General features: G+C 73.7%; 191 protein-coding genes, 1 tRNA gene and 8 pseudogenes (1 of these 200 only partly in view). 88 read left to right on the top strand and 112 right to left on the bottom strand.

The window, feature by feature from the left end:
• Positions 1–747: the 3' end of a glycoside hydrolase family 65 protein gene (locus ACZ7N4_RS07425; RefSeq protein WP_471354798.1), read on the top strand. It extends 1608 nt beyond the left edge of the window; only the last 747 of its 2355 coding nucleotides appear in the window; the start codon falls outside the window, past its left edge; it ends in the stop codon at positions 745–747.
• Between the two features lie 241 nt (positions 748–988).
• Here ACZ7N4_RS07425 and ACZ7N4_RS07420 read toward each other — a convergent pair.
• Positions 989–1360 (bottom strand): annotated as a pseudogene (locus ACZ7N4_RS07420) (BlaI/MecI/CopY family transcriptional regulator); the annotation flags it as partial.
• A 103-nt stretch (positions 1361–1463) separates the two neighbouring features.
• Between ACZ7N4_RS07420 and ACZ7N4_RS07415 the strand changes: the two are divergent.
• Together ACZ7N4_RS07415 and ACZ7N4_RS07410 are read left to right on the top strand one after the other, a co-directional pair.
• A complete protein-coding gene (locus ACZ7N4_RS07415) occupies positions 1464–3140 on the top strand; it encodes a hypothetical protein (RefSeq protein WP_471354796.1) in 1677 nt (558 codons plus the stop codon).
• A gap of 881 nt (positions 3141–4021) precedes the next feature.
• Positions 4022–4510: a DUF5709 domain-containing protein gene (locus tag ACZ7N4_RS07410; protein ID WP_471354794.1), complete on the top strand. Its 489-nt coding sequence runs from the start codon at positions 4022–4024 to the stop codon at positions 4508–4510.
• Positions 4511–4586: 76 nt separating this feature from the next.
• Here the strand turns inward: ACZ7N4_RS07410 and ACZ7N4_RS07405 are convergent, their stop codons facing one another.
• Positions 4587–4793 (bottom strand): hypothetical protein, encoded by a 207-nt coding sequence (locus ACZ7N4_RS07405; protein ID WP_471354792.1) that lies wholly within the window; start codon positions 4791–4793, stop codon positions 4587–4589.
• A gap of 285 nt (positions 4794–5078) precedes the next feature.
• Between ACZ7N4_RS07405 and ACZ7N4_RS07400 the strand changes: the two genes are divergently transcribed.
• From ACZ7N4_RS07400 to ACZ7N4_RS07390, 3 genes are all read left to right on the top strand, one after another.
• Positions 5079–6917, top strand: a complete 1839-nt coding sequence (locus ACZ7N4_RS07400) for a glycoside hydrolase family 15 protein (RefSeq protein ID WP_471354790.1) — start codon at positions 5079–5081, stop codon at positions 6915–6917.
• 163 nt (positions 6918–7080) lie between these two features.
• Complete coding sequence (locus tag ACZ7N4_RS07395) at positions 7081–8586, top strand: esterase (protein ID WP_471354788.1); 1506 nt, start codon at positions 7081–7083, stop codon at positions 8584–8586.
• 101 nt (positions 8587–8687) lie between these two features.
• A complete protein-coding gene (locus ACZ7N4_RS07390) occupies positions 8688–8924 on the top strand; it encodes a hypothetical protein (protein ID WP_471354786.1) in 237 nt (78 codons plus the stop codon).
• A 435-nt stretch (positions 8925–9359) separates the two neighbouring features.
• Here the strand turns inward: ACZ7N4_RS07390 and ACZ7N4_RS07385 are convergent, their stop codons facing one another.
• The 7 genes from ACZ7N4_RS07385 to ACZ7N4_RS07355 form a co-directional block, all read right to left on the bottom strand.
• Positions 9360–12098, bottom strand: a complete 2739-nt coding sequence (locus tag ACZ7N4_RS07385) for a SpoIIE family protein phosphatase (RefSeq protein ID WP_471354784.1) — start codon at positions 12096–12098, stop codon at positions 9360–9362.
• Between the two features lie 160 nt (positions 12099–12258).
• A complete protein-coding gene (locus ACZ7N4_RS07380) occupies positions 12259–14763 on the bottom strand; it encodes a SpoIIE family protein phosphatase (RefSeq protein WP_471354781.1) in 2505 nt (834 codons plus the stop codon).
• A gap of 306 nt (positions 14764–15069) precedes the next feature.
• Positions 15070–16515: an NAD(P)/FAD-dependent oxidoreductase gene (locus ACZ7N4_RS07375; protein ID WP_471354779.1), complete on the bottom strand. Its 1446-nt coding sequence runs from the start codon at positions 16513–16515 to the stop codon at positions 15070–15072.
• A 32-nt stretch (positions 16516–16547) separates the two neighbouring features.
• Positions 16548–17684, bottom strand: coding sequence for an MAB_1171c family putative transporter (locus tag ACZ7N4_RS07370; protein ID WP_471354777.1), 1137 nt, complete (start codon positions 17682–17684; stop codon positions 16548–16550).
• 79 nt (positions 17685–17763) lie between these two features.
• Entirely contained in the window at positions 17764–18927 is a 1164-nt protein-coding gene (locus tag ACZ7N4_RS07365) for an MAB_1171c family putative transporter (protein ID WP_471354774.1), read from the bottom strand.
• Positions 18924–19538, bottom strand: coding sequence for a toxin (locus ACZ7N4_RS07360; RefSeq protein WP_471354772.1), 615 nt, complete (start codon positions 19536–19538; stop codon positions 18924–18926). Before ACZ7N4_RS07360 ends, ACZ7N4_RS07365 begins: the two co-directional genes overlap by 4 nt.
• A gap of 322 nt (positions 19539–19860) precedes the next feature.
• Positions 19861–20478 (bottom strand): helix-turn-helix transcriptional regulator, encoded by a 618-nt coding sequence (locus ACZ7N4_RS07355; protein WP_471354770.1) that lies wholly within the window; start codon positions 20476–20478, stop codon positions 19861–19863.
• A gap of 251 nt (positions 20479–20729) precedes the next feature.
• Between ACZ7N4_RS07355 and ACZ7N4_RS07350 the strand changes: the two genes are divergently transcribed.
• The gene (locus ACZ7N4_RS07350; protein ID WP_471354768.1) at positions 20730–21797 is read left to right on the top strand and encodes a hypothetical protein; all 1068 of its coding nucleotides are present in this window, start codon (positions 20730–20732) and stop codon (positions 21795–21797) included.
• Here the strand turns inward: ACZ7N4_RS07350 and ACZ7N4_RS07345 are convergent.
• From ACZ7N4_RS07345 to ACZ7N4_RS07335, 3 genes are all read right to left on the bottom strand, one after another.
• A complete protein-coding gene (locus ACZ7N4_RS07345; protein WP_471354766.1) occupies positions 21778–22098 on the bottom strand; it encodes a DUF1232 domain-containing protein in 321 nt (106 codons plus the stop codon). The genes ACZ7N4_RS07350 and ACZ7N4_RS07345 overlap by 20 nt on opposite strands.
• A 39-nt stretch (positions 22099–22137) precedes the next feature.
• Positions 22138–23394 carry a hypothetical protein gene (locus tag ACZ7N4_RS07340; RefSeq protein ID WP_471354764.1) on the bottom strand — a complete coding sequence of 419 codons (1257 nt, stop codon included), beginning with the start codon at positions 23392–23394 and terminating at the stop codon, positions 22138–22140.
• 573 nt (positions 23395–23967) lie between these two features.
• Positions 23968–24933 (bottom strand): DUF1152 domain-containing protein, encoded by a 966-nt coding sequence (locus ACZ7N4_RS07335; protein ID WP_471354762.1) that lies wholly within the window; start codon positions 24931–24933, stop codon positions 23968–23970.
• Positions 24934–25089: 156 nt separating this feature from the next.
• Between ACZ7N4_RS07335 and ACZ7N4_RS07330 the strand changes: the two genes are divergently transcribed.
• Positions 25090–29688: a hypothetical protein gene (locus ACZ7N4_RS07330; RefSeq protein ID WP_471354760.1), complete on the top strand. Its 4599-nt coding sequence runs from the start codon at positions 25090–25092 to the stop codon at positions 29686–29688.
• Positions 29689–30057: 369 nt separating this feature from the next.
• On the opposite strand, the gene ACZ7N4_RS07325 is transcribed toward ACZ7N4_RS07330, so the two are convergent.
• Positions 30058–31422 carry an FAD-dependent oxidoreductase gene (locus tag ACZ7N4_RS07325; RefSeq protein WP_471354758.1) on the bottom strand — a complete coding sequence of 455 codons (1365 nt, stop codon included), beginning with the start codon at positions 31420–31422 and terminating at the stop codon, positions 30058–30060.
• A 176-nt stretch (positions 31423–31598) separates the two neighbouring features.
• On the opposite strand from ACZ7N4_RS07325, the gene ACZ7N4_RS07320 reads away from it, so the two are divergent.
• Positions 31599–31838 carry a hypothetical protein gene (locus tag ACZ7N4_RS07320; protein WP_471354755.1) on the top strand — a complete coding sequence of 80 codons (240 nt, stop codon included), beginning with the start codon at positions 31599–31601 and terminating at the stop codon, positions 31836–31838.
• Positions 31839–31844: 6 nt separating this feature from the next.
• On the opposite strand, the gene ACZ7N4_RS07315 is transcribed toward ACZ7N4_RS07320, so the two are convergent.
• Positions 31845–33575: an NlpC/P60 family protein gene (locus tag ACZ7N4_RS07315; protein WP_471354753.1), complete on the bottom strand. Its 1731-nt coding sequence runs from the start codon at positions 33573–33575 to the stop codon at positions 31845–31847.
• A 362-nt stretch (positions 33576–33937) separates the two neighbouring features.
• Between ACZ7N4_RS07315 and ACZ7N4_RS07310 the strand changes: the two genes are divergently transcribed.
• Complete coding sequence (locus tag ACZ7N4_RS07310; RefSeq protein WP_471354751.1) at positions 33938–35971, top strand: DUF1996 domain-containing protein; 2034 nt, start codon at positions 33938–33940, stop codon at positions 35969–35971.
• A gap of 49 nt (positions 35972–36020) precedes the next feature.
• A pseudogene (locus tag ACZ7N4_RS07305) lies at positions 36021–36173 on the top strand (GNAT family N-acetyltransferase); the annotation flags it as partial.
• Between the two features lie 26 nt (positions 36174–36199).
• Here ACZ7N4_RS07305 and ACZ7N4_RS07300 read toward each other — a convergent pair.
• Together ACZ7N4_RS07300 and ACZ7N4_RS07295 are read right to left on the bottom strand one after the other, a co-directional pair.
• The gene (locus ACZ7N4_RS07300) at positions 36200–36913 is read right to left on the bottom strand and encodes a lipoprotein (protein ID WP_471354749.1); all 714 of its coding nucleotides are present in this window, start codon (positions 36911–36913) and stop codon (positions 36200–36202) included.
• A 114-nt stretch (positions 36914–37027) separates the two neighbouring features.
• Positions 37028–37687 carry a class I SAM-dependent methyltransferase gene (locus ACZ7N4_RS07295; protein WP_471354746.1) on the bottom strand — a complete coding sequence of 220 codons (660 nt, stop codon included), beginning with the start codon at positions 37685–37687 and terminating at the stop codon, positions 37028–37030.
• A gap of 71 nt (positions 37688–37758) precedes the next feature.
• Between ACZ7N4_RS07295 and ACZ7N4_RS07290 the strand changes: the two genes are divergently transcribed.
• The 4 genes from ACZ7N4_RS07290 (at position 37759) to ACZ7N4_RS07275 (ending at position 41315) form a co-directional block, all read left to right on the top strand.
• Entirely contained in the window at positions 37759–38217 is a 459-nt protein-coding gene (locus tag ACZ7N4_RS07290) for a flavodoxin family protein (RefSeq protein ID WP_471354744.1), read from the top strand.
• A gap of 1274 nt (positions 38218–39491) precedes the next feature.
• Positions 39492–40073 carry a hypothetical protein gene (locus tag ACZ7N4_RS07285; RefSeq protein ID WP_471354741.1) on the top strand — a complete coding sequence of 194 codons (582 nt, stop codon included), beginning with the start codon at positions 39492–39494 and terminating at the stop codon, positions 40071–40073.
• 326 nt (positions 40074–40399) lie between these two features.
• Entirely contained in the window at positions 40400–40525 is a 126-nt protein-coding gene (locus ACZ7N4_RS07280) for a hypothetical protein (protein WP_471354739.1), read from the top strand.
• A 40-nt stretch (positions 40526–40565) separates the two neighbouring features.
• Positions 40566–41315, top strand: a complete 750-nt coding sequence (locus ACZ7N4_RS07275; protein ID WP_471354737.1) for a bestrophin-like domain — start codon at positions 40566–40568, stop codon at positions 41313–41315.
• On the opposite strand, the gene ACZ7N4_RS07270 is transcribed toward ACZ7N4_RS07275, so the two are convergent.
• Positions 41297–42289: an acyl-CoA desaturase gene (locus ACZ7N4_RS07270; RefSeq protein WP_471354734.1), complete on the bottom strand. Its 993-nt coding sequence runs from the start codon at positions 42287–42289 to the stop codon at positions 41297–41299. The genes ACZ7N4_RS07275 and ACZ7N4_RS07270 overlap by 19 nt on opposite strands.
• A 127-nt stretch (positions 42290–42416) precedes the next feature.
• Between ACZ7N4_RS07270 and ACZ7N4_RS07265 the strand changes: the two genes are divergently transcribed.
• A complete protein-coding gene (locus tag ACZ7N4_RS07265) occupies positions 42417–44687 on the top strand; it encodes an acetoacetate decarboxylase family protein (RefSeq protein WP_471354731.1) in 2271 nt (756 codons plus the stop codon).
• A gap of 29 nt (positions 44688–44716) precedes the next feature.
• Positions 44717–44980, top strand: a complete 264-nt coding sequence (locus ACZ7N4_RS07260; protein WP_471354729.1) for a hypothetical protein — start codon at positions 44717–44719, stop codon at positions 44978–44980.
• A gap of 12 nt (positions 44981–44992) precedes the next feature.
• On the opposite strand, the gene ACZ7N4_RS07255 is transcribed toward ACZ7N4_RS07260, so the two are convergent.
• Complete coding sequence (locus tag ACZ7N4_RS07255; protein ID WP_471354727.1) at positions 44993–46615, bottom strand: peroxidase family protein; 1623 nt, start codon at positions 46613–46615, stop codon at positions 44993–44995.
• A gap of 195 nt (positions 46616–46810) precedes the next feature.
• Entirely contained in the window at positions 46811–48100 is a 1290-nt protein-coding gene (locus ACZ7N4_RS07250) for a cytochrome P450 (RefSeq protein WP_471354725.1), read from the bottom strand.
• A gap of 89 nt (positions 48101–48189) precedes the next feature.
• Here ACZ7N4_RS07250 and ACZ7N4_RS07245 point away from each other — a divergent pair, with 89 nt between their 5' ends.
• The 3 genes from ACZ7N4_RS07245 (at position 48190) to ACZ7N4_RS07235 (ending at position 51797) form a co-directional block, all read left to right on the top strand.
• On the top strand, positions 48190–48876 hold the full coding sequence (locus ACZ7N4_RS07245; RefSeq protein ID WP_471354723.1) for a lysophospholipid acyltransferase family protein: 687 nt from the start codon (positions 48190–48192) through the stop codon (positions 48874–48876).
• Positions 48877–49310: 434 nt separating this feature from the next.
• Complete coding sequence (locus ACZ7N4_RS07240) at positions 49311–50558, top strand: beta-ketoacyl-[acyl-carrier-protein] synthase family protein (protein ID WP_471354721.1); 1248 nt, start codon at positions 49311–49313, stop codon at positions 50556–50558.
• Between the two features lie 303 nt (positions 50559–50861).
• Entirely contained in the window at positions 50862–51797 is a 936-nt protein-coding gene (locus ACZ7N4_RS07235) for an acyl-CoA desaturase (protein WP_471354719.1), read from the top strand.
• Between the two features lie 24 nt (positions 51798–51821).
• Here the strand turns inward: ACZ7N4_RS07235 and ACZ7N4_RS07230 are convergent, their stop codons facing one another.
• Positions 51822–52478: a GNAT family N-acetyltransferase gene (locus tag ACZ7N4_RS07230; RefSeq protein ID WP_471354717.1), complete on the bottom strand. Its 657-nt coding sequence runs from the start codon at positions 52476–52478 to the stop codon at positions 51822–51824.
• A gap of 965 nt (positions 52479–53443) precedes the next feature.
• Here ACZ7N4_RS07230 and ACZ7N4_RS07225 point away from each other — a divergent pair.
• The 3 genes from ACZ7N4_RS07225 to ACZ7N4_RS07215 all read left to right on the top strand — a co-directional run bounded on the left by ACZ7N4_RS07225 (position 53444) and on the right by ACZ7N4_RS07215 (position 55951).
• A complete protein-coding gene (locus ACZ7N4_RS07225) occupies positions 53444–54319 on the top strand; it encodes a helix-turn-helix domain-containing protein (protein ID WP_471354715.1) in 876 nt (291 codons plus the stop codon).
• Between the two features lie 114 nt (positions 54320–54433).
• Positions 54434–55249 carry an SAM-dependent methyltransferase gene (locus ACZ7N4_RS07220; RefSeq protein ID WP_471354712.1) on the top strand — a complete coding sequence of 272 codons (816 nt, stop codon included), beginning with the start codon at positions 54434–54436 and terminating at the stop codon, positions 55247–55249.
• A gap of 201 nt (positions 55250–55450) precedes the next feature.
• Positions 55451–55951 (top strand): hypothetical protein, encoded by a 501-nt coding sequence (locus tag ACZ7N4_RS07215; protein ID WP_471354710.1) that lies wholly within the window; start codon positions 55451–55453, stop codon positions 55949–55951.
• Between the two features lie 63 nt (positions 55952–56014).
• Here ACZ7N4_RS07215 and ACZ7N4_RS07210 read toward each other — a convergent pair whose 3' ends face one another.
• Both ACZ7N4_RS07210 and ACZ7N4_RS07205 read right to left on the bottom strand, forming a co-directional pair.
• Positions 56015–57091, bottom strand: coding sequence for a glycerophosphodiester phosphodiesterase family protein (locus ACZ7N4_RS07210; protein WP_471355129.1), 1077 nt, complete (start codon positions 57089–57091; stop codon positions 56015–56017).
• Between the two features lie 340 nt (positions 57092–57431).
• Positions 57432–58577 carry a PP2C family protein-serine/threonine phosphatase gene (locus ACZ7N4_RS07205; RefSeq protein ID WP_471354707.1) on the bottom strand — a complete coding sequence of 382 codons (1146 nt, stop codon included), beginning with the start codon at positions 58575–58577 and terminating at the stop codon, positions 57432–57434.
• Between the two features lie 157 nt (positions 58578–58734).
• Here ACZ7N4_RS07205 and ACZ7N4_RS07200 point away from each other — a divergent pair, with 157 nt between their 5' ends.
• The 3 genes from ACZ7N4_RS07200 to ACZ7N4_RS07190 are packed head-to-tail and all read left to right on the top strand — an operon-like array spanning position 58735 to position 60421.
• On the top strand, positions 58735–59421 hold the full coding sequence (locus ACZ7N4_RS07200) for a nucleotidyltransferase family protein (RefSeq protein ID WP_471354705.1): 687 nt from the start codon (positions 58735–58737) through the stop codon (positions 59419–59421).
• Complete coding sequence (locus ACZ7N4_RS07195; protein WP_471354703.1) at positions 59418–59693, top strand: BON domain-containing protein; 276 nt, start codon at positions 59418–59420, stop codon at positions 59691–59693. The genes ACZ7N4_RS07200 and ACZ7N4_RS07195 overlap by 4 nt, the downstream gene beginning before the upstream one ends.
• Positions 59690–60421 (top strand): metallophosphoesterase family protein, encoded by a 732-nt coding sequence (locus tag ACZ7N4_RS07190; protein WP_471354701.1) that lies wholly within the window; start codon positions 59690–59692, stop codon positions 60419–60421. Before ACZ7N4_RS07195 ends, ACZ7N4_RS07190 begins: the two co-directional genes overlap by 4 nt.
• Positions 60422–60901: 480 nt before the next feature.
• On the opposite strand, the gene ACZ7N4_RS07185 is transcribed toward ACZ7N4_RS07190, so the two are convergent.
• From ACZ7N4_RS07185 to ACZ7N4_RS07150, 8 genes are all read right to left on the bottom strand, one after another.
• Positions 60902–62146, bottom strand: coding sequence for an MFS transporter (locus tag ACZ7N4_RS07185; protein ID WP_471355127.1), 1245 nt, complete (start codon positions 62144–62146; stop codon positions 60902–60904).
• 325 nt (positions 62147–62471) lie between these two features.
• The gene (locus ACZ7N4_RS07180) at positions 62472–63461 is read right to left on the bottom strand and encodes an aldo/keto reductase (RefSeq protein WP_471354699.1); all 990 of its coding nucleotides are present in this window, start codon (positions 63459–63461) and stop codon (positions 62472–62474) included.
• A gap of 219 nt (positions 63462–63680) precedes the next feature.
• Entirely contained in the window at positions 63681–64907 is a 1227-nt protein-coding gene (locus ACZ7N4_RS07175; protein ID WP_471354697.1) for a cytochrome P450 family protein, read from the bottom strand.
• A gap of 94 nt (positions 64908–65001) precedes the next feature.
• Positions 65002–66213 (bottom strand): cytochrome P450, encoded by a 1212-nt coding sequence (locus ACZ7N4_RS07170; RefSeq protein WP_471354695.1) that lies wholly within the window; start codon positions 66211–66213, stop codon positions 65002–65004.
• Positions 66210–66836 carry a GTP-binding protein gene (locus ACZ7N4_RS07165; protein WP_471354692.1) on the bottom strand — a complete coding sequence of 209 codons (627 nt, stop codon included), beginning with the start codon at positions 66834–66836 and terminating at the stop codon, positions 66210–66212. The genes ACZ7N4_RS07170 and ACZ7N4_RS07165 overlap by 4 nt, the downstream gene beginning before the upstream one ends.
• Complete coding sequence (locus tag ACZ7N4_RS07160) at positions 66817–67164, bottom strand: DUF742 domain-containing protein (RefSeq protein WP_471354691.1); 348 nt, start codon at positions 67162–67164, stop codon at positions 66817–66819. The genes ACZ7N4_RS07165 and ACZ7N4_RS07160 overlap by 20 nt, the downstream gene beginning before the upstream one ends.
• A gap of 11 nt (positions 67165–67175) precedes the next feature.
• On the bottom strand, positions 67176–67583 hold the full coding sequence (locus tag ACZ7N4_RS07155) for a roadblock/LC7 domain-containing protein (RefSeq protein WP_471354689.1): 408 nt from the start codon (positions 67581–67583) through the stop codon (positions 67176–67178).
• Positions 67580–69454 (bottom strand): sensor histidine kinase, encoded by a 1875-nt coding sequence (locus ACZ7N4_RS07150; protein ID WP_471354687.1) that lies wholly within the window; start codon positions 69452–69454, stop codon positions 67580–67582. Before ACZ7N4_RS07150 ends, ACZ7N4_RS07155 begins: the two co-directional genes overlap by 4 nt.
• Before the next feature lie 415 nt (positions 69455–69869).
• Here ACZ7N4_RS07150 and ACZ7N4_RS07145 point away from each other — a divergent pair, with 415 nt between their 5' ends.
• The 7 genes from ACZ7N4_RS07145 to ACZ7N4_RS07115 all read left to right on the top strand — a co-directional run bounded on the left by ACZ7N4_RS07145 (position 69870) and on the right by ACZ7N4_RS07115 (position 78050).
• On the top strand, positions 69870–70790 hold the full coding sequence (locus ACZ7N4_RS07145) for an LLM class flavin-dependent oxidoreductase (RefSeq protein WP_471354685.1): 921 nt from the start codon (positions 69870–69872) through the stop codon (positions 70788–70790).
• Complete coding sequence (locus tag ACZ7N4_RS07140) at positions 70787–71290, top strand: hypothetical protein (protein ID WP_471354683.1); 504 nt, start codon at positions 70787–70789, stop codon at positions 71288–71290. The genes ACZ7N4_RS07145 and ACZ7N4_RS07140 overlap by 4 nt, the downstream gene beginning before the upstream one ends.
• A complete protein-coding gene (locus tag ACZ7N4_RS07135; RefSeq protein ID WP_471354681.1) occupies positions 71280–72104 on the top strand; it encodes a hypothetical protein in 825 nt (274 codons plus the stop codon). The genes ACZ7N4_RS07140 and ACZ7N4_RS07135 overlap by 11 nt, the downstream gene beginning before the upstream one ends.
• Positions 72101–72988, top strand: coding sequence for an ATP-grasp domain-containing protein (locus ACZ7N4_RS07130; RefSeq protein ID WP_471354678.1), 888 nt, complete (start codon positions 72101–72103; stop codon positions 72986–72988). The genes ACZ7N4_RS07135 and ACZ7N4_RS07130 overlap by 4 nt, the downstream gene beginning before the upstream one ends.
• Positions 72985–73695: a hypothetical protein gene (locus ACZ7N4_RS07125; RefSeq protein ID WP_471354676.1), complete on the top strand. Its 711-nt coding sequence runs from the start codon at positions 72985–72987 to the stop codon at positions 73693–73695. Before ACZ7N4_RS07130 ends, ACZ7N4_RS07125 begins: the two co-directional genes overlap by 4 nt.
• Positions 73696–73699: 4 nt before the next feature.
• Positions 73700–74104 (top strand): hypothetical protein, encoded by a 405-nt coding sequence (locus ACZ7N4_RS07120; RefSeq protein ID WP_471354674.1) that lies wholly within the window; start codon positions 73700–73702, stop codon positions 74102–74104.
• A gap of 571 nt (positions 74105–74675) precedes the next feature.
• The gene (locus tag ACZ7N4_RS07115) at positions 74676–78050 is read left to right on the top strand and encodes a pyruvate carboxylase (RefSeq protein ID WP_471354672.1); all 3375 of its coding nucleotides are present in this window, start codon (positions 74676–74678) and stop codon (positions 78048–78050) included.
• Here ACZ7N4_RS07115 and ACZ7N4_RS07110 read toward each other — a convergent pair.
• The 7 genes and pseudogenes from ACZ7N4_RS07110 to ACZ7N4_RS07080 all read right to left on the bottom strand — a co-directional run bounded on the left by ACZ7N4_RS07110 (position 78030) and on the right by ACZ7N4_RS07080 (position 88979).
• Positions 78030–81224 (bottom strand): caspase, EACC1-associated type, encoded by a 3195-nt coding sequence (locus ACZ7N4_RS07110; protein WP_471354670.1) that lies wholly within the window; start codon positions 81222–81224, stop codon positions 78030–78032. The two genes, ACZ7N4_RS07115 and ACZ7N4_RS07110, sit on opposite strands and share 21 nt — an antisense overlap.
• Positions 81225–81346: 122 nt before the next feature.
• Positions 81347–82336: an SMP-30/gluconolactonase/LRE family protein gene (locus tag ACZ7N4_RS07105; protein WP_471354668.1), complete on the bottom strand. Its 990-nt coding sequence runs from the start codon at positions 82334–82336 to the stop codon at positions 81347–81349.
• Between the two features lie 175 nt (positions 82337–82511).
• Entirely contained in the window at positions 82512–82973 is a 462-nt protein-coding gene (locus ACZ7N4_RS07100) for a hypothetical protein (protein WP_471354666.1), read from the bottom strand.
• 163 nt (positions 82974–83136) lie between these two features.
• Positions 83137–84357, bottom strand: coding sequence for a chitinase (locus ACZ7N4_RS07095; protein ID WP_471354665.1), 1221 nt, complete (start codon positions 84355–84357; stop codon positions 83137–83139).
• A gap of 121 nt (positions 84358–84478) precedes the next feature.
• Positions 84479–86659, bottom strand: coding sequence for a glycoside hydrolase family 31 protein (locus tag ACZ7N4_RS07090; RefSeq protein WP_471355125.1), 2181 nt, complete (start codon positions 86657–86659; stop codon positions 84479–84481).
• Positions 86660–87258: 599 nt separating this feature from the next.
• Positions 87259–87586, bottom strand: a pseudogene (locus ACZ7N4_RS07085) (SDR family oxidoreductase); the annotation flags it as partial.
• Positions 87587–87971: 385 nt separating this feature from the next.
• Positions 87972–88979 carry a Ppx/GppA family phosphatase gene (locus tag ACZ7N4_RS07080; protein ID WP_471354663.1) on the bottom strand — a complete coding sequence of 336 codons (1008 nt, stop codon included), beginning with the start codon at positions 88977–88979 and terminating at the stop codon, positions 87972–87974.
• 582 nt (positions 88980–89561) lie between these two features.
• Here ACZ7N4_RS07080 and ACZ7N4_RS07075 point away from each other — a divergent pair.
• From ACZ7N4_RS07075 to ACZ7N4_RS07065, 3 genes are all read left to right on the top strand, one after another.
• The gene (locus tag ACZ7N4_RS07075; protein WP_471354662.1) at positions 89562–90719 is read left to right on the top strand and encodes an FAD-dependent oxidoreductase; all 1158 of its coding nucleotides are present in this window, start codon (positions 89562–89564) and stop codon (positions 90717–90719) included.
• Between the two features lie 153 nt (positions 90720–90872).
• The gene (locus ACZ7N4_RS07070; RefSeq protein ID WP_471354661.1) at positions 90873–91808 is read left to right on the top strand and encodes an RICIN domain-containing protein; all 936 of its coding nucleotides are present in this window, start codon (positions 90873–90875) and stop codon (positions 91806–91808) included.
• A gap of 47 nt (positions 91809–91855) precedes the next feature.
• The gene (locus tag ACZ7N4_RS07065; protein WP_471354659.1) at positions 91856–94396 is read left to right on the top strand and encodes a discoidin domain-containing protein; all 2541 of its coding nucleotides are present in this window, start codon (positions 91856–91858) and stop codon (positions 94394–94396) included.
• 8 nt (positions 94397–94404) lie between these two features.
• On the opposite strand, the gene ACZ7N4_RS07060 is transcribed toward ACZ7N4_RS07065, so the two are convergent.
• Positions 94405–95355 (bottom strand): helix-turn-helix transcriptional regulator, encoded by a 951-nt coding sequence (locus tag ACZ7N4_RS07060; protein ID WP_471354656.1) that lies wholly within the window; start codon positions 95353–95355, stop codon positions 94405–94407.
• A gap of 132 nt (positions 95356–95487) precedes the next feature.
• On the opposite strand from ACZ7N4_RS07060, the gene ACZ7N4_RS07055 reads away from it, so the two are divergent.
• Complete coding sequence (locus ACZ7N4_RS07055) at positions 95488–95835, top strand: ANTAR domain-containing protein (protein WP_471354654.1); 348 nt, start codon at positions 95488–95490, stop codon at positions 95833–95835.
• 22 nt (positions 95836–95857) lie between these two features.
• Here ACZ7N4_RS07055 and ACZ7N4_RS07050 read toward each other — a convergent pair whose 3' ends face one another.
• A complete protein-coding gene (locus ACZ7N4_RS07050; RefSeq protein WP_471354652.1) occupies positions 95858–97024 on the bottom strand; it encodes an amidohydrolase in 1167 nt (388 codons plus the stop codon).
• A 139-nt stretch (positions 97025–97163) separates the two neighbouring features.
• Here ACZ7N4_RS07050 and ACZ7N4_RS07045 point away from each other — a divergent pair, with 139 nt between their 5' ends.
• Both ACZ7N4_RS07045 and ACZ7N4_RS07040 read left to right on the top strand, forming a co-directional pair.
• Positions 97164–98627: an aminotransferase class I/II-fold pyridoxal phosphate-dependent enzyme gene (locus tag ACZ7N4_RS07045; protein WP_471354651.1), complete on the top strand. Its 1464-nt coding sequence runs from the start codon at positions 97164–97166 to the stop codon at positions 98625–98627.
• A 413-nt stretch (positions 98628–99040) separates the two neighbouring features.
• A complete protein-coding gene (locus ACZ7N4_RS07040) occupies positions 99041–101323 on the top strand; it encodes a catalase (RefSeq protein WP_471354649.1) in 2283 nt (760 codons plus the stop codon).
• 72 nt (positions 101324–101395) lie between these two features.
• On the opposite strand, the gene ACZ7N4_RS07035 is transcribed toward ACZ7N4_RS07040, so the two are convergent.
• From ACZ7N4_RS07035 to ku, 7 genes are all read right to left on the bottom strand, one after another.
• The gene (locus tag ACZ7N4_RS07035) at positions 101396–103063 is read right to left on the bottom strand and encodes a PP2C family protein-serine/threonine phosphatase (protein WP_471354647.1); all 1668 of its coding nucleotides are present in this window, start codon (positions 103061–103063) and stop codon (positions 101396–101398) included.
• A complete protein-coding gene (locus ACZ7N4_RS07030; protein WP_471355123.1) occupies positions 103047–104099 on the bottom strand; it encodes a SpoIIE family protein phosphatase in 1053 nt (350 codons plus the stop codon). Before ACZ7N4_RS07030 ends, ACZ7N4_RS07035 begins: the two co-directional genes overlap by 17 nt.
• A gap of 5 nt (positions 104100–104104) precedes the next feature.
• Positions 104105–104551 (bottom strand): anti-sigma regulatory factor, encoded by a 447-nt coding sequence (locus ACZ7N4_RS07025; protein ID WP_471354645.1) that lies wholly within the window; start codon positions 104549–104551, stop codon positions 104105–104107.
• Positions 104551–104928, bottom strand: coding sequence for an STAS domain-containing protein (locus ACZ7N4_RS07020; RefSeq protein ID WP_471354642.1), 378 nt, complete (start codon positions 104926–104928; stop codon positions 104551–104553). Before ACZ7N4_RS07020 ends, ACZ7N4_RS07025 begins: the two co-directional genes overlap by 1 nt.
• Entirely contained in the window at positions 104925–105818 is an 894-nt protein-coding gene (locus ACZ7N4_RS07015) for an STAS domain-containing protein (RefSeq protein ID WP_471354640.1), read from the bottom strand. The genes ACZ7N4_RS07020 and ACZ7N4_RS07015 overlap by 4 nt, the downstream gene beginning before the upstream one ends.
• 338 nt (positions 105819–106156) lie before the next feature.
• Positions 106157–107329, bottom strand: coding sequence for an acyltransferase family protein (locus ACZ7N4_RS07010; protein WP_471354638.1), 1173 nt, complete (start codon positions 107327–107329; stop codon positions 106157–106159).
• A 350-nt stretch (positions 107330–107679) separates the two neighbouring features.
• Positions 107680–108798, bottom strand: a complete 1119-nt coding sequence (ku, locus tag ACZ7N4_RS07005) for a non-homologous end joining protein Ku (protein ID WP_471354635.1) — start codon at positions 108796–108798, stop codon at positions 107680–107682.
• 218 nt (positions 108799–109016) lie between these two features.
• Here ku and ACZ7N4_RS07000 point away from each other — a divergent pair, with 218 nt between their 5' ends.
• The gene (locus ACZ7N4_RS07000; RefSeq protein ID WP_471354634.1) at positions 109017–109841 is read left to right on the top strand and encodes a MerR family transcriptional regulator; all 825 of its coding nucleotides are present in this window, start codon (positions 109017–109019) and stop codon (positions 109839–109841) included.
• 98 nt (positions 109842–109939) lie between these two features.
• Here ACZ7N4_RS07000 and ACZ7N4_RS06995 read toward each other — a convergent pair whose 3' ends face one another.
• A complete protein-coding gene (locus tag ACZ7N4_RS06995) occupies positions 109940–110959 on the bottom strand; it encodes a hypothetical protein (RefSeq protein WP_471354632.1) in 1020 nt (339 codons plus the stop codon).
• A 210-nt stretch (positions 110960–111169) separates the two neighbouring features.
• On the opposite strand from ACZ7N4_RS06995, the gene ACZ7N4_RS06990 reads away from it, so the two are divergent.
• From ACZ7N4_RS06990 to katG, 3 genes are all read left to right on the top strand, one after another.
• On the top strand, positions 111170–112315 hold the full coding sequence (locus ACZ7N4_RS06990; RefSeq protein WP_471354630.1) for an abortive phage infection protein: 1146 nt from the start codon (positions 111170–111172) through the stop codon (positions 112313–112315).
• A gap of 343 nt (positions 112316–112658) precedes the next feature.
• The gene (locus tag ACZ7N4_RS06985) at positions 112659–113096 is read left to right on the top strand and encodes a Fur family transcriptional regulator (protein ID WP_471354628.1); all 438 of its coding nucleotides are present in this window, start codon (positions 112659–112661) and stop codon (positions 113094–113096) included.
• 33 nt (positions 113097–113129) lie between these two features.
• Entirely contained in the window at positions 113130–115355 is a 2226-nt protein-coding gene (gene katG, locus ACZ7N4_RS06980) for a catalase/peroxidase HPI (RefSeq protein WP_471354626.1), read from the top strand.
• Positions 115356–115471: 116 nt separating this feature from the next.
• Here katG and ACZ7N4_RS06975 read toward each other — a convergent pair.
• Positions 115472–115958 (bottom strand): annotated as a pseudogene (locus tag ACZ7N4_RS06975) (heme-binding protein); the annotation flags it as partial.
• Here ACZ7N4_RS06975 and ACZ7N4_RS06970 point away from each other — a divergent pair.
• Positions 115937–116197, top strand: a pseudogene (locus ACZ7N4_RS06970) (helix-turn-helix domain-containing protein); the annotation flags it as partial. The pseudogenes ACZ7N4_RS06975 and ACZ7N4_RS06970 overlap by 22 nt on opposite strands.
• Positions 116198–116473: 276 nt before the next feature.
• Here ACZ7N4_RS06970 and ACZ7N4_RS06965 read toward each other — a convergent pair.
• Both ACZ7N4_RS06965 and ACZ7N4_RS06960 read right to left on the bottom strand, forming a co-directional pair.
• Complete coding sequence (locus ACZ7N4_RS06965) at positions 116474–117412, bottom strand: serine hydrolase (protein ID WP_471354624.1); 939 nt, start codon at positions 117410–117412, stop codon at positions 116474–116476.
• Complete coding sequence (locus tag ACZ7N4_RS06960) at positions 117409–118470, bottom strand: LysR family transcriptional regulator (protein WP_471354622.1); 1062 nt, start codon at positions 118468–118470, stop codon at positions 117409–117411. The genes ACZ7N4_RS06965 and ACZ7N4_RS06960 overlap by 4 nt, the downstream gene beginning before the upstream one ends.
• A gap of 171 nt (positions 118471–118641) precedes the next feature.
• Between ACZ7N4_RS06960 and bla the strand changes: the two genes are divergently transcribed.
• Together bla and ACZ7N4_RS06950 are read left to right on the top strand one after the other, a co-directional pair.
• On the top strand, positions 118642–119556 hold the full coding sequence (gene bla / locus ACZ7N4_RS06955) for a class A beta-lactamase (RefSeq protein WP_471355121.1): 915 nt from the start codon (positions 118642–118644) through the stop codon (positions 119554–119556).
• A 279-nt stretch (positions 119557–119835) separates the two neighbouring features.
• Positions 119836–121404, top strand: a complete 1569-nt coding sequence (locus ACZ7N4_RS06950) for a carbohydrate-binding protein (protein WP_471354620.1) — start codon at positions 119836–119838, stop codon at positions 121402–121404.
• 121 nt (positions 121405–121525) lie between these two features.
• Here the strand turns inward: ACZ7N4_RS06950 and ACZ7N4_RS06945 are convergent, their stop codons facing one another.
• From ACZ7N4_RS06945 to ACZ7N4_RS06935, 3 genes are all read right to left on the bottom strand, one after another.
• Positions 121526–122254, bottom strand: coding sequence for a hypothetical protein (locus ACZ7N4_RS06945; RefSeq protein WP_471354618.1), 729 nt, complete (start codon positions 122252–122254; stop codon positions 121526–121528).
• Positions 122255–122332: 78 nt separating this feature from the next.
• Entirely contained in the window at positions 122333–122734 is a 402-nt protein-coding gene (locus ACZ7N4_RS06940) for a VOC family protein (RefSeq protein WP_471354616.1), read from the bottom strand.
• Positions 122735–123243: 509 nt separating this feature from the next.
• Complete coding sequence (locus ACZ7N4_RS06935; RefSeq protein WP_471354614.1) at positions 123244–124440, bottom strand: ABC transporter substrate-binding protein; 1197 nt, start codon at positions 124438–124440, stop codon at positions 123244–123246.
• A 244-nt stretch (positions 124441–124684) separates the two neighbouring features.
• On the opposite strand from ACZ7N4_RS06935, the gene ACZ7N4_RS06930 reads away from it, so the two are divergent.
• Positions 124685–124870, top strand: a complete 186-nt coding sequence (locus tag ACZ7N4_RS06930) for a hypothetical protein (RefSeq protein ID WP_471354612.1) — start codon at positions 124685–124687, stop codon at positions 124868–124870.
• Positions 124871–124951: 81 nt separating this feature from the next.
• Positions 124952–125842 (top strand): SDR family oxidoreductase, encoded by an 891-nt coding sequence (locus ACZ7N4_RS06925; RefSeq protein WP_471354610.1) that lies wholly within the window; start codon positions 124952–124954, stop codon positions 125840–125842.
• A gap of 23 nt (positions 125843–125865) precedes the next feature.
• On the opposite strand, the gene ACZ7N4_RS06920 is transcribed toward ACZ7N4_RS06925, so the two are convergent.
• The 7 genes from ACZ7N4_RS06920 to ACZ7N4_RS06890 form a co-directional block, all read right to left on the bottom strand.
• The gene (locus ACZ7N4_RS06920) at positions 125866–126972 is read right to left on the bottom strand and encodes a phosphotransferase (protein WP_471354608.1); all 1107 of its coding nucleotides are present in this window, start codon (positions 126970–126972) and stop codon (positions 125866–125868) included.
• Between the two features lie 141 nt (positions 126973–127113).
• Positions 127114–127713 carry a 2'-5' RNA ligase family protein gene (locus ACZ7N4_RS06915; RefSeq protein ID WP_471354606.1) on the bottom strand — a complete coding sequence of 200 codons (600 nt, stop codon included), beginning with the start codon at positions 127711–127713 and terminating at the stop codon, positions 127114–127116.
• 66 nt (positions 127714–127779) lie between these two features.
• Entirely contained in the window at positions 127780–128517 is a 738-nt protein-coding gene (locus ACZ7N4_RS06910) for an SDR family oxidoreductase (RefSeq protein WP_471354604.1), read from the bottom strand.
• 115 nt (positions 128518–128632) lie between these two features.
• Complete coding sequence (locus ACZ7N4_RS06905) at positions 128633–129493, bottom strand: carbohydrate ABC transporter permease (protein ID WP_471354603.1); 861 nt, start codon at positions 129491–129493, stop codon at positions 128633–128635.
• Positions 129490–130410, bottom strand: a complete 921-nt coding sequence (locus tag ACZ7N4_RS06900; protein ID WP_471354600.1) for a carbohydrate ABC transporter permease — start codon at positions 130408–130410, stop codon at positions 129490–129492. Before ACZ7N4_RS06900 ends, ACZ7N4_RS06905 begins: the two co-directional genes overlap by 4 nt.
• A complete protein-coding gene (locus ACZ7N4_RS06895; RefSeq protein ID WP_471354598.1) occupies positions 130407–131705 on the bottom strand; it encodes an extracellular solute-binding protein in 1299 nt (432 codons plus the stop codon). The genes ACZ7N4_RS06900 and ACZ7N4_RS06895 overlap by 4 nt, the downstream gene beginning before the upstream one ends.
• Positions 131706–131830: 125 nt before the next feature.
• Positions 131831–132592 carry a polysaccharide deacetylase family protein gene (locus tag ACZ7N4_RS06890; protein WP_471354597.1) on the bottom strand — a complete coding sequence of 254 codons (762 nt, stop codon included), beginning with the start codon at positions 132590–132592 and terminating at the stop codon, positions 131831–131833.
• A gap of 216 nt (positions 132593–132808) precedes the next feature.
• Between ACZ7N4_RS06890 and pip the strand changes: the two genes are divergently transcribed.
• Both pip and ACZ7N4_RS06880 read left to right on the top strand, forming a co-directional pair.
• Positions 132809–133804 (top strand): prolyl aminopeptidase, encoded by a 996-nt coding sequence (gene pip / locus ACZ7N4_RS06885; RefSeq protein WP_471354594.1) that lies wholly within the window; start codon positions 132809–132811, stop codon positions 133802–133804.
• Entirely contained in the window at positions 133801–133959 is a 159-nt protein-coding gene (locus tag ACZ7N4_RS06880; protein ID WP_471354592.1) for a hypothetical protein, read from the top strand. The genes pip and ACZ7N4_RS06880 overlap by 4 nt, the downstream gene beginning before the upstream one ends.
• A gap of 315 nt (positions 133960–134274) precedes the next feature.
• On the opposite strand, the gene ACZ7N4_RS06875 is transcribed toward ACZ7N4_RS06880, so the two are convergent.
• Positions 134275–134430: a DUF6131 family protein gene (locus ACZ7N4_RS06875; RefSeq protein ID WP_467922187.1), complete on the bottom strand. Its 156-nt coding sequence runs from the start codon at positions 134428–134430 to the stop codon at positions 134275–134277.
• 367 nt (positions 134431–134797) lie between these two features.
• Here ACZ7N4_RS06875 and ACZ7N4_RS06870 point away from each other — a divergent pair, with 367 nt between their 5' ends.
• Positions 134798–135670 carry an SGNH/GDSL hydrolase family protein gene (locus ACZ7N4_RS06870; RefSeq protein WP_471355118.1) on the top strand — a complete coding sequence of 291 codons (873 nt, stop codon included), beginning with the start codon at positions 134798–134800 and terminating at the stop codon, positions 135668–135670.
• 24 nt (positions 135671–135694) lie between these two features.
• Here ACZ7N4_RS06870 and ACZ7N4_RS06865 read toward each other — a convergent pair whose 3' ends face one another.
• Both ACZ7N4_RS06865 and uppS read right to left on the bottom strand, forming a co-directional pair.
• On the bottom strand, positions 135695–137188 hold the full coding sequence (locus ACZ7N4_RS06865) for an oxygenase MpaB family protein (RefSeq protein ID WP_471354589.1): 1494 nt from the start codon (positions 137186–137188) through the stop codon (positions 135695–135697).
• Positions 137185–137937, bottom strand: a complete 753-nt coding sequence (gene uppS, locus ACZ7N4_RS06860) for a polyprenyl diphosphate synthase (RefSeq protein ID WP_471354587.1) — start codon at positions 137935–137937, stop codon at positions 137185–137187. The genes ACZ7N4_RS06865 and uppS overlap by 4 nt, the downstream gene beginning before the upstream one ends.
• A gap of 237 nt (positions 137938–138174) precedes the next feature.
• Here uppS and ACZ7N4_RS06855 point away from each other — a divergent pair, with 237 nt between their 5' ends.
• Together ACZ7N4_RS06855 and ACZ7N4_RS06850 are read left to right on the top strand one after the other, a co-directional pair.
• Complete coding sequence (locus tag ACZ7N4_RS06855) at positions 138175–139392, top strand: serine hydrolase domain-containing protein (RefSeq protein WP_471354585.1); 1218 nt, start codon at positions 138175–138177, stop codon at positions 139390–139392.
• Positions 139389–141005 carry an alpha/beta hydrolase gene (locus tag ACZ7N4_RS06850; RefSeq protein ID WP_471354583.1) on the top strand — a complete coding sequence of 539 codons (1617 nt, stop codon included), beginning with the start codon at positions 139389–139391 and terminating at the stop codon, positions 141003–141005. The genes ACZ7N4_RS06855 and ACZ7N4_RS06850 overlap by 4 nt, the downstream gene beginning before the upstream one ends.
• Here the strand turns inward: ACZ7N4_RS06850 and ACZ7N4_RS06845 are convergent.
• Entirely contained in the window at positions 140998–142995 is a 1998-nt protein-coding gene (locus tag ACZ7N4_RS06845; protein WP_471354581.1) for a glycosyltransferase, read from the bottom strand. The genes ACZ7N4_RS06850 and ACZ7N4_RS06845 overlap by 8 nt on opposite strands.
• 157 nt (positions 142996–143152) lie before the next feature.
• Between ACZ7N4_RS06845 and ACZ7N4_RS06840 the strand changes: the two genes are divergently transcribed.
• On the top strand, positions 143153–143398 hold the full coding sequence (locus ACZ7N4_RS06840; RefSeq protein WP_471354579.1) for a hypothetical protein: 246 nt from the start codon (positions 143153–143155) through the stop codon (positions 143396–143398).
• A 297-nt stretch (positions 143399–143695) separates the two neighbouring features.
• Here ACZ7N4_RS06840 and ACZ7N4_RS06835 read toward each other — a convergent pair whose 3' ends face one another.
• Positions 143696–144406 carry a class I SAM-dependent methyltransferase gene (locus ACZ7N4_RS06835; protein WP_471354577.1) on the bottom strand — a complete coding sequence of 237 codons (711 nt, stop codon included), beginning with the start codon at positions 144404–144406 and terminating at the stop codon, positions 143696–143698.
• A 282-nt stretch (positions 144407–144688) separates the two neighbouring features.
• Here ACZ7N4_RS06835 and ACZ7N4_RS06830 point away from each other — a divergent pair, with 282 nt between their 5' ends.
• Together ACZ7N4_RS06830 and ACZ7N4_RS06825 are read left to right on the top strand one after the other, a co-directional pair.
• Entirely contained in the window at positions 144689–145246 is a 558-nt protein-coding gene (locus ACZ7N4_RS06830; RefSeq protein WP_471354575.1) for a DoxX family protein, read from the top strand.
• Between the two features lie 253 nt (positions 145247–145499).
• A complete protein-coding gene (locus tag ACZ7N4_RS06825; protein WP_471354573.1) occupies positions 145500–147215 on the top strand; it encodes a phosphodiester glycosidase family protein in 1716 nt (571 codons plus the stop codon).
• 180 nt (positions 147216–147395) lie between these two features.
• Here the strand turns inward: ACZ7N4_RS06825 and ACZ7N4_RS06820 are convergent, their stop codons facing one another.
• Positions 147396–147800: a hypothetical protein gene (locus ACZ7N4_RS06820; protein ID WP_471354571.1), complete on the bottom strand. Its 405-nt coding sequence runs from the start codon at positions 147798–147800 to the stop codon at positions 147396–147398.
• Between the two features lie 104 nt (positions 147801–147904).
• Entirely contained in the window at positions 147905–148252 is a 348-nt protein-coding gene (locus ACZ7N4_RS06815; RefSeq protein WP_471354569.1) for an ArsR/SmtB family transcription factor, read from the bottom strand.
• A gap of 717 nt (positions 148253–148969) precedes the next feature.
• Here ACZ7N4_RS06815 and ACZ7N4_RS06810 point away from each other — a divergent pair.
• Together ACZ7N4_RS06810 and ACZ7N4_RS06805 are read left to right on the top strand one after the other, a co-directional pair.
• On the top strand, positions 148970–149956 hold the full coding sequence (locus ACZ7N4_RS06810) for an aldo/keto reductase (RefSeq protein WP_471354567.1): 987 nt from the start codon (positions 148970–148972) through the stop codon (positions 149954–149956).
• A 277-nt stretch (positions 149957–150233) separates the two neighbouring features.
• The gene (locus ACZ7N4_RS06805) at positions 150234–150566 is read left to right on the top strand and encodes a hypothetical protein (protein WP_471354565.1); all 333 of its coding nucleotides are present in this window, start codon (positions 150234–150236) and stop codon (positions 150564–150566) included.
• Between the two features lie 39 nt (positions 150567–150605).
• On the opposite strand, the gene ACZ7N4_RS06800 is transcribed toward ACZ7N4_RS06805, so the two are convergent.
• Together ACZ7N4_RS06800 and ACZ7N4_RS06795 are read right to left on the bottom strand one after the other, a co-directional pair.
• Positions 150606–151616 carry a nitrilase-related carbon-nitrogen hydrolase gene (locus tag ACZ7N4_RS06800; RefSeq protein ID WP_471354563.1) on the bottom strand — a complete coding sequence of 337 codons (1011 nt, stop codon included), beginning with the start codon at positions 151614–151616 and terminating at the stop codon, positions 150606–150608.
• A gap of 216 nt (positions 151617–151832) precedes the next feature.
• Positions 151833–152072 (bottom strand): hypothetical protein, encoded by a 240-nt coding sequence (locus tag ACZ7N4_RS06795; protein ID WP_471354561.1) that lies wholly within the window; start codon positions 152070–152072, stop codon positions 151833–151835.
• Positions 152073–152553: 481 nt separating this feature from the next.
• Here ACZ7N4_RS06795 and ACZ7N4_RS06790 point away from each other — a divergent pair, with 481 nt between their 5' ends.
• The 5 genes and pseudogenes from ACZ7N4_RS06790 to ACZ7N4_RS06770 all read left to right on the top strand — a co-directional run bounded on the left by ACZ7N4_RS06790 (position 152554) and on the right by ACZ7N4_RS06770 (position 155853).
• The gene (locus ACZ7N4_RS06790) at positions 152554–152946 is read left to right on the top strand and encodes a RidA family protein (RefSeq protein WP_467922164.1); all 393 of its coding nucleotides are present in this window, start codon (positions 152554–152556) and stop codon (positions 152944–152946) included.
• 290 nt (positions 152947–153236) lie between these two features.
• A pseudogene (locus ACZ7N4_RS06785) lies at positions 153237–153556 on the top strand (cytochrome P450); the annotation flags it as partial.
• Positions 153557–153679: 123 nt separating this feature from the next.
• Entirely contained in the window at positions 153680–154240 is a 561-nt protein-coding gene (locus ACZ7N4_RS06780) for a quercetin 2,3-dioxygenase (RefSeq protein ID WP_471354559.1), read from the top strand.
• Between the two features lie 357 nt (positions 154241–154597).
• Positions 154598–155380 (top strand): prolyl oligopeptidase family serine peptidase, encoded by a 783-nt coding sequence (locus ACZ7N4_RS06775; RefSeq protein ID WP_471354556.1) that lies wholly within the window; start codon positions 154598–154600, stop codon positions 155378–155380.
• Positions 155381–155409: 29 nt separating this feature from the next.
• On the top strand, positions 155410–155853 hold the full coding sequence (locus tag ACZ7N4_RS06770) for a MarR family winged helix-turn-helix transcriptional regulator (protein WP_471354554.1): 444 nt from the start codon (positions 155410–155412) through the stop codon (positions 155851–155853).
• Positions 155854–155859: 6 nt separating this feature from the next.
• Here the strand turns inward: ACZ7N4_RS06770 and ACZ7N4_RS06765 are convergent, their stop codons facing one another.
• The 10 genes and pseudogenes from ACZ7N4_RS06765 to ACZ7N4_RS06720 form a co-directional block, all read right to left on the bottom strand.
• Positions 155860–156741: a DMT family transporter gene (locus ACZ7N4_RS06765; protein WP_471354553.1), complete on the bottom strand. Its 882-nt coding sequence runs from the start codon at positions 156739–156741 to the stop codon at positions 155860–155862.
• 78 nt (positions 156742–156819) lie between these two features.
• Entirely contained in the window at positions 156820–157365 is a 546-nt protein-coding gene (locus tag ACZ7N4_RS06760; RefSeq protein WP_471355116.1) for a hypothetical protein, read from the bottom strand.
• Between the two features lie 66 nt (positions 157366–157431).
• Positions 157432–158061, bottom strand: a pseudogene (locus tag ACZ7N4_RS06755) (hypothetical protein); the annotation flags it as partial.
• Positions 158058–158792: a DUF2071 domain-containing protein gene (locus tag ACZ7N4_RS06750; protein WP_471354550.1), complete on the bottom strand. Its 735-nt coding sequence runs from the start codon at positions 158790–158792 to the stop codon at positions 158058–158060. The gene ACZ7N4_RS06750 and the pseudogene ACZ7N4_RS06755, both read right to left, overlap by 4 nt.
• A 78-nt stretch (positions 158793–158870) precedes the next feature.
• Positions 158871–159152 carry a hypothetical protein gene (locus ACZ7N4_RS06745; RefSeq protein ID WP_471354548.1) on the bottom strand — a complete coding sequence of 94 codons (282 nt, stop codon included), beginning with the start codon at positions 159150–159152 and terminating at the stop codon, positions 158871–158873.
• A gap of 103 nt (positions 159153–159255) precedes the next feature.
• Positions 159256–159936, bottom strand: a complete 681-nt coding sequence (locus tag ACZ7N4_RS06740; RefSeq protein ID WP_471354546.1) for a maleylpyruvate isomerase N-terminal domain-containing protein — start codon at positions 159934–159936, stop codon at positions 159256–159258.
• Positions 159937–160353: 417 nt separating this feature from the next.
• A complete protein-coding gene (locus ACZ7N4_RS06735; RefSeq protein ID WP_471354544.1) occupies positions 160354–161169 on the bottom strand; it encodes an ABC transporter permease in 816 nt (271 codons plus the stop codon).
• Between the two features lie 46 nt (positions 161170–161215).
• The gene (locus tag ACZ7N4_RS06730) at positions 161216–162109 is read right to left on the bottom strand and encodes an ABC transporter permease (RefSeq protein WP_471354542.1); all 894 of its coding nucleotides are present in this window, start codon (positions 162107–162109) and stop codon (positions 161216–161218) included.
• 3 nt (positions 162110–162112) lie between these two features.
• The gene (locus ACZ7N4_RS06725) at positions 162113–163312 is read right to left on the bottom strand and encodes an ABC transporter substrate-binding protein (RefSeq protein WP_471354540.1); all 1200 of its coding nucleotides are present in this window, start codon (positions 163310–163312) and stop codon (positions 162113–162115) included.
• A 28-nt stretch (positions 163313–163340) separates the two neighbouring features.
• Positions 163341–164372, bottom strand: coding sequence for an ABC transporter ATP-binding protein (locus tag ACZ7N4_RS06720; RefSeq protein WP_471354538.1), 1032 nt, complete (start codon positions 164370–164372; stop codon positions 163341–163343).
• A 110-nt stretch (positions 164373–164482) separates the two neighbouring features.
• On the opposite strand from ACZ7N4_RS06720, the gene ACZ7N4_RS06715 reads away from it, so the two are divergent.
• Entirely contained in the window at positions 164483–165223 is a 741-nt protein-coding gene (locus ACZ7N4_RS06715; protein WP_471354537.1) for a FadR/GntR family transcriptional regulator, read from the top strand.
• 37 nt (positions 165224–165260) lie between these two features.
• Positions 165261–166031: a cache domain-containing protein gene (locus ACZ7N4_RS06710; protein ID WP_471354534.1), complete on the top strand. Its 771-nt coding sequence runs from the start codon at positions 165261–165263 to the stop codon at positions 166029–166031.
• Positions 166032–166116: 85 nt separating this feature from the next.
• Here ACZ7N4_RS06710 and ACZ7N4_RS06705 read toward each other — a convergent pair whose 3' ends face one another.
• Positions 166117–166767 carry an FMN-dependent NADH-azoreductase gene (locus ACZ7N4_RS06705; protein ID WP_471354532.1) on the bottom strand — a complete coding sequence of 217 codons (651 nt, stop codon included), beginning with the start codon at positions 166765–166767 and terminating at the stop codon, positions 166117–166119.
• Positions 166768–166903: 136 nt separating this feature from the next.
• Between ACZ7N4_RS06705 and ACZ7N4_RS06700 the strand changes: the two genes are divergently transcribed.
• On the top strand, positions 166904–167296 hold the full coding sequence (locus ACZ7N4_RS06700; protein WP_467922131.1) for a winged helix-turn-helix transcriptional regulator: 393 nt from the start codon (positions 166904–166906) through the stop codon (positions 167294–167296).
• 161 nt (positions 167297–167457) lie between these two features.
• On the opposite strand, the gene ACZ7N4_RS06695 is transcribed toward ACZ7N4_RS06700, so the two are convergent.
• Positions 167458–168165 (bottom strand): hypothetical protein, encoded by a 708-nt coding sequence (locus ACZ7N4_RS06695; RefSeq protein ID WP_471354529.1) that lies wholly within the window; start codon positions 168163–168165, stop codon positions 167458–167460.
• 421 nt (positions 168166–168586) lie between these two features.
• Here ACZ7N4_RS06695 and ACZ7N4_RS06690 point away from each other — a divergent pair, with 421 nt between their 5' ends.
• Together ACZ7N4_RS06690 and ACZ7N4_RS06685 are read left to right on the top strand one after the other, a co-directional pair.
• Positions 168587–168973 (top strand): CU044_2847 family protein, encoded by a 387-nt coding sequence (locus tag ACZ7N4_RS06690; RefSeq protein ID WP_471354526.1) that lies wholly within the window; start codon positions 168587–168589, stop codon positions 168971–168973.
• An 8-nt stretch (positions 168974–168981) separates the two neighbouring features.
• Positions 168982–173382: an nSTAND1 domain-containing NTPase gene (locus tag ACZ7N4_RS06685; protein WP_471354524.1), complete on the top strand. Its 4401-nt coding sequence runs from the start codon at positions 168982–168984 to the stop codon at positions 173380–173382.
• A gap of 55 nt (positions 173383–173437) precedes the next feature.
• Here the strand turns inward: ACZ7N4_RS06685 and ACZ7N4_RS06680 are convergent, their stop codons facing one another.
• From ACZ7N4_RS06680 to ACZ7N4_RS06640, 9 genes are all read right to left on the bottom strand, one after another.
• Positions 173438–174916, bottom strand: a complete 1479-nt coding sequence (locus ACZ7N4_RS06680; RefSeq protein WP_471354522.1) for a glutamate-cysteine ligase family protein — start codon at positions 174914–174916, stop codon at positions 173438–173440.
• A 575-nt stretch (positions 174917–175491) separates the two neighbouring features.
• Positions 175492–176724 (bottom strand): cytochrome P450 family protein, encoded by a 1233-nt coding sequence (locus ACZ7N4_RS06675; protein ID WP_471354520.1) that lies wholly within the window; start codon positions 176722–176724, stop codon positions 175492–175494.
• A 113-nt stretch (positions 176725–176837) separates the two neighbouring features.
• Entirely contained in the window at positions 176838–178079 is a 1242-nt protein-coding gene (locus ACZ7N4_RS06670) for a serine hydrolase domain-containing protein (RefSeq protein WP_471354518.1), read from the bottom strand.
• A gap of 298 nt (positions 178080–178377) precedes the next feature.
• Positions 178378–178809 carry a hypothetical protein gene (locus ACZ7N4_RS06665; RefSeq protein ID WP_471354516.1) on the bottom strand — a complete coding sequence of 144 codons (432 nt, stop codon included), beginning with the start codon at positions 178807–178809 and terminating at the stop codon, positions 178378–178380.
• A gap of 114 nt (positions 178810–178923) precedes the next feature.
• The gene (locus tag ACZ7N4_RS06660; RefSeq protein ID WP_471354514.1) at positions 178924–180087 is read right to left on the bottom strand and encodes a PP2C family protein-serine/threonine phosphatase; all 1164 of its coding nucleotides are present in this window, start codon (positions 180085–180087) and stop codon (positions 178924–178926) included.
• Positions 180088–180428: 341 nt separating this feature from the next.
• A complete protein-coding gene (locus ACZ7N4_RS06655) occupies positions 180429–181316 on the bottom strand; it encodes a Gfo/Idh/MocA family protein (protein ID WP_471354512.1) in 888 nt (295 codons plus the stop codon).
• 35 nt (positions 181317–181351) lie between these two features.
• Positions 181352–182335, bottom strand: a complete 984-nt coding sequence (gene tgmB, locus ACZ7N4_RS06650) for an ATP-grasp ribosomal peptide maturase (RefSeq protein WP_471354510.1) — start codon at positions 182333–182335, stop codon at positions 181352–181354.
• A 17-nt stretch (positions 182336–182352) separates the two neighbouring features.
• Positions 182353–182544 (bottom strand): putative ATP-grasp-modified RiPP, encoded by a 192-nt coding sequence (gene tgmA, locus ACZ7N4_RS06645; protein WP_189301365.1) that lies wholly within the window; start codon positions 182542–182544, stop codon positions 182353–182355.
• Between the two features lie 99 nt (positions 182545–182643).
• Positions 182644–183480: a fructosamine kinase family protein gene (locus tag ACZ7N4_RS06640; protein ID WP_471355114.1), complete on the bottom strand. Its 837-nt coding sequence runs from the start codon at positions 183478–183480 to the stop codon at positions 182644–182646.
• A 219-nt stretch (positions 183481–183699) separates the two neighbouring features.
• Between ACZ7N4_RS06640 and ACZ7N4_RS06635 the strand changes: the two genes are divergently transcribed.
• Together ACZ7N4_RS06635 and ACZ7N4_RS06630 are read left to right on the top strand one after the other, a co-directional pair.
• Positions 183700–184410, top strand: coding sequence for a cyclodityrosine synthase (locus tag ACZ7N4_RS06635; RefSeq protein WP_471354508.1), 711 nt, complete (start codon positions 183700–183702; stop codon positions 184408–184410).
• A complete protein-coding gene (locus ACZ7N4_RS06630) occupies positions 184407–185618 on the top strand; it encodes a cytochrome P450 (protein ID WP_471354505.1) in 1212 nt (403 codons plus the stop codon). Before ACZ7N4_RS06635 ends, ACZ7N4_RS06630 begins: the two co-directional genes overlap by 4 nt.
• Positions 185619–186547: 929 nt before the next feature.
• Here ACZ7N4_RS06630 and ACZ7N4_RS06625 read toward each other — a convergent pair.
• A complete protein-coding gene (locus ACZ7N4_RS06625) occupies positions 186548–187426 on the bottom strand; it encodes an SCO6745 family protein (protein WP_471354503.1) in 879 nt (292 codons plus the stop codon).
• A gap of 342 nt (positions 187427–187768) precedes the next feature.
• Between ACZ7N4_RS06625 and ACZ7N4_RS06620 the strand changes: the two genes are divergently transcribed.
• Both ACZ7N4_RS06620 and ACZ7N4_RS06615 read left to right on the top strand, forming a co-directional pair.
• A complete protein-coding gene (locus tag ACZ7N4_RS06620; protein WP_471354501.1) occupies positions 187769–188362 on the top strand; it encodes a hypothetical protein in 594 nt (197 codons plus the stop codon).
• A gap of 160 nt (positions 188363–188522) precedes the next feature.
• Positions 188523–189191 carry a class F sortase gene (locus ACZ7N4_RS06615; RefSeq protein ID WP_471354499.1) on the top strand — a complete coding sequence of 223 codons (669 nt, stop codon included), beginning with the start codon at positions 188523–188525 and terminating at the stop codon, positions 189189–189191.
• A 17-nt stretch (positions 189192–189208) separates the two neighbouring features.
• Here ACZ7N4_RS06615 and ACZ7N4_RS06610 read toward each other — a convergent pair whose 3' ends face one another.
• The 3 genes from ACZ7N4_RS06610 to ACZ7N4_RS06600 all read right to left on the bottom strand — a co-directional run bounded on the left by ACZ7N4_RS06610 (position 189209) and on the right by ACZ7N4_RS06600 (position 191575).
• Entirely contained in the window at positions 189209–190375 is a 1167-nt protein-coding gene (locus tag ACZ7N4_RS06610; protein ID WP_471354497.1) for a GDSL-type esterase/lipase family protein, read from the bottom strand.
• A gap of 17 nt (positions 190376–190392) precedes the next feature.
• A complete protein-coding gene (locus ACZ7N4_RS06605) occupies positions 190393–190974 on the bottom strand; it encodes a TetR/AcrR family transcriptional regulator (RefSeq protein ID WP_471354495.1) in 582 nt (193 codons plus the stop codon).
• A 250-nt stretch (positions 190975–191224) separates the two neighbouring features.
• Positions 191225–191575: a winged helix-turn-helix transcriptional regulator gene (locus ACZ7N4_RS06600; protein WP_471354493.1), complete on the bottom strand. Its 351-nt coding sequence runs from the start codon at positions 191573–191575 to the stop codon at positions 191225–191227.
• Between the two features lie 67 nt (positions 191576–191642).
• Here ACZ7N4_RS06600 and ACZ7N4_RS06595 point away from each other — a divergent pair, with 67 nt between their 5' ends.
• The 3 genes from ACZ7N4_RS06595 to ACZ7N4_RS06585 all read left to right on the top strand — a co-directional run bounded on the left by ACZ7N4_RS06595 (position 191643) and on the right by ACZ7N4_RS06585 (position 195805).
• Entirely contained in the window at positions 191643–192530 is an 888-nt protein-coding gene (locus tag ACZ7N4_RS06595; RefSeq protein ID WP_471354491.1) for an NAD(P)-dependent oxidoreductase, read from the top strand.
• Between the two features lie 226 nt (positions 192531–192756).
• On the top strand, positions 192757–193710 hold the full coding sequence (locus ACZ7N4_RS06590; RefSeq protein WP_471354489.1) for a LysR family transcriptional regulator: 954 nt from the start codon (positions 192757–192759) through the stop codon (positions 193708–193710).
• 145 nt (positions 193711–193855) lie between these two features.
• Complete coding sequence (locus ACZ7N4_RS06585) at positions 193856–195805, top strand: collagenase (RefSeq protein ID WP_471354487.1); 1950 nt, start codon at positions 193856–193858, stop codon at positions 195803–195805.
• 78 nt (positions 195806–195883) lie between these two features.
• Here ACZ7N4_RS06585 and ACZ7N4_RS06580 read toward each other — a convergent pair whose 3' ends face one another.
• The gene (locus ACZ7N4_RS06580; RefSeq protein ID WP_471354485.1) at positions 195884–197329 is read right to left on the bottom strand and encodes a glyceraldehyde-3-phosphate dehydrogenase; all 1446 of its coding nucleotides are present in this window, start codon (positions 197327–197329) and stop codon (positions 195884–195886) included.
• Between the two features lie 200 nt (positions 197330–197529).
• Here ACZ7N4_RS06580 and ACZ7N4_RS06575 point away from each other — a divergent pair, with 200 nt between their 5' ends.
• Positions 197530–198738 (top strand): hypothetical protein, encoded by a 1209-nt coding sequence (locus tag ACZ7N4_RS06575; protein ID WP_471354483.1) that lies wholly within the window; start codon positions 197530–197532, stop codon positions 198736–198738.
• 32 nt (positions 198739–198770) lie between these two features.
• On the opposite strand, the gene ACZ7N4_RS06570 is transcribed toward ACZ7N4_RS06575, so the two are convergent.
• A complete protein-coding gene (locus tag ACZ7N4_RS06570) occupies positions 198771–199928 on the bottom strand; it encodes a Cmx/CmrA family chloramphenicol efflux MFS transporter (RefSeq protein WP_471354481.1) in 1158 nt (385 codons plus the stop codon).
• A 292-nt stretch (positions 199929–200220) separates the two neighbouring features.
• On the opposite strand from ACZ7N4_RS06570, the gene ACZ7N4_RS06565 reads away from it, so the two are divergent.
• Positions 200221–200913, top strand: a complete 693-nt coding sequence (locus tag ACZ7N4_RS06565) for an alpha/beta fold hydrolase (protein ID WP_471354479.1) — start codon at positions 200221–200223, stop codon at positions 200911–200913.
• Positions 200914–200961: 48 nt separating this feature from the next.
• Here the strand turns inward: ACZ7N4_RS06565 and ACZ7N4_RS06560 are convergent, their stop codons facing one another.
• A complete protein-coding gene (locus tag ACZ7N4_RS06560; protein ID WP_471354477.1) occupies positions 200962–201276 on the bottom strand; it encodes a hypothetical protein in 315 nt (104 codons plus the stop codon).
• Positions 201277–201523: 247 nt separating this feature from the next.
• Here ACZ7N4_RS06560 and ACZ7N4_RS06555 point away from each other — a divergent pair, with 247 nt between their 5' ends.
• From ACZ7N4_RS06555 to ACZ7N4_RS06545, 3 genes are all read left to right on the top strand, one after another.
• On the top strand, positions 201524–201844 hold the full coding sequence (locus ACZ7N4_RS06555; RefSeq protein ID WP_467930314.1) for a hypothetical protein: 321 nt from the start codon (positions 201524–201526) through the stop codon (positions 201842–201844).
• Between the two features lie 80 nt (positions 201845–201924).
• Complete coding sequence (locus tag ACZ7N4_RS06550) at positions 201925–202755, top strand: PP2C family protein-serine/threonine phosphatase (protein ID WP_471354475.1); 831 nt, start codon at positions 201925–201927, stop codon at positions 202753–202755.
• A gap of 87 nt (positions 202756–202842) precedes the next feature.
• Positions 202843–203865 (top strand): MASE1 domain-containing protein, encoded by a 1023-nt coding sequence (locus tag ACZ7N4_RS06545; protein ID WP_471355112.1) that lies wholly within the window; start codon positions 202843–202845, stop codon positions 203863–203865.
• 18 nt (positions 203866–203883) lie between these two features.
• On the opposite strand, the gene ACZ7N4_RS06540 is transcribed toward ACZ7N4_RS06545, so the two are convergent.
• Positions 203884–204234, bottom strand: a complete 351-nt coding sequence (locus ACZ7N4_RS06540; protein WP_471354473.1) for a hypothetical protein — start codon at positions 204232–204234, stop codon at positions 203884–203886.
• Positions 204235–204576: 342 nt separating this feature from the next.
• Between ACZ7N4_RS06540 and selA the strand changes: the two genes are divergently transcribed.
• Entirely contained in the window at positions 204577–205974 is a 1398-nt protein-coding gene (selA, locus tag ACZ7N4_RS06535; RefSeq protein ID WP_471354471.1) for an L-seryl-tRNA(Sec) selenium transferase, read from the top strand.
• Positions 205974–207656, top strand: a pseudogene (locus ACZ7N4_RS06530) (GTP-binding protein); the annotation flags it as partial. The gene selA and the pseudogene ACZ7N4_RS06530, both read left to right, overlap by 1 nt.
• A gap of 85 nt (positions 207657–207741) precedes the next feature.
• On the opposite strand, the gene ACZ7N4_RS06525 reads toward ACZ7N4_RS06530, so the two are convergent.
• Positions 207742–207838, bottom strand: a tRNA-Sec gene (locus ACZ7N4_RS06525).
• Between the two features lie 37 nt (positions 207839–207875).
• On the opposite strand from ACZ7N4_RS06525, the gene selD reads away from it, so the two are divergent.
• Complete coding sequence (gene selD / locus ACZ7N4_RS06520) at positions 207876–208889, top strand: selenide, water dikinase SelD (protein ID WP_471354469.1); 1014 nt, start codon at positions 207876–207878, stop codon at positions 208887–208889.
• 6 nt (positions 208890–208895) lie between these two features.
• On the opposite strand, the gene fdh is transcribed toward selD, so the two are convergent.
• The 11 genes from fdh to mgrA form a co-directional block, all read right to left on the bottom strand.
• Positions 208896–212168 carry a formate dehydrogenase gene (fdh, locus tag ACZ7N4_RS06515; protein ID WP_471354467.1) on the bottom strand — a complete coding sequence of 1091 codons (3273 nt, stop codon included), beginning with the start codon at positions 212166–212168 and terminating at the stop codon, positions 208896–208898.
• Between the two features lie 688 nt (positions 212169–212856).
• Positions 212857–213894, bottom strand: a complete 1038-nt coding sequence (gene nrfD / locus ACZ7N4_RS06510) for an NrfD/PsrC family molybdoenzyme membrane anchor subunit (RefSeq protein WP_471354465.1) — start codon at positions 213892–213894, stop codon at positions 212857–212859.
• Positions 213891–214907 (bottom strand): 4Fe-4S dicluster domain-containing protein, encoded by a 1017-nt coding sequence (locus tag ACZ7N4_RS06505; protein WP_471354463.1) that lies wholly within the window; start codon positions 214905–214907, stop codon positions 213891–213893. Before ACZ7N4_RS06505 ends, nrfD begins: the two co-directional genes overlap by 4 nt.
• 1072 nt (positions 214908–215979) lie before the next feature.
• Entirely contained in the window at positions 215980–216429 is a 450-nt protein-coding gene (locus ACZ7N4_RS06500; RefSeq protein ID WP_471354461.1) for an ATP-binding protein, read from the bottom strand.
• Positions 216430–216683: 254 nt separating this feature from the next.
• The gene (locus tag ACZ7N4_RS06495) at positions 216684–216857 is read right to left on the bottom strand and encodes a CsbD family protein (RefSeq protein ID WP_471354459.1); all 174 of its coding nucleotides are present in this window, start codon (positions 216855–216857) and stop codon (positions 216684–216686) included.
• 87 nt (positions 216858–216944) lie between these two features.
• On the bottom strand, positions 216945–217970 hold the full coding sequence (gene sph / locus ACZ7N4_RS06490; protein WP_471354457.1) for a sphingomyelin phosphodiesterase: 1026 nt from the start codon (positions 217968–217970) through the stop codon (positions 216945–216947).
• Positions 217971–218027: 57 nt separating this feature from the next.
• Positions 218028–218648: a DedA family protein gene (locus ACZ7N4_RS06485; RefSeq protein ID WP_471354455.1), complete on the bottom strand. Its 621-nt coding sequence runs from the start codon at positions 218646–218648 to the stop codon at positions 218028–218030.
• Positions 218649–218682: 34 nt separating this feature from the next.
• Positions 218683–219906 (bottom strand): cation:proton antiporter, encoded by a 1224-nt coding sequence (locus ACZ7N4_RS06480; protein WP_471354453.1) that lies wholly within the window; start codon positions 219904–219906, stop codon positions 218683–218685.
• Between the two features lie 5 nt (positions 219907–219911).
• Positions 219912–220397: a cation:proton antiporter regulatory subunit gene (locus tag ACZ7N4_RS06475; RefSeq protein ID WP_471354451.1), complete on the bottom strand. Its 486-nt coding sequence runs from the start codon at positions 220395–220397 to the stop codon at positions 219912–219914.
• Between the two features lie 124 nt (positions 220398–220521).
• Positions 220522–220704 carry a hypothetical protein gene (locus tag ACZ7N4_RS06470; protein ID WP_471354449.1) on the bottom strand — a complete coding sequence of 61 codons (183 nt, stop codon included), beginning with the start codon at positions 220702–220704 and terminating at the stop codon, positions 220522–220524.
• Between the two features lie 118 nt (positions 220705–220822).
• Complete coding sequence (gene mgrA, locus ACZ7N4_RS06465; RefSeq protein WP_471354447.1) at positions 220823–221863, bottom strand: L-glyceraldehyde 3-phosphate reductase; 1041 nt, start codon at positions 221861–221863, stop codon at positions 220823–220825.
• Positions 221864–222041: 178 nt separating this feature from the next.
• Between mgrA and ACZ7N4_RS06460 the strand changes: the two genes are divergently transcribed.
• From ACZ7N4_RS06460 to pgm, 3 genes are all read left to right on the top strand, one after another.
• Positions 222042–223586 carry an MFS transporter gene (locus ACZ7N4_RS06460; protein ID WP_471354445.1) on the top strand — a complete coding sequence of 515 codons (1545 nt, stop codon included), beginning with the start codon at positions 222042–222044 and terminating at the stop codon, positions 223584–223586.
• A 186-nt stretch (positions 223587–223772) separates the two neighbouring features.
• Positions 223773–224591 (top strand): chitosanase, encoded by an 819-nt coding sequence (locus tag ACZ7N4_RS06455; protein ID WP_471354443.1) that lies wholly within the window; start codon positions 223773–223775, stop codon positions 224589–224591.
• A gap of 90 nt (positions 224592–224681) precedes the next feature.
• Positions 224682–226322 (top strand): phosphoglucomutase (alpha-D-glucose-1,6-bisphosphate-dependent), encoded by a 1641-nt coding sequence (gene pgm / locus ACZ7N4_RS06450; protein WP_471354441.1) that lies wholly within the window; start codon positions 224682–224684, stop codon positions 226320–226322.
• A 46-nt stretch (positions 226323–226368) separates the two neighbouring features.
• Here the strand turns inward: pgm and ACZ7N4_RS06445 are convergent, their stop codons facing one another.
• Both ACZ7N4_RS06445 and ACZ7N4_RS06440 read right to left on the bottom strand, forming a co-directional pair.
• On the bottom strand, positions 226369–227286 hold the full coding sequence (locus ACZ7N4_RS06445; RefSeq protein ID WP_471354439.1) for an SGNH/GDSL hydrolase family protein: 918 nt from the start codon (positions 227284–227286) through the stop codon (positions 226369–226371).
• A gap of 139 nt (positions 227287–227425) precedes the next feature.
• On the bottom strand, positions 227426–227662 hold the full coding sequence (locus tag ACZ7N4_RS06440) for a DUF5133 domain-containing protein (protein WP_356162066.1): 237 nt from the start codon (positions 227660–227662) through the stop codon (positions 227426–227428).
• 420 nt (positions 227663–228082) lie between these two features.
• On the opposite strand from ACZ7N4_RS06440, the gene ACZ7N4_RS06435 reads away from it, so the two are divergent.
• Together ACZ7N4_RS06435 and ACZ7N4_RS06430 are read left to right on the top strand one after the other, a co-directional pair.
• Complete coding sequence (locus ACZ7N4_RS06435; protein WP_471354436.1) at positions 228083–229699, top strand: adenosine deaminase family protein; 1617 nt, start codon at positions 228083–228085, stop codon at positions 229697–229699.
• A gap of 208 nt (positions 229700–229907) precedes the next feature.
• Positions 229908–230564, top strand: a complete 657-nt coding sequence (locus ACZ7N4_RS06430; protein WP_471354434.1) for a maltokinase N-terminal cap-like domain-containing protein — start codon at positions 229908–229910, stop codon at positions 230562–230564.
• The last annotated feature ends 122 nt before the right edge of the window (positions 230565–230686 follow it).

Raw genomic sequence — 230686 nt, 5'->3', positions numbered from 1 at the left:
GCCGCCGACGCCATGCACATCCCCTACAACGCCGAACTCGGCGTTCACGAACAGCACGCCGGGTTCACCCGCTACCAGCGCTGGGACTTCGAGGGCACCCGCCCCGACCAGTACCCGCTGCTGCTGCACTTCCCCTACTTCGACCTCTACCGCAAGCAGGTCGTCAAACAGGCCGACCTGGTGCTGGCCATGTACACGTGCGGCGACTGGTTCGAGGAGAAGTACGGCGAGGAGCAGATCGCCCGGAACTTCGCCTACTACGAGCCGCTGACCGTCCGCGACTCCTCCCTGTCCGCCTGCTGCCAGGCCGTCGTCGCCGCCCGGACCGGCCACCTGGACCTCGCCTACGCCTACACCACCGAGGCCGCGCTGATGGACCTCCATGACCTGGAGCACAACACCAGGGACGGGCTGCACATCGCCTCGCTCGCGGGCACCTGGATGGCACTGGTCGCGGGCTTCGGCGGGATGCGGCGCGTCGGCGAGCGGCTGCGGTTCGCGCCCCGGCTGCCCGAGCGGCTGCGCCGGCTCGCCTTCCACGTCCAGTTCCGCGGACGCCGGCTGCGCGTGGACATCGGCGCGGACAAGGTGACGTACGCGCTGCTGGACGGGCCGCCGCTGACGCTGGGCCACCACGGCGAGTCGCTGGAGGTCACCGTCGACGAACCGGCCGTCCGGGCCGTACCGCCGGTGATCCGCCGGCCCGCTCCCGAACAGCCGCCGCACCGGGCGCCGAACGGCGGCTGAACCCCGTCCTCCGCGTGGGTCCGGACCGGCCTCAGGCACCCCCTGCGGCCGTGTCCGGGCTCACCGCTCCGCCGGCGGGGCCGTCCCCGTCCGCGGTTCCGGTTCCGTCTCGACCCGCGATTCCGTTGCCGGTTCCGTCTCCGTCTGGGGCTCGCCGTGCGGTCTCCGGTTCGGTTCGGTCTTCGCTTCCGTGTCCGCTTCGGCCTGCGGTTCGCTCTCCGTTCCGGTCTTCGTTCCGGTCTCCGCGGAGCAGCTCGCGCAGGGCCCGCTCCTCCTCGGCGCTCAGGCCGGTCACGAAGTGCCGGAGCGCCGCGATCGGGTCCGGGCCACGGTCCAGGGCCTCGTGCATCGCCGCGGCGGTCGTCTCGGCCGCGTCCCTCGCCGCCCGGTACGCGCCGCGCCGCCCGTCGGCGCCCCGCCGGACCAGCCCCTTGTCGTACAGGCGGGTGAGGATGGTGTGGACCGTGTTGTACGCGAGTCCGCCGCCGATCTCCTGCTGGATCTCCGCGGGGGTCAGCGGTCGCTCGGTGGCCCAGAGGGCGGCCAGCACCTCACTCTCCAGCTCCCCGGCGCCGCGCCGCTCCGCCCTGCCGCGGGACCCTGTGCCAGCCATGCCCCAACCTTACAGCGCGTAGGGCCGTCGGCCGGATGGCCCTGTCCGCCGGGTCGCGCGGGGCGGGCGGCGTTAGGTTGGCCGTGATTCCCGGAGGGTGGTCATGGCCGGCAGTGCGCACGCGACACTGGACGCGGCGAGCCGTGAGGGCGCGCGCCGCTCGTCCGTTGGTTCCCTGCGCGCCGTCCGGCCGCCGGCGGCCGTCGCCGCGGTCTTCACCCTGGCCCAACTGGTCCTCGTGGGCCCGGGGCTGGGGCTCGGCTGGGACGAGACGGTGTACGTCAGCCAGGTCAGCGGACACGCGCCCGCCTCCTTCTTCAGCGCACCCCGAGCGCGGGGCGTCTCCCTGCTGGTCGCGCCGGTCGCGTCCTGGTCGTCGTCCACCGCCCTGCTGCGCGTCTACCTCGCCGTCCTCTCCGGCCTCGCCCTGTTCCTGGCGCTGCGGGCCTGGCGCGGGCTCCTCCCGGGCCGCGTACTCGCCCTCGCCGGCGCCCTGTTCGCCTCCCTGTGGGTGACCCTGTTCTACGGCCCGCAGGCCATGCCCAACTACTGGGTCGCCGTGGCCGCCCTGGCCGCCGTCGGCTGCTTCCTGCGCGCTCCCGCCGAGCGGGCCGCGCTGTGGGGTCTGGCGGGCAGCGCGGTGCTCATGGCGTGGATGCGGCCGGTGGACGCGGTGTGGGCGGCCCTGCCCCTGCTCGCCGCCGGCCTGTCCCGCCGCCACCGGCGGGCGCTGCTCGTCCTGATCACCGGGCTCGCGGCCGGCGCCGCGGAGTGGGTGATCGAGGCGTACACGAGCTACGGCGGTCTGGCGCGCCGGCTGTCCGACGGCTCGCGGATCCAGGGCGGCCTCGGCTGGCACCTCGCCGTCGTGGACCAGCTGCGCAGCCTGGGCGGGCGCACGCTGTGCCGGCCGTGCACCGGCGCCCTGCCGCACCCCCTGCTCACCTTCTGGTGGTTCGCGCTTCCCCTGCTCGCCGTGCTCGCCCTCGCGGTCACCGCACGGGCCCGGCGTACGCCGCCCACGGCCCTGCCGCTCGCCTGCGCGGCGACCGCCGCGTTCCCCTACCTGTTCCTGATCGGCTACGCGGCCCCCCGCTTCCTCCTCCCCGCCTACGCCCTCCTCGCGCTCCCCGCCGCCACCACCCTCACCCACCTGCTGGCACCTTCCTCCCTCCGGACCGAGGGCGAGGCGAGGCGCCCGGCCGGCGGCCGGACCCCGTCGTGGCCCGGCCGCCCGGCCCGGCACCCGGATGCGAGCGGGGCCCGCCGTCTCCCGGACGGTCCGGACCAGGGGTCCGACCGGCGCCCGGCCCAGCCCGCGGCCACGGCCCACCCCCCGGCCTCACCTCCGGCCGCCCGGCCCTCGCCCCGGCACCCGTCCCGGCACCCGCTCGTCACCGTGCTGGTCTGTGCCGCGCTCGTCGCTCACCTCGCGGTGCAGCTCGCCGTGCTGGTGCACACGGTCGGCAAGACCGCCGCGGCCCACCGTGCGTGGGCCCGTACCGCGGCCGAGCTGGGGCGGCGGGGGATCCGGCCGCCCTGTCTGGTGACCGGGCACGAGGCCATTCCGGTCGCCTTCGCCGCCGGGTGCTCCTCGGGCGCGACGGCCGGGCCCAACGCGAACACCACCGAGGACGGCATCGTCCGGACCACCCGGCGGATGCCGGTCGCCACGCTGGTGCCGGCCGGGTCCGCACCGCCCGGTTACGCCCACGACTGGCCGTCCGAAGCCGTCGGCGCGGTCCGGCTGTACTACGTCCTCCCGAGCGCCGGCCGATGACGGCCCCGGCCGGACGCACCGCTACCGCCGGCCGTCGGCGCGCCCACGTACAGGCCGGCGCCCGCATCGCCCTTCCGTCCGGCGCGCCGTACCCGGCCGGCGGCACTGGCCCGCCGTCGAGAGCGGGACGGGGCGGCCCACGGTCGCCGGCCAGGGGCCGGCCGCGGCCCGGCGCGTCCACGGCCCCGACCGCGACCGAGACCGCGCCCACGGCCCCGACCGCGACCCGGGGCGCCCCGCAGAAGCCGCGCCGTGGGACGGACCTGATCCGCTGGGAGGCGGCCCTCCTCAAGCTCCAGGCGCTGTACGACGCGGCGGACGACGACTCGGCCACCGGCCGGCCGGACCTCGCCCACCAGTCGGCCCGGCCCTCGGTCGCCGGGCCCTCCCCGTCGCCTCGGTCATCACCGAGGACGGCTCCGAGCGGTCGCCGGAGACGGTGGCCGGAAACGGGAGCCGGAGCAGCTCGGCCGGGACACCGTCCGGCAGCGCACCGGCTGCCCGGACGGCCCGCACGCCACCCTGTGACCGCCCGACGCCACTCTCTGACCGCCCCACGACCGCCTTTCCCTCCCCATGGGAAAGGCCTGCCGCGCCCTTTACTGCACATATGTTGCAGCTGCGGATGCATGGCACAAGGCTGTGGACGGCCGTCCCTGATCCCGCTCCGCACCTCCCCGCCCGGGCCGGCACCCTCACCGCCCGGCCCGGCACCGCGTCCGAGGCTCCCGACGCGGCAGGAGTGGATCAGGGTCGGCGGGACGGCCGTTCGGTGCTCGCGTCAGCGAGCGCCGGCCGGCCCGTCCCGGCGCCGAGGGGGTTAACGGCCCGGTCACGGGAAACGCGGACCAGGACCGTCCGCGAGCCCGAAGGAGGCGACCATGAGCGACCAGCAGTCCGAGCAGACCCCGATGGCCGACGACGCATACCAGCCCACCGGCACCAACGAGGAACAGGAGGACGCCGGTCCCCTCGACCTGCAGGACGCGGTCGGCGAACGCACCTACGACGACATCCTCGACGAGGGCTACTCCCCGCCCGAACGCCCCCTCGGCGTCACCCGGCACGGCACCACCGCCGCCGAGCAGCACGCGGGGGAGACCCTGGACCAACGGCTCGGCCAGGAGGTCCCCGACGTGACCCCGCCGGCCGGCGACGAGATCGGCGACCTGCCCGGCGGCGAGGGCGAGCCGGTCGACCCGGAGGCGGGCGAGCCCCGCGCCGGCCGCCTGGTGGCTCCCGACGAGGGCGCCCACACCGACACCACCAAGGAGGAGGTCGCCCGCGACGTCGGCATCGACGGCGGAGCAGCCGGCGCCGAGGAGGCCGCGATGCACGTGATCCCGGACGAGAGCGAACTGCCGGAGTGAGCGCACACGGCACCGGCCGGGCGTGCGCACGCCCGGCCGGTGCCCCCGTTGGTGTCCCTGAGTTCCCCGGACCGCCCTAGGGGAGCAGCCTCTCGATGGCCGCCGGGCCCTCCGACGCCAGCTTGCGACGCGCCCAGTCGAGGGTCTTCGGTGTGACGTCCCTGCCCGCCGCCATCACCAGGTCCTCAGGGGTGACGTCCCCGGGGGGCGCGGAGTGGAGCAGGGCGTCCGGGGTGCAGACGTCGTCCGACGAACGGGACTCTTCGGGTGTGGATGTCGACATGATGCCTCCTCCTCGGTCCGGATGACCGCATCCGTGCCGGTGCCTGTCGAAACGAGGCACACTCTCACCATTCCCCTCCACGGCGCAGCCTGCATCTCCAGGCGCGTCGGGAGCGGGTGCGGAGCGCGTTCCCACGCCACTCGGAACCACTCGCTCCTAAGCTGGAAACACCCGTACCCGTCGCACACCGCACCGCACCGCTCACCGGAGCGGACCGCACCGCACACCGCACCTCACCCTCACCGGACCGCACCGCACACCGCACCGCTCACCGGGAGGCCGTCGATGGCCGAGACCGTGTATCCCGAGCACGCCACCCGCACCCCCGGCTGCCTGCCCATCGCCGAGCACGGGCTCATCGGCGACCTGCGCACGGTGGCCCTGGTCGGCAGCAACGGCACGATCGACTGGTACTGCTGCCCCGCCTTCGACTCCCCGAGCGTCTTCGCGGCCGTCCTCGACGCCGAGCGCGGCGGCTGCTTCGAGCTGGCCGCCGCCGTACCGGCCCGGACCAAGCAGTTCTACTTCCCCGACACCAACGTGCTGATCACCCGGTTCTTCACCGAGGAGGGCGTCGGCGAGGTGCAGGACTTCATGCCGGTCGCCGACGACGCACGCGGCGAGGCGGGACGGCACCGGCTGATCCGGCGCGTGGTGTGCGTCCGCGGCACCGTCCCGTTCCGCGCCCTGGTGGCCCCCCGCTTCGACTACGGCGCCGCCCCGCACACCCTGACCGACCTTGACGGCATGGTCCTGTTCGAGTCCCCCGGCCAGTCGCTGGCGCTCACCTCCACCGTGGCCCTGGAGTGCGACGCGCGGGACGCCCGCGCCGACTTCAAACTCGCCGAGGGCGAGTCCGCGGTGTTCGCCCTCGACCAGGTCACCGGCCAGGTCACCCCGCGCGGCTGCGCCCACGCCGAGGCGGAGCACCAGTTCAACGCCACGGTCGCCTACTGGCGGCGCTGGCTGCACCAGTCCCGCTACCGGGGCCGCTGGCGCGAGATGGTGCACCGCTCCGCGCTCACCCTGAAACTCCTCACCTACGCCCCCACCGGCGCCATCGTCGCCGCCCCCACCACCAGCCTGCCCGAACAACTCGGCGGCGAGCGGAACTGGGACTACAGGTACGTGTGGGTGCGCGACGCCGCCTTCGCCGTGTACGCGCTGCTGCGGCTCGGCTTCACCGGGGAAGCCGAGGCGTTCATGGGGTTCGTCACCACCCACATCAGCCCCGGCTGCCGCGACGGCTCCGGCCCACTGCAGATCATGTACGGCATCGACGGCCGCACCGACCTGCCCGAACGCGAACTGCCGCACCTCACCGGCCACCAGGGTTCGGCCCCGGTCCGGGTCGGCAACGCCGCCGTCGGCCAGCTCCAGCTCGACATCTACGGCGCCCTGATCGACTCCATCTACCTCTACGACAAGTGGGCCCAGCCCATCTCCAGCGGCCAGTGGGACGACGTGTGCCACCTGGTCGACTGGGTGTGCGACCACTGGGACCAGCCCGACGAGGGCGTGTGGGAGACCCGCGGCGGACGCAAGGAGTTCCTGTACTCACGGCTGATGTGCTGGGTCGCGATCGAGCGGGCCATCCGCCTCGCCACCCACCGCGGGCTGCCCGCCGACCACCGGCGCTGGCGCCAGGCCCGCGACGCCATCTACCGGCGGATCATGGACCGCGGCTGGTCGGAGCGCCGGCGCGCCTTCGTGCAGTACGAGGGCGGGGACGTCCTGGACGCCTCCCTGCTGATGATGCCGCTCGCCAAGTTCATCGCCCCCACCGACCCCAAGTGGCTGTCCACCCTGGACGCCCTCACCGAGGACCTGGTCTCCGACTCGCTCGTCTACCGCTACGACCCCCAGGCCAGCCCCGACGGGCTCCGCGGCGACGAGGGCACGTTCTCCATCTGCTCGTTCTGGTACGTCGAGGCGCTCGTCCGGGCCGGCCGGCTCGACGAGGCCCGGCTGGCCTTCGAGAAGATGCTCACCTACGCCAACCACCTCGGCCTGTACGCCGAGGAGATCGGCCGCACCGGCGAGCAGCAGGGCAACTTCCCGCAGGCGTTCACCCATCTCTCCCTCATCAGCGCCGCCTTCAACCTGGACCGCGCCCTCGGCTGACGCCCGCCGTACCCCCGGCCCGGCGATGATCTGTCACCGCCCCGTCACAGACCGTCCGCGCCCCACAACCACCCCCGCCCCCGCCGGGTCGAACCATGCGCCGGTCCGACCGACCGGTCACCGTCCACCTGGCGACCCGTCCATCACTCCGGGGGCAACAGACATGACCGCAATCACCCGTCGCACCGCAGGCTCCGCTGCCGTCACGGCGGCCTCCTTCCTGCTGCTGGCCTCGGCGGGCATCCTCGCCGCCCCGGCCGCGTTCGCCGGCGCGCCCGGCGGCACCGCGGCCGCCGACCGCAACAGCGACTTCGACGGCGACGGCTACACGGACCTGCTCACCGGTGTTCCCGAGGGCACCGTCGACGGCAAGGAGGGCGCCGGCTACGTCACCGTCCAGTACGGCGCCCCGAACGGCATCGGCACCCGCGCCACCGTTCCCAGGGGGCGGGTCCAGGTGCTCAGCCAGTCCACCCGGGGCGTGCCCGGCACCTCCGAGGCCTGGGACGACTTCGGGCAGACCGTCGCCAGCGGCGACCTGGACGGCGACGGCTACGACGACGCCGTGATCGGCGCGCCCGGCGAGGACGAGGGACGCGTCGCCGACGCGGGCCGGGTGACCGTCCTGTACGGCTCGAAGAAGGGCCTCGGCGCCGAGCGGACCGCCTCGGTGACAGCCGCGAAACCCGCCGCCGGCGCCCGCTTCGGCCTCGCCGCGGCCGCCGCCCGGTTCACCGGGGACGTGGACTCCGACCAGCTCGTGGTGGTCGACCAGAAGGTGGGCCTCACCGCGTTCACCTGGCACGCGGGCGTCCTGCGCCGGGTCGGCGCCCCGCACTCCGCCGGCCACCGGCTCCAGCCCGGCTACGTCACCACCGGCGACTACGACCACAACGGCTTCGCCGACCTCGTCGTCTCCGGCTACAGCCCCGACGACGACTACACCAAGGGCTGGTCGGCCTACTACGCGGGCGGCCCGGAGGGTCTCGCCTACCGGCGCGACCTGCACGGCGGTCTCGGTTCGGCCTCCGGCGACATCGACCGCGACGGATACGACGACCTGGTGGTGGGCCGGCTCAGCGCCGCCGACGAGGCCGCCGGCGACGCGAACGCCCCCGGCGGCCTCGTCGCCGTCTACTACGGCGGCGCGCACGGCCCCGCCGGCACCCAGGGCCCCGGCACCGCCCCGCAGTGGTGGTCGCAGAACTCCCCGGGCGTCCCGGGCACCGCCGAGCGGGGCGACGCATGGGGCGCCGACCTGTCCGTGGCCGACGTGAACGGCGACGGCTACGCGGACCTGGCGGTCGGCGCGCCCGGCGAGGACGTCGGCGGCGTCGCCGACGCGGGCGCCGTGTGGCTGCTCCGCGGCACCCGCACCGGTCTCACCGGCACCCGCGCCCAGTCCTTCGACCAGAACACCCCGCACGTCCCCGGCACCGCCGAGACCGACGACGCCTGGGGTGCCCAGGTCCGCCTCGCCGACACCGACGGCGACGGCCGCGCCGAACTCCTCGCCGCGGCACCCGGCGAGAACGCGGGCGACGGCGCGCTGTGGCTGCTCCCCGCGAGCCGCGGCGGACTGCTCGCCGACGGCTCCTGGTCCTACGGCGCCGCCTCCCTCGGCGCACCCGCCCACGGAGCCCGCTTCGGCGCCGTGGTCGACGAGTAGGACCGGTCACCCGATCGGGCGGTGTGTCCGCAGGTCGCACGGGTACCCGGCGTGCCGACAAGCGGAACCGACACAGGGTCCACCGAAGGAGGACACCTCGGATGACCAGCAGCAGCGAGACCGGCGACGTCACCGGCACCCGTGACAAGGACTACAACCTCATCTGGTACGTCGAGGCGTGCCTGAGCAACGCCCTGCGCCTGGAGCAGTACATCCAGGACGCCGAGCGCGACAAGGACAACGAGGTCGTGGAGCTGTTCCGCAAGGCCCAGTCCGACAGCCGCAAGGGTGCCGAAATGGGCAAGCAGTTGCTGCGCTCCCGGCTCAGCGGCGGCTGACCGCCGCCCCGCTCAGGCGAACCGGCAACCGGGAACGGGCCCGGCGGACCGCACACGCGCCCGGTCACCGCGCAGCCACGTGCCGGCCACGGCCGAGGCGAACGCGGCGAACCCGGCGTCGTCGTCCGCCGGGCCGCCGGCGTCCCGACCCCCTCACCGTCATCGGCCGGGTCCGCGCCGGTGACCCCGGCGGCGGCCTCCGCCTCCGGACGGTCGTCCGCCGGCCCCCGTTCGCGAGCCGCCCACCGGCGCCCCGGCCGCAGTCGCTCGCCCCACGGTGGCCCCACCGAGTTCGGCGGCCTCCCGGCGGCCCGCACCTGCCGCAGGGCACATGCCCGGCGTCCAGGCTTTCCGGGCGGCGAGCAGGGCGGGGGAGGAGGGTCGGCGCGCCCGCCCAGGGCGCCCTCGACGGACATTCCCCGCCGCCGCGGACGCTCAGGACAGCGGCTGCTCCGCCCAGATCACCTTGCCGTGCGGGGTGTACCGGGTGCCCCAGCGGTCGGCGAGCTGGGCCACCAGGAACAGGCCCCGGCCGCCCTCGTCGGTGCTCGCCGCGTACCGCAGGTGCGGCGAGGTCGTGCTGCTGTCGGACACCTCGCAGATCAGCGTGCGGTCGCGCAGCAGCCGTACCTCGATCGGGCCGCGCCCGTAGCGGATGGCGTTGGTGACCAGCTCGCTCAGGACCAGTTCCGTCGTGAACGCCAGCTCCTCCAGACCCCAGTCGGCCAGCCGCCGGGTCACCGAGGCCCGCACCCGCGACACGGCCGCCGGGTCGGTGGGCACCTCCCACTGCGCGACCCGGTCGCCGCCCAGCACGCGGGTGCGGGCCACGATCAGCGCGACATCGTCGCTCGGCCGGGCCGGCAGCCGGTCCAGCACGGTACGGCAGGTGTCCTCCGGGGAGGCGCCCGGCGTCCGGCGCAGGGCGTCCCGCAGCAGGCCGAGCCCCTCGTCGATGTCCCGCTCCCGGTCCTCCACCAGCCCGTCGGTGTACAGCACCAGCCGGCTGCCCTGCGCCAGCTCCAGCTCCGCCGTCTCGAACGGCAGCCCGCCCAGGCCCAGCGGCGGCCCCGCGGGCAGGTCGGCGAACTCCACGGTGCCGTCCGGGTGCACCAGCGCGGGCGGCGGATGACCGGCCCGGGCCATGACGCAGCGTCGGGAGACCGGGTCGTAGATCGCGTACAGGCAGGTCGCGCCGGTCACCTCGGCCGCGCCCGACGCCGGGGTCTCGTCCTGGTCGATCCGGCCGACCAGTTCGTCCAGCAGGCCGAGGAGTTCGTCCGGGGGCAGATCGAGGGAGGAGAAGTTGTGCACGGCCGTACGCAGCCGGCCCATGGTCGCCGCCGCGTGCAGCCCGTGCCCCACCACGTCCCCGACGACCAGAGCCACCCGGGCTCCCGACAGCGGCAGCACGTCGAACCAGTCGCCGCCCACCCCCGCCTGCGCCGGCAGGTACCGGTAGGCGATCTCCAGGGCGCCCTGCTCGGGCAGCGACCGCGGCAGCAGGCTGCGCTGCAGGGTGACCGCCATGCTGTGCTCACGGGTGTACCGCCGGGCGTTGTCGATCGACACCGCCGCCCGCGCCACCAGCTCCTCCGCGAGGGCCAGTTCCTCGGCGTCGAACGGCTGCGGCTTCTGCGCCCGCCAGAAGTTCGCCAGACCCAGCACCAGACTGCCCGCCCGCAGCGGCACCGTGATCAGCGAGTGGATGCCGTACGCCAGCACCTGGTCGGTGCGCTCCAGGTCCTGCGCCCGCCAGCCCGGTTCCTGGCGCAGCCGCTCCACCACGACCGACTGCCCGGTGGTCAGGGCGCGGGCCTGCGGCGAGGTGGCCACGAACCGGATCCGCTCGCCGACCGGGTACAGCGGGGCCTCCTTGCGGACGCCCGCACAGGCCGCGCGGCGCAGCGCCGTTCCGGGCCGCGGCTCCTCCCCGCTCAGCACCGCGTCGAACAGGTCCACCGTCGCGAAGTCCGCGAACCGGGGCACCGCCAGGGCGGCCAGCTCCTCCGCCGTCCGCGTCACGTCCAGGCTGGTGCCGATGCCCACCCCGGCGTCGTACAGCATGTTCAGCCGCTCCCGTGCCACCTCCGCGCGACCCGACAGGGCCCGCAACTCGGTGGAGTCGCGCAGCGTGGTGACGCTGCCCGGCGGGCCGCCGCGCAGATCGGTGGGCCGCTGGTTGATCGCCAGCAGGCGGTCCTTGACCAGGTGCACCTCGTCCGTGGCGACCCGGCCCGAGGCCAGCAGCGCCGCCGTGTCGTCGTCCAGGCCCAGCTCCAGCACATGCCGCCGCTCGGCGTCCGAAGGCAGGTCCAGCAGCCGGTGCGCCTCGTCGTTGGCGAGCAGCAGCCGGCCGTCCCCGCCGACGATCAGCACACCCTCCCGGACCGCGTGCAGCACCGCGTCGTGGTGCTCGTACATCCGGGTCATCTCGTACGGCCCCAGGCCGCGTGTCTGGCGCAGCAGCCGTCTGCTGACCAGGGCCGTTCCGGCGGTGGCCAGCGCCAGCGCGGCGGCCGCCGCGGCCAGCAGCAGCGGCAGCTGCCGGTCGGCGGCCCCGCCCACGTGCGCGGTGGTGATGCCGGCCGACACCAGGCCCACCACGGTGCCGTGCGGGTCCTTCACCGGCACCACGACCTGCACCAGCGGCCCTATGGTGCCGGTGATGTGCTCGGTGACCGTGTCGCCGGCCACCGCCGGGGCGATCGTGCCGACGAACTTCTTGCCGATGCGGTCGGTGTCGGGGTGCGTGTAGCGGATGCCGTCGGTGTTCATCACGACGATGAAGTCCACGCCGGTCGCCCGGCGCGCCGCCTCCGCACGCGGCTGCAGTACGGCGGTGGGGTCGGGGGAGCGCAACGCGGCGGCCGTACCGGGCGCGTTGGCGAACGTCTCGGCCACGGCGAGGGAACGGTTCGTCGCCTCCACGTCGCTGTCGTGCCGCACCTGGAGCACCTGGGCCACCACCGCCGCGACGACCAGCAGCAGCACGATCACCACTTGCAGGAGGAACACCTGACCGGCCACGCTGCGCCCGGTCACCGCCGACCGCAGCACCCCCGGCCGGCTGCCGCCCGCGCCGCCTCCCGGCGGCGGTGGGCCGTGCGGTGCGCGCGGGTTCCCGAGAGAACGGGGCGGCCGGGTCGCGGGCCGGCCGGGCAGTCGCACCATGTGCCCATGTCTACACTGCCCGGCGCCGTGAGGCGAGACCGTCACCCGAGGCACCGACGCCCGACCGGAGGCAGGGCGGCAGCCGGGCGGTGCGCGGAGGAACGGCGCGGCGGTGCGCGGGGGAACGGCGCGGTCCCGTCCCGGCCGACGAGTCGCTCGGTCAGCCGCCGGGGGCGGCGGGGCGGCGGGCGGCGAGGAGGAGGGCCACGTCGTCGGGGCGGTCGGTGGCGTGCCGGGCGGTCGCGGTGAGCCGGTCGGCGACCCCGGCCAGGGAGCGCCCGCCGCCCCGGCCCGTCGCGGCACCGGCCTCGGCGAGCGCCAGCCGCAGCGCCGTGATGCCGTCGTCGATGTCGGCGCCGGGCCGCTCCACCAGACCGTCGGTGTACAGCGCGAGGATCGCGTCCGGTTCGAGCAGCAGCTCCGCCACCGGGTACCGGGCCTGCGGATCCACCCCCAGGACGACACCGCCCGGGACGTCCAGCAACCGGGTCCGGCCGTCGGGGCGGCGCAGCAGCGGCGGCGGGTGGCCCGCCCGGGCGATCCGGGCGCGGCCGGTCGCGGGGTCCAGGCGCAGGTAGCAGCAGCTGGCGAACTGGCCGGGGTCGAGGTCGATCAGCAGGTGGTTGGTGCCGCTCAGCACCTCGTCCGGCGGCCGGTCGCCCAGCGCGAACGCGCGGACCGCGCTGCGCAGCTGGCCCATGGTGGCCGCCGCCTGCACCCCGTGCCCCTGCACATCGCCGATGACCAGGGCGAGCCCGTCCCCGGCCTCCACCACGTCGTACCAGTCGCCGCCCACGTCCATGCCCTGGGTCCCCGGCAGATAGCGCCCCGCGGTCTCCAGCCGCGGGTGGGCCGACAGCCGGCGCGGCAGCAGCGCCTGCTGAAGACCGCGGGCGAGCGCCGCCTCGTCGTCGTAGCGGCGGGCCCGCTCCAAGGCGTGCGCGATCAGCCCGGCGAGCGCGGTGAGGACCGTACGCTCCTCCGTGCTGAAGCCGCGTGAGCAGTCGAAGCCGAGGATGCAGGAGCCGACCGGTCGGCCGGAGGCGATCAGCGGCAGGAAGGCACGCGCCCCCACGTCCGCGTCGAGTGGGATGCCCGGGTAGGCCGCCGCGATCTGCTCCATGGACTCGAAGAACAGCGGCCGGCCGGTGGTCAGCGTCTCCACCCCGGGCAGGTGGGCGTCGAGGCCGACGCCTTCGAACGGGGCGAGGAAGCCCTGCGGGAACCCGGTCTCCCAGGCCAGGTACAGATGGCGTTCCTGGAGCAGGTAGATGGCCAGCCGCCGGCCGCCGAACGCGGGCAGCAGCTCCTGCATCACCACCTCCGACACCTGCCGGGCGGTCACCGCGTCCGTCAGCGCGATGGCCAGCGCGATCGGCCGGTACAGCGGCGCCATCGCGTGACCGCGCGCCACCGAGTCCTCGGGGACGCGTGCGTCGGGGGCCGGCTCCCGGGTGGCGTCCATCCGGCTGGCCGGGACGAGCGTGCAGGTCAGCAGGTCGGTGCCGGGGTGCACCGAGACGGCCAGCCAGTCGCCCTCGCCGCTTCCGTCGCGCTCGTCGGGGGGCCGCAGCGCGTGGAAGTGCACCGGCTCCGGTGACAGCAGGGCACCGCGCAGATGGTCGTCGTACGGCGGCCCGGTCAGCCAGGGCAGCGCGTCCCACAGCGTCCGCCCCAGCAGCTCCCGGCCGGGCCGGCCCGCGAGCCGGGCCGCCGCCGGGTTGACGTACACGATCAACCCCAGCCGGTCCAGGCAGAACACACCCTGCGGCAGCGGGTCGGCCGCGCCGTCCGCGGCGGCGGACGCACCGGGGTCGAACACCACCCCGAGGACCGCCGGTCCGGCGCTGCCGGGCTCGGCCGGCCACAGGTCCAGCAGCCGCTGTGTGCCGTTCCGGGCCCGCAGGCTCAGCGGCGCGCCCGGCGGCTTCCCGGCGGCGGTGTCGCGCAGCGCGGCCAGGATCCGGTGGGCGTCGGCCGGGGCCACCGCGTCCGCGAGCGCCGCCGCCGTCCCCGTGAACTCGCCGTGCCGCAGTCCGAGGAGGGCGTGCAGCCGGTCGTCCGCGCGCACCACGGACGTCGCCGGGTCCCAGCCGAACCGTCCTACGGCGGCCCGCGCGGACCCGCTCACGGGCGGCCGCAGGCACAACGGCTCCCCGTCCCAGAACACCGCGCTCGTGTCCCCGCCGGCCAGCCCGAGCAACTCGGCGCCCAGGTCCTCGGCCAGCCGGGTGAGCACATCGCGGTCGAACAGCTCGTCCACGGTCTCCGACACCGCCGGGTGCAGCACGGTGAGCACCCCGAGCGGCTCATCCCCGCCCGGCACCGGCAGGTACACGGACCCGAACGGGAAGGGCAGACCGGCGGCGAACTGCGGATACCGGCGCATGGTCTCCACGGCGTTCGGGAGGACCACCGGGACACCGAGCCGGTAGGCGTCGGAGACCGGGAACGGCCGGTCGACGTGCAGCCGCCACCAGGGCCGGAACAGCGGTCCGGGCAGCCCCACCAGCACCGACAGCCTGAGCAGCCCCGGCACCCCGGACCGCAGGTACACCCCCGCCACACGCCCCCCGGCCGCGGTCAGCGCCCCGGTCGAGGCATCGGCCAGCAACGCGGTCAGCCGGGCCCGCCCCCGGACCTCCTCCTCGCCGCTCCCAGCCATCGGCCTTACCCCGTCCCGTGCGCCTCCGGGATGACACAGCAAGAATGCGCCACGAGACCCGCGGAACGCACCCGGGCGGCAGGAGACAGGGGGAGCGGAGGGAGAGCGTACTTCGCGGGCCGCCTACGGCAATGGGCCCAGGCCGGCGCTGTGGCGCGAGCGACGGGGGGCCGCGCCCGCTTCCCCGCGGACCCGCTCCGCTCCGGGCACCGTACCGGTCGGGACCGCGCAGCCGGGCCGGGCTCGCGCCGCCCGGCCGGGTCGCTGTCGGGAGGGGACCGGCGGAAGGTTCGCCGCGGACGCGGACTAACGGAGGGGGCCGGAGGCGGGCGACGGCTCCAGGCGCTTCTTGAGCCGGTCGAGGATCTCACGCTCCGCAGGCCGTAGCGGCGGCTCCGGGATGTGCGGGAGGGGCGGACCGGTCAGGGCGGCCAGCAGGGCCTTGGGGTGCAGTACGCGCGTCGGGGCAGCCCTGAGGCTGGTGACGTCCCACAGGGCCGCCGCCGCGTCGATGGAGCCCGTGGCGGCCCTGGTCAGCCGGCGTGCGTAGCGGGCGGTGACGCGGTCGGCGAGGCGGGGCTGTCCGCCGACCACGCCGGGATACAGGACGTCCATGCCGACGGCGGTGGCCCACGCGGTGTCCACGTGCCGGGCCGCGCCGTTCAGGACACGCCGGGACAGGCCGGGGGAGACGAGGCCGGTCCGCCGCAGCTCGCCGGCCAGGACCTGGGCGCCGAGCGCCGCCACCGACATGCCCTGGCCGTAGGCGGGGTTGAAGGTGGCCAGCGCGTCGCCGAGCACGACGAACCGCTCGGGCCACCGCACCGACCTCTCGAAGTACCGGCGGGCGTTGCTCGTGCTGCGGCCACGGCTGACCACCACGTCGGTCAGGGGCTCCGCGCCGGCGATGAGCTGACCGACGATCGGGTGGGGAAGGTCGAGCGTGTACCGGAGGAAACCCTCGGGGTCCTGGGGAGGTTCGCCCCCGCGCGTGCCTCCCGCGCTGACCATCCACCGGTTCCCCTCGATCGGGAGCACCATCGCGCTGCGGCCGGGCCGGCCGTCGTACGGGTTGGCCTGCACCACCGTCAGCGGGAACGATTCAGCACCCGCCGGTGTGCGGTAGATCCGGGTGGCGTTGGTGAGGCCCGAGTCGAGCTTGCGCTCCTCCACACCCGCGATGCCGATCCCGCCGAGCCACTTCAGGCTGCCCGAGCCGCGGCCGCTCGCGTCGACGACGAAGTCCGCCTCCACCGCCGGCCCGAGTCGCTCGTCCGCGCCGCTGACCCGGACCCCGTGGACCCGGTCGGCGTCGCCGAGGAGCCCCTCCACCGTGGCCCGGTGGACCGATACGTTCGGGCAGGAGTCGAGCAACGCCTGCCGCACGACCCAGTCCAGCAGGGCACGCGTGCAGGTGATCATGTGCGGGCCGCTCCTGCGCCACCTGCGCAGCCAGCCGCTGTCCGGAGTGCGGGCCAGCATGCCGTTGCCGAGGGCGATCTCGTGGGCCCCGGCGTCCAGGAGCCGGGCACGCACGCTCACCGGGAACAGGGACTCCAGGGCGGACAGCCCGCCGGCCATGAGCAGGTGGGCGTGCTGACCCTGGGGGACACCCCGCCGGTTCTCGGGTCCCTCCGGAAGCTCGTCCCTGTCGAGGACGACGATCCGCAGCGAGGGCTCGGCGAGGGACAGGGCCGCGGCGGCCACCAGCCCGGCGATGCCGGCTCCGACCACGACAGCTTTGTGTGACAACTGGTTCTCCTTGTAGTGCTGTTATGCCGACGTCACTGGGTTCTCACCTGATCCGGTGCCGCCTCACCGAGGCGGTGCACGGCGTTCGCCAGCTCGACCAGATCGATGGTGACGCGGAACTTCTCCGGTGGGTCGGCGGGTCCGTCGCCCCTGCCCGACGCCCGGCGTATCCCGTCGATGATCATCGCCTCCTCCGAGGCGATGCGCGCCCTCTCCCGCTGCTCGCCGCGCTCCACGGCGGCCGCGTACGTCGCCTGGCCGATCCGTTGGTCGAAGTACGCCGTCAACTGCAGGAGCGCGTCGCGGATGTTGGCCTCCAGCAGGTAGAGGCGGTTGCTGGGCAGCTGCCACCACAGCTGCCACCAGGTCGGTTCCGCGACCGGTGTCGCCGCCACGTCCTTTACCGCCGACCACAGGGGCCGCAGCGCCCGGTAGGTGGCCAGGCTCTGCCGCTCGGCGGCGGCCGCGGAGGCGAGTCGCGGCAGGACGAACCCGGCGGAGTAGATCAGGGCGCCGAGCGCGGCGGCCGGCGGTGCGACGGAGGTGGACAGGAAGTCCAGGTCGTACCCCAGCCAGCGGGCGACGACCGCGGTCACCTTGGCGAGGGTGAATCCGAGGGCGTCGAGCAGCAGCCCGGCCAGGATCAGCCGGAGGCCGAGGCGGAGCAGCCCGGTGACCTCGTCGCGGGCCCACTTCAGGCAGACGGCGCTCAGGACGATCGTGCTCGCCAGATGACCCAACAGGTAGAGGGCGATCATCTCCCGCATGTACGGGGTGTTCGCGTAGTACGTGTCCAGGTCGGTGAGGCGCTCCGTGTGCGCGTCCGCGAGGCCGAACAGCACGACGATGGCGACGATGAGCGTGCCGTAGACGGCCACCGCCACCCGGGTCATCCGGCGTATCTGCTCCTTCGGGCCGCCCTTCCAGTGGATCAGCAGGATGATCAGGGAGCAGCTCAGGGCGGAGATCGAGCCGTAAGTCAGCGGGGCGCCCACGTTGGGGATGCCGGTGGCGTGGTTGACGGCGGCGAGCGTCACCGGGGCGGACCAGAAGAAGCACACGGCGGCGATGAACGCGGTGGCCCGGGTGGCGATGGACAGCGGGGAGCGGGGAGTCCTGCGCGGCCGGCGAAGCATTATGGCGGCCAGAGCCAGAAGGAGAGACGCCATATACACGACAAGGCTCATCTTTCGGTGGCTCCGTTCAGGTCCTCTGGCTGTGGGGGCACTCGTGCGGTCGGTCCGCTGGTCATACCGACCGGGCCGCGGCGGGGTCCGGCTCGACGGCCCGCCCCTCACGTTCGCACCTCTTGACGGCGTCGGCGATGAGAACGAGGGACTCGGCGTCGCGCGGGTGGGAGAGCCGGGCCGGCTCGCCGGTGGGTTCCGGCGCCGGCTGGGTGCTGCGCCGCACGGCCGCGGCGATGGTGGCGGCCCACGCGGCGGAGGTGGCCCGGGACCAGTCGCCGGTCCTCTCGAACTCCGCGTCCAGGGTGTGGCCGTAGAGCCTGTCGTCGTAGAGCGTCTCGATGGCGAGGAGACCGTTGTGAATGGTGCTCCAGCGCCAGGTGCCCCACAGGAACGGCGAGCGCGGCCGCTCGACACGCAGGGCACGGTCCGTGAGCACCGGGTCCAGTACGGCGTCGAGAGGCGCCAGGCGGAAGAAGTCACGCCAGGCCGACAGCTGGTGACCGGTCATGGGCAGGAGGACCCCCACCACGGTGAGCACCGCCCCCAGACCGGCGCACAACGGCGGGACGGACGTACCGAGCACCGGCCAGTCCCGGCCGGTCCACCGGGCGACCACCGCGATCAGTTTGCAGACGCTGTACCCGGAGCTGATCACCGTGCCCGTGCCGATCGTCAGCAGACTGGCCCGCAGCCAGGGCCGCCTCCGCACCTCCGCCTCGCAACCCCAGCGCAGCGACCAGACCGCACTGACCACCGCGGCCGTCAGATGCGCGATCAGGTACAGGACGACCATCTCGGCGATCCAGGGGGTCGTCGCGTAGTACGTGTCGAAGTCGCTGCTGCGCTCCTCGGCGGCGTCCCCGAACACGAACAGGGCGCCGATGCCGGTGAGTACGGCCGTGTACCCGTAGATCCAGCTCAGCGTCCTCCGGCGCAGCGACGGGCCGCCCCGCCAGCAGGCGATCATGATCAGGAGCGCCGCGCTGTACGCCGTGATCGACGCGTAGGTCAGGGGAGCGGCCAGGTTGGGCACACCGCTGACCCGATTGATCACCTGCACCGAAGCGGGCGCTCCGAAGAGGAAGCAGAGCGACGCGAGCGCCAGCACCCCGTTGACCGCGCGAAGTGAGCGTTCGCCCCAGTGCCGGATCAGGCCGGGCAGCTTGACCAGCAGACCGACCCACAGCAGGCCGCAGCTGATGTAGTTGATCGCCCCGCTCATTTCCGGTTCCCCCGATAGTTGAGGGAGTCCGCGATGCGGCGGGCCGTCTCGCCGGTGATCACATCGCGCTCCATCAGTGCTCGCATCTCCTGCCCGACCCGGATCCCGAACAACTCGGCTTCTTTCTCGGGGTCCTCGTCGAAACGGGAACGCGCGGCGGCCGGCTGTGCGCCGTGCACATGCCCGGCCTCCAGCGCTTCCCAGGCACCGTCCGCCAGTTGCTCGGGGGTGAAACCGTCCTTCTGCCTCATGTGCCACAGCTCGTGGCCGAAGATCTGCGCCTGGTGCCAGATCTCCGCGTCCTGCTCGATGATGACGTCGTCCTGGTCCGTGCGCTCCAGCCACATCCCCGTGGCCTTGAACTCACGTGGGATGTGCACCCGGTGCACCACGAGCCTGCGCTCGCCACGCCATCGCCGGGCCGACTCGACCAGGGCCTCGAACAACGACTCGGGATCCTCCGGAGCCTCTACGGCGGACAGGTCCTCGTCCGCTCCGGTGCTGCTCAGCCTCGCGCGGACCGGAGAGATGAGCAGCTCGGCGAACTGCCGCATCTCCTTGTCGCGCTGCCGTAACCGCTGCCATTGACGCAGCCGGGTCATCGCGGTCACCGGCCCCCGTCCCGCCCGCTGGAAGACGCAGGGGCCGCCGGGGGTTGGGGTGAGCTGAGCACTGGTGCGGTCGATGGCGAGCCGGGCGTCCCGGTCGTCCGTGGGGAGTCGGTCGCTCCGGCAGCCCGTGGCCGGTCGCTCGCTCCGGCCGTGCGTGGCCAGGGGGGCGCTCCGGCCGTGCGTGGTGTGTCGGGTATTCCGGTGAGCTGCGGCGAGCGGGAGGCCTCGGTGACCTGAGGCGAGTGGGGCACGTCGGCGGTCCGCGGCGGGTGGGACCCGTCGACGGTCCGTGGCGAGCGGGGCTCCCCGCCGGACCCGCGGATCACCACGCGGGCCCCCTGCGTGCCGAACCGCCGCCGTCGACGCCGGATGCGGCGGGCCGTGTGATGCCCTCCGCCCACTGGGCCATCGCCCGCACCCCGCTCGGCGACAGCAGTCCCCGCGCGGCCAGCCGCAGGATCTCGGGCGTGCGGAGCTCGGCGAGGGGGTCCGACCGCGACTCGAGGCACTGCAGATGCCGTTGCAGCGCCTCGTTGAGCGCCTCGGGCTCGTCGGCGAAGAAGAAGCCGGGCGGCAGGGAGAAGAACCGTCGGAGCCGGTCGGCGGACTCCAGACTGGGCAGGCCCTTCCTGCGCCACTCGCTCATCGTCTGACGGGTCACGCCCGCCGCCGCGGCGATCTCTTCGAGGGTGTACTTCTTCCCGTCCTCGCGCCGGCGCGTCTCGCGGAGGAGGTCGAGCCGCTGCCGTACCCGCTCTGCCACCGAGACCTCCTCGGCCCGTCCGCCGGCGAGCAGGAGCTCGACCACGGCCTCGGGGACCCCCGTCTCGAAGGACAGGTCCCGCGTGTTCAGCACGTCCGTCAACTCGGCCCGGCCGACGGCATGGTGGAGGCGTTCCAGGGTTCCGGCCAGTCTTGCGTAGGCATCGTCTGCTGCCACCGAGCATTCTCCCGGGCACGTCGCTGATCAGGGGCGGGGACGTACGCGAGGGTATCCGGATCGCCTTACCTGGTCGACAGTGTCGAGAAAACCTGCATGAGCTCGCAGGTTGAGTTGACATGACATGGCGTCCGGTAGCAGGATCACCGCGCAGGGTGATCCAACAGACCAGCTGTGCGGTTTGGTTGTCGTAGCCGAGCCTCTCAGCGGAGTCCAGGCTGTCCGCCCCTACCCCGCCGAGAGGTGACGCGATGTCCGAGCCCTTGTTGCTGATCGGCGCCGGATCGGCAGCGGCCGGGGCGGAGTTCCATCTCGCGCGGATCGCCGCCGCGCACCCGGTCGTACTCGTCGACACCACCGCGCCGGCCTGGACCAGACCCTATGTGCTGGAGCACATCGCGGCCGACCTCGTCCACGGTCCTGCCATCGCGGACGCGGTCATGGACCACGCCTCCCGTCACGGCGTGTGCGGTGTGCTCAGCCATGTGCCGGACCACCTGGTCACGGCGTCGCGCCTCGCCGGCCGGCTGGGCCTCCCGGCGGCCTCGGCCGAAGCGTTGGCTGTGTTGAGCGATGCCACAGCGCTGCGCGGACTGCTGACACGGCACCACATATGTCAGTCCCACACGCCGGGAAACGGCGACGAGCATCCCGACGGGGCCGTCATCTCCGCCGAGACCGTCGTCCTGCCCGACGGCGACATCCGGATCGTCGCCGTCACACGGACGACTCTCGGCTCGACCGGCGGCCGCGAGGTGACGCGCCACTCCGTCTACGCGCACGACACCCTGCTGCACAACCCGTTGGTGCGCCAGACCGTACAGCGCGTGGTACGGGCCGTCGGCCTCACCTTCGGCGTCCTCCACATCGGCATGAGGCTGACCTCGCTCGGCCCGCGCGTCACCGACGTGCAAGCCCGCCTGGCGGACGATCTCGTCCCGTTGCTCGTCCAGCGGGCCACGGGAGTGGACCTCCCGCTCGTCTGCGCGGCCCTGGCCGCGGGCAGGACGCCCGATCTCACCCCGACCCGGCAGGGAGCGGCGGCCGTCGGTTTCGCCCACCCCTCCGTGAGCGGCCGGATCGAACACCTCGACGTCTCGCCCGAGGCCGCCCGCCATCCGCTGCTCGAGTCCATGGGCCTGCTCCAGCGGCCGGGGGCCCACGTCCTCGCGTCACCCGCGGCCGGGCCGGAGGACCGCCTGGCCTACTGGGTCGTGTCGGGCCCCGACAGGGAACACTGCGATGCGGCTCTCGACGCCGTGGCGCAACACCTGAGCGTCGGTGTCACCGCGGCTGCGGTCACCGGCCGGGCCGCGTGACGTCGGGACAGGATCCGGTTCCGCTCGTCCCCGGCGGCAGCGGCCGGGCGGCCCGCAGGCTGCGCAGGGCTAGAAGCAGGACACCGATGTCGTCCAGGTAGACCGGGTCGGGCAGCAGATCGGTCGGCAGCAGCAGATACGCGACCGCACCCCAGAACACCCAGCGCGGTCCCGTCGGCAGCCCGGCCCGCAGCAGCGTCCGCCGCGCACGCACGAGCCGGACCAGCAGACCGACCGCGACGGCGAGCAGTCCCGCGGCGACGACGGCGGCGATCGTCAGAAGGGTCGTGGTCGTGTCCATACGGAATCCTGGCCCCGGTTCCTCGTCCTGGTCCAGCCCCTACGACGACGACCGGTCATCGGTGTCCTCCTCGGAGCCCCCGCCCTGGCCGGCCTCCAACGCGGACCCGGCCGGGGTGCCGTTCGGTGCGCCGCTCGGGGAGGCGTCCGGTGCGCTGTTCGGGGAGACGCCCGCGGCGGGCTCCGGCTGCTGCCGGCCCTTGGCGGTCAGCTTCAGCCGTTCGAACGTGCGTGTCAGCTGCTGCAGAGGGGTCGGCGTCCGGGCGGCGGGACGCTGCTGGGGCACGGCGGGCACGGGAACGTCCCGGTAGGCGGCCAGGGCCTCCAGCGCCTGCTCGGCGGCCTGCTTGTAGAGGTCCCGGGACTTCGTCATCGCCTCCAGCGCCTCGGCGTACATGGCGACCAGCCGCCGCTCACGCTCCAGCTGCTCCTCAAGGGTCAGCAGCGTCCAGTTGTCGCGCAGGTCCGTCAACGCCTCCTCGGCGCCCTGCGGAAGCGGCCGGGGCAGGGCGACGAAGCGCCGCAGCGCCGCGATGAGTTCGGCCGGTTCCGAACCGTCCAGGAAGACGCTGCGCACGCTGTGCTCCCGGCCGTCGTAGCCGCCCTCCGGCGCCGGGTCCGGCGGCAGCAGCACCGCGCCGCCGCGCGGCACCTCGACACCGAGGTCCTTCAGCGCCCAGTTGACACCGCGCAGCTGCTGCGGGGCGGCCCGGTGCTCCACCACCCGGTGCCGCAGACCTGGCGGCAGCAGGCGCGCCAGCGGCAGCCGGCCCCGCTCGTCCGGCGTCATCGCCTCATGGACGACGACGTGGACGCACCACGCCTCGCGGGCCGCGTCCCGCAGCAGGCGCCGCATGTCCTTGTCGTCCTCGGGCAGCGCGTTGACCTGCCGGAAGCGCAGGCCGGTGAGCGTGGGGTGGTGGTCCCAGGAGCCGTCCTCGTCCGCGCCGGCCTCGGGCCAGAACAGGGTCGCGGGCGAGGGCCACGCGTCGTCCCACCGGTGCTCCGCCTCCGCGACCAGCCGCCACTCGTGGCCCTGCGGCCGGCCCTGACGCGGTACGAGGGTGAGCCGGGCCCGCACGGTCACCGTGCCGCCGGCCCGCCAGCGCGCCTCGAATACCCGCGACTCCGGATCCTCGGCCGAGGGCGGCTCGGCGAAGTCGTCGATGTCCCCGCTGTCCTTGTGCCGGCGCAGGGTGCGGCGGACGACGTCCTCGGGGGCGGGACCGGTGTGGCGGCCCCGGGCCGCCCAGAGGGTCTGCGGGATGGTGGCGCGGTCGCCGGCGGAGTTCGACATGAGCCAATCTGCTGATGGGAGCGGGTGAGCTTCCCAGTATCACTGCTCGGCGGGCGACACGGCGGCCGGGGGGTCCGGCCCGCGCGTCGCCCGGAGGTGCGACCGGCGCACGGGGTGTGCGCCACACGCCCGGGGCGCGTGCGGTACGCCGGGGATGCGCGCGGTGCGCGTCAGGCGACCGCCGCACACCCGTGCCCGGCCCACGCGCACGGAGCCCACAATGACCGGCGAACGGGGACCGCCCGTCCATCCGCTCAGGGGCGGCCCCCGTTCACCCTCCTCACCCAGCCGACCCGGTCCTTCACCCACGGTGCGAGCGGGCGGCAGGTGTTCCCCAGGCGCGTTCACCGGGCGCGGTACGACCGACGCGGTCGTCGCCGTGCCCAGCCGGACGCTCCCTCCGCTGTGGACGGTGCCCCCTCTCGCCCTGCCGCACGAGCGCCGTCGGCAGGCCCGGCCCTCGGCGTCGGCCCCGGCCGGACGGCGGTGCCCGTCCCGCCGACCGCGGCACTCGCGGTGGTCGGGGGCCGCGACCCCGTCCTGCGCCGGCCGGGCACCCGACGACGTGGGCTCTCAGTGCGGGAACGCCCGGGGCGGCCGCTGCCGGGGCACCTCGTCGCGGAACCCGGCGATGGCGGTGCTGATCTGCCGCATCAGCACGGTGCCCTCCAGCCGTTCCAGATAGAGGTTGGCGTGCGCCAGCGCGGGCAGGTCCACACAGAAGTACACGGCCATCAGCGGGTTGACGAACAACTCGCTGTCCCGGGTGCGTTCGGTGAACCGCACGTCGCCGAAGTCCCCGCGCAGCGCCGCCGAGACGGACCCCTGCACGATGCTCGGACGGCTCGCGTGGCAGTCCTGCGCATGGGCCACCGCGTCCAGGTAGGCGGCGCCCTCCGGGCTGTCGCGCGGGAGTGAGAACGCGCCCAGATAGCCGCCCGCGCGGTCCAGGGCGGCCAGGTTCTCCAGGACCAGCGCGTGGTTGACCCCGTGGTAGGCGTCCACACCGAAGCCCAGGCAGGCCACCAGCCGGTGCGGGACCTCCGTGAGCCCGGCGACGGCGCCCAGGCTCGCCATGTCCTCCTCCGGCGTGCCGAGCCCGTGCTCGTCCCCGCGCATCAGGATGTCCGTGCCGCCGTCCACCAGCACGATCGCGTCCACCCCGCCGAGATGCGCGAGGAGCGCCCGGTAGGCGGCGCGCAGCGGCTCGACACCCGTGAGCGGAAAGGCGTACACGGTGTCGGGCAGGCCCTGCGACCGCAGCCACCGGGCGAGCGCCCGCTCGGGGAAGTAGTCGCCGCGCAACGGGGTGTCCGGGCGGACGGCGGCGACGTCCGCCTCGACCCAGGTGTCCAGGTCCAGGCCGTACAGGTCGGCGAAGGACAGGTTGGCCAGGTGCACCTCCTTGCCAACCGCCCGCAGGGCGAGGGCGAGGGGCAGCCCGGCGTAGACGTCGAAGCCGCCGCCGGCACCGGCGACGAGGACGCGACGAGCCTCGCGCAGGCGGGCGAAGAACGGGGGTTCGGACAGCGAGAACACCGCAGGACCCTAACAGGGCGGTCCCCGGGGCCGGTTCGGGGTTTGCGCGGTACGGCCCCCGAGACGACCCCGGTCGTCCACAGGCCCGGGCCGGCCGTCCGCGAGGGTTGTCCACAGGCCCGGACGCGTGTCGGAGCCTCGTGCCAAGATCGCCGCATGCTCACTCACGACCTGCTGCCCGCGGAACCCCACCGGTCCAGGACCTACGCCCGCTGGGCGGCGTCCCGCGATCCGGGCGCCGAGAGCGCCGCCGTCGCCCTGCTCGACGAGGTGTCGGCGGCCGTGTCGTCCGCGTACCCCAAGATGGGGCGCTGCCTCGAGCGGCTGCGGCGGCCGGCGGGCGGGCTGCCTCCCGCGCATCTGCCCTGGTTCTGGGACACGGTGGCGCACCGCCTGCTGGGATACCCCGGCGGTGCCGCGGCCAAGGCCTATTCCCTGGCCCGCAAGGCGGAGCAGGAGCACGCGCTGCCCGTCGACCCGGTCTGGCGGCGGGCCAACGCGCTGCTCTTCGCGGCACGCGGAGCCCTGCCGGTGAAGGAGCTGAGCGAGCACCAGCGCTGGCTGGCCGGGCAGTTGACGCCCGCCGAGGCGCACGAGGAGTACGTGCGCGCGCTGACCGCCTGGGCGGCCTCGCCCGGGGACCTCCCCGCAGACCTCGCCCGCCGGATCGGGGCGTCCGCGCGAGCCGCCGGCCTGGGCACGGACGAGGACGCCCGGGTGCTCGGACAGGTCCTCGGCGCCGCCCGTGGAAAGGCGGTGCCGGACGCCCTGCTGGAGGCCGCCGCCGGACCGCTGGGCGACCATCCGCAAGGTCCCCGGGTGCAGGCCGCGCTGCTCGACCTGTTCCCGGACTCCCGCAAGGACGCGGCGGCCTGGCTGCGGCTGCTGCTGCGCGGCGGCATCGTGGACGCGGCGGCCGCCGGCCGGCTGGAACCGGAGGGCGGCCTGGCCGGCTGGCTCGGGAAGTACACGCGCACGTACCGGCACCAGAAGGTGGCCTACGGCGGCGTGGCGAGCCAGCCCATGCCCGCGGAACTCTTCGCCATCGTCTCCCGGTTCGCGCCACGGCTGCGCGCCGCGGGCACACCCGTGGTGATCCACGAGGACAAGTACCGCTGGCCGGCCCTCGACGCCGACCTCCTGGACGCCTGCCTCGCCGAGGGGATCGAGGTGGCGGACCCCGGCGACGCCGTACGGCTGACGTTCTGGGACGACCGGTCGCGCCGGGACCTGAAGGCCCTGGCCGCCCACCCGGTGTTCGGCCGCCGCCTCGAAGGCACGGTGCACGAAGGGCTGCGCGGCTCCGGCACCGCGATCACCCGGCTGCCGCGCAACGCCGGCATCACCGCCGAGGTGCACACCCGCATCGAGGGCCTGCTCGGCGAGCTGCGCGGCGGCGGGCTGGCCGCGGCCGACGAGGCGGTCACCGAGCTGTCCGGCCTGCTGGACCGGCCCACCGCCGTCGCCCTGGACGGCATCGAGGAGGCGCTGGCCGAGCTGGACCTCACCGGTCCGCTGGCCCGTGCCCTGCGCGCCGGGCTGCCCGAGGAGCTGGGCTGGCCCGCCCTGGACGCGGTCCTTGAGGAGCTCGGCCCGGCCGACACCCTCCGGGTCACCTGCACCTGGCCCGTCCTCACCGTCTTCGGCGCCGACCGCGCCGTGGCCGTAGACCCCTCGGGCACCCGCGCGAGCTGTTCCCTCCGGGTGCCGGGCGAGGCGACCTCGCACGCCGTCCACTACGTCGGCGGCCGGTTCCTCGTCAGCCGGCGCACCGGCGACCGCTACTCCTCCGCCGACCAGGCGTACTGGGCCGACCGTCCGGAGGAGGTGTTCACCCCGGAGGACCGCTTCGGTCTGCGGCCGTACGGCGGACTGATCCAGGGCGGCTTCGGGTACCAGTTCGAGACCCCGGACCGCGGCGGCCGGTTCGACGGGCAGCGGGTACTGCGGCCGGGCGGACGCGAGGGCATCGGAGGGCACGAATTCCAGCTGAGCGACGGACGGCGCCTCTTCGGCGCCGGGGTCTTCCACACCCGAGGCAACTGGACGCCGTACGACGCCGTGACCGGCGCCCCGGCGGCCGACCGCACCCTGCCGGACTTCCACCGCGACCGGGAGCTCCCGTCCGGCATGGAGGAGTTCGAAGGCGGCCAGTACCTCGCGGTGCTCCCCGAGGACGCCCCGCCCTCCCCGTTCGGCCAGGACGGACGGCTCGTCGGCTGCCGCGTCCTCAACCGCACGCCCCACCAGGGCCCCTCACCCACCGAGTTCCTGCTGGAGTCGGTCGACGGCCGCACCGCCCGCTACCGCAGCCGCCGCTTCGGCCGCCACCCCTGGGGCGTCATCGGCCTCCCCGCAGGCGGCGAGGACGCCGTCACCGTCGGCGAGGCGACCGTCCGCTGCCACGCCGCCGCGGACAACTCGCTGCTGTGGCAGGTCCACGGTTTCGTCCCGCCCTCCGGACGCGACCGCGACCACCCGCCCACCCTCGGCGAGGGAGCCGGCCCGGTGCCGCCGCCCGCGTTCTGGCACTTCCTCACCCCGCGCGACGAACGCTCCTCCAAGGCGCTGCGCACCGTCGGCGACGCGGCCGTGCGCGCCCTCCTGGACGCCGCTCACGACACCGGGGACACCGGGGACGACGCACTGCGCGCCCGGGTCACCCGGCTGCTGCCCGAAGCCGGTGACGCCCGCGTGCGCGAGGGAGTGGTGCGCGCGGCCCTGCTCGCGGCCGACGTGCTGCGGCGCCGGAAGGAGCTGTCCCGCCGCGTCGGCATCATGCGCTCCGGCCCGGTCGTGACCCTTCCCGCCGACATCCCCGACACCGCCCTCGTCCCCGCCCTCTCCGGTCTCCTGCCCGACCTGCGCCCCTACGAGGCCCACGTACCCGAGCGGCACCCCGGCACCCTCACCGCCGTCGCCGCCGACGGCCGCTTCCTGCGCGACGAGATCGACGACGAGACCCGCGGCCTCGCCCCGCCCGCACGCCCCGCGGAATGGCAGGTGCTGCTCGGCGCCATCGACGCCGTCGCCTGGCGGACCGCCGTCGAGACCACACCCGAGGCCGAGCGCACCGCGCTCAACGCACTCCTGCGGACCTGGAGCCGGCAGCCCTTCGCCGAACCCGGCGGCACCTGGCGCACCGGCCGGGCCCCGGAGGAGGAGCTGACCACCGGGACCCGCACCGCCGCGGGCCCCGCACGCGGCGGACTCCGCCGCTTCGTCCAGCCGGCCACGGCTCCCGCACCGGCCCGCACCGAGGAGGAGCGGACCGTCACGGTCACCCGGGACGACGGCGGGCGCCTCACCCGCCTCCTGGAGCTGGTCGAGGAGAACGGCCCGGTGCCGCTGACCCCGGAGGCCCTCGCCGTCTTCTCCTGGCGCACCGGAGTACGACGCCCCGTCGCCACCCTGGCGCTGGCCGGCCTCCCGCGCCGCGCCGGGCACGACGACCACGCCAGGATGCTGCGCTCCAGGCCCTACAAGGCGAACAGGACCACGGGCGCCGAGTACGACGGCTTCTGGCACCGCCTCGGCCCGCACGGCCGGCGCCGGCTGCTCGCCGCCGGCGTCCCGGAGGACCCGGCTGACCTGTGGACGGCGGACGGGCTCGTCCGGGCCGCGGAACGGATGGCCGCCGTCTGGGCCGAGCTGCTCGGCACCCGGCCCTACGTCGACGAGGAACTGGCGGGCGCCCTGGAAGGGGACCTGGGCCTGCCCGCCGACTGGGCCCGCGCCCTGCCCGCCGGCCGCCCGCCGGCCGAACCGGGCGGACACGTCCTGGTCGGCAGCCGCACCGGCCGGCTGCACCTGCACCAGGCGGGGCCTGACGGCACGGCGGGCGCGTGGATACGGAGGGACAGGGCGCCGCACGCCGAGACGCTGTCGGTGATCGCCTGGGCCCTCACCGAGCGTCCGGTCGGCGACCCCGCGGCCGACGGGGCGGTGAAGCTGTACGAGGGATTGCGGGCGTGGTTCGCCGCGCCGGACACACTGGTCGAGCTGGTGTCGTCCTCCGCCCTGGCCCGGGCCGCCGCCGGGGACCCGGCCTTCCGGCCCTTCGCGGGCACCGCACTCCCGTGCCCGGAGCCGCTCCCGGACACCGTCCCGGAAGCACCCACCGCACTGGAGGACGGGACGTTCGTCGTGGCGGTCCCCAGCGGGGACCTCTTCCTGCGGACGGCCGCCCTCACGGAACCGGAGCACATGGCTCGGGCACGGGAGCTATGCGACCGGCTGGGCCTGCCCCGGCTCCGCGAGGAGGTCACGCGGATACGGGCGCTGCTCGACGGACTGGGCCGGATGACTGCCCGCGCCGCCGGGACTCCGGTACCCCCGGGCGGTTACGAGGCCAATCCCGCGCTCAGCGCCCCCGCCCTGGTCGCCGAGGTCGCACAGCGGCTCGGTGTCGGTGCGGACGCCGCCGCGCTCCACCTCCAGCTGCGCGCCCTCGCCCGGCCCACGGACCGCAACGTCCGCCGCTGGAACGGCTGGACGGCCGCCCGGCACAAGGCGGCACAGGCGGAACTGGTGGCGGTCGGGGCGGTGGAGACCGGCCGGCGGGCCCGGGCCGGGCGCACGGCCTTCGCCCCCGGCGCCTGGGAGACCCTCGACGCCCCCCACCTGCCCGTGGAGACCGACAAGTTGGCCACACACGGCGCGGTCCGCGCGGGCAAGGGCGTGCACGGCCCCTTCACCCGGCTGCTCTCACCGGTGCCGCTGCACGAACTGTTCGCCCGGGCGGCGCAAGCCTGAAAGGAGGCGGGTCGAGCGCCCGAACGGACCCGGGCGGCCCCGAACGGGGTCGGGGTGGCCCTGAGCAAGACGCGGGGCCCCTGAACGGGCGTGGGGTGGCCCTGGCCGGCGGCGGGACGCGCCGGAAGGGTGGTGGCGCCGGTGAACGGCGGCCGGGCGCGTCGCACGGATGCGGGGCGGCCCTGACCGGCGGCGGGAAGGCTCCAAGGGAGAGCGAGGCGGCCTGAACGGCGACCGCGTGGGCCTGAACGGTGCGGGAGGGGGTCTGGACGGCGGTGGGGCATACCTGGACGCCGATGGGGCGTGCCCGGACGGTGGTGGGGCCGGCGCGCGGGCGCCGGCCCCTGGGGCGGAAGAGGAGCCGGGAGCTTACGCCCCGCTCTCCCGGAGCATGTCCTCACGCTCGACGATCTTCACGCGCTCGCGGCCCTGCGGCTCGCCCAGGGCACGCTCGGCGGCGTCCAGCTTGTACCAGCCCTCCCAGGTGGTGAAGCGGACGTTCCGCTCGGTGAGGAAGGCGTCGACGGCCTCCGGCTCGGGCGAGGCGGGGGTGTGCAGACGGCCGCTCGCGTAGTCGTCCAGCAGGTTGGCCACGGTCTCGTTGGCGTCGCCCTTGGTGTGCCCGATGAGGCCGACGGGGCCGCGCCGGATCCAGCCGGTGACGTACGTGGACTGCAGAGGGGTGCCGCCCTCCTCGATCACCCGGCCGCCCTCGTCCGGGACGGTGCCGGAGTCGATGTCCCAGGGCAGCTTGGGCAGCTTCTCGGAGAGGTAGCCGACCGCGCGGTAGACGGCCGTGACGTCCCAGTCCTTGAACTCGCCGGTGCCCTTCACGTTACCGGTGCCGTCCAGGGCGGTGCGCTCGGTGCGCAGGCCGACGACCTTGCCGTCCTCGCCGAGGATCTCGGCCGGCGACTCGAAGAAGTGCAGGAACAACTTGTGGGGGCGGTTGCCGACGTCCCGGATCGCCCAGTTCTCCAGCGTCTTGGCGACCATGTCGGCCTGCTTGTTGCCGCGCCGGGTCTCGATGGAGCCCTCGTCGTAGTCGATGTCCTCGGGGTCGACGATGACCTCGATGTTCGGGGAGTGGTCCAGCTCGCGCAGCTCCATCGGGCTGAACTTCGCCTGCGCCGGGCCACGGCGGCCGAAGACGTGGATCTCCACGGCCTTGTTGGCCTTCAGGCCGTCGTGGACGTTCGGCGGGATCTCGGTCGGCAGCAGCTCGTCGGCGGTCTTGGCGAGGATGCGGGCGACGTCCAGGGCGACGTTGCCGACGCCGAGCACGGCGACCTTCTCGGCCTCCAGCGGCCAGGTGCGGGGCACGTCCGGGTGGCCGTCGTACCAGGAGACGAAGTCGGCGGCGCCGTAGGAGCCGTCCAGCTCGATGCCCGGTATGGACAGTTCACGGTCGGCCATCGCGCCGGTGGAGAAGATCACCGCGTCGTAGAAGGCGCGCAGGTCGTCCAGGCTGACGTCGGTCGGGTAGTCGACGTTGCCGAACAGGCGGATCTGCGGCTTGTCCAGCACCTGGTGCAGGGCGGTGATGATGCCCTTGATGCGCGGGTGGTCCGGCGCGACGCCGTACCGGATCAGGCCGAACGGGGCGGGCATCCGCTCGAAGAGGTCGATGGACACACCGGGGTCGGCGGCCACCTCGGACTTGAGCAGGGCGTCGGCGGCGTAGATCCCGGCGGGGCCGGCTCCGACGATGGCTACCCGCAGGGGGCGCGGCATGATCAGGTTCCCTTCGAGCGTGAATGGGCGACTTGATCAGGAAGCCTAAACTAAGGCAGACCTAAGTTGGTACGGGGGTCTCGTCTATGACCTCATAAGCTGATCTTATGGCTTTCCCAGGAGTTGCTTATGTGGGCCTCGTGGGGGCGCGGCCCGGCGACGAGGGGTGAGCGAGCGTGGGCGCAGGCGCGGGTGCTGTCGTCCCGGGGGCGACCGTCGCGGTGACCGGCGGCGGCGGATTCGTCGGCAGCCACTTGGTGCGACGGCTGCTCGGGCTGCATCGGCAGGACCTCGGCATCCGCTTCCGCGTCGACAACAGCCGGGGCATCCGCGAACTCGGCCTCGTCCACCGCCGGCTGGAGGAAACCCTCCTCGACCACTACGAGAGCCGACACGGCCACCGGCGCAGGGGCTGACCCCGGTCAGGCCGGCCGCACGATCCGGTGGATCGCCGCCTCGCCGGCGCCGTACACCGACTCCTCACGGATGCTCGACCCCGGCCCCGGCGCATGCACCATCATGCCGTCGCCGACGTGCAGACCCACATGCCGGTCGTCGTCGAAGAAGAGGACGAGGTCACCGGGTTCCAGGCCGGCGAGCGACACCGGGGTACCGGCCAGCGCCTGCTCGTACGCCGCACGCGGCAACGTGACACCGGCCGCCCGCCACGCGGCCTGGGTGAGGCTGGAGCAGTCGTACGAGTCCGGCCCCGTCGCCCCCCAGACGCACGGCTTCCCGAGCTGCTCCCGGGCGAACGCGATGGCCTTGGCGGCACGAAGGGCGCCGGGCGACGCGGGGGTCGGAGCGGGGAGGGGGAGGGAGAGGGGCGGAGCGCTGGAGGTGGTGAGGGGGGCGGCGAAGGCCGTGGTGCCGGTGAGCGGGGGGAGCGGGCCGGTACCGGTGACCGGAGCGAAGGATGCCGTGTCGGTGGGTGGGGCGAGGGAACCGGTGTGGGTGAGTGCGGTGAAGGGTTCCGTGCCGGTGAGTGGAGTGACGGTCCCGGTGCCGGTGAACGAGTTGAGGCTTCCCGTGTCGGCGGGGGGTGTGAAGGATCCCGTGTCGGTGAACGGCGTGAAGGAACCCGTCTCGGTGAACGGCGTGAAGGAACCCGTCTCGGTGAGCGTGGTCAGGGAGCCGGTGTCCTGGAGGGGGGTGAGGGAGCCGGTGTCGCCGGCCGGTGTCGCCGTTGCCGGCCGGCCGGGTGTCGTCCACTGAGGCTGCTGCCACTGGTCTGCCGGCTCGGCCGGTGCGGGGTGTGGTACCTGCTGGGTTCCGGCGATCCAGGCGGGCTGAGCGGCGGTGCCGGGCAGGGCGAGCCCGTTGGTGTGCCGCGAGAGCAGGTCGCGCGCGGTGTCGAGCTTGCGCCGGTTGCCGGCCTTGGAGACGGCGAGGGAGGGGCGGCCGGGTGCGGCACCGCCGGGCAGCGTCCTGGGTGCCTGAACGGCGAGGCCCTGTGCGGCAGTCGGGCTCGCCGGTGCCGCCGCCGGTGCGGCCTGGCCGCCGCCCGGTTCGGTCGTCGTCCCGCCGGTCAACGCAAGCGCCTCGCGGGGGAGTTCGGAGCCCTGGATGCCCGGGAGCACCGTCTCCGGAAGCTGCGGCGGTCGGTTCGTGGGGACCGCCGGTGGACCGGCCGTCAGTTCGGCCACCGCGCGGACCGCACCCGGTTCGAGTGCGAGCGCCTGCCGGTCACCACCCGGCAGGGCGGAGGCGCCCCCGCCTCCCGGCAGGGCGAGGGCACCCCCGCCACCCGGCGGCAGAGCGAGGGCATCCCCGCCCCCCGGCAGGGCTGGGGCCTCTCCACCGCGCGGCAGGGCGCGCGGCTCCCGCTCGCCCCCGGGGAAGCCGCCCGTCCGCTCCCGCCCCGAACGCGCGGGCGGCGCCGCCGGTCCGTCGGTGAGCCGGTCGGCGGGGAGTACGGCGGGGACGGTCGGGCCCACTGTGGCGCGAGCCGCGTCGAACCACTGCCGGGCGATCTCGTCGAGACCCGGGTCCGGGCGCCGGCCGGCTCGCTTGGCCAGCGGCACGCCCCGGGACCGGCTGCCGCTCCGGCCGGCCATGGCCCGTGTCGCGTTGAAATTACCGGTGGCGTTCTCGGCCTGGTCATAGAGGGATGCGATCCGCTGCCGAACCTCGTCGCGGCTCTCCGGCGCCATGGAGGACGTGCTCCTTCCTTGCCCCACGGGGCAGTTCAGCGGCTCGCCGGGGCAGAGCCGGGCGGCGGCCTCGCGTCAACCTAGCCAACGTGTGTGCCTCGTGTGAAGGTTGAGGTGTGAAATGTCCGATACATATTCGTGATGTTCGCGATGGAGTTCGACGGGGAAAGGGCGGAGGCCATGGTTTCCTGTGAGATCCCGGTGAATTCGCGACCCTGTTGAACACAGTGGCTCCGCCCTCCGTATGAAGCCGGGGAACTCCATGCCCGACCGGCGAACTCACACAGGGGACGACCTTGGTACGCAACAGCCGCAGACGCCCGACGGGCGCACGACGCGCGACTCTCGCAGCGGTCGCCCTGATGCTGGGCGGGGGCGGGCTCGTCGCGGCGAACGTCTACGCCTCGGCGAGCGAGGGCTGGGGCGACGGCCCCGGCGCGGACACGACCGGACAGGTCCGGTCGGCAGGCATGGCCACCATCGACTGCCCCGACGTCGGCAGCCGGCTGACGGCCGTGCCGGACGCGGCCCGCGCGGACGTCGACCGTGAACTCGCCCGGCTGGACGAGCAGACGGCGGCGGCCTACCGGCAACTCCAGCAGACGGCGCAGGCCGCCGGCGCGGACGGGGACGCGTACTCCGTCCTGGTCGACGACACGATCATGAACCCGCTCAAGGAGAAGCGGTCGGCGTCCATCGGGCGGATCTCGGACGCAGTCCACCGGGCGGGCGAGCGCCCGCAGGGTCTGGACTCCCTGGCCGCCTGCACCCTCCGCCCCGCGGAGACCGGCCGGCCCACCGGCACACCGGGCGGCGACGGCGGACAGGACGGCACCGGTCAGGCGCGAAGCGGCCAAGGGCAGAGCGGGCAGGGGCAGAACGGCGCAGGACAGGGCGGTAACGGACCCGTCGTGTCCGACTACGCGGACATCACCGCCGTACCGCCGGACGCGCCGGCCCCGGCACCGCAGGACGGCGCCTCGCGCGGCTCCTTCACCTCCGACTGCGGGGTCAACGCGAACGGCCTGTTCAACTCCGACAACGTCATCGTCGCCCCCGGTGTCTCCAACGGCGCCCACCACTTCCACGACTACGTCGGCAACCAGGCCAACACCGCCTTCGCGAGCGACGAGGACCTCGCGCGGGGCGGCACCAGCTGTGCGGACCGGGGCGACAAGTCCTCGTACTACTGGCCGGTGCTGCGGCTGCAGGACGGTACTCGGGAGCGGGACGCCGGGGCCCCGGGCGGCGGTACGGAGGGAAACGCCGGCCGGATCGTGACACCCAAGCAGGTGACGCTGACCTTCGTCGGCAACCCGCGCGGCGAGGTCACCGCCATGCCCCGCCTGCTGCGCATCATCACCGGTGACGCCAAGGCCTTCGTCAACGGCCCCGGCAACGCCAACGCGTCCTGGAGCTGCACGGGTTACGAGGACCGGCAGCTGAAGGACAAGTACCCGCTGTGCCCGTCCGGCAGCGATGTCGTGCGCACCTTCCGGTTCCAGAGCTGCTGGGACGGCCGCAACATCGACAGTGCCAACCACCGCACCCATGTGGCCTTCACCACCGCCGACGGCTCCTGCCCGGCGGGCTTCCGGCCCATTCCGCAACTGGTCCAGCGCATCGTCTACGACGTCGACGCGCCGAGCCTGACGGACGGCGGCCGGACGGTCCCGCTGTTCGCGGTGGACTCCTTCCCGGAGCAGCTGCACAAGCCCGTCACCGACCACGGCGACTTCGTCAACGTCTTCGACGAGGACCTGATGCGTGAGATGGTCGACTGCATCAACTCCGGCCGCACCTGCGGAGCTTCAGGAGATTCAGGTGACGACTCCGGTCCGACGGTGACGCCCCCGCCCACGTCCGCCCCCACCTCCGCCCCCACGCCCGTGCCCGGTTCCGGCTCAGGTGTCACAGCCGCTCCCGGTGCGGGCGGCACCCCCAACGCCCCCGCCCAGGGAGGAACTTCCGCCCCCGCTCCCTCGGTCTCCCGGCCCGGCGACGCCCCGCGGGACGACGTGACGACCGCACCGGCCCGCACCACCAAGCGCGACACGGACCGTACGGCGCACGCCGATGACCGGGACAAGGGCGCGGGCGAGGCCGCACCGGCCGAGCCCGCCGCACCCCGCTCCACACCGGCGCGTTCCGCCTCGACCCGCCCGGCGGCGTCAGTCCCGTCCGCGCCCACCGCCGCCGCTTCGGGCACCACGGGTCAGGCCACCGCCACCGCAGACGCCCCGCCACCGGCCACCCAGCCCGCACCCCAGGCCGGCGAGGCGGCCCAGGGCGGCCTGGCGGATACGGGCGCGCACCTGTGGCCCGCGGCCCTCGGCACCCTGCTGGCCCTGTCGGGCCTGTTCATGTTCCTGCGGGCCAGGCGTCTGCGCTACTGACCGGTGTCCTGAGCGGTCGGGGACGCGCAGGGCGCCCGGACCCTTTGACGCACTGCACGGCAAGGGCGTCCGGGCGGTCCACGTCGGCCTGGTCACCGCCAACACCGCCGCACGCGCCTTCTACGACCGGGTCGGCTTCCACGAGATCCCGGTCGCGGACGCCGGACCGCTCACCTACCTGGGCAGGGTCACGGCCCCGTGAGCGAGCGGGACGCGGGCGAGCGGGCCTCAGGCGAGCTTCAGCGTCTGCTTGGCGAGGTCGTACGCCGGCCGCATCTGCTCGTGCTCCTCGGTGTCCATCCCGCCGAGGTGCAGGACGACGGGGCCGTCGGGCGTGCTGACCGCGAAGGCGCTCTCCTTCTTCGTCTCCTCCAGGAGCTTGCTCGTGTAGAGGTACTCCACCTCGACGGCGTCGAGGCCGCCGCCGGTCCTGAAGGAGTGGTACTTCTCCTTGCTGACGTTGTCCTCGGCGGCGACGAACGCGCGCAGCACACCGTCCGCGTCCGCGTCGCCGGGCTTGCCGGTCCACACGCGCAGGAAGCCGATGTTGCCGGCCGGCTTGGCGTCGATCTCGCAGGCCGCGGTGACCGGCCCCTGCCGGAGGAAGGCGTCGGCGAGCGCCCCGCTCAGGTCGCCGTCCTCGCCCTTCGACGTCTTGGCCAGCTCCTTCTCCGCGTCGATCGACTTGGGCTTCCAGTCCTTGGCGAGGGCGAAGCTGACGGGCAGTTCGCAGGCCGAACCGGCCGCGCCGATCCTCCCGCCGCCGGCCGCCGCCGTCCCCTTCGCCCCGGTGCCCCCGGCCGCCGTGCCCTTGGCGCGCGCCGACGGGCTCGCGGACTTCCCGCCGTCGTCGTCCGCCGATCCCGCGCAGCCGCCGAGCAGCGCAGCGAGCGCCGCCGCGGCGATCACCCGGCCCCGGACGGTCCCCACCCTGACCTGCACTGTTGTCTCCCCTTCGGTTAGGAGCGGCCACTGTAACCGAGGGCGCCGACAACGCCGAACGGGCACCGAGGGCATCGACAACGCCGAAGGGAAATGCGGCTCACCGACCGCCGGTCACTGCGCCCCGCGCCGGGCGAGCAGGAACAGGTGCGGTTCGGGTACGGCCTCGCGGTGGGCCGGGGTGTACACCTCGTGCTCCTCGGACAGCACCGTCAGGCCCGCCGCGGTCACCAGCGCGGTGAACGCCTCCGCGGCGAAGCTCGTCACCCGTACCGGCTGCCCCATGAAGACGGCCTCGACGTCCTCCACGTCCAACGGCACGGTGGCCAGCGCGACCAGACCGCCGGGCCGTACCGCGCGGGCCAGCCCGGCCACGACCGCGGCCTGCTCGGCGCGGGTCATCTGCAACAGCGAGAAGTAGGCGCACGCGGCGTCGAACGAGGCGTCCGGCAACGGTGTATCCCGGATGTCGGCGAGCCGGAACTCGGCCCCCGGCACCTGCCGGGCGGCCAGCTCGACCATGACCGGTGAGACGTCGAGGCCCAGCACCCGGTGACCGGCCTCGGCGAGGGTCCGCGCGGTCGGCCGTCCCGTTCCGCTGCCCACGTCCAGCACCCGACTGCCCGGCGCCAGCAACTCCAGCAGCCGCCCCAGTGACGCCCGGTGCGGTGCGGAACGTGCGAACGCCCGCTCGTACTCCAGCCCCAGCGCGTCGAACACCACGGCGGCCGGTGCCCGGCCCTCCTCCTCGGTCACGGCGACTCCTCCCGTCATCCCCGGTCTCGCCCGGCGCCCGCCGCGGCGATGTTTGCCACGGGCCGTGGACGCACGGCAGGGTGCCGCATGTGCCTACCCTGCTGATCGTCCATCACACCCCCTCGCCCCACTGCCAGGCGCTGTTCGAAGCGGCCGTGTCCGGCGCCACCACACCGGAGATCGAGGGCGTCCGCGTCGTACGCCGGGCGGCGCTGTCCGCCACCGCCTCCGACGTGCTCGAAGCCGACGGCTACCTGCTCGGTACCCCCGCCAACCTGGGCTACATGTCGGGCGCCCTCAAGCACTTCTTCGACCAGATCTACTACCCCTGCCTGGACGAGACCCGGGGGCGTCCGTTCGGCTTCTGGGTCCACGGCGGCAACGACGTCACCGGCGCCGTCCGCGCCGTCGAGACCGTCACCACCGGCCTCGGCTGGCGCCGGGCGGCCGAGCCCGTGACGGTCACCGGCGACCCCGGCAAGGCCGGCACCCAGGCCTGCTGGGAACTGGGGGCCACGGTCGCGGCGGGCCTGATGCCCGGCACCTGACCGGCCCGGGCGCCCGCGGCAGGACCCGAGGGGCGCCGGCGTACGTCGCGCGGCCACCGGAGTGATCTTCGTACGGTCACGCACCGTGACCGGCGTGGAGCGAAGCCCGCGCGCTGACCGTTCTGTTAGTACGTTTTACGTGTTAATAGGGCATTTAGGGAGGTGCCGCAGGGCCCTCGGGACGCGACTTCCCGTTGTGCTGCCGCTGCTCGTGGCCGCGTACGGCACTCCGGCGCAGCGTGCCGTCGCCGACGGCGCGGGGAGCCAGGGGCTCGCCCTCCAGGTCGCCGTCGACGACAGGCCGGGCACCGAGGCGACCCGCCCCGGCGTCCGCGTCGGCCGCCCGCTGGTGAAGACGTACCGGCTGATCAACCGCACCGGGGCCGACCTGTACGACGTGGAGGTGAGCGACCCGGGGCTCCCGGACGCCGACATCCGCTGCCCCGGCGGCGGCGATCACCTTCCGATGCTCCGCGGTCTCGACTCGGCGACCTGCACCGCCCGGGCCACCGCCCGTCCGGGCACCTGGATCGCCGACGTCACCGCAGTCGGCCGCGTACCGTCCCTCGGCGTGGAGTCCCGGGCGGCCGCCCGCTCCGGGTACGCCGGCGTCGGCGGCGAACTGGCCCTATCGGAGACGGTGACGACCAGCGCCGGGGCGCTGGGCCGGTTCCCGGCCCTCGGCCGCGCCACCGTCTTCTACGACGTGACCAACACCGGCAACCGCACGGTGTTCGACCTCCACCTCGCCGACCCGGTGCTCGAGCCGCCCCTCATCGTCTGCCCGGCGGGCGGTGACACCATCCCGAGCCTGGAACCGGGCGATACGGCGCGGTGCGTGGCGACCGTGGAGCGGCCCCCGGGCTGGTACCTCAGCGAGGGGCACGTCAGCGGAAGCGACCGGATCCACACCATCGGGCCCGACGGCTGCCTGGAACGACCGGCGTGGCTCAAGGCCAAGGCGACCGGCGAGTTCACGCTGCACGAGCCCCCACCGCCCCTGCCGCTGCCTCCCGTCCCACCCCCCGTCCCCGTACCACCGTCCCCCACTCCGGCCCCCCTCCCTCCTCCCGTGCCGCCGCCACCGCCACCGCCCCCACTCCCACCCCCACCTGTTCCCGCGCCGGTTCCCCCTCCGGTCCCCGCGCCTCCCCCCGCGCCCCCCGTCCTGCCGGTGCCGCCCGGAGCCGTGTTCCCCCCGCCCGCGCCGTTGCCTCCGGCGGGCACGGGAGCGCCTGTGCCCGGGCTGGCCGCTGCCGTGCCGGGGGCGGCCGGTGCGGGAGGAGGGGTGGCGGCAGGTCCGGGTGCCGGTGCGGGAGCAGGGGTGGCGGCGGGTGGGGGCGGCGGTGCGGGTGCTGGTGGTGCCGGCGCGGGTGCGGCTGCTGGTGCTGGTGCCGCGGGTACGGGTGCGGGTGCCGGGGCGGCAGCAGCTGCCGGCGCAGGCACTGCCGGTGCGGCGGGTGCGGCGGGTGCGGGAGGTGCCGCCGGTGCCGGTGCTGCTGCCGGAGCAGGTGCCGGGGTGGCAGCAGCCGCGGGCGCGGGTGCTGGTGCGGGCGCGGGCGCGGGTGGTGGTGCCGCGGCCGGGGGAGCGGCAGCGGGTGCCGGAGCGGCTGCGGGTGCCGGAGCGGCTGCGGGTGCCGGAGCGGCAGCCGGTGCTGGTGCGGGTGCCGGAGGCGCGGCAGCCGGGGGAGCAGCCGCAGTCGGAGCGGGAGGAGCCGCAGCCGCGGGAGGAGCAGCGGCCGCCGGAGGAGGAGCAGCGGCTGCGGCCGGCGGCGCCGCGGCCGCGGCGGGTGCTGCCGCCGGTGTGGTCGCAGGCGCCGCCGCCGGGCCCGGCGGGGCCACCGGGGGTGCGGTGACCGGCGGCGAAGCAACGGGCGCCCAGTCCACGGGCGGCCAGTCGACGGGCGGCCAGGCCAGGCAAGGCCAATCCGCCCAGGGCCAGACCACTGAGGGCCAGACGACGCAAGGCCGGACCACCGAGGGCCAGACCACCCAGGGACAAGCGACGCAAGGCCGGACCACCCAGGGCGGAGCGACCGGGGGCGGAGCCACTCAAGGGCAGTCCACCGGAGGCCGGTCCACAAGCCCGAGCGGCGGACCCACCCGCACACCTCCGACCACCGCACCCTCCGCCACCGCCTCCCCCCGCGCCCCCTCCCGACGCCCCCGCACCCCCTCCATCATGTCCCGCCTCATCCGCCCCGGCGGTGGTCCGACGGGGCTCGGGCTGCTCGTCGTGCTGTTCCTGCTGCTGATCCCGGCCGCCCTCGCCGCCGCCCTCCTCGGCTCGCGGCGGATCGGCAAGTAGGCGGCGGAACGAGACACCGAGACGACAGGAGACAGACCCGATGATCGAGACCTTCGCCGTGGTTCTGGGGATCGCCGTGGTCACCGCGGGCATCGTGGTGATCCGGCACCACTACTGGCCGCCCGCCCCGGACGAGGAACCCCGCGAGGACGTCGCCGAGTACATCTCGATGATGGTCGGCGTGCTCTACGCGCTCGTCCTCGGTCTGTCGATGGTGTCCGTGTGGGAGACCCGGTCCGGCGCGGTGGGCCATGTGCAGGCGGAGGCGAGCGCCGCGCACCAGATCCGGTTGCTGTCCGCGGGACTGCCGGCGCTGGAGGGGGAGCGGACCCGGGGCGCCGTCGACGCCTACGTGCACCACGTGGTGTCCGCGGAGTGGCCCGCGATGGCGGCGGGCGAGCCGCCGGACCGGCGCGGCTGGGAGCTGCTGAACGACCTCCGGGCGGCCGGGCAGGTCCCCGCCGACGCCACCCCGGCCCAGCAGGCCACGCTCCAGGAGACCCTGGCCCAGCTCAGCGTGCTGGACGACGCCCGGCGCGGCCGTGAGGGGGACGTGACCGACACCCTGTCACCCGTGCTGTGGTTCGGGCTCATCGTCGGCGGGGTGCTCTCAGTGGCGTTCATGTTCATGTTCGGGGTGCGGCGGAGCTTCACGCACATGGTGATGGTGATGGGCCTGAGCGCGCTCATCACCTTCACCGTGCTGCTGGTCTATCAGCTGAACCAGCCCTTCAACGGCATGTTCGCCGTCGACGCCTCCCCGTTCACCCGCTACTTCACGGGAAGTTGAGGGTGCGGCAGCCGCCGGCCGGCCGTCTCCGGACACAGCCGCGCGGTGATCCGCCGCTCGTCGGGCCACCGTACGTCGTAGGCCCAGCCCCATCGTTCGAACCGGGCGATCAGCCATGCCGTGAGGTCCGGCTGGCCGCGCAGTCCGCCGTGCCGGGCGCTGACGGGGTCGGCGTGGTGGAGGTTGTGCCAGCCCTCGCCGAAGGTCAGCACGGCCACCCAGGGGACGTCCCGGGACTGGTCGCGGGTGGCGTAGTGGCGTGGACCGAAGGCGTGGGCCACGGAGTTGACCGACCAGGTGACGTGGTGGACGACGGCGTACCGGACGAGGCCCGCCCAGAAGAAGGTGACCAGCGCGGACCGTGTGTCGTGGGTGACCGCGAGGACCAGGGCCGGCGGCAGGCCGAGGGAGACGGCGATGGTCAGCGGGTAGCAGCGGTCCAGGCGGCGTACGTCCGGGTCCGCCAGCAGATCGGGCGCGTAGCGCGGGTAGTGGGCCCGGACCGGTGAGGCGAACCAGCCGATCTGGGCGTGCCACAGCCCCTTGAGCAGCGCCCGCCGGGTGGTGCCGTACTTCCACGGCGAGTGCGGGTCGCCCTCGCGGTCCGCGTACTGGTGGTGGCGCCGGTGCTGCGCCACCCACAGGGTCACCGGGCCCTCCATGGCGAGACCGCCCGCGACACCGAGGGCGATCCGGAGCGGTCGTTTGGCCTTGAACGACAGATGGGTGAAGTGCCGGTGGTAGCCGGCGGTGATGCCCATGATGGACAGCGCGTACATCCCGGCGCCGAGGACCCCGTCGTACCAGCGCGGCCCCCAGCCGCCGGCCAGGGCGACGGGCAGGACCAGGGCCAGCGCGGCCAGCGGGCCCACCACGATGGTGAGCAGGGTGTTGATACGCAGCGGCGGGCCGACCGGGACGGTGTCGGGGAGCGGGGCGCGCGGGCCCTCCGGACGTTCGGGGGACAGGGTCACGGCGCGCCTCCCGCTGGGCGGGGCGGGGCAGTACAGGGGGTCATGTGCGGCGATTATGCGGCAGCCATATGCCTGCCCGGCCCAGGCTCGGCGGGCGGTACGGCACCCGGCGGCATGCTCTACCTGGATGGATGAAGGTGCGGGAGCGATCCGGCTGGCCGACCATGGGACCGAGGCCGCCGCCCCGGGCGCGGCCCCGCGTCATGTCGTCGAACCCAGGGAGCGTCGGATGCGAGCGGACGGCACCGCACCCGGACGGCCCGCGCCGGACGGCCAGGACGCCAGGGAACTGCTGCGCCGGTGCGCGCGGGACGTGGTCGACGTCGCCGAGGGCATCCGCGCGGTGTCCGGGCGCACCAGCACCGCGCTGTTCGCCCCGGCCCTCGCCGCGTCCACGCGCCGCCGCCCCCGTACCGGCCTCACCGTCCGGTGGGCGCTGCTGCGGGCCCTGACGAACAAGCAGGGCCTCGGCGGTTCGGCGATCACGGCACCGAAGGGGATGGCGCACGTCCTCGGCGCCGCCGGGGAGGTGCTGGGACGGGAGAGCCTGGCCGCGCTGGTGGCGGTCACCTCGCTGCGGCTGCGGATCGCGGCCGTGCTGGTCGACCACCCCGAGTTCGCGCGCGATCCCGGTATGCGCCGGCTGACCGAGGCCGTCACCACCGACCGGGACCTGGCGGCCGTACGCTCCCTGCGCGCCCTCTTCCGCGACCAGGGGGCCCAGCGTGCACTGTCCGGGCTGGCCCCGCTGATGGCCGAACTCCTCGCGATCCGCGCCCTGCTGGACGAGGACCCGAAGAACGACGAGACGGGCTGGGCGCTGGCCACCGGCCGGGAGCTGTCCGCCGACCCGCTGCACGGCATCAGCGCCGCCCGTCTCGCCGGCATGGACAAGGGGGAGGGCGCCGCCGAGGCCGTCGACCTGACCGACCAGGAGCGGCAGGTCATCGCCCCGGAAGGGTCCTTCCTCGGCTTCCTGCGGAACATCGAGATGCTCTCCACCGACGGGCGGATCCTGCTGCAGAACGTGCGCGGCCCGGACGGTGTCGTCCGCTACGTCCTCCAGGCGCCGGGCATGGCCCCCGGCCGGCCCCGCAACGACTCCCCGCAGGACTTCGTCGGCGCCTGGCGCAACCTGTTCATGCCCGACTCGCCGTACACCCGGTCGATCCTGCTCGCCCTGAAGGACTACGGCATCCCGCGCGGCGCCGACCTGGCCCTGATCGGGCACAGCGAGGGCGGTATCGCGGTGATGAACCTCGCCCAGGACGAGGAGTTCTGCCGCGCCTACCGGGTCACCCACGTCGTCGCCGTGGGCTCCCCGGTCGACAACAAGAAGCCCGCCGACCCGCGCACCTGGGTCGCCAGCATCACCAACCAGCACGACATCGTGCCCGTCCTCGACGGCCGCGGCGCGGGCTCCGCGTTCGACCCGCATCCGCACTGGTACGAGGTCGACTACACCGGCCCCACCCACGAGTTCCCGCTGTGCCACATGCTCCACGAGTACATCGAGCACCTCAGGACCGTGATCCCCGAGGCCCGCGAGCGCGTCGACGAGGCCCTCGCCCCCTACCGCGGCCCCGTCGTGCGCACCCAGGCCTACCAGCTCAAGGACCGCGCCAACCCACCCGAGGGCTACCCCTTCCTCACCCTCCCCACCACCTCGGTGCCCACCACGGCCGGACCCATCGACGTACCGGTGCGCTACTACGACTCCTCCGCCGCCCACCTGTGTTACCCCGTCGACGCGGACACCGCGCGCGGCCTGCTGCCCGACGTCACCTGGATGACACCGAGCCGGCTGGGCCGCCGTGCCATGGCGGTGCTGTCGCTGTACGAGCACCGCTGCACCACCATCGGCCCGTACACCGAGATCGCCCTGTCCGTGCTGGTGGACGACCTGTGGCGGCCCCGCCCCTACGACGCCGCCGTGGACCTGCTGCGCCGTGTCGACCTCCGGCGCACCGGCCGGCACGTGCTCTGCCTCGCCGTCACCAGCGAGGAGGCCCGGGTCGTCGCCCGGGAGATCTGGGGCCAGCCCGCACAGCGGGTGACCGCCGAGGCCGAGCTGACGGGCCGGGAGATCGGCGTCCGCTGCCCGGACCTCGGCCTCGCCGTCGAGGCCCGCCTCGGGCCCGGGGTGCGCTGTCCGGAGGCCGACTGGATCCATTACGGCCGCCGGGGCGAGAGCACGATCCGCACCCTCGTCCGGGCTCACGGCAGGCTGCGGCTGCACACCGGCGGCGGCGTCCGGCTGCGGCTGGACACCGCGGCGGCCGAACCCCTCGCCGGACAGCTGCGCCGGCTCGGCATCGACACGGCCCGGCCCCGGTTCGTCCTCACCTGCCCCCAGTTCATGCTCCACCGCAGCGCCGGCGCCGTCCTGCCGCGCTGACCCCCACCCCCCACCCGCGGGAGCACACCATGGTGACCGAGTCCCCCGACGTCACGACGTACGACACCGAACTCCTCGACCGTGCCGAGGCGTTGCGGTCGGACGCCGGTCTCATGGAGGAGTACGCCCGGCGGCTGCGCGCCACCGCTGCCACGCTGGGCGGCTGCCCCGCGGCACCCGAGTGGAGCGGCCCCACGCTGGAGCGGCAGGCCGAGGCCTGCGACACGGCGGCGGAGCAACTGCGCACCGCGGCGGAGGCGTTGTACGCCCACGCGCGAGCCGGGGACGACTGAGCCGAGCCCCGGTCAGCGGGCCGCGGCCCGGACGTCGGCCGCGCTCCGTCCGAGCGTCACGACGTAACGGCCCGTGTCCTCCGGCAGGTTGCGGTGCACCAGGTCGGAGAAGCTGCGTGTGCCGCGGACGATCTCCAGGCCCTCCGCGGAGAAGGTGGCGGGCCCGAACAGGCGGGGTGCGAGCAGCGGGTTGTTCAGTGCCTCGGAGAACGCGTCCACGGAGATGATGCGTTCCAGCAGCCGCCCGAAGATCGCACCGGGCTCCGGCTCCTCCGCGAACAGCCCCACGTACAGGTCGATCGCGTCGACGTCGCCGTACAGGTCCAGCAGCGCCTCCTGGACCCGCGGGTCGCCGGAGATCTGCCGCGCGTCGGTGACCCGGGGGAAGCCGTAGTGGGCGCGGTAGTCGTTGTACGAGGCCAGGCGCAGCTCACGGCCCACGGCGACGCTGCGCGTCTCGATCGGCAGCAGCAGTTCGTCGGTGTTGAACAGGCCGGACAGGCCCGCGGGCTGGCGGGACAGGTCCTCGAAGAGCGGGCCGAGCCCCCGTTCCACGACCAGCTGCCCGTTGGCGATCGTCCGCGCGAGCGGCACCGGGCGGCCGGCGACGGTGTACGTGGACGGGATCAGGCTGTGCCAGCGGTAGACGAGACTGAACTCGATCGTCGCCCGGTTCTCCCGGTGCCACACCCCGCGGTCGGTGCGGACCGGGTCGAGGACGAAGCCGAAGTGGTACGGCGTGATGTGGTTGATGTACTCCTCCAGCATCACCCGGATCATCGTCACGATCAGCGTGTTGCGGGTGGTCTGGAAGACGCGTTCGTCGTCCCAGTCCGGGTGGGCGGCGGCGAGGACGCCGGCGACCCGGTTGTGCTCGCGCAGGAACAGGACGGTCAGCGCCATCGGCCCGATGTGCGCGTGCGCGCGTTCCCCGCCGCACGCGAACAGCGTGTCCACGAACTCCGCGGGCACCTCGTCGAACCGGACCGGTCTGATCGCCCGGAACTCGTCCCTGATCCTGCCGCCCTCGCACAGGGCGGGCGGGAACTCGGCGCCGTCGACGACCCGGCTCTTCAGCCGGCCGCCCTCGAAGGTGCGCAGGCAGGCGGTGACCTCCTCGCGGTCGCCGTACAGCTGGCACATGTCCAGGGTGTGCGGGGAGTCGGTGCGGCGCGGGTCACCGGTGGCCGCGTGGCCGCGCAGGAAGCCGTCGGTGAACCACTGCGCGAACGCCGGCAGCAGCGCGCTGGACCGGGTGCAGGAGCGGCCCTCGCCCTCCCGGCGGAACAGTTCGGCGACCTTCTCCGGCGCGGGCAGGCCCCTCGGCGGCCCGGCCACCGGCGGCAGATGCCGGCCCACCCAGGAGCGGTCGGTCAGCGAGTCCCAGGAGGTGTAGGGAGTCTTGGTGCTCAGCGGGTTGGGACGCGGCGGGGCCTTCAGCACGGCCAGGTCTGTCAGCTTGGAGTTGAGCCTGCGGTGCAGCCACCGGTTGCGCTGGGCCGTCTGCCAGGCCGGGCCGTAGTGGGTCAGCAGATGCGTCTCGAAGCGGTTGCGCAAGCCGTCCCGGGACCGGTCCCTGGCCCCGGTCCACGGCACGGTCCGGTTCCGGGGCGGGCGAGAGGTGACGGTGGTCATGGGTCCTCCGGTCGGTTCGCGGGGCGGGCCGCGGTGCCGGGCCGCGACGGGGGCGGGTCCTGGTGCCGGGCAGCGGTCAGGTGCGGGTCAGGGCCGGGGCGTGGTCGGGTGCGGGTCGGAGCCGGCCGGTGTGGATCGGAGCCGGCCGGTGTGGATCGGAGTCGGCCGGCGTGGGCCGGAGCCGGCCGGTGTCGGTCAGGGGCGGCCCGTGGTGACGGTGGAACGGCCGGAGCGCACCGGGTAGTGCTGCGGGAACGGCGTGCCCGCGTAGTCCAGTGCGCGTTCGCCGCCGGGCAGCGGGCGTACGCCGGGGCGCATCAGCACACGCCGTACCAGCTCGGGCACGATCACCTGGGCCGCGTACCTGCCGACGCAGTCATGGGCGCCGTAGCCGAGGACGAGGTTGTGCGCGGGCGGGCGGCCGGGCCGGAACTCTTCCGGGGCGTCGAGCACCTCCTCGTCGAACATCGCCGACGCGAAGCAGGCCATGACCACGCTCTTGGCCGGGATCACCGTCTGCCGCGGGGTGCCCGCGGCCAGCACGTGGTCGCGCAGGCACAGCCGGGGCGTGACGGGCACGAACGGGTGGAAGCGCAGCGCCTCCCACACGAAGGAGTCGAAGCGGGCCGGGTCGCCCTCGCCCGCCGCGCGCACCGCCTCGGCCAGCGCCTCGGGCCGTACGGCGAGTTCCTTGAGCGCGGTCGCCGTGCACTGGGTGGCGTTCTGCTGGTAGCCCGTCAGATAGCCGACCAGGTTGGCGTTGATCCGGCCGTCGTCGAAGCCGTACTCGTCGGGCAGCCGGGTGCGCAGCATCCGGCCGAGGACGTCGTCGGGGCCGCCGTCGTGGACCGTGTCCCGACGGCGGTCGATCAACTCGGCCACCTGGTCGCGCAGTTCGCGGCCGGCGGCGACACCCGCGGCGTGGATCTCCGGGTCGCGGTCGGGGTTGATCGCGAACGCCCACTGCATCCGTCGGGTGCAGGAGTGCAGCGTCTCCTCGTCGATGCCGGTGAACCCCAGGTAGGCGATGGCCACGCGGGCGGCGGCCACCCGGGCGTAGTCCTGGACGAGGTCGAAGGTGTCCGCGCCCCGGCCGGTCACCTCGTCCAGCACCTCGTCGGCGATCCGCGCGGTCAGCTCCCGCACCCGGGGCGCGTCCTCGGCGGCGAGCATCACCTGCCCGTACCCGCGCTCCCGCCAGTGCACGTCGGCTCCGTCCCGGGCCAGGATGAACGGCGCCCCGAGCACGTCCTCCAGCGCCGGGCCGAACACCCCCACCGTGAACGTGCCGGGAGCCGACAGCACCTCCAGGACGTCGGGGTGCCGGGTGACGAACACACCGACGGGTGTACTGAACACCGGCCGGCGGGCGCGCAGCTCGGCGAAGAGGGCCGCCCTGCCGGTCGTCATGGCGGTGCGCAGCAGGGCCACCCGCTGCGGGACGTCGTCCTCCGGGATCGCGTCGTACGCGGCGAGAAAGTCCATGACGGCCATTCAGCCACCGGCCGGCGGGCGCCGCACGTCAAACAGGCATTCGGGGCAGTATGGGCGAAAGCGTCGGAGAGGAGTGCGTGATGCTGTCCGCATGGGCCGGGGCCCTCGTGCCCGTCCTCAGTGACACGAGCGTGAGCGGCACCGGACACCTGGCGCGGCCGCCCGGCAGCGGCTACGTCCTCGCCGCCAACCACACCTCGTTCTTCGACCCGGTGCTGCTCCTCGGCACCCTGCACCGGCTCGGCCTGCGCCCCGCCGTGCTCGCCACCGCCGGGCTGTGGCGGGTACCCCTGCTGGGCCGGGCCCTCACCCGGGAGGGTCACGTACCCGTCCACCGGGGCAGCCGTCGCGCCCCCGACGCGCTGCGGGCCGCCGCCGACGCCCTGGCCGCCGGGCGCGGCGTACTCGTCTACCCCGAGGGAGGCCTGCCCCGCTACCGCGCGTCCCACGACCGGCCGCCCGGACGCCTGAAGTCCGGAGTGGTCCGGCTCGCCCTGTCGACCGGCGCGCCGGTGATCCCCGTCGGGCACGCGGGCGCCCGCCGCGTCTCCTCCGGCAGCCGCGCCAAACAGCTCGCCGGCTGGGCCACCGCCCCCGTGCGCCGCCCCCGCGTCCACGTCCACGTCGGCCCCGCCCTCCGCCTGGACACCTCCGCCCACCCGCTGGACGACCTGGAGACCGCGCTGGCGGAGGCCTGGTCGAGCGCGGTCCACGCCCTGGACGACGACGCCGGCGGGAACGGCCGCCTGCCCACTGGAGGGTGCTGACTCCTCGCGGCCTGCCCGCCCACCGGATCCTTCCGCTTGCCGGAACCAGACCGCCCGTCAGGGCCTGTCCGTCCGCCGGGGCCTGCCCGCTCGTCGGGTGCACCTGCCCGTCGGGGCGCACCTGCCCGTCGGGGGCCGCGTGCCCGCCGGGGGCCGCGTGCCCGTTGTGATCGGTTGGCCTGCCGAGGTCTGCCCGGGGCGTTGTGATCGGTTTGCGGCCGGCGTCTGCGTCACCGTGACGATCCGCTGCCCGTCACGGTGCGCCCGTCCGTCAGGGTCCGCCCCCGTCGGGCCCTGGCTGCCCTGCCTGCCGCCGGGCGGCTCCGCGCCTCCCCGTCCCGATTCAGGCATCCGGGTGGAAGCGCCCTCCGGCCTGGGCCGAACGGGTTGTGGCGGGGCAAAAGCGCGTCGACCGGCCCGGATAATCACGGCCCATGCAACAGGTGAGAGCAGGCGTACGCCGCGCCCCGGTCGCCGTCACCGGACTCGGCCTGGTAACCCCCGCGGGCATCGGCCGGGACGCGGCCTGGGCGGGCCTGTGCGCCGGGCGGTCCACCGCCACCGCCGATCCCGCCCTGGCCGGGCTGCCCGTGGCCTTCTCGTGTCAGGTGCCCGCCCTGGACGCGGCCGGCCTGCTCGGGCACCGGCTGGCCCGCCGGCTCGACCGGTTCACGACCTTCGCGCTGCTCGCCGCCCGCGAGGCGGTTGCCGACGCGGGACTCGTCACCGACGGCTGGGACGGCGCCCGGGTCGGCGTGGTCATGGGCGTCGGCACCGGGTCCATGCAGGGCTGGCAGGCCGAGTTCGACCGGCTCGCCGACCACACCCCCGAACGCGTCTCCCCGCTCGCGCTGCCGCGCAGCGTCCCCAACATGGCAGCCGCCGAGATCGCCCTGGATCTCGGCGCGCTCGGCCCCAACATGGTGGTCAGCACCGCCTGCGCCTCCGGCACCAGCGCGCTCGGCCTGGCCCGCGACTGGCTGCTCGCCGGCCGCTGCGACCTGGTCCTGGCAGGCGGCAGCGAATCCGCCCGGCTGCGGATGACCGCCGCCTGCTTCGCCCAGATGCGCGCCCTGTCCCGCCGCGCCGACATCCCGGACGCGGCCTCCCGCCCCTTCGACCGGGACCGCGACGGCTTCGTGCTCGGCGAGGGCGCCGCCGTCCTCGTCCTGGAGCGCACCGAGGACGCCCGTGCCCGCGGCACCCGCCCCGAGGCCCTGCTCGCCGGGTTCGGCGCCTCCTGCGACGCCCACCACTTCACCGCCCCGCGTCCCGACGGCGACGGTGCCGCCCGCGCCCTGAGCGGCGCCCTCGCCGACGCGGGTCTCGCCCCCGAGGACGTCGACCACGTCAACGCGCACGGCACCGCCACCCCGCAGGGCGACGCCGCCGAGCACAACGCCCTGCGCCGGGTCTTCCACCGGCCGCCGCCCGTCACCGCGGTCAAGGGCACCATCGGGCACGCCATCGGCGGCGCCGGGGCCATCGAGGCGGCCTGCACCGTGCTCACCCTGCGCCACCAGCTGATCCCGCCCACCGCCAACCTGGACACCCTCGATCCGGCGATGGACCTGGACGTCGTCACCAAGGCGCCCCGAGCGCAGCGGATACGAGCCGCCGTCAGCAACTCCTTCGGCTTCGGCGGCCAGAACGCCGTACTCGCCTTCACCGCCGTCGAGTAGTCCGCCCCCGCAGTCGCCGAGGACGACACGCCGCTCGTCCGTCCGGGCAGCCTGCCCCCGGTGGTCGGGGCCCCGCAGCCCGCCCGAGCAGCCCGCCCCAGGCAATCCATCTGCAGCAGTCCGTCCCGGTGGCTCGCCCCGTTGGTCCGTCCCGGCGGTCGTGCGGGCAGCCCACTCCGGCAGCCCGATCCCGGTATTCCGCTGCCGGCAGCGCGTCCCCGGCAGCGCGTCCCCGGCAGCGCGTTCCCGGCAGTCCATCCGGTAGTCCGCCTGCGACAGTCCGTCCCGGCCGAAAGGGTCGCCATGTCCTCGGATTCGTCCGGATCCACCCCGCCGGCGGCCGGCACCCGGTCCTGTCCCTCCGGCGAGCAGCTGCTGATCGGCGTCTTCGTCGCCGTACCGTTCCTCGCCCTGCTCGCCGCCGTGCCGCTGGCCTGGCGGCACGGGCTCAGCCCCGTGGACCTCGCACTGGCCGTCGCCTTCTACCTGGTCAGCGGGCTCGGCATCACCGTCGGCTTCCACCGGCACTTCTCCCACGGGTCGTTCAAGGCCAGACGGCCGCTGCGGATCGCCCTCGCGCTGGCCGGCAGCCTGGCCGTGCAGGGTCCGCTCATCACCTGGGTGGCCGATCACCGCAAGCACCACAAGTACTCCGACCGGGACGGCGACCCGCACTCGCCCTGGCGGTACGGCCACTCACCCCGCGCCCTCGCCAAGGGCATGCTCCACGCCCACCTGGGCCGGCTGTTCGAGACCGAGCACGCCTCGGCCCTCCAGTACGCCCCCGACCTCGTCCGCGACCGCGCCCTGATGACGGTCTCACGGGGCTTCGGCGTCCTGGTCCTCGCCTCCGTCACCCTGCCCGCGCTGCTGGGCGGGGCGCTGACCCGGTCCTGGCAGGGCGCGCTCACCGGGTTCTTCTGGGCGGGGCTGGTCCGGATCTGCCTGGTCCACCACGCCACCTGGTCCATCAACTCCATCTGCCACGCGACCGGTTCCCGCCCCTTCCGCAGCCGGGACCGCTCGGGCAACGTGTGGTGGCTGGCCCCGCTCTCCTTCGGCGAGTCCTGGCACAACCTGCACCACGCCGACCCCACCAGCGCCCGGCACGGCGTGCTCACCGGCCAGCTCGACGCCGGCGCCCGGCTGATCCGCTGGTTCGAACGCCTCGGCTGGGCCTACGACGTGCGCTGGCCCGACCGGCGCCGGGTGACCGGACGCCGCCAGGACACGCCGTGACGCTCACGGTCCCCGTCCCTATGGTCAACGGCAGCGCGAGGGGGACCCGGTGTCGTGCCGGTGCCAGACGGCCTCGATCACGCGGCCGTCGGGCAGGGTGTGCCGGCGCGGGCCCTGGTCGCGCACCAGGCCCGCGTGGGTCAGTGCCCGCCGGCTCGCGGTGTTCCCCGGCTCGGCCCCGGCCCGCACCGTGGCCAGTCCCAGATGGGTGTGGGCCAGCTCCAGGCCCGCGCGGAACAGCTCCGTGCCCAGACCCTGGCCCCGGCGCCCCGGCGCCAGCCAGCCGCCCATCTCGCCTGTACGGGGCTGGAGTTCGAGACCGCCGGCGTAGCTGAGGTCCGACCTGCGCACACAGACCAGGAGGAGCGGACCGTCCGGGCCGGGTGTGTACGGCTCGGCCAGGAGGCGCGGCACACGGCGGCCGTCGTCGCCGGCGGGCCGCCAGGCCAGCAGGGCCCGGCGGGTGCCGGGATCGGGCAGCACCTCGTCCGCCTGGGTGCCGAGCCACCGCTGCGCCTCGGCGTCCGCGCTCGCGGCGAGCGCCGCCACCACGTCCAGCCGGGTGCGCGGGGTGAACAGCAGCAGCCGCTCGGTGGCCAGCACGTGCCGGCCGGGAGCACACCGCCCCGGCACGGGGGGCCCGGGCCGGGGCCGGATGCGGCGGAACAGCGACCAGACCATCGGACCCCCCGGCGCCACGGCACACACGGCGGGGCCGGGACCCGTACGGAATCCGGCCGCCCGCGGGTGCGGAGGCTCCGCACCGGCGGTGAATCTAGCGGGTCGCGGGGCGGATGCCGTAACGGTACGGCCTCAGCCGGCCTGTTCCTGGGAACCGGGCCTGGGGCGGGTGCGGGTCCAGGACGGGTCGGCGGCCGGTACGGGGGCGGGCGTGGCGGTGGGGGTGCCGGGGGCGGTGTGGTGCATGGCGATCCTTCGGACGAGTGGGGGGTGGTCCGGGTGGTGCGGCTGGTGCGTGTGGGGGTGGGCGGCGAGGAGGGTGAGGCCTCTTCCGCGTGATGCGGAAGAGGCCTCACCCATGCCGGTGTTCGTCAGCGGGTGCCCGGCGGAGCGCCGGTGCCGCGACGGGCGGCGGGGCGGGGGAGCGGACCCCGGCCCGCGCGCCGGGCGGCCCGGGAGACGAGCCACTCGGCCCCGGAGGCGAGCCGGTCGGAGCCGTGAGGCCCAGGGAGTCGACCGGGACGCTCGCCTCCGGGTGGTATGGGGACGCCGGCCGGGGCCGGCAGCGGGGACGACGCGCCCCGCGTGCGGCGGTGTTGGTCCGGTCTGTGGTCGTGGGTCGGTCGGAGGGGGAAGGGCGGGGTCATCGCCGTACGCCTTTCGTCCGGCCCCCGGGTGGGGTGTGCGGGCGTCGGGCCGGCCGCTCGGGCAGCGGACGTCACACCGCCTGACGGCAGGCCGTGCAGGCGGCCCGTCTTCCCCGAGCCGGCCGCGCCGTCCGCTCCGCGGGTCGGTCGGAGCGGTGGGTCCACTCTGGCACCTGCCAACCACGCTCCGCAACCGGCAAGTTGAAATTTGCAAATCTCCATGTGCATGCTGCATCCGGCAGACGTGATCGAATAGGGTGCGGGTCACCGATCGCGTGCGAGGGTGACCCTGGAACCGGACCGGAGGAGGGGGTGGGCGTGACCACGGACACCGACTGGGGCGGCGCTCCTTCCGTGCTGCGCATGATCCTCGGCAGACAGCTGGAGGAACTGCGCACCCGAGCCGGCCTCAGTTATGCCGAGGCGGGTACCGCCATCGGGGTCAGCCACTCCACGATCCGGCGCATGGAGGCCGCCAAGGTGGCCCGGCTGCGGCTCGCGGACGCCGAGAAACTCCTCCAGGTCTACGGTGTCACCGACCAGCAGGAGATCGACACCTTCCTGCAGTCCGTCCGCGAGGCCAACAAACGCGGCTGGTGGCACACGTACCGCGACGTCATGCCCGACTGGGTCGCCGCCTACCTCAGCCTGGAGCAGGCGGCCCTGCAGATCCGCGCCTACGAGAACCAGTTCGTGCACGGGCTGCTGCAGACCGAGGACTACGCCCGCGCCCTGCTCACCACGGCCGGCTCGCACGCCCCTGCCGAGGCCACCGAACGCCGCGTCGCCCTCTGTCTGCGCCGCCAGGAGCTGCTGGCGCGGCCGGCGCCGCCGCGGCTGTGGGTGGTGATGGACGAGACCGTGCTGCGCCGGCCGGTCGGCGGTCCCGGGGTGATGCGCGCGCAGATCGACCGCCTCATCGAGGTCAACCGGCTGCCCCATGTCACCGTGCAGCTGATGCCGTTCGCCAACGGGCCGCATCCCGCCCTGTGGGCCGGTGCCTTCCACCTCTTCCGGTTCCGGGCCCGCGAACTGCCCGACATCGCCTACCTGAGCGGCCTCGTCGGGGCCGTCTACCTCGACAAGACCGAGGACGTCGTCGTCTACCGGGAGGCGCTGGACCGGCTCAGCGCCCAGGCCGCGCCCGCCACGAGGACCGAGGCCCTGCTCGGCACACTGCGCAAGGAGTGGTGACCGGCACCCGTGACCGCCCCCGCATCCGCATACGTCCACTCGTCCGCATCCGCCCTCGCATCAGCCCGCCCGACGCGAGCCCCCCGACCCCTCGACCGAATGGGAGACACGGTGTTGCCCGACAACGGATGGCCGGCCGACCGCATCGACACCGAGAACGCCCACTCCGCCCGCATCTACGACTACATACTCGGCGGCAAGGACTACTACCCCGCCGACAAGGAGGCGGGCGACGCGATGTCCCGGGAGTGGCCCGCGCTCCCGGTCCACATGCGCGCCAACCGCGACTTCATGAACCGTGCCGTGCGCTGGCTCGCCGAGGAGGCGGGCATGCGCCAGTTCCTGGACATCGGCACCGGCGTCCCGACCTCGCCCAACCTGCACGAGATCGCCCAGGCCGTGGCCCCCGATTCCCGGGTCGTCTACGTCGACAACGACCCGATCGTGCTCACCCTGTCCCAGGGCCTGCTGGCCAGCGCCCCCGAGGGCCGGACCGCGTACATCGAGGCCGACTTCCGTGACCCGGCGGCCATCCTGGACGCGCCCGAACTGCGCGAGACCCTGGACCTGGACCAGCCGGTCGCGCTCACCGTCATCGCGATCGTCCACTTCATGCTGGACGCGGACGACGCGGTCGGTGTCGTACGCCGGCTGCTGGAACCGCTGCCCTCCGGCAGCCACCTGGCGATGTCCATCGGCACCGCCGACTTCGCGCCCGAGGAGGTGGGCCGGGTCGCACGCGAGTACGCGGCCCGCGACATGCCGATGCGGCTGCGCACCCTGGACGAGGCCCACGCCTTCTTCACGGGCCTGGACCTGGTCGAGCCCGGCATCGTGCAGGTGCACAAGTGGCGCCCCGACGGCAGCGGCGAGCAGGGCGTCCGCGACGAGGACATCGCCATGTACGGCGCGGTCGCCCGCAAGCCCTGACAGACCCGGGGCCGGGGTCCGACCCACCTCCCGGACCCCGGCCCCGCCCCGGCCGGACGAGGACAGCCACCCGAAGCGGAATGACCGGAACACGTCCGTCGCGAGCGGAACCGACCCCGGGGAAAAGGGGTCTTAGAGTCCGTGAACGGCCGGATCGGTCCGGTCGCGCAGATAACCGGGGGATTGACGCAGATGACGCACATGTCCGTTCGTGGCCGCAAGGCCCTCCTCACCGCCGCCGCCCTCACCGCGGGCCTCACCCTGGCCGCCGCCACGCCCGCCCTCGCGGGGGCCTCCGCGAGCCACACCACGCGCGCCGCGGCCGTGTCGTCCGCCCAGGGCGACCCGCGCAACGTCACCCAGCACGTGGCCGACTTCTACGGCGCCTACATCGACGCCGTCTGGGCCACCGACGACCCCGCCGCCGCGGCCGGTGCCAAGGCGCTGCGCGGCTTCTACCTCTCCGCCGCCGCGCAGAAGCAGGTCGCGTCCTACGAGAAGAAGGAGCACGCCGACGGCATCCTGTTCGCGCAGAACGTGCCGGTGAAGTGGAAGGTGACCTACACCGGTTCCGGGATGGGCCACGCCACCAGCCGGGTCACGCTCACCTGGAGCGACGGACCGCACGCGCAGGTCAGCCGGATCGACGTCCGGTCCGACCTGAAGACCCTGAAGATCACCGGCCTGAAGCCGGCCGGCTGACCCGGGGGCACGGACGTGGGCCCCGCCCCGCCCCATTCGGGGCGGGGCCCACGCCCGCACCGGTCAGCCGCGGCCGTGCGGGCGGTAGGACCGCGGCAGCGGCATCCCGCGACCGGCCATGATCCGCCGTACCCGGTCGGGATGGTCGGTGATGATCCCGTCGACTCCCAGGTCCATCAGCGCCTCGACGGTCGCCGGGTCGTCACAGGTCCACGGCACCACCTCGAGCCCGCGGGCGTGCGCCTCGGCGACCATCGCCGCGTCGGAGTAGAACCGGAACCCCGGGTCGCCGATCTTGCCGTTCTGCGGGAAGCCGTAGTTGGGGGAGAGGGTGGTGACCCCGGGCAGGGTCGCGGCCGCCCGGACGAAGTCCCCGCCGTAGTCGTCCGCGTCGATCCCGCCCAGCCACGGGGACGCGCCGGGCCTGCCGACCTGGAGGAAGTCGTAGTTGGTCAGCGCCACCAGCGGCCACCTCGGCGCCAGCCGGTGCATCACCCTGAGCGCGCCCCAGTCGAAGGACTGGATGGTGACCTGGCGCTCGACGCCCGAGCGGTGGATCTCCTCGTACACCCGGCGGACGAACACCTCGCGCGGCGCGGTCTGCTCGGGCGCGCCCGCCTCCACCTTGGTCTCGATGTTCAGCCTGACGTCTCGGGCGCGGTAGCTCCTGACCAGGTTCAGCACGTCCTTCAGCTCCACCATCCGGAAGCCCTTGACGACCTCCTGCTCGGGGAAGCCGGGCAACTGCTGGTAGCCGCAGTCCAGGGTCCTGATCCGGTCGAGGGTCAGGTCCTTGATGTACTTGCCGACGTACGGGTACACCGGGTCGCCGGGCGTGACCGGGCCCGTGTCCCTGCACTTGACGCCGCTGATCTGCCGGTCGTGGTTGACGACCACCTTGAGGTCCTTGGTGACCTGGGTGTCCAGCTCCAGCGTGGAGACCCCGAGCCGCATCGCCTTGCCGAAGCCCTCCAGGGACTCCTCGGTCGTCATACCGAGACCGCCGCGGTGCGCCTGGAGGTCGAAGCGGGCCTCAGGAGGGCCGGCGGGCGCCGCGTGCGCGGCCACCGGGGACAGCAGCGCCGGCAGCAGGGCCAGTCCGGCGAGCAGGTGCCGTGCGGTCGGGTGTCGTACGGGCAACGGGAACCTCCGGGGGAGAGGGCGGGCCGGGCCGGGCGGCGCCGTCAGGCGTCGGCGGCCGGGCCGGGCGAGAACGAGGACGAGCGCGCCGAGGCCGGTGGCGAGTACGGAGGTCAACCGGCCTGCAATGGCTTCCTGTTGTCGAGGCCCCGCACATTCTCGCAACGCCCCGCGGCTCCGGGCCACCTCCCGAACTGAACTCTGTCGCACGGCCGGTTGAACGCGGGCGCGGATCCGCCGTCCCGAGCGAACCGCCGCCGGGTGTCTCCCTCATGGGCCGTCCGGCCGTCCGGCCGTTCGCCGGTGGTCGGTTTCCCCTGGCGCCCCGCCGCGCCCGCCGTCACCCGTGCCGGGTCGCGTCCTCCCGGCCGTGGTGGCGGCGGCGTTCGGTGGTGGTGCGGTGGAGGGCGATGAGGGCGGCGTCGTCGCCGAGGCGGCCGCCGGCGTGGGCGAGGAGGTCGCGGCGCAGGTGGTGCATCAGGGCCTCGGGGCTGTCGTCGGTCCAGCGGGCGACCCGGTCGGCGAGCGGGTAGAAGCGGCCGCGTTCGTCGCGGGCCTCCACGACCCCGTCCGTGTAAAGCAGCAATGTGTCACCCGGCTCGAAGGAGAAGACGTCCAGCGTGTGCTCGGCCCCGCCGTGCACCCCGAGCGGTGGCGACGGGTGCAGGCTCGGGACCGTCACGGCGTGGCCGGGGCTCAGCAGCAGCGGCGGCGGATGGCCGCAGCTGGTCATCCGGGTGAGCGGATCCCGGTCGGGGATCTCCACGAGCAGCGCGGTGGCGAAGCGCTCCCCCTCCTCCTCCGGGGTCTCCAGGTCGGCCGCGTAACGGGTCACGCTCTGGTCCAGCCGGTTCGCCAGCTCGGTCAGCGGGATGTGCCGGTGGGCGCTCTCCCGGAACGAGCCGAGGAGCAGCGCCGCCTCGCCGATGGCGGGCAGCCCCTTGCCGCGCACGTCACCGATCATGAGGCGGACGGAGCCGTCGCTGACGGTCGCCGCGTACAGGTCGCCGCCGATCTGCGCCTCGTCCTCCGCGGCCAGGTACAGCGAGGCGATCCGCAGTGGGCCGATCTGTTCGGGCAGCGGCCACATCAGGACGTGCTGCGCGGCCTCGGCGACCGTGCGGACCTGGGCCAGCTGGGCCTGCCGGCGTTCGCGCAGGGCGCTGTAGAGGACGGTGAGCACCACGAGCACCGTGAGCGTGATGATCTGCACGATGTGGTTGCTCGTACCGATCCCGCCGTGGTGGATGCCGATGAAGACCTGGGCGGCCACCGCGAGGGCCCCGACACCGGCCGTGGTCCGGGGGCCGGCGAAGGAGGGGGTGAGGGCAGGGGCGATCACCATGGCCGGCCCGAGGTGGACGTCGGTGGGCGCCCGCAGGTCCGTCACCGTGATCGCCAGGATGAGCGCGACCGGGAGCACCAGCAGCGCGTGCACCGACTGCCACGGCTGCCGGGGGCCCGCCCGCCCGCTCCGGGGTGCCATGCCTACCAGCGTGCTCCCGGGCCGGTCGCCCGGCCAGTCGCCGCCAGGGGTGAACCTGTACCCCGACGCCGTGTCGCCGACGTCGCGGAGGGTACCCGTACGGCTCCCGGAGGCCGTCCCGGCCGACCGGTGTGCAGGGTGCCGAAATGGAGAGGTCATGACGCACAACGGGGAGGACACCGCGCCCCTGACGCGGCCGGAGGTCACCGAACTCCGGCTCGCCTCGGAGGGGCCGGACCCGCAGCCGACGCCCGCGCCGGAACCGTCGGAGCTGCCGCACGACCGCAGCCAGGCGATCCTGGAGGCCGCCAAACAGATCGGCGCGTTCCTCAAACGCGCGGGCCATCCCTTCGCCCTGGCCGGCAGTGTGGCCGTCTACGCCCACGGCGGCAGCCGCTACCTCCAGCACGACGCCGACTTCGCCATCCTTCCCGACGACGCGGAGGCGGTCGCCGCCACCCTGCGGGAGGCCGGCCTGGACGTGCGGATCCCACCGGAGGACTGGCTGCTGAAGACCACCTGCCACGGGCAGAACATCGACATCATCTTCTCGCTGGCGCACCAGCCCGTCACCCGGGAGATGCTCGACCGGGCGCACGTCCTGCCGGTCGACTCGGTGCTCATGCCCGTGCTCTGCCCGACCGACCTGATCCACAGTCTGATCAGTGCCTTCTCCGAGCACTACTGCGACTTCGGGTCCGTGCTCCCGGTGGCCCGGGCCGTGCGCGAGAAGGTCGACTGGGACGCGGTCCGCACGGCCTGCGGCGACCAGCCGATGCCCGCCGCCTTCCTCTTCCTCCTCGAACGGCTGAACGTGATCGACACCCAGGAGGGGCAGCCATGACCGACACGAGCCCGCCACCCCCGCCGACGGCGAACCTGGACTACCGCGTCGCCCACCTCGCCGAGCACCTGGCCGCCGGAGACCTGGCGGAGCTCGGCGTACGGCTCGAACTGCGCGGCGACGCCGTCCTGCTCACCGGCACCGTGCCGTCCACCCAGTGCCGGGACGACATCCTGCGCATGGCCCGCGAGGAACTGGCGGGGCACCCGGTCCACTGCGACCTGCTCATCGCCGGGACGTCCTCGCCCGACCACGGAGAGGACCTGTCATGATCCGCGTCGCGGCCGTGGGCGACATCCACATGGGCCCCGAGAGCCAGGGCACCCTGCGGCCCTCCTTCGAGACGCTGCCGGGGTGCGCCGACGTCCTGCTGCTCGCCGGCGACCTCACCCGGCACGGCACACCGGAGGAGGCCGCGATCGTCGCCCGGGAGATCAAGGATCTCGGGGTGCCCGTCGTCGCCGTACTCGGCAACCACGACCACCACGACGAGCGCCCCGAGGAGGTCACCGCCATCCTCCGGGACGCGGGCGCACACGTCCTCGAAGGCGAGGCGGTCGTCGTCGGCGCCGACGGCGCCCGGATCGGGGTCGCCGGGACCAAGGGCTTCGGCGGCGGCTTCGTCGGCCGCTGCGCCGGGGAGTTCGGCGAACCGCTGATGAAGGAGTTCGTCCGCTACACCCGCCGGTGCGCCGACGGGTTGCACAGCGCCCTGAAGCACCTGGACGAGCAGAACTGCGACGTACGCATCGCGCTGACCCACTTCTCGCCGGTGCCGGACACCCTGGCCGGGGAGCCGCTGGAGATCTATCCGTTCCTCGGCAGCTATCTGCTCGCGGAGGCCATCGACACCGGCGGCGCCGACCTGGCCGTGCACGGCCACGCCCACGCGGGCACCGAGCACGGCATGACCAGCGGGGGAGTCCGCGTGCGCAACGTCGCCCAGCCGGTGATCGGCCAGGCCTTCCACGTGTACCACCTGCCCGGCCGGCACGACTGACCCTGGCGGCGGCCGACTCCGGCCGGGACGGCTGACCCTGGCCGGGAGGGCTCATTCCAGTCGGGAGGGCTGAGCCCGGGTCGGGGCGGCGGAGCCTGGCCTGGATGGTTCACTCCGGTCGGGACGGCTGAGCCCGGTTGGGATGGCCAGCCCTGGCCGAGATGGCTGAGCCTGGGTCGGGACGGTTGAGCCTGGCTTGGATGGTTCACTCCGGCCGGGACGGCTGACCCCGGGCCGGGGGGTGCGCCGGGGTTGGGATGGCTGAGCCTGGCCTGGATGCTTCACTCCGGCCGGGACGGCTGAGCCCGGCCGGGATGGCTGACCCCGGGCCGGGACGGTTCGCTCCTGTCGGGACGGCTGCTCCCGGCCTGCATGCTTCACTCCGGTCGGGACCGCTGACTCCGGCCAGGACGGCTTCTCCTTGGCCGGGGCCGCTCACCCCGCCGGGACAGCCCGCCCCGCCGGGACGTCGTACGTTCCTCAGGCCGCCGTCTGCAGGGCCTCGCGGCCGGTGACGTCGCCGTCCTTCGTGCGCAGGGTCAGCGGTACCGGTTCGCCGCGGCGGCGCAGGAGCAGGCCCGCGCCGATCGCCCCGGCGATCAGCAGGCCGCCGGCCACCAGGGCGCCGCGCGCCCCGGCCCACTCCATCAGCAGGCCCAGCAACGGGGGCCCGCCGAGGCTCCACACCGTGCCGATGCTGCTCCACACCCCGAGCACCCGGCCCCGCAGGTGCGGCGGCGGGTCGGTCTGCAGCACGGCCGTACCGGCGGTGTCGGAGACGGACTCCACGACCGCCATCGGCAGGACCAGCACCAGCAGCACCGCCAGTGACGGCGACAGACCCGCCACCACCTGGAGCAGCGCGCCCGCCGCCGCGAGCAGACCCACGGTCCGCACGGACGGCCTGCGCAGCCGGGCGCCGAGGACCGCGCCGAGGATGCCGCCGACGGCGAGCACGGTGGAGACGGTGCCGAACGCCCCGGCGCCGCCGGCCAGCGGTCCGGTGACGAGGACGGCGAGTGTCAGGCCGTAGTTCCGGCCGAAGACCGAGCTGAGCCCGGTGATGCCCGCGAGCGCGACCAGGCGGGGCCGGCGCGCGAAGAAGGACAGCCCCTCCCGTACGGTCATCTGCCCGTGCGCCGGAACCGCCCGCGGACCCGGCTCCTGGGAGGCGGCCCCGGGCGCCGGCCGCAGGAACGGCACCACCGCGGCCACGAACAGGAACGACAGCCCGTTCGCCGCGTAAGCGGCGCCGGTGCCGAGGAAGCCGACGGCCACGCCGGCCAGGGCGGTACCGGCCAGCCGGCCGGAGCTGTGCACCAGCGCCCCCACGCCGATCGCGGACGGTACGTCGGCCACCGGTACGAGATCGTTGCCGAGCAGCGCGCAGGCCGGCCCGTCGACGGTGGCGATGACACCGGTCACGGCGGCCAGCACCAGCAGTGCCGTCATGTCGATCCGGTCCAGCGCCACCAGCAGCGCCGTCGTGAAGGCGACCGCGCCGAGCAGGGCCTGGCTCACGGCGACCGTCAGCTTCCGGGGCCAGCGGTCCACCGCCGCGCCGCCGAGGAGGCTCACGAACAGCGCGGGCGCCGCCTGGACGGACATGGACAGACCGGTGGCCGCGGCCGAGCCCGTGATGTGCAGCACGAGCAGGTTCTGCACCGTGAGCTGCATCCACGTACCGGCGTTGGAGACGAAGTTGGCGGCCGACCACCACCGCATGCTCCGGTACCGCAGGGAGCGCCACGGCGAACGTGAGGCCGGGGCGGTGGCGGGCGCGGACGGGGGCAGGGCGGAGGAGAGGGAAGAGGACACGGCGGGGTACACAACCAGGCGATCGGAGCGGACCGGCGGATCCCGTCGGTCCGGCGGCGTTGCACGGCCGGGCCGCCTGGTCAGGGCGCCGACCATGGTGGCAGACGGGACACCGCGGCCGACACCGGACGGCCCGCCGTCCCGGGCCGGTACTCCTCAAACGCCGGGGCCCTGCCACGAGTTGGCACCCGCGTGGGGTTCCTCACAGAGGGTGCGGAAGCGCGGCGCCCGGTCAGCGGTCGACCGTGCGCATCCCCGCCTCGTCGTACCGCTCACCCGCCGCCCGCGGCAGCTCGGCGTCGATGCGGGCCAGGTCCTGAGCGGTCAGCTCGATGCCGGTCGCGGCGGCGTTCTGCTCCAGGTAGGCGCGGCGCTTGGTGCCGGGGATCGGCACCAGGTCCTCGCCCCGCGCCAGCACCCAGGCGATGGCCAGCTGGGCCGGGGTCACCTCCTTCTCGGCGGCGATCTCCTTCACCTTCTCCGCCAGCGTGAGGTTGGCCTGCAGGTTGGCGTCCGTGAAGCGGGGGTTCTCGCGACGCCAGTCGTTCGCGTCCAGCTCGTCCGGGGAGCTGAAGCGGCCGGCCAGGAAGCCACGGCCGAGCGGCGAGTACGGCACGAAGCCGATGCCCAGCTCACGGCAGGCGGGCAGCACCTCGGCCTCCACGTCCCGTGACCACAGCGAGTACTCGCTCTGTACCGCCGTGACCGGGTGGACGGCGTGGGCGCGCCGGATGGTCTCCGCGCTCGCCTCGCTCAGCCCGATGTACCGCACCTTGCCCTCGGCGACCAGCTCGCCCAGCGCGCCGACCGTCTCCTCGACGGGGACGTTCGGGTCGACCCGGTGCTGGTAGTACAGGTCGATGTGGTCGGTGCCGAGCCGCTGGAGCGAGCCGTGCACCGAGGCCCGTACGTGCGCGGCCGAGCCGTCCTGCGGGCCGACCGTGCTCATGTCGCCGGGTACGGCGTCGTCCATCCGGTAGTTGAACTTCGTCGCGATCACGTACGCGTCGCGGTGCCCCCTGATCGCCTCGCCCACCAGTGACTCGTTGGTGAGCGGCCCGTAGACCTGCGCCGTGTCGAGGAAGTCGATGCCGAGGTCGAGGGCGCGCCGGATGGTCGCGATGCCCTCCTCCCGGTCGGCGGAGCCGTAGAACGCGGACATGCCCATGCATCCGAGCCCGATGGCCGATACCTGGAGGTCCCGCAGCCTGCGCTTCTGCATGAGGAATCCCTTTCTCGCACTTGACCGTCGTTCCGGCACGGCACACGGCCTGTCTCCATCTAGCGACGGATCCCGGCACCCGGCATCCCGTGGGGGAGGCCGGGCACGGGCCCTGCGCGCGCCGTCGGCGACGCCATGAGCTGGAGCGCTCTCGAAGTCAAGCCGTTCGAAGTCGGGCAGTGGGCTCTCGAAGCCGGGCAGCGGGCTCTCGCGTGGGGGCTACGGGTTCAGCCGCACCGGCAGCTCGAACAGGTCGTTCTGGGTGACCACCGGCTTGTGGCGGAGTTCGGCCGCGGGGACGGCCAGGTCCAGGCGGGGGAAGCGGGCGTACAGCGCCGGCAGGGCGATGCCCGCCTCCAGCCGGGAGAGCGCGGCGCCGGGGCAGACATGCGGGCCGTGGCCGAAGGAGATGTGCCGGTTCCTCGTCCCGCGGGTGATGTCGAACCGCCCGGCGGTCGGGCCGTGCGCGTTCTCGTCGCGGCCGATCGCGCCGTACGACACGATCAGCGCGTCCCCGGCCGGGATCACCGTGTCGCCGACCGGCACGTCCTCGGTCGCGAACCGGATCAGGACGTGCGAGGTGGGGGTGGAGAAGCGCAGGGTCTCCTCGATCACCGCCGGCCAGTCCGCCTGCCCGGACAGCACCAGGTCGCGCTGCTCGGGGTGGGCGGAGAGGTTGACGACGGCGTTGACGATCAGGGAGATCGTCGTCTCGTGACCCGCCGCCACCATCAGCTGGAGGGTGGAGACGATCTCCTCGTCGGTGAGCCGGTCGCCGTCCTCCGAGGCGAGGATCAGCGCGCTGGTCAGGTCGTCGCCGGGCTCGGCCCGCTTGGCCGCGACCGTCTCCCCCATGATCCGCGCCAGCTCGGTGAGGGTCGCGACGACCTCCTGCGGCGGCGTCTGCGTGGAGAAGAACTTCTCGAACAGCACCTTCAGCCGGGGCAGCCGCGCCTCCTCGATCCCCATGAGGTCGGCGATGACGTACATGGGCAGCGGGTAGGCGAAGGCCGCCTTCAGGTCGACGACGGAGCCGTCGGCGGGCAGCGCGTCCAGCAGGTCCTGGGTGAGCTTCTCGATCCGCTCCCGCATCCGCTCCACCCGGCGCGGGGTGAGCGCCTGCGCGACCAGGGTGCGCAGCCGCCGGTGGTCGGCGCCGTCCACCGTGAGCATGGAGCGGCCCGGGTTGGCCAGGCCGATCAGCGGCCAGTCCGCGGGTATCTCACCGCGCCGCCAGGCGCCCCACACGGTGATGTCCTTCACCAGCCGCGGGTCGGTGAGCAGCACCTTCGCCTCGGCGTGGTGGGTGACGGCCCACACCGGTACACCGCCGGGCAGTTCGACGGCGGCGAGCGGGCCGGCCGCGCGCAGCGCCGCGCTCTCGGCGTCCAGGTCGGTGACGAAGGGGTCCAGGGCGATGCGGGGTGCTTCGGTACCGGTCGTCATCGTGACGTGCCTCCCAGGGCAGGGGTCGGAAGTACGGCGAGCACGCCGCCGGTCCCGGGGGCGGGCCCCGGGCGCACGGCGGAACAGCGGGTCGTCACAGGGCGGGCACGGGGGTGAAGCGGACGGGCAGCCGGGTCAGTCCCCTCAGCCACGGCGAGGGGCGGCGGGCGAGGGCTTCCGCGGGCACCGCCAGGTCGATGTCCGGGAGCCGGTCGAGGACCACCTCGATGCCGGTCCGCGCGATCACCTCGGCGATCTCCTGCGCGGGGAACGGACAGCGGTGCTCGCCGTGCCCGAAGGAGAAGTGCGCGTTGTTGCCGCCGGTCAGGGCGGAGGCGTCGGTCCGCACCTGCGGATCGGAGTTGGCCCCCTGCAGTCCGAGCAGCAGCAGGTCGCCGGCCTTGACGGCCCGGCCGCCGAGACGGGTGTCGCGGGCGGCCCAGCGGCCGGCCACGTTCTGCGTCGGGGTGTCCTCCCACAGCACCTCGTTCATCGCCTCGGCGACGCTGTGGCGCCCGCCGAACAGGGAGGCGGCGAACCGGTCGTCGGTCAGCATCAGCCGCAGGGAGTTGCCGATCCAGTCGGCGGTCGGCTGGTGTCCGGCCGCCATCATCACCATCAGGTCCTGCGCGATCTCCTCGTCGGTGAACCCGCTCTCGTCGGCGAGCATCCGGGAGACCACGTCGTCGGCGGGCTCCTTCCTCCGGTCGGCCAGCAACTGCCCCATGGACGACGCCAGATGGGCCTGGCCCGCCAGTGCCCGCTCCCGCCCGTCGATCATGTCGTTGAGGGCGGTGACCAGCCCGGGGCCGTCCTCGTCCGGGAAGCCGTACAGCCGGGCCAGGACCCGCACCGGCAGCAGCATCGCGTACTGCGCGACCAGATCCGCCTCGCCCGCGGCGCACAGCGCGTCGATCAGCTCGTCGGCGAACCGCTCGGCGTGGCCGCGCAGTTCGAACGGGTCCACCTCCTCCAGCGCGTTGCTGATCATGGCGGCGCGCTGCCGGTGCCGTTCGCCGACCGTGTAGAGGATCGACGGCTGCCTGCGGCCGATCATCGGCAGCAGCGGCCAGTCGGCGGGGATGTTCTCCCACTGGTTCCACAGGTCCGAGTCCCGGCTGAACAGCACCGGGTCGCCGGTGACTTGATGCAGCTCGCGGTAGCCGAGCACCAGCCAGGCCGGGACGTCGCCGTCGAGCAGGACCGGGACGACGGCGCCGTGATCGCGCCGCATCTCCCGGTACAGCCGGGCGGGTTCGGTCTGGAACCGGGGTCCGCTGAGCGGGACGGCGTCGGGGGTGGTCACACGAACTCCTGTCGGGGCAGGCCCGCCCGCGCGGACGGGTCGGCGTACCGGTTCTTCACGTGCTGCACCAGTGTGATCAGCACCTGCTTGCCCGACTCCCGGGAGCGGGCGTCGCAGTCCACCAGCGGCACCCGCGGATCCAGGTCCAGGGCCTCGCGGACCTCGGCACCGGCGCGGACGGGGCCGCCGAAGTCGTTGCAGGCCACGACGAACGGCGTGCCGTGGTGCTCCAGCCGGTCGATGGCGTACCAGGAGTCGTCGATGCGCCGGGTGTCGACCAGCACGACCGCACCGAGCGTGCCGGTGAACAGCCGGTCCCACAGGAACCAGAACCGCTCCTGACCCGGCGCCCCGAACAGGTACAGCACGTTGCGGGCGTCCAGGGTGATCCGGCCGAAGTCGAAGGCGACCGTGGTGGCCGACTTGCCCCGCACCTGGCGGATGTCGTCCACCGTCGCGCCGGCCTGCGTCATCGTCTCCTCGGTGTTGAGGGGACGGATCTCGCTGACCGAGCGGACCAGCGTGGTCTTGCCGACGCCGAAGCCGCCCACGACCACGATCTTGAAACCTTGGTCGGCGGAGGCACCCAGGGGGGTGCGTGCCTCAGAGGTTGCGGAGTCCAACGAGCACCTGCTCCAGGATGTCGGGATCGGTAATGGCCGGCCGGTGCGGATGCCGGGCGCTCACCCGGCCCGCGGCCAGCAGGTCCGCCAGCAGCACCTTGGTGATGCCCACGGGCAGCCGCAGCTCGGCGGCGATCTCCACCACCGAGGTGGGGGATTGGGTCAGCTGGAGGATCGCCACGTGCTCCGACTGCATGCCGGTCACCGGCTCCGACTCGGCGACGACGAGGGTGACCAGGTCGAAGGGGTTGTCGGGGCCGGTCCGGGTGCGTCCCTGGGTGAGGGTGTACAGCCGGTGGGGGGCATCGTCCCGGCCCGGCCGGTTCATGCCCGGTCGGCTCATGAGCTGCGGGGCGGAGCGGTCAGGTACTCGCCGAGCTGCTCCACCAGTTCGCTCATGTTGTGGCCGACGACACCGGCGTCCGCCTCCTCCGTGGTGACCACGGCCAGATGGGCGCCGGCACCCGCCTCCACGATGAAGAGCACACCGCCGTAGAACTCCGCCATCGCCGAGCGCACCCCGCCGCTTCCGTCACCGAACTCCACGGACGCCCCGTGCGAGAGCGACTGGATGCCGGCGGCGATCGCGGCGAGCTGGTCGGCCTGGTCGACGGTCAGCTCCGGCGTACGGCACAGCTTCAGCCCGTCCCGGGACAGCACGAGCGCGTGCCGGGCACCCGGGGTCCTATCCAGCAGGCCCTCCAGGAGCCAGGTCAGCTTGTCGTCGGCGGTGGTCGGGCCGGTCATGAAGTGGTGTCGCCTTCCGGGTGCGCGTGCGGGTGGGAGGGGGCGTTGGAGCCGTGTCCGGCAGTGCCGTACGAGGCTTCGCCGCCCGTGCGGGAGGAGTCGCGCCCGTCCGGGGCCGGGCTCATGGGCGCGGGGCCGTCCGGGGCGGGGGTGTGCGGGGTGTCGGCCGTACGGCTGTCCCGTACGCCGTCCCGCACGGGTACGGCGTCCCGGTCGTCCGGCGCCGTGGCGTGCGCGGGGTCGGCCTGCGGGGCGGCGCCCGTGGCCTCGTCGGCCTCCGGGGGCGGGCCCGCTGTCCCGGCCCGGTCGTCCGCGCCGGGCGCGGGCGCCGCCGGTGCCGACGGGCGGACCGCCTGGCGGAAGCTGCTGAAGCGGGCCGCGCGGGCCTTGCCCTCGTCGGCGGCCGGCGCGGTGCGGGACGCGGCGGTGCCCGACGCGGAGCGGGCGCGTTCGGCCGCGGCGAGCGTACGGCCCCGGCGCCGCCTGGGCAGCCCGGCCGGCCCCGGCTCCGACGGCGCGGCGGACTCGTGGACGGCGGTGGCGTCCGCGGCGGCCGGTGCCGCAGCGGACGGGCCGTCCTCCGGACGGGACGGGTCGTTCCGAGGGCGCGGGACCGTGGTGGCTCGGTCGCTCGGCGGGTGCGGGTCCGCGGTGGCTGGGCCGTTGCCCGCGTGGGGCACCGAGGCGGCCGGGCCGGCCGCCGGGCGTGGGGTCGCGGTGGCGGGCACGGCCGGAGCGGGACTGGTCAGGAGGGACTGCGGGATGAGCATCAGCACGCCCGTGCCGCCGCGAGCCGACGGCCGGAACGACACCGTCAGCCCGTGCTTGCGGGCCAGCCGGCCGACCACCGCGAGGCCGAGCCGGGTACCGGTCAGGCCGCCCAGCCCGGTGATGTCACCGGAGACCGCGCGCTCGGCGCGGCGCAGCTGCACCTCGCCCATCACCAGCCCGCTGTCCTCCACGGACACGATGACCCCGGCCGGCACCTCCTCCACGTAGACGTGGACCTCGGCGGTCGGCGGCGAGAAGTTCGCGGCGTTGTCGAGGAGTTCCGCGAGCGCGTGCATCACGCCCTCGGCGGCGTGCCCGGCGACGGCGGCCTCGCTGACCGAGTGCAGCCGGACCCGCCGGTAGCCGGCGATCCGGCCCATCGCGCCGCGCAGGATCGACTCCATCCCGATCGGCCGCGCCCACCGGCGGCCCGAACGCGCCCCCGTCAGCACGGCGACGGAGTCCGCGAGCCGGCCGGCCTGGGCGGTGCGGTGGTCGAGGTGGAACAGGTCGGCCAGCACGTCCTCGTCGGTGTGCCGGTCCTCCATCGCCCGCAGGTCGGCGAGTGTGGCCGTGGCGAGGGCCTGCATCCGGGCGGCGGCGTTGGCGGTCGCGGACAGCGCGGTGGCCCGGTCCCGGCGGGCCCGCTCCAACTCGCCCGAGAGCCGGGCGTTCTCCTGCCGGAGCCGGTCCAGCTCCCGGGTGCCCCGCTCCTCCAGACGGGCGCGCTCGGCCGCGAACGACTCCGTGAACTCGGTGCGCTGCCGGGCGAGTTCGTCGATGAGCCGCTGCTGCTCCTGGCGCGCCTCCTCGGTCGTACGGGCCTGCTGCTGGAGCAGCCGCCCGATGTCCCGGGTGACGCCCTCCAGTCTGCGCCGGGCGGTGCGCTCGGCCCGCAGGGCGTGCGCGGCCGTGGCCACCGCGGCGCTGAGCAGGACGGCTGTGACGCCCGCGCCCCAGGCGAGCGGGGTGCGCACCGAGGCCGGCGCCACCGCCACGGCCGCGCAGACCGCGAGCGCCGACAGCACACCGGTCACGGCGAGGGCGGAGACGAACGTACGGAGGGAAGGTCGGTCGCCGGGATGCGTGGGCGCGGTCATCGGTCCGGTCTGGTCCTCGCGGCAGAGAGGGCTGGGTGGGGCGGGCAGGAAGGCTCGGGTGGTGCGTCGTGACACCGGAGGTGAACTGGCGGTCACTATACGAGAGTTCCTGATCAAAACAGAAAGGTTCCCTGTGCGTTCCGGTAACTGGACGCTCGCATCCGTGGGGCCGCACCGATGCGGCGCTCGGGTTCCGGGGTGCCGGACGGTCGCCGGCCGGGGACGCGGGACGGCTCCTCGCGCGGGGCGGCTCCGCTGCGCGAACGGCTTCGCGCACCGTCCGCGCGGCGCCCCCGAACGTCAGTCCGGCTCCCCGGAACCACCTTTCCCAAGAATGAACAGAAAATCCTTCACGGGAAATACCCCGGTCTTCGGGCATGGCGATCTCGCAACCCCCGCTGCTACGCTTCGCGCCGTGAAGGTCGGTATTACTCTGCCCCTGGCGGAATACCCCGGAAAACAGCCCTCGTACGACGAGATAAGAGCCCTCGCCCGACAGGCGGAAGCCGCCGGATTCGATTCCCTCTGGTGCTTCGACCACCTGCTTTTCCGTGCGGACGGCGAGCCTGCCGAAGGCATCTGGGAATGCTGGACCACCCTCAGCGCACTCGCCGAGGCCACCTCCCGTATCCAGCTCGGGACCTTCGTCCTGTGCACCGCTTTCCGGAACCCCGCGGTCCTCGCGAAAATGGCGGTCACGCTCGACTCGATCAGCAATGGACGGCTCATTCTCGGACTGGGGGCCGGCTGGCACCGGCCGGAATTCGAGGCGTTCGGCATCGAATTCGATCACCGGGTGGCCCGCTTCGAGGAAGCCGTGCACATCATCGCGTCACTGCTGCGCACCGGAAAGGCGGAATTCGACGGCCGCCACTCCTGGGTCCACGGTGGTGAACTCCGGCCGCGCGGAGTACGCCCGGCGGGCCCGCCCCTGCTGATCGGCGGCTCCGGCCCCCGCATGCTGCGGGCCACCGCCCGCCACGCCGACCTGTGGAACGGCTGCTGGTTCGGGGACCCGGCCGGCTTCGCCCCCGCGCTGCGGACCGTGCGCGAGGCCTGCGCCGCCGCCGGCCGCGCCCCGTCGACCCTGTGCGTCACCGCCGGCGTGAACGTCGTACCCGGCGTCCCCGTGGAACCGCCGGACCCGCGGCGGCCCGTCCTCAGCGGCACCCCCGCCGACCTGGCCGCCGGCTTCGCCGGCTACCGCGACCTCGGCACCGACCACCTCGTCTGCAACCTGAACCCCCATCACGCGGCGGCGCAGCGCGCCCTGGCCGAGGCCCTCCGGCGTCACCGGAGCGAGCCGGACCCGACCGAGGAGGGACCCGTCCGATGACCTGGACGATCGACGAGGCGAGGGTGATGCCCTTCCTCAGGGCGGCCCACCGCCGGGACCTCCTCGCCGCCCTGCGCCGGCCCGCGCCCGCGCCGGCCCCCGTCCCCGCGGCGGAGGAGGCCGCACCGGGAGCGCACGCCAAGAGCTTCAAGGACGGCAAGGAGTTCAAGGACTACAAGGACCGCAAGGACTTCAAGGACCACAAGGACCTGAAGGACCTGAAGGACCGCAAGGACGGCAAGGACCGCAAGGACACCAAGGACGGGAAGGACTTCAAGGACTCCAAGGACGTCACCGACGGCGCCTGGACGCCCACCGGCCCCGCAGCCCCGCCCGCCGCGCGCCCCGCGCACCGGCCCACCCCCACGGCGGCCGGCACCGACGCCCGTACCGACAACACCGGAGACGCCCGCACCGGCACCGGCTCCGACGACGTCCTCTCCGTCCTGCGTGCCTCCCGGGCGAGCCGGTTCCTCAGGGAGCGCGGCCTTGTCATCTGACACCGGAACACCACCTCCGTCCGAGGCCCCCGCCGACCTCGTCGTGGTCGCCGACCCCCGGGACCCCACCGCCCTGGAACTCGCCGCCTACGTCACCGAGCAGGGCCGCTCCGTCGCCGTCCTCGACGTCTTCGACGCGGCCCAGCTGTTCACCGTCACCGCGCGCGCCGGCACGGCGACCGTCGACCCGGTGGTCCCGCTGGTCCTCCTGCTGCCCGCACCGCCCGACCGCCGCACCGGCTGGGACGCCGAGTTCCACCTCGGCGAGTGCTTCGCCCAGCTGTGGGCGGTGGCCGCGCTCACCCCCGCCCCCGTCGTCAACCGCCCGGCCGGCACCCTCGTCGCCGGCCGCACCACCCGCTCCGCCGCGGTGACCGCCCGGCGCGCCGGCGAACCCGGCAACGGTGAACTGTTCTCCTGCGGCTACCCCCGACCCGGCAGCGCGGATGGCGAGGCCTTCTGGGTCGAGGACCTCGGCACCGCGCGCGCCCACCGCTGGCCCGAGCGGCCACCCGGGACCGGCCCCTACCGCGCCCGCTGGACGGACACCGACCCCGCGACGGAGACGGTCGTCGTCCTCGGCGACCGCGGCTGGCGCTGCACCACCGCCGACCTCGACCACCTGGGCCTGGAGTCCCGCAGCGTGGCCGCCGCCGACGCCCTCGCCCTGGACCTGGCCGCCCTGGTCTGGCGGGTCACCGACGGCACCGCCACCGCACGCCTGGTGCACGTCGAGCCGTTCCCCGCCCTGGAGCAACTGCGCATGGTCTGGCTCGGCCTCGGCCCCCGGCTGATGGAGGTGCTGTTCCCGTGATCTACGCCCTCGGCCTCGCCACGGACGGCACCCTCGCCCACTTCACCGCACGGGCCGCCGCGGACGTCACGCTCGTCGACCTCGCCGAGCTGGCCGCCGACGGCGCCTGGCGCCTCGCGCTGCCCGACGACGGCGACAGCTGGCTGCTCGCCCGCGACCAGCGCCACGACCTGCGCCCCGGCGACGCCTACTACTGCCGGCTCGCGGACCTGTCCGCCCTGGAGGACGACCCCGGGCTCCGCGCCCGGTGGCACGGCCTCCTGGCCGCGCTCACCGCCTGGCTCGACACCGTCCCGGGCCCCGTCGTCAACCGCCCCGGCACGGCCGGCGACAACGGCTCCAAGCCGCTGCACGAGGTCACCCTCGCCCGCTGCGGCCTCACCGTCCCCGAGAGCCTGACCAGCTCCGACGCCGGCCGGCTGCGTGCGTTCGCCGCCGCCGGACCCGCCATCGTCAAGGCGTTGTCCGGCGTGCGCGCCGACAGCAGACTGATCGGCCCGGAGGAGTTCGACTCGTTCACACCGCACCAGGGCCCCGTGCACCTCCAGCGGTACGTCGCCGGCAGCGACGTGCGCGTGCACGTCTGCGGTGACACCGTGCACACCGAGGAGGCCGTGTCCGGCGCGGCCGACTACCGCACGGCGCCCCCGGAGGACGTCGTCTTCCGGCCCCACGAGCTGCCCGCCGACCTCGCCGCGCGGCTCACGGCCCGCACCCGGGACCTGGGGCTCGCCTTCGCCGGCTGGGACCTCAAACGCGACGCGGACGGCACCTACTGGTGCCTGGAGGCCAACCCGATGCCCGGCTACGACTGGTACGACCGCCGGGCCGACGGCGCCATCACCGCCTCGCTGACGGACCTGCTGACGGGAGACCCGGCGTGATCACCGAGCTGCCGCTGCTCACCGCCGACGACACCGAGGACGTACGCGCGCGCGTGCACTCCCTGCGCGAGCACTGGATCGCCCGCGGCGGCGAACCACCCGCCTTCCTCACCCTCGGCACCCCCAGCTACCTGGACGTCGCCGAGCGGCCGGAGAGCGGCCACTACCAGCGCCACGGCGTCGCCGCCCGCCCCCTGCTGCTGGACCACTTCCAGGACCTGTACGACCTGATCGGCACGACCCTCACCGAGCACCTCGACGCGCCCGTCCGCTACCCGGACCACCTGGCGCTGCCCGGTTTCCACATCTGGCTGGAGGCCGCCGTCTTCACCCGCCCCCAGGCACCCGTCCACTTCGACCTCCAGTACCAGGCCTTCGACTGGCCGCCGGGCACCGACACCGACCGCCTGCTCTCCTTCACCCTGCCGCTCCGGGTGCCCGCGGCCGGCGGCGGACTGAACCTGTGGGAGACGACGTACGGGGACTTCCGCCGCTCGCTCGCCCGCGGCTGGGTGGAGAGCGCCGCCGACCTGCAACGCTTCCACCCCAAGCGGTACGTCCCCTACACACCGGGCCGGCTCTACGTCCACTCCGGGCACGTCCTGCACCAGGTCGCCCCCAGCAGCAGCGTGCGCGCCGGCGACGAACGCCTCACCCTCCAGGGCCACGGCGTCTGGTGCGCCGACCACTGGCAGCTCTACTGGTGACGCCATGACCGTGCTCACCGCCGCCGACCTGGACGACTTCACCGAGCGGGGCTACCGCGTGCTGCGCGGCGCGTTCGACGAGCGCCGCGCCGCCCCGGTCCGGGACGCGGTCTGGCGGCGCAGGCAGGAGAAGGCCGGCATCGACCGTGCCGACCCGCGAACCTGGCCCGCCGCCTACGACATCGAGGAGCGGCTCGACCTGCCCGAGGCTCGCGCCTGCTTCCCCGACGTGCCCACCCGGGCGATGGAGGAACTGCTCGGCCCGGGCCGCCGGCGCGGCGACCGGGCCTGGGGGTTCTGGCCGGTGAACTTCGCCCACGGCGCCGACCGGCCGGCCGGGGCCGTGCCCGTGGAGGGCCGGCACGTCGACGGCAACTGGTTCCGGCACACCCTCGACGCACCCCATTAGGGGCTGCTCCTGATCGGACCGTTCTCCGACGTCGCGCCCACCGGCGGGGGCACCCTGCTCGCCGCGGGCAGCCACCACCGCACCGCCCGCGTCCTCGCCCGGCATCCCGAAGGGCTCGGCCACCGCGAGCTGTTCGACCTCGTCCTGGCCGAACCCCTGGGGGACATCACGGAGATCACCGGCAACGCCGGGGACGTCGTCCTCGCCCACCCCTTCCTCTTCCACACCCGCGGCTTCAAACACACCGGACCGCCCCGCTCCCTCGGCGACACCGAGGCATATCTCACCGCACCCCTGCGCCTCGGCGGCGGCGACGCCCGGAACCGTTCCGTACGGGAGGAATCGATCCGCGCGGCCCTCGCCGCGCCCCCGCCGGCCTTCTCCGACGGGCTGCGCTGCCGCTTCCGACCGGCCCGGCCCGGCGCGCCCCTGTGGCGCCGCCCACCCCGTCGGTGTGATGGTTTTCGCACCTCGCCCCGTGCGGGCACCCCCTAAGGTGTCCGCGAGTACGGCAGGGCGTGGCTGGACACCAGGGTGTTCGTCGCCGGCAGGCAGCTGAAGGGAATCCAGAATGTTCCGCAAGGTGCTGGTCGCCAACCGTGGAGAGATCGCGATCCGCGCGTTCCGGGCGGGCTACGAACTCGGCGCGCGCACCGTCGCCGTGTTCCCGCACGAGGACCGCAACTCGCTGCACCGGCTGAAGGCCGACGAGGCGTACGAGATCGGGGAGCCGGGGCACCCGGTGCGTGCCTACCTCTCCGTCGAGGAGATCGTGGGCGCCGCCCGCCGGGCCGGCGCCGACGCCGTCTACCCGGGCTACGGCTTCCTGTCCGAGAACCCGGAACTGGCCCGTGCCTGCGAGGAGGCGGGCATCACCTTCGTCGGTCCCAGCGCCGCCACCCTGGAGCTGACCGGCAACAAGGCCCGTGCGGTCGCCGCCGCCCGCGCGGCCGGCGTACCCGTCCTGGGCTCCTCCCAGCCCTCCACCGACGTGGACGAACTGGTGCGCGCCGCCGAGGAGATCGGCTTCCCCGTCTTCGTCAAGGCGGTCGCGGGCGGCGGCGGGCGCGGCATGCGCCGGGTGGAGGACCCGGCCCAGCTGCGCGAGTCCATCGAGGCCGCCTCCCGCGAGGCCGCCTCCGCGTTCGGCGACCCCACCGTCTTCCTGGAGAAGGCCGTCGTGGAGCCCCGCCACATCGAGGTGCAGATCCTCGCCGACGGCGAGGGCAACGTCATCCACCTCTTCGAGCGGGACTGCTCGGTGCAGCGCCGCCACCAGAAGGTCATCGAGCTGGCCCCCGCGCCGAACCTGGACCCCGCGCTGCGCGACCGGATCTGCGCCGACGCCGTCCGCTTCGCCCGCGAGATCGGCTATCGCAACGCCGGCACCGTGGAGTTCCTGCTCGACCGCGACGGCAACCACGTGTTCATCGAGATGAACCCGCGCATCCAGGTCGAACACACCGTGACCGAGGAGGTCACCGACGTCGACCTGGTCCAGGCCCAGATGCGGATCGCCTCCGGCGAGACCCTCGCCGGCCTCGGACTCTCCCAGGACACGGTCACCCTGCGCGGCGCCGCCCTCCAGTGCCGGATCACCACCGAGGACCCCGCCAACGGCTTCCGCCCCGACACCGGCCGGATCAGCGCCTACCGCTCCCCGGGCGGCTCCGGCATCCGCCTCGACGGCGGCACCACCCACGCCGGTACGGAGATCAGCGCGCACTTCGACTCGATGCTGGTCAAGCTCACCTGCCGGGGCCGCGACTTCCAGGCCGCCATCGGCCGGGCCCGGCGCGCGGTCGCCGAGTTCCGCATCCGCGGCGTGGCCACCAACATCCCGTTCCTGCAGGCGGTCCTGGACGACCCGGACTTCCAGGCGGGCCGGGTCACCACCTCCTTCATCGAGCGGCGCCCGCACCTGCTCACCGCCCGCTCCTCCGCCGACCGCGGCACCAAGCTGCTCACCTACCTCGCCGACGTCACCGTCAACAAGCCGCACGGCAAGCGGCCCGAGCTGCTCGACCCGCTGACCAAGCTGCCGCCGCTGCCCGCCGGCGAGCCGCCCGCCGGATCCCGCCGGCTCCTCGTGGACCTCGGCCCCGAGGGCTTCGCCCGGCAGCTGCGCGAGTCGCCGACCGTCGGCGTCACCGACACCACCTTCCGAGACGCCCACCAGTCCCTGCTCGCCACCCGGGTCCGCACCAAGGACCTCCTCGCCGTCGCCCCCGTCGTCGCCCGCACCCTCCCGCAGCTGCTCTCCCTGGAGTGCTGGGGCGGCGCCACCTACGACGTCGCGCTGCGCTTCCTCGCCGAGGACCCCTGGGAGCGGCTGGCCGCCCTGCGCGAGGCCGTCCCCAACATCTGCCTCCAGATGCTGCTGCGCGGACGCAACACCGTCGGCTACACGCCGTACCCGACCGAGGTCACCGACGCCTTCGTGCAGGAGGCAGCCGCCACCGGCATCGACATCTTCCGCATCTTCGACGCCCTCAACGACGTCGGCCAGATGCGCCCCGCCATCGACGCCGTACGCGAGACCGGCACCGCGATCGCCGAGGTGGCCCTCTGCTACACCGCCGACCTCAACGATCCGTCGGAGCGCCTCTACACGCTCGACTACTACCTGCGCCTCGCCGAGCAGATCGTCGAGGCCGGCGCCCACGTCCTCGCCGTCAAGGACATGGCCGGCCTGCTGCGCGCCCCGGCCGCCGCCAAGCTGGTCTCCGCGCTGCGCCGGGAGTTCGACCTGCCCGTGCACCTGCACACGCACGACACCGCCGGCGGCCAGCTCGCCACCTACCTCGCCGCGATCCAGGCCGGCGTCGACGCCGTCGACGGCGCGGTGGCCTCCATGGCCGGTACGACCTCCCAGCCGTCGCTGTCCGCGCTCGTCGCCGCCACCGACCACTCCGACCGCCCCACCGGCCTGGACCTCCAGGCCGTCGGCGACCTGGAGCCGTACTGGGAGGGCGTCCGCAGGATCTACGCCCCGTTCGAGGCGGGCCTCGCCTCCCCGACCGGCCGCGTCTACCACCACGAGATCCCCGGCGGCCAGCTGTCCAACCTGCGCACCCAGGCCGTCGCCCTCGGCCTCGGCGACCGCTTCGAGGACATCGAGGCGATGTACGCCGCCGCCGACCGCATCCTCGGCCGCCTGGTCAAGGTCACCCCGTCCTCCAAGGTCGTCGGCGACCTGGCCCTGCACCTCGTGGGCGCCGGAGTCTCCCCGGACGCCTTCGAGGCGACCCCCGACAGGTTCGACATCCCGGACTCGGTGATCGGCTTCCTCCGCGGCGAGCTGGGCACCCCGCCCGGCGGCTGGCCGGAGCCGTTCCGCACCAAGGCGCTCCAGGGCCGCGCCGAGCCGAGGCCCGTGCCCGAGCTGTCCGCCGAGGACCGCGAGGGGCTGGCCAAGGACCGCAGGGCCACCCTGAACCGGCTGCTGTTCCCCGGTCCGACCCGCGAGTTCGAGACGCACCGCCAGTCCTTCGGCGACACGAGCGTGCTGGACAGCAAGGCCTTCTTCTACGGCCTGCGCCCGGGCAAGGAGTACGCCGTCGACCTGGAGCCCGGCGTCCGGCTGCTGATCGAGCTGCAGGCGATCGGCGAGGCCGACGAACGCGGCATGCGGACCGTGATGTCCACGCTCAACGGCCAGCTCCGCCCCATCCAGGTCCGTGACCGCGCGGCCGCCTCCGACATCCCGGTGACGGAGAAGGCCGACCGCTCCGACCCCGGCCATGTCGCGGCGCCCTTCGCCGGTGTGGTGACGCTGGCCGTCGCCGAGGGCGACGAGGTGGCGGCGGGTGCCACGATCGCCACGATCGAGGCGATGAAGATGGAGGCCACGATCACCGCCCCCAAGGCCGGCCGTGTCTCCCGGCTGGCCATCACCCGGATCCAGCAGGTGGAGGGCGGGGACCTACTGGCGGAACTCGCGTGAGCGGTCCCCCAGGCCTTCCTTGTAGATCGCCATGAGGCGCGGGCCCAGGTGCTTCACCGCCGTCGTGCGGAACTCCTCGTGCGCGAAGCGGAGCCGCGGCTCATCCGGGCCCCTGTCCTCCACCGTGAGGAGGCGGCCTATACCGCCCCTGAGCATCGTCTCCAGCCGGTAGGGGGCCTGGCCCGTCAGCCGGGCCAGGTCCGTCCTGGTGATCCCCGCCGGATGGGCCGCGAGCAGCCCGATGACGTCCTGGTTGTCCTGGTGCGCGGTCAGTACGGTGTACAGCTCGTTGAAGGCCTCCAGGGAGACGTTCCGGGCCACGGAGGCGGGCTTGAGCACGCGGACCCGGCAGCGACGCAGCGGGTGCCCGGCGGGGACGTCGTCGGGCAGCGGCGTGCGACGGCCGGCGACGAGCACGCGCAGGCCCTCTCCGGGCTGCCGGGGCAGCAGCGAGGCGATGCTGGGCAGGCCGGTCAGCGGGCTCCGGTCCTCGTCGAGACCGTCGACCAGGAGAAGCAGCCGCCGGCCCTCCGCGCGGGCCCGGGCCGCGGCGAGCCCCAGCAGGCGGCCGCGCAACCGGTCCCGGGCGCCGGCGAGCATCGTGGCCGTGAGCACGGGTTCGCCGAGCAGCCAGGCCAGTTGTTCGACGAGCGCGTCGGTGAAAGCCATGCTGTCGGCGTGCTCCGCGACGCGGTGGGAGGCGAAGAACGCCACGACGTCGACGTCCGAGGGGGCACGCAGCGCGAAGGTGGACAGCAGCGCCGTCTTGCCCGACCAGGGGGCACCCTGCCAGAGGGCGTACGGCTCGTCCCCGCGGCAGAAGGCCGCCAGCTCGGTCAGTTCCGGATCCCGGCCGCGCAGCACCGCCGGAGCCAGGGCGCGGACGTGGTCGGCGTAGGGGGCCACCCGTTCGGGCTCCGGAGCCGGGATCTCGGGCAGCTTGTCGAGCGGTCCGAGCCCCGCCAGCGCGGCCAGGAGATCCTGTCGCTCGGGCGGACCGGTCAGGAGGCGCTCGATCCGGACGGCTTCGAGGTGGCCGGGGCCCGCCGAGGGATCGACCGCGTTGATGACACCGACGATGCGCCCTTCGGCCCACACCGGTGCGCCCCCCATCCCCGCCCAGGGGGAGCGGCCCCTGCCGGTCGGATTGTTCGGAGCGCCGTTCACGGTGATCTCGAGCGTGCCGCTGCGCAGGTTGGAGAGTGTGGACGCGGTGCCGAACGCGTGGGCCAGGTCGAAGACGGCTTGCTCACTGTGCCACTTGTAGGTGGGGAAGCCCGCGGCTTCCACGGTGACCACCGCCGGCCGGCTCGTGACGCGGCCGTAGCGCACGGGAGGAACCACGGGGGCGTGGCCGGGCGGTTCGAACCGCAGGAGGGCGACGTCCGCGCCGTCGTCCGCCCAGGCGACGGTCGCCGGACCGGTCCACTCCTCGGGACCGAAGGTGAACCGTAGCTGGATCTCGGTCCTGTCCCGCACCACGTGGGCCGCGGTGAGCACGCAGTCGTTCGTCACCCGGTAGCCGGAGCCGCGGGAGCCCCGTGTCGCCACCTCGGCGATGCGCGCCGGGTCCAGGTGCCGTGAGGAGACGGCGTCGGTCACCGCCCGCGACGGCGGAGTCGTGTCCCGGACCTCCGCGGGCGCGGTCGGGAAGAGGGTGACCGTGATCATCCCGTGCCGGATCACCACCACCGGTTCCGGCGAGCCCACGGTCTGGCAGTCCGCGACCGACCGGGGCACTCCCAGACCGACGGACTCGACCAGCTTCACCCAGGTCAGCAGCCGGGCCAGACGGAAGTTGCGGGGCTGTGACTGGCCTTCCAGGGCGCTCAGCCGTACCTGCCCGTCGGGCCTCGGCGACGGGCCGCTCCAGGTGCCGGGACTGATCACCTCGATCCGGTCGTCGAAGACGTGCACCTGCACGCAGGCCGCGTGGTCGGTGTAGTCCCGGTGGACTACGGCGTTGGCGATGATCTCCCGTACCGCGATCATGGGATAGCGGTAGGCGGGCTCGCTGTACGCGCTCGTGGCGGTGGGCGACTCGCCGAGCGCGGCCGACTTCGCCACGAAGTCCCGCGCGCGAACGATGAGTTCGGGAACCGTGCCGTTCAGCTCCAGGCTCTCCACGGGATCCGTCTTGCGGGTTCCGCGGAACCGGACGCAGCGCACCATCGCCGAGGGCAGCAGTGCCGTCGGGTTCTGCCCGAACAACAGGACCCCGGCGAGGGTGGGGTCGCCGTTCTTCAGGAGCCCGGCCCGCTGGAGGAACTCGCCGGACGTCAGCTGCTCGGGCAGGGCCGCCGCCATGTCGTCCTTCAGGTCGCGCCGGAACGCCTCGATGCGCTTCTCGCTGAGCGTCTCGCCCGGAGCGGTGTCGTCCACGGACGCCGGGAGGGCCCTGCCGCGGGGGGTGTCGGCGGTGGGACCCGGCTCGGGAGGCGGCGGGGGGACGGCCTGCTGCCCGGCCGTCGGTGCCGGGCGGCGGGCGATGGGGACCGCCCCCGCCCCGTCGAAGGTGCGGTGCGGCGCGTGGCCGTCGAACCTGACCTGCGCGAGGTGGGTGAAGAGGTCGTCCAGGTCGACCACCTGATCGGCGTTCCGGTCGACGGCCTTGGTGAGCAGGCCGTCGACCAGCGCGCGGGTGAAGGGACTCGGTTCGCCGCGCGCCTCCGCGTCGGCCGCGCGGTCCGCCTCCGAGGTGGCGGCTATCAGATAGCGCCCCTCGCCGGACAGCGCGTCGAGCAGGCCGTCGTCGCCCTTGAAACCGCCGCTGTGGCAGCAGTCCAGGATGACGATCTTCACCTGGGCGAAGCTGTCGGTGATGGCGTCGGACAACGTCGCCGCCGGGAGGGCGGTCGAGCGCAGTCTGTCGGTCCGGGTGTCGCTCGCGCACAGGAAGAGCTTCCGGTTGCGGTTGCGGCCGTGCCCGCTGTAGTAGAAGAGCAGGGTGTCGTCGGACTCGGCGGTGCTGAAGAACTCGTCGACCGCGCGGGTGATCTCCCCGGCGTCGGCCTCGGTGACCAGCCGTACCTCGCTGCGCTGGAAGAGACCCGCCGTCGGATCGGTGAGCGCGTCGCGCAGCAGGAGCCCGTCGGCCTTCGGGCCCTGAAGTTCGTGCAGGGCGCCCGGGTCCCCCGGGTACCGTGAGTTGCACACGATCAAGGCCCGGTACATGCGATCCTTCGGCGGACGTGCGGAGTCGGCGGCGGGCGGCCAGCATATTCCCTGCCCGTCAGTGCCCACCAGACACGCGCTCGCCGCCGGCCGGACCGGCCGGCGGCGACCCGGTACGGCGTCTACCCCCGGCCGATGAGGTGGCGCAGGCGGGCGAGCAGGAGGTTGGGGTCCCGCCGGGTGGTGAAGGCGGCGCTCGGTACGTACACGGTCCGGCCGCGGACGGCCACGGAGGTCGGGTTGGACAGGCCGTCCTCGGCGGTGAGCACGGGGTGGACGGTGCCGTCCGGGTGGATCAGGACGACCTGGTTGCCGGAGTTGAGCGCGGCCAGCACGCTCCGGCCGTACCCGGGGAAGGCGAAGTCGTCGATGTCGGTGAGCGCGTCGGCGCGGGTCTCCACGGGGCCGGCGGTGCCGTCCGGGCCGACGGGGATGCGCAGCAGCGTGCCCCGGTCGCTGTTGGACACCCACACGGCGTCCCGGCGGACCTTGATGCCGTTGGCGCCGAAGCCGTGGGCGGGCGGCGCCGGGAGCGGAGCGAGCGCCGGACCCGCTGCCCACTTCGTGGCCGTGCCGCCCGCCTGCGGGACGCGCCAGACGGTGCCGCGCACCGAGTCGGCCGCGTAGAGGACACCCTGGCGCTCGTCGAGGGCCAGCCCGTTGGGCAGTCCGTCGGCCGGCAGCGCGGCGATCTTCTCCGGCGCGCCGCCGCCGGGGGAGAGGCGCCAGATGCCTGTCCTGCGGGTGCCGGTGGCGTAGTTGACGTACAGCGTGCCGTCGTGGGCGCGGGCGATGCCGGTGACGATCGCGCGGTGCACGAGCGGGGTCGCCGGGTGGGCCACGGCGGGCAGGGTCGCCCGGATCCGGGTCAGGCCCTCCGGAGTGACGTGGGCGACCTGCCGGGCGTGGGCGAAGGTCAGGTCGGCGGATCCGTCGGGGGCGAGCGCGATGTTCTCGGGCGTGCGTCCGGCGGTCAGGTCGAAGTGGGTGAGGACGCGCGCGTCCGTGACCAGCCGCTCACTGCCGGGTCCGGGCGGGGCGGGCGTGGCGGCGACGAGGCCGAGCGCGAGCACGGCCGTGGCGGCGCCCGTCAGGCGGGAGAGTCGGGGCATGTGACCTCTTTTCGGTCGGCGCGCGGGGCGCCGGCGTGCGGGTCACACCAACATGACGGGGGAGGGGCCGCCGGGGGCGGGAGCCGGGCCGGGGGATCGCCCGCGCGGACCACCGGCGCGCACCTCACGGAGCGCGCCCGGGTGACGCTCCGGCCCCCGGCGCGGGCCCCGGCCGTCAGTCCCAGAGCGGATACGTCATGACCTGCTTGAAGCCCTCCGGACGGCCCTGCTGGTAGGTGAGGCTCATCCGGTCGTAGCGCTGGGTCCCCGGGTGCTTCTTCCAGGGCTTGGCGTCGTCGAGCCGGACGGTCACCGGGTAGGAGCGGAAGGTGCCGGCCGCGCAGTACGGCTTGCAGTCGTTGACCATGTTCACGCCCTCGGCGGTCGCCCCGTCCGGACCCCACTGCGTCCAGTGGAGCCCGGTGAGCCGGCTGTTGCCGTCGCCGCAGGCCAGGATGAAGTCGCCGGGGCGGACGGTGCGGTGCCACAGGCAGTCCACCAGGACGGGCTGCGAGGCGTCCGCCCGGGGAGGCGGCGTGGCGGCGGCCGGCGGACTGGCCGTGGCCGTGGTCATGGCCGCTGTCAGCAGGGCTCCTGCCGCGAGGGTGACTGCCGTTCCCACCAGTGATCCGCGCATGGCCGCTCCCACCCGTCGTGCCGTGTTCGACCGCGTGCACCCGACGCTACGACCGTCCCGCCGTTCGCACCAGTCGCGCAGGTGGGAGCGTGTGTCCGCGGTGCGGGAGGGGATCCCCGCGAAAGGGAGGGGCCGAATCGGACACCTCGCAGGCAGCGCCGGTTCAGCAGGCGCCCTCGTCCTCCCAGGGGCCCCACTGAGAGGCTCCGGGCGCCTCGTTCTGGGTCCACCACTTGGCTTTCCAGTTGTGCTTGCCGTACGAGACCTCGTTGCCGGCCGTGTACACCGCCGTGGAGCTCCAGGCCGGCTTGCAGGAGGCGGGTGTCGGGGTCGGCGTGGGCGTGGGCGGGGTGGTCGGCGGGGTGGTCGGCGGAGTGACCCCGGCGAACTTCACGGAGTACTTGGCGAAGTCCCACGCGTTCTGGGCCACGCTGGAACAGGTGCCGGAGGTACGGCCGCCGTTGTCGGCCGGAGTGCACTGCCGGTCGCGGTTGAGCGACCAGAACGTGAACCGGTCCATGTGGTGGCTCGTGGCGTAGTCGAGCACGGTCTGGAAGTCGGCCTGGGTGAAGTACTCGCCGGTGTCGCTGCGGCCGTTCATGCCCGAGAAGCCCTCGTGGGCGTAGGCGGTCGCCTGGTCCCAGCCGAAGGTGGACTGCAGGATCGTGTTGAAGTTGGTGAGCGCGGCCGTCTGGCTCGCCGCGCCGTTGAAGCCGCCGTCGAAGGGCATGATGGAGAAGTTGTTCGGGGTGAAGCCCTGTGCCTTGGCTTCCAGCAGCAGCTGCTTGCCGAACCAGCCGGTGCCGTCCGCCGTGCCGGCCGTGGTCACGGACACGTACAGCCCCGGGTTGTTCCGCTGGAGGATCTTGGCGGCGCCGATCTCGTTCCTGATCGCCGCGCTGTTCTCGTACTCCGGCTCCTCCAGGTCGAAGTCGATGGCGTGCAGCCCGTACTTGGTGACGACCTGCTGGTAGGCCGCCGCCGTGGACGCCGGGTCCGCGCAGGCCTGGCCGAGCTTGGTGCCGCCGTAGCCGCCGATGGAGACGGAGACGTCACCGCCCTTGGCACGGATGGTGTTGATCACCGACTGGACGGCGGTGTCCGAGGCGACCGGTGCCGTGCCGCCCCAGGTCGGGGTGCAGCCGCCGCCGTCGGGGGCGAGGACGAACGCCAGCTGGAACGCCTTCAGCCCGGTGGCGTCCATGATGGCGGCCGGGTCCGGCGGCTCGTTGTCCAGTGGCATCAGATAAGGGGCGGCGGCGTACCAGCGGTTGTCCAGCGCGGTGGTCGCGCCCGAGGCGCTGCTCGCGACCAGTGCGGTGGTGCCGGCTGCGGCGAGGGTGACGGCCGCCGCCGCGCCCAGACATGCCCGAAGACGTCTCATGCGTGCCTCCAGAGGGTGGGGATCCCCAGAGCGGGGAGCCCCACCCTCCGGGAGCTGTTGCGGTCACGTCAACGCTTTGGACTAGACCAACGTCCGCTTTGGACTAGACCATACGATCTCTTTACCTGTGCTTACCCTGCTCGACCAGACGCAGTGTGAACCCGCGGTCGAGCGGCATCCTCGGGGTGCCGACGGTGGTGACCCGGGTGCCGGCGTCGTAGGACCAGGCGCCGGCCGGCAGCGGGTGCCCGTCGAGGAGGACCCGCGCGGGCGCCGTGCCGCCGTGCACGGTGAACCGGTACGCCCGGGCGTCCACCTTGCCCGCGTACTCGCCGCGGCTCGTGCCGACCGTCACCGTCGTCCCCGCGGCGCCGCCGCGCACCGACACCCGCTGGGTCGCCGCCGCGCCCTTGGCGAAGTCACGGGTCACACCGTCGTCCTCGTACAGCGTGTAGCGACTGGTGCCGTGCACCGCCGGGTACAGGTCCCAGTCCAGCTCGTGCCGGTCGCGGGTCTGCCAACTCGTCGTGCCCTTGGGCCACATGGGCACGACCGCGCCCTCGCGCACGAACAGCGGCAGGGTGTCCAGCGGGGCGTGGTAGCCGTTCAGTGTGGTCGGGCCCTCGTAGGTGCGCCCGGTCCAGTAGTCGGTCCAGGTGCCCTTCGGCAGATAGATGCCGTCGCGGGTGTCGGAGTCCTCGTACACCGGCGCGACCAGGAAGTCCGGGCCGGACAGGAACTCGTACTTCGCCTGCGAGCCCAGGGTCTCCGGGTCGTCCGGGTACTCCAGCCACAGCGGACGCACCGCACCCACGCCCGTCCTCGCCGCCTGCGCGGACAGGGTGTACATGTACGGCAGCAACCGTTCCTTCAGCTGCAGGTACTTGCGGTTGACGGACGTGTACGGCTCCCCGTCCCGCCACGGCTGCTGGTCGGCGGGCTTGCCGGTGGTGAGGTCGCTGGCCCAGCCGTCCATCGTCATGACGGCCGGCAGGAACGCCTTCCACTGAAGGTCGCGGGCGTACATCTCGGCGTCGTGGCGGTAGATGCTGCCCACGTCACCGGTGTTGTAGGCGATACCGGACATCGTCGCCCCGGCGTACGTCGGGATCTGCCAGCGGATGTAGTCCCAGGACAGCTTCTGGTCGCCGCTCCACAGCACCCCGCAGCGCTGGGCACCCGCCCAGGACACCGGCAGCCACACGAAGCCGCGCGCGTCGCTGTTGTCCTCGATCCCCTTCTTCGCCGCGTCGCACGCGTCCAGCGCGAACTTGTACCCGTTGCCGACCCAGGCCACGTCCAGCTTGGCCACCCGCTGGCCCGCCCTGACCTGGTCGGCGAGCTTGTCGATGCCGTCCTGGGTCCACAGGCCGAGCTGGGCGTGGTGGTCCTGGAGCCCCTTGGCGGTCTGCTCCAGGTTCTCGTACCCGCAGCCGTACCCGTCGTTGACCAGCATCCAGCCGAGCGGCATCCGGTGCTCGGTGTAGCCCTCGGCGATCTTCAGCGCGTCCAGGGTGTGCCGCTCGCCCCGGTTGGCGTTGTGCAGATAGCAGTCGGAGTCGCCCGGTTCGAGGCCGTACACCGGTGGCATGAAGGGCCTGCCCACCAACGCCGTGTATTGTCCGATCACTTGCTTGGCGTCACCGAGGAAGTAGTAGGCGTCCAGGCGCCGTTCCTGCTGCCCGGTCGTCACCGAGGAGCCGAAGGTGTACACGCCGGGCGCGAACGTGTTGCGAAAGGCGCCGTAGCCCGCGCTGGAGAGGTAGAACGGCTGCGAGTTGTTGTAGCCGCCCTCGTTCCAGTCGAAGCTGTTCGCGACGTACATCGTCCGGCCCCGGTGCGAGAAACCGCCGTTCTGCTCGCCGCCGCCGAAGAACTGCTCGTCCGCGCCCCGCGCGAGGCTCTGCCGCATCCCGCCGGTGGACCAGCGCAGCGGCTTGTCCTCCTGCCAGATCCGGGTGCGGTTGTCCGGCTTGTACAGCCCGAACCGCAGCGGCTTCTTGTAGACGCGCAGCACGGCCTGGGGGGACCGGATGCCGTAGTAGTCGCCCGCGTCGAACGACGAGGTGTGTCGCTGGAGCGCGGGCTGCCGGCGCACGATGGCCGAGCCGGCCGGGTCGCTCGGCGAGCCGGACGGGTCGGCCTGGAGCCGCAGTCGGCCCCCCTCCAGGAAGTCGGCGCGGGCGGTGAGCCGTCCGGCGCCGACGGTGTAGCTGCCGTCGCCGCCCGAGAAGGACGTGAGGTCCCCGGCGTCCGTGGTCGCGGGCAGGTAGGCGGTGCCCGTGAAGGAGTTGTCGTGCACGTCGTACGGCACCACGAGCACGTGGTAGGTGCCGGAAGCCCGCGGGATCACCGTGGCCTCGGGGTCGGCGGTGCCCGCGCTGGACGCCACCTGCCTGCCGTGGTCGTCGTAGACGTACAGGTCGAAATCGTCCGAGGGGCGCTCCCATCCGATCGACAGCGGGATGCCCCCCTCCGGGTTGTCGTCCCAGTAGCCGTCCGGCACCGAGACGGTCAGGTCGAAGCGGGCGCAGACCGTGCCGTCGGGGTCGGTGGCGGCGTCGGGGCACTTCTCGGGGCCGCCGCCGGTGCCCTTGGCGTAGACCGGGCTGTGCCAGCTGACGCTGCTGTGGGCCGGATCCAGGACGGCGCCGGCCGCCGGTGCGGCGGCCTGGGCCGGGACCGGGGCGGCGAGCGCGGTCCCGGCCAGGACGCTCGCCAGCGCCAGCGGTACCCAGGCCGGCCACGGCACACGGTGTCGGAGTCTTCGCACGGCGGAACAACTCCCCTCGCACCTTTGCGGACTGACTGTTCTTACGGCGATGTTGCTCGGAAGCGCTTGAAACGAGCGTCAATCGAGCAGCTTCACGCACGCAGCCTCAGGGCTGAAGCAGGTTCATGTCAATACCGCGGGCGGTCGGGCGGTGGGAGGAGTGGCGCTCGGAGGATGCCGCCGTCGGCGCGGACCACCCGGCCGTTGAGCCGGCCGGTGAGACAGCCGCCGGCCGGGGAGGCGAGGAAGCACACCGCCCCGGCGATGTCGGCGGGTATGCCGAGGCGCTCCGGCGGCGGCTGGGCGGCCGGACGGGCGACGGTCTCCTCCTCCTTGCCGTCCGGGAACATGCCGGCGGCCGAGGGCCCGGGCGCCACGGCGTTCACGCTGACGTCCCGGCCGCGCAGCTCACGGTGCCGGCACCAGCGTCAGCGCCGCCACCAGGCCCTTGTTCGCTCCCGGACGCGGTACGCGGCCGGCTCATGGCGTGCGCCGACCGTCACGCCGCGGCGGAGTACGAGGGGCCCGGACCACCGTGGCCTGGCCGTCGGCGCGGGGCGCACGCGGGAGGCGCTCGACGGGCTCCGCCGCGCCTCGCGGGCCGGTGATCCGTAAGCCCGGCTCAGGTACGCGGCCCCGCCGGAGCCGGCAGGCCGACCGGAGGAGGCGGAGCTGCTGCGACGGTACGGCCGGGAGCCCGACGGCACGATCCCGCCACCGTGGAGCACGGCCCCCGCCCCCGGAACGGCCGGCCGTACCGCCTTGAGCCGGCGGTTCCGACGCGGGGTCACCGGTGGCCGGCACTGCCGCTCGGGTTGGTCCGTCCGCGGGCGGGGCGCGGTCAGGCGGGCGGGCCGGCGAGGCGCAGGGCCGCCGCCGGCGCGGGCGCGGGGGCGGCGGTCTGACCGGTGGCGTCCGTCCACCAGTCGGAGCCGTCCTCGACGTAGCGCAGCAACACCCCCTCGCGGATCGCCCAGGGGCAGACGACGGCCCGGGGCAGGCCCATCAGCTTCAGCGCGGTGTGCCCGACCACCGCTCCGGCCAGGCTCTGGGCGGCGCGCGGGGCCGAGATGCCGGGCAGCAGGGCGCGTTCGGCGGCGGGCAGCGCGGCGAGGGAGCGCACCGCCTCGCGCAGGTCCCGGCAGACCAGCTCCCGCTCCACGAAGGGGCCGAACCGCCCCGGCGCGGCCCCGCACAGCCGGGCCAGCTGCTGGAACGTACGGGAGGTGACGGCGGCGGTGCGCGGACGCTCCCAGCGGATCCGGGCGGCCACGTCCCGCAGTTCGTGGCGGATACGGCGGCGCAGCACCTTCAGCTCGGCCGCCCCCGGCGGGTCCTGGACGCCCAGGCACTCCTGGGTCAGCCGGTTCGCTCCGAGCGGCAGGGACGCGGCGAAGTCGGGCAGCCGGCCCCGGCCGAAGGCCACCTCCAGCGAGCCGCCGCCGATGTCGAGCAGGGCGAGGGGGCCCGCCTTCCAGCCGAGCCAGCGGCGGGCCGCCAGGAAGGTCAGCTCCGCCTCGGTCTCCCCGGGCAGGGTGCACATGCGGATCCCGGTGCCCGACGCCACCCGCTGGAGCACCTCGTGACGGTTCGGGGCGTTGCGGACCACCGCGGTCGCGAAGGCCAGCGGACCCGCCGCGTGCCAGCGCCGGGCCGCGGCGCCCGCCGCGGCCACCGCCTTCACCAGCTCCTCCACCGCCCCGTCGGCGATCGTGCCGTCCGGACCGACCTGTTCGGACAGGCGCAGCTTCCACTTGACGGTGTGCACCGGCAGCGGAACACCGCCTTCCACATCGGCGATCACCAATCGGACCGTGTTCGACCCCGCATCCACCACGCTCACCCGCATGGTCGGGGAGTACCCACTTCCCCGGCGACGACCCGTGACACGGGGGGCGTGCCGATGCACACCGCTCCTGCCACGCGCCTCGGTTCGCGCTCGCGCGGCAGTCCGACGCGGACCAGCGGCGCGAGGCACACGGGCCGGGAGCCAGTGGGCGTCCGCCGGGCGGCAGTGTCCGTGCGCACCACCCGCACACCACGTCCGCCCCGGCTCCCGCCGCGCGCAGCCGCGTCGCGGCCCGGACGGCCGCCTCGAACCAGGTGCCCTCGACCACCGGTACCGGAACGGCGGCCATCAGCCGTGCGCTCCGCCAGGCGCTCAGGCCGGTGACGGCACGCAGGGTTTGCACGACGTCCCGCCGGCGATCTCCCGCACCGGTGAGCAGCACACTGAAAGCCGGCTCCTCCATCCGACGGCCCCTTCCTCTCGTCCGCGTCCTCGCCGGACGGCCGAACAGTCTCGACGGGCCGGCGCTGTGCCGGTCGTGTCCGAATCCCGCCCCCGCGAGCCCCCGGGGCGCGGACACTGCTCTTGGATGGCCACGACCACTGTCGGCGGGCGAAGCGGCGGGTGACCGGAGCGTATGCGATGAGGGTACTGGTGATCGGCGGTGGCATCGCGGGCACCGCGACCGCCCTGGGCCTGCACAAGGCCGGTGTCGACGTCACCGTGTTCGAGGAACACCCGGACACGGCCGAGGACATCGGTGCCTTCCTCACTCTGGCGAGCAACGGCATGCGCGCACTGGCCGAACTGGACGCCACGGCCGCCGTCACGGCCGTCGGTTTTCCGCTGACTTCCCTCCGCCTGCTCGACAGCGGGGGCGGCGAGGTCACGCACGTACCGCTCGGCGAGGCCGACGACCCCGCGCTGCGCTACCGCTGTCTGCGCCGCGGCGAGCTCAACGCGGCGCTCCAGGGCGAGGCGGTCCGGCGCGGCGTCCGGCTGCGCCACGGGGCCCGGCTGATCGCCGTGACCGAGGGACCGGACGGGGTCACCGCCCGCTTCGCCGACGGCACCACGGCCACCGGGGAACTGCTCGTGGGCGCCGACGGACTGAAGTCGGCCGTCCGCCGGCTGCTGCTGCCGGAGGCCCGGCCCGAGTACTCCGGCCAGCGGGTCTACTACGGCTACACCGGCACCGCGGACGGGTCCGCCCCACAGGGCGCCATCACCATGGTGCGGGGCAGCACGACCGCGTTCGGGTACGCGGTGTCCCCGGAGGGGCGGACGTACTGGTTCGCCCGCGCCGGCGGCGGTCCGCTGCCCGCCGCGGCGACCGCCGTGCCCCCCGCCGAACTGCGCGCCGAGCTGCTGCCGTTGCTGCGCGGGGACAAGACACCCGCCGCCGGCCTGGTCGCGTCCGCCGACGGGGAGATCATGGCCGTCAACGCGACGGAGATGCCGCTCGGCGCCCCGTGGCGCACCGCACGGGTCCTGCTCGTCGGCGACGCGGCCCACGCGGCCTCCCCGGCCACCGGCCAGGGTGCCTCCATGGCCCTGGAGGACGCCGTCGTCCTGGCCAAGGCGCTGCGCGACCTGCCGGATCCCGAGCGCGCGTTCACCGCGTACGAGCGCCACCGGCGGCCGCGGGCCGAGCACAACATCACCGTCAGCGGCGGCCTCTCCCGCGGCACCCGCGCCCCCTCCCGCCCGGCCCCCGGCGCGGCCCGTCCCGCCGGACCGGACGAGTCGCTGCTGCGTCAACTGGCCTGGGACGCCCCGCTGTCGCCCGAGCCGTACTGACCGCCGCCCCGTGCGCGAACGCGGTCGCACCGACCGTCCCGCGCGCACGAAAGTGCAAGAGGCGGGGCGCGGGAGTCCATGGCCGGGGCGAGGCCGGAGCCGGATCGTTCCGTGCAACCGGCCCCTCGGCAACAAGGAGCACCCGTGCGACCGTTGAGCAGAGCAGGCGGCACCATGCCCCCCACCTCGCCCCTGTTCGTCCTGAACATCGCCTACGACGCCCACCTGGGCCTGTACATCGGCACACCGCAGGCCGTCGACCAGAGCGGCCACGCACCGCAGTACCTGTACGCCACCGACGACCTGGCCACCCAGAAGTGGCGGCTCGTCGGCGACACCGGCGGCTACACCACCGCGTCCTGGTACCGCTGGTTCCTGGACCGCGCGAACCGCACCGGCTCCACCGTCGTCGGCAGGACCTTCCGCGCCTACTGCTCCTTCGGCTGCTCCCACGACACCTCCGGCGAGTACGTCGACCTCACCGTCGACTCCGCGGCGCCGGCCGCGCCGCCCGTGGAGACCGGCCGCAGGTACCGCATCACGGGCGGCACGGGCCGCGTCCTCGCCCAGGCGTCCGGCGGTTCCGCCGTCACCTCGGTGGCACGGCCCTCCGGCTCCGCCCGCGAGTCGTGGTCCTTCACCGCCACGGGCGACGGCGCCTTCACCGTCGCCAACTCCGCGACCGGCCGGCTGCTGGGCGTCGACTCGGGCAGGACGGCCGGCCGTGCCTGGGGCGCCCGGCCCACGGTCACCGCGGCCCGGGCCGGCGAAGCGGCCGTCGGACAGCAGTGGTTCGTGATCCCGGGCTCCGTCGCCGACGGCGGCTACCGTCTGGTCAACCGCTACAGCGGCCTCGTCCTCGCCCTCTCCCGGACCAGCGGCCGGCTCGCCGAGACCACCCCCTTGCGCACCTGGACCGACACCACCGGCGGCACCGTCGGCGACGGACGCACGGCCGCCGAACAGACCCTGTCGCTCAGCCCGCTGGGGGGGCTAGCCACCGGCGTGTCGGAGGCGGAAGTCGAAGGAACTGGTGTCCGAAGTCTTGTGGGCGAGTTGGTTCACCCCTTAAATCAAAACATGAACTAAGCCATGGGTGAGCCCCTGTTGTCTCCCCACACGTCTGGAGCCGCCGAATGAGACTGAGATCCCTGGGTGCAGCGCTGGCCGCCACGGCCGCGCTGCTCGCCCTGCCCACCACGCACCCCTCGGCCACCGCCGCCGAAACCCCCCTGTCCCAGGGGAAGTCCACCACCGCCTCGTCCGAGGAGAACAGCGGTACCGCGGCCGCCAAGGCCGTCGACGGCGACACCGGCACCCGCTGGTCCTCGGCCGCGAGCGACGACCAGTGGGTCCGGGTCGACCTCGGTACCACCGCCACCGTCACCCGGATCGTCCTGAACTGGGAGGCCGCCTACGGCAAGGACTACAAGGTCCAGATATCCGGTGACGGCAGCAGCTGGACCGACCTGAAGTCCGTCACCGGCTCCGACGGCGGCACCGACACGCTCGACGTGTCGGGCCGGGGCCGCTACGTCCGGATGCTCGGCGTGCACCGGGCCACCCAGTGGGGCTACTCGCTCTGGGAGTTCCAGGTGTTCGGCGGCACCGACGGCGGCCAGGCCGGCTGCGGCACCGCCAACGCCGCCCAGGGCAGGCCCGCCACGGCCTCCTCCACCGAGAACGCCGGCACACCCGCCTCCGCCGCCTTCGACGGCAGTACCGCGACCCGCTGGTCCAGCCAGGCCGCCGACCCCCAGTGGCTCCAGGTGGACCTCGGCTCCGTCCAGGACCTGTGCGAGGTCGACCTGAACTGGGAGGCCGCCTACGCCAAGGACTTCCAGATCCAGGCGTCCACCGACGGACAGACCTGGAACACCCTCAGGAGCGTCACCGGGGCGACCGGCGGCACGGCGTCCTACGACGTCAGCGGCTCCGGCCGGTACGTCCGCATCCACGGCACCGCCCGCGGCACCGGTTACGGCTACTCCCTGTGGGAGGTCGCCGTGCACACCGGCACCACCGGCGTCCCGCCCGTCCAGGGCGGCGGCGACCTCGGCCCGAACGTCATCGTCGTCGACCCCTCGACCCCGAACCTCCAGCAGAAGTTCGACGACGTCTTCGCCAAGCAGGAGTCGGCCCAGTTCGGCACCGGCCGCTACCAGTTCCTGCTCAAGCCCGGCACCTACAACAACATCAACGCCCAACTCGGCTTCTACACCTCGATCTCCGGCCTCGGCCTGAACCCCGACGACACCCGGATCAACGGGGACGTCACCGTCGACGCGGGCTGGTTCAACGGCAACGCCACCCAGAACTTCTGGCGTTCGGCGGAGAACCTCGCCCTCAAGCCGGTCAGCGGTACCGACCGCTGGGCCGTCGCCCAGGCCGCGCCCTTCCGCCGCATCCACGTCCAGGGCGGCCTCAACCTCGCCCCCAACGGCTACGGCTGGGCCTCCGGCGGCTACATCGCGGACTCCAAGATCGACGGCACGGTCGGCCCGTACTCCCAGCAGCAGTGGTACACCCGGGACAGCTCCGTCGGCGGCTGGACCAACGGCGTGTGGAACATGACCTTCTCCGGCGTCCAGGGCGCCCCCGCCACCAACTTCGACAGCGGCCCGTACACCACCCTGGACACCACCCCGGTCTCCCGTGAGAAGCCGTTCCTCTACCTGGACGGCTCCGCCTACAAGGTGTTCGTCCCTGCCAAGCGCACCAACGCCCGGGGCGTCTCCTGGCCCGCGAACGCCGGTACGTCCCTCCCGCTCGACCAGTTCTACGTCGTCAAGCCGGGCGCCACGGCCGCCACCATCAACCAGGCCCTGGCCCAGGGCCTCAACCTCCTGTTCACCCCCGGCGTCTACCACCTCGACCAGACCCTCGACGTCACGCGGCCGAACACCGTCGTCCTCGGTCTCGGCCTCGCCACCCTGGTCCCGGACAACGGCGTCGACGCGATGCACGTCGCCGACGTCGACGGCGTGCGGCTCGCCGGCTTCCTGATCGACGCGGGCCCGGTCAACTCCGCCGCCCTGCTCCGCATCGGCACCCCCGGTGCCACCGCCGACCACTCGGCCAACCCCACCACCATGCAGGACGTGTTCATCCGGATCGGCGGCGCCGGACCCGGACTCGCCACCGACTCCGTGGTGGTGAACAGCGACGACGTCATCATCGACCACACCTGGATCTGGCGCGCCGACCACGGCAGCGGAGTCGGCTGGGACACCAACCGCGCCGACTACGGCCTGCGCGTCAACGGCGACGACGTCCTCGCCACCGGCCTGTTCGTGGAGCACTTCAACAAGTACGACGTCTACTGGAGCGGAGAACGCGGCCGGACGATCTTCTACCAGAACGAGAAGGCGTACGACGCCCCGAACGCCGCCGCCGTCACCCACGACGGCATCACCGGCTACGCGGCCTACAAGGTCGCCGACACCGTCACCACCCACGAGGCGTGGGGCCTGGGCAGCTACTGCAACTACACCGCCGATCCGTCGATCGTCCAGGCGCACGGCTTCCAGGTGCCCGTCACTTCCGGGATCAAGATGCACGACCTGCTGGTGATCTCCCTGGGCGGCAAGGGCCAGTACGCACACGTCGTCAACAGCACCGGCGCACCCACCTCCGGCACCGACACGGTCCCGTCCAAGGTGACGTCCTTCCCCTAGAACACCGCTCAGCCGCCGGCCAGGGTCTCGTGCGGGGCCCGCCGGTAGGTGTCCCGGTACAGGGAGGCGAAGCGGCCCGGATGGTGGAAACCCCACCGGGCCGCGATCTCCGTGACCGTGACCCCGGTGCCCGGATCGGCCGCCACCAGGTCGTGGTGGGCGTGCGCGAGCCGCACCCGGCGCAACTGGGCGAGCGGCGTGGTGTCCAGATGGCGACGGAAGGCGTACTGGAGCGCGCGGACCGTCACATGGGCCGCGGCGGCGATGTCCGCGACCGTCACCGGCTGGTCCGCCTGGTCGTCGATGTAGGAGAGCGCGCGGCGCACCACCGCCGGGTGCGCGTCGGCGCCGTCGGCGGCGGGCCCGTCCAGCGCCGTGTTCGGGAACGCGGCCAGCACGCTCGCCGCCAGGTGCTGGGCCGCCGTGGCCGCGACCAGCGGCTGGTCCGCCATCTCCGGATCGGCGAGCACCGTGTCCCGCAGATGGGCGATCGTGCGGTACAGCTGCCGCGCCGACGCCGCCGAGCGCGGCCGGTGCCCGGTCAGCCGTACCGGCCCCGAGCCGTCCGCGTCCCCCGCCACCTGGGCGAGCAGCGCCGGCTCCAGCATCGTGATGTTGAACCGGGCGTTGCATATACGGCCCGCGTACGGCAGGTCCGGCGGTGCGAACAGCACCACGTCACCCGGGCCGAAGGAGTCCTCGACGCCCTGGAAGGCGTGGTCCCGCACGGTCCCCTCGTGCACGACGCACAGACAGATCCGGCCCAGCGGGGTCACCGAGTAGTCCATCTCGAAGTCCAGCGCGAGTTCGTCGACACTCACCGCGTCGATACCGGCCCGGCGGATCCGGGCGTGGTGGGAGCCGGGGCTGCCGCTGCCGATGCGCATCCGGGCGTAGGCACGGCTGAGGAAGTCCTCCGTCACACCGAGGTCGCGGCTGTCGAAGGTGAGCGTCTCCATGGCCCTCAGCTGCCCCCGAAAAACGCCCGTATGGGCTCCCGACCAGCCATTTTTCGTTTTCTGTACCGCAGCTCGCCCTGTCGTTCGCCTGGCGGCTGGCGGGGCGGGGCCGGGCCACTCAGGGTGAAGGACATGATCAGACCCGACGAGCAGACGGACCATGAACAGGTGAAGGCGCTCCAGGCCGAGGTGGAGCAGTTGCGCCAGGCGCTGGTGTCGCACGCCCTGGTCGACCAGGCGATCGGCGTGGTCATCACCGTGGGCGGTCTGCGGCGGGAGCAGGGCTGGGAGGCCCTGAAGCACGTGTCGCAGCACACCAACGTCAAACTGCGGGAGGTGGCGCGCTGCCTGGTCGAGTGGCCGGCCCGGCGCACCCTCCCGGAGGTGATCCGCCGGGCGTTGCCCGCCGCCGTGGAGCACGCGCGTGCCCGGACCGGCGCGGACGCCCGCGAGGCCGAGCCGTGCGGCCGGCCGGGGTGAGCCCGGGCGCGGGCGGGCGTGGTCAGGCCGGGGCGCGGCGCAGGTCCTCCCACGCACGGTCGCGGAGGCCCGGTTCCCGCAGGACGTCCACGGCCGTGCAGGCCAGCGCCTCCACCACCGCCAGGAGCACACCGCGGGCCCGCTCCGAGGCCGCGGCCTCGGCGAACTCCGGTGTGTGATCGGAGCCCTCGGCGCCCATGATCGCGACGAAGGGGTGGATGGCGGGCACCCGGCCGCTGACGTTGCCGATGTCGGAGGAGCCCAGGTAGACGCCCGGAACGGGCGGGGCGAGGGTGATGCCGGCGTGGTCCAGGTGCCCGGCGAACCGCTCCGACAGCACCGTGCTGTCCCGGAAGTGCTCGTACCGCACGCTCACCTGTTCCACCGTCACCCCCGCCCCGGTCGCCAGGGCGACACCCTCGGCGGCCGTGCGCAGCTGCAGCGCCAGCTCGTCCAGGGCGGCGGTGGTGAGCGCGCGCAGCCCGAAGCGGCCCTCGGCGTACTCCGGGACGATGTTCGTGGCCGTACCGCCCTGGGTGATGATCCCCTGCACATGGGACCCCTCCGGCAGCCGCCGGCCGAGCGCCGACACCACGTTGAACAGCTCGATCAGCGCCGCGAGCGCGTCGATGCCCTCCGTCGGGTTGCCCGTGGGGTGCGCGGCCCGCCCCCGGAAGGCCACCCGGTACTGCTCCTGCGCGGTCAGCGGCGCCCGCACCCAGTCGTACACCCCGGGGTGGAACATCAGGGCGGCGTCCACCCCGTCGAAGACCCCGGCCTCCACCTCCAGGGCCTTGCCGCCGCCGCCCTCCTCGGCCGGCGTGCCCACCGCCAGGACCGTGCCCGGGGCGCCGTCCCGTACGGCGTCCACGACCAGGGCCGCCCCGAGGCCGGCCGCCGCGATCAGGTTGTGCCCGCAGGCGTGTCCCAGCCCGGGCAGGGCGTCGTACTCCAGCGGGAACGCCACCACCGGCCGCCCCTCGCCGGAACGGGCCGTGAACGCGGTCGGCAGGCCCGCGACCTCGCGCCGCACCTCGAAGCCGGCGCCCTCCAACTCGCCGCTCAGCAGCGCCGCCGCCCGGTGTTCGGCGAACGCGGTCTCCGGCTCCGCGTGCAGGGCCGAGGCCACGGCCCACAGCGCGTCGGCGCGCCGTGCGACCTCCTCCCGGATCCGCTGGTACAGCGACACGAGACCTCCTCCGGTCCGGCGGGTGTGCGTGCCGGCCCGGGTTCCACCCGAACGGCGTCCTGACACCGGCCGGGGTGTTTGCGGCGCCCGGCCGGTGCAACACGAGGGATGCGGCACCGACCAGCTCAGGAGGAAAGCCATGGACCACTCGCGCGTACCCGTCCTGGAGGCACTGCAGGACTTCCGGCGCCGAGGAGACGTGGCATACGGACCGCCGGGACACAGGCAGGGCCGCGGGGCCGATCCACGCGTCGCCGAGATCGTCGGCATGGACGTCTTCCGGTCGGACGTGCTCTCCCTGAACGGCCTGGACGACCGCCGTCAGTCGCACGGAGTGCTGCGGCAGGCGGAGGAACTGATGGCCGACGCGGTCGGCGCGGAGCACGCCTTCTTCTCCACGTGCGGCAGTTCCCTGTCCGTGAAGACCGCGATGTGCTCGGTCGCCGGACCGGGGGAGAAGCTGCTGCTGTCCCGCAACGCGCACAAGTCGGTCATCTCGGCGGTCATCATCAACGGGGTGGAGCCGATCTGGGTCCACCCCGAGTTCGACACCGAACGGCACATCGCCCACCCGCCCGAGCCCGACGACGTCCGCGCCCGGCTGCGCGAGCACCCGGACGCCAAAGGCATGCTGCTGATCACCCCCACCGACTGGGGAACCTGCGCCGACATCCGGGGCGTGGCCGACGCCTGCCACGCCTCCGACGTGCCGCTCATCGTGGACGAGGCCTGGGGCGCCCACCTGCCCTTCCACCCCGGGCTGCCGACCTGGGGCATGGACGCGGACGCCGACCTCGTCGTCACCAGCGTCCACAAGATGGGCGGCGCGATCGAACAGAGCTCGGTGTTCCACCTCCAGCACGACCGGATCTCGCCCGACGTGCTGAAACAGCGCGAGGACCTGCTCGGCACCACCAGCGCCTCCTCCCTGGTCTACGCGACCCTCGACGGGTGGCGACGGCAGATGGTGGAGCACGGCCACGGGCTGCTGGACACGGCCCTGCACCGCGCCGAGCGCGTCCGCGCCCGGCTGCGGGAGCTGCCGGGGCTGCGGGTGATGGGCGGCGAGATCATCGAGGAGGGCCTGGCCGCCGAGTTCGACCCGCTGAAGATCGTCATCGACGTACGGGAACTCGGCATCAGCGGCATGCAGGCGGCCGAGTGGCTGCGTGCCAACTGCCACATCGACACGGGCGGCTCCGACACCTGCCGGATCAGCGCCTCCCTCACCCACGCCGACGACGAGGAGACCGAGAAACTGCTGCTGGAATCCGTGCGCACGCTGGTCGAGCGGGCGGACAGCATCGAGCGGCAGCCCGCCGTGCACCTGCCCGACCCCCACGTCCTCGAACTCGAACAGGCCGTCCTGCCCCGCGACGCCTTCTTCGGACCGGCCGAACAGGTGCCCGCCGAGCGGGCCGTGGGCCGTGTCGCCGCCGAGATGATCTGCCCCTACCCGCCGGGCGTTCCGGTCGTCGCACCCGGCGAGGTGATCACCGCGGAGGTCCTTGACTACCTGCGCAGCGGTGTCGCCCACGGCTTCCTCGTCTCGGGTGCGGCGGACCCGGCCCTGGAGACCGTACGGGTGTCGGCACGCCCCTGACCGGCCGCCCCGGTCCACGCGTCCGGCCGCCCCGGTCCACGCGTCCGGCGGCGCCCGGACTGCGCCGGCCGCCGCCGGCGCCTAGGGTGACGTGTGCGGGCGGCCGGTTGCCTGCCTGCCCGGGTCAAGAAGCCGGCCCTGCGGACGAACACGTCATCGGCAGGGGGCGCTTGGCCCTGCCGACGTTCCCGGGTCCGGACCAGCGCGTCCGGCGGGCCTGCCGCCCCGGCAACTCGACAGGAGACGGCCCGACTTCACCCCGACCGGAAATCACCTGTGATCCCCGGTTTCGGACGCCCCGGCCCGGGGACCTCGGTACGAGCACCGACGTCACCCACTTTCGTTCGAACTTCACCGGGTACATCCCGGTGTCGGCCGCATGCCCGGCGTGACCAGAGAAGGAACAGGTACTGATGAGCGAGACGAACCCCCTGAAGCGAGCGGCGGACAAGGTGGCGGACGCCCTCCAGGGCGGACCCACGGGCCCCGAGGACGGCATCCCCGGCAAGCCGGGAGCCGAGTCGCCGACGGTCGCCGAACCGACCCGGCCCCGCGAGCCGCTGCCCCCCAAGCCCGACCAGACCGGCCCGGACACCGTCTCGCCCACCGGGCAGCCGACCGGCGCCGACCAGGCCCGGATGGCGCAGAGCGGCGCCTATCTGACGGACGCCCAGGGCACCCGGCTGTACGACACCGACCACTCCCTCAAGGCGGGTCCCCGCGGACCGGTGCTCCTGCAGGACCACCACCTGCGGGAGAAGGTCATGCACTTCGACCACGAGCGCATCCCCGAGCGCGTGGTCCACGCCCGCGGCGCCGGCGCGCACGGTGTGTTCCGCAGCTACGGCACCGCCGCCAACGTGACCAAGGCGGCGTTCCTCGCCGAGGACGTCGAGACACCGGTGTTCGTCCGCTTCTCCACCGTGCTCGGCTCCCGGGGCTCCTCCGACACGGTCCGTGACACCCGGGGCTTCGCGACGAAGTTCTACACCAGCGAGGGCGTCTTCGACCTGGTCGGCAACAACATCCCGGTCTTCTTCATCCAGGACGCGATCAAGTTCCCGGACATCATCCACGCCGGCAAGCCGCACCCGGACCGGGAGATCCCCCAGGCCCAGAGCGCCCACGACACCTTCTGGGACTTCGTCACCCTGCACACCGAGGCCACCCACCACACCCTGTGGAACATGTCCGACCGGGGTATCCCGCGCTCGTACCGCACGATGGAGGGCTTCGGCGTCCACACCTTCCGGCTGGTCAACGCCGCCGGCGAGACGACCCTGGTGAAGTTCCACTGGAAGCCCAAGCTGGGCGTGCACTCGCTGGTGTGGGAGGAGGCGCAGATCATCAACGGCGTCGACCCGGACTTCCACCGCCGGGACCTCGCCGACGCCATCGAGGCGGGCGCCTACCCCCAGTGGGAGTTCGGCATCCAGACCTTCCCCGACACCCCCGACCAGACCTTCGAGGGGATCGACCTGCTGGACCCGACGAACATCGTCCCCGAGGAGCTGGCCCCCGTGCAGCCCATCGGGCTGCTCACCCTCGACCGCAACCCGTCGAACTTCTTCGCCGAGACCGAACAGGTCGCCTTCCACGTCGGCCACCTCGTCCCCGGCATCGACATCACCGACGACCCGCTGCTCGCCGGCCGGCTCTTCTCCTACCTGGACACCCAGATCACCCGGCTCGGCGGCCCCAACTTCCCGCAGCTGCCCATCAACCGGCCGCACACCCCCGTCAACGACATGCTGCGCGACGGCATGCACCAGACCGCCGTCCACCGGGGAACCGCCCCCTACCGCCCCAACTCCCTCGACGGCGGCTGCCCGTTCACCCCCGGTGCCCAGCTCGACGGCGCCTACGTCGAGACACCCGTACGGATCCCCGAGGCGACCAAGGTGCGCGAGGCACCCGAGTCCTTCGCCGACCACTTCAGCCAGCCGCGCCGGTTCTGGCTCAGCATGAGCGCGCCCGAACGCGAGCACATCATCGGCGCCTACACCTTCGAACTCGGCAAGTGCTACGAACAGGCCATCCGCGAGCGGGCGCTGCAGGTCCTGGCCAACATCGACCCGGAGCTGTGCCAGGGCGTCGCCGCCGGCCTCGGCCTGCCCGCCCCCGAACCCACGGTGCCGCTGGCCGACGTCGCGCCCAGCCCCGCCCTCTCCCAGGTCGGGCAGACCTGGCCCACCGACGGCCGGATCATCGGCATCGTCACCGGCCCCGACGGCGACCTCGACGGCGTACGGTCGGTACGCCAGGCCGTGCTGGACGGCGGCATGGTCCCGCTGATCGTCGCCCCGGCGGGCGGCACCCTCGGCGACGGCGCGGACGCCCTGACCGTCCAGCGGACCTACGCCACCGCACGCTCCGTGGAGTTCGACGCCCTCCTGGTGGCCGGCACCCCCGGCGTGGGAAGCGACGCCTACGGCGCCCGGGACGCCAAGGCAGGCCAGCCGAGCACCCACCAGGCCACCCCCGACCCGCGGGTCGGGCTGCTGCTGGCGGAGGCGTACCGGCACGGGAAGGCCATCGGCGCCGCCAAGGGCGGGGAGAGCGCGCTGGAGGCGGTCGGCATCCCGCTCGACGCCCCCGGCGTGATCGCCGAAGACTCCGCCACCGCCGTGCTGCAGCAGCTCACCCGGCTGCTCGGCGCCCACCGGGTCTGGGAACGCTTCCCGTCCGCCGCCTGACAACACCCGCGTCACACGGCGACGCCGGCCCCCGCCGCGGGGGCCGGCGCACGGCCGTTCAGTCCAGGCCGTTCAGTCCAGCGTGGTGCGGCACAGCAACAGGCAGATGTCGTCGTCGTGTTCGGAGTCGTGCAGCATCGGCTTGAGCAGCGCGTCGGCCGCCGCGTCCAGATCCACCAGATCCGCCGCACCGAGCGCCCCCATGGCCTGGGCCAGCCGGTCGATGCCCGCGTCGATGCCGGCGGACCGCCGCTCCACCAGGCCGTCCGTGTACAGCGCGAGCGTGGACCCCGCCGGCAGTTCCACGGTGTGCTCCTCGTAGGTGAACGGCACCGGAACGCCCAGCATGATCCCCGGCCGGGCCTCCAGCACCCGCACCTCGCCCCCGGGCGCGCGCGCGACGGCCGGCGGATGGCCGGCGGCGGCCCACACCACCTTCGGCTCGCCGGGCGTGAACCGGGCGATCGCACAGGTCGCGTACAGCTCCGGCTGCTGGTGGCGGAGCATCCGGTGCAGCAGGGTGAGGATCCGCGCCGGGCCGTTGCCCTCGACGGCGTAGGCGCGCAGCGCGGTGCGCAGCTGGCCCATGATGACGGCCGCGCGCAGCCCGTGCCCCGTGACGTCCCCTATCACCGCCAGGACACTGCCGTCCGGCTGCGGAAACGCGTCGTACCAGTCGCCGCCGATGTTCAGTCCGTGCGTCGCCGGCAGATAGCGGGCGGCCAGGTCCAGGCCCCGGGTGGCGGGCAGGTCGGTCAGCTGGGCGCGCTGCAGGGCCTCGGCGACGTCCCGGTGCTGCTCGTACCGGCGGGCGTTGTCCAGGGCGATGCCCGCCCGCCGGGCCAGCTCCAGCAGCATGACGGTGGTGTCCGGGTCGAAGCGGTCGCCGGGCGCCGCCAGGGTGAGCACGCCCTGCACGGTGCGCGCGCCGAGCGGCAGGCACAGCAGCGGCCGGTCCGGGGAGAGCGCGGAGGCCGGCAGGTCGTCCACGCCCGGCAGCTCACCGGGATGGGGTCCCGCGTGCTGGGGGCGGCCGGTGCGCGCCGCCGTCACCGTCGCCGCCGCCCGTTCGCCCGGCGGGGTCCGCTCGTCGTCCACGAGCCAGATGTCGACGTGCCGCGCGTACTCCGGGACCAGCAGCCCGGGCAGCCGACGCAGGATGTCCTCGTGCTCCAGGGAGGCGTTGAGCACCGCGCTCGCGTTGGCGAGGAAGGTCAGCAGACGGCGCGCGTTCTCCGCCTCCGCCCGGGCAGCCCGCTCGGCGTCGAGGAGTTCCCGCTGCGCCAGCGCGGCCGCCTCCAGCTCGGCGTGCAGCGCCAGCACGCCCTGGTTCGTCTGGTGCAGCTCCTCCCGGTGGAAACGGAGAAGTTCCTCCGTCTCCGTCAGACGCGCCAGCAGGGCGTCGGCGTCCGCGGCGGCGTCCAGCAGTCCCTCGGCGAGCGGGGCGTCGCCCGAGCCGGGCGGCGGCACGGTCACGGGCAGGGGGCAGACGAGCGTGCCCTCCCAGGGCGCCGGCCCGCCCAGGACGACCCGCAGCCGACCGCCCGGACCGGCGGTCACGGTCAGCTCCGACTCGCCCGCGCCGGGCTCATGCCGCAGCCGGGCACCGAGCCCGGCCAGGAAGCGGGCACGCTCGAAGGCGGACACCCCGGCGTCCGCGAGGAGCCGTGCCAGCAGGGCACGGGCACGGGCCGCCTCGGCGGTGGAGGCGATGGTCCATTTCTCAGAGGCGGCTGTCATGGGTGCTGGTCCGGCGGTCGGGGGCCAGTACGGCCACACTGGTGTCGTCGCGTGCGGGGCGGGCGGGGCTGCCGGCGTCGCGCAGGATCGCCGCGGCCACCACCGACGGGTCCTGGCCGAGCAGCCAGGGGTCCTCCGGCGGCCGCCAGCGGCTGGGCAGTCCGTCGCTGTGCATGATGAGCAGACTGTCCCCGTTCCACGGCACCCGCCGCACCGGCACGTGCGCCGGGAAGTACGCCCCGACGATCCCCGGGTGGGAGACCGGGGACGTCCAGGAGTCCCCCGTGCGTACCCGGGCGCCCACGTTGCCGACTCCGGCGAAGCAGAGTTCCGCCCGCTCGGTGTCCACCTGGGCCACCGCGACCGCCGCGCCCCGGGTCGGCCGCAGCACCGTGTGCAGCCGGCGCAGGATGTCGGGCGGCGGCAGATGCGCGCAGAGGTGCAGCTCGGCCACCGCGGCCGAGGAGGCGTGCGCGGCCTTCGGACCGTGCCCCAGGCCGTCCGCGAGCAGCAGCGTCAGCAGCGTTCCCGAGCGCGCCCAGCCCCACGCGTCACCACACTGCTCGGCCTGCCCGAGGGCGACGGTGATCCCGCCCGCGGGCACCGGTGCCGCGGCGGTGCCGGGCCTGCCGGGCACCGGGTCGATCCGGGCCGACGCCACCGTCCCGCGGCCCGGCAGGCTGTACAGGTGGAAGGCGTTGGTACTGCGCCGGCAGCTGCCCAGGCCCGCGCCGAGCGAGCCCTCGGCGGTGGACCAGCCGTCCCGCAGAGCGGCGTCGACGTCGGCGATGCCCGGCCCGTGGTCGAGCGAGAACAGCTGTATCGAGGAGCCCGCCCCGTCCACCGGCGGATCCACGAGGTTCACCACCATGTGGCCCCCGCCCGCGTGCCGGAGCAGGTTGGTGGCCAGCTCCGTGGCGACCAGCTCGGCGGCCGCCGTGCGCGCGGGGGCCAGCCCCGCCTCCGCGCACGCCTCGCGCGCCGCCATCCGGACGTCCCGGACCCGCGTGGAGTCGTGCACCGGAACCTCCCACACCCGGCTCATCCCACCCCCGGGCGCGAGGTGGGCACCTGGGCCACCCAGGCGACGGCCGTGACGGTCGTCCCCCGGCCGGGTTCGGTGTCGACGCTGAACTCGTGCACCAGCCGCTTCGCTCCGCTCAGCCCGAGTCCGAGGCCGCCGCCGCTGGTGTACCCGTCGGTCATGGCCAGTTCCAGGTCACGGATGCCCGGACCGCCGTCGATGAAGCGCATCCGCAGCCCCCGGCTACGTCCGTCGTCCAGCGGTGTGATCTCCGCCCGTCCGCCGCCGCCGTGCACCAGCGTGTTGCGGGCCAGCTCGCTCGCCGCCGTGACCAGTTTGGTCTGCTGCACCAGACCGAAACCGAGCTGCGCCGCGCACTGCCGCACCTCTTGCCGGACCCAGGCCAGATCCGCGTCCGAGCCGATGGGCAGGCTCGTCGCGGACGCTTGGCCGGACCGCTGCATCAGCTCCCTCCCCGGGAAAGCAGTTCCATGGCACGGTCCACGTCCAGGGTCGTGACCAGACCGGGCAGCGTGAGCCCCAGCTCGACCAGGGTGATCGCCACGGCCGGCCGCATCCCGGCCAGGACCGTGCGGGCCGCCAGCAGCCGGGCCGTGGAGGCGATCTCCGCGAGAACCCGGCCGAGGAACGAGTCGACGATCTCCACCCCGGAGATGTCGATCACCACACCGGTCACCCGGCTGGTGGCGACCCGGCTGGTGATGTCGTGCTGCAGCTGCTCGGCCATGCCGTCGTGCAACTCGCCCTGCAGGGACACCAGCAGGACGTCGCCGAGGGCGAGCACGGGGACCGGCGGCTGACCGGGAGTGGGCTGGTTCACAGGGCGCTCGCACCCGCGTCCGCCCGGGACACCTCGATGCCCTGTTTGCCCAGCGCGTACGCCAGCGCGTCGGACAGCGAGGCACGGGTGAGCACCGAGCCCAGGTCGATGCCGAGCTGCACGATGGTCTGCGCGATGGCCGGGCGGATCCCGGAGACGATGCACTCGGCACCCATGAGGCGCGCCGCGGCCACCGTCTTCATCAGGTGCTGGGCGACGAGCGAGTCCACCGTCGGCACCCCGGTGATGTCGAGGATCGCGTACCGGGCCCGCTGTTCGACGATGGCCTCCAGCAGCGACTCCATCACCACCTGGCTGCGCGCGCTGTCCAGGGTCCCGATCAGCGGGACGGCGACCGTGCCCTCCCACAACTTGATCACCGGGGTGGCCACTTCGAGGAGCTGCTGGCGCTGCCGCTCGATCAGCTCGGCGTTCGCGTCCAGCGCCGTCTCCATCACCACCAGGCGCAGCGTGCCCAGCAACAGGGTCAGCGCCAGCACGGACGCGTGGGCCTGCGGGGCGGCGGGATCGGCGAACTCCTCGCGCAGCAGCTCGACCGCGGGGGCACGCAGCCCGGCCACCTCCTGGGCGATCTGCGCGGGGGTGGATCCGGTACGGGCGCGGGTCGCGGACATCCGCCCCAGCTGCTCGCGCACGGTGCCGAAGCCGGGCGCCCGGACGTCCTCCAGCCGTCCGCTGACCGCCACCTCGGACAGCGCTTCGACCACCGCCTTGCACGCCTCGACCGCCTCGTCGCGGGAGACGGTGAAGACGGACCGGAACAAGGGGGCGTCGGCCCAGCGCTGGGCCACCTGCTCCTTGCGTTGCTCCAGGAAGGAACTGACGATCTGCGGTGCCGATCCGGCCGCGTCCTGTCCGGACACTCTCATCGTCTCCTCTCGCACAGCCGGGTCCGCCGGTCGGCCGGCCGCCCGTAGCCGATCATTGCCGACCGTCCACCGTAGCTGGCACGTCCCAGCCCTCCAAACGCCGCTCCCGGCACCGCTTTCACGCAAATCCCCCCAGGTCGGAGCAGTGTGCACCGACCGGCGGGCGAGGTGCGCCGCCGGGTCGGTGTCGGGGAGCCGCCTACCCCGAAAGCCGCGGGACTCTCCTCGCTGTTGCGGACGTCACCCGCGCGTGCGACCGACCGCGGCACGCCGGGTGTCGCGGCCCGCCCCCGGGCCGGAGCACCTCTTTGCGGCGTACGCCCGGCGCGGTCTCGGGATCAGTCGCGGACCGCGGCCGGGGCCTCCCGGCGGGCCGGCACCGGGTCCGGGTGCCGCGAGGGCCGGCGGCGGAGCAGCAGGCGCCGCGCCGGGCGCTCCACCCCTTCGTACAGCGCCCAGGACAGGCCGAGGGAGACGGCGAACGCGGCCGTGGTGACGGCCACCCCCGCCAGGGCGCCGAAGTGCGGTTTCCTGCCGATCAGCTCGGTCGAGGCGCGCAGCACCAGCAGGTGGATCATGTAGAAGGCGAACGACAGCTCCCCGAGCCGCACCATCCGCCGGCGCCGCCACAGGGAGGGCAGGCCGTGCAGGTCGGCGACCGCGGCGGCGGGAATGAGCAGGGCGAAACCGGCGAGGGTGCACACGGTCGCGGAGTAGCCGGGCGTGACCTGCGGGACCAGGAAGTAGCCGATGACGGCCAGGGCGAGCGAGGCCTCCAGACCGGGCCCGCGCCAGCGGCCGAGCAGCACCAGCCGCGCGGTGACCGCGCCGAGCACGAACTCGGGCAGCCGGGCGGCCGGGAACGAGTAGACGGAGTGGGTCCACCAGTGGTGGGCGTCCCCCCGGGCCAGCACCAGGACCGCGACCACCGAGAGCCCACCCAGCGCGGTCGAGCCGCGCACCCCGAGCCGGCGCAGCAGCAGGAAGAGCAGCGGGAAGGCGGCGTAGAAGAAGGCCTCGCAGGCCAGGGACCAGCTCACCGGGTTCAGCGTCTGCCACCACGGCTGCCACCAGGAGTGCAGCAGCAGCGCGTTCGCCAGCGCCTGCTTCACCGTCGGCCGTGGCTGGTGCGGCAGCGTGAAGGCCATCACGAGGGCGACGGCGAGGGTGACCAGGTGGACCGGGTAGATCCGGGCGACGCGCCGCCGCCAGAAGGCCGTCGCGCGGTCCCGGGGCCGCGCCGACCAGGTCAGGACGAATCCGGACAGGACGAAGAAGAACGACACTCCGGTGGCTCCGGCGCCGAAGGCCCAGGACACGAGGCGGCCACCCGTGCCGCCGAACCAGCCGAAGTTGTGCACGTGCAGTCCGAACACCAGCAGCGCCGCCATCCAGCGCAGCCCGGTGAGAGAGGGGAGGGAGGGCGGTGCGGCCGGTGCGGGGGACCCGGCGGTCGCCGCGCCGGTCCGCGCGGGCGGCATCCGGAGCGCCCGGGTCGTCGCCGTGGTCATCGCATCACCTGACGCAGGGGGTTCGCGTGGGGCATGAAGGGGAACGTTGCCCGTTCACCCCCCGTCCATCACGTCGCATGGCAAACATCACACTGCTGCCGAACGACGGACCGCCGTGGATGCCACGGACGGCGGGACGGGGTGCACCCGCACGAGTGAGCGAGCCGCACCGCGGTGACGGGCATGCGACGGGCATGCGACGGGGACGACTCCCCACGCCCCCGGGCGGGCCGGCCGGGGGGCTGCGCCAAGAGCATCCCCCGATAGGGATCCAGGAATCCAGGAAGCGGAGCGGGACCCCACGGTGGCGGACCGGGGGACCACGGGAGCGCCGCCGGCCCGGGCAGCCGTCAGGCCGCGGCGCCCTGCCGGCCCAGCGCCTCGGCCAACTGCTCCCGGGTCATCTTCGAGCGGCCCGGCACGCCGGCGGCGCTCGCGCGCTCGTACAGCTCCGCCTTCGACAGGGCGGCCAGGTCCTCGGCCCGCTGCCTGCGCCGGGGGCGGGCGGCGCGCTCGCGGCCGGGGGTCTGTTTCCGGCCGTCGGTCTGCTTCCGAGCGCCGGCCTGTTTCCGGCCGTCGGTCTGCTTCCCCGTGGTGGGCTGTTTCCGGGCGTCGGCCCGTGTCCGGTCGATGGCCTGGCCGCTCGCCTTCGAGGCTCGCTTCGTGCCGTCGCCCTCGCGGCTCCTGGAGCGGCTCTGCTCGATGCTGCGGCTGAGCGTCTCCATCAGGTCGACGACGTTGGTCGCCTCCGGCGGCTCCGGTTCGCCGACGACCTCCTCGCCCCCGGCCTTCGCCGCGACGAGTTCCTTGACGCGTTCCTCGTAGGTGTCGCGGTAGTCGCCGGGGTCCCAGTCGATGGTGAGGGCGTCGATCAGCTGCTCGGCCGTCCGCAGCTCCTTGCTGTCGCTCCTGGTGCGCCCCTCCGGCAGTCCGGGCACCACGTCGGCGGGATCGCGAACCTCGTCGGCCCAGTGCAGGGTGTGCAGCACCAGGACGCCCGGCTGGGCGCGCAGCGCGGTCAGGTACTCCTTGCCTCGCATGGTGAGCGTGCCGATGCCGGCCTTGTCCGAACGGTCCAGCGCCGCCCGCATCAGCTCGTAGACCTTCCCGTACTCCTTGCCGCGCGGGCCGACGTAGTACGTGCGGTCGAAGTAGACCGGCTCGACCTGGCGGAGGTCCACGAACCCGGCCAGGTCGATCACCTTCGACCGCCCCGGCGCGATCTCCTCCAGCTCCTCCGGCTCCACGACGACGTACTCGCCCTCGTCCACCTCGTAGCCCTTGACGATCCGGTCGGTGCCGACCTTCTTGCCGGTGCGCTCGTTGACCCGCTTGTTGCGGATCCGCTCGGAGGTGCCGCGCTGGAGCTGGTGGAAGTGCACGGTGTGGTCCTGGGTGGCGGTGTACAGCCCCACGGGCAGGGTGACCAGCCCGAAGGTCAGCACACCGGTCCAGATCGGTCTCGCCATGGCCGCCCTCCTGTCCGGGACTCTCGCCGACGGGGTCCGGGGGGTCCTCCCTCCCGTGTCCCCCTCCCACGGCCGATGTCCCACCCGGGTGGGACCCCGCTCGCGCAGGACGTCCCTCGCCGCGGCCGGCGGGGCCGGCAGGGGCCAGGGTCGTCCGCAGCTGCCGGCAGTGGTTTCTTGACCCTCACACCATGTCAGGCGTTCCACTCGGAGACATCATGTTCACCATCGGAGACTTCGCCCGGCACGGCCGCGTATCGGTCCGGATGCTGCGTCACTACGACGCCACCGGCCTGCTGCGCCCGGCCCACGTCGACCCCGTCAACGGCTACCGCCACTACACCGCCGCCCAGCTCGCGCGCCTCAACCGGATCATCGCGCTGAAGGACCTCGGGTTCACCCTCCAGCAGGTGGGAGACATCGTGGACGAGAAGGTCGGCGCCGAGGAACTGCGCGGCATGCTGCGGCTGCGGCGCGCCGAACTGGAGACGGCCGTGGCCGCCGCGGAAGCACGGCTGGTCCAGGTCGAGGCGAGGCTCCGAGCGATCGAGAGCGAGGGGCACATGCCCACGAACGACGTCGTCGTCAAGAGTGTCGGCACCCTCCGGGTGGCCGAACGGACCGCGACCGCCGCCGGTTTCGACCCCCAGGACATCGGCCCGGTCATCACGCCGCTCTACGACCGGCTCTTCCGCCACCTGGACGCGGCGGGCATCACGCCCACCGGTCCCGGCGTCGCCTATGACGAGGACGCCCCGGAGGGCGGCGGCAGGATCAGCGTCCACGCCGCCGTCCAGGTCTCCGCCCCGCTCCAGGACGACGGTGCCTTCCGCGTCCACGACCTGCCGGCCCTCGACCAGGCGGCGACCATCGTCCACCGCGGCTCGATGGACACCGTGGTGCCCACCGCCCAGGCCCTGGCCCACTGGATCGACGCCAACGGCTACCGGTCGACCGGCTACCCCCGCGAGATCAACCTGGAGTGCCCCGCGAACCGCGACGACTGGGTGACGGAACTCCAGGCACCGGTGACCCGGGCCTGACCGGACCGCGCGGGGCACGGCGGCAGTGCGCGCGTACGTCACCGGCTGGGTGTCCGCTGCGGGGATCGCCGACGTGCATGTCCGGGGACACGCGCACGTCACCGGGAGCGGGTCCCCGCGCGGGCGCCCAGGCGTTCCGCCTCGGCGGTGGCCGCTGCGGCGCGGCGGCGGGCCCCTCCGACGGCGCGGGCGGCCTCACGCGCCCGTTCCCGCGCATCCCGTTCCTCCTCGCGGGCCCGCCGCTGTTCCTCCTCGGCACCCCGCAGCCGGTCCCGCAGCTCCCGGATCCGCTGCTCCGCGCCGGCCACCCGGGCGCGGACCTCCTCCACCGCCCGCTCGGCGGCCTCCGCCTCCGACTCGCGGGCGTGAAGCTCCCGCTCGGCGTCGCGGGCGGCCGTGCGGGCCTCGTTGAGGCGGCGGCGCCGCGTGAGTTCGTCCTCGTCGCCCTGGCTGCCCCGGCCGTTCCGGCCGCCCCCGCCGTCCTCGGCCCTGCCCCGCGGTCGCTTCGCCTCTCGCGCACCGCTCTTCCCGTCACGCGTGCTGCTCTTCCCGTCACGCGCGCCGCTCTTCCCGCCCTCGCCACGCCGTGCGGTTCCGGCCAGCGCCGGGGGAGCGGGGCGACGCGCGAGAACGCTCTCGTCGGCCTGGGGGAACCCGGACGCGGCGCTGAGCGGCTTGACCAACCGCCCCTTCGCCCACGTACGGCCGGCCTCCGGGTCGGCGAGTACGGCGTGCAGCGTCTCCTCGACCTCCCGCTGGACCCCTTCGCCCACCGGACGCCCAGCCTCCGCGGCCAGCTGCCGTGCCTGCCGCCCGAGGCCGCCGATCACCTCGCTCTGCCGGCGGGCCAGCCTGCGCAGCTGGGCACCGTCCAGCTCGCGGTGCGCCCGGCGCAGCTCCTCGCCCAGGTCCAGGAGCGGCTCGACCTCCGCCCGCTGCCGGCGGACCAGCAGGTTGCTGACCCAGGCGGCCAGGCTCGGCCGCCGCAACGCGCCGATCTCCTTGGCGAGGGCCGCGTCACCGGCCTCGCGGGCGTCCAGGGCACGTCGGTCACGGGCGGCCACGAACTCCTCCGGCCGCAGTCCGTACAGCTCGTCGGCGACGCTGTCCAGATCCACCGGCGTCCCTCTCGACGGCCCCTTGACGACAGAGTCCGAGTTTCTCATCCCCGACCTGATCCAGCCGACTTTCTCCCTGTTCGCGCGGACCGCAGACTCCTCCCCCCGGCGTACGCCGCGACTTTCGGCACCGGATGACCGCCTTTCGGCCCCGCTCGCGAGACCGTCGGCGGACGGCGCCGGGGAGGCCGGGCCCGGCAGGGTGGCCGTATGCAGAAGACCAGGAGAGACAAGGGAATCAAGGGGATCGGGCGCGCCCGGTTCCTGGCCGGTGTGGCGTCCGCGGGGCTCGCCGGGGCCGTGCTGCCGTCGGGACCGGTCCGGGCCGCGCGGCGCGGACTGCGCCACCACGGGGTCGTGTACACCGTGGGTCAGGGGGAGACGCCGGGTACGGCCTTCAGCGCGGCCCGGATGCGGGAGGACATCCGGGCCGTCCGCGACGACCTGTGCGCCGACGCCGTCGACGTGACGGGAGACGGGGTGGAACGGCTCACGGCCACCGCCGCCGAGGCGGCCGAGCGGGGGCTGCGCGTCTGGCTCCAGCCGACCCTCGGGGACGTCCCGGAGCGGGACATCCTGGAACACCTCGCGGAGACCGGCCGTTTCGCGGAGCGCCTGCGTCGGCAGGGGGCGGCCGTGGACCTCGGCGTCGGATGTGAGTTCCGGCTGTTCGTGCCGGGCATCGTGCCCGGTGCCACCGCCCTCGAACGCATCCGCAACCTGCTCGACGGCCGGGTGGACCCCGTCGCGACGCAACGCCGGCTGGACCGCTTCACGGCGAAGGCCGCCGCGGTCGGCAGGTCCGTCTTCCACGGCCGGCTCAGTTACGCCGCCGCCCAGGACGACCAGGTCGACTGGCGGCTGTTCGACATCGTGGGCATCGACTACTACTCGTACTTCTCCCGCAAGGCCGACCATGTACGGGAGTTGAGCCGTTACCTGCGCTGGGGCAAACCGTTGGCCATCACCGAGTTCGGCACCTGCGCCAACGTCGGGGCACCCGAGGCCGGTGGCATGGGCTGGGACGTCGTGGACCACGGCAAGGACCCCGAGGAGATCAAGGGTGACCTGGTCCGCAGCGAGCGCACCCAGGCGGCGTACCTCACGGGCCTGCTCGACGTGTTCTCCTCGATGGACCTGTACGCGGCGATGGCCTTCGAGTTCGTGACCCCCGACGCCCCGCACCGCCCCGACGACCCCCGTCACGACCTGGACATGGCGAGTTACGCCATCACCAGGACCGTCAAGGACCGCCCGGACGACCCGGGTTCCGACTGGCACTGGGAACCGAAGCAGGCGTTCCACGCCCTGGCCCACCGGTACCGGGCCGCTCGCGGGGAGGGTGGGCGGTCGTAGCGGCGGAGGGGGCGAGTAGGGCGAGTACGGGTGGCCGCCGCGTACGCCGGCCGTCCGGTCGACCGACCGGCCGTGTGCCAGTGCACCGGATCGTCTGTTCGGAGGACCGTTCGGCTCGCCGCGCGCCGGGCGCCGGTCCCGGGCAACATGATGCGGCCATGGACAGGGCTCGCCCTCCGACGTGGTCGGAATCGCCGGAGATGTGCGAAAGCAAAGGAAATGACACATGCTCGGGCGGGTGCCGTGGCGGACCCGGAGGTGGACGCCGGGCGACGCGACGCGGCCAAAATTGCACCGTTCGTTTTCTTGAACCTCTCGTGTTTATGACGGTAGGTTCGGCCGCATGACCGCCTCTCCGACCCCGAACACCGCCGAGGAGCTGCGCGGTGCCGGCCTGCGTGTGACGGCCGCCCGCGTCGCGCTGCTGGAGACCGTCCGGGAAGGCGACCACCTCGGCGTCGAGGCGATCGCCTCCGGAGTCCGCGATCGCGTAGGCCACATCTCCTTGCAAGCCGTCTACGAGGCCCTGCACGCGCTGGCCGCGGCGGGTCTCGTACGCCGTATCGAGCCGGCCGGCCACCCGGCCCGCTACGAGGGGCGCGTGGGGGACAACCACCACCACATCGTGTGCCGGTCCTGCGGTGCCGTCGCCGACGTCGACTGTGCCGTCGGCGACGCGCCCTGCCTGACCGCCGCCGACGACCACGGCTTCGCCATCGACGAAGCCGAGGTCGTGTACTGGGGCCTGTGCCCCGACTGTTCCACCGGCCGCAGTTCCTGAGCACCGAGTTCCGCACAGTTCGGAAGGATTGCCATGACTGAGAACCACGACGCGATCGTCACAGACGCGAAGTCGGAGGAGGGGAGCGGCGGCTGCCCCGTCGCGCACGACCGGGCCCTGCACCCGACGCAGGGTGGCGGCAACCGCCAGTGGTGGCCGGAGCGGCTCAACCTGAAGATCCTCGCCAAGAACCCGGCGGTGGCCAACCCCCTCGACGAGGACTTCGACTACGCGGAGGCCTTCAAGGCCCTCGACCTCGCGGCCGTGAAGCGGGACATCGCCGAGGTGCTGACCACGTCGCAGGACTGGTGGCCCGCCGACTTCGGCAACTACGGCCCCCTGATGGTCCGTATGGCCTGGCACAGCGCGGGCACCTACCGCATCAGCGACGGCCGCGGCGGCGCCGGCGCCGGCCAGCAGCGCTTCGCCCCGCTCAACAGCTGGCCGGACAACGGCAACCTCGACAAGGCCCGCCGTCTGCTGTGGCCGGTCAAGAAGAAGTACGGCCAGAGCATCTCCTGGGCCGACCTGCTGGTCCTCACCGGCAACGTCGCCCTGGAGACGATGGGCTTCGAGACCTTCGGCTTCGGCGGCGGCCGCGCGGACGTCTGGGAGGCCGAGGAGGACGTCTACTGGGGTCCCGAGACCACCTGGCTGGACGACCGGCGCTACACCGGCGACCGCGAGCTGGAGAACCCGCTCGGCGCGGTCCAGATGGGTCTGATCTACGTCAACCCGGAGGGCCCCAACGGCAACCCGGACCCGATCGCCGCCGCCCGCGACATCCGCGAGACGTTCCGCCGCATGGCGATGAACGACGAGGAGACCGTCGCCCTGATCGCCGGCGGCCACACCTTCGGCAAGACCCACGGCGCGGGCCCGGCCGACCACGTCGGCGCCGACCCCGAGGCCGCCCCCCTGGAGGAGCAGGGCCTGGGCTGGCGGAGCACCTACGGCACCGGCAAGGGCGGGGACGCCATCACGTCCGGCCTGGAGGTCACCTGGACCGCCACGCCGACCCGGTGGAGCAACGGGTTCTTCAAGAACCTCTTCGAGTACGAGTACGAGCTGGAGCAGAGCCCGGCCGGCGCCCACCAGTGGGTCGCGAAGAACGCCCCAGAGATCATCCCGGACGCGCACGACCCGTCGAAGAAGCACCGCCCGCGCATGCTGACCACCGACCTGTCGCTGCGCTTCGACCCGATCTACGAGCCGATCTCCCGCCGGTTCTACGAGAACCCGGAGGAGTTCGCGGACGCCTTCGCCCGCGCCTGGTACAAGCTCACCCACCGTGACATGGGCCCGAAGTCGCTGTACCTCGGCCCGGAGGTGCCGGAGGAGACGCTGCTGTGGCAGGACCCGCTGCCGGAGCGCGAGGGCGAGCTGATCGACGACGCCGACATCGCCACCCTGAAGACCAAGCTGCTCGAATCGGGCCTGTCCGTCTCCCAGCTGGTCACCACCGCGTGGGCGTCCGCGTCCACGTTCCGCGCCAGCGACAAGCGCGGCGGTGCCAACGGCGCCCGCATCCGTCTCGCCCCGCAGCGCGGCTGGGAGGTCAACGACCCCGACCAGCTGGCCCAGGTGCTGCGCACCCTGGAGAACGTCCAGCAGGAGTTCAACGCCTCTTCCGGCGCGAAGAAGGTGTCCCTGGCCGACCTGATCGTCCTCGGCGGTGCCGCCGCCGTGGAGAAGGCCGCCAAGGAAGCCGGCTTCGAGATCCAGGTGCCCTTCACCCCGGGCCGCGTGGACGCCACCGAGGAGCACACCGACGCGGAGTCCTTCGAGGCGCTGGAGCCGACCGCGGACGGCTTCCGCAACTACCTCGGCAAGGGCAACCGCCTGCCGGCCGAGTTCCTGCTGCTCGACAAGGCGAACCTGCTGGACCTGAGCGCCCCGGAGATGACGGTGCTCGTCGGCGGTCTGCGCGTCCTCGGCGCCAACCACCAGCAGTCGCAGCTCGGCGTCCTCACCACGACGCCCGGCGTCCTCACCAACGACTACTTCGTCAACCTGCTCGACATGGGGACGACGTGGAAGGCGGTCTCCGAGGACCAGACCACGTTCGAGGGCCGCGACGCCGCGACCGGCGAGCTGAAGTGGGCCGGCAGCCGTGCCGACCTGGTCTTCGGCTCCAACTCCGAGCTGCGTGCGCTCGCCGAGGTCTACGCCTGCGACGACGCGAAGGAGAAGTTCGTCAAAAACTTCGTCGCCGCGTGGAACAAGGTCATGGACGCGGACCGCTTCGACCTTGCCTGACCGGCCGGTACGGCCTCGTCCGACTCGTAGAAGTCGAACAGGACGTCCGGGTACGCCCGGCCGGGCGTACCCGGACGTCCCGGCTGCTCCGGGTACCGGGTGCCGGTCCCTCGTCGGTGGGCCGGCACCGCCGCGCTCGCCTGCGCGTACCGCTCGTCCAGGTCGCCGGACGGCGCGCCGGCGACGCCGGTGCCCGCGACCGGGGCGCCCTTGGCGGTCACCGGTGTGGGTGTACCGCCCGTGAGGAACAGCGTGTGCAGGCGTGGCGCTCCGCGGGCGCGTACGACTGGAGGCCCGCGCCGTCGCCGCGCAGGGTGACCAAGGTGTTGCCGTTGCGGTCGAGGACGGCCACCGACACGTGCCGGCCGTCCTTCTCGCCCGCCTCCACCGCGGTGCGCGCGCCTTCGTGGCGGCGTCCAGGGTGGGCCGCGTGCTCCGGGTCGGCTCGCCGCCGCCGACCCCGGCGGGAGGAGCGGCGGCCGTGGCGCCCGTGGAGTCCGCGGCGTCGGCGGCGACCGTGCCGGCGACACCGGCACCGAGAACGGCCGGGGCGGCGCCGCCACGAAGGCGGCCAAGGAACAGCGGCTGCTGCCCCGAGGGCACGCCGGCCGCGCCGTTCTCCGACAGCCGACGCCATGTCCGACTTGGTCTTCTCCGACGTCCCCGGCCGTGTGGCGCGCGCCCTGCTGGACCTGTCCCGCCGTTTCGGCGTGCAGTCCGAGGAGGGCATCCACGTCGTCCACGACCTCACCCGGGAGGAGCTGGCCCAGCTGGTCGGCGCCTCCCACGGGACCGTGAACAAGGCTCCCGCCCCTCGGCTGAAGGACTCGTCCACCCGAGGGCGTGGAGCGAACGAAAGCCCCGGTCGTCGAGGATCAGGGCGCGGACGCCGGCGTAGGGGAGGACCCGTCGGAGGGCACGCCCGTCCGCGACGACGGACAGGCAGGCCGGCATCCGCGTGCGCGCGGCCTCCCGAGCCCAGAGCGCGAGCGACGCCTCGTCGCGGCAGAAGACAGTGACGACCCGGGCGGCGCGGGAGCAGCGCCCGGTGTGTCCCACCGGGCGCGGTGTCAACGCCGTGTGCAGCCCGCCCCTGAGGACCCCCACTCGGTGTGAGTTCAGCGGCAGCGCAGTGCCTCGAACGCCTCGCGTCCCGCCACCCCGATCGCCAGGTCGATGTCCGCGGCCACTCCCGCGATGCGGTCCGCTCGGGTCAGTGCCGCCATCGCCACCCGGTCTCCTGAGTCCGCCTCCAGCACCCCGATCTCGTGCCGGAGGTGCAGGAAGGTGCCCGTCTTGCCGGACCAGCGGAGCGTGTCCGCCCGCAGTTCGCCCGCCAGGCGCTGTGTGAAGACCTGGAGCCCCATCAGGCGCCGCAGCTCCGCCGTCGCCGGGGGACTGGCGATCTCGTCGCACCACACGCGGTGCAGCAGATCGACGAGCGCCGAGGCCGTGCCGGTGTTGGCCCGAGCGGGGTCGAGCGTCTCGATGGTGTGGCGCCCCGTCCGCTCGTCCCGGACGGCCAGCTCCAGGGCGAGGGAGAAGTCGTTGCCGGCGGCACCGGCGGCACACTCGTAGAGGTGGTTCATCCGGTGCCGCATCCGGATCCCGTCGCATCCCCACGCCCGCAGCCGTCCGTCGACGTCCGCCACCGGCACCAGGTCGAGCAGCGCGTCCGCGGCGGCGTTGTCGCTCACCGACAGCGTCAGTTGGAGCAGGTCGGCGACGGCCACGGTGGCCGGGTGACGGAAGGCGGCGAGCCCGGTGGGGCCGACGCTGCTCGTGGCCGGGTCCACCGTGACCGGGAGGGCCGGGTCGAGTTCCCCGGCCGCGATCCCCTCCAGGACGACCAGGGCGAGCGGGACCTTCACCACCGACGCCAGGGGAGTCGACTCCTCTGCCGCGAAGCCGAGTTGCTCGCCGGTGTCCAGGTTGCGGGCGAGGAAGGAACCGCGCATGCCGAGCGCCGCCCACTCCGAGGCGATGGTCTCGGCGACGTCCAGGAGGGCACCCTCGTCGCCGGTGTACACCGGGTGGTGCGCCGCCGCCGCGCTCATCCGCGTGCCGCCAGCCGCGCGTGGACGTCCTCGCCGCCGGTGCCGGCCCCCGGCCGGACCCGGTCGCCAGGCCGGTCCTGTCCGCCGTACGCGCCGTGCCGGTCCTGTCCGTCCTCTCCGGCGAGCCGGCCGTACCCGTCGTGCCCGTCGTGCCGCTCGGGTACGGCGCCCACGGCCGACGCGAGCAGCGTGGCCAGCCAGCCCGGTACCCCCTCCGCGCCGTTCCGGCCCGGGGCGGCGCTCACGTCGTACCCCCGGTGCAGCGCGCGGTCGGCGAGGGGGCGCCAGTGGGCGCCGTGCCGGCGGGCGAACGGTTCGGCGCACAGCAGCAGGGCGCTCCCCGCCAGTGTCTCGGCGAGCGCGGTGGCCGCCGGACCGGCCGGCCGTATCCGCCCCCCGGGCAGCCCGGCGCGAGCGGACGACCGTGCCAACCGGTCCTGGTAATACGGCAATTCGTCCTCCGTCAGGAGCAGCAGGGGTGGAGGGGCGGCGGGCCCGGTGCCGCGTCCGCGGCGCGGTCTCAGCTCTTCGAGATGGAGCGGACGCCCCACGGTTCCGGCGCCGTCCTGGCCCGTCGCCGACGCCAGTCCCAACGGGACCCGCAGCGCGGCCTGTTCCGGAGCGGCCCGCACCAGGGCGTACTGGAGCGAGCCGTCCGTCAGTCCGGACGCCCGTGCCGACGGTGGCAGTTCACGCATACCGAGGGTGACGCCGTGCTCGGTGCCGGCGCGGATGGCACGGGCCAGGGCGGCGGGGGCGCAGTCCGCCGGGACTCCGACGGCGCGCACCCGCGAGCGGCCGGCCGAGCGGGCGGCCTGCCGCAGCCGCTGGGTCCGCTCCAGCACGTCCCGGGCGTAGGGGAGGAGCAGCAGACCCAGCTCGGTGGTCGTGATCTGCCGCCGGGACCGGTCGAACAGCGACCCGCCGAAGTGCTCCTCCAGCGTCTTGATGCGGCGGCTGAGCAGCGGCTGGGCTATGCCGAGCCGGTCGGCCGCCCGGGAGAAGCTCGCCTCGTCGGCCGTCGCCACATAGGCCTCTAGATGCGCCAGGAGATCCACCCTGCACTCATATCAATAACGCATGGGAGCTTCAAAGTTTCCTCTTGGACATGGGTGGGTTCCTCCTGTTTCCCTGGCCGCGTCGAGCGATCGACGCCGACAACGGACGAACTGGGAGGACCACCCGTGACCAGCAGCAGTGCCGGTGCCCGTACCGACCGCCCCGACCCCCTGCCGCGTCGCCGCCTGCTCCAGGCCGGCCTCGCGGTCACCGGCGCCGCCGTGACCGCCACGGCGCTCTCCGCCTCCGCCTCCGCCTCGACCGCCTCCGCGGCCCAGGACGTCCGGTCCCGCGCCGCCCGGGCCGAGTTGGCCGAGCTGGAGCGGCGGTACCGTGCCCGGCTCGGTGTGTACGCGCGCAACGTGCGCACCGGGCGGGCCGTGGCCCACCGGGCGGGGGAGCGGTTCGCGATGTGCTCCACGTTCAAGGCGTTCGCCGCGGCGGCGGTCCTGCGCGACCGGGCCGGCTGTGCGCCGCTGGACCGGGTGGTGCACTATCCGCCGCACGACCTCCTCCCCAACTCGCCGCGGACGGAGGAGAACCTCGCGACCGGCATGACCGTGGCCGACCTGTGTGCGGCGGCGATCCAGTACAGCGACAACGCGGCCGGCAACCTGCTGCTCCGGGAACTCGGGGGTCCGGCGGGTCTGACCCGTTTCTACCGGTCGCTCGGTGACGAGGTGAGCCGGCTCGACCGGTGGGAGCCGGAGCTGAACGCCGCGATCCCGGGCGACGCGCGCGACACCACGACCCCGGAGGCGATCGCCGCGAGCCTGGAACGCCTCGCGCTGGGCCGGGCACTGGACCGCGCCGACCGCGAACGGTTCGTCACCTGGCTGAAGGGCAACCAGACCAGCGCGGAGCGGTTCCGCAAGGGACTGCCTCAGGACTGGGTCCTCGCGGACAAGACCGGCACCGGTGACTACGCCTCCGCCCATGACATCGGCGTGGCCTGGACGACCCGGGGGACTCCTGTCGTGCTGGCCGTCCTGTCGAGCAAGAGCACTCCGGACGCCCCGGTGGACCAGGCTCTGATCGCCGAGGCGGCGGCCGTCGTGGCCCGCACCCTCGCCCCCGGCGAGTAGCCCAGGGGCCCCGTCGGCACCCCGGGGAACCACCGATATCCCGCCGGGCATCCACCAGAGCACCGGAACCCACCGGTCAACTCCCTCTGATGGTTCACTCATATGAATATGAATCATGTACGCGATGGTTGACGCGTGCATGACGTCTCTCTACCGTCGGGAAGGTCCAGGGGAAAGCGCTTTCCGCGCACCCTTCACCATGCCATGACCGGCCGTCGGGTTCACCCCCTGGACCACTCGCATCCGCACAGCCGAGCCAACCCGCAGGGAGACAAGCCGATGCAACTGAGACCAGCCATCGCGTGCGCCGGTCTGCTCGCCGGCGCGCTCGTCGCGCTGTCCGGCACCACGGCCGGGGCCGCCACCTCACGCCACGAGGCCGAGAGTTCCTCCACCGTCTGCACCGGGACCGTCGACTCCGACTGGCCCGGCTACTCCGGCAGCGGCTTCTGCAACGGCACCAACTCAACGGGCGGATACGCCCAGTTCACCGTGAACGCCGCCGGCGCCGGCACCGCGACCCTGGGCATCCGCTTCGCCAACGGCACGACCACCGCCCGGCCCGCCACCCTCGCGGTCAACGGTACGACGGCCGCCACCGCCTCCTTCGAGGCGACCGGCGCCTGGAGCACCTGGGTGACCAAGACGCTGACCGTGCCGGTGAAGGCGGGCAGCAACACCGTCCGCCTCACCCCGACCTCCGCCCAGGGCCTGCCCAACCTCGACTACCTCGACGCGGACGTGGCCACGGCAACCACCGGTGCCGTGCTCTACGCGTCGCCGGCCGGCACCGACGGCGCGGCCGGCACCGAGTCGGCCCCGACGACGCTCACCTCGGCCATCAGCCGGATCACCCCGGGCGGCACCGTCTACCTGCGCGGCGGGACGTACGCCTACTCCTCCACGGTGACCATCCCGGCCGGCCGCGACGGTACCTCCGGCGCCCGTACCACCCTCTCCGCCTACCCGGGCGAGAAGCCGGTGCTCGACTTCTCCGGCCAGAGCGAGAGCCCCTCCAACCGGGGTATCCAGCTGTTCGCCGACTACTGGCGGCTGTACGGCCTCACGGTCGAGCACGCCGGGGACAACGGGATCTACGTCGGCGGCAGCAACAACGTCGTCGAGCGGGTGGTGACGGCCTACAACCGGGACACGGGCCTGCAACTGGGCCGGATCGCCTCCAGCACCCCCAGCTCCCAGTGGCCGTCGAACAACCTGATCGTCAGCTCCGAGTCGCACGACAACGCCGACTCCGACGGCGAGGACGCCGACGGCTTCGCCGCGAAACTCACCACCGGCACCGGGAACGTCTTCCGCTACGACGTCTCCCACCACAACATCGACGACGGCTGGGACCTGTACACCAAGACGGACACCGGCGCGATCGGCCCGGTGACCATCGAGTACTCCCTGTCCTACAACAACGGCACGCTGAGCGACGGCACCGTCAACTCCAACGGCGACCGCAACGGCTACAAGCTCGGCGGTGACGACATCGCGGTCGACCACGTGGTCCAGCACAGCATCGCCTACAGGAACGGCCACCACGGGTTCACCTACAACAGCAACCCCGGCACGATGACGATCTCCCACAACGTCGGCATCGACAACGCCCAGCGCAACTTCTCCTTCGACGCCGGCACCTCGGTGTTCCGCGACGACACCTCCTGCCGTTTCGCCGTCAGCGGCTCGAACGACAAGACCGTCGGGAACACCGACAGCTCCGACCAGTTCTGGACCGGCGCCAACGGCTCGCGCTGCTCCTCGTACGCGGGCGCCCTCGGCTGGTCCTTCGCCTCCGACGGCCGCCTCGCGGTGACCTTCGGCGGCACCGTCGTCAACCCCTAGGCGGGGAAGTCGAGGTGAGGCAACGCGGGACGCCGCCCGGGCGGCGCCCCGCTCCCGTCCCTTCTCGGCAGGCCGGTCGTACCCGGCGCGGACCATCCGGTGGAACGGTTCGGAGCCGGGCTCAGCCGACCAGGTCGTCCGGGTGGACGGGGTGGACCTCCAGGTCGGGTGTGGTCAACAGGTCGGAGATCAGGGCCGGGGAGCCGCCGACGTACGTGCTGACCAGATCCACGTCTCCGCCCAGACACCAGGCGCGGTCCTGCGGCCACCACAGGTCGGGAAGCTCCGCGAACTCGTCCAGGTCCGCCGGGGAGACGGCGTCGGCCAGTCGGCCTGCCAGCAGGACCTCGTCCCGGCCCGGGGTCTCGAAGGCCGGGAAGCGGTCCCAGTCCCAGCGGCCGTAGCCGGACCACAGGCCGAACCAGCACCGGTCCGCGGTCGCGGTGTGCCGGGCCAGGACGGGCAGCAGGGCCCGCGCGACGCCCGGCGGGGTCGGCCCCTCGTCGGGGTGTTCGTCCCACACTCCGGGCAGGCCGTGGTCGGAGCGGTCGACGTACGCCTGGTCCGCTCCGATGACCTCGTGCCAGCGGCTGACCGGTGTCAGCCGGGTGCCGTGGGCGGCGGCCACCCTGGACCAGCGCACCGGCCGCTCGTCGAGCCAGGCGGGGTGCAGGATCCGGGCGTACGCGGCGAAGCCCGGCGCGGCGATCGCCGCCACCGTGCCGAAGGCACCCTGCCCCGGGCCGTGTGCGGTGAGCCAGCCGGCGGGGGAGAGGTCGTCCGTCTGCGCCCGCAGGCGTCCGTACCAGTCGGGGGCGGGGTCTCGGTGGACCGGGCGGAAGTCGTGCACCCGCACAGTGTGCCGTGCGCCGGCGGGGGACGGCCGACCGGGCGGGCCGGGGTCCACGCCCCCGGCCCGCCCGGCACTTCAGGACTCCGCCGGCGGCTCGGTGCTGCCGTAGGGGCGGGTGATGATCTCCATCGCGTGTCCGGCCGGGTCCATGAAGTACAGGCCCCGGCCACCGAAGTAGCGGTTGATCTCGCCCGGCTGCTTCCGTTGCGGATCCGCGTAGTACTCGATCCCGGCCTCGCGTATGCGGGCGAAGGCCGCGTCGAACTCCTCCTCCGAGATGAGGAAGGCGTAGTGCTGCATGGCGATCGACTCCGCCGGGATCGTGGCGAAGTCCAGGGTCACCCCGTTGCTGGTGTCGACGGGGACGAACGGGCCCCACTCGGGCCCGACCTCCAGGCCCAGGATGTGGGCCAGGAACTCGGCGGACTCCCGCTTGTCCCGGGCGTGGACGATGGTGTGGTTCAACTCGACTGACATGAGTGGAATGCCTCCGAGGGCAAACTCACGGGCACCTCCATGCCTCACCCGGCCGGTGACCGACACGCGATGCCGTAGGACGATCTTACCAAACCGGACCCTGTCCCCGGTGGGCCATGTGTCCGCTCGTGACCGCCAACACCAGGGCGCAGGCGGCGAGTTCGCCGCCCGGCGCGTGGACGGGGGTGCACCGACAGCGCGGTGAGATCGGTACGGAGGCCGGGCGCGATCCGGCCCGCCGCGGCGGTCTCGCCGGCGGCGGCCGCCGCGTGGCCGGTGCGCTCTCCGGCGCCTGCAACGGTGTGAGTCCGTCCCGGTGCGCCGCGGCACCCTTGGGCCGGTGGGCCGGTGGGCCGGTGGGCCGGTGGGCCGGCGCCGGCGCGGCCCGCACGTCGCAGTGTGCGATGGGCCGGTCCGAGCCCAGTGCGCCCGGGGTACCGGCCTCCCGCGGAAGGGGACCGCCAGGCGGTGCGCCGCATGGCGTGCGGCCCGCGTTCCTTCGCCGGCGCTCAGCGGGCCGGGGTCAGGTCACCCGTCAGCGGTACCTCCGGGTGGCCCGCGTTGTGGACGACGGCCAGGCGCGGGCCGTCCGGTCCCGGCTGCCACTGGCCGCCGACCAGCGGCAGCAGGGCGATGTTCGGTGTCGGGCCGCCGGTCCAGTCGAGCGTGCCGGCGACGGTGTCCAGGCGGGTGCGGGCGACGGCGTCGGCGACCGAGGCGCGGTCGGCCGGGTCGGCAGCCGTGGCCAGGGCGTGGTGAGCGGTCTCCAGCAGGGCGTGCGCGAGTCCCAGCGGCTGCATCCAGGACGCGCCGGTGGCCTCCTGGTAGGCGCGGGCCAGCTCGGCGCACGTGGTGCCGTCCAGGCTGGAGCGGTACGGGTGACCGGGGCTCCAGTAGACGAGCGTGGCCACCCGCGCGTCACCGAGTTCCTCGTGCACGTCGGGGGCGGGGCTGCTGTGGGTGTGCGGGTAGGTCAGCCAGCGCGAGCAGGTGATCAGCCGGGGCCGCAGTCCCGCCTGCCGGGCCTGGCGGTGGAAGAGGGCCAGGTCGGTCGCGGTGGCCGCGCTGGTGACGATCCCGGCGCCGTGTTCCCGCAGCCGGCCGACCTGCTCGCCGAAGTCATCCGCCGGCTCCGGATAGGCACCGAGGTCGGCCAGCGTGTGGCCGCGCCCGTCGAGCGCCGGCGCGAACCCGTACCGCCCGTGCCGCAGCAGCCGGCCCTGCAGGTCGTCGTTCCACAGGCAGCCGACGGCGCCGACCGCGGAGACCCCCTCCCACAGCCCGGCGAAGACCCGCGCGATGTCGTCCAGACCCCAGGCGAAGTGGTACGTCCACCGGAAGCGGTGCTCCGGACCGGCACCCCGGGCGTGCACGTACGCCTGCCAGGGGAACGTCGTGGACACACAGGGCACCGCCGCGTCCTCGCAGGCCTCCGTGACGGCGGGCAGTACCCGGGTGCCGGCCATGGTCAGCACGATGCGGGCGCCGTCCTCGTCCGCCAGCTCGCGCACCGCCCGCCGGGCGGACCCGGGTTCGGAGCGGCTGTCCCGTACGGCGACGGTCACCTCGTACCGCCTGCCGCCGTTGCGGACGTGCGTGAGGTGCGGCGCCAGCACGCGCAGTACGTGGTCGAGCGGTGCCCCGAGCGGGGCCAGCCGGCCGGTCAGGGGCGCGACAACGCCGATGCACAAGGGGGTCGAGGTCATGCTGCTCGTCCTTCGCCTGGTCGCCGGCCCTGAGGTGCCGGATCACCCGGGACAACGAGGAACGGGAAGTCCAGGCTTCGCCCCTCGGGGGTGAAAGGGCACGGGCGGGACCGCTCCGGGCGCTCGGTGAGGGCGCCGACCGTACGAGTTTCCCAGTACCGGCAGTAACATGATCACCTAGTTCCGGGTGTACCAGTCAGTCAACTCGGCGCCGTCCACGGACGCGCTCTGCCCGGAGAAATCCATGTCTTCTGTCAACGACGCGTTGGAAAACGCGCGCTTCACCTACGAGCAGCACATGCGGACCTGCCGCCAGTGCCATGCCGACGCCGCCCCCTGCGCCGTGGCGAAGCACCTCCTGCGGATCTACAACCTCGCCCGCAGGGACCGGCTGCGCGCCACCGGCGGCCACGACACGCCCACCGCCTGACCTGCGCGGGGCGCTTTTCACCCGCCCCTGAGAGGGAACCCGGTCGCCTGACCTGTCCACCGCGAGACGCAGGAGACCACCGTGACGGACCAGCAGGGTGACCGGCCGAACCCGGTCACACAGCACGCCCGCCCCGACTTCCCCTCCCAGGACCAGCCGCACCCGGGCTGGACCGGCCCGATGGACCCGCCGCCCGACCACGGTGAGGAGTCGTACCGCGGCGCCGGCCGTCTGGAGGGCCGCAAGGCCGTGATCACGGGAGGGGACTCCGGCATCGGACGCGCGGTGGCGATCGCCTTCGCCCGCGAGGGCGCCGACGTGCTCTTCACCCACCTCGACGAGGAGGAGGACGACGCCCGCGAGACGGCCCGGCTGGTGGAGGACGCGGGCCGCAAGGCGGTCGCGGTGTCCTGCGACATCCGCGACGAGGACAACTGCCGGTCGCTGATCGAGCGGGCGGTCGCCGAGTTCGGCGGGATCGACGTCCTCGTGAACAACGCCGCCTACCAGATGTCCCAGCCCGACGGCATCGAGGCGATCAGCACCGAGCAGTTCGACCGGGTGATGCGGACGAACCTGTACGGGATGTTCTGGCTGACCAAGTTCGCCCTGCCGCACATCCCGGCCGGGGGCTGCGTCATCAACTCCACGTCCGTGCAGGCCTACCAGCCCAGCCCGCACCTGCTGGACTACGCGATGACCAAGGGTGCGATCGTCACCTTCACCCACGGGCTGGCCCAGATGGTCGCCGAACGCGGCATCCGGGTCAACGCGGTGGCGCCCGGGCCGGTGTGGACCCCGCTCATCCCCTCGACCATGCCCGAAACGTCGGAGTTCGGTAAGCAGAGCCCGCTCGGCCGCCCGGCCCAGCCCGCCGAGCTGGCCCCCGGCTACGTCTACCTCGCCTCGCCCCAGGCGAGCTTCATCACCGGGGAGATCCTCAACGCGACCGGCGGCACACCGCTGCCCTGACCCGCGTGCCCCGTGGGGAGCCGTCAGGCGGAACGGAACGGCGGCTCCCCCAGCAGTTCCAGCAGCCAGGCGGCACCCTCCGCGGCTCCCGGCTCGACGCCGGAGACGTGGGGGAACATCCGCCCCCAGGAGTCCGCGCGGCCGAGCGCGCTCAGCCGCCACGCGAGTCCCGCGGCGCGCCGCAGTTCCGCCGTGGTGCGGCCAGGGCCCGTCCACGGCTCCAGGTAGGCGTCGAGCAGCCGGGGGAGCACCTGTGGCCCGTACCGGTCGCGGGCCCGTTCGGCAGGGACGCGCAGGCTGCAGAACGGGTGGGAGACCGTGGCGTCGCCCCAGTCGAAGAAGGTGAACCGGCCCGGTGCCGGCCGGAACAGCTGGCCGTCGTGCAGATCGGCGTGGTCGAGCGTGTCGGGGATGCCGGCGGAGGCGAGTTCCGCGCACCAGTCCGCGAGCCGGGGCCGCAGACGCTCCAGCCGGGTGCGCTGGTCCGGGATCAGCGCCTTGTTCCCGGCGAGCAGCTTGTCGAACACCTCCGGCAGGTCGCGGGTCCGGGCGGCGGGCACGCCCAGCCCCTCGATCTCGTCGGCGTGCGGTACGAGGTCGTTCTGCATGCTCCCGTACTGCCGCAGCAGCGCCTCCCAGTCCCGCGGCTCGACCTGTTCCCGGCCGAGCACGGCCCGGAACAGGTCGCCCCCGTCGGGCAGCAGCGTCCAGCCGCGCTCGGCCTCGACGGCCAGCGGCCGCAGCACGTGCTCCGGCACCCAACGGGCCAGCGCGGCGGTCAACGGCCCCTCGAACGCGCTGGCCGGAGGGTTCGCCTTGAACCAGACGACCGCCTCTCCCACGCCGACGCCCTGCCCCGCGCCGGACCTCCGACCCGCGCCGGTCCCGTGCCCCGCGCCGGCCCCGCGTACGTGCTCTGCGCCGGCTCCCCGCCCCGCGACCGGTATCCGCACCAGCACCGACCACGGTCTCAGCCGTACCCGCAGGGCGCCGTGAGGGCGGAACCCGTGCGTGGTGAGGCGGTCGGCCACCCAGTCGAGGGCCTCCGTACGCCAGGACTCCCGCTCCCACGGGGTCACCGCGTCCGGGAAGCGGCCCCGGTCCACGGCGGTGGTGTCATCCATGTGCATGACCGCATCCCAGCAGGAGCACCAACAGCCTGGCCAGCGGTTTTCCCGGTGCTGGGGGACGGCCGCAGGGAGCCCGTCGGGCGCGTACGGAGCGGTCACGGGCCGCGGCGCGGTGCCGGGCCGGCCGGTCACGGCATCAGCTCAGTACTCCCGCGTCCGCCGGACCTCGCCCGTGCCCAGGGCGATCACCGCCCGGGGCCGCATCGGCTCCTCGTCGCGCCGGGAGAGCACCACCACCTCCTCGACCTCCGCCGTCAGCGTGCCGAGCCGGGCGGCGCACTCGGCGGCCAGGGGCCGGGGGTCCCGGGCGCGGCCGAGGGAGAGGTGGGGGGTGAAGCTCCCCCTGCGCCCGTGACAGAGCGGGAACCGCACGCTCAGCTCCCGCCGGAGCCGGGCCCAGGGCGCCGGGTCGGCCGCGGCCGGGTCGAGCCACACCGTCGCGTAGTGCCGATGCCGGAAGCTGCGTACTCCGGACAGGCGCGCCGTGAACGCCGTACTGCGCGCCGCCCCGGCGGAGAGCAGCGGCAGCGCCCGCTCGAACGCCTCCTCCGGCACGAACCCGAACAGCAGGTTCACATGCGGCGGCCACCGCCGTACCTGTGGATCGTGCTCCCAGCGGATGTCCTGGATCGGCGCCCACAGCTCCGGCGGCGGCAGCCACGCCACCGCCGTCCGGGGCGTCGGCGCCACCTCGAGCGCGTCCACCGGCTCGGCCCCGCCGGCGGCCGGATACCCGTCCACACGGCCATGCTCGCAGACAGGCCCGGCACCCCCCACCTCAGGCGGCCCGCTCCCTCCGCCACACGGTCAGTGCCGTCTCAGCCAGTCCTCGTACCGGGTGGACGCGAGGTGTGCGGTGTCGTCGCCGGTGAGCACGTCCGGCATGCCCGCGAACAGGCCGGCACTCTCGTCCCTGACGACGCTGCGGCCGTCCGGCCTGAGCGCCAGGGTGATCTCACCGAGCCGGTCGAGCCCGTGCACCTCGGGTCCCGCGATCTCGCGGACGCCGTTCGCCGGTTCGCCCTGGGCCGCCTCGGCGACGGCGGCCGCGACATCGGCGGAGGCCATCGGACGCAGCCGGGTGGACGGCAGCCGTACCCGCCCGTCCTCGGTCGACATGTCCATCACCGGACCGATGAACTCGAAGAACTGAGTGGCGCGCACGATGGTGTAGGGCACACCGCCGGCGCGCACGGCCTCCTCCTGGGCGACCTTGGCCCGGTAGTAGCCGTAGTCGGGCACCTGGTCGACACCGACGATGGACAGCGTGACGTGGTGGCGGACGCCGGCCTCCCGCTCGGCGCCGAACAGGTGTTCCGCCGAACGGGTGAAGAACTCCAGCGCCGGCCCGGCGTCGAAGGACGGGGAGTTGGACACGTCCACGACCACGTCGGCGTCCTTCAGCGCCTGGGCCAGCCCCTCGCCGGTGAGGGCGTTCACCCCCGTGGAGGGGGAGGCGGCCACGGCCTCGTGCCCGTTCCCCCGCACCAGCGTCACCACCTGGGAGCCGATGAGCCCCGTACCTCCGACGACCACGATCTTCATGGCTCTCTCCTTCACCGTTCCACGGCCTCACGGGTACCGGCGACCGCCACCGGGCCCGGTGCGCCGACGCGCACCCCTCCAGGACACGGCATCGGCTGCGTTCGTGACAGCCGGTTCACTCCTTCACGGCTCCGCCCAGTCCGGAGACCAGCCGGCGCTGGACGAGGACGAAGAACACCAGGACCGGAACCGTCATCACGGTGGACGCCGCCATGACCCCGCCCCAGTCCGGCTCGTCCGGCTTGTAGAAGACCAGCAGGGCCATCGGCAGCGTCGACTGCGAGGTGTCGCTGATGATGAACGACTTGGCGAACAGGAAGTCGTTCCAGGCGGAGATGAAGGAGAACACGCTGGTGGCGGTCAGGCCCGGCAGGACCAGGGGGAGCAGGATCCGCCACAGGAAGCGCGCCCGGCTCGCCCCGTCGAGGTACGCGGCCTCCTCCAGGGACTCGGGGACGGCGCGTACGAACCCCCGCAGCATCCAGATCGCGAACGGCAGCGAGAAGGCGAGGTGCGGCAGGATCAGCGAACCGAGCGTGTTCAGCTGGCCGAGGTCCCGCATGAGGAAGAACAGGGGGATGGTGAGCGCCTCCACGGGCACCGTCTGGGCCACCAGGAACATGATCAGCAGGGTGGTCCGGAAGCGGAACCGGAAGCGGGTCACGGCGGTCGCGGCGAGGAAGGCGATCAGCGCGGAGGCGATCACCACACTCACCGCCACGACGAGGCTGTTGACGAAGTACCGGCCGAAGTCGTGCTGCTGGAACACGCGCCGGAAGGAGTCCAGCGAGGGCGAGGACGTCCAGGGCCTCGGCTCGGTGGACTCGATCTCCCCGGCCGGTCGCACGGCGCTCAGCAGCATCCAGTACAGGGGGAACGCGACGACCGCGGCGACCAGCAGCGCGGTCGCCTCGGCCGCCGGGCGCCAGGTGAGCCGTGGCCGGCGACGGGGCAGGGGACGTCGTGCGGGACTCACAGCTCCTCCCCCTGGCGGCGCAGCAGCCGCAGGTAGCCGAGCGTGACACCGAGCAGGACCAGCAGCATCACGACGCCGATCGCCGAGCCGAGGCTGTACTGCGAGGACGCGAAGGCCTGCTGATAGGCGTAGACGTTCAGGACCAGGTTCTGGCCGGCGGTGCCGCCGCCGCCCGTCATGACGTAGATCTGGGTGAAGACCTTGAAGTCCCAGATCACCGACTGGACGGTGACGACGACCAGGATCGGCCGGAGCATCGGCGCCAGCACCGAGCGCCAGATCCGCCACTGCGAGGCGCCGTCCAGCGCGGCGGCCTCCAGCACCTCGCCCGGTACGGCGCGGATGCCGGCGTAGACGGTGACCATCACGAACGGGAAGGAGCACCACACCACCTCCAGCAGGACCAGGAGGAAGGCGCTGTACCGGCCGTAGGTCCACGAGAAGTCGCCGATGCCCAGCAGGCGGTCGACCGGGCCGAAGTCGGGGTCGAACAGGAACAGCCAGACCGTCGAGCCGGTGACCGTCGGGGTCGCCCACGCGCCCAGCGCCGCCAGCATCAGCGCGAGCCGGGGGAGGGCGCGGACGCGGGTGAGCAGCACGGCGAGCGCGCAGCCCACCGCCAGGGTGGAGACCACACAGGCCGCCGCGAAGCCCACCGTGGTCAGCAGCACCTGCCGGAACTGGTCGTCGGCGAACAGCTCGGTGTAGTTGGCCAGCCCCCGGAAGCGGGTCGGTTCCCCGCCGCTGACCTGGGCCTGGGTGTACTCCAGGAAGGACATCAGCCCGAGCTGGTAGACGGGGTAGACCAGCAGCCCGGCCAGCACGAGCAGAGCGGGAGCCATATAGAGCCAGGGCGTCCACCCGCCTCCGCGGCGCTGCGCGGCCGCCCGCCCGGAAGGCGCCGCCGCCCGGCTCATCCGGCGGAGCCGAACGCGTCGTCCATCTTCCGCGCCGCGTCCTCGGACGCCGCCGCCACGCCCTTCCTGCCGCTGACGATCTCCTGGAACATGGTCGGCAGCACCAGCGAGGAGTCGATCCGCGCCCAGGCGGGTGAGGCCGGCACGAACTCGGTGCCGGCGGCGAGGGTCTGGACGAACGGCTTGACGAACGGCTCCTTCGCCGCGGCCTGCCGCCGTACGTCCGTGAAGGTCGGCAGGAAGCCCATGGCGTCGAAGAGGCCGAGCTGCGTCTTCTTCGAGGCGAGCCGCTTCATCAGGTCCACGGCGAGCGTGCGGTGCGCGGTGCTCTTCAGGACGCCGATGTTGTTGCCGCCCGCGAAAGCCGGTGCGATCGAGCCGGGCTTCACCCCGGGCAGCGGCACCACCGCGTACGTGCCCCTGACCTTCCCCGCCTCCACGGCGGCGTGGCTGAAGTCGCCGCCGATCGCCATGGCCGCCTTGCCGGAGGCGAACGCGGTCACCGTGTCGTTGCCGGTCATGCCGGCGCAACGGGCGGCGGGACAGTTGGTGTCGCCGAAGAGCGAGGTGTAGGCCTTGATGCCCTTCCGGGCGGCGGGGCGGTCGAGGGCGGAGGCGTACGTCCCCTCTTCGCCGGTGGCCAGGTCACCGCCGTGGGCCCAGATGAACGGCAGCGCGCCGTAGGTGTAGGCGCCGCCGACGGCCAGGCCGTACAGGCCGGGCTTCTCGGCGTGGATCCGCCTGGCCGTCGAGATCAGCTCGGCCTGCGATCTCGGTACGGCGAGGCCGAGTTCGCGGAAGATGTCGGTCCGGTAGTACAGCGCGCGGACGCCGACGAAGTACGGCGCCCCGTAGACCCGGCCGTCCACGGTGACCGACCGCCGGGCGGTCGGGTCGGTGTCCCGTGCCTCGCTCCAGGCGTCGAACTCCCGCGTGACGTCCAGGAGTCCGCCGTCCCGTACGTAGCCGGCGGTGTCGGTGTTGCCGTACTCGACGACGTCCGGCGCGGACTTGGGGTCGTTGAAGGCGGCCTTGATGCGCTGGGCGCGGGTCTCCACGGGGATGTACTCGACGCTGACCTCGGTGTCCTCGTGCGCCTTCTCGAAGCCGGCGAGGACGGCGTCGACCACGTGCTGCTTGGGCTGGTTGTCGACCTCCTGGAAGAGCCACACCCGCAGGGTGCCGCTCTTCTCGTCCGTGGCGGAGGAGGTGGTGCCGGCGGTCCGGGGCGCGCAGGCGGTGGCCAGGGTGGCGGCGAGCGCGGTGAACGCCGTGAGACGGACGGACAGGTTCATGGAGTCTTCCTCCGATGAGGCGTTGCAGCATGCGCAATGACTGTTTCGCTGTGCACAACGCCTCGGAGGCTAGTTGCTGCATGAACACGCCCACAAGAGGGGCGGAACGAACCGGCGCCGGTTTCTCAGCGCACGGGGAAGCCGAAGTCGTACCCCTGCTGCTTCAGCCAGGGCAGCAGGGTCCGCAGTGCCGCCACCGTCTGGGAGCGGTCGCCGCCCGCGTCGTGGAAGAGGATCGTGGGCCCGTTGGCCACCTCGCTCCTGACGGTGTTGACGATCGCGTCGCTGCCCGGCCGCTCGAAGTCCTTGGAGTCGACGTTCCAGCCGAGGGGCCGCATCCCGTGCGAGGCCGCCAGCTTCCGGCTGTACGGCGTGAAGGCGCCGCCCGGCGCCCGGTAGTACATCGGGCGGACACCTCCCGAGGCCTTGGTTATCTGCCGTTCCGCGTCCACGATCTGCTGCGCCTGGTAGGCCTGGGACTTGGTGTCCATGGTGGTGTCGTGCGACACGGTGTGGTCGCACAGCCGGTGCCCGGCGGCCACGACCTGCCGGACCAGGTCCGGGTGTGCCTGGGCCTGGGTGCCGACCATGCAGAACGTCGCCTTCACCCCGTTCTCCCGCAGCACTTGGAGGACCTGCGGGGTCCAGACCGGGTCCGGGCCGTCGTCGATGGTGATGTTGACGGCGTGCTCCCCCCGGTCGGAGGCGTGGGCGATGGCCGTGGACACGGCCGCCGCCTTCGGCTTCGCGGGCCTGGCCGGCGCGGCCTGGCCGCCGCTCTGGCCGGCCTGCGCGGTCCACACCGAGGTGGCGGCGGCCACCGCCGTGACCCCGACCGCCGCCGCGATCACCCGGCCGTACCATCCCCGTCCGCCATGCCGCGCCATGTCCGTCCCGCCCCCTGCGTCTGTTGTCCGTGCCGTGCCGGTGCCTGGCATCTGCCGTGCCGATGCTTCGCACCTGGCAGGACGGTGGGGAACGAGCGGGGGATCCCGCTGTTACCGATCACGGACAATTCCGCGGCGCTTCCGCGACAGTCGCCCGCGTTCCGGCGGACCGCAATCCCGCGGGCAACGCGGCGCGGGGCGCGCTACGGTGCCCGGATGCCTCTCTATCCGGAGATCGAACCGTACGCGCACGGCATGCTCGACGTGGGAGACGGCAACCACGTCCACTGGGAGACGTGCGGCAACCCGGAGGGCAAGCCGGCCCTCGTCCTGCACGGCGGACCGGGATCCGGCAGTTCCCCGTACGCCCGCCGCCTGTTCGACCCGGCCGCCTACCGGATCGTCCTGCTCGACCAGCGGGGCAGCGGGCGGTCCACCCCGCACGCCGGCCGGCCCGACACCGACATGAGCGTCAACACGACGGACCGTCTCCTGACCGACCTGGAGCTGCTGCGCCGGCACCTCGGCATCGCACGCTGGCTGGTGTGGGGCGTCTCCTGGGGTTCCGTGCTCGCGCTGCGCTACGCCCAGACCCGCCCCGGCGTCGTCACCGAACTGGTCCTCACCGGGGTCGCCACCGGCTCGGACGCCGAGGTGGAGCTGCTCACCCGGGGGCTCGGCAGGCTGTTCCCGGCGGCTTTCGAGGCGTTCCTGTCCGGGCTCCCCGCCGACGACCGGGACGGCAACCTCGCCGCGGCCTACAACCGGCTGCTCGAATCCCCCGACCCGGAGGTGCGGGAGCGGGCCGCGCGGGCCTGGACCGACTGGGAGACGGCCACCATCCCCGCGCCCCCGCGCTCCGTCGAGCGCTTCGAGGACCCGGTCTTCCGCCAGGGCTTCGCCCGCACCGTCACCCACTACTGGGGCAACGGACACTTCCTGACCGACGGCGACGGCGACGGAAACGGAGACGCCCGGTGCGAGGGTGTCGTGCTGCGCGACGCCCACCGGCTGAAGGGGATCCCCGGCACCCTGGTCCAGGGCAGCCTCGACCTCGGCAACCTCCTCGGCATCGTCTGGCGGCTCCATCACGCCTGGCCGGACAGCGAGTTGGTGATCGTGGACGACGCCGGTCACAACGCCAGGGCCCCCGGTGTGACCGAGGCGCTGGTGGCGGCCACGGACACGTACGCGGGGCGGGCCGGCCGGTGACCGCCCACCCTCCCGGAGGGCAGCGGACGACGACACCGCTCCGCCCGCGTCCGCTGCCGGACCGGTTCGACTTCGCGTGCGAGCGGCTCCTCGGCCGGCTGCGCGGCCCGGTCATGGGCAGCGGCGACGGCGTGAAGAGCAGGAGTCGCCCCTGACCGACGACGAGTGCGTCGGGAGCCGGCGCCGGCCGGCTGCTGGTCGCTCCGGCCGCGGGCGGCAGGGCCGGGGCCGGGGGTGACCTTCCCGTCCGGTACCGGCGACTGGGCCCCGACGCCGGCCACCACGATCGCCTGGCGCCTGAGCCGTCTCACCGGGATGCTCGTACTGCGCGCCGATCACATCGGACGGGCCCCTCGCCGGGGCGGGTCGAGCAGGGGGTGCCGCACCATGGCGAGACCGCGCTGCTCCGGGAACAGAACTGCCCGGCGAGCGCCGGAAGGCGCCCGCCGGGACGGATCACACGTCGCCGTTCACCAATAGTGGCGGCGGCCGGCGACCGCGTGCCCCATGGATCCCATGATCCACAGGATGGCTCCCACCACCAGCAGGATGATGCCGATGGTCCACAGGATGTTGATTCCGGTGATGAAGCCGATGATGAGCAGGATGATGCCGAGGGCGATCATGGCGGCCTCCAGCTGCTGACGGTGGTCCTGCTCTACGAGTGCCCCGGTTTCGCGCGCCCTATCAGGTGCGGTCCGACTTTCAAAGAAGTTCTGTCGCCGCTGTTGACTCCGCGTGTCGGCGGCCTCACATTACCTATCGGTAGTACCCCGCGGTAACCCCGCCGCTCTCCCGGCCGCCATCTCGTGGCCCGCACGCCGTTCCGCTCGATCGAGCCACGCCGTCCCCGCGCTCCCGCACGCCCGCCCCGCAGCACCGCCCGCCCCACGGCACCCCCATGCCCGAGCAGCCTCCGTGCCCGAGACACCCCCATGCCCGAGACACCCCCATGCCCGAGCAGTCTCCATGCCCGAGAACGGAGAGCACCACATGCCCATGCCCGCTCTGCGCCGAGTCCTCACCGCCGCCTCCGCGGCCGTCGGCGCACTGGCCCTCGGCCTCACCGCGGTCCCCGCCCAGGCCACGGCCACCCTCGACTACGCGGCCCTCGGCGACAGTTACAGCGCCGCCTCGGGCGTCCTCCCCGTCGACGTCACCAGCCCGCTCTGCCTGCGCTCCACGGCGAACTACCCCCACGTCGTCGCCGCCCGGACCGCCGCACGGCTGACGGACGTCACCTGTGGGGCCGCCCAGACCAAGGACTTCACCGAGGCCCAGTACCCCGGCGTCGCCCCCCAGACGGACGCCCTCACCGAAGACACCGACCTGGTGACCCTCACCATCGGCGGAAACGACAACGGCACCTTCATCAACGCCGTGACCGCCTGCGGAACCGCGGGCGTCCTCAGCGGCGGCAAGGGCAGCCCCTGCAAGGACCGGTACGGCACGTCCTTCGACGACGAGATCGACGCCACCACCTACCCCGCGCTGACGTCCGCGCTCCGCAGCGTGCGCGCCAAGGCCCCGCACGCCCGGGTGGCGGTGCTCGGCTACCCGTGGATCACGCCCGCCACGGCCGATCCGTCCTGCTTCGTCAAACTCCCGGTCGCCACCGGCGACGTGCCGTACCTGCACGCGCTGCAGGCGCACCTCAACGCCGTGGTCCGGCGGGCCGCCGAGGAGACCGGGGCGACGTACGTGGACTTCGCCGAGGCCTCCACCGGGCGCGACGCCTGCGCGCCGGTCGGCACCCGGTGGATCGAGCCGCTCCTGTTCGGGCGGAACGTCGTCCCGGTCCACCCCAACGCCCTCGGGGAGCAGCGCATGGCCGAACGCACCCTGCGCGTCCTCGGCCTCGGCTGACCGCGCGGCCCGCCGGGGTCCCGGTCAGGCGTCGGCGAGCAGCGGGTCGTAGGGGGACGAGCGTTTCCGGCCCGCCATGAAGGCCAGGAAGTCCCGCACGAACGCGCCCCGCTCGTACGTGTCGTCCGCGTCGGCCCTGTCCCGCCGGAAGCCCCTGCGGAACAGGGCCCGGTACTCGTCCGCGTCGATGCGCTGGTCGCCGTTGGCGTCCGTCACGTCGAAGAGCACCCCCGCCACCCGGATCAAGGCGGGACCGGCGAGCGACGGCACGGCCGCCGCGTACTCCGGGCCGCTGACACGGCCGTCGCCGTCGGTGTCGAGGGCCGCCTGCAGCTCCCGCCACCAGCCGGCGAAGGCGTCGTAGAGCCGCGTCTCCTCCGGCTCGTCCAGATCGAGGCGGCCCGCGATCTCCCGGGCCATGGCGGCGAGGTCGGGCCAGTCCAGGTACCCGTCCCCGGTCTGGTCCAGCACCGCCGCGAAGAACTCCTCCGCGCCGCGCCGCGCGGTGCCTCCCGCATCAGGGTCCGGCTCCGGCGGAAGGGGAGTGATCAGCCGTACCAGGGCCCCGGCCCGCTTCATCCGGTCCCGCAGCGCGCCGATCGTCCGGGCCCGGGGGTCGTCGCTGTCGGGGGAGACGGTGAGCAGGTCGGCGAGGGCCTCGGCGCGCAGCCAGCCGCTCGGCAGGAACCGTGCGAGGCCGACACCGAGATACGCGCCCTGCATCAGGGTCTGGGCGCCGGGCAGCTCCGGCAGCCCCGCCCGGCGGCGGAACGCCTCCGGAAGGGACGCCACGGTGACCACGCCGGCCAGGGGCCCGGCGACGGCCCGGCCTGCCGCCCACAGGGTGGGCAGACCCTGCAGCAGCGGTGGCGCGGGCAGATGGTCGAAGAGCCGGTACAGGATGACGCGCATCGCCTCCGTGTTCTCCAGCTCCTCCTCCACCACCCGGTCGTAGTACGGCCAGAACTCGTGCACTGTGGCGGGCAGATGACGGGCGTCCCCTTCCAACGCGGCCAGGTACGCCCGGAATTCGGCGTACAGCCGCTCGATGTCCGACTGCTCCAGCGGCTGTCCGCTGAGACGGCACATCGTGACGCTGCTCTCGAAGAGCGTCGCCACCACCCAGGCCCGCACCACGGGATCCATCGCGTCGTAGGACCTCTCGTGCGCGTCCGTGCCCCTGATCCGCGCGTGCAGCCGGTTCAGCCGCGCCGCCTCCTTGCGCCGCACCCCGTCGTCGGCCCCGAACATCCGCTGCAGGCTCACGACCGTGTTGCGCAGCCGCCGCCACGGGTGGACGACGAACGTCGAGTTGTCCATCAGGGCCGCGCCGACCTGCGGGTGCGCGGCCTCCAGCACCGTCGCCCGGACGACGGCCAGCGCCCAGCGCGGATCGTTGAAGAACGCCTCGAACCGGCTGCCCGGGCCGAAGAGCCGATCACCCTCGGCGCCGGAGGTGTCACCGATGTCGGCGGTGTCGCCTGTGCCGTCGGGCTCGTTGCGGGCCGTGTCCGTCACGGGTGTCGTTCTCCGTTCGTGTACGGCGTGACGCCGCCGAAGCGGCGGTCGCGCTGCTGATAGGTGTGCAGGCACTCCAGGAAGTGCGTCGCGCGGAAGTCCGGCCAGAGCACCGGCGGGAACATCCACTCCGCGTAGGCGACCTGCCAGAGCATGAAGTTGGAGATGCGCTGTTCCCCGGAGGTGCGGATGACGAGGTCAACGTCGGGTGTGTCGGGAAACGGCAGATGAGCGGCGAAACTCCGCTCGTCCACGGCCTCGGCCGGCACCCCGCTGCGGATCAGGGAGCGGGCCGCCGCCACGATGTCCCGGCGCCCGCCGTGGTCGAACGCGACGGTCAGCGTCATGCCCCGGTTCTCGCCGGTCAGCGTCATCAGATCGGCGAAGTCCTGGGCCAGCGCCGGGGGAATACGCGGATCCGCCACGCCGAGGAACCGGCAGCGGATCCCGCGCGCGTGCAGCAACGCGGCGTGCTTGCGCACCACTCGGCGGACCAGCCGCATCAGGAAGTCGACCTCGGTGCTCGGTCGCTGCCAGTTCTCGGTGGAGAACGCGTACAGGCTCAGCCACTCCACGCCGGCCGTCCGTGCCGCCTCGATGACGTCGATCACCGTCGTCTCCGCGGCACGGTGACCCGACGTACGCGGCAACGACCGCCGTGCCGCCCAGCGGCCGTTCCCGTCCATCACGCACGCCACGTGCTGCGGCACCCCACGGACGGAACCGCGGGTGCCCTCCCCAACCGTCACGCCTGCCCCCCAGCGGCACCGAGCCGAACCCTTCGACCCTCCCAGAGTGGCAGTTCCTTGATCCGGGAACGGCTGGAGCGCCCGAGGTTCACCCTTGGTACTGCTGTCTGACCGCGCGACGGGCGGCAGGGCGGACACGGGGGCTCGCCTCCGGTCGCGCGCTGGGGCTGACCCCCGCACCGGTCCGCCTGCCTGCCGGAGTGAGCGCGATCCCGGCGGTGCCTAGCGTTCTGTCACATGGCAAACCCGTTGAGCCCCTTACCCACTTCCGCGTTCCGCCGACGTACCGGCCTCACGGCCGTGGCCCTGGCCTGCCTGCTGACCGACGCCCCGACCGCCACCGCCGCGCAGCCGCCTCCGGCCGCTCCGCGCCCGTGCGGTCCCGGCACGGCGCTGAGCCGGTCCGTGCACCGCCTGGTGACGAGGAACCGGATCGCCGGCGCCGCCGTCCTGGTCACCGACGCCGGCCCGGACGCCCCCCGCGCCCGCCGGACGGTGAGCGACGGCGTGGCCGATCTGCGCACCGGCCGCCCCATGAACAGCACCGACCGGCTGCGCGTCGGCAGCGTCACCAAGACGTTCACCGCGACGGTCGTCCTCCAGCTCGCCGCCGAGCGACGGCTCTCCCTGGACGCGCCCGTCGAGCGCTACCTGCCGGGACTGATCCGCGCGGGCGGTCACGACGGCCGCCGGATCACCGTACGGCAGCTCCTCCAGCACACCAGCGGTCTGCCCGACTACCTCGAAGCCCCCGAATGGGAGCACCCCGACAGCGTGCGGTACCGCCACTTCGAGCCGCGCCGGCTCATCGCCCGCGCCCTGCGGCTGCCGCGTCCGGAGCACCCCTGGCACTACGCCACCACGAACTACCTCGTCGCCGGGCTGATCGTGGGCGCGGTCACCGGCCGCAGCCCGGAGACCGAGATCACCCGCCGCATCATCGCACCGCTGGGGCTGCACGACACGTACTGGCCGGGCGACGAGACCCGTATCCGGGGCCCGCACTCGCACAGCTACTTCACCGCGGAGGACGGCCGCCGGACGGACGGCACCGCCTGGAACACCACCTTCGGCGGTGTCGGCGGCGCCTTGGTGTCCACGCCCGCCGACCTGACCCGGCTGGCCTGCGCGCTGTCCACCGGCCGGCTGCTGCCCGCACCCCAACGCGCCGAGATGCGGCGCACGGTGGCCGCCGACCCCGACCGGCTCTGGCCCGGCGCCCGCTACGGGCTCGGCCTGATCTCCTCACCGCTGTCCTGCGGCGGCCGCTGGTGGGGCCACGCCGGGACCGTGCCCGGCGGCCACCGCGCGCTGGTCGCCACCGGGCCCGACGGCCGCACCGCCGCGGTCGCCCTGACCGAGGTGCCCACCACCCTCCGGGCCGAACGGGACTTCCTCGACGTCGTCGACACAGCCCTCTGCGAGGCCCCGCCCACCGAAAGGACCCCGGCATGACCCAGGCCACCTCCTCGCGCCGGCCCGCCCTGCCGCGCCGCCCCACCCCCCGGGCCGCGGCAGCCGTCGCCCTGTCCCTCGCGGGCGCCCTGGCCCTGGGCGCCGCCCCCGCCTCCCCGGCCACGGCCCGGCCGGCCGCCGACCCCCTCTCCCGCTACCATCACCAGCACCTCCGCTGGAAGAGCTGCCTGCTCGGTCCCGACGACACCACCGGCAGGGAACTCCAGCAGGCCGGCGCCCAATGCGCCGACGCCACCGTCCCGTTGGACTACGCCCGCCCCGACGGCCGTACCCTCACCGTCGCCATATCCCGGATCCGGGCCACCGACACCGCCCACCGGGCCGGCGCGCTGCTGCTCAACAGCGGCGGCCCCGGCGGACAGACGATCGGCGATCCGCCGTGGGTGCGCAAGGCCATGAAGGACGTCGGCGCGCGCTACGACGTGGTCGGCGTGGACCCCCGCTTCGTCGGCCGCAGCACCCCGCTGGACTGCCACTGGCCCACCGGCACCATGACCCGCGGCGCCGGCACCGGCCGGGCCGGCTTCGACCGCATGACCGCCTTCTCCGCGGACCTCGCCGAGCGCTGCCGCACCCACGCCGGCGACCTGCTGCCGTACGCCGGCACCCGGAACACCGCCCGCGACATGGACGTGATCCGCGCGGCGCTGGGCGAGCGACGGATCGCCTACCTCGGCTACTCCTACGGCACCTACCTCGGCCAGGTCTACGCGACGATGTTCCCCCGGCACACCGGCCGGTTCGTCCTGGACGGCGTGGCCGACCCCGCCCGCTACAACCCCCGGCTGCTGCGCGGCTCCGAGGAGGCCAACCGGCACGCCCTGCGCGGCTGGGCCGACTGGGCCGCCGCGCACGACGCGACGTACCGGCTGGGACGCACCCGCGGCGCCGTGCTGCAAACGGTCGACGCGGTCCGCGCGGCCGCCGCCCGCACACCCCTGCGCCTGGGCGGCCACCGGGTGGACGACCACGTCCTGCCCGTCATCGTGTTCAACGGACTCTCCCAGGACAACCCCACGGCCTACGGCGACTTCGCCCAGGGCGTGCGGGAGTTGCGGCGCGCCGCCGCGGGCCGTGCGGTCACCCCGTCCCCGTGGCTCGCCTCGTTGCTGGACTTCGTGCTGACCGGCCGGGAATCCGCCTACGGCAGCGCGCAGACGGCCATCCTGTGCGGGGACGTGGCCGCGCCCCGCGACCCGGAGACGTACTGGCGGGACCTGCGGCGCGCCGGAACGGCGGATCCGCTCTTCGCCCCTGTCACGAACGACATCAACGCGTGCGCCTTCTGGGACCCGCCGCGCGAACGCCCCACGACGATCCGCGACGACCTGCCGGCCCTGCTCGTCAACGCCACCGGTGACCCCCGCACCGTCTACCAGGGCGCGCGGACGGTGCGCCGGAACTGGCCCGGCTCCCGCCTGGTCACCCTGCGCGGAGCCGACCAGCACGCGGTCTACGGCGTGTACGGCAGCACGTGCGTCGACACCGCCGTCAACACCTACCTCGCGACCGGCCGCCTGCCGGTCCGGGACCTGACCTGTCCGCGCCCCACCACGGCCGGGGACCAGGGCGACCGACCGACGTCTACCTGAGACGCTGGGCGAGCGCCTTGACCAGGTCGGTCTTCGCGACCTTGAGGGCGAAGCGGTCGTCGGAACCGGGGAGGGGGCGGGCGTACCAGGGCAGTGCCAGGCGCCGCCACTTGGCGGGGGCCAGGTCCGCCGGAAGCGCGGGCAGGGGCAGGGTCCACGGGCCGAGCCGCAGCTCCCCGGTCCAGACGCCGGCCGGAAGGGCGCCGACCGGCACGGCGACGCGGAAGGCGCCGCCGGGGGAGGCGGGGCGGACCGGGAAGGAGACGGTGCCGCCCGCGCCGTCCTCCAGGGCGAGTACGAGGGTGCCCTCCGGGTGCTCGGCAGCGTCGAACCGGCCGCTGACGAGCAGCGCCGCGGGGGCGCCGTCGGCCCAGCGGATGTCCTTGTCGACGTGCAGAAGCCGCAGCACCCCGTGCTTGTTCTCGCCGACGTCGAGCGTGAAGTTGCCGTACGGCTTGGTGGTGTACAGGGTGACGGCGCGCAGGCCCTCGTCGGTGGCCACGATCCGCGTCTCGGCGTCACCGGAGACGCCGTCGGCGCGCTTGCTGCCGATCCGCACCTCCTTGGTGAGCCCCTGGGCGCCGACGGCCAGGGAGATGTCCCACAGCCCGTCGGCGAGCGGCTTGCCGTCGGCGGCGGTCGCGAGGTCGACGGTCGCCTCGAACCCGGCGAGGTCGTACACGTACCGGCCCTCGTCCTGGCCCGCTCCCAGTCCCGGGGTCGCGGTGTGCGTGACCGGCAGCCGGTACTCGGTCCCGCTGTCACGCTCCCGCAGGACCAGTTCGGTGGCGACGTCCCGGGTCTCCACCCGGTGCAGGTACCCGTGCCCGGCCAGGCGGAGCACACCGCCCGTCATCTCCGCACGGCTGACGTGGTGGCGGATGCCGAGCTGGGCGGTGACGTCGTAGCAGTCGTCGGGGATCGCACGCCCGGGGTCGCGCAGGAACGGGTAGCGGGCGAGCGCCCGGCCGCCGTCCACGAGGACGGGCGTGGCGACCTTTGTCCGGCCCAACTGCTTCTCGAACGCGATGAGTTCCAGCAGCTCGTCCAGCATGCGGTGGCGTACGAGGTACAGCCGCAGCCGGGCCATGGCCGAGAGCCGCTCGTTCATCCCGTCGTGCCACAACGGGTCGATGATCTCGGCCAGCCGGTCCAGCGTCTCGTACTGGCTCTCGCGGGGCTCGTGGACCAGGTGGTACGCCAGCAACTGCTGGACCTCCACGGTCAGATGCCGGTGCGCCAGGTGGTCGCGGCCCGGACCCGGCGGCACGTTCTCCAGGATCAGCTCGACCATGCGGGGCAGGAACCGCAGTCGCCGCTCGGAACCCTTGAGCCGGCGCGTGATGTTGCCCTCGTCCTCGCGCTGCACCCAGTACAGGCAGTCGTAGTCGGCGACCACGGAGATGCCTGAGGCGTGCAGATAGGCCGCGCCGACGAACAACTGGTCCTCGCCGATGGCGAGGTCGGTGGGGAAGCGCAGCCGGTGCCGCTCCAGCAGCTCCCGGCGGAACAGCTTCATCGGGTTGAGCGTCCAGTACACCCGGGACGAGAACACGTCCGTGCGCGGCTGGTTGCGCTGGAACATCGACGTCGGCGCACCACGGCCGCCGACCCCGACCATCTTGCCGAGCACGATGTCGGTGCCGTTCTCCTCGGCCATCGCCACCATGCGTTCCAGCGCCTCGGGGCCGAGGCTGTCGTCGGCGTCCAGGAAGAACACGAACGTGCCGGTGGCGTGGTCGAGTCCCGCGTTGCGCGGAGCCGACGGGCCGCCCGAGTTCTCCTGCCGGAAGACGCGCAGCATGGTGGGGTAGACGCCCTGGAGACGCTCCAGCTCGGCGGCCGTGCCGTCCGTCGAACCGTCGTCGACGACGATGACCTCGATGCGGTCACGGCCGATACTCTGCTCGGCGACGGACGTGATGCACCGGGTCAGGTAGGGCATCGCGTTGTACGCGGCTATGACGACCGAGACAGTGGCACCGGGCATGTACGTGCGCTCCCCATTACCGGGCGGCCCCGGGACGGCTTCGAGTTTTCTGTGAACCTACCATGGACAAAATGTGTCACCGTGGCGCATGCCCGGTGAAGTGCCGTTTCGTCTCGGGCACCGGTGGCGCGTGGGTATCGGGGATAGGGTCGGCGTCGTGAGCGGGACACGAAAGCGCGCGCGGCGGGTGGCGGACTCGGAGAAGGCGGCTGCCGCCGCGGCGTTCCTCGAAGGCCAGGAAATCACGCGGACCCAGTGCGTGCAGTGCTACTCGGAGATCGCCGGGGTCAACGGCCGCTACGCCTGCGGGAATTGCGGATGGGTGAATCCGTGGACGGAGGGGCACAAGCCGCTGCCGACGGCGGAGGACGATGTGCAGGCGCGGGAGTGCGCCCAGGGCTGACCGCCGGGCGGTACGGTGCCGCGCCGGGTGTCCCCGGGGTGCCACCGGGCCTCCGTCACGCCTGGCAGGGACGGCCGTAGTACGCGACGGCCGATGGCCGCCCCCCGTTCTGCCGTCGCGTACGGGCGGCCGGCCGGCGCAGGCCGCGCCGCCACGGCGGCACTCGCCGTTCACGCCTCCTCCCGTGATGCCGCCCCCCGTTCACGCCGCTTCCGCCGTTTGCGCTGCCCCCGCCTCCGGCGCCGCGCCCACCGCCGACCGCGCGCGGTCCGTCGGGTCAGGCGTGCGTCGTGAGGATCATGTACGGCGCGGTCCTCGTCTCCGCCGGGGCCTCGGAACCGGAGCCGTCGGCCGGAAGGGCGGGCAGGTCCACGTCGGGGGAGGGGACGCCGGCCCCGTTGGGCAGGGACCGGTGCCGGTCGAGGGAGCGGTGTAGGTGGTGCCGGTCATCGCGGAGCCGTCGCACAGCCGCAGTCGCGTGGCCACGGTGTCGCCGCCGTCGTACACGGTGTCCGGCTCGCCGTGGCGCGGAGTGGAGAAGGCCACGCCGGTCGCCGCCGGGCCGAGGTCCGCCAGGACGTACGGGGCGCCGGGGCGCGGGACCCGGCGGATCTCGGCGATGAGGCCGGCCGGCCGGTCGTCGTCCGGGGCCGTGCAGTACACCAGGCAGCACACGGCGGCATCGACGCCGGCGGCGAGCCGGTCGAGTTCCCGGCCGTCGAAGAGGCGGTGGAGACGCGGGAGTGCGGCCGGTCGGCCCGGGCGATGTCCAGCACGTCCGCGGAGGGGGGCGACCCCCGGACCGTCCACGCGCCGGTCCCCGCGAGCAGCGCCGCGACCGCGCCGGTGCCGCACCCGACGTCCAGGGCCGACCGGCCGGGGTCCGCCGGCGAGCCGTTCCGGCGTCGCCGGGAAGACGAGCGCCCCGGTCAGCCGCATGTCGCGGCCCCGGTAGGCGTCGGCCGCGGGGGTGCCGTCCCCGTCGAGGGCGTCTCCGTCGGCGATCAAGGCCGCTGCCTCCTGCGGTGAAGCCGGGCCCGGACGAGGGAACGGGAGGCTCCTTCGGCGGCCTGGGACACGGCGGGGCGCGGAGGCCCGCGCAACGGCGGGATGGCCGTGCGTCCGGCGTGCACGCCGGGTGTTCCGCCGCCCGGATGCAGGACACCGCCCGCGGCGGAAGGATCGGAAGGGAGGGCGCCCACGACGCCGCGGGGCCGCCCGTCACCGGTCGCTCGGTACCCGTCCGAGCTGGGGGACACGCCCGTCCGGCGTTCCGACCGGAGCAAGACCATGATGACGAAGCGCATTCCGAACCGTTCCGCGCGCCCGGCGCCACCGGCGGCACAGCCCGCCGCCGAGCCCCGCCTGACCGCCGCCGACTGCGGTCTGCTGGTCCTCCGGCTGACCGTCGGTCTGATCATGGCCGCGCACGGGGCTCAGAAGGTCTTCGGCCTCTTCGGAGGCGACGGCCTGACGGCGACCGGCAAGGCCTTCGCGTCCCTGGGCTTCCGCCCGGGAAGGCTCTTCGCCCTGATCGGAGGCCTGTCCGAGCTGCTCGGTGGCCTCGGACTGGCCCTCGGGCTGCTGACCCCGCTGGCCGCCGCCGCCCTGATCGGCGTCATGATCAACGCGATGGCCACGGTCACCGCCGCCCACGGCCTGTGGGACGCGAACGGCGGCGTGGAGTACAACCTGTGCATCGCGGCCGCGGCCCTGGCGGTCGCCGCCGTCGGCCCGGGCCGCCTGGCCGTCGACCGCTTCTTCCCGTGGGGGAGGGGCGGCTGGGGAGCGGCCGCCGTGGCCCTCGCCCTGGCCGGCCTCGGGGCCGGGCTCACGCTCGCCCTATGAAAGCGTGAACCCCCGGGTGGGACGCGGCCCTGCAGGACCGGGGGCGTCCCTTGGGTGGAGGACGCTCCTTGGACGATAGTCGCGGGCGAGGCTCTGCCGAGTTCACATGGCTGTCGGGATTACGTATGTTCGCGCAGCGGTGGGCGTCACCTACGCAGGGTGGAGTGGCCCACCAGTGCCAAGGTGTGCGTTCCGGGCCGCCGCGGGGTGGGCCGGGCCGGCCGCCCCCGACCATGCGTGAGGTGCGTGAAACATGCGTCGTCCCCTCGTCCGCTCCGCCGAACGGCGGTCCGCTCGCGTCCGTACGAGACTCGCGACGACCCTCGTGCTCGCCCTGACGGCTCCGGCGCTGCTGCCCGGCCCGGCGCAGGCGCGCCCCGCCCACACCGCGGTGGCGGGTCAGCGAACGGCGGCGACCGTGGGGCGGTCGGCTGCGACCGTGGCAAGGTCGAAGGCGACCGGGCAGCGGACGACGGCGACCGAGCGCTGGACGACGCGGACCCTCGCCCCCGGCGTCACGGTCCGTACCGGTGTCCTCCGGCACCCCGGCGTCGAGCACGCATGGACGGTCACCGTGCAGGCCCCGGCCGACACCCGGTGGACCACGAACGATCCGGACGCGCCCGTCACCTGGGCCGAGGTAGCCCCCCGCGCCTGGGCCGAGGACACCGCACGCGCGTTGACCCGGGCGGGCCTCACGCCCCGCGTGGAGAGCGTGCAGTGGCCGGACTACGCCGACACACCGCGCGGGTCGATGGGACACCGGGTGCGTGTGGGCCGTTTCGCCACCCAGCAGGAGGCGAGGACCACCGCGTCGTCGGTCACCGCGGCCGGGTTCCACCCCACCGTCTCCTGGACCGGATACGACGTCCAGGAACCGGCCGACCAGGAGAACGTCCATGTGGCGGTGATCGACCCCAGGACCTTCGGCGGACGGATCGAGGCCACCCACGACGGCAACGTGGCGCAGCGGGAGACCACCTCCGCGGTCGCGCGGAAGCTGAACTCGCTGGTCGGCGTCAACGGCGGCTTCTTCGTGCTGTCAGCGGGCGACGGCGTGCCCGGCACCATGTCCGGGATCGGCGCCTACCAGGGGGAGTTGGAGTCGATGGCGGTCGGCTCCCGCTCCGCCCTGCTCATCGAGGACGGTGGCCACCGCGTCCGGATCGCCGACCTGAGCAGCACCGTCACCGCCCGGGCGGGCAAGGCCGCATACGGCGTCCAGGGCGTCAACCGGGTGCCCGGCACGGTCCGGGACTGCGGCCGTCCCGGCAGCACGCCCAGCGAACTGCCCTGGCAGGACGTGACCTGCCGGCTGGCCGACGACATGGTCCGGTTCACCGACGCCTTCGGGACCGGTCTGCCGACCGGTCCGGGAGTGCAGGTCGTGCTGAACGCGGCCGGCCGGGTCGTGTCCGTCGGCGCGCGCGGCGGTCGCGTCCCCGGGGGCGGGTACGTGCTGCAGGGCATCGGCCGGGCGGCCGACTGGCTGACGGCGCACGCCGAGCCGTACGGCCGTATCAGAGTCAGTGAGGACGTCCGCACGACGGAGGGCCGGCGTGTCGTGCTCGGCGCCGGGGACTCCCTCGTCAGCGCGGCCCCGACGCTGGTCGAGGACGGCCGCGTCGACATCGACGCCGCCGCCGAAGGCGTGGTCGACCCCGAGTACACCTCCTTCGGGTACGCCTGGGCCGACGTCCGTCAGCCGCGCACCCTGGCCGGTGTCGACAAGCGGGGCCGGCTGATCCTCGCGACGGTGGACGGACGGCTGAAGAACGGCAGCGAGGGCTTCACCCTCCACGAGGCCGCCGTGTTCATGAAGTCGCTCGGTGCCGTCCAGGCGATGAACCTCGACGGCGGCGGGTCCACCGCGATGGCCGTCGACGGCACGCTCGTCAACCACCCGTCCGACGCCGCCGGCGAACGCGCGGTCGGAGACACCGTCCAGGTCCTGCCCACGGACCACTGACGATCGCCTGTCGCTGTCGCTGTCGCTGTCGCTGTCCCTGGCCGCCTGTCCGCCTGTCCGCCCGCCCGTCCCTTCCGCCTGCCGCTCTGCGACATCCGCACGGCGCACGCTTGGCCGCCGCCGGGAGCTGCCCCGGTCGAACGCGTACGGCCTTCGCCGCCGCGCTGATGCGGCTCACGCCTACGGGGCGAGCGGTGCGGGGCGGGGGGCCTGGGTCTGGGTGCCGGGGGCGCAGACGGCCACGGCCCAGAACTCGATGGTGTTCGTGGCGCTGGTGTTACGGGCCACCGCGTGCCATCCGTCCGTGGTGGGCGAGTTCGTGCGCACCATGAGGTCGATGACGCCCCCGTCGAAGGCGTTGTAGCCGCCGCCCGTGGGCACCTGCCCGGGTGGACAGATGGCTTCGGAACTGCCGGTCCCGCCCGGTGGGATCACGACGTGCCTGCCGTCGGCCCACGTGTAGTCCTCGGCCCGCGGGATTGTTCCCTTCCCGCCCGGCTGGTCGGCTGCGCCCCGGGCGGCGGCCGTTCCGCCCGGGGCGAGCACCGCGAGGGCGACCAGCGCGGGGATGGCGAACCTTCTCATCGGGACCCTTCCTCTCGTACGAGGGATGACAACCCCGATATGCCCTCCGTGCGAACGCGGCTGTCTCCCCCTCACACGTCCGGAGCAGGCCCCGTACGGGCCGGTCACCTGATCGCGGCGCCCGGGGCGACCTCCAGGGCCTCGTCGGCGGCGGCCCCCGCGAGGACGGCGTCCAGCAGTCCGGGGTAGCGCGCGTCGAGATCCTCACGCCGCAGGGACAACAGGTTCTCCCTGCCGGAGGGGTGCTGCCAGATGACGCCGCTCTCGCGCAGCACGCGCCAGTGGTGCGTCATCGTCGACTTGGCGGTGATGCCGAGGAGTTGCAGCACGCTGCCGCAGTTGTGTTCCCCGCCCGCGTCCAGGATGCGGATGACGGCGAGCCGTACGGGACTGCCCAGCGCGGACAGCACGCTCTCGATCCGGATCCGGTCGCGGTCGGGGTGACGGCTCATGGTCCCAACGTACCGCGACATTCATACCGACGGCTCAACTGTACGTGGACTGCCGAACAGTAGGTGTACGCAAGCCTGGGCTTCCCCGGGCAGACCCGGCAACTGGTGGTCAGCGCCTACGTCGTCTTCGCCGGCGGCTTCCTGCTGTTCGGCGGGCGTGCGGCCGATCTGCTGGGCCGCCGCGGGATGTTCTTCCTCGCCGTGTCCCTGTACGCCCTGTCCTCACGTCACAGGCTTCGTCATCGGCGTGCTCGGCACGGTCGTCCTCGCCCTCGGCTTCGACGCCGACGCGGGCTACGGCCTGCTGGTGCCCGGCCTGGTCGTCTCCGGCGTCGGCCAGGGCATCGTCTGCACCGCGATGTGAATCGCCGCCTCCACCGGCACCGCCCCGCAGGAACAGGGGGTGGCCAACGGCGTCGCCTCCACCGCCCTGAACCTCGGCAACGCCATCGGCCTGACGGTCTTCACCGTGATCGTCGACCTCGGCACCGAGGGCAAGGCCGGCGAGGCGCTCCGGACCGCCACGTCCGCCCGGCTTCCGCCACGTCCCCCGGCTTCCGCCACGTCCCCCCGGCCTCCGCCACGCTCGCCCGGTGCCGCCCGCCCACCGCCACGCCCGCCATGTGCCGTCCGCCCACCCGCCGTCGGTTTGACATGGAGCGCGCTCCAACACCTAGCGTCCCGGGAAACGGTTCGACCAGCTCAGGAGGCAGCGACATGACCAACGTCCCCACCCGGTATCTCGGCGAACTTGCGGTGTCCGCCCAGGGACTCGGCTGCATGGGCATGAGCCACGGCTACGGCGCCGCGGACGACGCGCAGTCGATCGCCACGCTGAACCGTGCCCTCGACCTGGGCGTGACCCTCCTCGACACCGCCGACTTCTACGGCTCGGGACACAACGAGGAACTGATCGGCCGGGCCGTCGCCGGGCGGCGCGAGGAGGTGGTGCTGGCCACGAAGTTCGGCTTCGCCAACCGTCTGGGCGAGCCCACCCTGATCCGGGGCGACGCCGCCTACGTCCGGCAGGCCTGCGACGCCTCGCTGCGCCGGCTCGGAGTCGACCACATCGACCTCTACTACCAGCACCGGGTCGACCCGCGGGTACCGATCGAGGAGACCGTGGGTGCCATGGCCGAGCTGGTGCACGCCGGCAAGGTGCGTCACCTGGGGCTGTCCGAGGCCGGCGCGCAGACCATCCGGCGGGCGCACGCGGTGCACCCGATCTCAGCGCTGCAGAGCGAGTGGTCGTTGTGGACCCGGGACCTGGAGGCGGAGATCGTTCCGGTCTGCCGTGAGCTGGGCATCGGCCTGGTTCCGTTCTCCCCGCTCGGGCGCGGGTTCCTGACGGGCCGTTATGAATCGCTCGACGCGATGGCGGAGACCGACGTGCGGCGCAGCCAGCCGAGGTTCGCCGACGGTAACCTGGAGCGGAACCTGGCGATCGTGGCGAAGCTGAACGAGCTGGCCGCCGCCAAGTCCGTCACCGCCGGCCAGCTCGCCCTGGCCTGGGTGCAGCACCGGGGCGACGACGTGGTGCCGATCCCCGGCACCCGCCGGCAGCGGTACCTGGAGGAGAACCTCGGGGCACTGGCCGTGGAGCTGACCGAGCAGGACCTCGCCGCGATCGAGGCCGCCGCCCCACCGGAGCGGATCGCCGGCAGCCGGTACGACGCGAACAGCCTCGCCTTCGTCAACCGCTGACCCCACTTGGGCGTGCCACGGAGCGAGCCGCCGGCGGCGGGGCCACGCTGGGTACAGGGCACACCCGGCCCGTCACCCACCGGAGGAGCGGATGCGCAGACCCGACGCACCACCCGTCATCGCCACGAGAGAGGCACACGCCATGCGCCCAAGGCACTCGACGCGCCCGGCACACCCGATGAGCCCCAGACACCCCAAGCCGTCGACGACCCTGACGACCCCGACGCGCTCGATGCGCTCGATCGGAAGGGGCACTGCCGCAGCTCTGGCAGGGGCCGTGGCGCTGTGCCTCTGGGCCCCGGTCCAGGCCGTCGCAGGCCCGGTCCGGACCGTCGCCGGCCCCGGCACCGCCCGGTCCTCGGCCACGTACTGCGGACCGGACAAGGCCACCGGGCTGGCGGTCTGGGCCGAACCGGCGGACTCCTGCGCCACCGCCCTGCAGGTGGCGAGCGCCTACGCCAAGGCCCGGTCCGGTACGGAACGCGCACCCGTCACGCTCCGTGTCGACAGCGGCACGTGGACCTGCCAGGAGCGTCAGGGCGACCCGAACCCCTACCAGGAGTGCGTCGACACGGGCGACAGCGGCCGCCGGGTCGTCCTCTCCTCCTGACCCGCGCACCGGACGCCTCCTGATCCCTGCCCGTGCCGGTCAGCCGGCGCGCACGGGGGTGCGGGCCGATTCGTCGACGTGCAGGGTGAAGACGTCGGGGCGCGCGTAGTGGCCGGTGGCGTCGAAGTCGAACCGGGCGCGGGCGAGGTCGTCCAGGTCGAGTTCGGCGGTCAGGATGCCCTCACCGTCGCGCAGCGGACCGGCGAGCACCTCGCCGAGCGGGGAGACGATGACCGAGCCGCCGCCGATCAGGACGGTGTCGGGCGCGTCGCCCTGGACGGGGTGGACGTCGGAGGGCAGCGCGTCGCGGCGCAGGTACTGGCCGGCGCTGAGGACGAAGCAGCGGCCCTCCAGGGCGATGTGCCGCATGGTGGCCTGCCAGGAGTCGCGGTCGTCCACCGTCGGGGCGCACCACAGGTCGACGCCCTTGGCGTACATCGCCGTACGGAACAACGGCATGTAGTTCTCCCAGCAGATGCCGGCACCGAGGCGGGCGGTGCCGGTGTCGACGACCGGGAGGGTGGAGCCGTCGCCCTGGCCCCACAGGTAGCGTTCCGCGGCGGTCGGCACGAGCTTGCGGTGCAGACCCAGGTAACCGTCGGGGCCGAAGAAGAGCGCCACGCAGTAGAGGGTCCCGCCCTGCCGCTCGACGGCGCCGACGACGGCGTGGCAGCCGAGTTCCCGCGTGACGGCGGCCAGGGTGTCGACCTCGGGGCCGGGGACGTCGATGGCGGCGGCGTGGTAGCGGCGGAACAGTTCGCGGCCGGCCGGGGTGCGACTGCCGACGCTGATGCCGAAGTCCAGGCCCTTGGGGTAGCCGCCGAGGAACGCCTCGGGAAGGACGACGACCTCGGCGCCCCGGCCGACGACGGCCTCCCGGACGAGTTCCTCGGCGCGGACCAGGGCGGCCGGCGTGTCGAACAGCGGGGCCGACGCCTGGACGACGGCGGCGGTCACGGTACGACGGGCCGCGGGGGCCGCGACGGTGGAGGGGGACACCGCGGACGCGGGGGACGCGGAGGACGCGACGGCGGGGCTCGGCGAGGTCATGGCACCGAGGCTAGGAACGCGGTCGGTCATCGAGCAAGCCGATGTCCGTGATGATCGACATCTACGAAACCGAATTCAGGAAGGCCGACCTGAACCTGCTCGTGGTCGGACACCCCGGCCCACCGCTGGCTCCGCCACCTCGTCGGCGCCACCGAGGCGCCCGCCCCCGGAACACCGCCGGACGGCCCGCGGTGACGTCCGCACCGTGGTCCCCGGTCACTGCGCCGGATCCTCCTCCGTACGTCGGACCGCCATCTTCACGGCCTGCTCCACATCGTGCCGCGACACCCCCTCGCGCGCCGACTGTTCGGTCACCGCTGCCTGGAACGCCTCGGACGCCCGCCGCCAGGCCTGCCACTGGGCGTCGTACTCGTCACCGCACAGGCCGGCCAGCCTGGCGCGCTCCGCTTCGGCGGAACGTTCCAGCCTGAGCAGTTCGTCCGGAATGTCTGTCATACCTGGATGCTATGCAGGGTGTCACCGAGTCGCCCGTCCACGCTCCGGCCGGGCGCCCGCGGGGTCGTCGGGCTTCGCATGGGGGCGGACCGCGGTGTCGGGGCCGGGCGAGACGCCTGACGACGCCGGACGTGCCGCGATGCCTTCGCATTCAATTAAACGACCCGGGGGAGTCCGGGTTGGCCGTTCCCGTTTCGGCCGGTGCCCTCGGAGCATCCCTGGTGGGACTCGTCAACCTCCGTGTTCCGCAGCTCAACGGCTGCGCCTGCTGCCTGCGACTTCATACATGTTCGGGCCGCGCTGCGGTCGCGGTGACGCGGGACGAGTTCGCCGACGACCGGATATCGGCGGTTGTCCGGGGTGGCCGTCACGATCAGCGCGTTCAACCGGGTCTCGATCATGGGCCGTCACCCGGTGCGGGCGGAGGGGTGAGGGGGCTGCGCGTCGACTTCCGCGCGCGCCGGCCTCTACCGTTCGACGTATGACGGAACGACGCGCCATACTCAGCGGCTCCCCCTTCGAGGACCAGATCGGTTACGCCCGCGCCGTGGTCGACGGGGAGTGGGTGCATGTCTCCGGGACCACCGGGTTCGACTACGCCGCCATGACCATCTCCGACGACGTGGTGGAGCAGGCCGAGCAGTGCCTGTGGAACATCGGGACCGCCCTGGCCGAGGCGGGGTGCGGCTTCGCCGATGTGGTGCGGGTGCGCTACATGCTGCCCGACCGCGCGGACTTCGAGCCCTGCTGGCCGGTGCTGCGCCGCTGTTTCGGCGAGGTCCGGCCGGCCGCCACCATGATGGAGTGCGGCCTCGCCGACCCCCGTATGAAGATCGAGATCGAGGTCTACGCCCGCCGCCCCACCGTGGGCTGAGCCACGTCCCGCCCGGGGGCGGAGCCGCTCCCGGGGCCGGACCGCCCGCGGTCCCTCCGTGCACCGCGGCGCAATGCCGCGACCCCGCCCGGCGGCGATGATCACGGCGGTGCGTTCCGGCCGATGTCGCGCGGCCGTTCCCTGATGCCGAGTGTGACGGCTGTCCGCCCGGTCACCGGCCGTCCGGCCTTCGGGCGGTCACCGCCGCCCGGCACCAGCGCAGGGGGCCCTGCAGCCGGGCCGGCTGCCACCCGCCCTGCCGGCGCGGCAAACCGGAGCGCCGATCACCGAACGTCCTGCGCAACGCCTCACCCGAGTGCCCGGCCGTCGACGGCGGCATCGGCGAGCGGGACGATGTCCTGCTGCTGCCGCAGCCGTCCCACCGGGACCCCACCCTGTGGGACGACCCCGACGCCTTCCGCCCGCGACGCCGGGACCGCCTGGACCCCGACGCCACTCCCGGCTACCTGCCTTTCGGGCACTCCTCGGAGCGCTGCCGGGGGTGGCGCATGGTCGTGCCGCCGGCCGAACCGCTGCTGGACCTGTCCGCGACTCCGGGCCGGTGGTCGATCCCGGCCGGCGGGTGGGCCGGGTGCCGCTGCTGGGGCTGCCGGCGCGGAGGAGGTGTGCTTCACGCGGACGCGCCGGTGAGGAGGGCCGGCGGGGCGCGCCGTTGGTCACGACCTTAGTGTCAGGTAACCTGACATTGCCGCGTCGGAACGGAGGCCCCCGCATGACCATCGAGTACGCCACCCGCCACCGTCCCCGCTCCTTCATCCCGCCGGAGCCGGGCAAGCCCTACTTCGTCGAGAAGGGTCTGGGCGACCGCGCGCACCTCTTCGGCGACCTCGTCACCATCTACGCGGGCGGCGAGCAGACCGAGAACACCTTCAACTTCTTCACCTGCGAGGGCCCGAAGGGGGATCTGATCCCCGCCCACTCCCACGCGGACACCTACGAGGTCTTCTTCATCACCCAGGGCGCCGTGCGGCTCTTCGTGGAGGACCTGGCGGGGGAGCAGCACGAGAAGCTGCTCACGCCCGGGGACTTCGGCTTCGTCCCGAAGAACTGCCCCCACGCCTACCGCATGGAACGCCATCACTCACAGATCGTCGGCGTCGCCGCCGGACCCGGCGGCACGTTCGAGCGGTTCTTCGAGACCCTCGGCACACCGGCGGACGAACTCGGCCTGCCGGCCCGGCCGTTCGTCCCCGACCCGGACAGGTTCGCGACCGTGCCCGGACAGTACGACGTCCGCTTCCTGCCCGGCCACCAGTGGCGCACCGGGAGCTGACACCCGTGCCGTACGTCGAGGCGCTGTCGGCAGGCGCCCCGGTCGGCGCGCTGCACGCACCGCCGCGGGTCGGATCGCCGGCGCCACCGCCGTCGCGCTGTTCGGTCTGCTCGGCTTGCTGTCGGGCCCATGCCCCCGCCCCGCTGACGGATGCCCGTCCCGCCCGAGGACGGACCATGCCCCCTCTGACAGCCCCCCGCCCCTGAAGACCCATCCCCGAAGACGACGTACCCGTGAATCCCGGCCGCGGCCCGGCCTTCCCCCGGGACCTGCTCGCACCGCCGGACCCCGGTCACCTGCCGCTGCCGTCGCCCGTCCCGCCCCGGCGTACGGCTGCTGCGCGGTGCCGTCCAGGCCGTGCCCGACGGAGCCCGGCCCCTGGAGACCGACCTGTGGCTGCCCGAGCCGGCAGGGGGACCGGTGCCGGTCGCCGTCTTCGTGCACGGTGGCGCCTGGCGCACCGGACTCCGCGACGACCGGAGCCACGGTTCCGGCACTGGCGGCCCGGACCGTTCGCCCGGCCGGCGCTGTCCGGGCCGGCCGTGGTCTGCGCCGACTACCGGCTCAGCGAAGCCCGCCACCCGGCCCAGCTCGACGACCTGCGCGCGCTGCCGGTCCGGCTGCGCGACCGGGCCGGCGACCTCGGCACCGACCCGGCGGGTGGTCCTCCGGGGCGAGTCCGCCGACGGCCACCTCGCCGCGCTCACCGTGCCGCACGACCCCGCCGGGCCGGTGACCGTACACGGACGCGTCACCTGGTACGCGCCCACCGACCTCAGCCGCCTCGCCGAGGACCACCCACCGGGCCGCTTCGACCCGCACGGCCCCGCCACCTTCGAGGCCCGGCTGCCCGGCGCGGCCCCCGCCGACGCCCCAGGCCAGGCCCGTGACGCCGGCCCCGCCCTGCGGGTGACCCCGCAGGCACCGCCGTTCCTGGTCCCGCACGGCACCCGGGACGAGCGGGTGCCCTGCGCCCAGGGCGAGCGGCTCGCGGAAGCCCTGCGGGCCGCGTGGGTCCCCCTCGACCACGCGCCCATGCCCGGCGAGAACCACCTGTGGGCGAGGCTCACCGAGGACGGGGTCGAGCGGTGCTTCGCCAGGACGGCCGGGTACCTCGCCCGCCACTGCGCCGGAGGATAATCACCGGGTCCCCGATCACCCGAGGAGCCATGAGTCATCGCGCCGCCAACCTGCCCCAGCTGCTGTCCGAGGCCCGCCGCTGGTTCGAGGACGCCCTGTTCGCCAGCATGGAGGCGGCGGGCGAGCAGCCCGTGACGACCGCGCAGGCCTCCGTCTTCGCGATGCTCGACGCCGAGGGCACCACCGTCTCCGAACTGGCCCGGCGCATCGGCGTCACCCGGCAGACGGCCCACCAGGCGGTGCACGGGCTGATCGGCATGGGGCTGCTGGAGCAGGCGCCCGACCCCGAGTCCGCACGCCGGCGTCTGATCCGTACCACCGCCGAGGGCCGGCGGGTGCACGAGCGGGCCCAGGCCACGATCACGGTGATCGAGTCGGCCCTGGTCGAGCGCATCGGGCCGGGCCCGGCCCGCGCCCTGCGCGACGCTCTGGCCTCCGACTGGGGTGCGCCCCCGCTCGTCGCCGCCCCCTGAACGGCCTCACGTCGCGTGCTGCCGCTCCTCCGCCGGAACCGGCAGCACGACGATGCGCTGGACGGCCCGGCTCAGGACCAGCACACCCCCGAAGATCAGCAGGGCACCGCACACCTCCGGCACGAGCCACCAGCCGGTGCGGATCCGCTCGTCGAAGAGGGTGATGCCCAGGGCCAGGCTCACCACCGCGTCGCCGATGGTCAGCGCGGGCTGCGCCGCGGCCAGCGGACCGGCCTGGAGCGCGTTCTCCAGCAGGAGCACGGCACAGACGCCGGCGAGCGCGAAGCCGTACGTCTGCCAGGACCGCAGGAACGCCGTGAAACCCTCGTCGGAGAAGGTGCCGCTGGCCGACTTCAGCAGGGCGGCGGTCAGGGCGTTGCCCGTGGCGGAGGCGGCGGCCAGGAGCGCGGCGCGCCGGGCCGGGGGACGCCCCCGGCCCGCCAGGAGAACGGCCACGGCCATCACGCCGGCACACAGGCACACGGCCGGGATCCACCGGCCGAGCGGGGCCTGGTCGGTCGCGCCGTGCGGGGCCGCCGCGACGAGCAGCACGGCGAGGCCCGCGACACAGCCGCCGACACCCCACCAGCCCCAGCGCGGCAGCCGCCGGTGCATCAACGGCGCGGCGACGAGCAGCGCGAACGGCAACTCCAGGATGAACAGCGGCTGGACCAGCGCGAGCGGGCCGTTGACGAGGGCAAGGCTCTGGAACAGCGCGGCGCAGACCACGCCGGCCATGCCGATCACCCAGAACGGCCGGCGCACCAGCTCCGCGAGCAGCCGGACCCCGCCGCGGCTGCTGACCGAGGCGGCTTTGCGCTGGAACGCGGTGCCCACGGCGTTGCTCGCCGCCCCCGCGACGGCGAACGCCGCGGCCAGTTCGATCACGACCATCTCCCGCCTGCCGGCAGACCTCCGGGAGGAGGATCGGGTCCCTTCAGCCTACGAAAGGCACCGCCGCACCGCTCAGTTCCGGGCCGCCGGGCGAAGGGCCGCCTCCGCCTCGTGCACGCGCCACTCCTCCACGGTCTCCTGCTGGTGTTCGGCCCGGTCCAGGAGCGTGTCGAGCAGCACGGTGTCCAGGCGCCCGTCGGTCGCGGCGAGCCGGCGCAGGGTCGCCCAGCCGGCCGCCTTGCCCTCCACCCCGAGCCGCAGCGCCTCCAGTTCCAGCACGGTGCTGAGCGGAGAGCGCCGCACCAGGCGTCCGTTGCCCTTCAGCCGGGCCGCCTTCTCGGCCGTCCAGCCCGCCCATACCTTGTAGTGCCGCACCGGGACGTCCAGGTCCCGCATGATCTCCAGCAGCGTCTCCCGGTCCTCGTCGATCTCGACGGCGACGGGACCGAGGGCCCGGCCGAGCGCGGAACCGCGGGAGGCGCGGGCCAGATGGCCGACCCGCTGGGCGCCCGCGGTGGCGCCGGCCAGGTGGTCGTTGAGATAGACACCGAGCAGTCTCGTGTCGGTGCCGCCGGTGGACTCGGGCCCCGGCGTACCGGAGCGTTCCGGTCCGTTCATGGCAGGCCTCCTTCGTGGCTTCCTCGGCAGGGGACGGGGGCGGCGCCCGCGGCGTCCGGCCGCGCGGGGTGCGCCGACCGTCGTCGTGACGCGTACCAGGCTCGGCGTGCGGGGCGTCGAGCCGAAACCGAAGCGGACGGCGGGCTCGACCGGGGTGAGGGGGCCGAGGTCCCGCCCTTCGTGGACGGCGCTCGCCGCGGCGATCCGGTGCACATCGCGCGCGCCGTACCACTCGCGCCGGCCACCACCGGCACTGCCGCGGGTCCGCACCCCGAGCAGCATCCGGGCCGGCGGGTCGGTCACCACCGTCCAGCGGGCCGCGGCGGCCAGCGCGCCGGGGACGGCCCGCAGCAGGACCCCCGGGAGAGTCCTGCGGCCGACGGTCAGGCGCAGCTCGAACAGCGAACCGGCCGTGACCGCCCACCGGTCCCCGGTGACGCGGACCCGCACCGGTACGATCCGCACCTCGTCGAAGGCGTAGGTGCCGGCGATGAAGTCCGCGGTGCGCCGGGTCGGGGCCAGCAGCAGACGGTGACCGTCCTCCCGCTCCAGCATCACGTCGCTGAACGGGCCGAACGGCGAGCGGGGCCAGTGCCCGAGCACCACCCGGGTCCCGGACGCCGTCCCGATGCCGGCGATCCAGCCGTCGAAGCGGAGCCGGCCGGCCCGGGCCGGGCCCCGCGCGGACGCGTTCATCCGTCCCGGGCGGCACGGTCGCGGACCCCGCCGCCGAGCCCCACCGGACGCACCACGCCCAGCCGTACGTTCCGCACCCCGTCCGGGAAGGGCGCGAGCGGCTCGGTCACGGGCGGCGGCAGCCCCACCACCCGGGTGCACGTCTCCTCCGGAGCCAGGGGACGCGCCTCGCGCAACGGCCAGGAGGCGCGCTCGACGGGCGTCTCCCGGAGCGCGCCGCGGCGCCCGATGAAGGCGCGCCGGCGCGAGGTCGGCCACACGTCCAGCCGGCTGGGCCGGGTCGGCTCGCCCGGCCGGACGGCCATGCGGTACCCCGGACCGACGCGCCGCCGGGCGCCGGAGTGGTGCACCGCGTCCTCGCGCCGCGCCGGCTCCGGACGCCCGACGTGGTACGACACCCCCACCACGCGGGCGGCCGGTTTCACCGGGCAGGCCACCTCGACGGTCGGGAACCACAGCCCCTGCCGGCCGCTCGGCCCCCGGACACAGGCGCGCAGATCGGTCTCCGCGAACGGGGGCAGGGCCGCCGGCGGCCCCGGCGGGCGCACACCGGACACGGGGAACGGCGTGAGGCCCGCCCAGGCCGAACCGTCGTACGTGTCCACGGCCGGCCCGCGCGGCAGCGGGGGCCGGACCCGGGCGGGCGGCCACGCCCAGTGCACGAACGTCCGGGTCAGCCGGCCGGCGCGCAGCGCCGGGACGCGCACACGCTGCCGGGGTCCATACGACACCACGCGCACCGACTCCCCCGGAGCGGGGCGTCGAAACCCGGCGCCCCGTGTCGGTCCGCCCCGCCCCGGGCACCGGGCTCAGGTGGCGCGTGTCCCGCCGCCCCGGCGGATGCGGCCCAGCAGGTCCCGGTGGTAGGCCGCGAGTTGCCCGGCCGGCACCGGGGCGGGGCTCCCGGCCAGCGTGTACCAGGTGTCACCCCCGGAGTGCTGAATGGCGACCCGCACACTGCGGCCGTCGGGCAGGAGGATCGTCGCGACGGTGAGATCGCCGGTGATGACGCCGACCTCGTCGGTCATCGCCCCGCCGGGACCGGCCGTGACCCGGTCGACGTAACGGTTGATGCTGGGAGGGTTGTTCATGGGGCGCAGGTTTCCACCAACCCGACCGGGATGCCCCGCACCGCGCAGGCGGCGCGCACGGCTGTCGCCGCGTTGGAGGTGCCGCCGCGGGACCGGCCGCTCTTCAGCCGAACAACGGGAGCCGCTCCGCCGCCGTTCCCAGGGCGCCGCGCTCGGCGTCCGTGGGCGCCGCCCGCCCGGTGCCCACACGCGCGTACCGCTCGTCGCTCCACTCCGCCGGGGCGGGCCGGCCGAGGAGGCCGTCCAGCGTGGCACGCACCGCCGCCAGGCCCTCGGGGGAGGGGCCGGGGGCGTGCGGGAGGTGGACGGTCAGGTCGAGATGGTGGACGGTCGCCTCCACCGCCAGCGTGGTGATCAGATCCCCGGCCGTCAGCACGTGCCCCTGCGTGGCCACCCGCCGCTCGGGATCGGCCGCCTCCGCCGCGTGCACGGCCGCCGCCAGCGTCTCCAGATACAGCTCCTGCATCTGGCCGAAGACCAGGAACATGCTCCCGTTCACCCGCACCCAGCGCCGGCCGTTCGCCGCCCCGGCGCTGTCGGGCCGCCAGCCCTGCCAGTAGCTCACCGCGTCCCGGTCGACGGGCCCGTCCGACGGCGTGTGCAGGGCCACCAGACCGCGCTGGGCGTCCTGAAGACAGTGGAACACCAGATCCCGCACCGCCCAGCCCGTGCATCCCGTCGGCAGCCACGACTCCTCGTCCCCCAGCCCCGCGACGACGACCGAAACGGCCTCGTAGGCGGCGCGCAGGACGCGCGCCGGATTCGTGGCGTTCACTGGGCTCATGGGTCTCCTCGGCTGGGCTCCGCGGTACGCCCGCCGACCGGGGACCGAGGCCGGTCTCCCGGTGCCGCCCGGCCGTGGCACCCGCCACGGCGGCGAGCGGGGTGGCCGGGCACGCCGGGCTCGACGACTGTGCGGGCGCGCGTGTCGCCGTCCGCTCGCGTCCGGCCGGTACGGCCCACCCGCGCATGGTAACGGCGGTGCCGGCCGGACGGGATCCGATTACTTCCCGGTGTACGGCGGTCGTCCTCCGCCCCGGCCGCTTCGTACGCGGCGAGGGCGGCGTGGGCCGGATGGCGCGGGGCCAACCGTCGATCATGTTTCCACCGCACCCCCGCGGCGGCCCGGCGGTTCCGTTCCGGCAAGGGCGGCACCGTAGTGCCCGGCCGAACGCGGAACGTCGTGCGGCCGTACGCCCGTTCAGACCCGGCTGGACGTCGCCGTGTCCGCGGACAGCCGTTGGGCGACGTAGATCGGGATCACCGACAGCAGGACCAGTACGGCGGCCACGACGTTCACCACCGGGGCCTGTTGCGGCCGGGTCATGTTGCCGAAGATCCAGATGGGCAGGGTCTCGATGCCCGGTCCCGCGGTGAAGGTGGTGACCACGATCTCGTCGAAGGAGAGCGCGAAGGCGAGCAGTGCGCCGGCCAGCAGCGCCGAGCGGACGAGCGGGAAGGTGATGTCCGCGAAGGCGCGGAAGGTGCTCGCGCCGAGGTCCATGGCCGCCTCCTCGTACGAGCGGGAGGTACGGCGCAGCCGGGCCACCACGTTGTTGAAGACGACGACGATGCAGAAGGTGGCGTGCCCGACGATCACCGTGAACAGTCCGAGGCCCACGCCGAGCGGCTCCAGGACCGTGCTGAAGGCCGAGTTGAGCGCGATGCCCGTGACGATGCCGGGCAGCGCGATCGGCAGGACGACGACGAAGGAGACGGTGTCGCGGCCGAAGAAGCGGTGGCGGGCCACGGCGAAGGCGATGAGCGTGCCGAGGACCAGCGCGACGGCCGTGGCCCCCAGCCCCGCCTTCACCGAGACCCACAGGGCGTCGCGGGCACCGGAGTTGCGCGCGGCCACCGACCACCAGTGCACGGTGAGCCCAGGCGGCGGCCAGCCCGCGCTGCGGTCCGGGTTCAGGGAGTTGACCAGGACCAGCAGCAGCGGGACGTAGATCACTGCGAAACCGAGCCCGGCGCCGATGCGCAGGGCGGTCCGCGCGGTGCGGCTGAGATGCATGGCGCTCTTCTCCTCCGGGTGCCGATGGGTTCGCGTGCCGTGGGGCCTACAGGCTGGTGAGGGCGCCCGTGCGGCGGATCGCCAGCAGGTACAGGACGATCACGGCCACGGGCACGGTGCCGAGCGCGGCGGCCATGGGCAGGTTGAGTTCGATGTTGGAGTACACGAGGTTGCCGATCAGCTGGGTCTTGCCGCCGACGATCTGCACGGTGATGTAGTCGCCGAGGCTGAGCGAGAAGGTGAAGACGGAGCCGGCGGCCACCGAGGGCAGGACCAGGGGCAGGACGACCGAGCGGAAGGTGCGGGCCGGCCGGGCTCCGAGGTCCGCCGACGCGTCCAGCAGGTTCGCCGGGAGCTGTTCCAGCGCGGTGTGGACCGGCAGGATCATGTACGGCAGCCAGAGGTACGTCAGGGTGAGGACGGTGGCGGGCAGGCCGTAGCCGGGGCCGCTCAGTCCGAACGGCGCGAGCATCCAGTCGGCGAGGCCGCCCTCGGAGAGGATCAGCCGCCAGGCGTACACCTTGACCAGGTAACTCGCCCACAGCGGGGTGAGGATGGCCACGACGAGCAGCGGGCGCCACTTCGGCCGGGCCACGCGGGCGGTGTAGAGGGCGACCGGGAAGGCGATCACCGCGCACAGCACGGTCACCGCGAGGGCGACCCCGACGCTGCGCAGGATCACCTGGCGGAACACCGGTGTGGTGAACAGCGCGTGGAAGTTGTCCGTCGACCACACCTTCACCACCTGGGAGGTGAAGGAGTCCGTGGTCCAGAAGGCGGAGACGAACAGGACCGCCAGCGAGCCGAGGTAGAGCACGGCGAGCCACAGCAGCGGGGCGGTGAGCAGGAGGGCCAGGCGCAGCCGGGGTCTGCGGTGCAGGGTTCCGGCGAGCCGCCGGGCGGTGCCCCGGCCGGCGGCGGGCGGCGGATCGGTCGTCACCGCTCAGCCCTTGATCTCGGTCCAGGCCTGCACCCACTTGGCGTACGGCACGCACGTCACGTCCTTGCGGCCGTCGAGGCACTGCTCGATGGGCGTGTTCCAGAAGGCGATCCTCTTCCAGTAGTTCTCGTCGGCCGCGTGGTAGACGGTGCAGAAGTTCTTGTCCGAGGTCTGCGCGCACGCCTTGGAGTTGGCCGGTGCTTCGCCGAAGTACTCGGCGACCTGCGCGTTGACCTTGGGCGAGACGATCCAGTCCAGCCACTTGTAGGCGCAGTTCGGGTGCTTGGCCTTCGCGGAGACCATCCAGGTGTCCGACCAGCCGGTCGAACCCTCCTTCGGGACCAGCGCCTTGACCCTCGCACCCTCGGAGGCGGCGAGGTTGGCGATGACCTGCCAGGTGGTGCCCACCACCGAGTCACCGCTCTTGAAGGCGGAGACCTCCTTCAGGTAGTCGCTCCAGTACTCGCCGACGTTCGCGTTCTGCCGCTTGAGCAGCGCCACGGCGGCGTCGAACTGCTTCTGGTCGAGGGCGTACGGATCCTCGATCCCCAACTCCGGCCTGGCGGCCTTGAGGTACAGGGCCGCGTCGGCGATGTAGATCGGCGAGTCGTACGCGGTGACGTGCCCCTTGTACCGGGAGGCGTCGTCGAAGACGGCCGACCAGGTGGTGGGCGCGGGCGTCACCTTCGCGGTGTCGTACATCAGCAGGTTGGCGCCCCGGCCGTGCGGGATGCCGTACATCCTGCCCTTCACGGAGTTCCAGGCGCCGTTCTTCAAACCGCTGAAGACGTCCTTGTAGTGGGGGACCAGGTCGGTGTTGACGGGGGCCGCGTCACCGGAGGCGATCAGACGCAGGGAGGCGTCGCCGGAGGCGGAGACGGCGTCGTACTCGCCGGTCTTCATCAGCTTGACCATCTCGTCCGAGCTGGCGGCCACCTTGGAGTGGACCTGGCAGCCCGTGCGCTTCTCGAAGCCGGAGACCCAGTCCGCCTTGGGATCGTTGGAGCCGTCCTCGACATAGCCGGCCCAGGCGATCAGGTTGACCTGGCCCTCGGTCCTGCCGAGCTTCGTCGGAGCCTTCAGGTCGGGCGGGTTGAGTCCGGTGGCGGACGTACCGCCGGAGCCGGAGGAGTCGCAGGCGGCGGCGAGCAGCAGCGTGGCGGCGCAGACGGCTGAGGCGCGCAGGGTACGGGTGAGGCGCACGGCGTTCTCCAGGGGGAGGGGGGCGGTGTCAGGAGGGGAACCGGACGGCGTGCCGGCGGTGCCACTGGAGGCGGACCCGGGTGCCGCGGTAGGCGGCGACGTCCGCGGAGGAGGTCTCCAGGTTCTGCTGGAGCGCGGTGAGCCGGCCGCCGCCGTCCAGTTCGACGAGGAATCGGGTGGCGGTGGCCGGGTGGGCGGCCTTCGGTGGGGTGTCGGGTGGGGGTGGTTGTTCGGGCTCGTCCGGCTCGGCGGCGTCCTTCAGTACGCGGATCTTCTCGGGGCGGATGTTGTAGGTGCCCGGGGAGCCGGTGATCCGGTGGGCCGCCTCGCCCTCCAGGAGGTTGGAGGTGCCGACGAAGGAGGCGACGAAGGGGGTCGCGGGGCGCTCGTAGATCTCCGCGGGGGTGCCGACCTGGGCGATCCGGCCCTGGTCGAAGACGGCGATGCGGTCGCTCATCGTCAGGGCCTCCTCCTGGTCGTGGGTGACGAAGACGAAGGTGATGCCCACCTCCCGTTGGATCGCCTTGAGTTCGACCTGCATCTGCTCGCGCAGCTTGAGGTCGAGGGCGCCGAGCGGTTCGTCCAGCAGCAGCACGCGGGGCCGGCCGACGAGGGCGCGGGCCAGGGCGACGCGCTGGCGCTGCCCGCCGGACAGCTGGGCGGGCCGCCGCTGGCCGTGGCCTTCGAGGCGGACCTCGGCGAGCGCCTTGCGGGCGCGGACCAGGCGTTCGGCCTTCGGGACCCTGCGGACCCTGAGCCCGTAGGCGACGTTCTGCTCGACCGTCATGTGCGGGAAGAGGGCGTAGTCCTGGAAGACGGTGTGCACGTCCCGCTCGAACGGGGCGAGGCCGGTGACCTCCTGCCCGGCGAGTTCGATGCGGCCCTGGTCCGGTGTCTCGAAGCCGGCGACGAGCCGCAGCACCGTCGTCTTTCCCGAGCCGGAGGGGCCGAGCATCGAGAAGAACTCGCCGTCCCGGATCTCCAGGTCGACGCCGGCCACGGCGGTGGTCTCGCCGAACGCCTTCCGCAGGCCCTGCAGCCGGATCGCAATTCCCGCCATGGGGGAACCTTTCTGGCGCGCTGAACGTTGCCCGCAAACATATGAAGTCATAGGTCATAGCTCAAGGTCCCCTTAAGGTAAAGCTTGAGTCAACGCACGAGGTGGTGGCCGTGAGGCAGCACGAGACCGAGGGAGGCGCCCGCAAGGCCCTCTTCGCCCCGGTGGACAACCGGGCCCGCGTGGACACGGTCGTCCGCCGCATAGGGGACGCCATCGAGCTGGGTCTCCTCGCCGACGGGGAGCAGCTCCCCGGCGAGAGCGAGCTCGCCGGACAGCTCGGCGTCTCCACGGTGACCCTGCGCGAGGCGCTCATGTCGCTGCGGCAGCAGGGTCTGGTCACCACCCGCCGCGGCCGCGGCGGCGGCAGCTTCGTCTCGCTGCCCGAGGTCCCCGCCGACGACCGGCTCAGGACGCGGCTGCGCGGCTGGAGCACCGAGGAGCTGCGCGACCTCGGCGACCATTGGGCCGCCCTGTCCGGAGCCGCCGCCCGGCTCGCCGCCCACCGCACCGAACCCGCCGACCTCCAGCCGCTGAACCGTACGGCCGGGGAACTGGCCGCCGCCGGGGACACGGCGGCACGCAGCCGGCTGTACGGCCGCTTCCACGTCGAACTCGCCGCCGCCGCCCAGTCCGCCCGGCTCACCCGCGAACAGGTCGTCCTGCAGAGCGAGGTGGGCGCCCTGCTCTGTCTCGTCCTGGCCGACGACGCATATCGTGAAGAAGTTGCGGAGCGTCACCGCCGCGTCATCTCCGCCGTGCAGGATGGGGCTCACGAAACGGCCGGCACGCTGGCCGAGCGGTGCGTCAGGGAGTCGGCGGCGCGGCTCGTCGCCGTACGCCTCACCCTCTGACCGCACCGCGTCCGGTTCCCGTCCGCTGGAGGAGACCATGGGCGTCAGCACGGGGCCCGCCACCGTCGCCACCCTCGCCACGGAGCCTGAGGCACGGGTCGCCGCGCAGGTGTGCGGTGCGCTGGAGGCCGTCTTCGAGACGGTCGCCGCCACCCGTGCCGACACCGCCGCCCTGCTGCACCGGGTGGCCGCCGAGGGGCGCCGGCCCGTCAGCCGCGACCTCGCCGCCCTGCGCCCCGGACTGCATCTGCGGCTGCGCCACGAGGAACTCGTCTCCGGCGTCGGCTTCGTGGCGGCCCCCGGGCTGCTGGCCGACGTGCCGGCCTGGCTGGAATGGTGGCAGGCGGGTGCCGAGGGCGACGTACACCCGCTCCTGCTCGATCTCGATCCCCGCCGGTCGGCCTACTCCGACTACACGCACTGGGACTGGTTCGCCCTGCCCCGCGACACCGGGCGCCGGGCCGTGGCCGGTCCGTACGTGGACTACCTCTGCTCCGACGAGTACAGCCTCACCCTGTCCGAACCGGTGCGGATCGAGGGGCGGTTCGCCGGGGTCGCCGCGGCCGACGTGTATCTACGGCACTTCGAGGCGGCCGTGCTGCCACTGCTGCGGCGTCTGTCCCGGCCGGCCCGGCTGGTGAACGCCCGCGGCCGGGTCGCCGCCTCCGCCGACCCCGCCCACCTGGCCGGCTCCCTCACCCGGGGCCCGGACTTCGGCGAACTCCTCACCGCAGCGCGGCCCGGCACCTACGACGGACTGCGCCTCGTGCCGTGCCGGGGCGTGCCCCTGGTCCTCGTCCTGGCCTGAGCCCGGCCGCGGCCTCCCGGGTGCGGGTGCGACCCCGGGCCGCCCGTGAGAGGGCCCGGGGTCGAGGTGTGGCGCTCGGGATGCGTCAGGCGGCGAGGCGTTCCGCCAGCTGCCGCGCCCTGGCCTCCGCCGCCTCGAAGGCGCGGTCGCGGGAGGCCTCGTACAGCGGGACCAGCTCGGCCATCGCCGGGTTCTTCGACGCCATCGTCAGCTCCGGGACGATGAACTCCACGTCCAGGCCGAGGGCGTCGGCGAGGACGGCCTTGAGGTAGTTCTGCACGTACTCGTAGCCCTCGCGCGGGGTGCCCGGCGCGTAGGAGCCGCCCCGGCTGGCGACGACGGTGACCGGGGTGCCCTTGGCGGACGGGTTCTCGCCCGCGGTGCGGCCCATGAGGATCACGTTGTCCAGCCAGGCCTTCAGGGTCGACGGGACCGTGTAGTTGTACATCGGAGCGCCGATCAGGATCGCGTCGGCCTGCTCCAGCTCCTCGATCAGCTTCAGCCGCTCGGCGAAGACGGCGGCCTGCTCGGGCGTGTGGGCGGCCTCGGGGACGAAGCCGGCGAGGTGCGCGTCGGCGGTGATGTGCGGGACCGGCTCGGCCGCCAGGTCGCGGTAGACGACCGTGCCCTCGGGGTGCTGCTCCTGCCAGTGCTTGCGGAAGGCCTCCGTCACGGCGCGGGAAGCCGACGCCTGGGTCGGGAACACGGACGAATCGATGTGCAGCAGGGTGGCCATGGGTGTCTCCGTAAAAGGGCTGGGCAGCTGGCAGCCGCACGCCGCGGCGCGTCGGCTCACGTTCCGTACTGGACTATGTTTAACACATCGACTTACTTTTTCTCAGCCCCATACGGTGAAGTAGTACCCTGAGGTCATGGCGGCGGAGCAGAACCACGACAGCGCGGCGTGCAAGCGGGTGGACGATGGCATCACCCGGGTCTTCCAGCTGCTCGGCAAACGCTGGAGCGGCCCGATCGTGGCCGTCCTGGTGGAACAGCCCGCCTATTTCACCGATCTCCGGCGGGCCGTCCCCGGTATCAGCGAACGCATGCTGTCCGACCGGCTCGCCGAACTCGGAGCGGCCGGCCTCGTCCTGCGCGAGGTCGACGAGGGACCCCCGCTGCGCGTGTCCTACCGGCTGACCGACGCCGGCGCGGCCCTGGAACCCGCCCTCCGCGCACTCGCCGAGTGGGCCAAGTCCCATCTGCCGGAGGCGTCGGCCTGCCCCGAGACGAGCCTGGAACGGCCGGGCGCGGTGCGGGCCTAGAAGCGCTGTGGAGGTGTCTCCGGGCCGGGTGCCGGCCGAGGGCCAGGTCCGTGGGCGTAAGACGTCCGGTGCGGCAGGACCGCGCCGGCGGGCAGGGGAACTCGGCCGCCCGGCGGACGCGCGCGAACCGTGGCCGGCGGGCCTCTCCCCGTCGGCGATCGTCAAGAGCGATGCCGTTCGACGAACACGCGGATGACCCGAACCAGGCGAGCGCGGTCACTCGCCCTCATGGTGGCCGCTCCCTCCATCTGCGTGAGGAACAGGCCCAGGCTCGCGGTGCAGATGTCGTCCTCTCGGTCCGGCAGGCTGCAGGAGATGGACAGCCCGGTCGAGTTCCGATGCCCCAGGTACGTCGTCACATGGGACATGAACAACACCACGGTGCCGTAGCGCGCCGTGGCCACGTCGTCGGTCTCCGTATCCCCTCGGCCCCACAGCTCCCCCCGCCAGCTCCCGGCCCCGGCATGCCGGGCCCAGACGAGCGACGCGTAGAGACCCGAGACGCCAGTCGGTACGGGCCGCACCTCGGTGCCCTGGGGTTTCGAGCAGTCCTCTCCCGGAGGGACGAGCAGGGCCACCTCGGGGATGTACGGGCAGCCGTACACCGCGATCATGGCGGCTCCACCGGGGGCGAAGACCTCCCAGATGCCCGAGCTCCCGTCGGCGGGCCCCAGGCCGAGGCGGCCGGCGCCGTCGGCCCCGAGGTACGTGTCGCACATTCCCTCGGGTCCCAGGATGTAGTGGACGGCCTCGCCACGGCCCAGGCGGACTCCGGCGACGACGGCTCCGGACGGCAGTGTCAGCGGGTCGGGCAGCCGTACGGTCCTCGGCAGCGGGTCGCCGGCCGGCACGCTGAAGGGGGCGGTCACCTTGCAGGAACGGACCTCGGCCGTTCGGTCCGACCGGTGCCCCGGCGTGGAGTGCCGTGTGGACGGAGGGGAGGGGTCCGGTCGCTTCGGTGAACTCGTGCAGCCCGTGAGCAGCAGGACGGCGGCCAGGACGGCCGCCCCCGTCGTCCTGGCCGGGCGGCACCTCGTCCTCGGTCCGCGCCCCGGGGTCACGTTGCGGGGCGAGAGCCCCACCGGCCGTGTTCCGCGCATAGAAGTGACCGCTTCCTCAGGGCTGCCGACACAGGACGTCTCCGCGGGACGACGTGCCCCTCTCGCCCTCCTCGCCGGGACGTCCCGGGAACCCGGAACCCACGGACGTGCCGTGGCCGACGGCCGGGCAGGCTCGGGTACCGGATCTCACACTCCACTGTCACCGGGGCGCTCAAGAGGTTACAACAGTGTGAGCGATGGCCAACAGCGCGAAATCCGGAGTGAGTTGATGGAATCCCTCAGCACGATGGTATTGCCGGACGGCTCAGAGATCACGTTCGCGGTGGGGGCGGGAGCCGGACTTCCCGTCGGCGAGGGACCGGTGAAAGCCGGGAGAATGGGCGACGCGGTCCGGCGAATGCCGCAGACGCTGCACAACGCCCTGGAACCCGTGCGGGAGATGGCACGTACGGTGGTGGACCAGCTCCGGGACGTCGGACCGGAGGAGGTCGAGATCGAATTCGGCGTGAATCTTTCCGGCCAGGTCGGCGTGATCGTCAACAAGGGGGAGGCAGCCGCTCACCTGAAGATCAGGATGCTCTGGCGCAAGGACGCGGACGCAGGCGGCGAGGCGTGAGCTGAAGCGTGCCGGCACAAGAGGAAGATCCCGGCTCCGGGCAGGCACGGCGTCCGGAACGAACCGGCACCGACAACCCCGCCTCGACCCGCGCTTCCTGGGTCTCCACCGCTGTGGTGCAGATCCTCGCCCCCGACGGAAGGGTGGCGGGCGCGGGCTTCCTGGCCAGTGGCGATGTGGTCGTCACCTGCGCCCACGTGGTGCGCGCGGCCGGCAGCGGCCCGGGGGACAGCCTGCGGCTGCGTTTCCGGCACCTGCCCGTCCAGCCGGTGGTCGAAGGAACCGTACTGACCGGCGCGTGGCGGGAGCCGGACGCGGAGGACATCGCCGTCGTGCGTGTGGCGGGGGTGCCCGCCGGAGCCCGCGAGGTGCCGCTGGGTTCGGCCGCCGGAAGTTCGGGGCACCGCGTTTCCTCCTTCGGGTTTCCAGGTCAAGCACCCGACGGCGGCCACTTCGGTTACGGCGTGGCGGGTGACCTGCTGCCCGGTGAAGCGACGGGCCCGCTTCTCCAGCTGACCGACGCGAACGACCTGACCACGGGTTTCAGCGGCGCACCCGTGTTCGACGAGGTGAGCGGCCTCGTCATCGGCATGGTCTCGGCGGTCGTGAAGCCGGACCTGCTGCACAGAGGACTCGGGACCGCCTACGCGACACCCGTGGAGGTGCTGCGGACGGTGGTGCCCGGACTGACGGAGCGGAAGGTGCGCCCCTACCGGGGACTCGCGCCGTTCACCGAGCACGACGCCAGATGGTTCCATGGCCGGCAGGCGGTCGTGCACCGTGTGCTGGAGCGTCTGCGCCGGCACCGGCTCGTGCTGCTGCTGGGTCCCTCCGGCGCGGGGAAGTCCTCCGTCGTGCGGGCCGGGGTGATTCCCGCACTGTCCGACGGCGCCTTGCCGGGCAGCGATCGGTGGGTGCGTCTCGTGACGCGGCCCGGACAGGACCTCCGCGACGAGTTGGAGCGGTCGGGGCTGCCTGGGGCGGGGACACAGGGCATCGCCGGGGCGGTGGACCGTCGCCTCGCCGGGGAACCGACGGACCGGCTGCTTCTGGTCGTCGACCAGTTCGAGGAACTCCTCGCCCAGCCGTCGGACGACAGCCCGTGTTCCCCCGCGCACCCCGCAGCGGCTCAGGATCTTGTCGCGGCGATCGATGCCCACCGCCGACTGAGCGTGATCCTCATCATGCGCAACGACTTCTACCCGCGCCTGGCCGACCTGTGTCCCGACCTGCTGAACGCCGCCAGGCCCGGATCACTGGACGTGTCCGCCGAGCTCACCCTCCCCGAACTGCGCGAGATCATCGTCCAGCCCGCGCTGGACGCCGGTGCGCGCTTCGAGGAAGGCCTGGCGGACCGGATCATCGAGGACTTCCGAGCCGCCGACTCCCTGGGCCGCACACCGGCGACCCTCCTGCCACCTCTCCAGCTCGCCCTGTCCGAGCTGTGGGAACGCCGTGTCGACGGTCGCATCACCCACGACTCCTACCAGCGCATCGGAGCGGTCACCGGAAGCCTGACCACGTGGTGCAACAACTCCCTGAACGCGCTGCCCGCCGGTCACCGTCCCACTGCCCAACGCATCCTGACCGCGCTGGTCCGCCCCTCCGACGACGCCAACGGCATACCGGCCACCCGCCAGCAGGTGCCCCTTGCCCGGCTGCGGATTCTCGCGCATGACGCCAAGGACACGAACGACGCCGAGGACGCGTACGACGCCGAGGACGCGAATTCCGCCACGGACGCGGTGTTCGACGAGGTCGTCGCCGCGTTGACCCGTGACCGGGTCATCATCACCAGCAGGACGACGCGGCCCGACGGCCGACCGGGCGAGCCGGTCACCGAGCTCATCCACGACGCGCTGATACGTGACTGGAGCGACCTCCGCGAGTGGATCGAGAGCGACCGCCGTTTCCAGACATGGCTGCACCAGGTCACCGACCGTCACCACCGCTACGCCGGTACCGGCCTTCCCGCCGACCTGCTCGACGGCACCGACCTCGCGGACGGGCTGAAGTGGGCCCGACAACGTGTTCTTCCCACCGAGATCGCGGCCTTCCTCACCGCCGGCGAGCGCCGCCAGCAAGCAGCCCTCCGCCGCACTCGACGCGTCAATGTTCTCCTGGCGTCGCTCCTGGCCGTCGCCCTGCTGGTCACCGGCGTCGCCTTCCAGCTGCGCCAGGAGGCTGTCGACGCGCGGCTCCAGGCACAGTCCCGGCAGCTCGCCGCACAGTCCGACACCCTCCTGGGCAGCGATCCCGACCTGGCATCGCTGATGGCGGTTCGGGCGTACCAGACCTCGGCCACCGAGGAGGCGCGCGCCAGCCTCCTCCGCGCGGCCGACCTCGGGCTGACCCACCTCCTCGGCGCCCAGGGCGAGGACATCCAGTCGGTGGCGTTCAGCCCGGACGGCAGGACGCTCGCCGGTGGCGGCAAGGGCGGCAGGATCCGGCTCTGGGACGTCGCTTCGGGAAGGCGGGAACGAGTCCTTGTCACCCATGACGGCAGCAAGGTGCGCTCCTTGGCGTTCAGCCCGGACGGCAGGACCCTCGCCAGCGGCGGTGACGACGGCACACTCGAGGTGTGGGACCTGCCGGACAACCGGTCGCGGAGTGAACTCGACGTGCACGAGGGATGGGTCTGGTCGGTGGCGTTCAGCCCCGACGGCAGGACACTCGCCGCCGGAGGACACGACGGGAAGGTGCGGTTCTGGGACGTTCGTTCAGGTGAGCACCGGAACGGCTCCGACGCCGCCCACGACGGCGAGGTGCGGTCGGTGGCGTTCAGCCCGAACGGCACAACACTCGCGAGCACGAGCACGAGCGCCCCCGGCGGCGGTGAGATACGGCTGTGGGACGTCTCCACCGGTCGGCAGCGTGGCAGGGCCATCACCGATCCCGGCAGCCAGGTGGAGGCGGTGGCGTTCAGCCCCGACGGCAGGACACTCGCCGGCGGTGGTGAGGACGGCAGGGTCCGGCTCTGGGACACCGCTTCCCGCCGGCAACGGAGCGACCCCCTGGTCCACGGTGGCGAGGTGTGGTCGGTGGCGTTCAGCCCCGACGGGAAGACGCTCGCCAGTGGCGGTGAGGACGGCAGGGTCCGGCTCTGGGACACCGCCTCCGGCCGGCAGCGGAGCGACCCCCTGGTCCATGGCGGCGAGGTGCGGTCGGTGGCGTTCGGCCCCGACGGGAGGACGCTCGCCGGCGGCGGTGGGGACTCGGTACGGATCTGGCACACGGACGGTGGCGAGTCGTCCGGCAGGACTCGACCCGTACGTGGACATGTCGTCGCCATGAGGTTCCGCCAGGACGGGCGCACCCTGCTGAGCGCCGACAGCCACGGCGAGTTTCTGCGGTTGGACATGAGCGCACACGTCGAGCGCAGAAGCGTTCTCCGCGACGCCGGTGGCTCCGACCTCTGCGCCGGGGCGTTCAGCCCGAACGGCGAGTTGATCGCGGGAGGTGACGGGAACGGCAAGGCACGCCTGTGGGACGCGGACTCGGGACGGGTCCGGGCCGGCCTCCCGACCGGCGGCCAGGACTCCGTCTGCGCGTTCGCGTTCAGCCCGGACGGCGAGACGCTCGCCTACGGGGGTGAGGACGGCAGGGTACGGCTGTGGAACGTGGCGGAGGCCGGACCGCGAGGTGACCCGCTCGTCCACGGGCGACCGCCGTGGTCGCAAGTCGAGTCGGTGGCGTTCAGCCCGGACGGCAGGACGCTCGTCAGCGCCGGCGCCGGCGCCCTGCGTCTGTGGGACGTGGTGACGGGCAGACAGCGAGGCTCCGCCATCACCGTGGACGGGGAGGTGCGGTCGGTGGCGTTCAGCCCGGACAGCACGTTGCTCGCCGGCGCGTTGACGGACGCCGCCGGGGGGAAGGTGCGGCTCTGGGACGTGCGCACAGGCCGGCGACAGGCCGATCTCTCCCGCGACGACGGACTGACATGGGCGGTGGCGTTCAGCCCGGAAGGAGACACACTCGCGAGTGTCGGCTCCCTGGCCAACCCGGACGACGGCTCTCTCCCGCAGCTGGCCGGCAGCGGGATCCGCCTGTGGGACGTACCCACTCACCGGCAACGCGCCTATTTCTCCGGCGAGGTGGGCATGCCGTCGCTGGTGGCGTTCAGCCCGGACGGCGACACACTGGTGAGCGCGGCACCTGTCGGCGAGGGCGCTCTCGACGCCACGGGTGGTTCGAGCGACATACACCTGTGGGACGCGGGTGTGGTGCTCTCCGATCCCGACGAGGCCGTCCGCCGAATCTGCGGCGCGCTCGGGCGCGGTTTCACCCCCGCCGAGAGCTCCCGTTATCTCGTCGGTCTCCCGGCGGAGCCGGTGTGTGATGACGCGAGTACGACTCCGAGCCGGACGAGCAAGCCGAAGGCTCGGTCAGTGGCCGTAGGCGGTCGGTGACCGGGTGAGGGGTCGGCCTGGGTCGCGGTCGTGCCGGCTCGCGGCCGTACCGGGGTCAGTCCACCGGCCAGGTGTGCACCGGGGCGTTGAGGTGCATGTAGTCGATGTACACCTGGGTCATCCGGCGCAGCGCCTCGTGCCGGCCGGCGTGCGTGGTGCCGGCGACGTGATGGAACATCTCCTTCTGCCACACCGCTCCGTTGCGCCCCGTCACACAGCGCTGCTCGATGACCCCGAGCAGCGGCTCCCGCCACGCCGCGTCCATGCCGGAGTGCTCCAGGCCGCGGTGCGCGAGGGGCAGCAGCCGCCGCAGCACCAGCTCCGGCACCGGCACCTCGCCCATCCCGGGCCAGTACAGCAGCGCGTCGATGCCGTGCCGGGCGGCGGCGTGCAGGTTGTCCTCCGCGGCCGCGAAGGACATCCGGGACCACACCGGCCGGTCCTCCTCCACCAGGGCCCGGGTGAGCCCGTAGTAGAACGCGCCGTTGGCGAGGGTGTCGGCCACGGTCGGGCCGGCGGGCAGCACCCGGTTCTCCACCCGGATGTGCGGCCGGTCGTTGGCCACCGCGTAGACCGGCCGGTTCCAGCGGTAGATCGTGCCGTTGTGCAGGGTCAGTTCGGACAGCTCGGGGACGTCGCCGCGGTCCAGCGTCTCCGCCGGGTCCTGCTCGTCGCACAGCGGGAGCAGGGCCGGGAAGTAGCGCAGGTTCTCCTCGAACAGGTCGAAGACACTGGTGATCCACCGCTCCCCGAACCACACCCGGGGCCTTACCCCCTGCACCTTGATCTCCTCCGGGCGGGTGTCGGTGGCCTGCTCGAACAGCGGGATCCGGGTCTCGTGCCACAGCTCCTTGCCGAACAGGAACGCGGAGTTGGCCGCGAGCGCCACCTGCACCCCCGCGATCGCCTGCGCCGCGTTCCAGTAGCCGGCGAACTCCTCCGGGGACACCTGCAGATGGAACTGCGTGCTGGTGCACGCCGCCTCCGGGGTGATCGTGTCCGCGTAGGTCCGCAGCCGGTCGGTGCCGTCGATCTCGATGCGCAGGTCCTCGCCGCGGGCCGCGAAGATCTGGTCGTTGAGCAGCCGGTACCGGGGGTTCTCCGACAGCGCGTCCTCGTCGATGTTCGCCTGCCGCAGTGTGGGCAGGATCCCGATCATGAGCAGGCGGGCGCCGACCGTCCGGGCCCGTTCGTCGGCGTGGTTCAGCGCGGCCCGGATCTCCGACTCCCAGGAGTCCGGACCACCCGCCGTCAGCCGCCGGGGCGGGACGTTGATCTCCAGGTTGAACCGGCCCAGCTCGGTGGACCAGGCGGGGTCGGAGATCGCCTCCAGCACATCGCTGTTGCGCATCGCCGGCTCGGCCGTGTCGTCCACCAGGTTCAGCTCGATCTCCAGACCGACCTGGGGCCGCTCCGACTCGAACCGCGCCTCGCGCAGCATCAGTGCGAACGCGTCCAGGCACTCCTGCATCTTGATCCGGTACCGGCGGCGGTCCTCGCGGGTGAAGACAAGCGCCGGGACGTCACGCCCCATCGGCCCTCCAGGTCCCCTCGTCGGACACCTCTCCACCAAGCGTCGCACCATCGCGCGGGGGGCACCAAGCGGGTGCCGGGTGCGCGGGGCGCGGGGCGTGGGGGGTGAAGTGACGGGGTGCGGGCGGGCGGGGGCGCTGGGCGGTGTGCGGACACTTTCGGACGGGCCACAGGCCGCCGAACCGTACCCGCTCAGGCCGACGCACCTGCCGGAGGCCGAGACGCTGGTGGAGCACTACAGGCCACGCCTGCGGCAGGGGGCCGGCTGAGGGGTGTACGCCGTTGCGGAGGGCGCCCTGCCGTAGGGGGTGCCGGGGTCCGGGCTGGTCCGGCGGCTTCGTCCGGCGAGGCCTGGCAGCTCGGCCGTGTGTCCGGGCCGGTCGTGCGAGTGCGCCCGGCCGGCCGTGGCCGCTTCCCCGAACCGGCCGGAAGTCGCGTGCGTACGTCCCGGATTCCGGGGCAAGCGACCCGTGAGCCACCCAGGGCCCTCCCCCCGCCCCGTGCGTGGCGTCTCCGCCGGCGGCCCATCCCCCCCGGGCCGCCGGCGGAGCCTTGTCCGCAGGCCCCGCTCCCGCCTCAGCCCTCCAGCCGCACCGGGATCTCCTCCCACCCGTGTGCGATGAACGACGGCACACGGCGCAGTTCGTCGGGCGTGACGGCGAGGCGCAGCGCGGGGAAGCGGGAGAACAGGGCCGGCAGGGCCGTCAGGGCCTCCAGGCGGGCGAGCGGGGCGCCGATGCAGCGGTGCACTCCGATGCCGAACGCCAGGTGGTCCTCGGCCGCCCGGGCCGCGTCGAAGACGGCCGCGTCCGGACCGTAGTGCGCCGGGTCCAGGCCCGCCGCGGCGAACGTCGTGATGATCGCGTCCCCCGCCGGAATCGTCACGCCCGCGACGGTCAGCTCCTCCACCGCGAACCGCAGGGGCAGCGCGGCGATGGACGGGTGCACCCGCAGCGTCTCGTCGACCACCGCGTCCCAGCCGACAGCTCCCGAGCGCACCGCCGTCAACTGCTCCGGGCCGGTGAGCAGCGCGACCACGGCATTGCCGATCAGGTTGACGGTGGTCTCGAAACCCGCACCGACCACCAGCAGCAGCGTGTGCAGCAACTCCTCGTCGGAGAGCCGGTCGCCGTCCTCGTCCCGCACCCGGATCAGCTCCGTGGTGATGTCGTCGCCCGGGTGGCCCCGCCGGTGCTCGATCAGCGCACCCAGCACCGTGCCGATCCGCTCGTGCACGGACGCCGCGAACTCGGGGCTCGGGTCGGAGGTGTCCATGAAGTCGGCGATGAGCCGAGCCGCGCCGGGCCGTAACTCCTCCGGTACGCCGAGGAGTTCGCAGATCATCCGCATCGGCAGGGGATGCGCGAGCCCGGCCCGCAGATCGACCGTGCGGCCGCCGGCCCCCGCCGCCTCCAGCGCGCCCAGCAGCTCGGCCGTCAGGGCGGCCACGCGGGGCCGCATCGCCTCGGTGCGCCGGTGGGTGAAGCTCGGCGCCACCAGCCTGCGCAGCCGGGCGTGGTCGGCGCCGTAGGTGGAGAGCATGCTGACCACGCCCACCCAGTTCGCCATCCAGCTCCAGGCGGGGTGCTCGTCCAGCTCCGGCCACAGCCGCCAGTGCAGGCGCGCGTCCTTGCTGACCCGGGGGTCGAGGATGAGTTCCCTGAGGGGGTCGTAGCCGGTGGGCGCCCAGGCCGGGATGCCGCCGGGCAGCTCGACGGGGACGACGGGGCCGAGGGTGCGCAGCCGGGCGCTCTGCGCCACGAGGTCGGAGCCGAAGGGGTCCAGGGCGATACGGTCGGTGACGGTCACGACGGTCTCCAGACGGTCGGCCTTTCCAAGGAGGTCCTCGTTCAGTACACCGCGTCATCGTACGTACGCACCTGTCCGGGCTGATATCGCCTGGAAACTGGCCGAGTCGGCACTCATCTGGCCGCCGGCGCGGCCGGCAGGTCGAACACGTGCCGGGGGGAGATGATCCGCGTGACCGCCTGGCCGAACAGTGTGCTGGGCTCCTCGCCGGCATGGTCGATGTCGGTGTTGAGGAGCACCACCACGGTGGTCCGGGTCGACGGGAGGTAGATGGTCAGCGACTCGTAGCCGGGCAGGGAGCCGTTGTGGCCGATCCACCCCTGCACGTTGAAGATGCCCAGCCCGTAGCCGACGTGCGGGAGCGGTGTCGCCGGGGTGGTGAGGCGCTGCCGCTGCGTGGCGGCGCTGATCATCCGCTTGCCGTCGGGCAGTTCACCGGTCGCCACCGTGCGCGCCCAGATGTGCAGGTCGTCCAGTGTGGACACCATCGCCCCGGCCGCCCAGCCCCAGGACGGGTTCCAGCCGGCGGTCTCGGCCGTCTTCCCGTTCGCCGTCTGGTCGGTGTAGCCCTGTGCGTGGGGGGTGGGGAACTCGCTGCCCTTCGGCAGGGACGTGTCCTTCATGCCGGCCGGGTGGAGGACGTGCTGCTCGAGGTAGTCCCCGAGGGACCGGCCGCTCTCCTTCTCCACGACCAGACCGAGCAGGATCAGGTTGGTGTTGCAGTAGGAGAACTTCCGGCCGGGCGGGAACAGCACGGGGTGCCTGAACGAGTAGGCGAGCAACTGCTGTGGTGTGAAGGGGCGTTGCGGATCGGACGTGAGCGCCTTGAAGAAGTCGTCGTCCTCCGAGTAGTTGAACAGCCCGCTGCGCATCCCGGCCAGCTGCCGCAGTGTGATCCTGTCGCCGTTGGGCACGCCGTCGACGTACTGTCCGATCGTGTCGTCCAGGCCGACCTTCCCCTGGTCCACGAGCTGGAGCAGCGCCGTCACGGTGAACGTCTTCGTCTCGCTGCCGATGCGCGTGTACAGGTCGGGGGTCATCCGCCGGCCGGTCGCCTTGTCGGCGACGCCGAACGAGCGGACGTAGTCGCGCTGTCCGGGCGTCCAGACGCCCACGGTCACGCCGGGCACGTGCGCCTCGCGCATCACCCGCCGTACGGACGCGTCGAGCCGGCGTGTCACGTCGGGGGAGAGGGGGCGGACGTCCGGCTCCGAGGCCGACGGGCCGGGGGTGTCGGCGGCGAACGCGGCCGGTACGGCGGCCGGCGCCGGCCCCGCCGTGACCGGTGCGAGCAGCGTGCCGGACAGCACGGCGATCATGGTCCCCCGGCGCAGGCGTGCGGACGTAGGCGACATGGGCTGACTCCAAGCGGTGAGAGTCGACGACCGTGCGCGGGGTGGCCGTCGGGGCCCGAGACGTCCCGGCCGGGCCTTCCCGGCCGGCCTGCCCGGCCGGACGTTCCCGGCCGGACCTCCTCAGCATAGGAGCGGGACGTACCCGGCGCGCGGCGGCTGCCTGTCCCCCCATGGGAGCGAGCACGCGTCCCTTGAGGAGTGAGCACGCGTCCCTCCTCTAAGAGCCGCTACGAGTGCCAGGCTCCCACCCGCGGCGCGGCTCGCCAGCCACTGCCCACCCAGCGGTGCGGCGCACCGGCTACCGCCCGCCCGGCGGCGCGAGCACCGCCAGCGTGCCGTTGGCCTCCCACAGTGCCTCCTCCAGGGTTCCGGGCGAGTGCAGCGTGCCCGTGCCGTCGGGAGGGACGAGCCACTCCAGGGCACCGCCGGGCCGGTACGGCGGCGGAACGGCGACCCAGGAGCCCTTGGTGGCGTACCGCAGCCCGGAGCCCACCCAGCCCCCGGACGGGTCCGGGCGCACGAGGAAGCCGATCCGGCCCGCCGCCGTGTCCACCAGCGTGGGCCCCGGCACCGGCAGCGCCGGCCGCCACAGCAGGTCCAGGGTGAGCAGTCCCAGCCGGTCCGGGACGCTCAGCACGTCCCGGAAGCGACCCGCCTCCAGCAGTGCGGCGCCCTCCCCGTGATCCCATTCCCATTCTGCCTCGGTGACACGGGCGCCATGGCCGGCCACTCGCCCGCGCCCGTGGCCGAGGCGGTGCACCGCAGGTACGCCGAACCGGGCGGGGCCACCGCCATGCTGCCCACCGAGACGTGGGCTGACCGCGGGGCAGGGGAGAGGGACGCGTCAGCCGTCCCGCGCCTCCCGCGCCTCCGATGCCCGAGCTGCGTGCGACGGTGCGTCCGGCGCCCTCGGTGCCTCCGGGGTCAGCACCAGGATGGTGGCGTCGTCGCGGACCGTGTACCGCTGCCGCAGCAGGTCCGCCCAGACGGCGCCGGGCAGCTCGGCGGACGGGCTGCCGGCCAGGGCGGCCAGCCGCTCCGGCAGCGGGTAGAAAGTGCCGGAGGCGTCCCGTGCCTCCCACACGCCGTCGGAGGCGAGGAACAGCCGGTCGCCCGGGCCGAGCGGCACGGTGATCTCCTTCGGCCGGTCGACTTCGAGAAGCCCGATGCCGAGCGGCGGCCCGGGCGCGACGGCGACCTCCCGGGCCTGCCCCGCGTGCAGCAGCACGGGCGGCGGATGACCGCAGGCCACCACCCGCACCGCGGCCGACCCGGCGGAGAACTCCAGCAGCAGGGCCGTGGCGAACAGCTCCGCGTGCCGGACGTCCGCCGAGTCCACCGCCAGCCGGCGGTCCAGCCGGGCCGCCACGGACTCCAGGTCCGGCAGGTCCAGGGCGGCCTCCCGGAACGCCCCCAGCAGGGACACCACCGTCGCGACCGCCGCCAGCCCGTGCCCCTGCACGTCCCCCATCACCGCGCGCACGCCGTACGGCCCCTGCCGCACGTCGAAGAAGTCCCCACCCACCAGCGTCCCGTCCTGGGCGGCCCGGTAGAACGCCGCGCAGCCGACCCGTCCGACCCGCTCCGGCAGCGGCGGCAGCACGGCCCGCTGCACCGCCTCGCCGATCGCCCGTTCCGTGTGCAGCTGGGCGTCCCGGTGGCTGCGCACGAACGACACGAACACGCTCAGCGCGGCCACGAACACGATGGTGAGCAGGTCGGTGTCACCGGGGCGGTTCAGATGGGTGGCCGGCACGCTCAGCACCACGACCACGCCCACCCCGAGCAGTCCGGTCGCCAGGGGGCCGTACGACAGGACCGCCAGCGGCGGGATGGCGCCCAGCAGGAAACCGAGATCACGCGCGTGGGCGGTGGCCAGCGTGGCCGAGCCGACGGCCACGAGCAGCAGCACGGGCAGCACCCGGACCCACCACGGCGGCGGAGCGCCCCGCAGCCAGCCGCGATCCTCCAGATGCCCGCGCGACGCCCAGTCGCGCACCGATCCCACACCCCCAAGTTACGCCGCCCACGGCACACCGCGGGAAAGCCGGCGAGCCCCGACTCGGCCACCCCTTGGCCGACCGAGCTGTCGCGGTCTTGCGGAGGGGACGGTCGCCGGGCGGCTTCGGGAGGTGCGGCACCGGGGGCCGGCCGCCTGGAGGCGCCCTGCCGGAGACCTGGGTGGATCCAGGGATCGGCAGCCGGCGCCTCCGGGCAGTGGCGGCTGCGGTGCCACGGCCAGGACAGGGCGCCCCCGCACCGGCGGCCGGCCGTCCCGCGCCCGCGGTCCGCACCAAGTCGCAGCCCACATTTCACAGCCCACCCGGCGACCGCCGCCGTCCCCGGGTCCTAGTCCTTCCCTTCGGCCAGGCGGGACTCCGCCGCGGCCAGGATCTCGGTGACCCGGAGGCCGAACGCGGCGTCGCAGGGGTGCGGGCGGCCCGTGCGGGCGGCGTGCGTCAGCGCGTCCGCGGCGCGGATGAGCGCGGGAACCGCTCCCTCGGAGCTGCCCGGCAGGACCGTCACGCCTGCCTCGCCGCGCAGTTCCACGTCGGCCCCGGCCGCCGCCGGCGGGGCCGCCAGACTGAGCGTGAGGGTGCTCGACGCACCGGTGGCGTGGTCGAGCACCAGGTGCACGGTGTCCGCCGGACCGTGCGCCGCCGCCACCACGCGCCGTACGTCGCCGAGCACCGGGAGCAGCACCGACAGGGCGTGCGGGCCGACGTCCCACAGCGCGCCCTTCTCCCGGCGCCACGGCGAGGCCGCGAACGGGCTGTCGCTCGTGAACACCGCGCCCAGCCACTGGGCCCGCGCCGTGAACCAGCCCGACACCGCCGCCTGCTCCTCGATCCAGGCCTCCGGCTCCTTCTGGAACCGTGCGGTGAAGAACACCACCGACGCCACTCCGGCCCGCTCCACCGCCTCCGCGACGGCCCGCCCGTCCTCGACCGACACCGCCAGCGGCTTGTCCAGCAGCAGGTGCCGGCCCGCCCGGGCAGCCCGCACCGCCACCTCGGCCTGCACGGACGGGGGCAGGGCCACCGCCACCGCGTCCACGTCGGCCAGCAGCGCGTCCACGTCGGCGTAGGCGGTGACGCCGTACTGCTCCGCCAGCCCGGTGGCCGCCTCCGGCCGGCGCCCCCACACTCCGGCGAACTCCAGGCCGGTGTGCCCGGCGAGGGCGGGGGCGTACGCCGCCCGTGCCCAGGGGCCCGTTCCCAGCAGTCCGATGCGCATGTCGCGTTCCCTTCTCCGAATCGATCCCCGCACACTCAAGATGCTGTGCTCCGGTCGCCCTCCGCACACCTGTGCCCCCGATCGCCTCGACGGGCGAGCCAGCCGGCGATGGTGGCGGCGATCGGCTGGCCGGTGTCCATCTCCACGAAGCCGAACTGGCCGGACTGGTTGCACTCCAGGAACCACCAGATCCCGTCGGCGTCCTCCGCGAAGTCGAAGGCGCCGTACGCCAGTTCCGCGTCCGCCATGTAGCGCAGCACGCCCTCGGCGACGCGCGGCGGCACGTCCGCGGGCAGCCAGGGGGAGACCGACGGGGCGAACCGGACGTCCACGTCGTCCGGATCGGCGTCCGGGTCCGCGGGCTTGCGCGCGGCCAGCAGCGTGTCGCCGACGACGGTGAGCCGGATGTCGGCGCGCTTGGCGATCCGCCGCTGCAGCAGGGTCGGGCCGAAGGCGACCGCGGCGAAGTCGGCGTCCGGTGGCACCCGGCTGGTCGGCACCGCGCGGGGCGGCTCCTGCGGATGCGCGCCGGAGACCGGTTTGACCACCAGGTCCGGGAAGCGGTCCGCGAACTCCCGCGCCGCCTGGGGGAACGTCGTGATCAGGGTCGCCGGCACCGGCAGGCCGCTGCGCTGGGCCAGATGCAGCTGCCAGGGCTTGTGCCGGGCCCGTCCGGCGGCGTCCGGATGGTTCATCCAGCGGGCGTCGCTGCACCGCAGCATGCCGTACAGCGCCTGCGACGACTCCTCCGTCAGCCAGGCGGACGGCTGGGCGGCGCGGGCGGCCGGGGCTCCCGGCCTGCGCACCCACACGGAGCGGAGGCCGTTCATGCTCACCAGGCGCCCGCCGACGGACAGGTGTCCGTGGCGGGCGCCGTGTACGTACTCGCCCGACAGCGCCACCCCGTTGGTCAGATCGGCGGGGTCGAGCCGGACGACGGGCACCCCGGCCTCGCCCAGCCGGAGGACCACCATGTCCGCCGTCACGTCCTCTTCACTGGTCAGGATGAGCACGGTCATCTCTCGAAGCCCGCGGTTCAGTCGTCGAAGTGCGTCTTGGAACCGGCGGTCGACGTCGTGGTTCCGAGGGCTCTCAGGGTCGCGTGGTCGGTGGCGGCGATCCGCCCGTCCGGGAGGACGTTCAACTGCAGTCCGGAGTCGTACGCGTACGGAGCGCTGACCTCCAACTGCACTGCGGGCCGCGCGTAGTTGAGGGTGAACGGTTGCATGGTCTCTCCCTGATTAGGCTTTCACGTCCTTATACGAGTCGAACGGGTGATTGGTTTCCTCACGCTGCGTGAGCACGGTCGGAGCGGAGCCTTCCGCGGTCATCGGGCGAGCGCCGTCCTCGCCGCCGTCAGTGCCTGTTCCCCGTATCCCCGGCCGAACAGCACGGCGTGCACCAGCAGCGGGAAGAGCTGGTGCACGGCGACCCGGTCCCGCCAGCCGTCGGCCGGCGGCGCCGCCTCCTGGTAACCGGCGAGCACCCGGTCCAGGTGGGGGCAGCCGAACAGCTGGAGCATCGCCAGGTCGGTCTCCCGGTGCCCGCCGTGCGCGGCCGGGTCGATGAGCCGAACCTCTCCGTCGGCACCCCACAGCACGTTGCCGTTCCACAGGTCGCCGTGCAGCCGGGCGGGCGGCTCGGCCGGGCCCGCCAGGTCCGGCAGCCGGGCGCAGACCCGCTCGAACACGGCCGCCTCGCCCGGCAGCAGCGTGCCGCGGTCGACCGCGGCGCGCACATACGGCAGGACCCGGTGTTCGGCGTACCAGCCGGGCCAGTCGGTGCCCGGCGCGTTCCGCATGGGGGCGAGGCCGATGTAGGCGTCCCGCGGTCCGTCGGGCGGCGGCGCCCCGAAGTGGGGTGCGCCGGCCGCGTGCAGGGCGGCCAGTGCCTGGCCGAAAAGCATCGCCGCCTCAGGGTCGGGGGAGCCGGTCGGCACTCGTTCGGTCACCATCCAGTGCTCGTCGTGCCCGAGCACCGCCGGTACCCGCACCGCGCCCGCTTCGGCCAGCCAGCGCAGTCCGGCCACTTCCGCGCGCACCGCCCCCGGACCATCGCCACGCTTGACCATCACCGCTGTCCCGTCGTCCAGCAGTACCTCGGTGGGCGAGCCCGAAGCCCGCTCGGCCCGGCTCACCGGGCGCCCGGTGAGCCGGGCCGCCACCTGCCCTGGATCCTCGTCCCGTGTGACCACGGCCCCAGGGTACGACCCGCAATCAAGGCCGCTCGCCGGACACTTCACCCGTTGATACGACTGTTTCAAGCCAAACACCGGCGGTAACTACCCGTGGTGATCTCGTACCGCTAGCGTGATCCCGCCGCGTCGCCACACCGGGGGCACAGGGCCCCGCAGGGACTAGCGCGCGGCGGAGGATCTCCCCCCGTGACCACAGCATCCGTGCTGATGGCCGACGTCTTCGAAGTCCAGCCGTACACCTCCCACTGCGAGGTCATCCTCCGTGAGGGCGCGCACGCCGTGATCGGTGTGTCCCCGGGCAACAGCTACTTCTCCGCCCGTCGCCTGCACGACCTCGCCCGCTGGGGGCTGGGCCACTTCGACCGGGTCGACTTCGTCTACACCGACCTGTACGTCGCCGAGATGTACGAAGCCTCCGGGTACCCACCCGACGAGGCCCGCCGCAAGGCCGTGAAGAACCTCCGCGGGGTACGGGCCAAGGTCCGTGACGCGGTGTCGGCCGCCGATCCCGACGGCACCCGGCTGGACTGGCACCCGATGTCGGAGTTCCGCACCAACCCCGACTACCAGGAGATCCATCGGCAGCTGAAGGCGCGACTGGCCTCCGACGGTGCCTTCCGCGCCGTCTGCGAGGCCTTGGTGAATCGTTTCCTCACCGCGCGCGGCGAGACACCGACCGAGCGGCAGCGCGCCGTGTGCCTGGAGTACGTGTGCGCCGAGGCCCCGCTGTTCCTGGACACCCCGGCCATCCTCAAGGTGCCCTCCTCCCTCAACTGCTACCACCAACTCCTGCCGATGGCCGAGCTGTTGTACTCCCGGGGCGCCGGCCTGCGCGCCTCCCGCAACCAGGGCCACGCCATCGTCACTCCCACCGCCCTGGAAGGAGCCGCGGCATGACCACCGCCGCCGACACCCGCACCGACCACCCTCCCTTGCCCGATTTCCCGTTCTCCTGGGACGGCACCCGGGTGCCCCCCGAGGTCGCGCAACTACGCTCCACGGCCCCCGTGCGCCGCGTGCGGACCATCGCCGGTGACGAGGCCTGGCTGGTCTCCTCCCACGAGCTGTGCGCGCAGGTGCTCAAGGACGACCGCTTCTCCCTCAAGGACACCTCCGCGCCCGGCGTGCCCCGTCAGTACGCCCTCACCATCCCGCCCGAAGTCGTCAACAACATGGGCAACATCACCGGGGCGGGACTGCGCCGCGCGGTGATGAAGGCGCTCAGCCCCAAGGCGCCGGGCCTGACCGAGTGGCTGCGCGCCGAGGCGCACCGCCTGGTGGACCTGATCGCCGCCGAAGGACCGACGGCCGACCTGCGCGGCGCGTTCTGCGAGCCGTACTCCGCCGGGATGCACTGCCGCGTCCTCGGCATCCCGCAGTCCGAGGCCCCGGCCTTCCTGCGCAGCCTGGACATCGCCTTCATGAACTCCCCGTGCCCGATCACCGGGGCGCGGCTCAACTGGGACCGGGACATCGCCCGGATGGCGGCCCTGCTCGACGACCCGGCGACACACGGCCTGATGGGCGAACTCGCCGCCCTGCGCGAGGACCCCGACTACGCGCACCTCACCGACGAGATGCTGGCCACCGTCGGCGTCACCCTGTTCGGCGCCGGTGTCATCTCCACCTCCGGCTTCCTCACCATGGCCCTGGTCTACCTGCTCACCCACCCCATCGCCCGCGACCTGCTGCGCGCCCGCCCCGACCTGATCGGCCCGGGCGTGGAGGAACTGCTGCGGGTGAACCTCTCCATCGGGGACGCCCTGCCCCGCCTCGCCCTGGAGGACGTGACGCTCGGCGAGGTCGGGATCCGTGCGGGGGAGCTCGTCCTCGTCCTGGTGGAGGGCGCCAACCTCGACCCGGAGAAGTTCCCCGACCCGCACCGCTTCGACGTCGACCGCGACAACACCGCCGACCACCTCTCCTTCGGCGGCGGCGCCCACTACTGCCCCGCGACCGCGCTGGGCCGCGCACACGCCCGCGTCGCCCTGGAGGTCCTGCTCGACCGGCTGCCGGACCTCACCCTCGCCGTCCCGCCCGGCCAACTGGTGTGGCGCACCGGGTTCATGAAGCGGATCCCCGAACGGCTGCCGGTGACCTGGTAACCACGGCGACCCCGCCCTCCGTACGGCGCCCCCGACCCCGCACCCGGGGCGGGGGCGCCGGGTCGCTGCTCCGGGCGGGGGCCGGGCCGGTACTCCGGGATGGGGAGCCATATCCGCACCCGGGGCGGACGCGCCGGGCCAGACCCCGAGTGGGTGCGCCAGGCCGGCACCCTGAGTGGGTGCGCCGGGCCGGCACGTGAGTGGGTGCGCCGGGTCAGTCCTCTTAGCGGGTGCGCGAGGCACCCCGGGCCGGGGGGCTGGGCCAGACCTTGAGCGAGTGCGGCGGGTCAGCGCCCCGAGCGGGTGCGCCGGGCCAGTATCCCGAGCAAGGGGCGGGGCCAGACCCCGAGTGGGGCGCCAGGTCAGTACCCCGGGGGTGCGCTGGGCCAGACCGCGAGCGGGGACGCCGGGCCGGCACCCTGAACGGGTGCGTCAGGTCAGTATCCCGAGCAAGGGGTTGCGTCAGTACCCCGAGCGGGTGCGCCGGGCCGGCACCTTGAACGGGTGCGCCGGGCCAGTACTCCGAGCAAGGGGCCGGGTCAGTACCCCGAGTGGGGCCAGGTCAGCGCCCCGGGCCGGGGGCCGGGCCAGACCCCGGGCGGGGACGCCGGGCCGGCACCTTGAACGGGTGCGCCAGGTCATCCCGAGCGAGGGGCGGGGCCAGACCCCGAGTGGGGCGCCAGATCAGTGCCCCGAGCGGGTGCGCCAGGACGGCACCCTGAACGGGTGCGCCAGGTCACTATCCCGAGCAAGGGGCCGGGCCGGACACCGAGCGGGGGACAGGCCAGCACCCCGGGCCGGGTGCGCCGGCTCAGCACCCCGGGCCGGGGGCGGCCGGGCCAGACCCCGAGCGGGTGCGCCAGGTCAGTACCCCGGGCGGGTGCGCCAGGCCGGCACCCCGGGCCCGGATGCCGCCGGAGGCGCCTGGCTCAGCGGCTCCCGGGGTACGTCCCCCGGGTCAGCCCCACCGGATTCCCGGCCGGCAGCAGCCCCGACGCCTCGACCGCGCGGGCCAGTGGCTCCAGCAGCGCGGCCAGCCGTTCGCCGCGCTCGGCGCCCAGCGCGGTCCACGGTCCTTCGGCCGCCGCGTCGGTCCGCGCCTCGGCCTCCGCGCGGAGCGCCGCACCCGCGGGGGGGAGCGAACCGTCCACCGCGAGCCGGCCGTCCGCGCGCAGCCGCGCCACGGCCGCCGCCCAGTCCTCCTCCGGCCACTTGCGTGTCTCGCGCAGAAAGGCTTCGTCGGACTCACCGGCCGCCGCCTTGAGCACCATCGCCTCGACCGGCCCGATCCCCAGTCCGACCAGCACCGCCACATGGGAGTCGCCCCGGTGTTCGCGCAGGGTCGTCAGGGCCTGCCACAGACGCACGGCCGGCCGCTCGGGGCGCTCGATCGCCTGGTTCGTGGCGGCCAGCACCCTGCCCGTCGTGTCCGCGGCCGCGGCGGCCTCCCAGGCGAGGTCCGCGGTCTCCGTGAAGGCGGCGGAGCCCACGGTGTCCGCCCCGAACAGCCGGGTCATCGCCGCGTCCATCGCCTCCGCGCGCGCCGCCAGCACGTCCGCCGGAGCGGCGTACGTCCAGGCGTCCGGCAGCGCCCGTGCCACCCGCGCGGGGTGGAAGACGTAGAAACAGCTCGTCACCACGGACGGGGCCACCGCGCCGAGCGGGGCGGCCCGCAGCGCGAAGTACCCCATCCAGAACCCCCGCATCCCGAGCCCGCCCGCCGCCCGGTGCGCCTCCGGCGCGAAGTACACGAGCCCGTGCACCGGTTCGTACCGCTCCCACAGCGCCCGAGCCATCCCGTCCGCCACTGCGTCCTCCCGCCACGTCGGCCTGCCGTGCTGTCGGGACCAGCCTGCGTTATGACAGTGGTCATAACAAGAGGGCGGCGGTCACCACGGGTGGGTGGCGGACGTCACACCGGCCCGGCGGCTCGGTGCCGATCACTGCGGCAGGTGTACGGCCGCTGCGCGGATTGAGCCGGACGAGGGGCCCCGGGCCCGGCGCGCTGGGGCAGACGGGTGGCGTGGTGCCCCGGCTGGACGGCTCGGATGGTGGGAGACGGAGGCCTCACTGACGGTGGTTCATGTCGAGGCCGGGTCCACCGAGCTGATGAGGTATCCGCTGCCCGGTCCCGGCGGAAGGACATCACTATGCGCTCTGCCCGCATGCTCCTGGCGACGGCGGCTGCCGCCGCCGCTCTGGCCTTCGCCACGCCCGGCGCCGCGTTCGCCGTGCCGGCCGGGCACGACAGCGGCCATGACGACTCCTCCTACAGCAAGGAGCACGACAGCGACTCCGACCGCGAGGACAACGGGTCCGGCGGCGACCACGACAAGGACTACGGCAACAAGCGCGGCGGCGGCGGGGAACACGACGGCCCGCGCGGCGGAATGCACACGGGTGGCGGAGCCCTCGCCGCGGTGCGTGCCGACGGCTGGGACTCGGGCGGCGACAGCCGGTTCGACCCCGAGACCTACCGGGACAAGGGCCGCGACAGCGGTGAGGACGAGGACGAGGACAAGAGCGAGAGAGGCGGCAAGGGCGACAAGGGCGATAAGGGCGGCGGCAAGGGTGACAAGAGCGAATGGGGTGACGACCACGAGAAGCCGCGCGGTGGCATGCACACCGGTGGCGGTGCGCTCGCCACGCCCGGTGTCACCGCGAGCGGGCTCGCCGTGCTGGGTGTAGGCGCCGCCGGCGCGTACGCGCTGCGCCGCAGGAAGGCCGCCGAGCCGGCGTCCTGACGGCCGGTGCGTCCCACAGGGGCTGCGGACGCCGTCGGCGCGCGCATCGTGTCGGCGGCCCGCGCTCCCCGGGCACCGCACCGCTCAGGTCGCCGGTAGCGGCGCCGTTCCCCTTCCGCCCTGATCCCCGTGCTGCCGTGCCCGAGTGAGGTGGTGTCCGATGGCAGCAGATCCCTCCTCCCCGACGTCCTCAGGACCGGCGGACGCCCCGCGCGCCGGCCGTGGCGGGCGGCTGACACTGTGGGGCGTGGCGGCCGTCTTCCTCGCCGTCAGTCTGTTCGGCGGTCATCACACGCCGGAGGACACGCCGCGGGCGCCCCTGGCCTCGGGCGGCGGCACCGCCGTGCCGGCCGAGCCGCAGCAGCCCGGCGATGCGCTGCCCCGGTCGGAGCCGACCCGCCTGCACATCCCGAAGATCTCCGTGGACGCCCCCTTCACCTCCCTCACCATCGGTGCCACGGGCCAGCTGCAGCCGCCGCCCGCCGGCGACACCAATCTCGTCGGCTGGTACGCCGACGGCGTCTCGCCCGGTGAGAAGGGCACCGCGATCATCGCCGGGCACGTCGACACGGTGACCTCCGCGGCCGTCTTCGCGAACCTCGACGACCTGGAGCCCGGCGACCGGTTCTCCGTGGAGCGGGCCGACGGGCGCACGGCGGACTTCGTCGTCGACGACACCGAGACCTTCGCGAAGGACGACTTCCCCAGCACCCGGGTGTACGCGGACGCCTCGCGTCCCGAGGTCCGGCTGATCACCTGCGCCGGGGACTACGACCGCACGGTGCGGGACTACACCGACAACCTGGTCGTCTTCGCCCACCTGGTGTGAGCCGCCGGGGCGTCCGGTCAGGCGGCGCGGTCGGCGAACGGGCCGTCGGCGGCGAACGCCAGCGCCGCGAACCGTTCGCCGATCCGGCGGTGGCCGGCGGCGTCCGGGTGGAGCCCGTCGGGCAGCGGCAGCTCGGCGGCGTCGGCCTCGCCGTACAGCTCCCGGCCGTCCAGGAAGTACAGCCACGGGTCCTCGGCCGCCCGTTCCCGCACGATCCGGGCCAGCTCCTCCCGGACGACCCCCAGGGTGAGCTTCCCGGCCGCCCGCTCCGACGGGTCCCCGGTGGCCCGGTACCGCACCCGGCCCTCGCCCAGGGCCTCCAGGTCCATGGCGGTCGGGCCGGGCGTCTCCTCGTGCATCGGACACAGCACCGGCGAGACGACGAGCAGCGGGGTGCCGGGGTGTCCCTCGCGGACGGTGTCGAGGAACCCGTGCACCGCGGGACCGAAGGCGCGCAGCCGCATCAGGTCGGTGTTGACCACGTTGATGCCGAGCTTGACGCTGATCAGGTCGGCGGGCGTGTCGCGCAGCGCGCGGGCGGTGAACGGGTCGAGCAGCGCGCTGCCGGCGAGCCCCAGGTTGACCAGCTCCACCGAGCCCAGGGCCGCGGCGAGCGCCGGCCAGGTGGCGGTGGGACTCGCCGCGTCGGAGCCGTGACTGATCGAACTGCCGTGGTGCAGCCACACCCGGCGGCCCCGGTCCGGTACGGGATCCACGGGCGCGTCCGCGCGCAGCGCGACGAGTTCGGTCCTCTCGTTGTGCGGCAGCCAGATCTCCACGTCCTTGACCGTGTCCGGCAGTCCGGAGAAGCGGACGGTGCCGACCGGGCCGGGCCGGTGCTCGACGGTACCGGTGCCCAGGTCGATGACGAGGGTGTTGCCCTCGGTGAGGGTGGCGCTGCCAGCCGGGCGTCCGTCCACGAGCAGGTCGTAGACGCCGTCGGGGCGGGGCGGCAGGCCGGGGTAGACCCGCTTGGTCGGCAGGGTGTCCAGCTCGACGGCGGTGGCCCGGGTGCGCAGGACCAGTCGTACGCCGGAGGGCTGGGACTCCGCCAGGGCCAACTGCGGGTCGGCGCACTGGGCGCGGGCCCGGGCGGGCAGCCGGTGCGGCAGCAGGCCGTGCGCGGTGCGCTCCAGATCGAGGGCGCCGTGGATGAGGCCGGCGGTCAGGGGGATGGTGTGCATCGTGTCTGCCTGCGTCTTCAGTGGGGGTCGGGAGCGGGTGGCCAGGTGCGGAGGAGGGAGTCGAGGGCCTCCAGGATCCGGCTCCACGACTCCTGCGGGTCGGGGGCGCTGTGGCTGAAGCCGCCGGCCGCCTCCAGGCTGACGTAGCCGTGGAAGACGCTGCCGAGGAGGCGGACCGCGTGGGTCTGGTCCGGCTCGGCGAGGTCGTAGCCCCGCAGGACGGCCCGGGTCAGCTGGGCGATCCGCACTCCCGCGCTGCCGGCGGCCGTCGCCGGCTCCATCGGGTGCCGGGCCGCTGTGTAGCGGCCGGGGTGCGCGCGGGCGTAGTCCCGGTAGACGTGCGCGAAGGCGCCGAGCGCGTCCTTCCCGGCACGGCCGGCCAGCGCCTCGGCGGCGCGGTCGGCCAGCTCCTCCAGGGCGAGCAGCGCGATCCGGGTCTTCAGGTCCTGCGAGTTCCTCAGGTGCGAGTACAGGCTCGCCACCTTGACGTCGAACCGCCGGGCCAGCGCGGACACCGTCACATGTTCAAAACCGACCTCGTCGGCCAGCTCCGCACCGGCGCGGACCAGACGTTCGGTGGTCAGTCCCACACGCGCCATCCTCGCTCCTCCCGTATGCCCTCCCGCTTGTCCAAAGCCATTATGCAATTACCTAAAGGCTTTAGGCAAACAGAACCTCTGATTAGGGAACCGCTCGACCGCCCGCACCCAGGGGTGGGCGAGAGAGCATGACGGGGCCGGCGGACACCCACTTTTTTGTGGGTACTTGGCAGCTCCCGTCTGCCGGGAGAGGCTGTTTCTCGAGGTCAGGGGCTGCCGGGAAACGGACGGGAGGTGTCGGCGGCAGCGGTCAGGACGCCGCTTCGCGCTCGCGGAGCAGCTCCAGACGGCGGTGGCCCCACTCGGCCAGCGGGTTCAGCGCCGCGGCCAGGTCGCGGCCGAACCCGGTCAGCGAGTACACGGTCTTCGGCGGCAGCACGTCGTGCGCCTCCCGGTGCACCAGGCCGTCGTCCGTCATCTCGCGCAGCGCCTGGGTCAGCACCTTCTCGCTCAACCCCGGCAGCTTGCGCCGTAGTTCACCGGGCCGGTGCGGCCCGGACTCCAGCAGCCACAGCAGTGACGTCTTCCACTTGCCGTCGATCACGGCGATCGCGGCGGTCACCCCACAGACGTTCGGGTCCTGGGCACGGCTGCGCGTCATCGTCGTCCCTCTTCTGTTCACCATCGGCCGTCCGGCCGACTCGTCCACCACCTATGGGAGTTGCAACATGTCCACGACTCTGGATCTTCCTGCCGTCACCGTGCTCGGTCTCGGCCCGATGGGCCGCTCGCTGGCGGGCGCGTTCCTCGCCGCCGGCGTGCGCACCACGGTCTGGAACCGCACGCCCGGCAGGGACCGGGAGCTGGCCGAGCAGGGCGCGACGAGCGCTGCCACGGCCGAAGAGGCAGTGAAGGCAGGGGAGTTGATCGTCGTCTGTGTGGTGAACTACGACGCCTCCGACGCGATCCTGCGCCGCGACGACGTCACCCGCGCGCTGAAGGGCCGTACCGTCGTCAACCTGACGGCCGACACCCCGCGACGCGCCCGGGACACCGCGGACTGGGCGGCGGCGCACGGCATCGGCTACCTGGACGGCGCGATCATGACTCCGGCTCCCAGCATCGGCACACCGGAGGCGGTCTTCCTGCACAGCGGCCCGCGCGACCTCTTCGCAGAGCACCGGCCGGTGCTGGAGGTGCTCGGCGGGACGCACACCCACCTGGGGGAGGACGCCGGGCGCGCCGCCACCTTCGACATCGCGCTGCTGGACCTCTTCTGGACCGCGATGGCCGGTTACGCGCACGCCGTGGCGATCGCCCGCGCGGAGGGCGTCACCGCCCGCGAACTCGCTCCCTTCGCCCAGGGCATCGGCGCGATCCTGCCGCCGCTCTTCGAGCAGTTCGCCGAGGACGCCGACAGCGGCACCTATTCCGGGGAGATCAACCCGATCACCTCGGCCGCCTCCACCATGGCCCATGTCGTCGAGGTCGCCGAGTCGCACGGCATCGACACGGGCGTGATGCGGGCCGCGGAGGGCATGGCCCGCCGGGTGATCGGCCTCGGGCACGGCACGGACGGGTTCATCCGGGTCGCCGAGATGTTGGGGCGCCACTGAGGCCCGGGGCCCCGGGGGCCGGCCGGGGCGACGTGACCCGGTGACGTGACCAGGGGATGTGACTGCCCGCACCCTGGCGGACCTGCGACTTGTGCCGTGGGGGAGGCCATGGAACGCTCGGTCCGCCGGCCCTCACCAGGGCCGGCGCGGGCGGCGGGCGCGGTCACGCACGGGGTGCGGGGGCAGGGCGCCGGGCCGGTCGTGGGAACGAGCCGGGAGTGGACCGATGGAGCTGGAGCTGCGGCACCTGCGGGTGCTGTGCGCGATCGCCGACGCGGGCAGCGTGGGCCGCGCCGCCGCGCAGCTGGGCTACTCGCAGCCCGCCGTGAGCACGCAGCTCCGCCGCATCGAGCGCCACCTGGGCGAGCCGCTCTTCGAACGCGGGCCGAGCGGGGTCCGGCCGACCCGGTACGGCGCCGAGGTCGTCGAGCAGGCCAGGGACGTCCTGGTGCGGGCCGCCGCGATCGGGCACCGCACGGCATCCGCCCGCCCGCACCGGTCCCTGCGCGTGGCCGCCACCAACTCGCCGGTGCTGTCCGGCACGGTCTCCCGCGTCCGTACCCGGCTGCCCGAGCTGACCCTCTCGGTCACCAGCGTCTACGCCTCCTCGCGGATCGTGGAGTTGCTGGAGGAGGGCGCGGTGGACGCCGCCATCGCCGCCGACTACCCGGGCATGGAGCTGCGGCACTCGACCGCCGTGCGGCACCGCGGCATCGTCACCGAACCCACCTTCGTCGCCCTCCCCGCCCGGCACCGGCTCCGGCAGAGCACCCAGGTGCAGCTCGCCGATCTCGCCGAGGACGCCTGGTTCGTGACCCCGGACGACGGCGCCGGCTGGCCGGGGGTGTTCTACGACGCCTGTGCTGCGGCCGGGTTCACGCCGGTCACCGTCCACGAGTGGCTCGGCGACCAGACCCAGCTGCAGAGCATGATCGCCGACGGTGTCGGGGTGTCCCTGGTGCAGCCGACGCTGCGGCCGATCCCGCACGTCCTGGTCAAACCGCTGGCGGGCTCCCCGCTGTGGTGCCGCTATGTGCTGGCCTGGCGCCCGGACGCCGTCGCCGACGAGGTCGTGGAGACGGTGCTGCAGTCCGCCGTGGACGCGTACCGCGACCTCGTCGCCCAGGCACCGCACCTGCGCACCTGGGCCTCGCGCACCTGGAGCGCCGCCGGGGCGTAGCAGCGGGTCACGGGAGCGCCGCGATGTTATGAGCGGTCAGTGCCATGTGCTATGTCACACGCCATTGTTGGCCCGGGTGGCGCGCTGAGACAGTGCCTCACACGCCTCAACACCCCACAGAGGCGCATCCCTTGGAGGAATCCCGATGCGCTATCGCTTCGCGCTGCCCGGACGCGTGCCGAGAGGCACGGCCGGCCGCATCGCCGGCACCGCCGCCGTCTGCGCCGCCCTGGCCGGTCTGCTGTCCACGCCGGCGCTGGCCGCACCCCGGCCGCACCCCGTCACGGCCACCGTGCCCCGCCCGCACCCGGCCGTGCCGTCGCCCGCCGCCGCGTCGACCGCCGCCACCGAGCGCCCCGCGGCCCAGGCCAGGCGGCTCAGTCCGTCCCAACTCCCGCCCCGGTCGCCGTCGTTCACCCGCCAGTCCGGACCGCGGGCGGCGAAGGCGGCCTCCTGCGCCCCGGCCGACTTCGGCAGCCGTACCGGCTCCGCCCTCGTCTCCTACGTCAAGGCCGCGACCCCGGACTGCGTCAACACCCTCTTCTCGGTCACCGGTACGGATGCGCGCGCCGTCTTCCGCGAGTCCCAGATGCTGACCGTCGCCAACGCCTTCACCGGCACCGCCGGGAAGTACCGCGGCGACAACTCCGGCAGCGTGCTGCAACTGGTGCTCTTCCTGCGCGCCGGCTACTACGTGCAGTTCAACCACCCCGGCGACGTTGGCCCGTACACCTCCCGCCTCACCACCGCCGTCACCAGCGGCATGGACACCTTCTTCGCCCGCTCCCACTCCCGTGACGTCACGGCGGCCAACGGCCAGATCCTCGGCGAGACCGTCATCCTCACCGACAGCGCCGACCAGCAGGGCCGCTACCTGTACGTCTACCGGCGGCTGCTGAACGCCTACGACAGCTCGTACGACGCGATCGACAGCATGGTCCGGGCCGTCAACGACGTCTACACCCCCCTGTGGCGCGGCAACTGGAACCCGCGGTACGTGCAGGCGGTCGAGGCCGACCCGCGCATCATCGACACGCTCTACGACTTCGCCCTGGCCAACACCGACCAGCTCGGCACCGACCTGGCCTTCCTGGACTCCAACGCCGGGATGAACCTCGCCCGTTACACCGAGCACGCCGAACTTCGGGACGACGTCAAGCCGTTGACCAAGGACCTGCTGGACCGCACCGGGATCACCGGCCCGACGGCCGCGCTGTGGGTGGCGGTGGCCACGCAGGCCGCCGCCTACGACACGGCCGACTGCGCCTACTACGACGTCTGCGACCTCCCGGGGAAGCTCGACCGGGCCGTCCTGCCCGTCACCCGGCACTGCGACGCGAACATCACCGTCCGCGCCCAGGCGCTCACCGCCGCCGACCTCGACGCGGCCTGCGCCAGCGTGCTCCGCCAGGACGCCTGGTTCCGCTCGGTCGTGAAGGCCGACGGCGCGATACCCGGCCAGTACGCGGCCACGCTCCGCCTGGTGGTGTTCAGCAGCCGGGCCGACTACCAGACGTACGCCGGCGCGATGTACGGCATCAGCACCGACAACGGCGGCATGACACTGGCCGGCGACCCGTCGGACCCCGCCAACCAGCCGATGTCGGTCATGTACCAGAAGAGCTACGACGACGGTTTCCCGGCCCGGATCTGGAACCTCAACCACGAGTACACGCACTTCCTGGACGCCCGTGACGACATGAAGGGCGACTTCGCCCGGCAGATCTCCGTGCCGGACGTGTGGTGGATCGAGGGCATCGCCGAGTACGTCTCCTACAGCTACCGCGGTCTCGCCGACGACCAGGCTGTCCAGGAGGCCGGCAAGCACACGTACCGCTTGAGCACCCTCTTCGAGAACACCTACGACAACAGCGACGTGACCCGCACCTACCCCTGGGGCTACCTCGCCGCGCGCTACATGGTCGAGCGTCATCCCGACGACGTCCAGCGCATGCTCGCCCGCTTCCGCGTCGGTGACTACGCCGGCGGATACGCCGTCTACCACGACGGCATCGGCACCCGCTACGACGCCGACTTCGACCAGTGGCTCACGGCGTGCGCCGCGGGCGCGTGCGGCAGGCCGGCCTCGGCCTGACCCGCACCCGCGCCCATGGGAACGGCCGCCGACCGGGAACCCCGGTCGGCGGCCGCACACGTACGGAGGGCGAGGGGATCAGACCGCCGTCGCCGGGTACGTCGGGTACTCCACGCCCGAGACGTGCTGGACGACCCGGACGACCTGGCAGGAGTAGCCGAACTCGTTGTCGTACCAGAGGTAGAGGATCGCGTTGTCCCCGTCGACCTTCAGCGCGCCGGCGTCCACGATCGAGGCGTGGCGCGAGCCGATGAAGTCGCTGGAGACCGCGTCGGGCGCCGTGATGAAGTCGATCTGCCGCTTCAGCGGGGAGGTCAGCGAGACCTCGCGCAGGTAGTCGTGGACCTCCTCGCGGGTGGCCTCGCGGGCCAGCTGGAGGTTGAGGATCGCGATCGAGACGTCCGGCACCGGGACGCGGATCGAGCTGCCGCTGATCTTCGCCTTGAGGTCGGGCAGCGCCTTGGCGACGGCGGAGGCGGCACCGGTCTCGGTGATGACCATGTTCAGCGGCGCGGAACGGCCGCGGCGCTCGGACTTGTGGTAGTTGTCCAGCAGGTTCTGGTCGTTGGTGAACGAGTGGACGGTCTCCACATGGCCGCGCAGCACACCGTACTCGTCGTCCATGGCCTTCAGCGGCGGCACGATCGCGTTGGTGGTGCAGGAGGCGCAGGACAGGATCTGCTCGTCCGGCTTGATGGTGTCGTGGTTGACGCCGTGCACGATGTTCGGGACGTCGCCCTTGCCCGGCGCGGTGAGGACGACCTTCTCGATGCCGGGGCGCAGGTGCTTGGACAGGCCCTCGCGGTCGCGCCACTTGCCGGTGTTGTCGATGAGGATGGCGTCCCGGATGCCGTACTCGGTGTAGTCCACGTGCGACGGGTCGTCGGCGTAGATCACCTTGATCTCGTTGCCGTTGGCGACGATCGTGCTGGTGTCCTCGTCGACGGTGATCGTGCCCTGGAACTGGCCGTGGATGGAGTCCCGGCGCAGCAGCGAGGCGCGCTTGACGATGTCCCGCGCGCCGCCGCCGCGCACCACGATGGCGCGCAGCCGGAGGCCGTTGCCGGAGCCGGCCTTCTCGATCAGCAGGCGGGCGACGAGCCGGCCGATGCGGCCGAAGCCGTAGAGCACGACGTCGCGCGGCTCGCGGCGCTCGATCTTGTCGGCGCCGGTCGCACCGGCGACCGCCTCGGCGGTGAACTCGGCCACGCTCAGGCCCCGCTCGTCGGCCTTGTACATGGTGGCCAGCATGCCGAGGTCGATCTGGGACGGCCCGAGGTCCAGCGCGGTGAGGGCCTCCAGGAAGGGCATGGTCTCGGTGACCGACAGCTCGGCACCCGCGATCTGCCGGGCGAAGCGGTGCGTCTTCAGGATGCTGACCACCGACTTGTTCACCAGGGAGCGGCTGTGCAGCAGGACGGTCACGTCCCGCTCGCGGTGCAGCTTCCCGATGAGCGGGATCATCGACTCCGCGATCTCCTCGCGGATCTTCCAGTTGGTGAACGAGTCGTCGTTGACAGTCACGGATCCATCTTTCGAGCTAGGCAGCGCTCATATGATAACCACACCTCTCCGGGGGTCCGGCGGGCGGCCCCTCCCGCGCGGCACGCGGGCCCTCGACCCGGGTGAGACGCGTGCGAGGGGTTCCTGAATCAGGGTGGAACCGCGTGAGAAACCCGGGTCGCGCGTTGCACCCGCGCACGGCCCCGCCCAAGGTCGGGACCGTGAGTACCTCCTCCGTCCCCCGGCCCGAGCCGGCGGCCCCCTCCGGGCCCCTCAGCCGCCTCCGGCTGCCCCGTCCGGGCGGGTCCGGCTCCCCGCGGGACTTCCTGCCGGCCCTCGCCCTGTTCGCCGGCCTCCGGGTCGCCGGGATCCTCGCGGTGATCGTCGCCAACGCACTCCGGGGACGGCCGCCGGCCGGCAACCTGGCCCACTCCTGGGACTCCCGCTGGTACCTGCACATCGCCACGCACGGCTACGGCCACCTGATCTGGATCACCCCCCGGGGCGCCGTCCAGACCGACTGGGCGTTCTTCCCCCTCTATCCCGCGCTCATCCGGGCGCTGACCCTCCCGCTGCCGCTCACCCCCGGCCAGTCCGCCCTGCTGATCGCCTGGACGGCCGGGTGCGTGGCCGCGTACGGCGTCTACCTCGTCGGCCACCACCTCCACGGACGGGGCGTCGCCACCGCGCTGGTCGCCCTGTGGGCGGCGCTGCCGCACGCGGTCGAACTCACCATCGCCTACACCGAGTCGCTGTTCGCGGCGCTCGCCGCCTGGGCCCTGTACTGCGTACTGAGGGGCCGCTGGGTGTGGGCCGGAACCCTGGCCGCGCTCGCGGGCCTCTCCCGGCCCAGCGGCTTCGCGGTGGCGGTCGCCGTCTCCCTCGCCGCCGGCCACGAGGCGCTGCGGCAGCGCGGCCGGGCCCCGGCACGGCTGTGGGCCGGCGCGCTGGTGGCCCCGCTCGGCTGGCTGGGTTACGTGCTGTGGGTGGGCAGCCGTACCGGGGACGTCCTCGGCGGGTACTTCACGGTGCAGAGCGCCTGGGACTCCCGCTTCGACTTCGGCGCCGGCTCGGTCCGCTTCCTCAAGGCCCTGTTCCTGCACGGCGGAGGCGTCGTCTACCCGGTCGCCCTCCTCATCGTGACGGCGTACCTGCTGCTGTTCGCACTGCTGTGCCTGGAGCGCGCCCCGCTGGCCCTGGTGGTCTTCTCCGGCGTGCTGGTGCTGCTCGTCATCGGCGGCTCCGGCTCCTTCTCCTCCAAGCCACGGTTCCTGCTGCCGGCCTTCCCGCTGCTCATCCCGGCGGCACGGGCACTGGCCCGGACCTGGTGGCTGCGCCGGTCCCCGGCGGTCGTCGTGTACGGCGCCCTCGCCCTGGTCTCCCTGCTGTCCGGCGCCTACGTGGTGGCGGTGGCCCACTCCCCGCTGTGAGCCACCGCCGGCCCGCACCCGTACCACCACGGTTACGCGGCCCGCTCCCGACGGTGCGCCGGAAGGCGGGCGACCAGTCCCGCGACGGCCATGAGCAGCACACTGACCCCCGCGGGAGAGCGGTGGCCGAGACCGCCGTCGAGCGCGGCGCCACCGAGGACCGGACCGAGCGCGGCGCCCACGTTCAGCGCCGAGGTCGCGAACGCGCCCCCGAGGGACGGCGCGTCCACCGCCTCGTACAGCACCCGGGTCACCAGCGTCGAACCGACACCGAAGGCCAGCAGGCCCAGCACCGGCACCAGGGCGAGGGCCACCGCGGGCCGGCCGGCGGTCACGGCCAGGGCGGCCCAGCCGGCGAGGAGCGCGGCCCCGGCGGCCGGCGGCACCGGCCCCGGCCCGCGGTCCGCCAGCCGGCCGGCCGCCGTCACCCCGGCGAACGCACCGGCACCGAACAGCGCCAGCACGGCCGGCACCCACCCCGCCGCGAGCCCGCACACCTCCGTGACCAGCGGCGCCAGATAGGTGAAGGTGCAGAAGGTGGCGCCGTTGACGAGTGCGGCGAGACAGAGCACCGACCGCAGCCGGGGGCTGCGCAGCGCCCGCAGCTCCGCGCGCGCCCCGGGGGCCGGGCAGCCGTCGTCCGCCGGGCCGCGCGGCACCGACCGGGCGATCGCGACGAGCGCCGGGGCGGACATCAGGACCACCGCCCAGAACGCCGAGCGCCAGCCCAGCAGATGCCCCAAGGCGGCACCGGCGGGCACGCCCACCACACAGGCGAGCGTGGTGCCACCGAGCAGGACGGCGGTGGCCCGGCCCTTGGCGTCCGGTCCCACCATGGCGGTCGCCGCCACCAGGCCGACGGCCAGGAAACCGGCGTTGGCCAAGGCGGCGACCACCCGCGTCAGCAACAGGACGGTGAAGTCGGCGGTGAGCGCACCGACGACATGGACGGCCAGGAACACCGTGAGGAACAGCAGCAGCGACTGCCGCCTCGGCCGACGCCGGCCGAGCAGCGCCATCAGGGGCGCCCCCACGATCATCCCGACGGCGAAGGCGGACGTGAGCGTCCCCGCCGTCGGGACGGAGACCGCGAGGTCGCGGGCGATGTCCGGCACCAGGCCGGCCAGCATGAACTCGGACGTGCCCTGGGCGAAAACGGCCAGCCCGAGCAGATAGAGAGGGAAAGGCATGAGACTCCACACACCGTGACGCGGACGGGAAGCGAGCACACGCAGCGCGTGCGGTCCCGGCAGCCCGGTGATGGCGTGCGTACGACAGAGCAGCCACCGGACGGCCGGCGGCTAGCCTCTGCAAGCCTCGGGGCTGGACATGCCCGGCACGCTAACGGGCGGACACGGGCGCGTGCCACTCGGTTTTCCGGCGCCCGGCGCGCGACGATGGACACCGGCCGGCCGCCGGGCGTGGGCCGGGCACCGGCCGCGACAAGTCGACCGGTCGACCAGAACGGGGGAGATGCCGCCGATGAGGCTGCACACGCACGAGTGGGGGAGCGGCGACCGGATCGCCGTCCTCGTCCATGGCCTCATGTCCGACCACCGCACCTGGCACCGGCTCGCGGCCGTCCTCGTGGACAAGGGATACCGGGTCGTCGGCGTGGACCTGCGCGGACACGGAGCGAGCGGGCGGGGCGAGTTCAGCCCGCAGGCCTGGGCGGACGACCTCGTCGAAACCCTGCCCGCGGGGCCGGAGTTGGCGATCGGACACTCGCTCGGGGCCCTGGCGCTCTCCGGTGCCGTCGAACGGCTGGTGCCCGCACGGGCCGTCTACTGCGACCCGGCCTGGGAGCTGAGCAGCAGGGCGGTCGGGGCGTCGGCGTACTTCACCGTCTTCAAGAACGCGAACCGCACCATGATCAGCAGTCTCAACCCGCGCTGGGACGACACGGACGTGGACATCGAGCTGGCCACGCTCGCCGACTGGGACCCCGCGACGGCCCGCGTCCTGCCGGCCGTCTACTCGGTCAGCCGGACACCGGAGCGCCCGGCGGTGCCCTCGCTGGTGCTGCTGGCCGGCGGGAGCGACCTGGTACGGCCCGGTCTCGGCGGGGAGCTGGCGCGGCGGGGCTTCGAGGTGCGGACCGTCGAGGGGGCCGGGCACACCCTGTTCCGCGACGACTTCGACGGCTTCATGGGCGCGCTCGACGGCTGGATCTGAGGGGAACCGCGGGGGCGCGCGTGCCCCCGCGTCGTCCCGCCGTACGTCTCAGCGCGGGTTGAAGATCACGCTGGCGAACCTGGTGCCGGCGGGCGCGGACCGGCCCGGCGCGAGCCGCAGCGCGGTGCCCTTGCACTTCTTCTGCGCGTAGACGACGAGCGGCTTCTTCGTCCCGTTGCGGGCGGCGCGCGCCTCCTGGCCCATGTCGAAGCACTTGTTGTCCGGCGGGTTGTCGATGGCGTACGCCTTGCCCTGGGGCCCGACCCACGCGAACGTGCCGTCGGCGGCGAGAGCGGAACCCGCGGTGGTCAGAGCGAGGGCGAGACCGCCGAGTACGGCGGCGAGCGGACGGCACAGGCGCATGGCGTGTCCTTCCTGAACAGAGTGGGGAGGGAAGTGGACGAGGCCACCGGTAATGTCCCACTCCCGCCCCGCCCGACCTCGGCGCCGACACGGGTACGTCCGCCGTCCGGGGGACGACAGCGGGGCGCGCGACGATACTGGGGGCGGGGGGCGGCTTCGGGGCGCGGGGTGCCGCCGGCCGGACGCCCGCTGTGCGAAGCCCCCGAATCGGGGTAGTCGAGGGGACGCCCGAGGAAAGGACCGTCTCATGACGACCTATGTGATCAGCGTCCCCGGCACCTTCACCACCGGGATCGAGGCCGACACCCGCACCCGGCTGGCCCGGGCGCTCCGGCCCGCCGATCCGCACGGCACCCGGATGGGCAGCGAGGAGGACCTGGACGTGCTCAGCGTCAACGAGGACAACACCTTCACCCTGCGCCTGACCGTCGAGGCGGACACCGGTCGGCACGCCGAGGACGAGGCACGCCGGCTCGCGGGCTCCGCGCTCCAGGACGCGGGACTGGACGAGCGCACGGCACCGCTCGGACCCGCGGTGATCACCGGCATCGACTCCGAGGTCCGGTGACCGGGGACCGGGTCAGCTCTTGGGGCACGATCACCCTTTCTGGGTAAAATCGAGGCGTTTGTCAGAAACGCAGGTGATCGATGCCCCGCAAGCGTTCCACGGACGAAGGCGACGAGCTGCTGGCCCGACTCGGCTCGCTCACCGCCCAGGCGCGTCAGCGCGCGGAGGTGCAGCGCACCCAGGTCGAGCTGGCCCTCGCCCTGCAGCGCGGCATGCTCCCCCGGGACCTGCCGGCCGCGCCCGGCCTGCATCTGGCGGTGCGGTACAGCCCCGCCAACCTCGGTCTGAACGTGGGCGGCGACTGGTACGACGCCTTCACCCTGCCGGACGGACGGATCGGACTGACCGTCGGGGACGTACAGGGCCACAACATCGAGGCCGCGGCCTTCATGGGCCAGGTCCGGGCCGGGCTGCGGGCGCTCGCCTCGGTCACCGGCGAGCCCGGCGAACTCCTGGCCCGCACCAACGACCTGCTGCTCTCCCTCGGCAGCGAGCTGTTCGCCACCTGCACCTTCATGCGGCTCGACCCGGCCACCGGGGTGCTGGAGAGCGCCCGGGCCGGCCACATCCCGTTCGTCTGGGCCACGGCCGACGGGAAGTCCGGCGTCGTCGACGACGAGGGAGGGCCGCCGCTCGGGATCGAGCGGGGCGCCGAGTTCCCGGTGACCCGGCACCGGCTGACCACCGGCGGCGTGTTCGTCCTGCTCACCGACGGTGTCGTGGAGGGGCCGTCGCTCCCCATCGAGGACGGTCTCGACCAGGTGGTGCGGCTCGCCGGAATCGCCGCCGTCGCCGGCCTGGAGGCCCGCGCACTGGCCGCCGCCGTGATCAAGGGCGCCGAGAGCGTGGGACACGAGGACGACGCCGCCGTCCTGGTCGTGGGCCTGGACAGTCCCGGCGGCGGACCCTGAACCGAGAACCGTCGCGTTCAGCCAGAGGGCCGGACCGGACCCTGCCTCGCCTCGCCGACCGGCGGCCGTCGGTGTGAGATGGCTGCTGTGGTGGGTATCGAGGAGCTGCGCCGGCCGGGCGGCTACGCCGTCCGGATGCTGGCCGTCGCCGCCTGCTACTACGCGGCGGCCCGGCTCGGGCTGCTGCGCGAGCTGACCGTCGAGGGCGCCACCGTCACCCCCCTCTGGCCGCCGACCGGCGTCGCCGTCGCCGCGCTGCTGATCCTCGGCCTGGGCTGCTGGCCGGGCATCACGCTGGGCGCCCTCTTCTCCGTCCTGTCCCTCACCACCCCCGGCGCCGACGTCCTCGTCATCCTCCTCGGCAACACCGCCGCGCCCGTGTGCGCGGCCCTGCTGCTGCGCCGGGCCGGTTTCCGCACCGGTCTGAGCCGGCTGCGCGACGGCCTCGCTCTGGTGTTCCTGGCGGCGCTGGGGGCCATGCTGATCAGCGCCTCCTTCGGCGTCGGCCTGCTCGTCCTCAACCACAGCCTGCCCGCCCACAGCTTCTGGCCCGTCTGGCTCGCCTGGTGGGTCGGCGACGCGATGGGCGTCCTGATCGTCACCCCGCTGCTGCTGTTGCTCCACGGCGTCCGCAGACCGCTGCCGCTGGGCCGCTGGAAAGAGGCGACCGCGCTGGCCGTCGTCGCCTGCGCGCTCGTCCCCTTCGCCGTCTACAGCTCGATCAGCATGCTCTTCCTGGTCTACCCGCTCATCATCTGGGCGGCCCTGCGCTTCCAGTTGGCGGGCAGCGTGCTCTGCGCGCTGCTGACCTCCGTGCTGGCCACCGTCGCCGCCACGGACGGCGTCGGCGCGTTCGCCGAGCTGAGCCGGATCGAGGTCATGCTGAAGCTCCAGGCGTTCAACGGAGCCATGGCGCTGACCGCGCTGCTGCTCTCCGCCGTGATCACCGAGCAGCGCACCACCCGGCGCTCGGTGGAGCGGGCCTGCCAGGAGCTGGTCGAGGTGCTGGAGCACCTCACCGCGGGCGAGGCCCCGCCACCCCGGCCGCCTTCGGACACCGACGACACCGGCGGCGCCGACGGACGGTCCCGGCCGGCCGGGACGCCGTGAGGCGTGTTCCCCGCGCGGTCAGCGCTCCGGCCGGTTCACCGGCCCCTCGTCGTCGCTGCCCGGCTCCGCGGCCGGCGTCCCCGCCGCCGTGCCGCGGCGCTCGCGGGCCGGCGGGTGGGCGGCGCCGACTGCGCCGGGCTGTCCGCCGCCCGTCGTGCCGTACCCGCCGGGGATCCCCGGCGGTGTGTCCGCGACGGCCGCCGCCTCGCTGATGTGGCGCCGGGCCCGGACGCCCGCCCGGCGCTCCGGGTACGCGTACTCGAACGGCTCGGCGGAGGCGCGCTCGCGCTCCGCCTCGCGCTGCCGGTGCGCCGCCCGCGCGGCCTCCGTCGCGTTCCCGTCCTGTCGCCTGCGCTCGTGGTCCTCCATGCGCCGCCGAGTACCCGGGCGCCGACCGTCGTACCGGGGCGGTCCTCGTCGTGCCGGGCGGTCCCCGTCGTACCCGGGCGGCTGGGTGTCTACTGGAGCCGAGGCCCGTCCCACCGGGACGCTGCCCGTCGTACCCGAGCGGCTGGGCGACGTACCGGAGCGATGCCCCGTCACGGCCGGGCTGTGCCCGTCGTACCGGAGCGGCGCCCCGTCGTACCCGGGTGGTGCCCGGCAGACGCCGCATCCGGCGTGTCGGGCCGTCCGCCGGGGGCACTGGGAGACGATGGGCCCAGCCCGTACGGGCGCGGGGCACAGGGCCGGACCGGGAAGGACAGGCGCGGCATGGAGCAGCGGCCGGCACCGGCGAGGGCGGACGAGGCCACCACAGGGCGCGCGCCCCGGCCCACCGACCCGCCGGGCACACCGGATCGGGCCGGCGCCCGCCGCCGCATCCCCCGCACCGACGCCGTCCTGCGCGACCCGCGGCTGGCCGCGGCAGCGGACCGGCTCGGCGCGCACCGGGTGAAGGCCGCCGTCCGGCAGGCGCAGGAGCGGGCGCGCGCGGGCGGCATCCCACCGGAACGGGTCCCGCAGCACGCACTGGACCTGCTGCCCGGCACCGCGAGCGGACTGCGCCCGGTGCTCAACGCCACCGGGGTGCTGCTGCACACCAACCTGGGGCGGGCCCCGCTGTCCGCCGCCGCCCGGGAGGCGGTCCGGGAGGCGGCCGGTCCCACGGACGTCGAGCTCGACCTGACGACTGGCGTACGCGCCCGCCGGGGACGCTCCGCGCTCGCCGCGCTGCACGCCGCCGTACCGGCCGCCGGCGCCGCGCACGTCGTCAACAACGGCGCCGCCGCGCTGGTCCTGGCCGCCACCGCCCTCGCGGCCGGGAGGGAGATCGTCGTCAGCCGGGGCGAGATGGTGGAGATCGGCGACGGCTTCCGCCTGCCCGACCTGCTCGTCTCGACCGGCGCCCGGCTCCGCGAGGTCGGTACGACCAACCGCACGGCCCCCGCCGACTACGCGGCCGTGATCGGGCCGGACACGGGGTTCGTACTGAAGGTCCACCCGTCCAACTTCCGGATCACCGGCTTCACCCGGTCCGCCGAGGTCGCCGACCTCACCGGCCTCGGCGTCCCGGTCGTCGTCGACATCGGCTCCGGCCTGCTCGCCCCGCATCCGGCGCTGCCCGCCGAACCCGACGCCGACACCCAGCTGCGCGCCGGCGCGGCGCTCGTCACCGCCAGCGGTGACAAACTGCTCGGCGGCCCCCAGTGCGGGCTGCTGCTCGGCCGGGAGGACCTGGTCCGCGGACTCGCCCGGCACCCGCTGGCCCGCGCCCTGCGCGTCGACAAGCTGACCCTGGCCGCCCTGGAGGCCACCCTCACCGGGCCGCCCACCCCGACCGCCCTTGCCCTCACCGCCGACCCGACACGGCTGCGGGCCCGCGCCGACCGGCTCGCCGCCTCGCTGGCCGCCGACGGGATCGACGCGACCGCCGTGGAGAGCGCCGCCACGGTCGGCGGCGGGGGCGCGCCCGGCGTCACCCTGCCCAGCGCGGCGCTGTCCCTGCCCGAGCCGTACGCCGCCGCGCTGCGCACCGGCCCGGTCCCGGTGGTCGGGCGTCTGGAGGCGGGGCGCTGCCTGCTGGACCTCGCAGCGGTACCGGCCGAGGACGACGAACGGCTCGCCACGGCCGTGCGGTCGGCCCGGGCCACCGCGGAAGGGCGGCCGTGATGCGGGTCCTCGCCACCGCCGGCCATGTCGACCACGGCAAGTCCGCGCTGGTCCGCGCCCTCACCGGCATGGAGCCCGACCGCTACGAGGAGGAGCGCCGCCGGGGTCTCACCCTGGACCTGGGGTTCGTGTGGACCCGCCTAGGCGACGACCACCTCGCCTTCGTGGACGTACCCGGGCACGAGCGGTTCGTGCCGACCATGCTGGCCGGGGTCGGACCCGTGCCCGCCGTGCTGTTCGTGGTCGCCGCCGACCAGGGCTGGCAGCCGCAGTCCGAGGAGCACCTGGCCGTCCTCGACGCGCTCTGCGTCCGGCACGCCGTCCTCGCGGTGACCCGCAGCGACCTCGCCGACCCCGAACCGGTGGGCGCCGACGCCGCCGAGCGCCTGGCCGGGACCTCCCTCGGCCGGGTGCCCCGGGTCGCGGTCAGCGCGGTCACCGGCGCTGGACTGGACGCCCTGCGCACCGCCCTCGCCCGGTTGGCCGAGACCCTGCCCGACCCCGACCCCGACGCCGACGTGCGGCTGTGGCTTGACCGGGCGTTCACCGTCCGCGGCCACGGCACGGTGGTGACCGGCACCCTCGGCGCGGGCACCCTGCGCGTCGGCGACCGGCTGGTCACGGCGGACGGGTCGGCCGTCCTGCGGGTGCGCGGTCTGCAGAGCCTGCACGAGGAGCGGACGGCCGTCGGCGCGGTGGCCCGCGTCGCCGTCAACGTGCACGGACAGGGGGACGCCCCGCTGAGCCGCGGCCAGGTACTGCTCACCCCGGACCGCTGGCGGTGCACCGAGACCGTCGACGTACGGGTCACCGGGGAGCCGGTGGCCGGCCTGCCCCGGTGCGTCACCCTGCACATCGGGACGGCCGCCGTCCCGGTGACCGTCCGCCCGCTCGGCCCGGACACCGCCCGGCTCACCCTCCGCCGGGCGCTGCCCCTGCGGGCCGGCGACCGCGCGGTGCTCCGGGAACCCGGCGGCACCCGCCCGCCCCGCGGGGTCACCGTGCTGGACGTACGGCCGCCCCGGCTGGCCCGGCGCGGCGCCGGCCGGGCCCGCGCGGCCGAGCTGGACACCATGACCGGCCGTCCGGACGGCGCCGCCGAGCTGCGCCGCCGCGGACTGGTCCGGCTCGCCGACCTGCGGGCGATGGGCGTCCCGGCGGCCGGCGAGCCCGTCGCCGGGGACTGGCTCGCCGACCCCGGGCACTGGAGCCTCCTCGGGGAGCGGCTGGCCGGCCAGGTCCTCGACCACGCCCGGGCCCACCCGCTGGATCCCGGCCTGCCCACGGAGGCGGCCCGCCGACGGCTGGGACTGCCCGACCGCGCCCTGGTCGACGCGCTGGCCGCGGCCCAGCCCCGGGTCCGGGCCCGCCAGGGCCGGCTGTACCCCGCCGACAGCCCCCGGCCCACCCTGCCGGCCCCCGTCCGCGCGGCCGTGGACGCCCTGCGCCGGGACCTCGACCGCACCCCCTTCCGCGCCCCCGAGGCCGGCCGTCTCGCCGAACTGGGCCTGGACCGCAAGGCGTTGGCGGCTGCCGCGGCCGCCGGGGCCCTGCTGCGGATCGCCGACGGGATCGTGCTGCAGCCCGGCGCGGACGCCGACGCCGCCGCCGTCCTGCGCGCGCTGCCCCAGCCGTTCACCCTCAGCGAGGCCCGGCGCGCACTCGACACCACCCGGCGGGTGGCCGTACCGCTGCTGGAGTACCTGGACGCCCGGGGGCACACGGAGCGCGTCGACGAGCAGTACCGGCGCTGCCGTTCGGACGCGGTGGACGGAGGCGGACAGGAATCGAACCTGCCTGCCCGAGATCCTCGGGCACCTCGGTTTTGAAGACCGGGAGGGCCACCAGGCACCCACACGCCTCCACCGCTCGTCAGGCTACTGCCCCAGGAGACCACCGGTATGACCACGACACCGCACCGTCGGACACCCGTTCGGCTCACGCAGTTCGCCCACGGCGGCGGCTGCGCCTGCAAGATCCCGCCCGGCGAGCTGGAGGAGGTGGTCGCCGGACTGACCGCGCCGCCGCTCGCCGGCGGTGACACCCCGCTCCTCGTCGGCCTCGCCACCGGCGACGACGCGGCCGTGGTCACGCACCGGGGAACCGCCGTGGTGTGCACGGCCGACTTCTTCACCCCGGTCGTGGACGACCCCTACGACTGGGGCCGGATCGCCGCCGCCAACGCCCTGTCGGACGTGTACGCCATGGGCGGCCGGCCCGTGCTCGCCGTCAACCTGCTCGGCTGGCCGCGCGACCGGCTGCCGTTCGACCTCGCCCGCGAGGTGCTGCGCGGCGGGCTGGACACCGCCACCGAGGCGGGCTGCCATGTCGGCGGCGGGCACAGCGTGGACGACCCCGAGCCGAAGTACGGCATGGCCGTCACCGGCATCGCCGATCCCGCCCGGCTGCTGCGCAACGACGCCGGCCGCCCCGGGCTGCCCCTGTCCCTCACCAAACCGCTGGGGACCGGCGTGCTGAACAACCGGCACAAGGCCACCGGCGAGTGGTTCGCGCACGCCGTCGCCACGATGGCGGCCCTCAACCGGGAGGCCTGCGAGGCCGCGCTGGCCGCCGGCGCCGAATGCGCCACCGACGTCACCGGCTTCGGTCTCCTCGGCCATCTGCACAAGCTGGCCCGTGCCTCCGGGGTGACCGCCGTGGTCGACACCGCCGCAGTCCCGTACCTGGAGGGCGCCCGGGAGGCCGTACGGGACGGTTACGTCAGCGGCGGCACCCGGCGCAATCTGGAGTGGGTCACCCCGCACACCGACTTCGGGACCACCGACGAGGACACCCGGCTGCTGCTCGCCGACGCCCAGACCTCCGGCGGGCTGCTCGTGGCCGGGGAGGTGCCCGGGGCGCCGGTGGTGGGCGAGCTGGTGCCGCGCGGAACCCACTCCGTCGTGCTCAGGTAGGGGCCGTCACGGCTCGGTGCCCGTGTGCTCGTCGATGCCGGCGCGGATCCGGTACGCCCGCACCAGCGCCAGGGCCGCCGGGCCCCGGGGGCGCCGGCCCGGGCGGATGTCGACGGCGAACGCCTTCGTCTCCTGGATGTGCGTGTTCGGGTCCAGGGACAGGTGCAGCAGCTCGTTGGCCGCGTCCCCGGTGCTGTAGCCGTTCGGACCCCAGTGGTACGGCAGCCCCACCTGGTGCAGCCGGCGGCCGTGCACGGTCAGCGGGGTCATCCGGTCGGTGACCAGCACCCGCGCCTCGATCACTCCCCGGGCGCTGACGATCGTCGCCCACCCGGTGTGTGCCAGGCCCCGCTCGGCGGCCAGCTCGGGGGAGACCTCGCAGAAGAACTCCGGCTGGAGTTCCGCCAGGTACGGCTGCCAGCGGGACATGCCGCCCGCCGTGTGGTGCTCGGTGAGCCGGTAGGTGGTGGCCACGTAGGGGAACACCCGGGAGCCGGGCTCGTCGCCGCTCGGCTGGTAGCGGTTGTCCGGGTGCGGCGGCAGCAACTGCCGTACCGGATTGCGCTGCTGGTCGTGGAGCAGGTTCGGGAAGGGGGAGTCCTGTGGTTCGTAGTGCGTCGGCAGCGGGCCGTCGGTGAGTCCGGACGGCACGTACAGCCAGGCCTTGCCGTCCGCCTGCATGATGAACGGGTCGGTGCCGGACAGGGCCTCCGGTCCGGTCGCGTCCTCGGGCGGCTGGTGGTCCGGCGCCTTGTCCTTCTTGAAGTCGGGGACGTCGTGCCCGGTCCACTCGCCCTGCTCGCCCTTGTCCGGGTCCCACCACACCAGCGCCTTGCGCTCGCTCCACGGCCTGCCCTCGGGGTCGGCCGAGGCCCGGTTGTACAGGATGCGCCGGTTGGCGGGCCAGGCCCACGCCCACTCGGCCGCCACCCAGTCCTGCTCCCGGCCGGGTCTGCGGCGGGCCGCCTGGTTGACGCCGTCGGCGTACACCCCGCAGTAGATCCAGCAGCCGCAGGCCGTCGAACCGTCGGGCTTCAGCTGCTCGTACGAGGAGAGCGGACCGCCCTCGGCGTCCCGGCCGTTGATCTCGGCGAGGACCGCCTCCGCGTCCGGCTCGGCGTGCCGGCCCTTCACCGGGTAGTCCCAGACCAGGTCGAGCACCGGCCGGTCCATCTCGTCGGCCGACCCGGCGAGCCTCTCCCGGACGATCCGGCCCAGGTGGTAGGCGAACCACAGGTCGCTGCGCGCCTCGCCGGGCGGTTCGACCGCCTGGTGGTGCCACTGGAGCAGCCGCTGGGTGTTGGTGAAGCTGCCGTCCTTCTCGGTGTGCGCGGCGGCCGGCAGGAAGAACACCTCGGTGCCGATGTCCTCCGTGCGCAGCTCCCCGGTCTCGATCTCCGGGCCGTCCTTCCACCAGGTCGCGGACTCGATCAGGGAGAAGTCGCGGACCACCAGCCAGTCGAGGTTGGCCATGCCGAGCCGCATCAGCTTGGAGTTGGCGTTGCCCACGGCCGGGTTCTCGCCGATGAGGAAGTAGCCCTTGCAGACACCGTCCAGCTGGGCCATCGTCGTCTCGTACGTCGAGTGGGAGCCGGTCAGCCGGGGCAGGTAGTCGAAGCAGAAGTCGTTCTCGGCGCTCGCCGCCTCACCCCAGTACGCCTTGAGCAGGCTCACCACGTACGCGCGCATGTTGCCCCAGTAGCCCTTGTGCGCGGCCTCGGCCGTGACGAAGGCCTCCAGGTCCTGGTTCTGGTGGGCGTGCGGCATCGGGATGTAGCCGGGCAGCAGGTTGAACAGGGTCGGGATGTCCGTGGAGCCCTGGATGGAGGCGTGCCCGCGCAGCGCGAGGATGCCGCCGCCGGGCCGGCCGATGTTGCCGAGCAGGGTCTGCAGGACGGAGGCGGCCCGGATGTTCTGCACCCCGACCGTGTGCTGCGTCCAGCCGACGGCGTAGGCGAAGGCCGTCGTCCGGTCGCGTCCGGAGTTCTCCGTGACCAGCTCGCACACCTGGCGGAAGACGTCCTGCGGCACCCCGCAGACCTGCTCGACCAGTTCGGGTGTGTAGCGGGCGTAGTGCCGCTTGAGCACCTGGAACACACAGCGCGGGTGGGTGAGCGTCTCGTCGCGCTCCGGCTCGCCCTCGCCGATCACCGGGCCGCCGGAGCCGTGCGTCTCGCCGCGCGCCGCCTCGGTCACCGAGGGGTCGTCGCCGCCGCTGCGGTCGTCGTACTCCTGGTCGCGCTCGCCGGAGGCGGCCTGCACCTCGGTACGCTCGTACTGCCAGCTGGCGTTGTCGTAGCTGCGGCTGCCGGCGTCCAGGCCGGAGAAGACGCCGGCCAGGTCCTCGGTGTCGTGGAAGTCCTCCCGCAGGATCACCGGAGCGTTGCTGTACGCCACGATGTACTCGCGGAAGTACTTCTCGTGCCGGAGCACGTGGTTGACGATCCCGCCGAGGAAGGCGATGTCCGTGCCCGCGCGCAGCGGCACGTGCAGGTCGGCGAGCGCGCTGGTGCGGGTGAACCGGGGGTCGACGTGGATCACCTTCGCGCCACGGGCCTTGGCCTCCATCACCCACTGGAACCCGACCGGATGGCACTCGGCCATGTTCGAGCCCTGGATGACGATGCAGTCCGCGTTCTGCAGGTCCTGCTGGAAGGTGGTCGCGCCGCCGCGGCCGAACGAGGTTCCCAGACCGGGAACCGTGGAGGAGTGTCAAACGCGCGCCTGGTTCTCGATCTGGATGGCGCCGAGCGCGGTGAACAGCTTCTTGAGGAGGTAGTTCTCCTCGTTGTCGAGCGTGGCTCCGCCCAGGCTCGCGATGCCCAGGGTGCGGCGGGTGCGGGTCTCGTCGACCTCCCACTGCCAGCCGGCCCGGCGGGCCGCGATCACCCGGTCGGCGATCATGTCCATCGCCGTGTCCAGGTCGAGCCGCTCCCACTCGGTACCGTGCGGGCGCCGGTGGAGGACCTGGTGCTCGCGGGCGTCCCCGGTGGTCAGCTGGAGGCTCGCCGCGCCCTTGGGGCACAGCCGGCCGCGTGAGATCGGGGAGTCGGGGTCGCCCTCGATCTGGGTGACCTTCTCGTCCTGCACGTACACGTTCTGGCCGCAGCCCACGGCGCAGTACGGGCAGACGGACTTCACCACCCGGTCGGCCGAGGCGACCCGGGGCGTGAGCCGTTCGCTGTGCCCGCTCTTGGCGGCGGCGCCGCGCCCGAGCGGATCCGTGCCGGTGAGCTGACGGTAGACAGGCCAGGAGTCGATCCAGGTGCGTACGCCCACGTCTCCTCCTCCCGGTCGCTGCCCCGATTGTCCCGCGTCCCGCTGATCGCGGCATCTCCGGCCGCGGTCGCGGTCGCGGTCGCGTCGAGGTACCCCCGCCGGGCCCGGCCAAACGGATCCGGCGAGGGTGGGGACACCGTCCGGGGGCTCCGCAGCAGAGAGGGTTGCCGGTCCACCGTGCGACGCGGCACCCGTCCGCCGTACCCGTCGCCGGCCGGCGCGATCCGAACGGCCTGCTCCTCGTGGTGCCACCGCGAGAACTCGATGACGTACCGGCCGCGCGGCGGCGCCGTCCTCGTCCTGGAACGGGCCGTCCTGGCGTCCTCGCGCGCGGGCACCCGGCCGACGCGTCCGCTACCGGGTGCCCGGCCGGGGAGCGACCGGCCTGCCGCCGGCCGGACTCCGCCGGGTCCACGGCCTCCGGCTGCTCGTCGTGCCGTACCGCTGCTGACGCCGGCGGCGGCACTCGTGGTGCACGGGACGACGCCGCGGGAGAAGCAGCCGCACCTCGGCGGGGCCCGCCACGGGCGTGGGCCTGCTGGCCGGAGGAACGCGAGGCCCTGGCCGACCAGGCCGCCCACCCGGCAGGCGCCGATCCCGTCGCCCGGTGACGGACGTCCCCGCGGGCGCGTCCGACGGCGACGAGTCGCTCACCGACCTGCCCCGGCTCGGGACGGCGATGGCCGGGTCACGCGCCCGGCGCCTCGTCAGCGGCCTTCGCCCGGAGCCTCTCCCGCTGCGGGACGACCGTGTACCGGGGATCCTCGGCGGAGGCCACCCCGGCGTGGAAGACGCCGAAGCGCAGCGCCGCCGAACCGGTGAGGAGGGCCGCTCCCGCCGCCGCGGCCGGCCACCGGTCCCTGATCCGGGCCGAGAGCAGGGCCAGGGCGGCCCCGCCCGCCGTCAGGACCTCCGCCGCGCGTAGCAGCCGGTGCGGGACACCCTGCTCGAAAGGCTCCGCCGCGAGCCCCATCCGCCGCTTCATCAGCTGGAAGGAGGCCAGCTCCAGCACGGCTCCCAGCGTCGCCATCCGCCGTGCCGGCCCGGACTGGGCGGCGGGCACCGCGAGGAGGGCGAGGCCGGCGGCCGACGTGGCGGCGGAACCCGCGAACACGAACGGGAGCTGCCGGTAGCCCTCGTGCCAGGACGGCACCGCCGTGTCCGACAGCAGCACCGCGGTGTACGTCGCCACGGCCGGGCCGAGGACGGCGGCGCCCGCCGTGGCGGCCGAGCCGACCAGCCGGTACCGGCCCGCCACGTCGGTCGCCGCGGCCGCCAGCGTCAGCGGCGCGTACCCGCTCAGGATCCAGGAGCCGACGCTCATCGGCGAGGTCGGCTTGAACACCCGCAGCATGTTCATGAACCGGGCCGGGCGCCCCAGGTCGTGCACCAGCGCCGCCAGCGACAGCGTGATGGCGCCGGCCGCGCCCACCTTGGCCACCCTGCCCAGGTCGGGCAGCCCGGTCGCCCCGGCCCCCGCCGCCAGCAGCGAGGAGGCGCCCGCCAGACCGCCCAGGTAGAGGTACCCGGCGATGTCCAGCGGCTTCCAGGTCGGCTTGGTCAGGACGGGCTTGCCGTAGTACGAGGAGAACGCGGCGTCCGGCACCACCGGTTGCTCGCCCCGCCCGCGCCGGCGCCGGCGGCGCCCCGCGTGCACCCCCGTCGGCGCCTCCCGGTCGGGCCGCGCGTGCCGCACACCGTCGCCTGTCACCTCGGACTCGCTCATCGCGGCCTCCGCACGAAACCGCCGGCGGCGAGCGCGACCAGCGAGACGGCGGCCAGTGCCGCGTGCCGCCACATGTCGGGCAGGTCCCGGGTGGTGACCACCGGGTCCGGCGGCAGGCCGTACACCTCCGGTTCGTCCAGCAGCAGGAAGAACGCGCCGTCACCGCCGACCCCGTCGTCCGGGCTCTCGCCGTACAGGCGCGCGTCGCTCACGCCGGCCGCGTGCAGCTGTGCCACCCGGGTCTGCGCGCGCTCCCGCAGCTCCTCCAGCGGACCGAACTGGATCGAGTCCGTAGGACAGGCCTTCGCGCACGCCGGTTCCATGCCGACGCCGAGCCGGTCGTAGCACAGCGTGCACTTCCACACCCGGCCGTCGTCCTCGCGCTGGTCGATCACGCCGTACGGGCAGGCGGGCACGCAGTAGCCGCAGCCGTTGCAGATGTCCTCCTGGACGACGACGGTGCCGAACTCGGTGCGGAACAGCGAACCCGTCGGGCACACGTCCAGGCAGGCGGCGTGCGTGCAGTGCTTGCACACGTCGGACGCCATCAGCCAGCGCAACTCCGTGCGCCCGTCGGGGGCGAGGGGCGAGATCTCCCCGGCGGGCGCGCCCTCGGGAGCCCGGTCCGGCGGGGGAGCGGTGGCCCCCGGCCCCGGGGACGCGGCGTCGGTGCCCAGCCGGGACGCGGCGGCGAAGACGTCGACGCCGTCGTGCGCGACCCCCGGTTCCTGCCCGGCGAGCGGCTTGCGCTGCTCGATGAAGGCCACATGCCGCCAGGTGTCGGCGCCGAGGCCCTGGGTGTTGTCGTAGGACATGCCGGTCAGCAGGAGTCCGTCCTCCGGGACGGCGTTCCACTCCTTGCACGCGACCTCGCAGGCCTTGCAGCCGATGCACACGGAGGTGTCGGTGAAGAAGCCCATCCGCGGCGGGGCGTCCGGATATCCGGCCGCCCCCGCCACGTCCGGCTGCGGCCCGTACAGGAGGTGCCCTTGGCCCTCGGCGCCGTCGCTCATGCGGTGCCTCCTCGCTCGTCACTCGTCCCCGTCCGGTTCCCCCGCCCGGCGCGGCCCGTACGACCTCCGTACGACCGCGACCCGGCGCTTCCTGAGTACCGGCGGCTGCGGGCGTTGCGCAGCCGGTGCCTCCGGGGCGCGTCCCGCGCGAGAACGCGGCAGACCTCCTCGCGGGACAGCCCACCGTCCAGGATCCGCCTCCGGTCGCCCGCCTGCAGCCCCAGGCGGGCCCGTCCGGTGAGGTGGTACGTGAAAAGGGGCGCCCCGAACAGCCATGCCGGGCAGGATCCGGGTCAGGAGCTCCACCGGGGGGCTCGCGGACGCCCCGGGAAGTCGCCGGCGCGGCCACGCGGCGTTCGACGCGCCCCTGCCGCCGGGACGGTCGCCGCTCCTCGGACCCCGCCACCTCGTGCTCGCCCTCCCGCCCCGTGCCGGGCCCCTCACTCAGGGTGCTCTGTCCGGAGCCTGGCACGGGTGCCCTGGCCCCGCGCGGCCGAGCCGGCCGGGCCGGAATGCGCGGTGGTCGTCCTTTTCGGGCGTCGGCGCCCGGCCACCCGGACGAGGGGGGGCCATGCCCGGGGCCGGCCTTCGTGGTGACGTGTCCGAGGCGGTCGCCGCCCGGCTGCGGCACTCGGATGCGGACCGGGTGTCCGGGGCGCCGGGGCGGCCGGTGGACCCGGTGGTCGGTGCCCTGAGCGGTGTCCCCGTGCTCCCGGGCTTCGTGCGCGCACGTGGGACGAGGAGGCGCCGTGCTGATGTCCTGTGTGTACGCCGGGCCTGCCGGCGGCCTCGGCTGCTCTGCCGCCCCGCCCGGGACGGGTGCGCTGCGGCTGCCGAACGGCTTTACGACGGGGCGGGGGCCGGAACCGACGGCCGGGAGTGGCGAACCTCGTCGTGCCCCGCCGTGTCCTCGCCGCCCCGGCACCGGCGCGTCGCCTCCGCTGGGCCAGGCGAGCGAAGTCGGTACGAGCCCGGTCGGTGGTGCCGGCCCGGCCTCGCCGCGGACGGTCTCCGGCAGACTGCTGCGTGACTCGGCTGACCGGCACCGGGCCGACCCGCTCCGGAGGGCGGTTCAGCCGGCCACCGCGGGGTCGAGCGGCACGGTCGCCGTGACCCGCTTGCCGTGGGACAGCCAGGTCACCTCCAGCTTGCGGGCGAGCATCGCCACGAGGTGCAGGCCGTGGCCGCCGATCCGCCGGGGATCAGGCGGGCGCCGCCGTGGCGGCTCAGGGGAGGTGTCCGTGACGGTGATGCGCAGCGCGTCGGCGTCGGGGAGCAGCTCCAGGCCGAGCGCGCACGGGCCGGGCGCGTGCTTGGCGGCGTTGGTGATCAGTTCGCTGACGACGAGCTGTGCGTCCTGTATCGGCCGCCGCCCCGGCTCCGGCCGGGCCCGGGCCAGCAGGGCGGCGACGGCGTCTCTGGCCTCGCCGATGCTGGAGACGCCGGTGTCCCAGGTGCGGCTGTAGCGCAGAGCCGTAGGGCGCTCCTGCGTCGTCGCGTGGGTCCTGAGCGGGATGTCCATACCTCGTCGCCCTTGTCCTTTGGGGTCGGGGGCCCTTCCTGTGCACAGGGGGTCGCTGCCGTCCCTGCTCGGTTACCCCATGCCGAGCGGGTCAAGGGGCGGTCCGTGAGGATTCCTCCGGATGCCCGGGGAACTCCGGGCACGAACCGCGGACGAAAGCCCCGGACGGACGCGGCGGGAGACACAGGGAACGGGTCCGGAGATCCGCGGAAAGCGGAGCTCCGGACCCGTGTCACGGCCGGATCGGTGCGCGTTCAGTGCTTGAAGACGTCCTTGACCTTCTCCTTGGCCTGCCGGGCGTCCCCGCGGGCCCCTTCCACGCGGCCCTCGGCCTCTTTGCTCTCGTTACCCACGGCGCGGGCCGCGGCCTCCTTGGCCTTGCCCTTGGCCTGCTCCGCCTTGGCCTTCGCCTTCTGGTTGCCGGCCATCGTGTGTCACATCCCCACATCGAGGTGGTCTACGGTCGACATCCGGATTGCCGCTCCGCCGGGGTCCAAACCACGAATCGGGCCCGCCTACCGCGCGAAGGCCCGCAGCGGGTAGTGGTCCGAGAGGTTCGTGTACGTGTACGGGGTCCCCCAGCTCGTCACCGTCCAGGGCGCCGACTGCTCCTTGACGACCTCGTTGGTCCACCCGGCGGGCCGGGCGTTGCCGGCGCGGGCGAGGACGTGGTCCAGGTCCTCGCGCGGATCGTCCGGGTAGCGGTCGTGGGCGATGGAGTTCTCCCGGGTGTCGAAGGAGTACGGGTGCCCGGTGCGCGCGTCGGCCCCGGTCAAATCCGCGTCGGCGAGCATGCTCGCGTACTCGGAGCCGCGGAAGTCGACGTTCAGATCACCGGCGACCAGCACCTCCTCGTCCGCGGGGATGTTCTTGGCGTCAAGGAAGGTGTCGATCGCCCGGAACTGGCGTGCTCGGGTCAGTGCCGCCTCGCCCGCGCCGCACCCCGGGTCCGTGGACTGCGTGTGGGTGCCGACGACGTGCACCTTCGTGCCGTCGACGTCCAGCACCACATACGCGAACCCCTTGTTCGACCACCAGTCGGAGCCGCAGGCGTCCCGGTAGACGTACTGCTCCCTGCGCAGGACGGGCCACTTGCTCAGGACGGTGACCCCGCCGTCCTCGGGCGTGGTGGCGGAGTAGGCCCCGCCGGTCGCGTCCCAGCCGTCCCGGCCGCGCCCCACCACCGGGGTCTGGTAGGGGTACCGGTCCGCCGCCGCGCGCTTGAGGGCGTCCGACGCGGTGTTGTCGAACGCCTCCTGCAGCACCACCACGTCGTTGCCCTGGAAGAAGGACGCCTTCGGTATCTCCGCGGCCCGGTGGTCCTGCCCCCAGTTGGGGTACAGGTTCCTGCTCATGAGGAAGACGTTGTACGTCAGGACGCGCAGCGCCGGTGCCGGTCCGGCGGCGGCGGCCGGTGCCGGAGCGGCGAGCGCGGCGGCGGGCAGGGCGAGGGCGAGGACGGCCGCGGCGAGGGCGCGGCGCGGAGCGAAGGGCGTCACTGGATCTCCCTGTCGAGGAAGGGGCTGAGTGGCGCCGCACATCAAACCATCCGGAATTACCCACAGGTAACACCCAGGCGAGCACCGGATGCCGGGAAGTCAGCGCTCGCGGCGCCGGCGGACCACGTGCCGTACGACGAGGCCTGCCACGACGACGGCGGCGGCGAGGAGGACGTACAGCTGGTAGTGCCTGATCTCGTCGTAGATCGCGGTGACGTGGTCGCCCGCCAGGTAGGCCAGGGTGGTCCACAGGCCGACCCACAGGGCCGCGCCGAGGGCGTTGAAGGCCAGGAAGCGGCGCCAGCGCATGCCGGTCGTGCCCGCGATGATGCCGTTGGCCTGGCGCAGCCCCTCGACGAACCGGGCCACCGTGACGATCTTTCCGCCGTGCCGGGTGAAGAACGCCTCGGCGGCCTCGAACCGCTTCGGCGTCAGGAAGACGTACCGCCCCCAGCGGTGCACGAAGGCCCGCCCGCCGGCCCGGCCGATCAGATAGCCGATGTTGTCCCCGGCGACGGCCGCGACGAACGCGATGGCCGCCACGGCCACCACGTTCAGCCGCCCCGCGCCCGCGTAGACGCCGGCGGCCAGCAGGATCGTCTCACCGGGCGCCGGGACGCCGAAGTCCTCCACGAACACCACGGCCCCCACGGCCCAGTAGCCGTAGTGGCCGAGCAGCGGCTCCAGCGCCGCCAGCGGTCCGGGCAGGGGTGCTGGCATTCCTCCACGGTACGACGGCCCGGCCCGGCGGCCGTCAGGAGCGGGTGACCGCCGCGTCCTCCTGGTCCCGTGGGGCGGCCTCCGGTGCGGTGGGCGGTTGCCGGCGGCCGGTCAGACGGAGGGCGAGCGGCTCGGTGTACCGGGCGGTCAGCGGGCCGATGACGACCAGCAGGAGCACGTACGCGGTGGCCAGCGGGCCGAGGTCGGAGTCGATGCCGGAGGTGACGGCGAGCCCCGCGATGACGATCGAGAACTCGCCGCGGGCGACGAGGGTGCCGCCGGCCCGCCACCGGCCGCGGGACGAGATGCCCGCGCCGCGGGCCGCCCAGTAACCGGTGGCGATCTTCGTGAGGGCGGTGACGACGGCCAGGGCGAGCGCGGGCAGCAGCACCGGGGGGATGCTGGCCGGGTCGGTGTGCAGGCCGAAGAAGACGAAGAACACCGCGGCGAACAGGTCCCGCAGGGGTGCCAGGAGGTGGTGGGCGCCCTCGGCGACCTCCCCGGACAGGGCGATGCCCACCAGGAACGCGCCGACCGCCGCCGAGACCTGGAGCTGCTGGGCGACCCCGGCCACCACCAGGGTCAGGCCGAGCACGACCAGCAGCAGCTTCTCGGGGTCGTCGGTGGAGACGAACCGGGAGATGTGCCGGCCCCAGCGCACCGCCACCAGCAGGACCAGGCCCGCCACCCCCAGCGCGACGGCGAGCGTGGCGCTGCCCGCGGCGAGGCCGGTCCCGGCCAGCAGGGCCGTGACGACGGGCAGGTAGACCGCCATGGACAGGTCCTCCAGCACCAGGATGCTGAGGATCACCGGTGTCTCCCGGTTGCCGATCCGGCCCAGGTCGCCGAGGACCTTGGCGATGACGCCGGAGGAGGAGATCCAGGTGATGCCGGCCAGGACGACGGCGGCGATCGGGCCCCAGCCCAGCAGCAGGGCCATGGCCGCTCCGGGCAGGGCGTTGAGGGTGGCGTCCACGATCCCGGCCCGGTACTGCGTCTTCAGGTTGGAGACCAGATCGCCGGCCGTGTATTCGAGGCCCAGCATGAGCAGCAGCAGGACGACACCGATCTCGGCGCCGATCGCCACGAACTCCTCGCTGGTGCCGAGCGGCAGCAGACCGCCCTCGCCGAAGGCCAGCCCGGCCAGCAGGTAGAGCGGTATGGGGGAGAAGCTCAGCCGGGCGGCGAGCCGGCCCAGCAGTCCGAGGCACAGGATGATCGCGCCGAACTCGATGAGAAAGACCGCGGAGGAGTGCATCCGGTTCACTCCCGCCCGAGGATCGCGGCGGCGGCCTCGACGCCCTCGCGGGTGCCGATGACGATCAGCGTGTCCCCGCCTGCCAGCCGGAAACCGGGGCCGGGGGACGGTATCGCCTCGGCGCGGCGCAGGACCGCCACGATCGACACGCCGGTCTCGGTGCGCATCCGGGTCTCGCCGAGCAGCCGTCCGTTCCAGTGCGAGGCGCCGGACAGCTCGATTCGCTCGGCCACCAGACCCAGCTCCGTCGTGGACAGCAGGGTGGGGCTGTGGTGGGTCGGCTTCAGGGCGTCCACCAGCGCCTCCGCCTCGGACCCCGTGAGGTGGACCGAGAGCGCGCAGGCGTCCGGATCGTCGCGCCGGTAGGCGCTCAGGGTGCGGGAGCCGTCCCGGTGGGCCACCACCGACAGAGGGCGGTGTTCGCGTGTCGTGAGGTCGTACCGGACGCCGATTCCCGGCAACGGCGTCCTGCTGGTGCGTGCGGCGCTCATGGCTGCCCCCCTGTCCGGCTTGAACGTTTCTTGGTGAAACCTTTAACCGAACCCTACCCCGGTGGTGATCGCCGGAGGGAGAGTGCCCCGGGTGGGCGCCCGGGCGGACAGGGGGGCGGGAGCGCTATGAGCCGGAGGCCGCGGTGTCCTCGTCGGCGGCGGGATCGGGCTGGCACAAGTGGCACAGCTCGTGGTTCCCGTCGCGGGTCACGACCGTTCCCCAGCCGAGGCACTGCTCGCAGTCGCGGGCGAGGGCCAGGTCGGGGTGGGGAGGTAGCAGGGGGCTGCCGTGGGCTCCGTGCGCCATGCGGTGAACGGCTCCTTGAGGTGCTGGAGGGTCACGAGGAAAGGGATGACAACGGTGTCCGAATGACTCCCATTATGTCCTACTTTTTCCTTATGTCTGTGACCTGGGTCACAGCCTCCTAGAGATTCCCGAGTCGGGCGTCGCGCCACAGGTCGACGCCGCCCTCGGTCGCGTAGCGGTCGATCTCGGCCAGCTCCTCCTCGCCGAAGTCGAGGTTCTCCAGCGCGGCGACGTTCTGCTCCAGCTGCTCGACGCGGGAGGCGCCGATGACCAGCGAGGTCACCCGCTCGTCCCGGAGCGCCCAGGCCAACGCCAGCTGGGCGAGGGTCTGCCCGCGCCGGGCCGCGATGTCGTTCAGGGCGCGCAGCCGGTCCCGCAGGTCGTCGGTCAGCCAGGAGGCGTCCAGGGACGTCCCCCGCGCCGCCCGCGAGTCCTGCGGGACACCGTCCAGGTAACGGCCGGTGAGCAGGCCCTGGGCCAGCGCCGTGAAGCCGATGACCCCGAAGCCCTCCTCCCGGGCCGCGTCCAGCAGGCCGTCCGTCTCGATCCAGCGGTTGAGCATGCTGTACGACGGCTGGTGGATCAGCAGCGGGGTGCCGAGGTCGCGCAGGATGGCTGCGGCCTGCCGGGTGCGCTCGGCGTCGTAGGAGGAGATGCCGACGTACAGCGCCTTGCCCTGGCGGACCGCGGTGTCGAGCGCGCCCATGGTCTCCTCCAGCGGCGTGCTCGCGTCCAGCCGGTGGGAGTAGAAGATGTCGACGTAGTCCACGCCCATCCGGCTCAGCGACTGGTCGAGCGAGGCCAGCAGGTACTTGCGGGAGCCGCCGCCCTGCCCGTAGGGGCCGGGCCACATGTCCCAGCCGGCCTTGGTGGAGATCACCAGCTCGTCCCGGTACGGAGCGAGGTCCCGCTTCAGCAGCCGTCCGAAGTTCAGCTCCGCCGCGCCGTAGGGCGGGCCGTAGTTGTTGGCCAGGTCGTGGTGGGTGATCCCGAGGTCGAAGGCGCGCAGCGCGATCTCGCGCTGCACCTCGAACGGGCGGTCGTCGCCGAAGTTGTGCCAGTAGCCCAGGGACAGGAGCGGGAGGTCCAGTCCGGAACGGCCGGTGCGCCGGTAGCGCATGGAGCCGTCGTAGCGAGCGGGGTCCGCGACGTACGTCATCGGGTCTTCTCCGGGTGGTGCGGTAGGAACGCCCCTGCGTGTGCGCACGGGCCCGTCCACCCTGCTTCCTGGAGGGACGCAAGTCCAACCGCCGTCCCGGATGGGATTGAGCGGTTCCGTTTCTTAATCGGTCACAGGGGCAGGCGGTGATCAGCGGAGCGAGAGTAAGGAGGCGCCCGTGAGTGGTGCGACATCCGGTAGTGGAGAGCAGACCCGCGGCAGGCAGCGGGTTCCGGCAGCCGTGGCCCGGCTGCCGCACCAGGTCCGGGAGGAGCTGACCCGCAGACTGCGCCGCAACCGACGGGCCTTCCGCGCCGACGACGTCCAGGTCGTCGAACCGCCGCTGCTGCGGCGCGCCGTCGGCGCCTCCGCGCTCGGCAACTGCATGGAGTGGTTCGACTTCGGCGTCTACAGCTACCTCGCCGCCACCATCGGCAAGGTGTTCTTCCCGGGTGCCTCCCCGGCCGCGCAGGTCATCTCCTCGTTCGCGACCTTCGCCGCAGCCTTCGTCGTACGGCCCCTGGGCGGACTGGTCTTCGGGCCGCTCGGCGACCGGATCGGCCGGCAGAAGGTGCTCGCCACCACCATGATCATGATGGCGCTGGGCACCTTCGCCATCGGCGTCATCCCCGGCTACTCCACCATCGGCATCGCCGCGCCCGTGCTGCTCCTGCTGGCCCGCATGGTCCAGGGCTTCTCCACCGGCGGCGAGTACGGCGGCGCCACCACCTTCGTCGCCGAGTACTCCCCGGACCGCCGGCGCGGCTTCCTCTCCAGCTGGCTCGACTTCGGCACCTTCGTCGGCTACGCCCTCGGCTCGGCCCTGGTCACCGCGCTGAACCTGGCCCTGACGGACGACCAGATGCTGTCCTGGGGCTGGCGCGTGCCGTTCCTGATCGCCGGACCGCTCGGCGTGATCGGCCTGTACATGCGGATGAAGCTGGAGGAGTCCCCGGCCTTCCAGCAGCAGCTGGACGACCACGAGAAGGCGCTGGCGCAGGAGTCGGCGGGCAGCGAGCTCAAGGACATCGTCAGGAACCACTGGCGGCCCCTGCTCCTCTGCACGGGCCTGGTGCTGCTCTACAACGTCACCAACTACATGGTCACCGGCTATCTGCCGACCTACCAGACCGAGACCCTGCACCGCTCCAGCGGCTCGGCCGACCTGCTGGTGCTCGTCGGCATGGTGTGGATCGTCGTCCTGATCACCTTCCTCGGCCGGCTCAGCGACCGGGTGGGCCGGCGACCGCTCTACGCCGTCGCCGCCGCCGCGATGATCGTGCTCGCCGTGCCCGCCTTCCTGCTGATCAAGGCGGACGGCACCTGGCCGCCGATCCTCGGGGTGCTGCTCCTGGCCACGCTGCTGGCCTGCTTCGCCGCGCCCAGTGCGGCGACCCTGCCCGCCCTGTTCCCGACCGCCGTCCGCTACGCGGCCATGGGCATCGGGTTCAACTTCGCCGTCGCCGCGTTCGGGGGCACCACCCCGCTGGTCACCGCCGCGCTGGTCGGCCTCACCGGCGACGACCTCATGCCCGCCTACTACCTGATGCTGGCCGGTGTCATCGGCCTGGTCACGGTGCGCTTCCTGCCCGAGAGTGCCCAGGTCCCGCTCAAGGGCTCGCAGCCGATGGTCGGTTCGCATGAGGAGCAGCGCGAGCTCATCACCACCTCGCAGGAGCTGTACGCTGTCGCGCGGCAGCAGGAGGGGGCACGGCGGGACTGAGTCGCCGGCTCCGAGGGGCTCCGAGGGGCTTCGGGGGGACGTCGGGGAGTGGGGACCGGTCGGGGAAGCGTCGGGGTTGTTCGATCGTACGAACTTCGTGCCGACCGGTTACCGGCTCGCGCATTCGACAGGAAACTTTCCTACCAGTGGGCAACTCCCCACCCCCCACCTCACCTTGGAGCGCCCGTGCCGAACAGAAGCCGTCTCACCCGCCGGACCGCCGTCGCCGGGCTGGGCGCCGTCGCGTCCGCCGTCCTGGTCGGTGTCGCCCGGGACCGCACGGCCTCGGCCGCCGCGCCCGGCCTGGACGACCCGGCGAAGAAAGAGATCGCCATGAAGCTGGTGTCGAGCGCGGAGAACTCCTCGCTCGACTGGAAGGCCCAGTACAAGTACATCGAGGACATAGGCGACGGCCGGGGCTACACCGCCGGCATCATCGGCTTCTGCTCCGGCACCGGCGACATGCTCGACCTCGTCCAGCTCTACACCGACCGCCGGCCCGGCAACGTCCTCGCCCCGTACCTGCCCGCCCTGCGCAGGGTCGACGGCACCGACTCGCACGACGGCCTCGATCCGCGCTACCCCGGGGACTGGCGCAGGGCGGCCCAGGACACCGCCTTCCAGCGGGCCCAGAACGACGAACGCGACCGCGTCTACTTCAACCCCGCCGTCACCCGGGGCAAGACCGACGGACTGCGCGCCCTGGGCCAGTTCGCCTACTACGACGCCCTCGTCATGCACGGCGACGGCGACGACCCCACCGGCTTCCGCAACATCCGGGCGCGCGCCCTGCGCGTCGCCAAGCCGCCGGCCCAGGGCGGCAACGAGACGACGTACCTCGACGCCTTCCTGGACGCCCGGGTCTGGGCCATGAGGCAGGAGGAGGCGCACAGCGACACCAGCCGCGTCGACACCGCGCAGCGGGTCTTCCTGCGCAAGGGCAACCTCGACCTGGACACACCACTCGACTGGAAGGTGTACGGGGACAGCTACCACATCGGCTGACCTGCGTGGGGGCGCACTCGCACGGTGCGCCCCTGACGGGGAAAGATGGATGGGGAGCGAAACCACCCACCGATGCGGAGGAACGGACTCATGGCGCACGAGCGCGCCGGCCGGCCGGCCGGGCCCCAGGACCTTGTCGACGTGGCGCGGCTGGTCACGGCGTACTACACGCTGCACCCCGACCCCGCCGACCCTGGACAGCGGGTGGCGTTCGGCACGTCCGGGCACCGCGGTTCGTCCCTCGCGAGCGCCTTCAACGAGGACCACATCGCCGCCACCAGCCAGGCCATCTGCGAGTACCGCGCCGCCCAGGGCACCGACGGCCCGCTCTTCCTCGGCGCGGACACCCACGCCCTGTCCGAGCCCGCGAGGGCCACCGCGCTGGAGGTGTTCGCCGCCAACGAGGTGACCGTGCTCATCGACAGCGCGGACGGCTACACCCCCACCCCCGCCGTCTCCCACGCGATCCTGACCCACAACCGCGGCCGCACCGCAGGCCTCGCCGACGGCGTGGTCGTCACCCCCTCGCACAACCCGCCCGCCGACGGCGGCTTCAAGTACAACCCGCCGAGCGGCGGCCCGGCGGCCTCCGACGCCACCTCCTGGATCCAGGACCGCGCCAACCAGATCATCGCCGGCGGCCTGAAGGACGTCCGCCGGCTGCCGTTCGCCCGCGCGCTCGCCGCGGACACCACCCGGCGGTACGACTTCCTCGGCACGTACGTCGGCGACCTGCCCGCCGTGCTGGACCTGGACGCCGTCCGCGCGTCCGGCGTGCGGATCGGCGCCGACCCGCTCGGCGGCGCCTCCGTCGCCTACTGGGGACGGATCGCCGAACAGCACGGCATCGACCTGACCGTGGTCAACCCGCACACCGACCCCACCTGGCGGTTCATGACCCTGGACTGGGACGGCCAGATCCGCATGGACTGCTCCTCGCCGTACGCGATGGCCTCCCTCATCGAGCAGCGCGACCGCTTCCGCATCGCCACCGGCAACGACGCCGACGCCGACCGGCACGGCATCGTCACCCCGGACGCGGGCCTGATGAACCCCAACCACTACCTCGCCGTCGCCATCTCCTACCTCTACCGCCACCGCGACCAGTGGCCGGCCGACGCCGGCGTCGGCAAGACCCTCGTCTCCTCCACCATGATCGACCGGGTCGCCGGCGACCTCGGCCGCCGGCTGGTCGAGGTGCCGGTCGGTTTCAAGTGGTTCGTGGACGGACTGGCCGGCGGCGACCTCGGGTTCGGCGGCGAGGAGTCGGCCGGCGCCTCCTTCCTGCGCCGCGACGGCTCGGTGTGGACCACCGACAAGGACGGCATCCTCCTCGCCCTGCTCGCCTCCGAGATCACCGCCGTCACCGACAGGACCCCGTCGGAGCACTACGCCGAGCTGACCGCCCGCTTCGGCGCCCCCGCCTACGCCCGCATCGACGCCCCCGCGACCCGCGAACAGAAGGCGCTGCTCGGCAAGCTGTCACCGGCCCAGGTCACCGCGGACACGCTGGCCGGGGAGGCGGTCACGGCCGTCCTGACCGAGGCGCCCGGCAACGGCGCCGCGATCGGCGGCATCAAGGTCACCACGGAGAACGCCTGGTTCGCCGCCCGGCCCTCGGGCACCGAGGACGTGTACAAGGTGTACGCCGAGTCCTTCCTCGGCGCGGACCACCTCGCCCGGGTGCAGGAGGAGGCCCAGGCGGTGGTGCTGGGGGCGCTCGGCGGCTGAGCGCACCGCGCGGGGCGGCCTCCGGCACGGGGCCGCCCCCGACGGATCAGTCCCGTCCGCCTCCGTGGTCCAGCCGGGCCAGCACGGCCCGGGCCATGACCTCTTCCCCCTGGGCGTTGGGATGGGCGGGGGCAGCGGGCGAGGCGGGCTGGAGCGGCTCGATCCAGCGGTCGGCGGGCGCCTTGCACATGTCGTGGCCGACCGTGGGGCCGTAGGTGTCCACGTACTCGGCCCGGTTCACGGCGGCCACCAGCCGCAGCATCAGGTTCAGCCGCTTCTCGGTGTCCCGCAGATACGCGAAGTCCCCCCGCGCGAACGGGACCTGTGGGGCGCAGCCGCTGCCGTCGTCGGGCAGCAGGTCCGGGTAGCCGACCACGACCACCCGCGCGTGCGGCGCCCGGGCGTGCACCGCCCGCAGCACCCGGTCGACCTTCGGCGCGGTCCGCGCGATCGTCAGGGTCAACTCGTCGTGGCCCGAGGCCCGGTACGAGCGCTCGCAGGGGTTGCCCGCCGGGTCCTGGGCGGCGAGCCGGGCGCAGGTGCCGATGATGGTCCCAAAACCGATGTCGTTGCCGCCGATCTGCAGCGTCACCAGGTCGGTGTGCCGGTCCAGGGCGTCGAGTTGGGGCGGGTGGGTACCCTGCGCCCGCCACATCTCGGCGGTCGTGGCCCCGCCGCAGCTCACGTCTGTGAACGCGGGCACCTGCCGCCGGGCGGCCACGAGCGAGGGGTAGTTGTGGTCCGAGCGCCCGCAGGCGGCGTCCACCTGTGCCGGGATGCCGGGGCCGGAGGTGTAGGAGTCGCCGAGCGCCACATAGGCGGTCGTGCGGCCGGCGCCGCCCGGGTGTGCCGTGGCCGGTGCCGTGCCGGCGGCCACGAGGGCGCAGCCGCCCAGTGCCGCCCCGAGCACGGCGGCCCGCCGCCGGCCCCTCGCTCCGCCCGCCGGACGCGTGTCGTGCGCCATGCATCCTCCCCCTCGTCCCGCGCGGCCCTCGCGCGGCAGACCGGGCCTGTATACCGTCCGGTAGGCCGCGCCGACCAGAAGCGGGACACGACGAGTTCAGGGGGAGCGGAGGGGCAACCGGCCTGCCGGCCGGGCCGGTTCAGGCGCCGGACGCCTGGAGCAGCGAGTCGTCCTCCGGGCGGGCCCCGGAGAGGCGGTGGCGGGCGGCGATCAGCGCCATGTCGACATCCCGCGTTCCGGTGGCCACGCACAGCGTGTACGACACGTCGGCGAGCCGCTGCCGGGCCTGGGGCGTGCTGTCCTCCGCCCCGAGCAGTACGAGAGCCTCGTACTGGGCGATGAGGTCCTGCAGTACCGCGGGGTGTGCCATGAGCATGTTGCCGCCTCCCTGGTGGTCGCCGATGCACGAAGACGCAGGCCCGAATACCCGCGGAGTTGCCGCGCATGCGTGCCGTCTCGGGGACGTGGTGAGGGCGGGGGTCCACGGTGGTGGGGCGGGGTGCGTGGTGGTGGGAGGGGTGCGCGATGGCGAGCCGGGGTCGGTGGGGGTGGCGGACCGGGGGGTGAGGCGGGGGCCGGGGCACGGGGTGGTGGGCCGGGTCGGTGGTGGCAGACAGGGGTATGAGGCGGCGGCCGGAGCGCGCGGTGGTGGGCCGGGGCGTGAGGTGGTGGGCCGGGGCCCGTGGCGGTGGGCGGGGCGTCGTCCGGTCGAGGGGCATCACCCGGTCGGGTGCTCTCCGGCCGGGATCGGGCGGATCGGGGCCTGCTGCCGTGGTCCTTCCGTGATCATTCCCATGTGAGTCTTCCACGTCGAAGTGCCGTGCGCCGCCGGGTCGTTCCGACCGCGCTCGGCGCCCTCAGTGTTCTCGGTGTCCCGTCCCTGCTGTCCGCCCTGCCCGCCGCCGCCCAGCCGGCGCAGCGGGAGCACCGGTCCGCCGCGCCGCCGCCCCGGCCGGTCACGGAGGGGGAGGCGCGCACGGACGCCCGCCTCCGCTCCCTGCACGACCGGCCCCAGGCCCTGCGCGCGTTCTTCCGGCAGCTCCCCAAAGGCGGAGACCTGCACAACCACCTCTCCGGGGCGGTCTCCACTGAGTATCTGATCGAGCTGGCCGCCGAGGACGGGCTGTGCGTCGACACCGCCACGCTGACCGCGGTCGCCCCGCCCTGCGGCCCGGGCACCCGGCCCGCCGCCGACGCGCGCACCGACCGCGCGTTCCGTGCCGCGCTGGTCCGCGCCTGGTCCATGGAGGACTTCCCGCCCGGCGAGAACGGCCACGACCACTTCTTCGACACCTTCGGGAAGTTCGGCGAGGTCACCTGGCGGCACCGGGGCAGGCTGCTCGCCGAGGTCGCCGACACCGTCGTACGCGACAACCAGTTCTACCTGGAGACGATGGTCACCCCCGCCTCCGACGGCGCGAAGAAGCTCGCCGCGCAGGTGGGCTGGGACGACGACCTCGCCGCCCTGCACCGCAGGCTGGTCGCGGACGGCAAGCTGGACCGGCTGGTCGCCGAGGCACGCGAGGAGGCCGACGACGGCGACGCCGAGTTCCGCGCCACCGAGCACTGCGGCACCCCGCGGGCCAGGGCCGCCTGCGGGCTCACCGTCCGCTGGATCTCCCAGGCGTCCCGGAGCAGTTCGCCGGAGCGGGTCTTCACCCAGCTGGCTCTCGGGATGCGGCTGGCCGAGGCCGACCCGCGGTTCGTCGCCGTCAACCTCGTCCAGCCCGAGGACGGGGACAGCTCCCTGCGCGACTACAGCCTGCAGATGCGCATGATCGGTTACCTGCGCACGAAGTACCCGAAGGCCCATGTCACGCTGCACGCCGGTGAACTGTGGCCCGGGCTGGTCAAGCCCAAGGACCTGAAGTTCCACATCAGGAAGGCCGTCGAGGTCGCCCGGACCGAGCGGGTCGGGCACGGGGTGGACCTCGTCCACGAGGACCACTGGCGGCGCACCGCCCGCACCATGGCGGACCGCGAGGTGGCCGTGGAGGTGCCCTTCTCCAGCAACGCCCAGATCCTCGGCGTCAAGGGCGCCGACCACCCCTTCGACACCTACCGCCGCTACGGCGTCCCGGTCGTCCTCGCCACGGACGACCCCGGGGTCTCCAGGATCGACATCAGCCACGAGTACCAGTACGCGGCCGCCACCTACGGCCTGCGCTACCCCGAGCTGAAGGACCTGGCCCGCGCCTCCCTGGAGTACGGCTTCCTGCCCGGCGCCAGCCTGTGGCAGGGCAACCCCACCGCCAAGGGCTACCAGCGGGTCGCGTCCTGCCGCTCCGAGCACCCCGGCCTCCCCGTCCGCGGCGCGGCCTGCCGCCACCTGCTCACGCAGAGCGCGAAGGCCCGCCTGGAATGGCGTCAGGAGGCCGCGTTCCTCGCCTTCGAGGCCACCCACAGGAGCTGACGCCCCTGACGCGGCGAGGTGCCGTGCCGGGTGCCGCGGACCGGGCCGATCCAGACGCACACCCCCTGGCCGACGCCGGGACCGCCCCTGCCGGCCGGTCCCGGCGTCCGGCCGTCGGCACACCGGGGCGGGGCGGGGCGGGGCGGAGCGGGCGGTGTGGAAGGCTGGGCAGGGTCCGCATCCGCAGCACGGGGAGGCATCCGCCGGCATGGCCGTCATCCATCAGACCACCCTCAGGCCCACCAAGCTCGAACTGCTCACCGACTGGCTGCCCACCCGCCCCTGGTACCGCGGCGGTCCGGACGCGCCCGTGCTGGAGAAGTCCGGCGGGTTCCGGCTGGACGACCCGGAGGGCGAAGTCGGCATCGAGTTCATGGTGGTCACCGACACGTCGGCCCCGGAGCGCACTGCCTACCTGGCGCCGCTCACGTACCGCGGTGCGCCGCTGGAGGGTGCCGAGCACGCCCTCGTCGGCACGATGGAGCACGGGGTGCTGGGCAGCCGCTGGGTCTACGACGGCTGCCACGACCCGGTGTCGGCCGCCGAGTTGCTGGCGCTGATCGAGGGCAGGGCGCAGGCGATGGCCCAGAGCGTCACCGACACCCCCGATCACGAGGTGACCCGCTCCTACGGCGGTGCCCCGCTGGACCCGGCCGGCTTCACGCCCGAGCCGGCCGACGACCACGACGGCACCCGCCTCGCCGTGCCCGGGGGCGCGGTCCTGCACGTCCACCGGGTGCTCACGCCCGTCACCGAGAACCCGCCGCTGCCGCCGCGGGACGCCCTCGGCCATGTCGCGACCGGCTGGCAGGGCCCGGACGACACCCGGCTGCGGGCCGTGTTCATGACGCTGCGCGCCGCCTGACCGGGGGCGGGGCGCCACAGCAGCAAGGAAGAGGGGGGGGAGGGAGGACACCACGACCCCGCCCGGCACGGGAAGGGCGAAGCTGTCCCTGTTTTTTCAGTCCCCCCCCCCACCCCCCGGAG

The sequence above is a fragment of the Streptomyces sp. NPDC107654 genome, from assembly GCF_055639035.1.
This window is presented reverse-complemented; position numbering and strand designations above follow the sequence as displayed.

Bases quoted from the DNA above. Each gene is read 5' to 3' on its own strand.
- ACZ7N4_RS07415 (WP_471354796.1), top strand. From the start codon at position 1,464: ATGGCCGGCAGTGCGCACGCGACACTGGACGCGGCGAGCCGTGAGGGC.
- ACZ7N4_RS07410 (WP_471354794.1), top strand. From the start codon at position 4,022: ATGAGCGACCAGCAGTCCGAGCAGACCCCGATGGCCGACGACGCATAC.
- ACZ7N4_RS07405 (WP_471354792.1), bottom strand. From the start codon at position 4,793: ATGTCGACATCCACACCCGAAGAGTCCCGTTCGTCGGACGACGTCTGC.
- ACZ7N4_RS07400 (WP_471354790.1), top strand. From the start codon at position 5,079: ATGGCCGAGACCGTGTATCCCGAGCACGCCACCCGCACCCCCGGCTGC.
- ACZ7N4_RS07395 (WP_471354788.1), top strand. From the start codon at position 7,081: ATGACCGCAATCACCCGTCGCACCGCAGGCTCCGCTGCCGTCACGGCG.
- ACZ7N4_RS07390 (WP_471354786.1), top strand. From the start codon at position 8,688: ATGACCAGCAGCAGCGAGACCGGCGACGTCACCGGCACCCGTGACAAG.
- ACZ7N4_RS07385 (WP_471354784.1), bottom strand. From the start codon at position 12,098: ATGGTGCGACTGCCCGGCCGGCCCGCGACCCGGCCGCCCCGTTCTCTC.
- ACZ7N4_RS07380 (WP_471354781.1), bottom strand. From the start codon at position 14,763: ATGGCTGGGAGCGGCGAGGAGGAGGTCCGGGGGCGGGCCCGGCTGACC.
- ACZ7N4_RS07370 (WP_471354777.1), bottom strand. From the start codon at position 17,684: ATGGCGTCTCTCCTTCTGGCTCTGGCCGCCATAATGCTTCGCCGGCCG.
- ACZ7N4_RS07365 (WP_471354774.1), bottom strand. From the start codon at position 18,927: ATGAGCGGGGCGATCAACTACATCAGCTGCGGCCTGCTGTGGGTCGGT.
- ACZ7N4_RS07350 (WP_471354768.1), top strand. From the start codon at position 20,730: ATGTCCGAGCCCTTGTTGCTGATCGGCGCCGGATCGGCAGCGGCCGGG.
- ACZ7N4_RS07345 (WP_471354766.1), bottom strand. From the start codon at position 22,098: ATGGACACGACCACGACCCTTCTGACGATCGCCGCCGTCGTCGCCGCG.
- ACZ7N4_RS07340 (WP_471354764.1), bottom strand. From the start codon at position 23,394: ATGTCGAACTCCGCCGGCGACCGCGCCACCATCCCGCAGACCCTCTGG.
- ACZ7N4_RS07330 (WP_471354760.1), top strand. From the start codon at position 25,090: ATGCTCACTCACGACCTGCTGCCCGCGGAACCCCACCGGTCCAGGACC.
- ACZ7N4_RS07325 (WP_471354758.1), bottom strand. From the start codon at position 31,422: ATGCCGCGCCCCCTGCGGGTAGCCATCGTCGGAGCCGGCCCCGCCGGG.
- ACZ7N4_RS07315 (WP_471354753.1), bottom strand. From the start codon at position 33,575: ATGGCGCCGGAGAGCCGCGACGAGGTTCGGCAGCGGATCGCATCCCTC.
- ACZ7N4_RS07310 (WP_471354751.1), top strand. From the start codon at position 33,938: ATGCTGGGCGGGGGCGGGCTCGTCGCGGCGAACGTCTACGCCTCGGCG.
- ACZ7N4_RS07295 (WP_471354746.1), bottom strand. From the start codon at position 37,687: ATGACGGGAGGAGTCGCCGTGACCGAGGAGGAGGGCCGGGCACCGGCC.
- ACZ7N4_RS07280 (WP_471354739.1), top strand. From the start codon at position 40,400: ATGTCCCGCCTCATCCGCCCCGGCGGTGGTCCGACGGGGCTCGGGCTG.
- ACZ7N4_RS07275 (WP_471354737.1), top strand. From the start codon at position 40,566: ATGATCGAGACCTTCGCCGTGGTTCTGGGGATCGCCGTGGTCACCGCG.
- ACZ7N4_RS07265 (WP_471354731.1), top strand. From the start codon at position 42,417: ATGGATGAAGGTGCGGGAGCGATCCGGCTGGCCGACCATGGGACCGAG.
- ACZ7N4_RS07260 (WP_471354729.1), top strand. From the start codon at position 44,717: ATGGTGACCGAGTCCCCCGACGTCACGACGTACGACACCGAACTCCTC.
- ACZ7N4_RS07255 (WP_471354727.1), bottom strand. From the start codon at position 46,615: ATGACCACCGTCACCTCTCGCCCGCCCCGGAACCGGACCGTGCCGTGG.
- ACZ7N4_RS07250 (WP_471354725.1), bottom strand. From the start codon at position 48,100: ATGGACTTTCTCGCCGCGTACGACGCGATCCCGGAGGACGACGTCCCG.
- ACZ7N4_RS07245 (WP_471354723.1), top strand. From the start codon at position 48,190: ATGCTGTCCGCATGGGCCGGGGCCCTCGTGCCCGTCCTCAGTGACACG.
- ACZ7N4_RS07240 (WP_471354721.1), top strand. From the start codon at position 49,311: ATGCAACAGGTGAGAGCAGGCGTACGCCGCGCCCCGGTCGCCGTCACC.
- ACZ7N4_RS07235 (WP_471354719.1), top strand. From the start codon at position 50,862: ATGTCCTCGGATTCGTCCGGATCCACCCCGCCGGCGGCCGGCACCCGG.
- ACZ7N4_RS07230 (WP_471354717.1), bottom strand. From the start codon at position 52,478: ATGGTCTGGTCGCTGTTCCGCCGCATCCGGCCCCGGCCCGGGCCCCCC.
- ACZ7N4_RS07215 (WP_471354710.1), top strand. From the start codon at position 55,451: ATGTCCGTTCGTGGCCGCAAGGCCCTCCTCACCGCCGCCGCCCTCACC.
- ACZ7N4_RS07205 (WP_471354707.1), bottom strand. From the start codon at position 58,577: ATGGCACCCCGGAGCGGGCGGGCGGGCCCCCGGCAGCCGTGGCAGTCG.
- ACZ7N4_RS07200 (WP_471354705.1), top strand. From the start codon at position 58,735: ATGACGCACAACGGGGAGGACACCGCGCCCCTGACGCGGCCGGAGGTC.
- ACZ7N4_RS07195 (WP_471354703.1), top strand. From the start codon at position 59,418: ATGACCGACACGAGCCCGCCACCCCCGCCGACGGCGAACCTGGACTAC.
- ACZ7N4_RS07190 (WP_471354701.1), top strand. From the start codon at position 59,690: ATGATCCGCGTCGCGGCCGTGGGCGACATCCACATGGGCCCCGAGAGC.
- ACZ7N4_RS07185 (WP_471355127.1), bottom strand. From the start codon at position 62,146: ATGCGGTGGTGGTCGGCCGCCAACTTCGTCTCCAACGCCGGTACGTGG.
- ACZ7N4_RS07180 (WP_471354699.1), bottom strand. From the start codon at position 63,461: ATGCAGAAGCGCAGGCTGCGGGACCTCCAGGTATCGGCCATCGGGCTC.
- ACZ7N4_RS07175 (WP_471354697.1), bottom strand. From the start codon at position 64,907: ATGACGACCGGTACCGAAGCACCCCGCATCGCCCTGGACCCCTTCGTC.
- ACZ7N4_RS07160 (WP_471354691.1), bottom strand. From the start codon at position 67,164: ATGAACCGGCCGGGCCGGGACGATGCCCCCCACCGGCTGTACACCCTC.
- ACZ7N4_RS07155 (WP_471354689.1), bottom strand. From the start codon at position 67,583: ATGACCGGCCCGACCACCGCCGACGACAAGCTGACCTGGCTCCTGGAG.
- ACZ7N4_RS07150 (WP_471354687.1), bottom strand. From the start codon at position 69,454: ATGACCGCGCCCACGCATCCCGGCGACCGACCTTCCCTCCGTACGTTC.
- ACZ7N4_RS07140 (WP_471354683.1), top strand. From the start codon at position 70,787: ATGACCTGGACGATCGACGAGGCGAGGGTGATGCCCTTCCTCAGGGCG.
- ACZ7N4_RS07120 (WP_471354674.1), top strand. From the start codon at position 73,700: ATGACCGTGCTCACCGCCGCCGACCTGGACGACTTCACCGAGCGGGGC.
- ACZ7N4_RS07115 (WP_471354672.1), top strand. From the start codon at position 74,676: ATGTTCCGCAAGGTGCTGGTCGCCAACCGTGGAGAGATCGCGATCCGC.
- ACZ7N4_RS07110 (WP_471354670.1), bottom strand. From the start codon at position 81,224: ATGTACCGGGCCTTGATCGTGTGCAACTCACGGTACCCGGGGGACCCG.
- ACZ7N4_RS07105 (WP_471354668.1), bottom strand. From the start codon at position 82,336: ATGCCCCGACTCTCCCGCCTGACGGGCGCCGCCACGGCCGTGCTCGCG.
- ACZ7N4_RS07100 (WP_471354666.1), bottom strand. From the start codon at position 82,973: ATGCGCGGATCACTGGTGGGAACGGCAGTCACCCTCGCGGCAGGAGCC.
- ACZ7N4_RS07095 (WP_471354665.1), bottom strand. From the start codon at position 84,357: ATGAGACGTCTTCGGGCATGTCTGGGCGCGGCGGCGGCCGTCACCCTC.
- ACZ7N4_RS07080 (WP_471354663.1), bottom strand. From the start codon at position 88,979: ATGCGGGTGAGCGTGGTGGATGCGGGGTCGAACACGGTCCGATTGGTG.
- ACZ7N4_RS07075 (WP_471354662.1), top strand. From the start codon at position 89,562: ATGAGGGTACTGGTGATCGGCGGTGGCATCGCGGGCACCGCGACCGCC.
- ACZ7N4_RS07065 (WP_471354659.1), top strand. From the start codon at position 91,856: ATGAGACTGAGATCCCTGGGTGCAGCGCTGGCCGCCACGGCCGCGCTG.
- ACZ7N4_RS07060 (WP_471354656.1), bottom strand. From the start codon at position 95,355: ATGGAGACGCTCACCTTCGACAGCCGCGACCTCGGTGTGACGGAGGAC.
- ACZ7N4_RS07055 (WP_471354654.1), top strand. From the start codon at position 95,488: ATGATCAGACCCGACGAGCAGACGGACCATGAACAGGTGAAGGCGCTC.
- ACZ7N4_RS07045 (WP_471354651.1), top strand. From the start codon at position 97,164: ATGGACCACTCGCGCGTACCCGTCCTGGAGGCACTGCAGGACTTCCGG.
- ACZ7N4_RS07040 (WP_471354649.1), top strand. From the start codon at position 99,041: ATGAGCGAGACGAACCCCCTGAAGCGAGCGGCGGACAAGGTGGCGGAC.
- ACZ7N4_RS07035 (WP_471354647.1), bottom strand. From the start codon at position 103,063: ATGACAGCCGCCTCTGAGAAATGGACCATCGCCTCCACCGCCGAGGCG.
- ACZ7N4_RS07025 (WP_471354645.1), bottom strand. From the start codon at position 104,551: ATGCAGCGGTCCGGCCAAGCGTCCGCGACGAGCCTGCCCATCGGCTCG.
- ACZ7N4_RS07015 (WP_471354640.1), bottom strand. From the start codon at position 105,818: ATGAGAGTGTCCGGACAGGACGCGGCCGGATCGGCACCGCAGATCGTC.
- ACZ7N4_RS07010 (WP_471354638.1), bottom strand. From the start codon at position 107,329: ATGACCACGGCGACGACCCGGGCGCTCCGGATGCCGCCCGCGCGGACC.
- ku (WP_471354635.1), bottom strand. From the start codon at position 108,798: ATGGCGAGACCGATCTGGACCGGTGTGCTGACCTTCGGGCTGGTCACC.
- ACZ7N4_RS07000 (WP_471354634.1), top strand. From the start codon at position 109,017: ATGTTCACCATCGGAGACTTCGCCCGGCACGGCCGCGTATCGGTCCGG.
- ACZ7N4_RS06990 (WP_471354630.1), top strand. From the start codon at position 111,170: ATGCAGAAGACCAGGAGAGACAAGGGAATCAAGGGGATCGGGCGCGCC.
- ACZ7N4_RS06985 (WP_471354628.1), top strand. From the start codon at position 112,659: ATGACCGCCTCTCCGACCCCGAACACCGCCGAGGAGCTGCGCGGTGCC.
- katG (WP_471354626.1), top strand. From the start codon at position 113,130: ATGACTGAGAACCACGACGCGATCGTCACAGACGCGAAGTCGGAGGAG.
- ACZ7N4_RS06965 (WP_471354624.1), bottom strand. From the start codon at position 117,412: ATGAGCGCGGCGGCGGCGCACCACCCGGTGTACACCGGCGACGAGGGT.
- ACZ7N4_RS06950 (WP_471354620.1), top strand. From the start codon at position 119,836: ATGCAACTGAGACCAGCCATCGCGTGCGCCGGTCTGCTCGCCGGCGCG.
- ACZ7N4_RS06940 (WP_471354616.1), bottom strand. From the start codon at position 122,734: ATGTCAGTCGAGTTGAACCACACCATCGTCCACGCCCGGGACAAGCGG.
- ACZ7N4_RS06935 (WP_471354614.1), bottom strand. From the start codon at position 124,440: ATGACCTCGACCCCCTTGTGCATCGGCGTTGTCGCGCCCCTGACCGGC.
- ACZ7N4_RS06930 (WP_471354612.1), top strand. From the start codon at position 124,685: ATGTCTTCTGTCAACGACGCGTTGGAAAACGCGCGCTTCACCTACGAG.
- ACZ7N4_RS06920 (WP_471354608.1), bottom strand. From the start codon at position 126,972: ATGCACATGGATGACACCACCGCCGTGGACCGGGGCCGCTTCCCGGAC.
- ACZ7N4_RS06910 (WP_471354604.1), bottom strand. From the start codon at position 128,517: ATGAAGATCGTGGTCGTCGGAGGTACGGGGCTCATCGGCTCCCAGGTG.
- ACZ7N4_RS06900 (WP_471354600.1), bottom strand. From the start codon at position 130,410: ATGAGCCGGGCGGCGGCGCCTTCCGGGCGGGCGGCCGCGCAGCGCCGC.
- ACZ7N4_RS06895 (WP_471354598.1), bottom strand. From the start codon at position 131,705: ATGAACCTGTCCGTCCGTCTCACGGCGTTCACCGCGCTCGCCGCCACC.
- ACZ7N4_RS06890 (WP_471354597.1), bottom strand. From the start codon at position 132,592: ATGGCGCGGCATGGCGGACGGGGATGGTACGGCCGGGTGATCGCGGCG.
- pip (WP_471354594.1), top strand. From the start codon at position 132,809: ATGCCTCTCTATCCGGAGATCGAACCGTACGCGCACGGCATGCTCGAC.
- ACZ7N4_RS06875 (WP_467922187.1), bottom strand. From the start codon at position 134,430: ATGATCGCCCTCGGCATCATCCTGCTCATCATCGGCTTCATCACCGGA.
- ACZ7N4_RS06870 (WP_471355118.1), top strand. From the start codon at position 134,798: ATGCCCATGCCCGCTCTGCGCCGAGTCCTCACCGCCGCCTCCGCGGCC.
- ACZ7N4_RS06855 (WP_471354585.1), top strand. From the start codon at position 138,175: ATGGCAAACCCGTTGAGCCCCTTACCCACTTCCGCGTTCCGCCGACGT.
- ACZ7N4_RS06850 (WP_471354583.1), top strand. From the start codon at position 139,389: ATGACCCAGGCCACCTCCTCGCGCCGGCCCGCCCTGCCGCGCCGCCCC.
- ACZ7N4_RS06845 (WP_471354581.1), bottom strand. From the start codon at position 142,995: ATGCCCGGTGCCACTGTCTCGGTCGTCATAGCCGCGTACAACGCGATG.
- ACZ7N4_RS06830 (WP_471354575.1), top strand. From the start codon at position 144,689: ATGATGACGAAGCGCATTCCGAACCGTTCCGCGCGCCCGGCGCCACCG.
- ACZ7N4_RS06825 (WP_471354573.1), top strand. From the start codon at position 145,500: ATGCGTCGTCCCCTCGTCCGCTCCGCCGAACGGCGGTCCGCTCGCGTC.
- ACZ7N4_RS06820 (WP_471354571.1), bottom strand. From the start codon at position 147,800: ATGAGAAGGTTCGCCATCCCCGCGCTGGTCGCCCTCGCGGTGCTCGCC.
- ACZ7N4_RS06815 (WP_471354569.1), bottom strand. From the start codon at position 148,252: ATGAGCCGTCACCCCGACCGCGACCGGATCCGGATCGAGAGCGTGCTG.
- ACZ7N4_RS06810 (WP_471354567.1), top strand. From the start codon at position 148,970: ATGACCAACGTCCCCACCCGGTATCTCGGCGAACTTGCGGTGTCCGCC.
- ACZ7N4_RS06800 (WP_471354563.1), bottom strand. From the start codon at position 151,616: ATGACCTCGCCGAGCCCCGCCGTCGCGTCCTCCGCGTCCCCCGCGTCC.
- ACZ7N4_RS06795 (WP_471354561.1), bottom strand. From the start codon at position 152,072: ATGACAGACATTCCGGACGAACTGCTCAGGCTGGAACGTTCCGCCGAA.
- ACZ7N4_RS06790 (WP_467922164.1), top strand. From the start codon at position 152,554: ATGACGGAACGACGCGCCATACTCAGCGGCTCCCCCTTCGAGGACCAG.
- ACZ7N4_RS06780 (WP_471354559.1), top strand. From the start codon at position 153,680: ATGACCATCGAGTACGCCACCCGCCACCGTCCCCGCTCCTTCATCCCG.
- ACZ7N4_RS06770 (WP_471354554.1), top strand. From the start codon at position 155,410: ATGAGTCATCGCGCCGCCAACCTGCCCCAGCTGCTGTCCGAGGCCCGC.
- ACZ7N4_RS06760 (WP_471355116.1), bottom strand. From the start codon at position 157,365: ATGAACGGACCGGAACGCTCCGGTACGCCGGGGCCCGAGTCCACCGGC.
- ACZ7N4_RS06745 (WP_471354548.1), bottom strand. From the start codon at position 159,152: ATGAACAACCCTCCCAGCATCAACCGTTACGTCGACCGGGTCACGGCC.
- ACZ7N4_RS06740 (WP_471354546.1), bottom strand. From the start codon at position 159,936: ATGAGCCCAGTGAACGCCACGAATCCGGCGCGCGTCCTGCGCGCCGCC.
- ACZ7N4_RS06735 (WP_471354544.1), bottom strand. From the start codon at position 161,169: ATGCATCTCAGCCGCACCGCGCGGACCGCCCTGCGCATCGGCGCCGGG.
- ACZ7N4_RS06720 (WP_471354538.1), bottom strand. From the start codon at position 164,372: ATGGCGGGAATTGCGATCCGGCTGCAGGGCCTGCGGAAGGCGTTCGGC.
- ACZ7N4_RS06710 (WP_471354534.1), top strand. From the start codon at position 165,261: ATGGGCGTCAGCACGGGGCCCGCCACCGTCGCCACCCTCGCCACGGAG.
- ACZ7N4_RS06705 (WP_471354532.1), bottom strand. From the start codon at position 166,767: ATGGCCACCCTGCTGCACATCGATTCGTCCGTGTTCCCGACCCAGGCG.
- ACZ7N4_RS06700 (WP_467922131.1), top strand. From the start codon at position 166,904: ATGGCGGCGGAGCAGAACCACGACAGCGCGGCGTGCAAGCGGGTGGAC.
- ACZ7N4_RS06680 (WP_471354522.1), bottom strand. From the start codon at position 174,916: ATGGGGCGTGACGTCCCGGCGCTTGTCTTCACCCGCGAGGACCGCCGC.
- ACZ7N4_RS06670 (WP_471354518.1), bottom strand. From the start codon at position 178,079: ATGTCGCCTACGTCCGCACGCCTGCGCCGGGGGACCATGATCGCCGTG.
- ACZ7N4_RS06655 (WP_471354512.1), bottom strand. From the start codon at position 181,316: ATGCGCATCGGACTGCTGGGAACGGGCCCCTGGGCACGGGCGGCGTAC.
- tgmB (WP_471354510.1), bottom strand. From the start codon at position 182,335: ATGACCGTGCTCATCCTGACCAGTGAAGAGGACGTGACGGCGGACATG.
- tgmA (WP_189301365.1), bottom strand. From the start codon at position 182,544: ATGCAACCGTTCACCCTCAACTACGCGCGGCCCGCAGTGCAGTTGGAG.
- ACZ7N4_RS06630 (WP_471354505.1), top strand. From the start codon at position 184,407: ATGACCACCGCCGCCGACACCCGCACCGACCACCCTCCCTTGCCCGAT.
- ACZ7N4_RS06620 (WP_471354501.1), top strand. From the start codon at position 187,769: ATGCGCTCTGCCCGCATGCTCCTGGCGACGGCGGCTGCCGCCGCCGCT.
- ACZ7N4_RS06615 (WP_471354499.1), top strand. From the start codon at position 188,523: ATGGCAGCAGATCCCTCCTCCCCGACGTCCTCAGGACCGGCGGACGCC.
- ACZ7N4_RS06610 (WP_471354497.1), bottom strand. From the start codon at position 190,375: ATGCACACCATCCCCCTGACCGCCGGCCTCATCCACGGCGCCCTCGAT.
- ACZ7N4_RS06605 (WP_471354495.1), bottom strand. From the start codon at position 190,974: ATGGCGCGTGTGGGACTGACCACCGAACGTCTGGTCCGCGCCGGTGCG.
- ACZ7N4_RS06600 (WP_471354493.1), bottom strand. From the start codon at position 191,575: ATGACGCGCAGCCGTGCCCAGGACCCGAACGTCTGTGGGGTGACCGCC.
- ACZ7N4_RS06595 (WP_471354491.1), top strand. From the start codon at position 191,643: ATGTCCACGACTCTGGATCTTCCTGCCGTCACCGTGCTCGGTCTCGGC.
- ACZ7N4_RS06590 (WP_471354489.1), top strand. From the start codon at position 192,757: ATGGAGCTGGAGCTGCGGCACCTGCGGGTGCTGTGCGCGATCGCCGAC.
- ACZ7N4_RS06585 (WP_471354487.1), top strand. From the start codon at position 193,856: ATGCGCTATCGCTTCGCGCTGCCCGGACGCGTGCCGAGAGGCACGGCC.
- ACZ7N4_RS06570 (WP_471354481.1), bottom strand. From the start codon at position 199,928: ATGCCTTTCCCTCTCTATCTGCTCGGGCTGGCCGTTTTCGCCCAGGGC.
- ACZ7N4_RS06565 (WP_471354479.1), top strand. From the start codon at position 200,221: ATGAGGCTGCACACGCACGAGTGGGGGAGCGGCGACCGGATCGCCGTC.
- ACZ7N4_RS06560 (WP_471354477.1), bottom strand. From the start codon at position 201,276: ATGCGCCTGTGCCGTCCGCTCGCCGCCGTACTCGGCGGTCTCGCCCTC.
- ACZ7N4_RS06555 (WP_467930314.1), top strand. From the start codon at position 201,524: ATGACGACCTATGTGATCAGCGTCCCCGGCACCTTCACCACCGGGATC.
- ACZ7N4_RS06550 (WP_471354475.1), top strand. From the start codon at position 201,925: ATGCCCCGCAAGCGTTCCACGGACGAAGGCGACGAGCTGCTGGCCCGA.
- ACZ7N4_RS06540 (WP_471354473.1), bottom strand. From the start codon at position 204,234: ATGGAGGACCACGAGCGCAGGCGACAGGACGGGAACGCGACGGAGGCC.
- selA (WP_471354471.1), top strand. From the start codon at position 204,577: ATGGAGCAGCGGCCGGCACCGGCGAGGGCGGACGAGGCCACCACAGGG.
- selD (WP_471354469.1), top strand. From the start codon at position 207,876: ATGACCACGACACCGCACCGTCGGACACCCGTTCGGCTCACGCAGTTC.
- nrfD (WP_471354465.1), bottom strand. From the start codon at position 213,894: ATGAGCGAGTCCGAGGTGACAGGCGACGGTGTGCGGCACGCGCGGCCC.
- ACZ7N4_RS06505 (WP_471354463.1), bottom strand. From the start codon at position 214,907: ATGAGCGACGGCGCCGAGGGCCAAGGGCACCTCCTGTACGGGCCGCAG.
- ACZ7N4_RS06500 (WP_471354461.1), bottom strand. From the start codon at position 216,429: ATGGACATCCCGCTCAGGACCCACGCGACGACGCAGGAGCGCCCTACG.
- ACZ7N4_RS06495 (WP_471354459.1), bottom strand. From the start codon at position 216,857: ATGGCCGGCAACCAGAAGGCGAAGGCCAAGGCGGAGCAGGCCAAGGGC.
- sph (WP_471354457.1), bottom strand. From the start codon at position 217,970: ATGTGCGGCGCCACTCAGCCCCTTCCTCGACAGGGAGATCCAGTGACG.
- ACZ7N4_RS06485 (WP_471354455.1), bottom strand. From the start codon at position 218,648: ATGCCAGCACCCCTGCCCGGACCGCTGGCGGCGCTGGAGCCGCTGCTC.
- ACZ7N4_RS06480 (WP_471354453.1), bottom strand. From the start codon at position 219,906: ATGCACTCCTCCGCGGTCTTTCTCATCGAGTTCGGCGCGATCATCCTG.
- ACZ7N4_RS06475 (WP_471354451.1), bottom strand. From the start codon at position 220,397: ATGAGCGCCGCACGCACCAGCAGGACGCCGTTGCCGGGAATCGGCGTC.
- ACZ7N4_RS06470 (WP_471354449.1), bottom strand. From the start codon at position 220,704: ATGGCGCACGGAGCCCACGGCAGCCCCCTGCTACCTCCCCACCCCGAC.
- mgrA (WP_471354447.1), bottom strand. From the start codon at position 221,863: ATGACGTACGTCGCGGACCCCGCTCGCTACGACGGCTCCATGCGCTAC.
- pgm (WP_471354441.1), top strand. From the start codon at position 224,682: ATGGCGCACGAGCGCGCCGGCCGGCCGGCCGGGCCCCAGGACCTTGTC.
- ACZ7N4_RS06445 (WP_471354439.1), bottom strand. From the start codon at position 227,286: ATGGCGCACGACACGCGTCCGGCGGGCGGAGCGAGGGGCCGGCGGCGG.
- ACZ7N4_RS06440 (WP_356162066.1), bottom strand. From the start codon at position 227,662: ATGCTCATGGCACACCCCGCGGTACTGCAGGACCTCATCGCCCAGTAC.
- ACZ7N4_RS06430 (WP_471354434.1), top strand. From the start codon at position 229,908: ATGGCCGTCATCCATCAGACCACCCTCAGGCCCACCAAGCTCGAACTG.